The following is a 171,597-nucleotide window of genomic DNA, read 5'->3' as shown; positions in this document are numbered from 1 at the left end:
GGGGGGGGTGCGTGAGGTGGGGGGTGGGGCGGCGGGGGGGGGGGCGGTCGCCGCCCCGGGGCTCGCGTCAGCCTGCTGCCAGCTGCTGGGGCGGGTTCGCCGGGGGCGGGGTGGGCTTGCGGCGCGGGAAGACCTCGCCCGGGGTGGGGATCGGGCGGCCCGGCTTGGGGGTGCCGGTGTCCGGCTCGGCCGGGGAGGGGGCGGGGGCGGGCGTGGGGGCGGCGGGCTTCTCAGCGGGCTTCCCGCCGGGCTTCTGGGCGGGAGCCTGGGCGGGGTCCTGGCCGGCGGCGATGGAGGGCTGCGGGGTGCGCTCGGGCTCCCCGGCCGGGGGCCGCGGCCGGCCGGACTCGGAGAGGCCGCCGGGGATGGCGAGGAGGCGGGTGCGGGAGGGTGGGATGACGGGGGTGGCGGGACCGAAGGTCGCCTGGGCGGGCCGGTCGGCCGGGGCGTCCGGGGTGGCCGCGCCTGCCGTGCGCGCCACGCGGGTCGCGTGGGTCGTGCGGGCCGCGAGGCGGGTGCGCACGTCCTGCTCGGCGAGGGTCTCGCAGTGGGTGAGGAGGGCGGCCGCGGTGGGGTTGCCGCGCAGGGCGCGCAGGGCGGCGAGGTCGTCCGGGACGGGGCGGTAACCGGAGCCCAGAGCCTCCTCCAGGAGGGCCAGGTAGCCGACGGCGGTGCCGGGGAGGGCGGCGCGGTACCGGGCGAGGTCGGCCACGAGGAAGGCGCGCAGCCTGACGCCCTCCCGCATCGCCTCGTCGAGCGAATCGGCGAGCCGGAGGCAGTCCTTGACGTCCTCGGCCGAGGCGGGGCTGGGGTGAACGGCTAGAGCGAGGGCGCGGCGGAGCACACGCAGCTCCTCCACACCGAACGCCATGCCGCCGCGGGATCCGTATGGCGTGGGCATGCGGCGACGATACGCGCTAATCAGACAAACCGGGCGCAGGGTGGGGGTGTGGCGCGGGGGTGCCACTCCGGTGGATGCCTGCGGGTGCGGGTGCCTGCGGCGGCCTGTGCGGGTTCGGTGGGTGGCTTGCGTAGCGCTGTCGCGTCGGGGGTGGGTCGGGGCCGCGCCGGGGGGTGTCCGTCCTCGGAACGGCGCGAAATCGGTCACTTGAAAACACCCTGGCGTTGACGCGCCAACCGCTGCGGGCGGACACCCCCCGACACGTCCCCTTCCCGCCGTACGCGACTGCCGCCCGGTGGCCCATCCCGCGCAGGTGACGGGCAGCGGGCGGCTACGGACCACCCAGCCGCGGGCAGTCGTGCCGCTGGGGCGGCACGGGTGGGCGCGGGCGGCAACCCGATAGCGCCGGGCCGCGCGACCCACACTGCGGTCACCGCGACGCGGGGTCGCAGGGCAACGCCGGGCGGCGGCACGTCGCAAGCCGCGGGCATGCGTGCCGCCCGGGGCGGCACGGGTGGGCGCGGGCGGCAACCCGTCAGCGCCGGGCCGCGCGAACCCCCTGCCCCGGTCGGCGCAACGCCGCCCCGCGCCCGCGGTCACTGCAACGCCGGTGCCGGTGCCTCACATGCGGGCCACGTTCCGTTCGTAGACCAGGCGGAGCCCCATCAGCGTCAGCCACGGCTCGTGTTCGTCGATCACCGTCGACTCGCCCAGGACCATCGGCGCCAGCCCACCCGTCGCGATCACCGTCACGTCGTCGGGGTCGTCGGACAGCTCCCGCACCATGCGGTTCACGACGCCGTCGACCTGCCCGGCGAAGCCGTAGATGATGCCGGCCTGCATCGCCTCCACCGTGTTCTTGCCGATCACGCTCCGCGGCCGGGCCACCTCGATCTTGCGCAGCTGCGCGCCCTTGACGCCGAGGGCCTCGACGGAGATCTCGATGCCGGGCGCGATGACCCCGCCGATGTACTCCCCGCGCGCGGACACCGCGTCGAACGTCGTCGCCGTACCGAAGTCGACGACGATCGCGGGGCCGCCGTAGAGCTCGACCGCCGCCACGGCGTTGATGATGCGGTCCGCGCCGACCTCCTTGGGGTTGTCGGTGAGGATCGGCACGCCCGTCTTGACGCCCGGTTCCACCAGGACGGCGGGGACGTCGCCGTAGTAGCGGCGGGTGACCTCGCGCAGTTCGTGCAGGACGGACGGCACGGTCGCGCAGATGGCGATGCCGTCGATGCCGTCGCCCAGCTCGTCGCCGAGGAGGGGGTGCATGCCCATCAGGCCCTGGAGCAGTACCGCCAGCTCGTCGGCCGTGCGGCGCGCGTCCGTGGAGATGCGCCAGTGTTCGACGATGTCCTCGCCGTCGAACAGGCCCAGGACGGTGTGCGTGTTTCCTACGTCGATCGTCAGCAGCACGACCGCTCCCCCTACTCCGCCGCTCGCAGGTCCAGGCCGATGTCCAGGATCGGGGAGCTGTGGGTCAGCGCGCCGACCGCCAGGTAGTCGACGCCGGTGTCCGCGTACGCCTTGGCGTTGGCCAGGCTGAGCCGGCCCGAGGCCTCCAGCTTGGCGCGGCCGGCCACGATGGCCACCGCCTCCTCGCAGTCGCCCGGCGTGAAGTTGTCCAGCAGGATCAGGTCGGCGCCCGCGTCCACGACCTCGCGGAGCTGGTGCAGGGTGTCGACCTCGACCTCGATCGGCACGTCCGGGAAGCGTTCGCGGACCGCCCGGAAGGCCTGCGCGACGCCGCCCGCGGCGACCACGTGGTTGTCCTTGACGAGGGCCGCGTCGGACAGCGACATGCGGTGGTTCATGCCTCCGCCGCAGCGGACCGCGAACTTCTCCAGGGCGCGCAGGCCGGGGGTCGTCTTGCGGGTGTCGCGGACCTTCGCCCCGGTGTCCGCCAGGACGTCCGCCCACGCGCGCGTGGCCGTCGCGATGCCCGAGAGGCGGCACAGCAGGTTCAGCGCGCTGCGTTCCGCCGTGAGGAGGTCGCGGGTGCGGGTGGTGACGGAGAGGAGCTTCTGGCCCTCTTCGACGCGGTCGCCGTCCTCGACGTGGCGTTCCACCTCGAACTCGTCCGTGCAGACGATCGACATCACCGCCTCGGCGACCCGGAGGCCCGCCACGACGCCGGCCTCCCGCGCGGTGAAGTCGGCGGTGGCCACCGCGTCCTCGGGAATGGTCGCGACGGTCGTGACGTCGACGCCGTGCGCGAGGTCCTCCTGGATGGCGACGTTGGCGATGTCCTCGACCTCCACGGGGTCGAGTCCGGCCTCGGTCAGGAGCTGGGCGAGGGCGGGGTCGAGCCCGCACTCCAGGTACTCCTCGCCGGTGTCACCGCCGCAGGCGCAGCCGTCACCGCAGCCGTCGGTGGGGGCGAGGGGAAGGTCGGGTGAGGTCACTGCTGTCACTGCTCCTGAGGGCGTCGCGCGGGGAGGGTCGGGGGGAAGTCTGCGGTGTCGGTGGTGTGCACGGCGAGGGTGCGGTCCGGATTGAGGCGTACGACGATGTGGCGGCGCCAGGCGGTGTCGTCGCGGTCGGCGTGGTCCTCGCGCCAGTGGCAGCCGCGGGTCTCCTCGCGCAGCCGGGCCGCCGCGACCAGGACGCGGGCCACGCACAGCAGGTTGGTGGCCTCCCAGGTGTCGACGCCGGGCTCGGCCGTCTTGCCGTTCTCGTGCAGGGCGTCGCGGGCCTCGCTGTGCAGGCGCTGGAGGTGGTCGGCGGCCTTCGCGAGGGAGTCGGCGGAGCGCAGGACGCCCGCGCCCTCCGTCATGATCCGCTGGATGGTGAACCGGGCCTCGGGCGCGAGCAGCGGGTGGTCCGGCGTCTCCGGGTACGGGACCGGTTCGGGCACGCGCGCGTGGAGGACGTCCTCCGCGTGGCTCGCCGCGACGTCGGCGGCGATGCGCTCCGCGTAGACCAGGCCCTCCAGCAGGGAGTTGGACGCCAGCCGGTTGGCGCCGTGCACGCCCGTGCAGGCGACCTCACCGCACGCGTACAGGCCCGGGACCGACGTGCGGCCCCGGTCGTCGGTGCGGATGCCGCCGGACGCGTAGTGGGCGGCGGGGGCGACCGGGACGGGCTGCGTGACGGGGTCGATGCCGTGCACGCGGCAGGCGGCGAGGATCGTCGGGAAGCGGTGCTCCCACATGTCGGCGCCGAAGTGCCGGGCGTCGAGGAACATGTGCTCGGCGCCCTGCTCCTGCATGCGGCGCATGATGCCCTTGGCGACGATGTCCCGCGGCGCCAGCTCCGCCAGCTCGTGCTGTCCGACCATGAAGCGCACGCCGTCCGCGTCGACCAGGTGGGCGCCCTCGCCCCGTACGGCCTCCGAGACCAGGGGCTGCTGGCCCTCGGCGTCCGGACCGAGGAACAGCACGGTGGGGTGGAACTGCACGAACTCCAGGTCGCTGACCTCGGCACCCGCGCGCAGCGCCAGGGCCACGCCGTCGCCGGTCGACACCGACGGGTTGGTGGTCGCCGAGTAGACCTGGCCCATGCCGCCGGTCGCGAGGACCACGGCGGGCGCGTGCACGGCGCCCACGCCGTCGTGCTGGCCCTCCCCCATGACGTGCAGGGTGACGCCGGCGGTGCGGCCGTCGGCGTCGGTGAGGAGGTCCAGGACGAGCGCGTTCTCGATGGTGCGCACGCCACGCGCGCGTACCGCCTCCACGAGGGCCCGGGAGATCTCCGCGCCCGTCGCGTCGCCGCCCGCGTGCGCGATGCGGCGCCGGTGGTGGCCGCCCTCGCGGGTGAGCTCCAGGCCGCCCTCGGCGGACTCGTCGAACTGCGCGCCGGTCTCGATCAGGCGGCGTACGGCGCCGGGACCTTCGGTGACGAGGAGCCGGACCGCTTCCTCGTCGCACAGGCCCGCGCCCGCGACCAGGGTGTCGTCGAGGTGCTGCTCGGGGCTGTCGCCCTCGCCGAGCGCCGCGGCGATGCCGCCCTGCGCCCAGCGCGTGGAGCCGTCGTCCAGGCGGGCCTTGGTGACGACGACGGTGTGCAGCCCGGCGGCCTCGCAGCGCAGCGCCGCGGTGAGCCCCGCGACGCCGGAGCCGACGACCACGACGTCGGCCGGGATCGACCACCCTGGCGCGGGCGCGTGCAGTCGTATGCCTGTGCTGGTCACGAGGCGGCTCCGAAGGTCAGGGGGATGTTGTCGATCAGCCGGGTCGCACCGACCCGGGCGGCGACGGCGAGGACGGCCTCGCCGGTGTGGTCGTCGGCGATCTCGGTGAAGTCGGACGGGTCCACCAGCGCGAGGTAGTCCAGGGTGAGGGGCGGATCGAGGCGGGCGGCGTCGTCCAGGATCAGGCGGGCCGCGGCGCGGACGGCTGCCGGGGCGCACGGGGCGGCCTTCGAGACGGCGTGCGCGTCGGCGGCGGCGCGGGACTCGCCTATGGCGCTGAGTGCCTCGGCACGCTCGCGCGTGGCGGGCCACTCGCGGGCCCGGGCGCGCAGCGCCTCCTGCGCGGCGTGCCGGTCGCGGCCCGCGAACAGGGCGCGCGACAGGGCGAGGGCGGTGCGCCGCTCCTGGGGCGAGAGGTAGCGGTTGCGGCTGGACAGGGCCAGGCCGTCGTCCTCGCGCACCGTGGGGACGCCGACGATCTCGACGCCGAAGTTCAGGTCGCGCACCATGCGCCGGATCAGGGCGAGCTGCTGGGCGTCCTTCTGCCCGTACAGCGCGACGTCGGGCCGGGTGAGATGCAGCAGCTTGGCGACGACGGTGAGCATGCCGTCGAAGTGCCCGGGGCGGGAGGCGCCCTCCAGGCGTTCGCCCATGGGGCCCGCGCTGATCCGGACCTGGGGTTCGCCGCCGGGGTAGACCTCGTCCACGGACGGGGCGAACACGACGTCCGCGCCGGCCTCTTCGGCGATCTTGATGTCGGCGTCCAGGGTGCGCGGGTAGCGGTCGAGGTCCTCGCCCGCGCCGAACTGGAGCGGGTTGACGAAGACCGTGACCACGACCTCGCCGTCCGGTCCGGCGATGCCGCGCGCGGTGCGGATCAGTGTGGCGTGGCCCTCGTGCAGGGCGCCCATGGTCATCACGACGGCGCGGCGGCCCGCACGCGTGCGTGCGTGGAGTTCGTCGGCGGTGCGCAGCAGGGTGGTGGTCATCGGGCGTCCCCTTCGGTGCCTTCCGTGCCGTCGGTCCCGTCGGTCCCGTCCGTTCCGTGCGTGCCGTGGGTGCCGTGGGCTCCGCCGTTGGCGAGTACCCCGAGCAGGTCCTCCGCGAGCTCCGGCTTGAGCAGGCCGGACGCGAGCGCCCGGCCGGCGGTGGCGCGGGCCATCGCGAGGTAGCCGTCGACGGTGTCCGGCGCGTGCTCGCGCAGCTCACGCACGTGTGCCGCGACAGTTCCGGCGTCGCCGCGCGAGACGGGGCCGGTGAGCGCCGCGTCGCCGGAGCGCAGGGCGTTGTCCAGGGCGGCGCCGAGCAGCGGGCCGAGCATCCGGTCGGGTGCCTCGACGCCGGCCGTGCGCAGCAGCTCGAGCGACTGGGCGACGAGGGTGACGAGGTGGTTGGCGCCCAGGGCGAGCGCCGCGTGGTACAGCGGGCGGTTGCCCTCGGCGATCCACTCGGGCTCGCCGCCCATCTCGATGACCAGGGCCTCGGCGGCCAGCCGCAGCTCGTCGGGCGCGGTGACGCCGAAGGAGCAGCCGGCCAGCCGCTGGACGTCCACGGGGGTGCCGGTGAAGGTCATCGCCGGGTGCAGGGCCAGCGGCAGCGCGCCCGCGCGCAGGGCGGGGTCGAGGACTTTCGCGCCGTACCGCCCGGAGGTGTGCACCAGCAGCTGGCCGGGCCGTACGGCGCCGGTCTCGGCGAGCCCGGTGACCAGGTCCGGCAGGGCGTCGTCGGGGACGGTCAGCAGTACCAGCTCGGCCCGGCGGAGGACTTCCGCGGGCGGCACGAGCGGCACGTCGGGGAGCAGTTGTGCGGCACGTCTGCGGGAGGCGTCGGAGACTCCCGAGGCGGCGACCGGACGGTGCCCGGCGAGTTGCAGGGACGCGGCGAGCGCCGGGCCCACGCGTCCGGCGCCCACGACGCCGACGGTGAGCCGCGCGGGGCGGTCCCGGGGATCTGGCTGTTGGCTTGTACTCACGCGACGGCGGCCTTCCCGTTCCAGTCCGCTCTGGGTACCGGACGATTTCTCGTCATGTTAACGCGATCGGTTCGGGGGCAGCCCAGTTGTCCACAGGCTGTGGGTTTCTGTGGACGGCTGAGCCGTACGGCGTGGGGAATGCGGTGCCCGCGCGGGTCGGCGCACGGGATGATCCGCCCATGGAAACACCCCTCCACGACGCTCCCGTCCACGAAGACGACCACGACGGCCTCACGCAACGCCTCCGGGAGCGGCGCACGGCCGCCCACCGGGGCGCACACCGAGTCCTCGCGCGCCCCGGTGCCCTCGGCACCCTCCGGGACCGCCTCGCGCTGCTGGAGTCGGCGCCCGAGCTGTACGACCTGGACGAACCGTCCGACCTGTACGGCAACGGCATCGTGGAGGCCCTGGAGGAGCGCACCGCCGAGCTGCTCGGCACGGAGGCCGCCGCGTTCTTCCCGACGGGCACGATGGCCCAGCAGGTCGCCCTGCGCTGCTGGGTCGGCCGCACCGGCGACCCCACCGTCGCCCTGCACGCCCTGAGCCACCCGGAGGTGCACGAGCGCAACGCGTTCAGCCGGGTCAGCGGCCTGCGCCCGGTCCGCGTGACCGGCGAACCCCGGCTGCCGACGGCGGCCGAGGTACGCGACTTCGAGGAGCCCTTCGGCGCGCTGATGCTGGAACTGCCGCTCAGGGACGCCGGTTACGTGCTGCCGACCTGGGAGGAGCTCACCGAGGTCGTGGAGGCGGCGCGGGAGCGTGACGCGGTGGTGCACTTCGACGGCGCGCGCCTGTGGGAGTCGACCGTCCACTTCGGCCGCCCGCTGGACGAGATCGCGGGCCTCGCAGACAGCGTCTACGTGTCGTTCTACAAGTCCCTCGACGGCTTCGGCGGCGCCGCGCTCGCGGGCCCGCAGACGCTCGTGACGGAGGCGAAGGCGTGGCGCCACCGCTACGGCGGGATGCTGTTCCAGCAGTTCCCGACCGTCCTGTCGGCGCTCGCGGGCCTGGAGCGGGAACTGCCGCGGCTGCCGGAGTACGTCCGCCACGCACGCGTGGTCGCCGCGGCGCTGCGCGAAGGGCTGGCGGCAGCCGGGCTGCCGTGGGCGCGCGTGCACCCCGAGGTGCCGCACACCCACGACTTCCAGGTGTGGCTGCCGTACGACACCGAGACCCTGTCGGAGGCCGCGATCCGCACGGCCGAGGACACCGGGACGATGCTGTTCGCGCACGCCTGGCAGCCGAAGGGGCCGGGTCTGGCCTGCACGGAGGTGCACGTCCGGGCGGCCGGTCTGGAGTGGACGGCGGACGATGTGACCGGGGCGGTCGCGGAGTTCGCCGCCCGGCTCGCCCAGGGCCGGCCGGACCGGCCGTAGGGCCCGCCGCCAACGGGCACCGGGAGGTCAGCCGGCGGAGCGCGGCCGCAGGTGCAGCCGGCGGACGATCGCCCGCCGGACCCGTCCGCGGGCCGGGCGCCCGGCGAGGACCGCGCGGAACTCCCGCCGGTCGCGCAGTTCGCGCACGACCTGCCAGTCGTGGGCGCCCGGTGCGGGCGGGGCCGGCTCGCCGCGCTGCCGGGCGCGGTAGGTGTCGAGGAGGTACTGCTCGGTGATGCTCATGGCGGATCGCCCTCTCGGGACTGGGGGAGACGTAGGAGGCGTAGGAGGCATGCGAGACGTGCGAGACGTCGATGCCTACGAGACGTATGAGGCGTACAGGCCTGAGGCGTACGAGACGCACGAGACGTACCGGACCTGAGGCGTACGAGGTGTACGAGACGTGAGGGGTTCAGGGGACGAGCGGCCCGAGACGTCGGGAGACGTCTCCGAGAACCGTGTGACCTGTGCTTTTCGGGCTCCGCGGCGGCCCGGTGCTCCCAGGTTGCGCCGCCGTCGTGGCGAAGTCCCGTCGATTGACGGCGGCCGTCAAACGAGGGCCGCGTTGTCAGTGGCGGGGTGCACCATGAGGGCATGGGCGTGGACATCGACATCGCGGGGCTGCGGCCGGAGATCATCAGGGTCGCGCCCTCGCCGCTGGCCGAGCTCGGCATGGCGCTGCACGCGCTGTCCGAGCCGGGACACCATCCCGGCCTGCGGGGCTGGGCGACCGGCGTGACCGCCCGGCTCGACTCGCACCTGGCGGACCGCATGTGCGAGGCGGACTTCCTGTGGCGGACGACGTTCTCGGACCTGTTCCTGCCGTGCGCCGGACTGCCGGGCGGCCACACGCTGCCGGGCGCCACGCTCGCCGAGGAACTGGACGTGCTGGACAAGCTGTCGGACGAGCAGTTCGTGGACGCCGCCCTGGAGTTCACGTGCGCGCTGCCGTACAGCTCGCGCGGACCCGCCGCGCTGGCCGACGCCGAGGTGCGCCGGCGCGCCCTGGACCTGGCGGCGGCGCGCGGACCGCAGCAGATGCGCTTCAGCGAGCGGCTGCTGGCCGACCCGCCGCGCATCCGGTCCTGGCTGCGGCAGTTCCTGCGGGACTGCGACGAGGCGTTCTTCGCGGAGACCTGGGCGCGGCTGCGTCACCAGCTCGCGGCGGACGCCCGTCACAAGACGGACCTGCTGCGGCACAAGGGCCTGGCCGGGGCGCTGGCCGCGGTGTCCCCGGCGGTGACGCTGGACGAGTCCGCCGCCAGGATCACGGTCGACAAACTGGGCGACGGCCACACGGCCACCCGGGACGTCGGCCTGCTCCTGGTCCCGACGAGCCTGGGCTGGCCGCACCTGATGGTCCTGCACCGGTACGGCTGGCAGCCCGTGCTGCACTACCCGGTCGGCTCGGCGGAGCTCGCCGCCCCGCCGTCCGTCGAGCAGCTGGCCCTGCGGATGACGGCCCTGTCCCACCCGGTCCGCATGCGCATCTGCCGCCACCTGGCCCGCAGCGCGTACACCACGGGCGAGCTGGCCCAGGTGCACGGCATGACGGCGCCGGAGATATCCCGGCACCTCGGGGTGCTGAAGAAGGCGGGCCTGGTCACGACGCGCCGCCGCGGGCGGTACGTGCTGCACCAGCTGGACGTGACGGTGGTGGCCCGGCTGGGCAGCGACTTCCTGGAGGGCATCCTCAGATAGCCCGCCGGGATCTCCGTCCGGGCCGGGGAGCCCTCGGGCGGGACGCCGCCGGATGCGGGGGATCCCTCGGGCGGCGCGCCGCCGGATGCCTGCCCGTGTCCGGCGGCGGTGCGGTGCGCCGGGCGTCAGCGGTGCGGTGCGCCGGGCGTCAGTCGAAGCGGATGTGCCGCAGCCCGACCCGCGCCTGCCGGAGCCTGTTGCGCAGCGCGCCCCCCTTGTTGGGCCGCAGTTGCAGCCCGGCCAGGACGGCGATGCGGTCCGCGGTCTTCGGCACGGTCGAGTGGTCGGTCCACAGATGCTCGGCGAACTCCGGTTCGCTCAGCCGCTCCAGACAGTGGTCGAGCTTCCGCACGGCCCAACTCTCCGCGCGCGGCCCGGCCTTCTGGCCCGTGGCGTACCGCAGGGCGCGCCCGAAGCCGCGTTCGCGCAGCCGCCGCAGCACGGTCTCGCGTTCCGCGAGGAGCGTGAAGTGCCGTACGTCGTGGCCGCGTTCGCGCAGGGCGCCGACGGTCTCGGCGAAGTACCCGGAGTCGGTGACCGTCATCGGCACGATCACCACACCGTCGTGCTTGCCGGCCGCGAGGTCCAGCACCTCCACGACACCTTGCCGCCAGGCGGCCAAGTCCTGGAAGTCACCGCGCAGTTCGGGAGGAAGCATGCGGCGCAGACCGAACCCGGCGTGCTCGGGATCGCAGATGACGCTGCCGGGCAGGCGGCGCTGGATCTCGTGTGCGGTCTGTGTCTTGCCGCCCCCGAAGGGGCCGTTGATCCACAGGAGCATGCGCAGACCCTACCGACGCCCGCGCACCCCGTCAGCCCAGTCCACCGGCCCGTACGAGACCCGTCTCGTAGGCCAAAACCACGACCTGCACGCGGTCCCGCAGTCCCAGCTTGGTCAGGATGCGGCCTACGTGTGTCTTCACGGTCGCCTCGGACAGGACGAGGTGGGCCGCGATCTCCCCGTTGGACAGGCCCTGCGCGACCAGCACCATGACCTCGCGCTCCCGCTCGGTGAGCCGCTCCAGCTCCTTGTGCCTCGGCTGGTTCGCGCTGCTGGGCAGCATCGGCGCGAAACGGTCCAGCAGGCGGCGGGTGGTCGACGGCGCGACGACCGCGTCGCCGCTGTGCACGGCGCGGATCGCGGTGAGCAGCTCGCCGGGCGGCACGTCCTTGAGCATGAAGCCGGAGGCGCCCGCCTTCAGTCCGGAGAAGGCGTACTCGTCGAGGTCGAAGGTGGTCAGGATCAGCACCTTCGGCGGGTTCGGCGCGGCGCAGATGCGGCGGGTGGCCTCCACGCCGTCCAGCTTCGGCATGCGGACGTCCATCAGCACGACGTCGACCTCGGTCGAGGACAGCACCTGAAGGGCCTCGACGCCGTCGCCCGCCTCCGCGACGACCTCCATGTCCGGCTGGGCGGCGAGCACCATCCGGAACCCGGTGCGCAGCAGCACCTGGTCGTCGACGAGCATCACGCGGATCGCCATCGGGGCCTCTTCCGTTCTCTCTCGGTCTGTCTCGGGGTCTTCCGGGGCGGGGTTCCGTCCGGTGCCCCGGACGGGGTTGTGACAGGTGTCAACCGGGGGCGTGCGTCGACGTCAGTGCGCGGGTTTGAGCGGGAGCAGCGCGCTGATGCGGAATCCTCCGCCCGGGCGCGGGCCCGCGTCCAGGGTTCCGCCGACCATGCCGACCCGCTCCCGCATGCCGATCAGGCCGTGTCCCCGGCCGTCCAGGCCGCCGTCCTCGTACAGCTCGTGCGGGGCCCCCTTGCCGTCGTCCTCGACGAGCAGGCCGAGACCGTCGTCGAAGTAGACCAGGCGCACGCTGGCGCCCGCGTCCGGTCCGCCGTGCTTGCGGGTGTTGGTCAGCGCCTCCTGCACGATGCGGTACGCCGTGAGCTCGACGCCGCTGGGCAGCGGGCGCGGCGTGCCCTCGACCTTGAAGTCGACGGGCAGCCCGGCCCCGCGGCACTGCTCGACCAGGTCCTCTATCTGCTCGACGTCGGGCTGCGGCACGTACTCGCCGGCCTCCTGGTGCTCGCCGGTGCGCAGCACCCCGAGCAGCCTGCGCATCTCTGCGAGGGCCTGGCGGCCGGTGGACGAGATGGTCTCCAGGGCCTTCTTCGCCTGGTCGGGCGCGGCGTCCAGGACGTAGGCGGCGCCGTCGGCCTGCACGACCATCACGGAGACGTTGTGCGCGACGACGTCGTGCAACTCGCGTGCGATCCGGGCGCGTTCGGCGGCGACCGCGACCTTGGCCTGCGCCTCGCGCTCCTTCTCCAGCCGAGCGGCGCGCTCCTCCAGTTGCGCGAAGTAGGCGCGGCGGGTGCGGATGGAGTCGCCCAGCACCCAGGCGAGCGCGAACGGCACGGTGAGGAACACGGCCGTCGCGATGTTGCCCGCGACGCCCGTGTAGTCGTTCGGCCAGCGCAGCTGCGCGGCGGACGCGGCGCACAGGCCGGCGCCCAGCGCGAGCCGGGACGCCCAGCGCGCGCCCTCGGCGGCGACCGTGTAGATGATCACGAGCATGCCGAAGTCGGCGGCCATCGTCCCGACGTCCAGCACCAGCTGCGCGAGCCCCACCCCGAGCGCGAGCAGCAGCATCCGCTCCGGCATGCGCCGGCGCAGCGCTATGACCAGGCACAACAGGAGGATGACCGGGACGATGAGCATCGGCGCATCGGTCCCGTTGGCCTCCTGCCGAGGGCTTTCGGACACCACCGCGATCCCGAGCAGGACGACGGCCCAGAAGGTGTCGACCCCGGTCGGGTGCCTGCGGAGGAAGTCATAGAGGCGCTGCACGTAACCCAGCGTAGGGAAGCGTGGTGTGTGCAGGAGTCAACCGGAGGGCCGATCCGTACCCGCCCCGCATACTCCGCAAGGTGGAGGGACCGCGCTCATGTGCGCTTAGCCTGGCCCGGTGGCAGCGGAGACGACGGGCGAGTGGCGGGGCTGGCGGGCGGCGGCGCGGGAGGCGCTGTACGGGCCCGCGGGGTTCTATCGCAGGCCCGAGGGGCCGGCCGGGCACTTCCGGACGTCCGTGCACGCGTCGCCGCTGTTCGCCGGGGCCGTGGCGCGGTTGCTGTGCCGGGTCGACGAGGCGCTGGGCGGGCCCGGGGAGCTCGGTTTCGTCGACATGGCGGCCGGGCGCGGCGAACTCGTCACCGGCGTCCTCGCGGCGCTGCCCGCCGGCGTGGCGGCGCGCACGCGGGCGTACGCCGTCGAGATCGCCGGCCGGCCCGCCGGGCTCGACCACCGGATCGAGTGGCTCCCCGAGCCCCCGCACGGCGTCACGGGCCTGCTGTTCGCCAACGAGTGGCTCGACAACGTGCCCGTGGACGTCGCCGAGGTGGACTCCGCCGGCGTCGTCCGGCGCGTCCTCGTCGGCCGGGACGGCACCGAACGGCTCGGGGAGCCGGTCACCGGGCCGGAGGCCGACTGGCTGGCCCGCTGGTGGCCGCTGCCGGCCGAGGAGGGACTGCGGGCCGAGATCGGGCTCCCGAGGGACGAGGCCTGGGCCCGGGCGGTCGGCACCCTCGACCGGGGCCTGGCCGTCGCCGTCGACTACGCGCACCCGGCGCACGCCCGCCCGCCGTTCGGCACGCTCACCGGCTTCCGCGAGGGGCGCGAGACGGCGCCCGTGCCGGACGGGTCCTGCGACATCACCGCGCACGTCGCCCTGGACGCCTGCGCACTCCCCGGCGCGCGCCTGCTGTCCCAGCGCACCGCGCTGCGCGCCCTCGGCGTCACCGGCGCACGCCCGGCGCTGGCGCTGGCGTCCAGGGACCCGGCCGCGTACGTCCGCGCTCTCGCGGGCGCCGGTGAGGCCGCCGAGCTCACCGCGGAGGGCGGCCTCGGCGGCTTCGGCTGGCTGCTCCAGCCGGTGGGCGTCGAGGGCGACGCGGACCTATTTGTCGATGTCCCCGACGACGAAGAACATTGACCCCAGGATCGCCACCATGTCCGCGACCAGCGTCCCCGGCAGCAGCTCGATGAGCGCCTGGATGTTGTTGTACGACGCCGAGCGCAGCTTCAGCCGGTACGGCGTCTTCTCGCCCTTGCTGACCAGGTAGTAGCCGTTGATGCCGAGCGGGTTCTCGGTCCACGCGTACGTGTGGCCCTCGGGTGCCTTCAGCACCTTCGGCAGCCGCTGGTTGATCGGCCCGGGCGGCAGGTCGGCGATCCGGTCCAGGCAGGCGTCCGCCAGGTCCAGGGAGTTGTGCGTCTGCTCCAGCAGGCACTCGAAGCGGGCCAGGCAGTCGCCCTCCTGCCGGGTCACGACCCTCAGGACGTCCTGGAGCTCGCCGTACGCCAGGTACGGCTCGTCGCGGCGCAGGTCGAAGTCGACGCCGGACGCCCGCCCGATCGGCCCGCTGACCCCGTACGCGTGCACCGCCTCCGGCGACAGGACGCCCACGTCGCGCGTGCGGCCGCGGAAGATCTCGTTGCCGAGGACCAGGTCGTCGAAGCGGTCCATGCGTGAGCGCACGGCGGCGACGGCGGCACGCGCGCGTGCGGTCCAGCCCGCCGGCAGGTCCTCCTTCAGGCCGCCGACCCGGTTGAACATGTAGTGCATGCGCCCGCCGGAGACCTCCTCCATCACGTTCTGGAGGGTCTCGCGCTCCTGGAAGGCGTAGAACACCGGCGTGATCCCGCCGAGCTCCAGCGGGTACGAGCCGAGGAACATCAGGTGGTTAAGCATGCGGTTCAGCTCGGCGAGCAGGGTGCGCGTCCACACCGCGCGCTCGGGAACCTCCATGCCGAGCATGCGCTCCACGGCGAGGACCACGCCGAGCTCGTTGGAGAACGCCGACAGCCAGTCGTGGCGGTTGGCGAGCATGATGATCTGGCGGTAGTCGCGCGCCTCGAACAGCTTCTCCGCGCCTCGGTGCATGTAGCCGATCACCGGCTCGGCGCTCGTGATCCGCTCGCCGTCCAGGACCAGCCGCAGCCGCAGCACACCGTGCGTGGACGGGTGCTGGGGCCCGATGTTCAGCACCATGTCGGTGCTCTCCGCGGCGCCGCCGATACCGACCATGGTCTCCGTCGTAGGAGTCATGAACACAGTCTCTCCTACGTACGCTGGCCTCATGGAGACGGGGAGCACGGACCGCGCCGGGCATCCGGGTGCGACGGAGGCCACGGCCACGGCTGACGGCGAGCCGGTGTGGACCGGACTGCCGCGCGACCTGCTGCGGATGCGGCGGTTGCTGCTGGTGGTGTGGCTGGGACTGCTGGCGCTGGCCGCCGGGCTGCTGCCGGGACTGCTCGCCGGGCCCGGCTGGGCGGCGTGCGCGCTGCTGCCGCTGGCGGTGCTGGCGTGGGGCTGGGTGATGCTCGGCCGCAACTGGCGCTCCTGGCGGTACGCCGAACGCGCCGACGACCTGCTGATCAGCCGGGGCGTGCTGTGGCGTCAGGAGACGGTCGTGCCGTACGGGCGCATGCAGCTCGTGGAGGTGACGTCCGGGCCGGTCGAGCGGCACTTCGGGCTGGCCGGCGTACAGCTGCACACGGCCGCCGCGGCCACCGACGCGACCATCCCGGGCCTGGACCCCGCCGAGGCGGAACGCCTGCGCGACCGCCTCACCGAACTGGGCGAGGCCCGATCGGCGGGGCTGTGACGACGCCGGACGAGGACGGGAAGGCCCCCGCGGCCCCGCTCCCCGGCGACGGGGTCACCGAGCGGCGGCTGCACCCCGTCACGCCGCTCAGGCGGGCCTGGGCACCGATCGCCGTCGTCGCCGGGTGGGCCGTCCACGACCCGGACCAGGCGCAGCGCCAGCTCACCAGGCTGACCACCGGCACCCTTCTCGTCGGTCTCGCCGTGCTCCTCCCGGCCGCCGCCCTGTACGGCTTCATGACCTGGTGGTTCACGCACTTCGCGGTGACCGACACCGAACTGCGCATCCGCACCGGCCTGCTGTTCCGGCGCACCGCGCACATCCGGCTGGAGCGCATCCAGGCCATCGACGTCACCCAGCCGCTGCTCGCCCGCGTCGCCGGCGTCGCGAAACTCCGGCTCGAGGTCATCGGCACGGACAAGAAGGACGAACTGGCCTTCCTGGGCGCCGGCGAGGCACGCGCGCTGCGCGCCGAACTCCTCGCGCGTGCGGCCGGTTTCGCCCCCGAGACCGCGCACGAGGTCGGCGAGGCGCCCTCCCGCGAGCTGCTGCGCGTGCCGGCGGGCGTGCTCGCCGTCTCGCTGCTGCTGACCGGCGCGACCTGGGGCACGCTGACCGCCGCGCTCGTCGTACCGCCGGTGCTGTGGCTGTTCACGCACAGCGTGTGGACGGTCCTCGCGACCGCCGTGCCCCTGCTCGGCGCGGCGGGCGCGAGCAGCGTGGGCCGCTTCGTCGGCGAGTACGACTGGACGGTGGGCGAGTCCCCCGACGGGCTGCGTCTCGACCACGGGCTGCTGGACCGCGCCCACGAGACGGTGCCGCCGGGCCGGGTGCAGACGGTGCGGATCGTGCAGCCGCTGCTGTGGCGGCGGCGCGACTGGGTGCGCGTCGAGCTGGACGTGGCCGGGTCGTCCAACTCCGTGCTGGTGCCGGTCGCTCCGCGCGAGGCGGCCGGGGCGATCGTCGCGCGCGTGCTGCCCGGCGTGACGGTGCCGCCGCGCGCGGAGCTGTCCCGGCCGCCGCGCCGTGCCGCGCGGTGCGTGCCGGTGTGGTGGCGGGGCTACGGACTCGCCGTCTCCGACGCGGTGTTCGCGGCCCGCTCCGGGCTGCTGCGGCGCAGCCTCGCACTGGTCCCGCACGCGAAGGTGCAGAGCGTACGGCTCACGCAGGGGCCGTGGGAGCGGCTGTGCCGGGTCGCGAACGTGCACGTGGACACCGGCGCCAACAAGACGGTGACGGCCCGTCTGAGAGACGCCGACGAGGCCGCGGACCTCCTGCGCGCCCAGGCCGAACGCTCCCGCACCGGCCGCAGGGACGCCCGCCCGGACCGGTGGATGGCGTCAGCGCCGGACGCGTGACCGTGTGAGCGGGACCCGGGCGGCGCGCGCCCGGGTCCGGACAGCACGAACGCGGGGCGGCGTGCTCCGCCTGCCCCGCGTTCGCCTTCGAGCCCGTCCCCGGCCGTCCGGCCGCCGTCAGGACGCCGCGCTGCGCAGATCCTGTACGTCGATCTGTTCGGTCTCGTCGTGGGCCGTCAGGTCGATCACCTGGAGGTTCTCCCGGGACTCGGCGTCGGCCGGCTTGAAGGCGGCCTCCGTCTCCGCCTTGTGCAGGGCGAGGGCCTCCTGACCGACCACGTCGGCGAGGTCCTCGTTCTGCACGGCGTCCAGGGCGCTGCCCCGCGCCGGCGTCCGCTGCTTCGTGCCGAAGAAGTCGAACCCGCCCTCGGCCGACGGACGCCGCACCGGCGCCTGGGGCACGACGGCCACCGCGGTCGGCACCGCGAAGTGGCCGGATCCCTGCGCGCCCTGCGACCGCGGGGCCGCGGAGTGGGCGGTCGCGTGCTCGTGCGCGTCGGACGCCTCGGGCTTCCCCTGCGCTGCGTCCTCCCGCGCGGTGCCGTCGCCGGCGGCGCCCGCCCCGGCGTCCGCCCCGGCCTGACGGCCCTTGGGCGCACCGCCGCCGCCCTTCGGCGACCCGTCGTCGTCCCCGCCCCCGTTCGGATGCGCCGCCTGGCCTTCCGACGTGTCCGGGTCGAGCCCGTCCGGGCCCTCGGGCCCCTCGGACGTGTCCCCGTCGGACTTGCCCGAGTCGAACCTGGCCAGCGCCGCCCGCGCCCGCAGGAACAGCTGGGCACCCTCCGGCGAGAACACCCGGGGGACGGCCGGCGTCTCCCCGGCCCCGGCATCCGCGACTTCGCGCCCGTTCCCCTGGGCCGGCGGTGCCGCCTGCGCCGGGACGGGGGCCGGGGGCAGCGCACGGGCCGGCGTCGCCGCCTCGATCTCCAGCAGGCGGCGGCCCTCCAGGGCGCTCGCCCGCTCGGTCTCCGCCGTGGCGTACCGCCGCAGCAGCGCCGCGTGCTCGTTGCGCAAGGCCGCCAGCTCCGCCCGCTTGGCCCGCAGTTTCTGCTCCAGCTTGCCGCGCAGTTCCCGCGACTCGTCGAGGTCGGTCTCCAGCTCCGCGACGCGTTCCTCGTGCCGCCACTCGTCGCTCGCACGCGCGCGCGTGAGGTCGGCGACCTGCTTGCCCGCCTGGATGTCCCAGCGGCGCATGACGACGGCGCCGGCGACCGCGGTCACCGCTGCGGCGGCGGCCAGGCCGCGCAGCACCGCGGCTTCCGAGAACACCCAGGGTCCCAGCGCGCAGACGACGGAGACGCCTGCGATCGCCGACGGGGGCAGCAGCCTGTGCAAGGGCGGGGAATGGCGATGACGTCCACGTGGCATGGCCAGAAACTTACCGCGCGTAGGCGATTCTTGGCGCCCCGGGCCGTAAAAACAAAGCCATACCGAAGGCCTCACGGGCAATCAGGAATTCCGCCAAGATCGTTTATCGCCCGCTCCTTTCGGAGACGCCCGGCACGGCCACGGGCCGGTGCCGCAGCAGGCAGCGCCGTCGGCGCGGCGTCACCCGCTCGCCGCGCCCACCGCGTTGCCCGGCCTTCACAAACGTCCGGGGAAAGTGAGTGAACCTCCTCCGCCAAGACTCCGTCCTAGAGGGCGCAATGTCGCCGGATGCCCTGATCGGCACCGGGTCCAGGATCTCTCGCGGAACCACGGGATGCGATGGCTGACAGGACCGATGTGGAAATGCCGAGCGGGGTTCCGCCCCGGCCACGGCGGCTGCCGCGCGCCCTGCGCGGCCCCCGCCCCGAGGCCCTGCCCGTCCACGCCGCCAGAGCCTGCGCCCTGGCAGGACTCGTGGACATCGTCGCCGGCGCCCTCCCGCACATCGGGCACAGCCGCGTGCACGCCCTCACCGCGTTACTGCCGGGCGTGCTCGGCCCGTTGGCCGCCGCGCTCTCCCTCGGCGTCGGCGTCCTGCTGATCCTGCTCGCACCCGGCCTCGAACGCGGTCAGCGGCGCGCGTGGCGCGCGGCGGTCGCGCTCCTCCCGGCAGGCGCCGTCGCCCAGTTCGCCCACCAGCACTCCGTCGGGGGCCTCCTGGTCTCCCTGGCCCCGCTCGTCCCCCTGCTGCGGCACCGCCGCCGGTTCGCCGCCCCGCCCGACCCGCGCGGCCGCTGGCGCGCTCTCGCCAACTTCGTCCTGATGGGCGCCGGTTCGCTCCTCCTCGGCCTGGTCGTCGTCAGCGCCCATCCCGGCCGCACGGTCGGCTCCCCCAGCCTCGCCGACCGCCTCACCCACGTCCTCTACGGCCTCTGCGGCCTCGAAGGCCCCGTCGCCTACCACGGCCGCACGGCCTGGACCGTCGCCTTCTCCCTGGGCGCCCTCGGCCTGCTCACCGCCCTCACCACCGGCTACCTGGCCCTGCGCCCCGCACGCTCCGTCGCCCGTCCCACCCCGGAGGACGAGGCCCGCCTGCGCGTCCTGCTCGCCGGACACGGCGGCCGTGCCAACCCCGGCCGCTTCGCGCCGGGCCGTGACAGCGCCGTCGTCTTCTCCCCCAGCGGCAGGGCCGCCGTCACGTACCGCGTCGTCTCCGGCGTCATGCTCGCCGGCGGCGACCCCGTCGGCGACGTCGCGGCCTGGCCCGGCGCCATCGAACGCTTCATGGACGAGGCCCGCGCCCACTCCTGGACCCCCGCCGTCACGGGCTGCTCCGAGACCGGCGGCCGGGTGTGGACCCGCGAGACCGGCATCGCCCCCCTCGGAGCGGGCGACGCGGCGGTGGTGGACGCCGGGGGTTCCTTCCTCACCGGCCGCGCGACGCGCACCGTGCGCCGGACGGTCGAGCGCATCGAGCGCGTCGAGCGCGCCAGTCGGAAAACCGGCGTACGACGCGTCCGTGGCCTTGGCGACCTTGGCGACCTCGGCGAAGCCGCACCGGACCGCATCCGCAGCACAGCCGGCCCGCGTCGTGCCTCCGAAAGGCGTCGCGGCACCGGCACGCGTCGCCGGACCGGCACGGGCATCCGCACGGGCATGGGCACGGGCGCCGGCACCGGCACCGGCAGCGAGCGCCGCTTCGCCGTGCCCCGCGGCCCCCTCGGCGCTCCCGCCAGGAACGGACTCATCACCGCCACCGCCGCCACCGCCCTCCAGCCCGCGCTCGGCGTCACGCGCGCGTGCGCGGCCACACCCCCGTGACGCCGACGGGCCCCACAGACAGGCCCGGGCGGAAGCCCACCCCCCACCTCGGGGCTCCCGCCCGGGCCGCATCACCCACCCCCCGCCCACAGGCCTACGCTGAACACATGAGCAAGCAGAGCAGCGGACGCGGACGCGTGGCGGGCCTCCCGGACTGGGACCGCTGCGCGGTCATGGGAGTAGTGAACGTCACTCCCGACTCCTTCTCCGACGGCGGCCGCTGGTTCGACACGACCGCCGCCGTCAAGCACGGCCTCGCCCTCGTCACCGAGGGCGCCGACCTCGTGGACGTCGGCGGCGAGTCCACCCGCCCCGGCGCCACCCGCGTGGACGAGGCCGAGGAGCTCAAGCGCGTCATCCCCGTCGTCCGCGGCCTCGCCTCCGAAGACATCGTCATCTCCGTCGACACCATGCGCGCCTCCGTCGCCGAACAGGCCCTCGCGGCCGGCGCCGCCCTCGTCAACGACGTCAGCGGCGGCCTCGCCGACCCCGCCATGATCCCCACCGTCGCCGCCGCCGGCGCCCCGTTCGTCGTCATGCACTGGCGCGGCTTCCTGGACGGCGGCAACGTCCGCGGCGTCTACGACGACGTGGTCACCGAGGTCGTGGACGAGCTGCACGCACGCGTGGAGGCCGTCCTCGCCGGCGGCATCGCCCCGGACCGCATCGTCGTCGACCCCGGCCTCGGCTTCTCCAAGGACGCCGACCACGACCTCGCCCTCCTCGCCCGCCTCGACCGCCTGCTCGGCCTCGGCCACCCCCTGCTGGTCGCCGCCTCCCGCAAGCGGTTCCTCGGCCGCGTCCTCGCCGGACCCGACGGCGCCCCGCCGCCCGCCCGGGAGCGCGACGCGGCCACCGCCGCCGTCTCCGCCCTCGCGGCGCACGCCGGCGCCTGGGCCGTACGAGTCCACGAGGTCCGCGCCACCGCCGACGCCGTACGCGTCGCACACGCCGTGACCGAGGCGCGCACCGCGCCGGGCGCAGCCGCCGTGCACGGCGCAGAGGGAGCACGGTGAGCGCCCCCCACACGGACGTCGAGCACGTGGAGGCCGCCAACACGGCCTTCTACGAGGCACTGGAGCGCGGCGACTTCGAAACGCTCACCTCGCTCTGGCTCACCCCGTCCGACCTGGGCGTCGACGAGACCTACCACGACCCCGCCGACACCGGCGTGATCTCCTGCGTCCACCCCGGCTGGCCCGTCCTCACCGGCCGCGGCGAGGTCCTCAGGTCGTACGCGCTGATCATGGCGAACACCGAGTACATCCAGTTCTTCCTCACCGACGTCCACGTGTCCGTCACCGGCGACACCGCCCTGGTGACCTGCACCGAGAACATCCTCAGCGGCGGCCCCGCCCCCGAGGGCAGCGACGAGCCCGGCCCGCTGCTCGGCCAGCTCGTGGTCGCCACGAACGTGTTCCGCCGCACCTCCGACGGATGGAAGCTCTGGTCCCACCACGCCTCCCCCGTCATGTCCGAAACCGACGAGGAAGAAGGCGACGAAACCCCCTGAGTGGGTAGGCGGCACAGGACGGGACACCGGGTCCGTGGAACCCCGGCCGTGATCGGACGTGGTTGGAGTTACGAGCACCCGGGTAGGGGCGGCTACCAACCTGTGAGCCGCCGTGTTCCCCCGGGAGAACACGCGGTGAATCCTCCGGGCCCCGGCCCGGATGCCCGCCCCCCGCGGCCCTGTCCCGTCAGTGCTCGCAGGTAGATTCGACCGAGGCCACCCGCGCCGCCCGCACACGGCGCGGACCGGCCGATACCGACGATTGCAGGAGTGATTCGCGTGGATCGTGTCGCGCTGCGCGGCCTGAAGGCCCGCGGGCACCACGGTGTGTTCCCCAAGGAGCGCGAGGAGGGCCAGACCTTCATCGTGGACCTCGTCCTTGGCCTGGACACCCGGCCGGCCGCTGCCGACGACGACCTGGCGAAGACCGTGCACTACGGAATCGTGGCCGAGGAGGTCGTGGCCGTCGTCGAGGGCGAGCCCGTCAACCTCATCGAGACGCTCGCGGAGCGCATCGCCGAGACGTGCCTGAAACACGACGGGGTCCACGAGGTGGAGGTCTGCGTCCACAAACCGGACGCGCCCATCACGGTCCCCTTCGACGACGTGACCGTCACCATCACCCGGAGCCGAGTATGAGCGCACCGTTCACGCGAGGTCACACCGACCCGACCGTTCAGCCGGTACCCGCCTCCGTCGTCGAGCAGGTCGACGCCGCCGACACCACACTGCACGACCCGAAGCGCGCCGTGATCTCCCTCGGCTCGAACCTCGGCAACCGCCTGGAGACCCTCCAGGGCGCCATCGACGCCCTGGAGGACACGCCCGGCGTCCGCGTCAAAGGCGTCTCACCCGTCTACGAGACGGAACCCTGGGGCGTTGAGCCGGGCAGCCAGCCGTCGTACTTCAACGCGGTCGTGGTCCTGAAGACCACCCTCCCGCCGGCCTCGCTCCTGGAGCGCGCCCAGGCCGTCGAGGAGGCCTTCCACCGGGTCCGGGACGAGCGCTGGGGTGCCCGCACCCTCGACGTCGACATCGTCGCCTACGCCGACGAGATCTCCGACGACCCCCGGCTCACCCTCCCCCACCCGCGCGCCCACGAACGCGCCTTCGTCCTCGCCCCCTGGCACGACCTGGACCCCGAGGCCCGGCTCCCCGGCCACGGCCCCGTCGCCGGGCTCCTGGACGCCGTCACCCGGGAGGGCGTGACACCCCGCGCCGACCTGGAACTCAGGCTGCCCGAATAGCCGTTAAGGTCAACACGACCGCGTGCTCGCGGTCGCGGCGACGCGGCGTACACCGGTGCCGGGCCGCCGGGGCAACCGAAGGGACACCGTGAGAGAGCTGCGCATCAGGCTGCTGGCCGGCGTCTTCGTCGTGGCCGGAGTCCTGTCCTGGGCGGGCGCCCGCCTGTGGAACTCGGTCGGGACCCTGCCGAGCGTTCCCCTGGCCGCCCCGGTGGTGCTGGCCCTGATCGCCGTGGTCCTGCTCGCCACGGCGATCTCCCTCCGCGCCCGCCTCAAGGCCCAGCGGGAGCGCCGCCCCGGCGCCAAGGGCGTCGACCCCCTGATGGCGGCCCGCGCGGTCGTCTTCGGCCAGTCCAGCGCCCTGGTCTCCGCCCTCGTCGCCGGCATGTACGGCGGCACGGGCGTCTTCCTGCTGGAGTTCCTGGACATCCCGGCCCGCCGCGACCAGGCCGTCTACGCCGGGTTCTCGGTCCTCGCGGCCGTCGCCGTCATAGCGGCGGCCGTCTTCCTGGAGCGCGTCTGCAAGCTCCCGGAGGACGACGACGACACCCCGGGCACGGCCGCGGCGGCGTAGCCCTCGCCACCGGCCGTCGGGTCAGCGCGCCAGTATCAGGCTCATCGCCTCGGCCCGCGTGGTGGCGTCACGCAGCTGACCGCGCACCGCCGACGTCGTGGTTTTGGCCCCGGGCTTGCGGATGCCGCGCACCGACATGCACATGTGCTCGGCCTCGATGACGACGATCGCGCCCCGCGCGTCGAGGATCTTCATCAACGAGTCCGCGATCTGCGTGGTGAGTCGTTCCTGCACCTGGGGACGCCGGGCGAACACCTCGACCAGCCGCGCCAGCTTGGAAAGCCCGGTGATCTTGCCGCTCTCCGCGGGGATGTACCCCACGTGGGCCACACCGTGGAACGGCAGAAGGTGATGCTCGCAGAGGGACACGATCTCGATGTCCTTCACCAGGACCATCTCGTCGTGACCGAGGTCGAACGTCGTCGTCAGGACGTCCTCCGGCTCCTGCCACAGCCCCGCGAGCAGCTCGCGGTACGCCCGTGCCACTCGTGCCGGCGTCTCCCTCAGGCCCTCGCGGTCCGGGTCCTCGCCGACCGCGGCCAGCAGTTCGCGTACGGCGTTCTCGGCGCGCTTCTCGTCGAACTCGCCGATCGAGCCGTCGCCGGCCAGCGTCACGGGGTCGGTCATCTCGTGCCTCGTTCCTGTGTGTCTTACCTGCGGGCATGCCAAAATGCCGCGCCCCCCAGGCTAGAACCTGGGGGGCGAAGCATTCATTCCGGGCCGGAGATCAGCTCTCGGGTCGTTCCTCCGGGGTGCGCTCGGCGGACGGAGCGGGCTCCGACGCCGTGCTCTTGGCGGTGATCGCCGCCGTCGCGCCGTTGGCTCCGTTCGTCAGCGCGAGCTCCTTCGGGGAGAGCACCGGCGGGCGGGTGGACGGCGTGCGTCGCGAGGATCCGGTCCAGGCGGGCCGCGGCGGGCGCTTGACGATCGGCGCGAAGATCTCGGCGATCTCCTCCTTGCCCAGCGTCTCCTTCTCCAGGAGGGCCAGGACCAGGTTGTCGAGCACGTCGCGGTTCTCGACCAGGATCTCCCACGCCTCGTTGTGCGCGGTCTCGATGAGCTTCTTGACCTCTTCGTCGACCAGCGCGGCGACCTCTTCCGAGTAGTCGCGCTGGTGAGACATCTCACGCCCGAGGAACGGCTCGGTGTTGTCCCCGCCGAACTTGATCGCGCCGAGACGCTCGGTCATGCCGTACTGCGTGACCATGGCCCGAGCCAGGCCGGTGGCCTTCTCGATGTCGTTGGCGGCACCCGTCGTCGGGTCGTGGAAGACGAGCTCCTCGGCCGCGCGGCCGCCCAGCATGTAGGCCAGCTGGTCCAGCATCTCGTTGCGGGTCGTGGAGTACTTGTCCTCGTCCGGGAGGACCATCGTGTAGCCGAGGGCGCGGCCTCGCGACAGGATGGTGATCTTGTGGACGGGGTCGGAGTTCGGTGAGGCCGCCGCGACCAGGGCGTGTCCGCCCTCGTGGTACGCGGTGATCTTCTTCTCCTTGTCCGACATGATCCGGGTCCGCTTCTGCGGGCCCGCCACCACGCGGTCGATCGCCTCGTCCAGCATGTGGTTGTCGATCAGCTTCTGGTCGCTGCGGGCCGTCAGCAGGGCGGCCTCGTTCAGGACGTTGGCCAGGTCGGCACCCGTCATGCCGGGCGTGCGGCGGGCGACCGCCGACAGGTCGACGTCGGGCGCGACCGGCTTGCCCTTCTGGTGGACCTTGAGGATCTCCAGACGGCCCTGCATGTCCGGCCGGTCGACGGCGATCTGGCGGTCGAAGCGACCGGGACGCAGCAGCGCCGGGTCCAGGATGTCGGGGCGGTTCGTCGCGGCGATGAGGATCACGCCGCCCTTGACGTCGAAGCCGTCCATCTCGACCAGCAGCTGGTTCAGCGTCTGCTCGCGCTCGTCGTGTCCGCCGCCCAGGCCGGCGCCGCGGTGGCGGCCGACCGCGTCGATCTCGTCGACGAAGACGATCGCGGGCGCGTTGGCCTTGGCCTGCTCGAACAGGTCACGGACACGGGAGGCACCGACACCGACGAACATCTCGACGAAGTCCGAGCCGGAGATCGAGTAGAACGGCACGCCGGCCTCGCCCGCGACGGCACGCGCCAGCAGGGTCTTGCCGGTGCCGGGCGGGCCGTAGAGGAGCACGCCCTTGGGGATCTTGGCGCCGACGGCCTGGAACTTGGCGGGTTCCTGGAGGAACTCCTTGATCTCGTGCAGTTCCTCGACGGCCTCGTCGGCCCCCGCGACGTCGGTGAACGTCGTCTTCGGGGTGTCCTTGGTGATGAGCTTGGCCTTCGACTTGCCGAAGTTCATCACTCGGGAGCCGCCGCCCTGCATCTGATTCATCAGGAACAGGAAGACGACGACGATGAGGACGAAGGGAAGCAGGGAGAGCAGGATGCCGACGAACGGGTTCTGCTTCGACGGCGAGACGGTGTAGCCGTCGGGGATCTGCTTTTCCTGGAATTTGTTCTGCAGTGTGTTGGCGATGTCGACGCCCTGGTCGCCGATGTAGCTCGCCTGGATCTTCGAGCTGTCCTCGACCTTTACGCCGTCCTTGAGCTGGACCTTGATGGTCTGCTCGTCGCCGGTGGTCAGCTTGGCCGACTCGACCCTGTTGTCATTGATCGCCTGGACGACCTGGCCGGTGTCCACCGTCTTGTAGCCGCCGGACGAGCCGACGACCTGCATCAACACGACCACGGCAAGGACGGCCAGCACGATCCACATGACCGGCCCACGGAAGTATCGCTTCACGTCCATCCATACGGAGCGGTGCCGCCCCGTCCCTCCTGCCATAGTGAGTTTGATAAGACAGTTCTTCTGACGGTACCCCAGCATTGTCGCCCGAAGCCGCACGCGAAGGCTGGCGAACCCGTCTGCATGCTCCAACGGCGCGAGGGCCGCCGGGGTTCCCGATCGTCCTACATGGGCCGTTCCGGTGGCTCAGCCGCCGTAGACGTGGGGCGCGAGCGTACCGACGAACGGGAGGTTGCGGTACTTCTCGGCGTAGTCGAGGCCGTAGCCGACGACGAACTCGTTGGGGATGTCGAATCCGACCCACTCCACGTCGATGGCGACCTTCGCGGCCTCGGGCTTGCGCAGCAGGGTGCACACCTTGAGGGAGGCGGGCTCCCGCGAGCCGAGGTTGGAGATCAGCCAGGACAGGGTCAGGCCGGAGTCGATGATGTCCTCGACGATCACGACGTGCTTGCCCTTGATGTCGGTGTCGAGGTCCTTGAGGATCCGCACGACACCGGAGGACTGGGTGCCCGCCCCGTAGGACGACACGGCCATCCAGTCCATGGTGACGGGGGTGGACAGCGCTCGGGCGAGGTCGGCCATGACCATCACCGCGCCCTTGAGGACGCCGACGATGAGCAGGTCCTTGCCCGCGTATTCCGCGTCGATCTTCGCGGCCAGCTCGGCCAGCTTCGCGTCGATCTCTTCCTTGGTGATGAGCACCTGCTTGAGGTCGGCACCCATGTCTTTCGCGTCCACCCGCATCACTTTCGGTCGGTCGTCCCACCGGCTGGCCGCCCCTCCGGTGACGTGCTGGAGGGATCGGGATTCAGCCTTGCCGAATCACCAGTCTGCCACCCTGCCGCTGGACGACGACTTTGCCGGGGAGGTTGATGGCTCCCTGGCCGCGCCAGCCGGTGATCAGCCGGTCGACTTCCTCGATGTGCCGGGCGAACAGCGAACCGGCCGGCGCGCCCGCGTCGATGGCGGCGCGGCGCAGGATGCGGCGGCGTACGGCGGGCGGCAGGGCGTAGAGCTTGGCGCACTCCAGACGGCCGGCGGCGTCCCGTACGGAGTCCTCGGCCTGGCGGGCCCAGGCGTCGAGGGCGTCGGCGTCGTCGCGGGAGAGCTGGGCGGTGCGGGCGAGGGCCTCGACGACGCCCTTGCCGAGGGCCTTCTCCAGGGCGGGCAGGCCTTCGTGGCGGAGCCGGGACCGGGTGTAGGCGGGGTCGGCGTTGTGCGGGTCGTCCCAGACGGGGAGGGACTGGACCATGCAGGCCTTGCGGGCGGTCTGCCGGTCGAGCTGGAGGAAGGGGCGCCGGTAACGGCCGTCGGCCCCCGAGACCGCGGCCATGCCGGACAGGGAGCGGATGCCGGAGCCGCGGGCGAGGCCGAGCAGGACGGTTTCGGCCTGGTCGTCGCGGGTGTGGCCGAGGAGGACGGCGGCGGCGCCGTGGCGTTCGGCGGTGGCGTCGAGGGCGGCGTAGCGGGCGTCGCGGGCGGCGGCTTCGGGGCCGCCTTCGCGGCCGACGGTGACGGCGACGGCGTCGACGGGGTCGAGCCCGAGGCCGCGCAGGCGCAGCACGACTTCGTCGGCGCGCAGGTCGGAGCCGGGCTGGAGGCCGTGGTCGACGGTGACGCCGCCGGCGCGGACGCCGAGTCTGGGGGCTTCGAAGGCGAGGGCGGAGGCGAGCGCCATGGAGTCGGCGCCGCCGGAGCAGGCGACGAGCACGAGCGGGGACGGCGGGCGCTCGTGGACGGCGGTGGTGGTGGCGGCAGGCGTGCGGCCGGTGCCGGCCGCGCTGCCGACGTCGGCCGTGGTGCCGCTGCCGGGGGTGGGGCGGTTGTGTTCGGTCAGGATGTCGTGGAGCACGCGGCGGACCGCCAGGCGTATCGCCGCGACCGCAGGATGGGGACCCATGTCCGGTTCCCTTCATGAAGTTTCGGGGGTGAGCCCGAGGCCGGTCACTCAGAGTGTGTAGATGGTGACAGAACCGGGCTGTTCCCCGAGCATTGCACGCCTACCCATGGCTCACGGTCCCTCGGACGGGTGATTGAAGGGGCGTTCGCCTGCCGTCGGCCGGTTTCGTTTCACGACTGCTCCGGCGTGTTCACGCCTCGGGCCTGCCGTGCATCCGCGCGATCCAGTCCGCCGGTTTGGCGATCTCCGCCTTGGTGGGGAGGGTGTTCGGGGAGGTCCACACGCGGTTGAAGCCGTCCATGCCGACCTGGTCGACCACGGCCCGCACGAAGCGTTCGCCGTCGCGGTACTGCCGGAGCTTGGCGTCCAGGCCGAGCAGCTTGCGCAGGGCCAGGTCCAGCCGCGAGGCTCCCTTGGCGCGCCGTTGCTGGAACTTCTCGCGGATCTCCGCGACGGTCGGCACGACCTCGGGCCCGACGCCGTCCATGACGAAGTCGGCGTGGCCCTCCAGCAGGGACATCACGGCGGTCAGGCGGCCGAGGATCTCGCGCTGGGCGGGGGTCTGCACGATCTCCACGAGGGACCGTCCGTCGTCGCCCTCCTCGCCCTCGGGCCGGCCGCCGGCGAGGGTCTGGGCGGCCTCGCGGACGCGCTCCAGGACGGTCATGGGGTCGACGTCGGTCTCGCTCAAAAACGACTGGATTTCGCCCTCGAGGTGGTCGCGCAGCCAGTGCACGGACGAGAACTGCGTGCGGTGGGTCTCCTCGTGCAGGCAGACCCAGAGCCTGAAGTCGTGGGGCTGGACGTCGAGTTCGCGTTCGACGTGCACGATGTTCGGGGCGACGAGCAGGAGCCGTCCGGCGCCGTTCTCACCCGCGGGCAGACCGCGGGCGGGCGGGGCGAACGTCTCGTACTGGCCGAGGACGCGGGACGCCAGGAACGACAGCAGCATGCCGAGTTCCACGCCGGTGACCTTGCCGCCGACGGCGCCGAGGACCGCGCCGCCGGGGCCGTTGCCGCGCCGCTCCTGCATCTTGTCGAGGAGGGGCTTGAGGAGTTCCCGGAAACCGGCGACGTTCGCCCGGACCCAGCCGGGGCGGTCGACGACGAGGATCGGGGTGTCGTGGGTCTCCTCGGTGCCCATCCGGGTGAAGCCCCGGACGTGCTCCTCCGAGGCCTTGGCATGCCGGCGAAGTTCCGCGACGACGGCCCTGGCCTCGTCGCGGGTGACTTCCGGACCCGGCCGCACGAGCCGGGTCGCGGTCGCCACCGCGAGGTTCCAGTCGACCATCTCCGCACCACGGATGCTCGTCATGCGTCAACCGTACGTGAGCGTTCCCACTTGGGGCAGGCGGCGCGGGACGGCCGTCGGCCCGCGGGGCGCCCGGCGACGCCGACCGCGCCCGCTCCTCCGCCTCGCGGAACGACTGCCGTCGAGGGGGGACCTGGCCCGGCTGCCCGCGGCGGGGCTGCTCAGCGGCAGCCGCAGGACGCCAGTGCCGACGCCGCCCTGTCCAGGGCCGCCTGGGCCGCGCCCGGGTTCGTCGTCCCCGTGGTCAGGAAGGCGAAGGCCAGCACCCGGCCGCCCCGGTCGACCACCGTGCCGGCCAGGGCGTTGACCCCCGTCAGCGTGCCCGTCTTGGCGCGCACGAAGCCCGCCGCGCCGTCCTCGTAGCGGCTGGTCAGGGTGCCCGTGAAGCCGGCGACCGGGAGGCCGGTGAGGGCCGGGCGCAGTTCGGGGTGGTCGGGGTCGGCCGCCGTGACGAGGAGGGCGGTGAGCAGGTTCGCGGTGAGGCGGCCGGCGCGGTCCAGGCCGCTGCCGTCCTTGATGTCGGTGCCGGAGACGGGCAGGCCGAGCCGGTCCAGCTGGGCGCGGACGGCGACGCCGGCGCCGGCGAGGTCGGCGCGTTCGCCGGTCGCGACGGCGGTGTGCCGGGCGAGGGCCTCGGCGATGTCGTTGTCGCTGTGGGTCAGCATCCGTTCGACCAGGGCGGACAGCGGGGGCGAGGAGACGGCGGCGAGGGACTCGGCGCGGCCGGTGGCCTTGGAGGGGCCGGGCGGCGTGGTCTTGATGCCGCGGTCCTTCAGGAGGTCGCCGAAGCGGCGGGCGGCGTCCGCGGCGGGGTCGGGCACGCGCGGTGCGGGGCCGCGGGTCGAGTCGTCCGTGCGGGCCTCGTCCAGCATCAGGGGGGTCACGGCGGCGAGGTTGTCGTTGACCCCGATCGGGTGGAGTTCGGGGCCCGCGTAGAGCGTGGTGTCGTAGGACAGCGTGACCTCGCGCAGGCCGCGTTCGGTCAGGGCGGCGGCGGTACGGTCGGCGAGGGTGCGCAGGCTCGCGTTGCCGTTGGCCTCCTCGCGGGCGGTGAGGGTGGGGTCGCCGCCGCCGACCAGGACGAGTTCCCCGGTGTCGGGTTCGAGGGCGGCGCGGGTGGTGAGGCGGTGGTCGGGGCCCATCGCGGAGAGCGCGGCCACGGCGGTGGCGATCTTGGTGGTGGAGGCGGGGGTGAGCGCCGCGCCGACGCCGACGCCGTAGAGCCGCTTGCCGGTGGTCACGTCGACCACGGCGGCGGAGCGCCGCGGGCCGAGCGCCGGGTCCTTCAGGATCGGCTCCAGGACGTCCGTGAGTGCCCTGCCGTCAGGGGTGTCGGGAGCGGCCTGCACGGTGGTGCCGGCGCCGAGGCCGGCCAGGACGGTGGCGGCGCTGGGCGCGGGCCCCGGTTCCCGGGAGGCGGGGTCGCCGCCGTGATCTGCGCCACCCGTCGACCCCCACGCGGCCGCCCGGTCCCGCTCGGCCGTACGCTGACCCGAGGAGTCCCAGGGACCGGCGGCGGTCACCACACCGGCGGCGAGCGCCAGTCCGGCGGTCGCGGCGAGCGCGGTGTACTGCCAGGTCCTCGTGATCCTTGTGAGCTGCGGTTTCGTGGTCGTCGCAAGCCGTGCGACCCGCGGCCCGGCGGCCGCGGCGGCGCGTGCGAGACGCGGTCGTACGGCGCCCACGAGACGCGCCACATGCGGTCTCGCGGATCGCCAAGGCCTCAGCTCTGGCACGACACCAGCCCCTTTCGCGATCACACACGTGCGTGAGGGACACTTAACCACCAGAACTATGTGCTGATCATGGAGGAGCCACCGGTGGAGTTCGACGTCACGATCGAGATTCCGAAGGGTTCGCGGAACAAGTACGAGGTGGACCACGAGACCGGTCGTATCCGCCTGGACCGCCGACTCTTCACCTCGACCAGCTACCCGGCCGACTACGGCTTCGTCGAGAACACCCTCGGCGAGGACGGCGACCCGCTGGACGCGCTGGTCATCCTGGACGAGCCGACCTTCCCCGGCTGCCTCATCCAGTGCCGCGCGATCGGCATGTTCCGCATGACCGACGAGGCGGGCGGCGACGACAAGCTGCTGTGCGTCCCGGCGCACGACCCGCGTGTGGAGCACCTGCGCGACATCCACCACGTGTCCGAGTTCGACCGCCTGGAGATCCAGCACTTCTTCGAGGTCTACAAGGACCTTGAGCCCGGCAAGTCGGTCGAGGGCGCCAACTGGGTGGGCCGCACGGACGCCGAGGCGGAGATCGAGCGGTCCTACAAGCGCTTCAAGGAGCAGGGCGGCCACTGAGCCTCCCGACGCCCCTGCCGCCGGACGGGCCGCACGCGCACGCGTGCGGCCCGTTTCGCGTTCACACACGCGTGCGGACCGTTTTCGCGTCCGGCACGCGTGCGGTGTTTCGCCTGCACAGGCGCGTGATACTCGTCGCGTTCGTGTGCGCATACTGAGGCGTACCGGAGGTGACGTTCAGGGAGCGCTGCACAAGTGACGGACGCGGAGGACCGCAAGCCGCAGTCGGACGAGGCCAGGAGCAGCTTCACGCCTCCTTCCGGGCCGGCGGTGCCACCGGTCGACAACGAGTCGTCGACGACGTCGGAGTTCGCGATCCCGGACGGTCTGGCCGTCCCGGGCAGCGGCACGGAGTCGGAGGTGACCTCCGAGTTCGCCGTGCCGGACGGGCTCGACGTGTCGGCGCCGGCCGAGTCGGAGGGCTCGGCGTTCAGCACGCCGCGCACCTACAGCGCCCGGCACGCCCCGCCCGCCTTCACCCCGCCGAGCGGCATACCGGTCGTCAGCCTCACCAAGGACGTGCCGTGGCAGGACCGCATGCGCACGATGCTGCGCATGCCGGTGGCCGAGCGGCCCGCGCCGGAGCTGGTGCACAAGACGGAGGACGACACCGGTCCGGCCGTCCCGCGCGTGCTCGACCTCACCCTGCGTATCGGGGAGCTGCTGCTGGCGGGCGGTGAGGGAGCCGAGGACGTGGAGGCGGCGATGTTCGCCGTGTGCCGCTCCTACGGCCTGGACCGCTGCGAGCCGAACGTCACGTTCACGCTGCTGTCGATCTCGCACCAGCCGTCCCTGGTGGACGACCCGGTGACGGCGTCCCGCACGGTGCGCCGCCGGGGCACCGACTACACGCGGCTCGCGGCCGTGTACCAGCTGGTGGACGACCTGTCCGACGCGGAGACCCACATCTCCCTGGAGGAGGCCTACCGGCGGCTGGCGGAGATCCGCCGCAACCGGCACCCCTACCCCACGTGGGTGCTGACCTCGGCGAGCGGACTGCTCGCGGGGGCGGCCTCCGTGCTCGTCGGCGGTGATGTGATCGTGTTCGTCGCGGCCGTGATCGGCGCGATGCTCGGCGACCGGCTGGCGTGGCTGTGCGCGGGGCGCGGGCTGCCGGAGTTCTACCAGTTCACGGTGGCCGCGATGCCGCCGGCCGCGATGGGCATCGCGCTGACGCTGGCGCACGTGGACGTGAAGGCGTCCGCGGTCATCACCGGTGGGCTGTTCGCGCTGCTGCCCGGGCGGGCGCTGGTGGCGGGCGTGCAGGACGGTCTGACCGGCTTCTACATCACCGCCGCGGCCCGTCTGCTGGAGGTCATGTACTTCTTCGTCGGCATCGTCGTCGGCGTGCTGGTGGTGCTGTACTTCGGCGTGAAGCTGGGCGCCCAGCTCAATCCGGACGCGGCGCTGAGCGTCTACGAGCGGCCGCTGGTGCAGATCGGCGCGTCGATGCTGCTGTCGCTGACGTTCGCGGTGCTGCTCCAGCAGGAACGGTCCACCGTGCTGCTGGTGACCCTCAACGGCGGCGTCGCGTGGTCCGTGTACGGCGCGATGCACTACGCGGGAGGGATCTCGCCGGTGGCCTCCACGGCGGCGGCGGCCGGTCTGGTGGGGCTGTTCGGGCAGTTGCTGTCCCGGTACCGGTTCGCTTCCGCGCTGCCGTACACGACGGCGGCGATCGGACCGCTCCTGCCGGGTTCCGCGACGTACTTCGGTCTGCTGGCGATCTCGCAGAACGAGCTGGACGCGGGGCTGCTGTCGATCACGAAGGCCGTGGCGCTGGCCATGGCCATCGCGATCGGGGTGAACCTCGGGTCGGAGATCTCCCGGCTGTTCCTGCGGGTCGGCTCGGCGGGCCAGCGGCGGGCCGCCAAGCGGACCCGGGGCTTCTGACGCCTCGGGTCCTCCGGCCGGCTCGCGGTGTTGCTCAGTACCCCTCGTTGTACGGGTACTGGCCGTTCTGCCCGCCGTAGCCCTGCGGGTACTGGGGGGCGTACGGCTGCTGCTGGGGCTGCTGGGCCTGGTGGGCCTGCTGAGGCTGCTGGCCGTAGTACTGCTGGTCGTACGGCTGCTGCGGGTGCTGGGGCTGCTGCGGGTGAGGCTGGTGCCGCTGCGGCTGGTGCTGCTGCGGCTGCCGGGCGTACGGGTCCTGGTGGGCCGGGGGGACGGCGCGCAGCTGCGTCGTGGCGTCATCCATCATCGGGGGCTGCTGCTGGGCGGCGGCCTGGTACGGGGCGGCGGCCGGGGCCTCGGCGGCGGCGCGCTTCTTCTTGCCGCGCTCGCGCAGGTACTCGACGATGATCGGGACGACCGAGAGCACGACGATCAGGACGAGGATCGCCTCGACGTTCGTCCGGATGAGCTCGATCTGGCCCAGCCAGTAGCCGGCGACCGTGACGCCCGTGCCCCAGGCGATGCCGCCGATGATGTTGTACGTGATGAACGTGCGGTACTTCATGCGGCCGGCGCCCGCGACGATCGGCGCGAAGGTCCGCACGATGGGCACGAAGCGGGCCAGCACGATGGCCTTCGGGCCGTACTTCTCCATGAACTCGTGGGCCTTCTCCAGGTTCTCCTGCTTGAACAGCCTGGAGTTGGGCCTGTTGAAGAGTCGCGGGCCGAAGAACTTGCCGATCATGTACCCGACCTGGTCGCCGATGACGGCGGCCAGGACGATGAGGAAGCACACCAGCCACAGCGGCTGGGTGATGTACTCGCCCTGGGCCACGAAGAGGCCCGCCGTGAACAGCAGCGAGTCGCCGGGCAGGAAGGCGAAGAGACCCGACTCGGCGAAGACGATCAGCAGGATGCCGGGGAGGCTGAAGGTCGAGATCAGGTAGTCGGGGCTGAGCCACTCGGGGCCGAGCGCAAGCGTGGTCACGGGAATGTGGCTCCTGCTGCTGAGGTACGGGCTGGGGCTGGCTGCCCAAAAGTATCAACGCAGCCGTCGCGACCCAGGTTCCAAGGGGCTCCCCAGAATGCCCTGTGCCCGGCCCAGGCCAAAGCCGTGCTGGTCCTGGGCCGGGCGGGGCACACCCGGAGCGCCGGTTTTACGCCGTGCGCCGGGCGGCGTTGGCGGTGATGGCGTCCCGCAGGTAGACCGCGAGACCCGGGCGGATCCTGTCGTAGGTCGCGGTGAACCGCGGGTCGGAGACGTACATGTCGCCGAGGCAGGTGTGCATCTCGTGCGAGCAGTCGTAGTACGTGCCCGAGATGAAGCGGCGGTGTTCCTCGGCGGTGTCCATGGCCTCCTCGGAGTCGGCCGGGGTGCCGGCCGCCATCAGGCCGGCCATGCGGCGGTGGATCGCGTCGAACTGCTCGGTGGCGCGTTTCCAGTCGTCCTTGGTGTACGAGGCGGTCCGCTCCCGGGACTGCCGGTAGGCGTCGGTGCCGCCCCAGCGTTCGCGCACCTCGTCCTCGTACTGATCCGGGTCGAAGTCGCCGAACACCTCGAACTTCTCCTCCGGCGTGAGGTTGATCCCCATCTTGCGTGCCTCCATGGCGTGCTCCACGGCCGCCGCCATCTTCCGCAGCTTCTCGATCCGGGCGGTCAGCAGGTCGTGCTGGCGGCGCAGGTGCGCGCGCGGGTCCGCGTCCGGGTCGTCGAGCAGGGCGGCGACCTCGTCGAGCGGGAAGCCGAGCTCGCGGTAGAACAGGATCTGCTGCAGCCGGTCGAGGTCGGCGTCGCTGTAGCGCCGGTGCCCCGCGTGGCTGCGCTCGCTCGGGGCGAGCAGGCCGATGTCGTCGTAGTGGTGCAGCGTGCGCACGGTCACGCCGGCGAACCCGGCCACCTGGCCCACCGAATAGCTCACTTCCGCTCCCTTCGGGTTGACGCCCTCAAGGCTGAGGCCTCACGCCGCGTGAGGTGCAAGCCGGAAGCGTCCTAACGGCTCAGCCGGGCGAACCGGCGGACCGCAAGGGGGAAGAACACCGCCAGCAGGACGAGCGGCCAGGCGACCGCCGCCCAGACGTGGCCGGATTCTCCCCCGGGGCCGGCGAACAGGTCCCGTACGGCCGTCGCCGTCTGGGACATCGGGTTCCACTGGACGGCCGTGCCGAGCCAGTCCGGCATGGACTCGGGTGCGGCGAACGCGTTGGACAGGAAGCCGACCGGCCAGATGAGGATCTGCACGGCCTGGACGAGTTCGGGCCTGCCCGCCACCAGGGCCAGGTGGATGCCGATCCACAGCATGGCGAACCGGAACAGCAGCAGCAGGCCGACGGCCCCCAGGAAGGCCCCGAGTCCGCCGCCGGCCCGCCAGCCGATCGCGTACCCGACGGCGATCATCGCCGCCAGCGCGAGCGCGGACTGGAGCATGTCGGCCGCCGAACGGCCCACCAGGACGGCCCCGTTGGCCATGGGCAGGGACCGGAACCGGTCGATCACGCCCTTGTTGAGGTCCTGCGTGACCGCCAGCATGGTCCCTTCCAGCCCGAACGCCATGGTCAGCGCCAGCATGCCGGGCACCAGGTAGTCGACGTAGTCGCCGTCGACGCCGCGTCCGCCGCCGACCAGGTGGCCGAACATCAGCAGCAGCATCACGGGGAAGACGAGGCCGACCAGCACCTGCACCGGCTGCCGTGCCCAGTGGGCGAGTTCACGGCGGGTCATGGTCCAGGAGTCGGTCAGGGCGTGCGCGGTCATGCGGCCTCCTTCACGCGTGCGTGCTCGTCGTTTCCGGTCAGCCGCAGGAACACCTCGTCCAGCGTCGGCCGGCGCAGCGCGATGTCCTCGGCGTCGATGCCGGCCTCCTCAAGGGCGCGTACGACGCCGGCCAGCGCCGTCATGCGGTCGGTGACGGGGGCGCTGAGCAGGCGGCGGTCGGCGTCCACGGACACCTCGTCCTTCGGTACGGGCAGCAGGGCGACGGCGGCGCCGAGCTGTCCCGCGTCGCGCAGGACGACGTCGATGCGGTCGGCGCCGAGGCGGGACTTGAGGCCGTCCGGTGTGCCCTCGGCGACGACCCGGCCGGCGTCGACGAGCGAGACGCGGTCGGCGAGCTGGTCGGCCTCCTCCAGGTACTGCGTGGTGAGCAGGACCGTCGTACCGCCGCCGACCAGGGAGCGGACCGCGGCCCACACCTCGGCGCGGCCACGCGGGTCGAGGCCGGTCGTGGGTTCGTCCAGGAACAGCACCTCCGGTTCGGTGATCAGGGACGCGGCCAGGTCGAGGCGGCGCCGCATGCCGCCGCTGTACTGCTTCACGGGCTTGCGCCCGGTGTCGGTCAGGCCGAAGCGCTCCAGCAGTTCGCCGGCGCGCACGCGCGCGTGGCGGGCGCCCAGGTGGTGGAGGCGGCCGAACAGCTCCAGGTTCTGCCGGCCTCCGAGCCCTTCGTCGAGCGCGGCGTGCTGGCCGAGCAGACCGATCCTCAGGCGCACGGCGTAGGCCTCGCTCACGACGTCGTGCCCTGCCACCTCGACCCGGCCCGCGTCGGGCCGCAGCAGGGTGGCCAGGACCCGGACCAGGGTCGTCTTGCCCGCGCCGTTGGGTCCCAGCACGCCGTGCACCGTGCCGCGCGCGACGCGCAGGTCGAGCCCGTCCAGCGCGTCCCTGCCCGCTTTGCCGCCGTACCTCTTGCGTGCCCCTTCGACGGTGATCACCGCGTCGGCCACAGATTCTCCCTCGTTAGTCAAACTTGACTACTTGCCCGAAAGGTAACTCCGCACCTGCGGTTAGTCAAACTTGATTAGCGGTCGTCCCCGGGATGCCGTTCCGGCGTCGCGTACGGGTTCTCCTCGCCCTCCCGGAGCACCCCGACGAACGGCTCGCCCTCCCCCGCGAAGGTGTACGCCCCGCCCTCGATCCGCCCGATCAGTCCCCGGGCCCACTCGGCCTCGGCGTCGGCCGTGTGGACCCAGAGGTTCATGATCTCCCCGATGTGGCCCAGCTGTTCGGGGCCGCTGTCGGGCACGTAGTGCTCGGTGACGGCGGCCCGCCACTCCGCGATGCGCCGGGTCCGCTCCTTCAGGAGCGCCACCGCCTCGTCCCTGGGCAGGTCGACGATGAAGCCGACGGCCGCGGACTTCACGTCCGTCTTCTCGTCGTGGGCGACAAGGGCCTCGCGCAGCAGCGTGAAGAACTCCTCGTCGCCCGCCGGCGTGATCTCGTACTCGGTGCGCGGCGGCCCGCCGGCGGTGGACGGCGCGATCTCGTGCGCGTGCAGCAGCCCTTGCTTCGCCATCTGCTTCAGGGCGTGGTAGATCGAGCCGGGCTTGGCGCTGGACCACTCGTGCGCGCCCCAGTACTCCAGGTCGTTGCGCACCTGATAGCCGTGGGCCCTCCCGTGCTGGCGCACCGCGCCGAGCACGAGGAGACGGATCGCTGACATGCCGTCCACATTAGGCCGCGCGGCCCCGTCGCCTGGACATCACCCCCAGGATGTGCCCTGCTCCATCGCGACCAGTTCGAAGGCGGTCTTGCCGTCCAGGGACTCGCGGACGATGTCGGCGTGACCGGCGTGCCGGGCCGTCTCGCGGATCAGGTGCAGGACCAGCCAGCGCACGGAGACGCGGCCCTCGGGCGGGAACCAGGGCTGGTCGGGCAGCGCGAAGGTGTCGTCGAGACTCGGCACCGCGCGGACGTACGCCTCCGTCTCCGCAGCGACCTTCTCCCAGTACGCGAGCCGGTCCTGAAGGGTCTCGCCCTCCATCAGCCGGAAGCACTCGTGCCAGTTCGACGGGTCGCGCCGGACGGCCGGCTCCTCGCCCCTGGCGCGGGCCAGCCAGCCCTGCTCGACCTCGGCGACGTGCTTGACCAGCCCGCCCAGGGACAGCTCACTGGCGCTGGGCGTGGCCGAGGCCTGCTCGTCGGTCAGTCCCAGTGCGGCACGGCGGATCGCGCCGCGCTGCTCGGCGAGGAAGGAGAGCAGCGCGCCCCGCTCGTCGCCGTGGGCCTCCGCGGGAACGTGAGTGACCATGACCGGCCTGCCTTTCGTCGGAATCCGGCACCTCTTGCCTGACACCGACGAAGCTACGGGCCATCGAGGTCAGATCCTGTCCTCGACGGCCCGTGGTGCTGACGTAACTGGCGCTCAGAACGGGAACGCGCTGCGGCCGTGCTGCACGGAGATCCACTTCTGCGTCGTGAACGCCTCCAGCGTCGCCTCGCCATTGAGGCGGCCGACACCGGAGTGCTTCTCGCCGCCGAAGGGCACGATCGGCTCGTCGTGCACGGTGGCGTCGTTCACGTGGAACATGCCCGTGTCGATCTGCTTGGCGAAGTTCACACCGCGCTCGATGTCACCGGTGTGGACGGCGCCGCTCAGCCCGTACCGGGTGTCGTTGACGATGCGTACCGCCTCCTCCTCGCCGTCGAACGGGATGAGGAAGGCGACCGGTCCGAAGACCTCCTGCTGGAGCAGCGCCGAGTCGGCGGCGATGCCGGTGAGGACGGACGGCTCGACCAGGTTGTCGGTGGCCGTGCCGCGCAGCAGGGCCGTGGCGCCCTCGGCGACGGCCTGCTCGACGACGCCCGAGAGGGCGTCGGCCTGCGAGGAGTTGATCACCGGGCCGATGACGGTCTCCGGGTCGCGCGGGTCACCGGTCTTGAGGGTCTTGACCTTGGCGACGAACTTCTCGGTGAACTCGTCCGCGACGGACGCGTCCACCAGGACCCGGTTGGCGGCCATGCAGACCTGCCCCTGGTGCAGGAACCGGCTGAAGACCGCCGCGTCGACCGCGTAGTCGAGGTCCGCATCGTCCAGGACCACCAGGGCGCTGTTGCCGCCCAGTTCGAGCACCGAGCGCTTGAAGTTCCTGGCGCAGACGGTGGCGACGTGCCGGCCGACCTTGTCGGAGCCGGTGAACGAGATGACCTTGGGCACCGGGTGTTCGAGGAAGGCGTCGCCGATCTCGGCGATGTCCGTGACGACGACGTTGAGCAGACCGGCGGGCAGGCCCGCGTCCTCGAAGATCTTCGCGAGCAGGGTGCCGCCGGCGATCGGGGTGTTCTGGTGCGGCTTGAGGACCACGGCGTTGCCGAGCGCGAGCGCCGGGGCGACCGACTTGAGCGACAGCAGGAAGGGCACGTTGAACGGGCTGATCACGCCGACGACGCCGACCGGGACGCGGTAGACGCGGTTCTCCTTGCCGTCGATCGGCGAGGGGATGATCCGGCCCTCGGGGCGCAGCGCCACGTGGATCGCCTCGCGCATGAACTCCTTGGCGAGGTGCAGCTCGAAGTAGGCCTTGCCGACCGTGCTGCCGAGCTCGGTGACGAGCACCTCGGCGATCTCCTGCTCGCGCTCCTCGATCAGCCGCAGCGCCTTCTCGAACACCGTCCGGCGAGCGTAGGGGTTGACCTTCGCCCACTCCTTCTGGGCGCGGGCCGCCACCCGGTACGCCTCGTCGACCTCGTCGACCGTGGCTATCGTGATCGACGCCAGCTTCTCGTCGTCGTAGGGATTGAAGTCGATGATGTCCCAGGAGCCGGTACCCGGGCGCCATTCACCGTCGATGTACTGCTGAGCCAGGTCGGTGAAGTAGGACGACATGTGATCCCTCAATCCCTTGCTGCCGAAGCAGACGAAGTCGACACCCGATCAACTTCACGGTCTGATCACACGTCATCGTACTTGTGTTTCAGGAGAGTTGAAGGAGCCCCCGGAGAAGGTCCCGGCTCTCGTCCGGCCCGGGGCTGTCGTGCTGGAGTTCCTTCAGCGCCTTCTCGTACTGGGCGACGTCCTCGGCCTTGTCGAGGTAGAGCGCGCTGGTGAGCTGCTCCAGGTACACGACGTCCGACAGGTCCGGCTCGGGGAAGCTGAGGATCGTGAACGCGCCACTCTCGCCGGAGTGCCCGCCGAAGCCGAACGGCATGACCTGCAGCCGCACGTTGGGCCGCTCGGAGACCTCGATCAGGTGCTGCAACTGGCCGCGCATCACGTCGCGGTCGCCGTAGGGGCGGCGCAGGGCGGCCTCGTCCAGGACGATGTGGAAGTCGGGCGCGCTCTCGTCGACGAGGTACTTCTGCCGCTCCATGCGCAGCGCCACGCGCCGCTCCACGTCGGCGTCGCTCGCCCCCTTCATGCCGCGCCGCACGACCGCGCGGGCGTACTCCGCCGTCTGCACCAGGCCGTGCACGAACTGCACCTCGTACGCCCGGATCAGCGACGCCGCGCCCTCCAGGCCGACGTAGGTGGGGAACCAGCTGGGCAGCACGTCGGAGTAACTGTGCCACCAGCCCGCGACGTTGGCCTCCTTGGCGAGGGCCAGCAGCGACGAACGCTCCTGCTCGTCCGTGATGCCGTACAGCGTCAGCAGGTCCTCGACGTCCCTCGTCTTGAAGCTCACCCGGCCCAGTTCCATCCGGCTGATCTTCGATTCCGAGGCGCGGATCGAGTAGCCCGCCGCCTCGCGCGTGATCCCCCGAGCCTCACGCAGACGCCTGAGTTGTGATCCGAGCAGCATGCGCCGCACCACCGATCCCGGCTCTCCCGCGCTCACCTTCGCCAGCCTCCCCAACCGTCTTCAGGTGCCGAAGTCTGCCACTAAAACACTCCGAGCAGTACTTGCCCGGTTACGGAAACGGAATCGCGCCAAAGAATTAGCACAAGAGGCGACAGGCGAGGGCACACAAGGGAGGGAAGTCGGACACCCGCCGACACGACGGGGCCGTGAAGATGACGGAAAAATTGACCAACAAGCGGCACGGGCAGGTCCATTTCGGTCACCTGCACGTGCATCTGCCCTTGCATCTGGTGTTCCCATCCGAAACCATGGTCCCCGCACCACCGCGCCGCATCGCCACGACCGCGAAATCCCGGGGGAGTGCCTCGCATGGGGACGAATGGATCGACCATGCTCCAGCCGTTACGGCAGGGCCTTCCGCCGCTCGACCCCGCGGCAGTGTCCAACGCCGCCTCCTGCGCCCTGCCCGCCCGCTTCGAAGCGGTGCGCGAGGCACGGCACTTCACGCGCAGAACCCTCGGCCAGTGGGACGCCGACGACCGGTTCGACGACGTGTGCCTGGTGGTCTCCGAGCTGGTGACCAACGCCCTGCGGCACGCCCTGCCCTCGAACACCCCGCGGGGGCCCGAGCAGAGTCCGCCCGTGCGGCTGCACCTGCTGCGCTGGACCGAGCGTCTGGTGTGCGCGGTGCGCGACCCCAGCATCGACAGTCCGGTGGCCGGCAACTCGGACGACTTCTCGGCCGAGTCGGGCCGCGGGCTGTTCCTCGTCCAGTCCTTCAGCGACAGCTGGGGCTGGCACCCGCTGGCCGGCACCCTCAACGGCAAGGTGGTCTGGGCGCTGTTCCGTCTGCCGGGGCCCGTCGACTGACGAACCGCCCCCCGCGCTCGCGCGGCACCCTTCACAGGTGGGCGCCGGGTGGCGGTCAGCCCCGGACCAGGTGGTCGAACTCGCCGTCCTTCACGCCCAGGAGCATCGCCTCGATCTCCGCGCGCGTGTAGACGAGAGCGGGCCCGTCCGGGAAGCGCGAGTTGCGCACCGCGACGTCGCCGCCGGGCAGCCGCGCGAACTCCACGCAGGAGCCCTGCGAGTTGCTGTGCCGGCTCTTCTGCCAGGCCACGCCGTGCAGCTGTGTGGCGGCGATGCCGTTGTACACGCCGGACGCGTCGTGGGCGTCGTGCACGTCGTGGTCCACAGGTCGCTCCCCGGTGATGCACTGGCTGGTGAGGCCATTGATGCAGTGGTCAACTGTCCCGGATCATAGCTGTGTTTCAAGTGCAATCGCATGAGCAGATGCACGTGCACGCGGGGTTATCCTGCGGTTACACCTCGGACCACGCGGCTCGGCCTGTGTTGCTGCGTTTGCCCGGACCACCCGATTCGAATCCCCCGGGCACGAGGAAAGACGCACAGCACCGCCTCCGTGTTCCGTCCCCGGCCGATCATCCGGCAGGAGCCGCGCCTCACCCGCCCCTGCCGACAACAGAAGGCGGGAGCCGCCCCACACGTTCTCACGTAAGGAGGCTCCCGCCCGTTCACTAAAGGTCAGCGATCGGCGTACGGCAGCAGCGCCATCTCGCGCGCGTTCTTGATCGCCCGGGCCAACTGCCGCTGCTGCTGCGCCGACACGCGGGTGACGCGCCGACTGCGGATCTTGCCGCGGTCGGAGATGAACCTCCGCAGCAGGTCGGTGTCCTTGTAGTCGATGTACGTGATGCCTGCCTGATCCAGGGGATTGGGCCGGGCCTTGACGGGCTTGCGGTCGCTCTTGCGGGGCATGGCGGGGTCAGACCTCCAGGAGGGTGTCGAAGGCGGGCGGGAGCCGCTTCCAGGCGTCGCGCCCGGCGGCGTACTCGGCGTCGGTCAACAGGCAGGACTCCAGGAGCCGTTCCAGCCCATCGCGGTCGAGGCCGGGGGACGTGAAGACGAGGTGCTGGCAGCAGTCGCCGTGCTCGGGGTGCCAGTCCAGCGCGGCGGCGGCCCGGCGCACCGGCGGCACCATCTCCCAGGCCGCGTCCGGCAGCGCGGCGAGCCAGGGCCCCGCGCTCTCCACGCACAGGGCGCCGCCGGCCGCGTCCCAGTGCAGCAGCACGTCCGGCTTGTCGGCGAGCCAGAACCGGCCCCGGCTGCGGGCCGCGGCGCAGGTCAGGTCCTCCAGCGCCTCGTACAGCCGGCCCGGGTGGAAGGGGCGGCGCCGGTGCCAGACCAGCGTGGCCACGCCGTGCGCGTCGGCGTCGGCGGGCAGCAGCGCGCACGCCGGATGCTGGGCGGCGGCCGCCGCCTCCACGTCGAAACCGGCGAGGGCGGCACGGGCCAACGGCGAGTGCTCGCCCGCTGGTTCACCGTCCCCGATCGGCACCGTACGGGCCGTCGGATGCAGTTGGGCGAGCAGTTCCCGGTCCTCGTCGTCGGCCTCCGGTGAGTCGAGGACGGCAAGGACGGGCGCGTACTCCAGCTGGCGCGCGAAGGTGTCGGCGACCGTGCGCTGATCGGTGGCCGCCGCGGCGAGACCGCCCTCGGCGAGGTCGTCGCCGTTGCCGAGGTAGGGCAGCACCAGCGCCGGGTCGACGGCCGTGAGCACACCGGTGACGGTGAGCCCGCCGGCCGTGACCACCTCCGCCATGGCCTTCGGCTCGACGGAGTCCCACAGTTCGACCACCGCGAGCCGGGTGTCACCCGCGTCCCTGAGGCGGACCAGCTCCGGCACCAGGTCCTCGCGCAGGGCGCAGCAGGCGCAGTCGTTGACGAGCGGCGCCTCACCGGCGCTGACGACGCCGCGCGCGTCGCGGACGGTCCGTACGACCGTGCCCGCTGCGGCCGTCGCCAGGTCGTGGTGGAGGGCGACGCTGCCGGGCACGTCGGCCAGCAGCCGCGCCACGGCCGCCTTGCGGGCGTCGGCGTGCAGACCGCCGACGATCACGACGGGGAGCTCGGGCACCGGGTCAGCCCCGCTTCCCGTACCGGCGCTCGAAGCGCTCGACGCGGCCCGCGGTGTCCAGGACGCGCGCGGTGCCCGTGTAGAAGGGGTGGCTGACGTTCGAGATCTCGACGTCGACGACCGGGTAGGTGTTGCCGTCCTCCCACTCGATCGTGCGGTCGCTCGTCATGGTCGAGCGGGTGAGGAAGGCGTAGTCGGCCGCCTTGTCGCGGAAGACGACGGGACGGTAGTCCGGGTGGATTCCCTTGCGCATGACGGCTGTTCAGCGCTCCTCTCGGAAGTCGACGTGCCGGCCGGCGACCGGGTCGAACTTGCGCAGGATCAGGCGGTCCGGGTCGTTGCGGCGGTTCTTGCGGGTCACGTAGGTGTAGCCGGTCCCGGCCGTGGACCGGAGCTTGATGACCGGCCGGAGTTCGTTGCGTGCCATGCTGCTATCTTACTGAAAATGAATTCCATTTACACAAGCTGAGCAGAGAGGTACGTCACCACCCATGTCCGCCCACTGCATGCTGACCGGGGCCCGGCCGGGCTTCGGCAACCGCATCTCGCACTCCCACCGGCGCACCTCACGCCGGTTCGACCCCAACATCCAGACCAAGCGGTACTGGCTGCCGAGCGAAGGCCGCCACGTGCGCCTGCGGCTGAGCGCCAGGGGCATCAAGACCGTCGACACGATCGGCGTCGAGGCCGCCGTCGCCCGCATCCGCGCGCGGGGGGTGAAGGTCTGATGGCCAAGAAGAGCAAGATCGCGAAGAACGAGAAGCGGCAGGAGATCGTCGCGCGGTACGCCGCGCGCCGCGCCGAGCTGAAGGAGATCATCCGCCGCCCGTCGTCGTCGGAGGCCGAACGCCTGGCCGCGCAGGCGGAGTTGCGCAGGCAGCCGCGCGACGCGAGCGCCACGCGCGTACGCAACCGGGACCAGGTGGACGGGCGCCCGCGCGGCTACTTCCGGACGTTCGGACTGTCCCGCGTCTCCCTGCGGTCACAGGCGCATGCGGGGTACTTGCCGGGGGTGCGGAAGTCGTCCTGGTGAGGTGGGGCCGGGCGTGAGGTGAGGGGAGGGTGGCGCCTGTGCGGTTGGGGTCGAGGGGCCTGAGTTGCGGGCGTTGCCGGGAGGGCCGGTAAGAGGCTCCCTGCCCGGGCCAGACCGGCGTATCCGGCGTTTCCCGGAGGGTCCTTGCGGGTGCTGGTAGCTTGCGGCCACCGGGCCGACGGGCTCGATCCGGGCCGGGTCCGCGGGCTCGCCCCGGGCCACCGGCTACAGCTTGGGAGTTCCAGTGACTTCGCCGACCTTCTCGCGCCTCTCGCGCCTTTCAGGTGGCTCACGCCCCTCGCCTCGCTCGCGCACCGTGTCACGCCGGCCGCTGCGGGCCGCGGCCGCGGGGCTGGCCGGCGCGCTCGCGCTGACCGCGTGCAGCGACGGCGGTGACGGCGGCGGCGCCGACAAGGCGTCGGACACACCCTCCGCATCGGCGCCCGCCGGCGACGGCGACGGCGGCGCGAGTGACGGCGCGTCGGCGTCCGCCACCCCCGGCGGGCTGGAGGGCAGCTGGCTCGCCACGACCGACGGCAAGGCCGTGGCCCTGGTGATCAACGGCACGCAGGCCGGGCTGTTCGCGACGGGCGGCACCGTGTGCAGCGGCACCGCCGAGGAGCAGTCGATCCGTCTCAAGTGCGCGGACGGCGACAAGGACCGGTCCAACGGCACGGTCGGCACCGTGAACGCGACGAAGCTGACGGTGACCTGGCAGGGAACCCTCGGCGAGGAGACGTACACCAGGTCCGAGGGCGGGAAGCTGCCGACGGGGCTGCCCACGGCGGGGCTGGGGTCGTAGAGCCGCCGACGGCGTTTCGGCGGACCCGGGCGACCGGTCCACCGCCCGGTGCGTGATGATCCACGGGCACCGTCAACGACCGAGCACCCTGGGGACCTCTCATGCGCACCACGGCGATCACCGTCACCGCCTTCACCGCGGCCCTCCTCCTCACCGCCTGCGGCAGCGGGGGCGACGGCGGTGAGGGCGACGGCAAGGCGGCAGCCACGACCGGGGGCGGTACGGCCTGCCGGATCGGCGAGGTCGATGTCGAGGTCGGCCCCGCGAACGCCGCGCCCGCCGCCGGGGACACCGGCAACATCCCCGTCAACATCACGAACAAGGGCGCCAGTTGCACCCTGGACGGCCTGCCCGGCGTGGATGTCTCGACCGGCAGCGAGTCCGTCGAGGTCCCCGCGCAGCAGGGCGCCAAGGCGCAGAAGCTGACGCTCGCCGAGGGACAGTCCGCGTCGTTCACGATCACGTACGTGCGCGGTGAGGAGGGCGCCGCGGACAGCCTCGCGGCCGACACCCTGAAGATCACGCTGCCCGGCGACTCCGACGACCGCGGCTTCCCGTGGACGTACGGCCCGATCGCCGGCACGAGCGCCGCCGACATCTCCGTGGGCGCCTTCCAGCAGGCCGGGGACTGAGCGTTCTCGACACCGCAGGCCGGGGCGGGCGGACGGCCGTGACCGCAGGCCCGTCCGGACAGGCGGACGGCACCGTCAACGCAGGTGCGGGCGTGGTCTGACCTCCGCGCGGTCGGCCGCTCGGGCGCCCTCCGTCCAGCCCGCCTCGTCACGTGCGCCGCGCAGCCGGGTCGTGGTCGTCTCCGGGAACATGCTGTCCAGCCGGCCGGTGACCGCGACCTCGCGGGAGGCGAGGACCGGCAGCAGGTCGTCGGTCACCTGGGTCTCGGCGGCGGCCTGGAGCCGGGTGCCGACGCGATGGGCGTACGCGGCGAGGAAGGCTTGCCGGAAGGCCTTGGTCCGCTTGCGTCCGCCGGCCCGCTGCGCGGCCTCCGCCCTGGTCATCGCGGTCTGGTCCTGCACGAGCAGCGAGGTGTAGAGGAGTTCGACCACCTCCAGGTCGGCCTCGAAACCGACGACCGTGGAGAAGCAGAGGTCCTCGTTCCACACGGCACGGCAGTGGTTCGCGCCGGCGACCGCGTCCAGCAGCACCGCCTTGGCCTGCTCGTACGGCGGTTCCACACCGATCCGGCAGGCGCCGGGCGCGTCGGGCGAGGGCGCCCCGGCGGACAGCAGCGCCGCGTCGATGCTGTGCCGGGCCATCAGCTCCTGCGCCTTCGCGCTGAGCGCCTCCGCCTCCTCGGGGTATCCGGTGGCTTCCGCCTTGGCGAGCAGGGCGCGGATGCGGGTGAGCGCGCGGGACTCCGGCCGGCGCCCACGGGCCGGCTCGTCCACGGATTCCTCCAGCGGTTCGAGGCCGGGCAGCCGCAGCAGCAGCCGGTACAGCTCCAGCACCGTGGTGGCGTGCGTGAAGCGGTCGGTGCGGGGCGGCGCCTCGTCGGTCAGCCCGCCGAGCTGGGCGGTCCAGCGGCGCCCGCGCGGCCGGTCGTGCGGTGCCTGCGCCCGGATCAGCGCCGACACCAGCCGTACGTGTACGTCGTCCAGCTCGCGGCGCACGATCCGTACGAGGTCGGCGGGCTGCCAGCCGCGCCGCCAGGCCGTCGCGACGAACTCCTCACCGCGCCGGGCGAGTTCGGCGTCCGCGTCCGGGTCCGCGGCGAGCAGCGAGGCGGCGGTGTCCAGGGACGCGTCGGCGGAGTCGTAGAGGGCGGCCCGCAGGGCGCGTTCGACGGTGCTGGTGGTACTCACCGGGCGATGGTGCCACGTGGCCGGGCGGGGGCCGACGCGGCCACCCGGCGCGAGCGCGCCCCCGCGACGTGCACGGACGGAGTCCCCCCGATCCATGTCAACTCGCGGTTGACATCCCTCGGACTGTCAACCTACGGTTGACACATGACGACGAACTCTTCCCTCACGTCATCCGTACGGCTCGACGACCTCATCGCGGCCATCAAGAAGGTCCACACCGAGCCCCTCGAACAGCTCCAGGACGCGGTCATCGCCGCCGACCACCTCGGAGAGGTCGCCGATCACCTGATCGGCCACTTCGTCGACCAGGCCCGTCGCTCGGGCGCCTCCTGGACGGACATCGGCAAGAGCATGGGCGTCACGCGGCAGGCGGCGCAGAAGCGCTTCGTGCCGAAGGAGTCCACCGACCTCGACCCGAACCAGGGCTTCAACCGCTACACGCCCCGGGCCCGCGAGGCGGTCATGGCCGCCCACAACGTCTCGAAGACGGCGGGCAACGCCGAGGGCCTGCCCGAGCATCTCGTCCTCGGCCTGCTCGCCGACCCCGACGGGCTCGCGGCCAAGACGCTCGTCGCGCTGGGCGTGAGCCTGGAGTCGGTGCGCGAGGCCGCGACCGCCGCGCTCCCGCCGGCCGTCGAACAGGTCCCGGAACTGGTGCCGTACGGCTCCGCGGCCAAGAAGGTCCTGGAGCTGACGTTCCGCGAGGCCCTGCGCCTCGGCCACAACTACATCGGCACCGAGCACATCCTGCTGGCCCTGCTGGAACACGAGAACGGCGAAGGCGTCCTGGCAGGCCTCGGCGTCACCAAGCAGGCGGTGGAGGACCACGTCACGGCGCTGCTCTCCCAGTTCCTGCAGACCACGAAGCCGGACCCGGACGGGGCGGAAACGGCCGAAGAAAGGGACAAGGACTGAGGACGGCTGCCGCCCGCCGAAGGCACCGGCACCGGCACCGGCAAAGGCAAAGGCAAAGGCAAAGGCAAAGGCAGCATGCCCGGTGACCCGGCCCGTTGTCAGACCCCCCTGCGACACTCGCGGACATGACCGGTCGGTGGGCGCTCGTCCCGACCGAGGGTGGTGGCGCCGAGCTCGCCCCCCTCGGTTCGGACGGGCTGCCCGTCGGTCCGGTGATGCGCGAGCCGGACCTCGTGGCCGCCGTCCGGAGCCGCCCGGACGTCACGCGCTGGGTGTGGCGCTCGACGGCCGAGGTGTACCCGCGCCTGCTCGCCGCGGGGGTGCGAACAGAGCGGTGCTACGACATCGAGGACGCCGAGACGCTGCTGCTCGGCCACGAGGGCCGGCACGGCGAGCCCCGGTCGGCCGCGGCCGCCCTGGCCCGGCTGCGCGGCGGACCCGTGCCGCCCGACCCGCCCCAGCGGTCCGCCGAACCGGGCGCCCAGTCCCCGCTGTTCGAGCCGCAGGCCGTTCACGTACCGCTGACCGACCTGGCCGAGGTGTACGCCGAGCAGCAGCGGCGGCACGACCGGGCCGAGCACCCGGACCGGATGCGGCTCCTGACCGCCGCCGAGTCGGCGGGAATGCTGGTCGCCGCGGAGATGAACCACGCCGGGCTGCCGTGGAGCGCCGAGGTGCACCGCGAGGTGCTGCACGAACTGCTCGGCGAACGGTACGCGGGCGGCGGCGAACCGCGCCGGCTGGCCGAACTGGCGGAGGAGGTGTCGGCCGCGTTCGGGCGCCGGGTGCGGCCGGACCTGCCGGCCGACGTGGTCAAGGCGTTCTCGCAGGCCGGGATCAAGGTCGCCTCGACCCGCCGCTGGGAACTGGAGTCGGTCGACCACCCGGCCGTGAAACCGCTCGTCGAGTACAAGAAGCTGTACCGGATCTGGGTGGCCCACGGCTGGTCCTGGCTGCAGGACTGGGTGCGCGACGGCCGGTTCCGCCCGGAGTTCCTCGCGGGCGGCACGGTCACCGGCCGCTGGGTCACCAACGGCGGGGGCGGCCTGCAGATCCCCAAGGTGATCCGCCGGGCCGTCGTCGCCGACCCGGGCTGGCGGCTGGTCGTCGCCGACGCCGACCAGATGGAGCCACGCGTACTCGCGGCGATCTCCCGCGACCCCGGCCTGATGGAGGTCGCGGCCCGCGAGACCGACCTCTACCAGTCGGTGTCGGACCGCGCCTTCTCCGGCGACCGCGCCCAGGCCAAGCTCGCCGTGCTCGGCGCGGTCTACGGCCAGACGTCCGGCGACGGCCTGAAGAACCTCGCCGCGCTCAGACGCCGCTTCCCCAAGGCGGTGGCCTACGTGGACGACGCGGCACGGGCCGGCGAGGAGGGACGGCTGGTGCGGACCTGGCTCGGCCGGACCTGCCCACCCGCGGCCCGCACCGCCGACGCCACGGAGGAGGCCGGCATCCCCACCCCGGAGGACGGCCCGGAAACCCAGCAGTGGGTCCCCGGCTACGCCTCCACCAACGCCCGCGCCCGCGGCCGCTTCGCCCGCAACTTCGTCGTCCAGGGCAGCGCCGCCGACTGGACCCTGCTGCTCCTCGCGGCACTGCGCCGGACCTGCGCCTCCATGGCGGCGGAACTGGTCTTCTTCCAGCACGACGAGGTGATCGTCCACTGCCCCGAGGAGGAGGCCGAAACCATCGCCGAGGCCATCCGCGAAGCAGCCCACCTGGCCGCCCGCCTCACCTTCGGCGACACCCCGGTCCGCTTCCCGTTCACGACAGCGGTGGTGACGTGCTACGCGGACGCGAAGTGAGGGCGGAGGCCAAGAAAAAACCCGGATCAGCTACGCCGACCCGGGCTTCCAGTGGAGCCGCCTTCGGGATTCGAACCCGAGACCTACGCATTACGAGTGCGTTGCTCTGGCCATCTGAGCTAAGGCGGCGTGCTGCCCGCACCTATGGTGCGATCGGCAACGTCGGTAAGTCTACACAGTTTCCGGGGGTGCTTCGTACCGGCCCCGGAGGCATCGGGTCCGAGGCCGGGCGAAGGTGGGGACAATGCCGGAACAGTCGGGCGGCAGGCGCTATGAGCAGCGCTTTCCGTCCTTCGGCGGGGTCCCGCGGAGCAGGTACGCGTTGATCGTGTTGTCGATGCAGGCGCTGCCCCGCCCGTAGGCCGTGTGGCCGTCACCGTCGTACGTCAGCAGGCGCGCCGAGGACAACTGGGCGGCCAGGGACTTCGCCCAGCGGTAGGGCGTCGCCGGGTCCCGGGTGGTGCCGACCACGACGATGGGCTTGGCGCCGGCCGCCTTGATGCGGTGCGGTTCACCGGCGGGCGCCACCGGCCAGTACGCGCAGTTCAGGGAGGCCCAGGCCAGGCCCTCGCCGAACACCGGGGACGCCTTCTCGAAGGCCGGCAGCGCCGCCTGTACCTCGTCGGGGCCCTCGAAGGCCGCCGGGAGGTCGAGGCAGTTCACGGCGGCGTTGGCGAACATCAGGTTGCTGTAGGCGCCGTCGGCGTCCCGCTCGTAGTAGCTGTCGGACAGGACGAGCAGGCCCGCGCCGTCGTTCTCCCTCATCGCCGCCGTCAGCGACTCGCGCAGTTGCTCCCAGGCGCTCTCGTCGTACATCGCGGCGATCACGCCGGTCGTCGCGAGGGACTCGGTGAGCCGGCGGCCGTCGGCGTCGCCGGTGGGCACGGGGCGGCTGTCGAGCCTGTCGAAGAACGCCTTCAGGTTCTTGCCGACCTGGGCCGGTGTGGTGCTCCGGCCGCCCAGGGGGCAGTCCGGCCGGCGCACGCAGTCCTTCGCGAACGACTGGAACGCCGTCTCGAAGCCCGCGGTCTGTTCGAGGTTCAGCCGCCGCGCGGGCAGCGACGGGTCCATCGCCCCGTCCAGCACCAGCCGGCCGGCGCGGTCGGGGAACAGCCCCGCGTACGTCGCCCCGAGGAACGTCCCGTACGACGCCCCCACGAAGTTCAGCTTCCCGTCGCCCAGCACGGCCCGCAGGATGTCCATGTCCCGCGCCGCCTCGACCGTGGACACGTGGCGCAGCAGCCCCGGCGCGTCCGCCCCGCAGCCCTCAGCGAACGTCCGGTACGCGCCGACGAGCGCGTCCGTCTCCTTCCCGTCGTCCGGCGTGAGATCCGTCTGCGTGTACGTGTCCATCTCCCGCCCGTCGAGGCACTCCACGGGCTCACTGCGGGCCACGCCTCGCGGGTCGACCGCCACCATGTCGTACCGGGCGCGGACGTCGGCCGGGTAGCCGACACCGGCGTACGCCTGGAGGTAGTCGACCGCCGAACCTCCCGGCCCGCCCGGGTTCACCAGCAGCGAGCCGAGCCGCTCGCCCGGTCCCGTGGCCTTCTTCCGGGCGACCGCGAGCCGGACGTCGCCGGCCGACGGCTCCGCGTAGTCGAGCGGCGCCCTGAGCGTGGCGCACTGGAAACCGGGGACGCCGCAACCGCGCCACTTCAGCTTCTGCCCGTAGTACGGCGAGAGGGCCGCCGGGGTGGCCCTCGGCAGCGCGGCCAGCGCCGCCGCCCCTTCGGACGCCGAGCTCGCCGTGCCCGACGCGCCTTCGGGGGAACAGGCCGGGACCAGCAGACCGACGGCGGCGAGGAGGCCGATGCCGATCCGGGCGGTACGGGATCTGCGGTGAGTGCGCCTTGTGTGCATCCAGCGAGCGTAACTCTGTGCGACGACACGTACGCGTTGTGTGCGTGACGTGCCTCGGACGAGTTATGGCGTCAACCACGCGTGATCACGGCGTCAACCTCGCGTGATCCTGCGGGTGTCCCGGCTACTCCGCGCACCCGTCCCCGGTTGGCCCCCGTCAGCCCGATCTGAGGGCCATCGTCATCGCCTCCACCGCGAGCAGCGGAGCCACGTTGCGGTCGAGGGCCTCGCGGCACGCGGCGATCGCCTCTATGCGGCGCAGGGTGGCCTCCGGGGTGCTGCCGCGGGCGATCCGGTCCAGGGCGTCCTCCGCGTCGACGTTGGCGATCGCGATCCGGGAGCCGAGCTGGAGCGCGAGGACGTCGCGGTAGAAGGAGGTGAGGTCGGTCAGGGCGAGGTCGAGGCTGTCGCGCTGGGTCCGCGTCCGGCGGCGCTTCTGGTTGTCCTCCAGGTCCTTGATCACACCCGCCGTGCCGCGCGGCAGCCGGCCGCCCTGCGCCGCGCCGAGCGCCGCCTTCATCTCCTCGGTCTCCTTGGCGTCCGTCTCGTCGGCGAGCACCTTGGCGTCCGCCGAAGCGGCGTCGACCAGTTCCTGGGCCGCCCGGAGGCAACCGCCGATGTCGTCAACGCGCAGCGGCAGCTTGAGCACGGCGGCGCGGCGCTCACGGGCCGCCGGGTCGGTGGCCAGCCGGCGCGCCCGCTCCACGTGCCCCTGGGTGGCGCGGGCGGCGGCCATCGCGACGTCCGGTTCGACGCCCTCGCGGCGGACGAGCATGTCGGCGACGGCGTCCACCGACGGGGTGCTCAGGGTCAGAAGGCGGCACCGGGAGCGGATGGTGGGCAGCACGTCCTCGACCGACGGCGCGCACAGCAGCCAGACCGTGCGGGACGCGGGCTCCTCGACGGCCTTGAGGACGGCGTTCGCCGACTTCTCGTTCAGGCGCTCGGCGTCCTCCACGAGGATGACCTGCCAGCGGCCGGTCGCCGGGGCCGTGAACGACTTGCGGACCGTGTCCCTCATGTCCTCGGCCCGGATCTGCGCGCCGACCGCCGTGACCGTGGTGACGTCCGCGTGCGTGCCGATCAGGGCCGTGTGGCAGCCGTCGCAGAAACCGCAGCCCGGGGCTCCGCCGAGGGCACGGTCGGGGCTCACGCACTGCAGGGCGGCGGCGAAGGCCCGCGCCGCCTGGATGTACCCGGCGCCGGGCGGGCCCGTGAACAGCCAGGCGTGCGTCATCCTCGACGCCTCGGGCGGGGGCGCGTCGGTCGCGGCCGCGGTCACGAGGGCGTCGGCGTCCCGGGCAGCGGCGGCGAGCTGCTCGCTAACCCGCTCCTGCCCCACGAGGTCGTCCCACACGGTCATGGGTCACGCCGCCCTTCCCACACGTCAGCCTTGCGGGATCCATTGTGCGGGCGGGCACTGACAATCCCGCGCGCCGTACGGACCTGTGCCATGCCGTGCCCTGCCCGGACGCGGGCCCGCGGCACGGTCGGCGTCGCCGGGCACGGCACCGGCCCTCGGTGGTCCGGCACGGGCGCCGCGTCCACACCGGCCAGGGAACTCCGGCTGCACCGGCCAGGGAACTCCGACGCCGGACCCGGCCCCGAGTACCGGGTCCGGCCGGCCACGCTGGACACCGGCGCGGCTGCGGCACTCCAGCACCGAGCCCGCAGAGCGGCCACACCCGGCGCACACGGTCGGGCACAGCGCCCGCGCCGCACGAGGGAGCCGACGGTCACCTCGCCGGCCCTCGGCAACGGTCACCGCATCGGCCCCCGGCGACGGTCAGCGCCGCCGCCCCCGGCCGTCGCCGTCCTCGTCGTACTCGCCCTCGTGCGGGCCCAGCAGTTCGTCCGCCAGCGTCGGCAGGTCGTCCAGCGGGGTCTCCTCGGCCCAGTCGGGGCGCTGACGGCGGCGGGGGGCCTCCTCGGCGTCCACCTGGGGCAGCTCGCGCGTGCGGTCCTCGGTGCCGTCCGGGCGGGCGGAGCGCTGCTCGTCCCGGAAGTAGCCCGGCGGCACCCGGTCCGCGGGCTCGTCCCCGCGCACCGGCGGCAGTACGGCCGTCTCGTCGACGGCGCCCGGCACCTGCGGCAGGACCGCGGTCTCGTCGGCGGCGCCCGGCGGCACCGGCTTCGGCAGCTCCGTGGTCACCTCGGACTCGGAGACCCGCCCCGCACCGCGCCGCTGGTCACGCTCGTCGCGGACCGGCCGCAGCACCGTGGTGTCCTCGCCCGGCCCGACGACCGGCGTCGGCACGGTCGTCGCGTCCGGCGCTGCCGCCGACCGGGACGTCCGCGCCGCCTCGGGCGCCGTCGGCTTCGGTCCCGCCGCTGCCGCGGCCGCCGCCTGTTCCGCCTGGCGCCGGGCCTCCTCGGCGCGCAGCAGCGCCTCCTCGGCCTTCCGCTGCTTCTCCAGGCGCAGCGCCTCGGCCTCGGCACGCAGCCGCGCCTCTTCCTCGGCCTGCTTGCGGCGCCGGTCCTCCTCGGCCTTGCGCCGGGCTTCCTCCTCGGCGCGCGCCTTCTCCTCGGCGAGCAGCCGGGCCCGCTCCTCCTCCGCCTTGCGGCGCGCCTCCTCGGCCCGCTGCCGGGCCTCCTCCGCCTGCCGCTCTGCCTCGCGACGCTGCGCCTCCTCCAGCTCGCGCCGCTTGCGCTCCTCCTCCTCGGCACGCAGCCGGGCCAGCTGCTCCTGGCGCTCGCGCTCCAGGCGCTCCTCCTCGGCCTTGCGACGCGCCTCTTCCTCCGCCTTGCGCCGGGCCTCCTCCTCGGCCTTCCGGCGAGCCTCCTCGCGGGCCTTGATCTCGGCCTCGGACAGCGGCAGCACCTGGTCGAGCCGGTGCCGGACGACGGCGGTGACGGCCTCGGGCTCCTGGCCGGCGTCCACCACCAGGTAGCGCCCGGGGTCGGCCGCGGCCAGCGTGAGGAAACCGGAGCGCACACGCGCGTGGAACTCGGCGGGCTCCGACTCCAGCCGGTCCGGCGCCTCGGTGAACCGCTCGCGGGCGGTCTCGGGGGCGACGTCCAGCAGCACGGTCAGGTTCGGGACGAGCCCGTTGGTCGCCCAGCGGTTGATGCGGGCGATCTCGGTCGGAGACAGGTCGCGGCCCGCGCCCTGGTAGGCCACCGAGGAGTCGATGTACCGGTCGGAGATCACCACCGCGCCACGCTCCAGCGCGGGCCGTACGACGGTGTCCACGTGCTCCGCGCGGTCGGCCGCGTACAGCAGGGCTTCGGCGCGGTGCGAGAGGCCGGCGCTGGAGACGTCCAGCAGGATGGAGCGCAGCCGCTTGCCGACCGGCGTCGCGCCCGGCTCGCGGGTGAGCACGACCTCGTGGCCCTTGGACCTGATCCACTCGGCGAGCGCCTCGGCCTGGGTGGACTTGCCGGCGCCGTCACCGCCCTCCAGGGCGATGAAGAAGCCGGACGCGGCGGGCGCGGGCTCCGGGTCGTCGCCGCCGAGGACCGCGTCCCGCAGGTCGTGCCGCAGCGGCACGCCGGAGCGGTCGTCGACCTTGGCCAGCACCAGCGCGGCCACCGGCAGCAGCAGCGCGCCGACCAGCATCAGCGTGAACGCGGCACCGCCGTGCGCGAACACGAACTTGCCGTTCTCCAGCCGGTGGGGCCCGATGCCCGCGGCCACCACGGGGGCGATCACCGCGCCGAGCGCCACGAAGACCCGTGCGACCGCGTGCAGGTGCCCGGTGATCCGTGCGCGCCGCTGCGTCTCGGTCTCCTGGTCGAGCAGGGTGTGCCCGGTGTTGGCGGCCACGCCCGCGCCGACGCCGGCCAGCGCGAGGATCACCACGACGCTGGTGACGTCCGGGACGAGGCCCGCCGCCAGCAGCGCGACGCCGGTGGCGGCGATGGCGAGCGCGAGGAGCCGCCGCCTGGACAGTGTGGGCAGGACGGCGGGCGCCGTGCGGATGCCGACGACGACGCCGCCGGTCAGCGCGAGCACCAGCAGGCCGAACAGGACGGGGCCGCCGCCCAGGTCCTTGGCGTGCAGCACGGTCACGCCGACCGCGGCGGCCACCGCGCCCGCGACGGCCGCGCAGGCCAGGACCAGCAGTGGTATCGCACCGGTGCGGCCCTTGTCGGCTCCGGCGGCCGACCTCGGGCGGCGCAGGCCCTCCAGCGGCGACCGCGCGCGCGGCGTGCGCGTGCCGGGCAGCTCAAGGAACGTCAGGACGGACAGGGACGCGGCGAACATTCCTGCCGCGACGTACGAGGCGAGGGCCGCCTGGTGCTGGTCGAACCAGGCGATGCCGGCACCGAGCAGGTTGTTCAGCAGTCCGGCGACGACCAGCGCGGCGCCCGCGAGAGGTATGGCCACGAAACCCGTGCGCAGCGACAGGCGGCGCAGGGCGTCCATGTGGTCCGGCAGCGGCCGTACCGTCGCGCCCTCCGGGGGCGGGGCCGGCAGCAGGGCCGGCGCGGCGCTCTCGCGGCACACTCCCCAGAACCGCTCGGCGACACCGGTGACGAAGGCGGTGACGAGGAGGGCGGCAAGGGCGTCGTCCGGCATCCAGTCGATCCACAGCGGCGCGACGATCAGCAGCGCGGCCCGCAGCCCGTCCGCGCCGACCATCGTCCAGCGGCGGTCGAGGGGACCGTCGGCCGAGGTCAGCGACGTGAGCGGGCCGAGGAGGACCGCTCCGAAGATCAGCGTCGCGAGGATGCGCACTCCGAAAACGGTCGCCACTGCGAACGCCACGCCCCGGTAGCCGCCCCCGAAGGAGCCCTCGGCGATCGCCGTCTGCAGGACGAGGACGACCAGGACGAGGAGGGCGAGAGTGTCGCCGGCACCTCCCACGAGCTGTGCGCTCCACAACCGCTTCAGCTGCGGCTGGCGCAGCAGTGCGCGGACGGCGCGCTCGCGGGAGTCCGCGACCAGTGCGTCGTCGGGGGCCGGGTGAAGGGCCGTTGGCTGCTCGGCTGGCTGCTCGGCTCGCGTCATGCTTTCAGCCTATCGGGCCGCACCGACAGCCCGGGGCCCCCGTCCGAACGTACGGCCGCCCCGGCACCGAAGAGGCGCCGGGGCGTTCGTTTTGCGAACTCCGCGTATCGGGAGGAGTCGAACTCCGCCCGCCGGGCGAGGACTTCACCGCCCCCGGACCCGGTCTTCCTGATGGCCGTTCAGTCCTCGGACGTCCCCGTGGTCCTATGGCCCTCGGACGTTTCCGTGGCCCTGTGGCCCTCGGACGTCCCCGTGGTCCTATGACCCTCGGACGTTTCCGTGGCCCTGTGGCCCTCGGACGTCCCCGTGGTCCTCTGGTCCTCGGACGTCTGGCGGTCGTTCAGTCCTCGGACGGCTTGGCCGCCGTGGCCTTCTTCGCGGCCGTCTTCTTCGCCGTGGTCTTCTTGGCGGCCGTCGTCTTCTTCGCGGCGGCCGTCTTCTTGGCCGGCGCCTTCTTCGCGGCGGTCTTCTTGGTGGTGGCCTTCTTCGCCGTCTTCTTGGCGGGGCCCTTGGCCCGCTTCTCGGCGAGCAGCTCGAAGCCGCGCTCGGGGGTGATCGTCTCGACGCTGTCGCCGGAGCGCAGGGTCGCGTTGGTCTCCCCGTCGGTGACGTACGGGCCGAAGCGGCCGTCCTTGACCACGACCGGCTTCTCGCTGACCGGGTCGGTGCCCAGCTCCTTCAGCGGCGGCTTGGCCGCGGCGCGACCGCGCTGCTTGGGCTGGGCGTAGATCGCCAGCGCCTCTTCCAGCGTGATCGTGAAGAGCTGGTCCTCGGACTGCAGGGACCGCGAGTCCGTCCCCTTCTTCAGGTAGGGGCCGTAGCGGCCGTTCTGCGCGGTGATCTCCTGGCCCTCGGGGTCGGTGCCGACGACGCGCGGCAGCGACATCAGCTTCAGCGCGTCCTCCAGGGTCACCGTGTCCAGCGACATCGACTTGAAGAGGGAGGCCGTGCGCGGCTTGACGGCGTTCTTGCCCGTCTTGGGGGTGCCCTCGGGGAGGACCTCCGTGACGTACGGGCCGTAGCGGCCGTCCTTGGCGACGATCGTGTGGCCGGTCTTCGGATCGGTGCCCAGTTCGTAGTCGCCGCTCGGCTTCGCGAGCAGTTCCTCGGCCAGCTCGACGGTCAGCTCGTCGGGCGCCAGGTCCTCGGGGATGTCCGCGCGCTGGTGCTGCTCGGTGTCCTTCTCGCCCCGCTCGATGTACGGACCGTAGCGGCCGACGCGCAGCACGATGTCGTCGCCGACCGGGAACGACGACACCTCGCGGGCGTCGATCGCGCCCAGGTCGGTCACGAGTTCCTTGAGGCCGCCGAGGTGGTCCCCGTCGCCGTTGCCGGCGTCGGCCGCGCCGCCGGCGTGGTCCGGGCCCTCGCCGAAGTAGAAGCGCTTCAGCCACGGCACGGCCTGGGCCTCGCCGCGGGCGATGCGGTCGAGGTCGTCCTCCATCCTGGCGGTGAAGTCGTAGTCGACGAGCCGGCCGAAGTGCTTCTCCAGGAGGTTGACCACGGCGAAGGACAGGAAGGACGGCACGAGGGCCGTGCCCTTCTTGAACACGTAGCCGCGGTCGAGGATCGTGCCGATGATCGACGCGTACGTCGACGGACGGCCGATCTCGCGCTCTTCGAGCTCCTTGACGAGGCTGGCCTCGGTGTAGCGGGCCGGGGGCTTGGTGGCGTGCCCGTCGACCGTGACCTCCTCGGCCGTCAGCGCGTCGCCCTCGGCGACCTGCGGCAGCCGGCGCTCGCGGTCGTCCAGCTCGGCGTTCGGGTCGTCGGCGCCCTCGACGTATGCCTTGAGGAAGCCGTGGAAGGTGATCGTCTTGCCGGACGCGCTGAACTCGACGTCCCGGCCGTCGGAGGCGGTGCCGCCGATCTTCACGGTGACGCTGTTGCCGGTGGCGTCCTTCATCTGGGAGGCGACGGTCCGCTTCCAGATCAGTTCGTACAGCTTGAACTGGTCACCGGTCAGGCCGGTCTCGGCGGGCGTGCGGAACCGGTCGCCCGAGGGACGGATCGCCTCGTGCGCCTCCTGCGCGTTCTTGACCTTGCCGGCGTACGTACGGGGCTGCGGCGGCAGGTAGTCGGCGCCGTACAGCTGCGTGACCTGGGCGCGGGCGGCCGCGACGGCCGTCTCGCTCAGGGTCGTGGAGTCCGTACGCATGTAGGTGATGTAGCCGTTCTCGTACAGCTTCTGCGCGACCTGCATCGTGGCCTTCGCGCCGAAGCCGAGCTTGCGGCTGGCCTCCTGCTGCAGCGTCGTCGTACGGAACGGGGCGTACGGCGAGCGGCGGTACGGCTTGGACTCGACGGAGCGGACCGCGAACCGCGTGTTCTCCAGGGCGGCGGCCAGGGCGCGGGCGTTCGCCTCGTCGAGGTGGAGGGTGTTCGCGCTTTTCAGTTGTCCCAGGGAGTCGAAGTCGCGGCCCTGCGCGACCCGCCTGCCGTCGACGGTCTGGAGGCGGGCGACCAGCGACGACGGGTCCGACGAGTCCCCGGCGCGGCCGGTCGCGAAGGTGCCCGTCAGGTCCCAGTACTCGGCAGAACGAAAGGCGATGCGCTCGCGTTCCCGCTCGACCACGAGCCGGGTCGCGACGGACTGGACACGGCCGGCCGACAGGCGCGGCATGACCTTCTTCCACAGGACCGGCGAGACCTCGTAGCCGTAGAGGCGGTCGAGGATGCGGCGGGTCTCCTGGGCGTCGACCAGCTTCTGGTTGAGCTGCCGCGGGTTGGCCACGGCCTCCCGGATCGCGTCCTTGGTGATCTCGTGGAACACCATGCGCTTCACGGGAATCTTGGGCTTGAGGACTTCCTGGAGGTGCCAGGCGATCGCCTCGCCCTCCCGGTCCTCATCGGTGGCGAGGAAGAGCTCGTCGGATTCCTTCAGCAGGTCCTTGAGCTTCTTGACCTGCGCCTTCTTGTCGGCGTTGACCACATAGATCGGCTGGAAGTCGTGTTCGACGTCCACACCGAGGCGGCGGACCTCACCGGTGTACTTGTCGGGAACCTCGGCAGCGCCGTTGGGGAGGTCGCGAATATGCCCGACGCTCGCCTCGACGATGTATCCAGGGCCGAGATAGCCCTTGATCGTCTTCGCCTTGGCAGGCGACTCGACGATGACGAGTCGGCGGCCGCCGTTCGCGGTCTCGCTGGTCGGGGACAACTTCGCTCTTCTCTCCGGTCGACGCTGGGTCTCCCCAGGCCTTGATTCCCGGGGGCGGGTCGTGCTGACGCTGCGGAGTGTGACGGTACCTCCCGCCCCCGTGTCAAACGGTAAAAGCCCGCAACGGCCACTCGAACGGTAACCCGACTACCACCATTCCTGCCGCCCGGAGTGCCGACCAGCCCGTTCGACGCTATCCGGAGCTTCGTCTCCCATTTATCGGACCGGTGATCCTTCAGAAGATCCGGTCCGCTCCTCGACCGGGGCCGCCGACGCCGCTCACAGACGGCTGAAGCACCACGTTCCGACAGCGAGCGCGAGCAGCGCGGCGACGCTCGCGACGGTCGCCGATGCGACGGGGTTCACACCGTGGACGACGGGGCGCCGCTGCCGGAGCCGAGCGGCGGTCCACACCGCCAGACCGCTTCCGAACAGGGCGAACACGATTCCGGAGAAGATCGCCGGTCCGCTCTCCATGGTTTCCGCGCCCCTTTTCTCCCGTCCGTGAGTGCCCAGCGACGCGAGAGTGACACGCGCGGGCGGCAGCCGGGCGAACCCGAGGTGAACGCCGCACCGGTGTGCCCCGGCCCGCCCGCTTCCCGCCCACCGCGGTCCGGCGCGGACGATCTTGCCGGACACGAGATACCGGTCACTCCCGTCCGGCTCCCGTGTCGCGGGTATCACTCCGGCCACGCGGCCAGGTCGGCGCGAATTCGCCGCCGTGCGGTCCGCGGCGCGTGGGCGCCGCCCGCGCCACCTGCGTCTGCGTCACACCACCCGCGGGCCGCCCCCGCGCGGGTCACGGTGCGCGCGGAACGTCACCCCACCGGCACCAGGAACCCCTGCTCCACCAGCAGCCGGATCTGCGCGGGCGTGCGGTCCCGCAGCAGCACCGGGTCCTCACCGAGCAGTTGGGCGATGGCGTCCAGGATGCGGCCCGCGCTCATCGAGCCGTCGCAGACGCCCGCGAAACCCGCGCCGACCGTGTCGACCCTGGTGGCCCGGCGCATGCCGCGGTTCTGCCGCAGCACGACGTGCTCCGGGTCCTCGGCTCCGGGCAGCCCTACCTGTTCCTGCACGACCTCGTCGGCGAGCCGGAAGTGCTGTTCGAGGAGGGCCGCGTCGTCGTGCGTCCGCAGATAGTCGAGGCGGGAGAAGTGCGCCCGCACCGCGTCGCCGAGCGGCTGCTCCACCGGATGCGGCCACTCCTCGGCGGTGACCGACGGCACGGCGGACCCGGTCCTGCGCAGCGTGATCCAGCCGAAGCCCACCGCCTTCACCTTGCGCGCCTCGAACTCGTCCAGCCACGCGTCGTACCGCGCCTGGTACTCGACCGGGTCGGCCCGGTGGTCGCCGGCGTCCCTGAGCCACAGCTCGGCGTACTGCGTGACGTCCTGCACCTCGCGCTGCACGATCCACGCGTCGCAGCCGCGCGGCACCCACGACCTGAGTCTGTCCTGCCAGTCCTCCCCCTCGACGTGCTGCCAGTTGGCGAGGAACTGCGCGAACCCGCCCTCGGTCAGCCGGTCCCCCGCCTGCTGAACGAGCGTGCGGCACAGATCGTCCCCGCCCATTCCGCCGTCGCGGTAGGTGAGCCGGGCGCCGGGCGAGATCACGAACGGCGGGTTCGACACGATCAGGTCGTACGTCTCGTCCTCCCGGACCGGCTCGAACAGCGAGCCCTCGCGCAGGTCGGCGGCCGGGGCGCCGGACAGCGCCAGCGTGAGCGCGGTGATGTGCAGGGCGCGCGGGTTCACATCGGTGGCCGTCACGCGCGTGGCGTGCCGGGAGGCGTGCAGCGCCTGGATGCCGGACCCGGTGCCGAGGTCGAGCGCGGCGGCGACGGGCGTACGGACGGTGATGCCGGCCAGGGTCGTGGAGGCGCCGCCGACACCGAGGACCACGCCCTCGTCGCGGCTGCCGATGCCGCCCGCGCCGCCGACGGCACACCCGAGGTCGGACACGATGAACCAGTCCTCGCCGCCGGGCCCGCCGTACGGCCGTACGTCCACGCTCGCGGCGAGCTCGTCGCCGCCCGTGCGCACCAGCCAGCCGGCTTCCAGGCACGCGTCGACGGGCAGGACGTCCGCCACGCGGGCGTGCGGCACCGGCTGCTGGAGCAGGAACAGCCGGACGAGCGTCTCCAGCGGCGCGTCCCCGCGGGTCGCCCGGAGCGCGGGCACGGTCTCGCTGCGCGCCAGTGCCGCGTAGGCGGGGGCGCCGAGCAGGTCGAGCAGTCCGTCGGCGGTGAAGGATGCCCCGAGCAGGGCGTCACGCAGCCGGGCGGCGGTCTCGGGTCGGTCGGCGGAGGGCAGCGGGGACAGGGTGGCGTTACTCACGACCCCATTGTGTCCGCTCCCACTGACATCGCGCGCGAGCGCGTCGGCCTCCCGGCACACGCATCGCACCCGTGCGCGTCGGCTCCCCGGCACACGCGCGTGCCGGGGAGCCGACGGGGTGCCGACGGGCGGTCAGCTCTTGGTGGCGGACGCCGACGCGGTGGCCGACTTGCAGCTGGCCTGCTTGCCCATGGCCTCGCCGACCTCGCCCTCCTCCAGCGTCTTCAGGGCGTTGTTGCCGCTCTTGCTGAGCTTGTCCAGTTCGGCGGCGACGTCCTTGAGGCCGTCGGCGAACTTCGCCTGGTCCTTGGTGTCGAGCGCGTCGACCTGCTTCTTCAGGGAGGCGTAGGAGGTGGAGATGCTGTTGAGCTCCTTCACCGCGTCCTTCTGCTTCTTCTCGCCGTTCTCGACGTTCGGGGCCCCTGCCCGGTCGACGGCGGCACCGATCGCCTTGTAGGCCTCGGACATGTCCTGGAAGGCCTTCGAATCGGTCTTCTGGACCTCTTCCGGCGTGCTGTTGTCCGAGGTCTCCTTCTGGATCGCGGCGTTGGCCGACGCGATCTTCTTGGCCTGCGGCTGCACCGCGTCGCAGACCTGCTTGGCCCAGGAGTTCAGCTCTTCGTTTTCGTCGCTGCCGCAACCCGTCAGCGCCAGTACCAGTACCGCACCGCCGGACAGTGCGGCCGCGAGCTTCTTGTTCACCGGTTTGGTCCCTTCCATGGCTCTCGGCCCCGGAACATACACGCCACATGGGCGACAAACGCATGCCGGGCATCCGTTATGACCTTATTGAAGCCATTTGCACCAAGCGAGAGAAGGCTCACGACGCCGGTGTGAAGGCACAGGAGCGGGCGGGCGACGCGACAACGCGCGCCGCCCGCCCGCACCTTGAGCTGGGGACTCGCCCCGTTCCCGGGCCCGGCCGCTAGGAAACCACCGCCGGGTCGGCCGACTTGGGCTCCGATCCGGCGTCGTCTTCGTCACCCATGGCGATCCCGCGCCGCTTGGAGACGTAGACCGCGCCCACGATGACGGCGAGCGCGAGAACCGCGATCACGATCCTGACGCCCGTGTTCTCGTCGGCGCCGTAGGAGAACTTGATGACCGCCGGCGCGATGAGCAGCGACACCAGGTTCATGACCTTCAGCAGCGGGTTGATCGCGGGACCGGCGGTGTCCTTGAAGGGGTCGCCGACCGTGTCGCCGATGACCGTCGCCGCGTGGGCCTCGCTGCCCTTGCCGCCGTGGTGGCCGTCCTCCACCAGCTTCTTGGCGTTGTCCCAGGCGCCACCGGAGTTGGCGAGGAACACCGCCATCAGCGTGCCCGCGCCGATCGCGCCCGCCAGGAACGCTCCGAGCGCTCCGACGCCCAGCGTGAATCCGATGAAGACGGGTGCCAGCACGGCCAGCAGCCCGGGCGTGGCGAGCTCCCGCAGGGCGTCCCTGGTGCAGATGTCGACGACCTTGCCGTACTCCGGTTTCTCCGTGTAGTCCATGATCCCGGGCCGTTCGCGGAACTGCCGGCGCACCTCGAAGACCACGGCACCCGCCGACCGCGACACCGCGTTGATCGCCAGCCCCGAGAAGAGGAAGACGACCGCCGCGCCCGCGATCAGGCCGACCAGGTTGTTCGGCTGCGAGATGTCCATCATCAGGGTCATCGGCGCACCGTCGCCGGTGAGTTTCTCGCCCACGTCCCGCGCGCCGGTCGTGATCGCGTCACGGTACGAGCCGAACAGCGCCGCCGCCGCGAGCACGGCCGTGGCGATCGCGATGCCCTTGGTGATGGCCTTGGTGGTGTTGCCGACCGCGTCCAGGTCGGTGAGCACCTGCGCGCCGGCGCCCTCGACGTCGCCGGACATCTCGGCGATGCCCTGCGCGTTGTCGGAGACCGGCCCGAAGGTGTCCATCGCGACGATCACACCGACCGTGGTGAGCAGACCGGTGCCCGCCAGCGCCACGGCGAACAGCGCCAGCATGATCGACGTACCGCCCAGCAGGAACGCCCCGTACACCCCGAGGCCGATCAACAGGGCGGTGTAGACGGCCGATTCGAGGCCGACCGAGATACCGGCCAGGACCACGGTCGCGGGACCGGTGAGCGAGGACTTGCCGATGTCCCTGACGGGTCGCCGGGTCGTCTCCGTGAAGTAGCCGGTCAGCTGCTGGATCACCGCGGCCAGCACGATGCCGATGGCCACCGCGACGAGCGCGAGGACCCGCGGGTCGCCGCTCTTGGCCTGAATCGCCGCGTCGGTGACCCCGTCCAGCTCCGCGTACGTGCCGGGCAGGTAGACGTAGACGGCCACCGCCACCAGCACGAGCGAGATCACGGCCGAGATGAAGAAGCCGCGGTTGATCGCGCTCATACCGCTGCGGTCGGCCCGCCGCGGCGCCACCGCGAAGATGCCGATCATCGCGGTGAGCACACCGATCGCCGGCACGAGCAGCGGGAACGCCAGCCCGGAGTCGCCGAAGGCCACCTTGCCGAGGATCAGCGCGGCGACCAGGGTCACGGCGTACGACTCGAAGAGGTCGGCCGCCATGCCCGCGCAGTCGCCGACGTTGTCGCCCACGTTGTCGGCGATGGTCGCGGCGTTGCGCGGGTCGTCCTCCGGGATGCCCTGCTCGACCTTGCCGACCAGGTCGGCGCCGACGTCGGCGGCCTTGGTGAAGATGCCGCCGCCGACCCTCATGAACATCGCGATCAGCGCCGCGCCGAGCCCGAAGCCCTCGAGCACCTTCGGCGCGTCGGCCGCGTACACCAGCACCACGCAGGAGGCACCCAGCAGGCCGAGCCCCACCGTGAACATGCCGACGACGCCGCCCGTGCGAAACGCGATCTTCATGGCTTTGTGCGAAACGAGGGTGAGATCCTTTTCCGGCTCACCCGCTGCCGGTGTCGCTTCCCGTGCCGCCGCGGCCACCCGCACATTGCTGCGCACGGCGAGCCACATGCCGATATAACCGGTGGCCGCCGAGAACGCCGCGCCGATCAGGAAGAACACCGACCGTCCGGCACGCTGATTCCAGTCGTCCGCAGGCAGCAGCATGAGCAGGAAGAACACGAGCACCGCGAATACGGCGAGCGTGCGCAGCTGCCGGGCCAGATAGGCGTTCGCGCCTTCCTGGATCGCTGCCGCGATCTTCTTCATGCTGTCGGTGCCCTCGTCGGCCGCGAGTACCTGGCGCACCAGGACGCCCGCGACCACGAGTGCCGCCAGGGCCACGACGGCGATCACCGCGACGAGCACGCGGTTCTCGTCCGTCAGCACCGCGGCGGCGAAGGTGGTGGATCGGTCCAACTGATGGGGGAGAGAAAGCTCCGCCATTCGTCCTCCTTGACGCTTGGGCTGAGCTCAAGATGTGGACGGATTGTAGGTAGCCGGACCTGATCAAAACAGTGCGCGGTAAGCGGAATCAGCCTTCACATGCCTTTTGGCAAATGATCGACCCAGGCTCCCGAACCCGAAAGCAGTAATGCCTTTGGGGCATTGTCGCGTGATCGAATTATCGCGCGACTGATCGTGAATGGGTTCACGAAAAGAATCGCTCGGGATCACTGTAGGCGCGGGCCCTGAAGGCCGCCACGCAAAAGGGCCCTACGGGGTAGGGCCCTTCGGGTACAGCGGGACGCGCAAGCGGTGTCAGGCGGTCACGGCGGTCGGCGGCGTCGTCGGCCACGTCATGCGGATCAGCCCGCCGTGCTCTCCGGCGGAGACCTCCACGTCGTCGACGAGACCGCTGATCACCGCGAGGCCCATCTCGTCCTCGTCGGTCTCGGCGTCGTCGCTCGGCGCGGCGCCGGGGGCCCGCTCGCCGGGAACGGCGTGCGGCGCCTCGTCACCGACCTCGATGGAGAACTGCTTCTCCTCCTCGATCAGCACCACCTGCACCGGCGCGGTGATCCCACCCGTCTGGTGCAGCCCGACGGCGCGGGTGCAGGCCTCGCCGACGGCGAGCCGGACCTCGTCGAGGACCGCCTCGTCCACCCCGGCCCTGCGCGCCACCGCTGCCGCCACGAGACGGGCGGTCCTGACGTGCTCGGGCAGCGCGCTGAAGCGGAGTTCGACGGTGGCCATGCATCCCCCTCGCGACTACGGGCGTGCGGACGGAGGTCCGGGCCGCGGACGGCCCGTCCCCCTTCGACATCAGAATCAGGCGCCCCGGGCGCGTGGCCCGGGGCGGAGTGGTCAGTCGGTGGCCGCCACCGCTTCCTCGACCGAGGTGTGGATCGGGAACACCTTGGTGAGGCCGGTAATGCGGAAGATCTTGAGAATGCGCTCCTGGTTGCAGACCAGGCGCAGCGAGCCCTCGTGGGCACGCACACGCTTGAGACCGCCGACCAGCACGCCGAGCCCGGTGGAGTCGAGGAAGTCCACGCCCTCCATGTCGACGACGAGGTGGAAACTCCCGTCGTTCACCAGCTCGACCAGCTGCTCGCGCAGCTTGGGCGCGGTATATACGTCGATTTCGCCACCGACCTCGACGACCGTACGATCGCCGACGGTACGGGTCGACAGGGACAGGTCCACGGATCCTCCAGCACCTTGCTATCGAGCGGTCGCCCCTCGGACACCTCTGCTTGAAGCCCCCGGGACGGTTCGCCAGCCGCGATGGCATTCAATCACTTACCGGCAGGCGTGCACGACGCCTTGACTCCATTGTCCGTCACGCCAGTGACACACTCGGAGCCGATGGCCAAGAATCACCGATCCGATCGACCCACGACGGACCCCGTCTCCCGCCTGGATCCGGGCACGGTCCTGGACCGGCTCGCCGCCGGGCCGAGCCGGGCTTCGCGCATCACTCATACGGAGCACTTGCCCCCGCGTGCGGGCCGCCATGCCGTCTGGCCGGACCGGATCCGAGCCGAGGTCGTCGCAGCCGTGCAGGCAGCGGGCATCGAACACCCGTGGGAGCACCAGGCCCGCACCGCCGAGCACGCCCTGGACGGCGAGTCGGTGGTCGTCGCCACCGGCACCGCCTCCGGCAAGTCCCTGGCCTACCTGGTGCCGGTGCTCTCCGATCTCCTGGACGGCGCCGAGGCCCCGAACGGCCGTGGCGCCACCGCCCTGTACCTGGCCCCGACGAAGGCACTTGCGGCGGACCAGTGCCGATCGGTGAAGGAACTTTCACACCCCCTGGGCAATTCCGTCCGGGCGGCCGTGTACGACGGCGACACGCCGGTCGAGGAACGCGAGTGGATCCGCCAGTACGCGAACTACGTCCTCACCAACCCGGACATGCTGCACCGCGGCATATTGCCCTCACACCCCCGCTGGGCCTCCTTCCTGAAGGCGCTGAAGTACGTCGTCGTCGACGAGTGCCACACCTACCGCGGCGTCTTCGGCTCGCACGTCGCCCAGGTGCTGCGCCGACTGCGCCGGCTGTGCGCCCGCTACGGCGCCTCCCCCGTCTTCCTGCTGGCCTCCGCGACGGCCGCCGAGCCGTCGGTCGCCGCCCGGCGCCTGACCGGCCTGCCCGTGGTGGAGGTCGCCGACGACGCCTCACCGCGCGGCGAACTGGTGTTCGCACTGTGGGAGCCGCCGCTCACCGAACTGCACGGCGAGAAGGGCGCCCCCGTCCGCCGCACCGCCACCGCCGAGGCCGCCGACCTGCTGACCGACCTCACCGTGCAGGGCATCCGCTCGGTCACCTTCGTCCGCTCCCGGCGCGGCGCCGAACTGATCTCCGTCATCGCCCAGGAACGCCTCGGCAAGGTCGACCGCTCCCTCGCCCGGCGTGTCGCGGCCTACCGCGGCGGCTACCTCCCCGAGGAACGCCGCGCCCTGGAACGCGCCATCCACTCCGGCGAACTCCTCGGCCTGGCCGCGACCAACGCCCTCGAACTCGGCGTCGACATCTCCGGCCTGGACGCCGTGGTCATCGCCGGCTACCCGGGCACCCGCGCCTCCCTGTGGCAGCAGGCGGGCCGGGCCGGACGATCCGGCCAGGGCGCCCTCGCGGTCCTGGTCGCCCGCGACGACCCGCTGGACACGTTCCTCGTGCACCACCCCGAGGCCCTGTTCGAGCAGCCCGTGGAGTCCACCGTCCTCGACCCCGACAACCCGTACGTGCTGGCTCCGCACCTGTGCGCAGCCGCCGCGGAACTGCCGCTGACGGACGACGACCTGAAACTGTTCGGCCCCGCCTGCGACGAACTCCTCCCCCAGCTGGAGGCCGCGAAGCTGCTGCGCCGCCGCACGAAGGCCTGGCACTGGACCCGCCGCGAACGAGCCGCCGACCTGACCGACATCCGCGGGGAGGGCGGCCGGCCGGTGCAGGTCGTCGAGGCCGGCACGGGCCGGCTGCTCGGCACGGTCGACGAGGGCGCCTCGCACACGACCGTCCACGAGGGCGCCGTCCACCTCCACCAGGGCCGCACCTATCTGGTGCGCTCGCTCGACCTGGAGGACTCCGTCGCCCTCGTCGAGCAGGCCGCCCCGCCCTATTCGACAGTCGCCCGCGACACCACGGCGATCTCCGTCCTGGAGACCGACATCGAGGTCCCCTGGGGCGACGGCCGCCTGTGCTACGGCTCCGTCGAGGTCACCAACCAAGTGGTCTCCTTCCTGCGCCGGCGCCTGATCACCGGTGAAGTCCTCGGCGAGACGAAACTCGACCTCCCTCCTCGTACGCTGCGCACCCGCGCCGTGTGGTGGACGGTCACCGAGGACCAGTTGGACACCGCCCGGATCAACCCCGAGATCCTCGGCGGCGCCCTGCACGCCGCCGAGCACGCCTCGATCGGCATGCTGCCCCTCTTCGCGACCTGCGACCGCTGGGACATCGGCGGCGTCTCGGTACCGCTCCACCCCGACACCCTCCTGCCGACGGTCTTCGTCTACGACGGCCACCCCGGCGGCGCGGGCTTCGCCGAGCGCGCCTTCCACACCGCCCGCGAGTGGCTGACCGCGACCCGCCAGGCCATCGCCTCCTGCGAGTGCGACGCCGGCTGCCCGTCCTGCATCCAGTCCCCCAAGTGCGGCAACGGCAACGATCCTCTGCACAAGCGGGGCGCGGTACGACTGCTCACGGTGCTGTTGCAGGGGGCGGCGGGAGCGGCGGCACCGGAGGGCGCGGCGGCGAAGCCCGAGGGTTCACCGCAGTAGGCGCCGGCACCGGCCTCGGGGGCCGTACGGGTCGGCGAGCGCCGCCTCGGCAACGAAGCCTGCCGTAGTGGGCGCGGGCCCCGCTGGGGTGGGCACTGGCCCCGCTGGGGTGGGCACTGGCCCCGCTGGGGTGGGCACTGGCGCGGCTGGGGTGGGCGCAGGTCCCGTGTAGGCCTGCGGGTGCGCCGCAGCGGGTGCCTGCCCCGCCGGTCCCGCTCTGGCCCGGGCCTGTGCCGTGAACGGCCCCAGCCTCGCCGTCGCCGTCACGTCCGAGATCTCGCCCGTCACCGAGCACCGCTCAAGCCGGGTGCCCTGGGCCCGGGCCACCCTGTCCGCCCGGGCGCAGGCTGCCGTGGCGCCCTCCGTCCAGTGGTCCGCCGCCGCGAGCGCCGCGAGGTCGGCACCCCCGGCCGCACGATGCCGGACCAGGACAACCTGCCCCACCGCGAGCACGACCCCGAACACCACGCACAGGACGCCGATCGCACCAACGGACCAGACAGTGGCCGATCCTCGATCGGAGAATCGCGCTCTCATGACCCGGCCCTCGCCACTTCCCCGGGGCCCGCCGCGGCGCCCTCAACGCCCGCCGTCACACCGGCCGTCTTCTCGGCATCGGCCGCCTCCCCCCGGCCTGCCCCGCCCTCCACGCGTCTCGCCTCTCCAGCGCCCATCGCGCTCCCGACGCCTGCCGTCTCCTCGGCATCCGCCGGCTTCCCGACGCCCGCCGTCTTCCCAACGCCCGCCGTCTCCTCGGCGCCCGCCGTCTCCTCGGCATCCGCCGCGCCCCCGACGCGTGTCGCCTCGCCGACACCTCCCGTCTCCTCGGCGTCCGCCACCGCCTCCGCCCGCAGGTCGAACGGCAGCGGTGTCTTCGCGACGACCACCACCCGGACCTGGCCGGCCTCCCGGCTGACCGTGACCGTCGCACCGCGGGGTGCGATGCCGCGGGCGACCTCCTCGACCTGGTCCTCGGGGTCCTGGCGGGCCGCCGCCCGCGCACCCGACCGTGCCGCGTCCACGCACTGGATCTGCAGGAGCACCGCGATCAGCCCGCCCACCAGCAGTGCCGTGACCGTCACCAGCACGGGCAGCGCCAGGGCGGCCTCCGCCGTCACGAACCCACGGTCCGCGTCCCGTCGCCTCTCACATCCGCGCATTGAGCGCCCGCTTCACGATGTCCTGCAGCTCCGCGGTGACCTGCCCGCTCGTCACCACCTTGTAGAGCACCACCGCGAACCCCACGGCTGCGACGATCCCCATCGCGTACTCGGAGGTGACCATCCCGCCGTCCCTCCACGCGCCTCGCCGCGCCGCCGCCCGCATCCCGCACACCAGGGCACGCAGCCGTGCCCGCATCGCCTGAAACATCACAACCCCCGTGGACTGCTTACGTTGTTGTTCTTGTCTTGCCGCCGGCTGTCCGTGCCGACGCCCGTCGCCCTATGTGGCCCGGCGCATCACCCCCCGCCTCCACCCAGGACCCCGCCGGCGAGCCCGATGACCACGGGCAGGATGCCCACGGCGACGAACGCGGGCAGGAAGCAGAGCCCCACGGGTGCGGTGACCATGACGGCCGCCCGCCGGGCGCGTGCCGTCGCCGTACGCGCCCACTCGGCGCGCGCCTCCGCGGCCACCCGCGCCACCGGTCCGGCCGCCGGAAGACCGGACACGTCGGCCCGCTCCAGCAGCCGCGCCAGCGGTCCGGCGCCCGGCACGGAGGCCAGCCTCCGCCACGCTTCGCCCGGTTCGCCGCCGAGCCGCACCTCGGCCGCACCGCGCGCCAACCCGTCCCCCACAGGACCGCCGAGGGCCTCCCCGACGGCCTGGGCGGCGATCACGGGCCCGGCGCCCGCCGCGATGCACGCCGCCAACAAGTCCGCCGCGATCGGCAGTTGCCGGGCCGCCTCGGCCGCATCCCGCTCCGCCGCCGCCGTACCGGAGGCCTCCTGCCGCAGCCGCCACCGCCACAACCCGCCCGCGACCACCGACCCCACGGCGACACCCGCGACCCCGCCGATCAGCAGCCACCCGGCGCACACCGCACCCATGAGGGGCAGCCCGCGCCGCGCGGCGTCCCGCACCGGGAGCCGTCGTTCGGTGCGGCTCGCGCCGAGGGCCGGCAGCACCGCCAGGCGCCGCCGCAGCCGCCTCTCGCTCCGTATCACCGCCAGCCGACGCGCCGCCCATGCGACAGTCAGGGCCGTCCCCACGGCCACCCCCAGCCTGTGGACAACTTCCACGCTCATGACGCCTCCGCTCCCCGGACGATCCGCATCGCCCACCACAGGCCCAGCCCTTCCAGCGCGCCGCCCACGGCCAGGCACCCGAGTCCCGCGCCGCTGTGCAGCAACACGTGCAGCGGATCGGTGCCCAGCGCGGTGCCGAGCAGCAGGCCCAGAGCGGGCAGCCCGGCGAGCATCACCGCCGTGGCCCGAGCGCCCGCCAACTGGGCGCGCAGATCCGCGCGTTGGTCCCGCTCGACACGCAGCGCCCCCTCCAGCCGGTCGAGTCCGGCGGCCAGGCCCGCGCCCTGGTCCACGGCCACCCGCCAGCACGCGGCCAGTCCCAGCAGCCCGTCGGCACCCGGTTGCCGCGCCGCCGTCGTGAGCGCTCCCGGTACGTCACCGCCGAACCGCGCCGCCGCCAGCACCGTCGCCTGCGCATCCCCGAGCCCGCCGGAATCGCGGGCGGCACGCAGCAGCGCCTCACCCGGTTGCCGGCCGGCCCGCACCTCACCGGCGAGCGCACCGCACAACGCGATCACCGCGTCGCCCCGGCGCTCCCGACCCCGCCGGGCCCGCGCCGCCAGCCGCAGTCGCCGCACCACGGGCACCCCGGCCACCCCCGCGACGACCGGCAGCACCGACGACCCCAGCACTGCGAGCAGCAACCCGACCGCCACCGCACACCACTCGGGGCGCAGCCGCCCGCGCAACCCACGCACACTTTCGGCCAGCTCCCGCCAGCCCGGCGGCCCGGTGTCCACCACGCCGCCCCCGGCCAGCATCAGCCGAGCCCGCCGTGCTCCCGGGTGCCATCCACCCGCCAGCAGCATCGCCGCCGCCGCGAACGCCACCGCCGTGCCCGTCGTCGCCCCGACCGTCCCCGTTGTCACTCCCGTCCCCTTTCACAACCGTCGTTCCGCAGCAGCTCGCTGAGCCGCTCCCAGCCCCGCTCGTACGCGAAGGCCTCCGCGCCCCACCGCAGCGCCGGCACCGTCCTCACAAGCCCCGCGGGGCCCCGCTCCAGCACGTGCACCTCGGCGATCCGCCGCCGCCCGGCCCCGTCCCGTACGAGATGCAGCACGACGGACAGGGCGGCCGCCAACTGGCTGTGCAGGGCGTCCCGGTCGAGTCCCGCCGCCGTCCCGAGGGCCTCCAGCCGGGCGGGCACGTCGGCGGCGGCGTTGGCGTGGACCGTGCCGCAACCGCCCTCATGGCCTGTGTTCAGCGCGGCCAGGAGGTGGACGACCTCGGCGCCGCGCACTTCGCCCACCACCAGTCGGTCCGGCCGCATCCGCAGCGCCTGCCGCACGAGGTCCTCAAGCGTGACCAGCCCCGCGCCCTCCTGGTTGGCGGGTCTGGCCTCCAGCCGCACGACGTGCGGATGGTCGGGACGCAACTCGGCCGAGTCCTCGGCGAGCACGATCCGCTCCCCCGGTCCGACCAGCCCCAGCAGCGCGCTGAGCAGCGTCGTCTTCCCGAAGTGGGGACAGAGACACCACTACTGGGGCACACTCGGTCCATGAACAGCACTCCAGCGGGGGACGCCCGGACGCGCGCCGTCATCTACTGCCGCATCAGCCAGGACCGCACGGGCGCCGGCCTGGGCGTCGACCGGCAGCGCGAGGACTGCGAGGCCCTCGCCGAGCGCATGGGCTGGGACGTCGTCGAGGTGTACGTCGACAACGACGTGAGCGCGTTCTCCGGGAAGCTGCGCAAGGACTACCGGCGGATGCTCGCTGACCTCGACGAGGGCAGAGCGACCGTGGTCATCGTCTGGCACACGGACCGGCTCACCCGCTCCATCGTCGAACTGGAGGAGTACATCGAGCTGTCCGACCGCCGCGGCATCGCCACGCACACCGTGCAGGCCGGGACGATCGACCTCGCCACGCCGTCCGGCCGGATGACCGCCCGCATCCTCGGCGCCGTCGCCCGCCAGGAGTCCGAGCACAAGGGGCACCGCGTCGCCCGAGCACGCCAGCAGAAGGCCATGGCCGGCGAGTGGGCGGGCGGGATCCGCCCCTTCGGCTGGGGCGTGCCCACCGGCGAGATGCGCACGAAGGTCGACCGGAAGACCGGCGAAGAGGTCGAGGCGCCCGTGCTGGACATGACGAAGGCCGTGCCCGAGGAAGCCGAAGCGCTGCGGTTCTGGACGGACGAGATCCTGTCCGGCGGGTCGATCCGGTCGCTGGTGAAGTGGTGCGCGGACAAGGGCGTGCTCACCACGCGGGGGAACCCGGTCACCCACACCGACATGCGGGACATGCTGCTGCGCCCGAGGAACGCGGGGATCGCCGTGTACCGGGGCGAGGAGGTCGGCCGCGGGAAGTGGGAGCCGATCGTCGACGAGGCGAAGTACCGGGCCGTCGTGGCGATCCTGAAGGACCCGGCGCGCACGGTGAACCAGGGCGCCCAGCCGAAGTGGCTGGGCTCGCTGCTGTACCGGTGCGGCCGTGGCGAGTGCCCGCACTTCGTGTACGTCACCCAGTCCGGCGGCCGGCAGTACCCGAGCTACCGCTGCCAGACCGGGCACGGCGGCGGCCGGCGCGCCGACATCGTGGACCAGTTCGTTGAGGACACGATCGTCGAGCGGCTGGAGCGGCCGGACGCACACGAACTACTGGAGCCCGCGCCGGACGGCGTGGACGTGGCCGCGCTGCAGGCGGAAAGCGAGCAGATCCGGGCTCGAATGCGGGACCTGGGCGGCCTGTTCGGCGCCGGGCAGATCGAGCTGGGCGCGTTCACGGAGGGCATGGACACGGCGCGCGCCCAGCTGGAAGGTGTGACGCGGCAGCTGGCCCGCGCGGCGACGCGGGACCCGCTGGCCGGCCTGGTGGGGGCAGAGGACGTGCGGGCGGCATGGAAGGCGCTGGACCTGGAGCGGCAGCGTGCCGCGCTGCGGTCGCTGGTCGAGGTGACACTGAAGACGCCGCGACCTGGCCGGATGCCCGACGGCGGGTACTTCGATTACTCAGCTGTCGTCTTCGACTGGAAGCGGGGGTAGCGGCCCTGCTATGTGGAGTTGCAAGGCCGCTACGGCGTATCAGGAAGCTGTGGCTCGGCGCGCACGTCGTGCTGCGCGGTCGCACTCGCGGCAACGGCGGTTCTTCGTCTTCACGTGGTAGTACATGTTCTTTTCAGTGAAGGGGTGCCCCTTGCCGCACGTGTCCTTGCGCCGACGATTCTGGGTCTGTTCCTGCGCCGTGGCCCAGCGAGTGTTGTCCGGCTCGTAGTTGCCGTTGTTGTCGATGCGGTCGATGGAACATCCCTCGGGCCTCTCGCCCATGTCGGCGAGGAATGCCTCGAAGCTGTTCCGCCAGCGCTCGCAGACTGTGATGCCCCGGCCTCCCCAGTTGGCATAGCCGGTCGCGTTCGGGTCGGTGCATCGCTGGATCATGGCGACCCACACCCTGTAGGTCTTCGTCTTCGACATGCCGTGCGTCTGGTTCAGCCGGTTTCGGGCTGCGGTCGTTTCCCGCTGCAAGCAGCCACAGGACTTGGTCTTGCCCCACTTTCCCCTCGCGATCGTGTGCTCCGCTCCGCAGTCACACATGCAGTGCACCTTGCGGGGAACGACCTCGATGATGGTCAACCGCTCGTGGCGGTCTCCGGGCTGGGGGCCAAGTGGTGAGGCAGTAGGGTTGGCCATGTCGACTCCTAGTTGTCGGCCGCGCCTCGGGGGTGTTCCCGCACCCGCCGGGGCTTTCGTTTGTTCAGGTCAACGCAGTCGAACGTCTCACTGCAGAGTGTCATTCTCGTTCTTCGGTTTGATCACGGTGAGATTGGCTTGCTCCAGCGCTTGGGCGATGCTGCGTACAAGTTCGGGGTGAAGAGCGCGAAGCGATTCCGCCACCTGCTGCTCCACAATCTGGGCGAGTTCTCGCGCTTCCACCATTTCCACCTCCACCCCAGGCCGTGACGCTTCCTCCTGCGGTTCCGTGGCTTCCACGCCCAGGTCGGCCAGATCCGTGATCTCGCGGAGCGGAAAGCTGAACTCCGATCCCCTCCATGACAGCCCCAGCCATTGGAGCGCCAAGCGTCGGAGTCGGTCCGTGAAGTCGGCTGGCGCCTTGTGCATGCCCAGCATTTCGACCAGCGTCGCCGTAGGGATCAACGCCATGAGGTCGTCGGCGGTAGCCCCTGGACCGCCGTGGGGAAACTCCCTCATTCCCACGGACTTGTTCCGGTACTCGTCTTCTGGCGGCATGAAGAAATAGGAGATGGGCTCGTCGAAGATCTTGCACATCGCGACGATTTCGCTCGCGTCGAACCGGCGTGGGCGCCCGCCATGGAAGGCGCGTTCGGCGGCACTCACGCTGGCGTTTGACCAGGATCGACCGGTGTAGCGCTCAAGCAGTTCCGCTACGTCCTGCTGTGTCCACCCATGGGTCCGCCGGGCCCGCATCAGGTTGTAGGAAACGATCTGGTTGATCGACAGGACCGGATCTTCCGGCCGGCGCAGATGTTCCGGTAGATCATCCCGCTCCCAAGGCATGGGGTCGTCTTCGCTCATGCCCTCACCGTAGACCACGAGTCAACGCCACGCCAGATTCACTCAACGGGTCGTTGACTCCGTGACCCCGGTGGCCTACGGTCAACGCTATGCAGACTGATTCAACGTCCGCGTTGAAGTCTCGGTCGCTACGCGCTGCTCGCGAGGCGAAAGGGATGTCTCTGCGGGCTGCAGCAGCACGATCCGGGATCGACCCCGGGCACCTGTCGAAGGTCGAGCGAGGCGAGAAGCAGCTGTCGCTCGAAGCCTTGTACCGCCTGGCCGTGGTCGTCGACCTCGATGAACTAGCAGGCCACCTGAAGCCCCTCCTGCCGGAGGAAATCGGCGCCGGTCCCGCGTGCGAGGCGGGACCGTCTGCCGGAAACGACGAAGAGGCCGCGTGCGAGGCGGCCTCTCCAGTCGAGCAATCCGCACCTCACGCCAAGTAAGAAACGGAACGCGCTCATGAGCAAGCTTCCCACGACGGCAACGCCGCCGTCGACCCAGCCTGACCCGCGCGAGACCGTCATGGTCCTCGCTGCCGAGCACGGCCTGCAGATCGAGGAGTGGGACGGCAGCACCCTCGACGAAAGCCTCTACAGCCAGTTCGTGGCCATGTACGTCCAGACCGAGGACGACCGCTGCATCGTCGTCCCCACCGGTCAGGACCCGGCACAGCGGCTCGCCGCCGTGCGTGCCCTCCTCGCCCACCCGGGGGTGACGGGATGACCGCGCTGACCGCCGCGCAGCGCGGTACCGAGTGGCTGCTCCGCTGGGGCTGCCCGCCCGACTGCGCCACCGACCACGACGCCCCGGGCGCCCCCGAGTGGCACACAAGCCACCGGATCGAGACCGTCATGCGGGACATCGACTCCAGCCTCACGCCCGAGGAGCGCGCCCAGTGGCCGTGGCTGGCCGCGCAGGTCGTCGTCATCAACGACAAGCCGCAGGCCTACGGCCGGCAGACCCGCGTCTGGCTCGACTTCGGCACGTCCACCGGGGAGCTGAGCCCGACCGAGGCCCGCCAGGCGCTCGCCGAGCTGCGCGGCTTCACTGCCCGCCTCGAGGCCGTGGTCGACGCCGCCGAGCGGACCGCGGCCGACGACGTCGAGGGCGACCCCGAGATAGCCCGGCTCGACCGCGAAGCCGACGACCGCCGCATCCGCGCCATCACCAAGGCCTGCGGATGAGCGCCGCGAGCAACGTGCCGGCGTCCCGCACCGGCTCCCCCGAGCGGGGGGAACGCGATACGAAATCTGTGGTGTCCTTGTCGGAGGGCGCGGGGCCTGAGCAATCCAAGGAGGATTGCATGGCCCTTGAGCGCCGCGCGGCCCGGCCTGTCCGCTTCGACGACCCGGCCCGGAATGCCGCCTACTGGGCTCGCATCGACGCCATCGTCGATGCGGCCCCGCCGCTGACCATCGAGCAGAAGGCCACGCTCCGCGGCATCTTCGCGCCCGTCGTCGCCGCCCTCGCTAGAGGGGAGGCGGCGTGAAGGAGTCGACACGACCCGAGTGCGGCCACTGGATCGGCGCCGAGCGGCGCCACTGCCGCAAGGCCGACGGCGTCCGCCGCTTCCTGCCCGGCCTGCGCTGCCCCGAGCACACCCCGCGCGCCCTCCAAGGCCAGCCCGAGATCCCGCCCGGCCCCGGCTGGCCGATCCACCGCAAGGAGGCATCGTGACCGAACGTCACCCGGGCCAGTGGCCCATCGACAACCCCTCCAGGCTGCCCGAGGACGACGGCCAGAGGTACGTGCAGCGGCAGCAGGAACGCGCCCTGCACGAGATGGTCCTCGCCTCCATCCGGCACGACCTGGAGCAGCAGCCCAGCCCGCTCACCGTGATCACTGCTGCACGGGACTGGTGCATGCGCATCACCTCCGTCGCCGAGGACGTCGCGCAGGCCAAGCGCAGGGCCGCCTGAGCCGCCGGCGGGCGCCGCAACTCCCCCCGCGGCGCCCGCCGGCACCCCGCGAACCTTCGATCCAGCTCGTAGAAGAGAGCACGTTCGTGACCGACGCAATCGCCTTCAACAGGCTCGCGGACATCCTCCGCGACCGGGGCGAGCCCACGCGCTACCAGGGCGGCAAGCTCCGCACGCGCGGCATCTGCCACGGCGGTGACGCCCCCGACACCGTCGCCATCGCCCACACCAACGAGGGCGTCGCCGTGTACTGCCACAAGTGCCAGGGCAACGACGACTTCCTCGCCGAGATCGGCTGGACTATGGCCGACCTGTTCGACAAGCCCTTTGAGCGACCCCGTGATCGGCCGACCGAGGACACCTGGATCCCCTGCCAGCGGCACGGCCACAAGCGGGTTGCCCAGTACGTCTACCGCGACGAGAACGGCGCCGTCGTCCACGGTGTCACCCGATGCGACCACAAGGACTTCGCCCAGTGGCGCCCCGACCCGGCCACGAAGTCCGGCCGCCGCTGGTCCCTGAACGACGAGCGCGGGAACCGAATCGTCGCCGTGGTCCCGTACCGACTGCCCGAGCTGCTGGCCGCGAAGGAAGCGGACCGGGTCATCTGGGTCGCCGAGGGCGAGAAGGATGTACACGCCCTCGTCGACCACGGTTTGCCCGCCACCTGCAACGCGGGCGGCTCCGGGAAGTGGACCGCCGAGCACGCCCAGTACCTGGAGGGCGCCGACGTCACGATCGTCGCCGACCGTGACGAGAAGGGCCGCGAGCACGCCCTCGCCGTCGTCGAGTCCCTGCACGGCCTGGCGCACTCCGTGTACGTCGTCCAGGCCAAGACCGGCAAGGACGCCGCTGACCACTTCGCCGCTGGCCACAAGGATCACGAGTTCATCCAGGTGTGGGCGCCCGTCCCGTACCCCAACGACCTGGCGGCGGCCCAGTGACGGCGGGACCGAACTGGGCGCCCAACGTCGAGGCACCATCGTGGGATCGCGGCGTGCACCCGGAGGACGTAGAGGGCTGGGATGAGCCGATCCCGCTGGAGCCTCCGCCCGCGCCGCCGCTGGACGCGTCCAAGCTCCGCGGCGTCGGGATGATGGCTCAGGCCGTCGCGGACAGCCTCCAGGTGCCCGTCGACTTGCCCGCGTGGCTGGGCATGGCCGTCGCTTCCACGGCGATCGGCGGCCGCCGCACAGTCAGCCCGAAACCCGACTGGGTCGAGCCCGTCACCCTGTACACGATGCCCGTGGCCGCGCCCGGCGAGATGAAGTCGCCAGCGCTCGGCCTCATGGCCAAGCCGGTGTACGACGAGCAGAAGCGGCGCCGTGAAGAGGACAAGGTCGCTGTCGCCCGGGACCAGCAGGACAGGCGCATCGCCGAGTCGATCGTGTCTGACGCGGAGAGCAAGGTCATCAAGGCCAAGGACGCGGACGGACGCAAGAAGGCGCGCGTCGACCTCGACCTGGCCCGCGATGAACTCGAGGCCCTCGGCGAACCGAAGGTGTACACGCAGCTCATCGCCGACGACACCACCCCAGAAGCGGCCACCGACGTCATCGCCGAGCAGGGCGAGCGCTTGGCCGTGCTCTCCACCGAAAGCTCGTTCCTCGGCAACGTCGGCGGCCGGTACGCCAAGAACGCCAACCCCGAGATCGTCCTCAAGGCGTGGAGCCACGAACCCCACGCCGTCAACCGCAAGAGCGGCCGCACGCTGCTGCTGGAGCGCCCCAACCTGTCGCTCGGCCTGGCAGTACAGCCGGGCTTCCTGACCGGCATGGGAGAGACCGGCGACGTCTTCGAGGCCCGCGGTCTCATGGCGCGTTTCATCTTCTCCATGCCCGTCAGCCGGGTCGGCGACCGCGTTTACGACACCGACCCCATTCCGGGCCAGGTGCGGCAGACGTGGCACGCCGCCATCACCGCGATGATGACGGCGATCTGGGACGACACCGAGTACCGGCAGATGGACCTCGACGCGCACGCTCGCGCATCATTCCGGGCGTTCTGGGAGGCCCTCGAACCCCGGCACAAGGCGCACGGCGATCTCGCCGCCATCGAAGGCTGGGCGAAGAAGCTGCCCGGGCAGGTCCTGCGCTTGGCCGCGGTGCTGACGCTCCTTGAGGACCCGTCGGCCCTGACCGTTCCCGGGGACGTGATGGACGACGTGGTGTCCCTCGTGCCGTACCTGATCGCGCACGCCCGGCTCGTATCCGACTTGATGTCTGCCGAGCGGCAGTCGAAGCTCGGGCCGGCCCGAGCCGTCCTGGACTGGCTTCGCCGGAAGATGGCGGACGAGCAGATCGTGGGGCGGTTCTCCGCGAGCGACGTCGAGAAGGGCGTGCGCGGACAGAGCTGGTGCACGGAGATGGCAGACGTTCACGACGCCCTGGACGTTCTGGTGCGGTCCGGGTGGCTCCGGCAGATCGACCCTCCGGAGCGCAAGGAAGGACAGCGTGGGCGCCCTCAGAAGCCTCGCTACGTGGTCCATCCGGACATCTCAGGCATCGATCGGAGCCGACTTATTTCCATTAATTCCATGCCCCGGGGTGCCGCGTGACGGGCCCTGGATTAGTTCCAGGGCCCCCGTAAAGCTCATTTTTCAACTAATTACTACCATCAGTAGCCAAAAAGTAACTCGGAGTGCATCGCAAGCATTATCGCCCTCACCCCTTACCGGTACGGCCGCATGGAATTAATGGAGGAAAGTCCGGCGGCCGGGACCCGACAGGAGAGTCCCACGTGAACGTCGATGACGTCGTCGCGGCAAAGATCGCCGCCGCCCGGCGCCGCGCCGAGGAGGCCAAGCGTCGGCGCGCAGCTCTCAACGCCGCCCGGCAGCGCGGCCTCGCCCACCGGCACGCCCAACGCCTCCGCAACCAAGCTTCCGCCCGCATGACGGACGGAACCGTGACCCGAGACGGTCACGGACGACACCACCAAGGAGAACCAGTGATCCCCGCCAACCGCCCCGCCTACGTGGCCCGCTACCGCCACCACAACAAGGCCACCGACACCACCAACCACTCCACCAAGCCCGTCGTCGCCTGGGACGACGACAAGGTCGCCCTCGTCGTCGACGAGAAGACCGGCCGCCTCGTCGACGCCAGCAGCTACAGCAACTTCGCTGGCCTGATGGAAGACCGGGCGCCCCGAATCGTCGCCACCATGCCCGGGGGCGGCTGGATGGCCGAGTACCGCGACGACGACGGCACTACCTTCAGCTTTACCGTCGTCGCCTGGAACGTGAAGGACGACGGCGACATGGAACCGGCCTGCGTTGACCGGGACGGGTTCGTCAGTAACCCCACGCAGGACGAGGGCTTCGTGCGGCTGTTCCACCCCAGCGAGGAACCGCCCGCGCCCGCGCAGTCCGCCTGATCCGCATGGCCACGGCCGGGCCCGCGGATATCGGGCCCGGCCTCCCACCCAGCACACCACGAAGGAGCCCGCAATGGCAGGCGAGACCACCGTCACCGTCGTCGGCAACCTGGTCGACGACCCCGAACTCCGCTTCACCCCGGCCGGCGCCGCAGTCGCCAAGTTCCGCATCGCGTCCACCCCGCGCACCTTCAACAAGACGACTAGCCAGTGGGAGGACGGCGAGGCCCTTTTCCTGACCTGCTCGGTGTGGCGGCAGGCCGCCGAGCATGTCGCCGAGTCCCTGCAGCGCGGGATGCGCGTCATCGTCCAGGGCCGCCTCAAGCAGCGCAGCTACGAGGACCGTGAAGGCATCAAGCGCACGGTCTTTGAGCTGGACGCCGACGAGGTCGGCCCGTCGCTGACCTTCGCCACCGCCAAGGTCACCAAGGCAACCGGTGGTGGCAACCGTGGGGGTACGCCCACGGTTGACGGCTGGGCCGGCGCCCGGCCCGCGAACGGCCAGCAGCAAGGCGGCGGCTGGGGCACCACTCCGCCCGCCCAGCAGCAGCCCGCCGCGCAGGGCGCCGGGTACAGCGACGAGCCGCCCTTCTAGGAGCAGACGATGATCACGTGTGAGCTGTGCGGTGAGGTGACCGCGAGCCGGTACTTGTGCGGCCGGCACACGGTCCAACTGGCCAGGCGGCTGGGTGAACTGCCCGTCCTGTACGCGGAGGTCGCCGAGTGCCTGGTGCCGCGCGGCCACGGCTGGGGCGAGATCGTGTCCACCCGGGGCGCGGCCGGGCCTCGCTCGCCGCTCAACGAAGACGTCCTCGACACGGTGAACTCGGTTCGGGCGGCCGAGGTGGTGCGGTTGTGGCGGGTGGACGTGCAGCGGGAGCGGTGGCCGCAGCACTCGCCGCCGCCCCCGCCGGCGGATCTGGCCGCGGACTGCCGGTGGCTGGCCATGGAGCTGGAGTGGATTGTTGACCACTATCCGGCGGCCGGGGAGCTGTTCCGTGAGGCGGGGGACCTGGAGTCGGCGGCCCGCACGATCGTCGGGGACCCGGCGCCGCGTCCGCAGCGTCTGGGGACGTGCGTGGCGATCACCGCTGAGGGCGTCGTCTGCGGCGCAGTCGTGTCCCGCCTGCCCGGGCAGACCCGGGTGACGTGCCGCTGGTGCTCGTACACCTATGAGACGGCGCGAGATTGGCTCGCACTGCGGCACCTTCAGTCCGACGAGGTCGCGTGACTATCACGGCCCCCCGTGATAGTCTCCGCCCTGTGACCGAAGAACCCTGGCGGGTTCGGTTCAGGCGTGAGGACGAGCTGGTGGAACAGCTCCAGTCGCAACTGGCCGAAGCGCTCAAGCGGCGCGGTAAGGCGCTCGCCGACGGCAAGGCCGAACTCGGCAGCTCCTACAAGGTCGCCAAGGAGCTCGGCCGCAGCTACACCGTCGTCAACGACGCGATCAAGAAGTACTCGACAACCGAATAGAAGCGGGGCCGGACGGCAGCTCCCGGGTGGTGGAACACCCGAGGCGCGCGCGCCGCCCGACCCCTACGCACCGGAGCGCTGACACGCCCCGCCCCGGCACTTCCCACCACGAGATTGGGCTCGTAATGGACAGGAAGAACCCTAGCGCGCCGTCGTGCGCGCAGGTCAGGCACACCCGCAGGCTCATCGCCGCGGGCATCATCCGCCGCAGCCCTGGCCGCACCCTCACCGTGCGCGTCACCGCGGCCGGCGCCACCGGGATCATCGCCAAGGCGGTGATCCGATGAGCACCCTCATCACCGCGCTCAGCGCCGCCGCGCCCCTCGCCTCCGGATGGGCCTGGCACACCCACACCCTGCGCCGCCGCCTCCACGCCGCACGCCGCGACCCCTTGTCCGGGCTCCCCACCCGCGCCGCGTTCGAGCAGCAGGCACAGCGCGCCCTCGCCCGCCGCTCGCACGCCGTACTCCTGATCGACCTGGACGGCTTCAAGGCCCTGAACGACACCTTCGGGCACGCGGCCGGGGATACGGCGATCCGTGCCACCGCCGCCAGCCTGACCGACGTCCTCGACGGCCACCCCGGCGCCCTCGCCGCCCGGCTCGGCGGCGACGAGTTCACCGCCGTCGTCCCCTGGTCGGACCCCGGGACACTGCCGTGGCTGCTGGCCGGGCTGCACGGCGCGGTCACCGCCCCGTTCCGGCACGAAGGCCGCGCCCTCACCGTCGGCGCCTCGATCGGCGCATACATCGCCACGCCCCTGCCCGCGCCCGCCCTGCCTGCAGCGCTCCGCCGGGCCGACGAGGCCATGTACGACGCCAAACGCGGCGGTGGAGGCTGGCGCATCGCCGACGGCCCCGCCCCCGCCCACGCCACCAGCTGTGGCCGCCGCTCCGGCCGCCCCGGCACCACGGCAGGTGAGACCCGGTGAGCACCGAGCCCCGCACGGCCCAGGTCAGCGTCTTCGTCACCAAGTCGCTGGAGATCGACGAGCCCGACTGGTGCGCCGGCCACGGCGACGACCGCGCCCAGTACAAGGTCGACATCACCCACTACGGGCCCGAGCACACCATCACCGCGCCGAGCGGCGAGGAACTGTTCCGCGCGATGCTCTCCCAGTCCCCGTTCTCCAGCGTCGACCGCACCATCGGCCTGTACGTCGAGACCGGTGACTTCACCGGCACCCGCACCCCCGAGGAGGTCGAGCAGCTCGCGGACGCCCTGGTGCAGGCCGCCGAGCAGCTCCGTGCGCTGGGCCAGGAACTCGCAGCGGTCCTCGGGGGTGAGAACCGGTGAGCACCCCCAATCTGTCCGAGCCGGTGCGTGACCTGCTCACCGCCGTGCTGGAGGCGATTGACCTCCAGCACCCGGCCACGACCGGCGGCGCCGCCGCACACGACCGGCTGCTCGCCACCCGCGCCGTGCACGCCCGGATCACCCTGCGCAACGTCCTCGACGCCGGACCCGACATGGGCCCGGCCTGGTACGCGCGGTACCTCCGCGAGCGCCTCGCCGAGCACCCCGTCACCGGGTACGTCACCGTCGACCAGGCCAACGCCGCACTCGCCGAGGGCAAGACCTGGTCCGAGGCCGTCACCCCCGGGGAGGGCCAGTGAGCACCCGGGAACTCACTCGCGGCCAGGCCATCGTCCTCGGTGCGGCCGCCATCGCAATGGTCGCCGTCGGCGTCTTCGGAGGCTGGGGCACGTACAGCAACGCAGTCGCCGAGTTCCACCGGCAGGCCACCGCCGCCGGCGTCGTCGCCGCCGGAGAGGGTCTCACCCTCATCCTGGCGATGGTGATGCTGGGCCGGACGATGCTCGGAATGGCCTCCCCGGCCGTCGTCCGCGCCGGCATGTGGCTCGCCCCGCTGTCCGCCAGCTGCATCGGCGTCACGATCGCCGGCGACGTCCGCGAGGCCGCGGTGTACGCGGTCACCCCGCTGGCCATGTCCGGCGCCGCCGAGGGCCTGTCGTTCATCGCCCGCAGCATCGTCGTCTACCGCACCGGCGTGGACGCCGAGGTGATGCGCCGCAACGCCGACGCCGCCCGCCAGCTCGCCTTCCACCGCGCCGTCGCCGACGGCCACCCCGGAGCCTGGAAGCGGCGGATCGCCGTCCGCCGGTACTGGAGCCTGGCCAAGCACGTGGGCGTCGGCGACACCGAACTCGGCACCGGCCTGGTCGACGTCCAGCGCGTCCGCGTCCGGGACGGAGCTGATGCGGCCCTCGCATCCATGTACGGCGCCCCCGCCCCGGCCGCCGCCGTGGAGCCGCCCGCGCGGCCCCGGGCGTCCTCGGCCACCGAGGTCCTGCGCGAGCGGTTCGCCGAGATGGACCCCGCTGATGCGATCCGCCTCGCACACGATGCGCGACCTGATGCGCCCCCCGCCGAGCTCGCCGCGCTGCTCGGCACCTACGGCCTGCCCGTCGACCCCGTCGCCGTCGCCCTGGTCCTCGGACAACGCCCTGCGGAGTACGAGGTGCATCGACCTGATGCGGCTGATGCGCCGCAGGTCAAAGCGCTGGAGCCCGTCACTGTCGAGGCCGCTGTCGTCGAGTCCGCATCCGTCCTCGGCCCGGACGCATCCGCCCGCGAGATCGCCGAGCACGTCGCCCGGCACCGGCGTCTGGTCGTCACCGAGCCCTATGTCCGTACCGCCCTGTCCCGGGCCGCGAAGAAGGCCGACCCGGCACCGCCGGCCAAGCCGATGGAAGGCGGATACGCATGAGCGACCTGGAGAAGGCCGCCCGCGAGGCGGTCGAGGCCGCGGACAACACCCGCCAGGTCGAGATGATCGCCGCCGTGCTCGCCGCGCAGCAGATCCTCGCCGCCCAGCAGCAGCCCGCGACCGTGCCGGCCCGTGCCGAGTTCAACGCCACCAAGTGGCTCGTCATCGGCGGCGTCACCGTCTCCATCGGCCTGGTCGGCGCCCTCTTCGCCGTCGCCATCGCCATCGGCGGCGTCTGCGCCACCGCCTGCCTCCTCGTCCTGCGCAGCATGTGGCGCGACGCCCAGCAGAAGGGCCGCTGACCATGGGCATCTTCAACCGCCGCGAGACCGCGGCTGACGACGACGCCCGCACCAGCCGCATCCTGCAGGGCGTCGAGGACGCCTACGCCGCCCGTACCGGCGACCCGGTCGACGGCGGACCCCTCGACGCGTTCGAGGAGACCGTCCTCGGCGGGGCCGTCCCACCGCCCGGCGCGTCGTACCCGCCTCCCGGCCACGACTACCCCCGCCGCTGACCTGCCCTTCCGTCCGACAGACCGACGCCCCGTCGGTCTGTCGCGGCGGTGGGGCCGGACAGCCCGGCCCGCAACCGAAGGAGTCCCATGTCTTCCTCCCGTCACTTCTTCAGGTCACAGCCCGCCAGCCAGGTAAAGGCCGAGGTCGAAGCGGACCTCAAAACGGCACGCGCGGCGCAGCGCGACCTGATGGCGACCGGCCAGTACCGCATGGCCGGCCAGATGGCCGACGCAGTCGACGAGCACCTCGACGAGCTGAACGACCTGAATAACGGCACCTGGCGGCCGAAGCACGCCTGACCGGCTGACCGATCCGCCCGGACCTCGTGCCGGGCGGTGAGGGGAGCCAGGACAGCCCCAACCCACCACCCGAGAGGCAGCCATTGATGAACGTTTCGATCACCAGCTTCGGATACCTGCACGGCACCCCGCCCGAGGCCCATCTGACCGTCGACCTGCGGCACCACTTCCGGGACCCGCACGTATCCCCGGAGCTGCGGTACCTGACCGCCGATGACGAACCCGTCCGGGCCGCCGTCCTGGCAACGCCCGGTATCCGACAGCTGGTCACCGCGGTCGCGGCATCGGTGGAGGCCTTTGCTGCCGGGCCGTCCGCCGGACCCGTCACCATCGCTTCCGGCTGCGCGGGCGGCCGACACCGAGCCCCCACGGTCGCCCGCGCCCTCGCCGACCGGCTCACCGCCGCCGGCCACCGCGTCACCGTTCAGCACCGCGACCTCAGCAAGCCCGTCATACAGCGCTGACCTGCCCTTCCGTCCCGCCGGACCTGCCACGCGGAATCTGCGTACCAGCCCGGCGGGTGCGGCAGCCAGTTGGCCGCCGACAGGGTGGCCCGCCAGCACGAGAAGAAGGAGAAGTAACCGTGGCCTTCACCGACAAAGACCCGCACAGCCTCGGCGAACTCGCCAAGGTCGTCATCCTCGGCGCCCGCATCGCCCGGCGTGAGGCCCGCGGCAAGGGCACCGCCCGTCTGGAACAGCGCGTCGACCAGATCCGCGAGCAGGCCCTCGCCCGCGAGGCCCTCAAGAAGAAGTAGGCACGCCACGGGGCGGCCGTACCCGGCCAGGTACACCCGGCCGCCCCGTGCTCCGACCGCCCAACAGAACGACCGGAGGAACCATCGTGACGGACACCGTAGTGCCCGCCGCCACCGACGCCCCGAGTACACCCGTACCCGCCCCACCCGAGCAGCCGGGTACGGCCCCCGCGCCCGTACCCGCAGGCACCGAGACGGCACCGGCACGGACCCGCCGGCGAGTACGCATCGACCACCTGCGCCGCATCGTCGTCCAAGTCCGCGCAGACGACGGATACCGCGTACTCGTCCGCCACGGCGCCTACACGCTCGGCGGGGCCCGCATCCTCGCCCGCCGCACCTGGGACGCGCGCACCACCGCCCGCCACGAGCGGATGATGCGCGCCGCCGAGGCCGCCGGAAACGAGGAACTGGTCCGCCAGTGGGAACAGCGCGCCTACGCCTACCGGTTCGCCCGCCACCGCCGCCGCGTCGAACTGCTGCAGATGGCGGTGAACGCCCCGAAAGCCATCGCCACCGGCACCGCGGCCGGCGCCGGGGTCCTGCTGCTCCTGGGCGTCATGCTCGCCTGGGCCAACCACGACGTCAGCGACGTCCTCACCCCGCTCAACGCGACGATCGAACTGGTCGGATGGGCCGCGTTCATCGCCGGAGTCGTGTGGGAGCCCCTGCTGTACTCCCTGCCCGTGCTCGCCCTCGCCGGCGTCTGGGCCGTCGGCCGCAAGCAGCACACCGCCCCCACCTGGGCCCTGCCGGCGGACGCCGAGGACCGCGACGTCGTCCCCGACGAGGGCGCCATCATCAAGGCCCTCGGCAACCTCGGCATCGCCCCGCTCAACCGCGCCATCAAGGACGGCTGGCAGCCCCGCTGGGTGTCCCCGACCACCCGGTCCGGCAACGGCTGGCACACCCAGCTGCAGCTCCCCATGGCCGTCCCCGTCGAGATGATCGCCGCCAAGAAGACCGTCCTGGCGCACAACCTGCTGCGCAAGCCCGTCGAGGTGTGGCCCACCGAACCCCCCAAGCAGCCCGGCGTCCTCGACCTGTGGGTAGCCGACCAGGGCTCCCTGTCCGGTGCCGTACCGCCGTGGCCGCTACTCACCGAGGGCACCACCGACTACTTCAAGGGCGTGCCCGTCGCCGTGTCCCAGCGCGGTGAGCCCATCATCGGCCAGCTGATGGCCTCCAACTGGATGGTCGGCGGCATCATGGGCTCCGGCAAGTCGAGCCTGGTCATCGCCCTGCTGCTCGGCGCGATCCTCGACCCGCTCGTCATCGTCGAGGCCTACGTCATGGCTTACAACGTCGACTACGACCCGCTCAAGCCCCGCCTGCGCACCCTGATCAAGGGCGACGACGACGAGGACATCGAGGCTGCCCTGAAGGCCCTGCGCAACCTGCGCGACGAGGTCACCGCCCGCGGCAAGCTCCTGGAAGAACTCGGCGGCGACGCCACCAAGGTCACCCGCGAGATGGCGCTGCGCGACCCGCGGATGCGGCCCAAGGTCGTCGTCTTCGACGAGTGCCACGAGCTGTTCATGCACAAGGAGTACGGCAAGGAAGCCGCCGAACTGGCCATCAAGGTCATGAAGAAGGCCCGCAAGGTCGCCATCACCCTGATCTGGGTCACCGTCTCCCCGACCGCCGACAGCCTCCCGCGCGACGTCACCCGCAACACGTCGCACCGCGTCGCGTTCGCCGTCGGCGACCACGTCGCCAACGACGGCCTCCTCGGCTCCGGCCGCCACAAGGCCGGCATCACCGCCACCACCCTCATCCCCGGCGAGGACGTCGGCACCGCCGTCACCGTCGGCTTCACCAACAAGCCGTTCGAGGTCATCCGCTCCCACTACGTCGCCCGGGAGCCGGAGAAGGGCGTCGACGAGGTCACCCCGGTCGTGGAGCGCGCCCTGGCCCTGCGCGACGGCGTGGAGCCCGGCGCCGAGTCCCAGCAGCAGACGTTCGACCCGCTCGCGGACGTCGCCGCCGTCCTCGGCGACGAGCCGCGCATGCTCACCCAGGAAGTCCTGCACCGGCTCGCCGAGCGCTGGCCCGACGCCTACCGCGAGTGGGGCCCGACCGACCTCAAAGCCGCTCTGGAGCCGTACAACGCCGAGCAGTACAAGAGCGGCGGCAAGTCGATGGTCTCCCGCGACCGCGTCCAGGACGCCATCCTCGACCGCCTCGCCGAGACCGAAGACGACTGAGGGAGGCGAAGCGGACCGGGGAGTTCTCCCCGACCGGTTCCCCGACCAGACTCCCCAAGCGTGACCTGCACAAACGTCCGCAGAGGGAGGCGAGGGAGGCGCCCGCCAAGAGGCCCGGATCTCCAGGATCCGGGCCCTTCGCTTCCCCCGCCCGGCCTCCCTCCCCGAGGCATCATGGAGCCCATGGAGCAGCAGAACCTACGGCCCGGCCACCTCACCGCGCACCAGACCGCCCGCGTCCTCGGCGTCACCCTGGCCGGCCTCCGCAGCATCGTCCACCGCGGCCAGCTCACCCGCTCCGGCGGCAGCCCCCGCCAGCCCTGGTACGCCGCCAGCGACGTCGCCGCCCTCGCCGCCAAGCGCACCGGACGCGCCGCCGCTTGACCGCAGGTCAGACCGAGTGCAACGATCTCGGTGTACAGATGTGCCCGCAGACGGCACCACAGACGCATAGCGAAGCCCCGGCTCGGTCCCCCCAGCCGGGGCTTCGCCATGTCACGACACGGCCACGACGCCCACACACCCAGCTCGCGCACGGCACGCTGAACCCCCACACACCACGTCATGGGGGGACCATGCGCACCCGCACCACCATCACTGCCGGCGCCTTACTGCTCGCCACCCTCACCGCCTGCAGCAGCAGCGACGGTGGCAAGGCCGCCGCGAAGCCCAGCCCGTCCACCACCGTCACCGTCAGCAAAGAGACCCGGTACCTCACCGCGGCCCGCAACATCACCTTCAACGGCACACCGCGCACCGACGAACTCGAGGCATACCCCCCGCAGTGGTGCGAAGCCCTCGAGGCCGGCCACAGCGTGCAGTGGATGTTCGACATGAGCGGCGGCGACCTCTACCCCATCGGCATGGACTGGGGCACCGCCAAGCCGGACGCGAACGAACTGCTCGTCGTAGGAGTACGCGCCTACTGCCCCGAGCACCTGGCCACCGTGCAGGACGAACTGCGGGCCAACGGCGAGTACTGACCACCTGGAGGCGCCCGTGGCCGGCAACCCCCGCAACGGGCGCCCCTACCGCCGCCTGGTCGACTGGCTCCGCGCCCAACGCCTGCCCTGCTGGATCTGCGGCCACGACATCGGCTACAGCCTCGACGCCCGGCACCCGCTCAGCTTCACCCTCGATCACGAACAGCCGCTCTCCCGCGGCGGCAGCCTGCTCGACAAGGCCAACGCCCGCGCCGCGCACCGCCGCTGCAACAGCAGCCGCGGCAACCGCACCACCGCACCGCCCAAGGCAGCACCACAGCGAGCATCACGGAGGTGGTGACATGGCCTGGCCGCCACAGTGCAACGTCTGCGGCACCTGCCATATCAACAGCTGTGATGACGCCCAAGAGGCACGGCAGTTGTGGGCAGCAGTCCTCGCCAACTTCGTGCAGGTCGACCAGCCGCGCACCGCGATGGCGGACGTGCCGTCAACCCTCCGGGCCAAGCAGCGACCCGACAACGAGGAGGTGACCATGGGGCCCGACTTGGCCACGGCGCTCACGACATGCCCCGACTGCGACGAGCCCCTTCTCATCCCCGTGCGCGTCCGCCACGACTCACGCACGGTCGTGCGCCTCCACTTCGACCTCAGCCAGGCCCGCGAGCACCTGGCTACCCACGAAGCCCGCATCGCCTCAGAGCTGCCACCGACAGCGAGGTGACGCCCCGTGCTGTCCGACCTGCTGCACCGCATCGCCCGCCGTTGCCCCACCCACGACCGCGCCTCACACGCCGTGACAGCCCGGCTGGAACGCCAGCTCGGCATGGAACCCAGCGCACCGCCCGCCAGCTTCACCGACGAGCGCATGGACCCCGACCTGATCGACTGCGGGCACGCCTGGTGCCGCACACGCAGGAGGTGACCATGCCGCAGCAGCCAGCAGGACAGAAGACCACCCGCACCCCAGGACGCACCCCCGCGAACCCGCCACCGCCCCCGCCCGCGGAGAAGCGGCCGTGCTGTACGTCGTGACCGGCCCGCCGGCCGCAGGCAAGTCGTCGTGGATCCAGTCGCACGCAACAGCGCGTGACATCGTCATCGACCTCGACCTGATCACCCGCGCCCTGTCCGGGCCCGGCGCCCCCACCTGGAACCAGGACCCGAACCAGCTCCGCGTCGCACACCGCGCGCGCTACGCAGCGATGGACGAAGCGTTCGCACTGCGTGACAAGGTCGACGTCTACCTGATCCACACCATGCCCAGCCGCAAAGCGCTCGCGAAATACAAGAGCCTGGAGGCACGCATCGTCACCGTCGACCCCGGCCGCGACATCGTCATGCAGCGCATCGACGCCATGCGCGACCCCGACATGCGCAGGGTCGCCACCCGCTGGTACCGACAGCGACCGGAAACGTCACACGGAGCGATGCCCCAAGCCTCGCGTGCCTGGTGAACGCAGCCGAGCGGAGAGAGTGGATCAAAACTTCAGGGCCAGACCGGGCGACCCAAACGCCCTTGTCGCCCGATTTTTTGCGCGGCCGTTTTCCAAGTCCTAATCCGGCGAAGCGAACGTCAGCGATTTAGCGGCAGTCACCCTGAGTGACGTTTACGCTGTGTGACTCTCGGGGGTGATCATGGGCGCGGTCACCGACGCGGTCAACGCCGAGATCGAACAGCTCGGCGTGGAGCCGGTCTCGCCCGGTCTCGCTGAACTCGCCACCAGCCTCGCCCGCTCAGTCGATGAAGCCGAAGCCCCGACCGCGCGGGCGGTCGCTGCCCGTGAACTCCGTGCGGTGCTGGCCGACCTGCGCAGGCTCGCGCCCGTCCAGTCGAAGGGGGATGCGGTCGATGACATTGCTGAGCAGCGAGCGAAGCGCCGAGCAGCTGCCCGACAGCAGTCCGCCGACGGCTGACGACGGCACGGTGTACGGCTGGCAGACGCCGCCGATCCAGACCGCGCCGCCGTCCGTGTCCAGCGCGGGGCAGGAGGCCATCGACCTGGCGGCCCGGGCCGGCCTGGTGCTGGACCCGTGGCAGCAGCACGTGCTGCGCGTCGGCATGGGTGAGAAGCCCGACGGCACCTGGGCCGCGTTCGAGTGCTGCGTGAACGTCCCTCGCCAGAACGGCAAGGGGGGCGTGATCGAGGCCCGCGTGCTGTGGGGTCTGTTCATCGGCGGCGAGCGGCTGATCCTGTTGTCGGCCCACGAGTTCAAGACGGCGAAGAACGCGTTCAAGAGGATCGAGCGCCTGATACGCGCATGCCCTGACCTGCACAAACGCGTGAAGGCGTACCGGTACACGGTCGGCGAGGAGTCGATCGAGCTGCACTCCGGCCAGGTCCTCCGCTTCATTGCCCGCTCGAAGGGCAGCGGGCGCGGCTTCACCGGCGACTGCAACATCCTCGACGAGGACATGATCCTGGGCGACGACGCGATGGACGCGCTGCTGCCCACGATGGCCGCTGTCGCCAACCCGCAGATCTGGTACCTGGGCAGTGCCGGTATCGGCGCCCCGTCCGTGCAGTTGGGCCGTCTGCGGCGTCGCGCGCTTGCCGCGATCGAGGTGGGTCGTCCTGATCCGTCGCTCGCCTACATGGAGTGGTCGGCGGATCCGCACGTGGACGAGTGCCCGCCGGACTGCATGGCGCACGACGACCCGGAGTCCGACGAGGCTGTGCTGAAGTCCAATCCGGGTGTCGGCTATCGGCTGACGCTGGAGAAGGTCGCGCGGGAGCGGGCGACGCTCAGCTCGGCCGGGTACGCCCGTGAGCGGCTTGGGGTGGGCGAGTATCCGTCGGACACCGCCGACACGTGGCAGGTCATCGGGGAGGACGCCTGGCGGGCGCTGGCGGCTGCCGAGTCCCAGCCGTCGGATCCGGTGGCGTTCGCCATCGACATGACCCCGGAGCGGTCGCACGCGGCGATCGCCGTGGCCGGTGAGTGGCGGGGCGGCACGCACGTCGAGGTCGTGGACCACCGGCCGGGCACCGGCTGGATTCTCGACCGGGCTGCGGAGCTGCACGAAAAGTGGAAGCCGCGGTGCTGGGTGGTCGATGCCGGCGGCCCGGCGGGCTCGCTGATCGCGGATCTGCAGGAGCGTCTGGGTGTCGAGGTGGTGCAGCCGAAGGCGCGGGAGGTGGCCGCGGCGTGCGGCCAGTTCTTCGACGCGGTCGCTGAGCAGACCTTGTCCCATCTGGATCAGGCGCCGCTGGCGTCGGCGCTGGCGGGCGCGCAGAGGCGTCCGCTGGGTGATGCCTGGGCGTGGGCGCGGCGGATCGTGTCCGTGGACATCAGCCCGCTCGTGGCCGCGACGCTGGCCAAGTGGGGTCTCGGCGTCGAGGTCGAGGAAGAAGGAGCGCCGAACCTGTGGTGAGAAACGCTGCCCTGCACCTTCTGGAGCTGGTGTTCACGCTCACCGTTCTGGTCGGTGTCGCCCTGGTGTACGTGCCCGCCGCGCTCATCCTGGGCGGCCTGGCGGGCGTGGTGGCCGTCGAGCGGGCCCTGACTGCGCCACCGCCGGCACCCCGTAAGGAGGCGCGGCCATGAGTCTGTTCGGCCTGTTCGAGCGCCGCTCCGTGGAGAACCCGGCGGTGCCGCTCACCTCCGACAGCCTGGTGAACCTGCTGGGCGGCGCGTCCGGCGAAGCCGGGGTGGAGGTCACCGAGACGAGCGCGCTGCACATGCCGGCCGTGTGGCGGGCCGTCGCGGTCATCGCGAACGTGTCGGCGGCTCTGCCCCTGCACACCTACGCCGACGGCACCAAGGACCGCACGACGGTAGCGCTGCTGGAGGACCCGCACCCGGAGCTGACCCGGTTCGAGCTGTGGCGGCTGGTGTACGTGCACCGTCTGCTGTGGGGCAACGCCTACCTGCAGAAGATCCGCAACGGCGGCGGGCAGGTTGTGCAGCTGTGGCCGATCCGCCCGGACCGGGTGAAGGTCGACCGCGAGAAGCCGAGCCCGGAGAACCCGGGTGGCAAGGTGTTCTGGGTCAAGGACGACCAGGGGGTGCGGCAGCGGCGGACGTCCCGGGAGATCCTGCACCTGCCCGCCCTCGGGTACGACGGGGTGACCGGCTGCTCGCCGATCCGTGCGGCGGCCGAGGGTATCGGCCTGGGGCTGGCTGCGGAGAAGGCGGCGGCGAAGCTGTACGGCTCGGGGAACATGATCTCCGGGGTGCTGCAGACCGAGCAGCGCCTGAACCGGGATCAGGCAGAGCAGCTGAAGGCGTCGTGGAAGGCGAAGCTGGGCGGGCATCAGTCCGCGCACGACATCGCCGTCCTGGACTCCGGGGCGTCGTTCCACCCGGTGACGATGCCGTACAAGGACTCTCAGTTCCTGGAGTCCCGGCAGTTCCAGGTCGTGGAAGTGGCCCGCATGTTCGGGGTGCCGCTGTTCCTGTTGATGGAGACGCAGAAGTCCACCAGCTGGGGCACGGGCTTGGAGCAGCAGGCGCAGGGGTTTGTCACCTGGGATCTGGCGCCGACGTGGCTGACGCCGACGGAGCAGCGCGTGACGAAGGAGCTGCTGCCCGCCGACCAGTACGCCAAGTACCAGCTGGGCGGGCTGTTGCGCGGGGACAGTTCGGCGCGGGCGACGTTCTACCGGGCGATGCGGGACAGCGGCGCCTACTCGGCGAACGACATCCGCGAGCTGGAAGACCTCACGCCGATCGAGGGTCCCGAGGGCGATATGCGGCTGCAGCCGATGTACATGGCGCCGCTCGGCAGCGACCCTCTAGCGGCTCAGGCTGCGCCCGCCGAGACCGCACCCGACGACCGGGCGGCCCGCGCCGCCCGGCACCTGGCCGAGGCACACCGACTGCTCAACCCCACGCGACCCGAGGAGGGCGACGACGATGACGCATCGTGAGGAGCGCCGCGATCTCGCCCTGGCGGCGGCCGGGGTGCAGCTACGCGCAGCCGGCGACGACCAGGGCGTGCTGCAGTTTGAGGGGCACGCCGCCGTCTTCAACCAGCGCACGGCCATTGGTAACCCGTTCACCTGGGGTTTCTATGAGGAGATCGCGCCAGGTGCCTACACCAAGACCCTGTCCGAGGGCGATTCCCGGTACCTGATCGACCACGACACCCGCCTGGTCGTCTCCCGTGTTTCGGCTGGAAGCCTGCGCCTGGCGCAGGACCAAGTCGGTCTCGCGGTCAACTCGGACCTGGACACTCGCCTGTCCTACGTTGCCGACCTGGCCGTGAATCTGGAGAACGGGAACATCACCGGCATGTCGTTCGGTTTCCGCGTCATCAAGGACGACTGGGAGACCATCACCGTCGATACGTCCGAGGGCGAGATGCAGGCTGAGCTGCGCATCATCCGTGAGGTGCAGCTGTTCGAGGTGTCCGCCGTCACCTTCCCCGCCTACGAGGGAACCGACGCCGCGCTGCGCTCGGTCGGCGTGGCGCTGGCCGCGCGCGGCGACGACGAGGCCTTCGACCGCCGGGCCGCCCACCGGCCCGAACTCAACGACTTCCGCCGCGAGCCGGCCGCCACGGCGGCCACTCGGGGCCGTGACGCAACCCAGCCGGGAGAGACCACTGGGGGCCGTCAGGCGAGGCAGATGGAGCTGCTCGCCGCCCGCTACCGCCTGGCGCGGTAGCAGCACCCACCATCCCTCAGCCCCTGCCGTGACGGCGTGGGGCTTCTCGTGCTGGAGGCACGCATGCCCACCCTGAAGGATCTGCTCGACCAGCGAGCGAGCGCCTGGGACAAGGCGCAGGAGTTCCAGAACCGCGCGGCCTCGGACGCCGAGCTGTCCGCCGAGGACCGCTCCGCGTGGGACGCCGCCCTCGCCGACGTCGAGCGGCTGTCCGCCGACATCGAGCGCGAGGAGCGTCACGCCCGTCTGGCGAACGTCGACTACTCGCAGGTCATCGACGCCACCCGGGACGCCGACGAGGAACGGCACGGCGGCCCCGACAAGGCCGAGGCCTACGCCGAGGCGTACCGGGCGTGGATGCGCGACGGCACCACCGAACTGACCAGCGAGCAGCGCACCGTGCTGCGCTCGGGCTGGGTCGACGGCAAGGAGCTGCGCGCGCAGGGCGTGGCCACCGGCGCGGCCGGCGGCTACATCGTGCCGCCCGCGTTCCGGGCCAAGCTGATCGAGGCGCAGAAGTTCTACAGCTCGATGCGCGACGTGGCCGAGGTCATCACCACGGAGACCGGCGCGACCCTGCCGTGGCCGACGAACGACGACACCGCGAACGTCGGCGCGATCCTGGCCGAGAACTCGCAGGTGACCGAGCAGGACGTGACGCTGGGCACCAACGACATCGGCGCGTACATGTACACGTCGAAGCTCGTCAGGGTCAGCCTGCAGCTGCTCAACGACAAGGCGTTCGACCTGGAGTCGTGGCTGGCCGGCGTCCTCGGCCGGCGCATCGGCCGGGCGCAGAACCAGCACTTCACCACCGGCACGGGCACCGCCCAGCCGGAGGGCGTGCAGACCAACGCGGTGGTCGGCAAGACCGGCGCCACCGGCCAGACCACGTCCGTCACCTACGACGACCTGATCGACCTGGCCCACTCGGTGGACCCGGCGTACCGGAACTCCGGGCGGGTGCGGTGGATGTTCGCCGACGGGACCCTGGCCGCCGCCCGGAAGCTGAAGGACGGCCAGAACCGGCCGCTGTGGGAGCCGTCCGTTCAGGTCGGCGTCCCGGACAGCCTGCTGGGCTACCCGTACACGATCAACCAGGACATGCCCGCCATGGCGGCCAACGCCAAGTCCATCCTGTTCGGCGACTTCTACGCGGGCTACCTGATCCGCGACGTGCAGGACGTGCAGCTGCTGCGCCTGGCCGAGCGGTACGCGGACTACCTGCAGGTGGGTTTCCTGGCGTTCGCGCGGACGGACGGCACGCCGCAGGACACGGCCGCGTACAAGGCCTACCGCAACTCCGCCACCTGATCCGGCCCCGGCGATGACGCCGACTCACAGGAAGGGACGCCCTCATGGCGACCAGCCCGAAGAAGGAGACCCCGTCGGACGGCGGGGTCCTGCAGGACAAGCCCACCCCGGCCGCGGCCGAGCACGGCGACCACGACCGCATCGTCATGGCGTCGCGCCGCGCCGACGGCTCAATGGACCAGGTCCGTCCGGAGTTTATCGGCGACAAGGACACGGCGATCGCCGCGGCGAAGGAGCAGCTCGCCGTGCAGGCGGTGTCCGCGGTCGATGTCGCTGCGCGCGGTGTGAGCGCCGGCCCGGCCGACGACGGCACCGGGGACAGCGAGCCGGACGCCGAGGTGAAGGCGCTGAAGGAGGCGCAGGAGAAGGCCAAGGAGTCGGCCGAGTCCCGCGCCGAGCGCGAGGTGGAGCGGCTTCACCAGGGGCTCGGCGACTGATGGCCCGTATCCGCATGCTGACCAGCGTGGCGGGCGCGGGCTTCTCGTGGCGGGCCGGGGAGGAGATCGACCTCCCCGGCCCGGAGGCCGCGGCCTGGGCGGACGGGGTGCGCGCCGAGCTGGTGCGCGCCGAGCCCGTGGAGACGCCCGAGCAGCCGCCCTCCGCCGAGAGGGCCGCCCGGCGCCCGGCCCGCCGCAAGACGCCGCCGCGCGGCACGTCATAGAAGGGGGGCGGGCATGGCGCTGGTGACGCTGTCCGAGGCCAAACGGCAGCTCGACATCGAGAGCACCTCTCACGACGTCGAGCTGCAGTTGTACGTCGACTCCCTGGACGCGGTCATTGAGGGCTACGTGGGTGTGGTCGAGCAGCGGGCGGTCACCGACACCGTCAGCGGCGGCGGGCCCGCGCTGTCCGTGCTGCACCCGCCGGTGCTGGCCGTGACGGCGCTGACGGGCGGCGGCGTCAGCTATCCGGCTGACACGCTGGCCGTGGACGGCCCGGCGGGCCTCATCAGCCGCAGCGGCGGCGCCTGGCCTGCCGGGCGGTACACCGTCACGTACACCGCCGGCCGCGCCGTGGTCCCGCCGACGATCAAGCTGGCGGCGCTGATCCTGCTGCAGCATCTGTGGCGCACCCAGTACGGGGCGACGCGGGTACCGGTGGGAGGCGCCGACGACTGGTCGGTCACCGACCCGGTGCCCGGCTTCGGCTACGCGGTGCCCAACCGGGTGCTGCAGCTGCTGGAGCCGTTCAAGCTGCCGCCGGGGGTGGCGTAGATGGAGACCTCCCGAGTGCCGGCGGCGGTGGCCGCGCTGCTGGACATCCTGCGCGCGGCGCCCGCCCTGGCCGGGGTGCGCATCGTGGACGGCCCGGAGTCCACCAACGCCAGCGAGCGGGACATGATCCTCGTCGGCTGGCAGCCCGGCGCCGACGCGGCCGTTGCCTTGACTCAGTCCTTCAACGGGGCCGGGGCCCGCACCCGTGACGAGGACTTCGACATCTCCTGTTACGCCGAATCCCGGCGCGGCGACAAGGACATGAGCGTCGTCCGCGATCGGGTGTTCGTGTTGGTCGGCGCCGTCGAGGCGGCGCTGCGCGCGACCAACGAGGCGCCCGAGGCGCCGACGCTGAACGGCACCGTGCTGTGGGCGCACCTCACGGCCGGCAACCTGCAGCAGGCCCAGGCCGAAGGCGTCGTTGCCGGGCTGGCGTTCACGGTCTCCTGCCGAGCCCGTATCTGACCCATCCACCTGAGGAGTTGCCATGGCGCGTGTGCGCTACGTGGGGCCCGAGCCGGTGACCGTGCCCGAGCTGGGCCGGGCCGTCGAGCCGGACGAAGTCGTTGAGGTGCCGGACGAGCGGTTCGACGGGTACGCCTGCCAGCCCGCGACCTGGGAGCCGGTCGAGGAGCCCCGCCCGCAGGAGACCGAGACGGCGGCTCTGCCGCTGCGGAAGACCGCGGCCAAGCCGCAGAAGGAGGGCTGATCCATGGCGATCGGTTCCGGTCTCGGCGCCCAGCTGGGCATCGCCGCCGAGACGACCTACGGCACGTTCGTCGCGCCGTCCCGCTTCATCGAGTTCACCAAGGAGAGCCTGGCTCTCAAGAAGACCACGGCGCAGAGCGCCGGTATCGCGGCCGGGCGGCTGATGGCGTTGTCCTCCCGCCGGGTGGTCACGCGCCGCGAGGCGGGCGGAAGCATCGACCTGGAGGTCACCAACAAGGGCATGGGGCTGCTGCTGCAGGCCCTGATGGGGACCAGCGTCACGCCGGTGCAGCAGGCGACGACCGCCGCGTACCTGCAGACGCACACCCTGGCGTCCGTCGCGGGTAAGAGCCTGACGATCCAGAAGGGCGTGCCGCTGACGACGGGCGCGGTCACGGACAAGACGTTCGTCGGCTGCAAGGTCGTGAGCGGCGAGTTCGCGTGCGGCGTGGGCGAGATGCTCACCAGCACGTTCGAGATCGACGGCCGGGACTGCGACGAGACGCAGACTCTGGCCGCCGCGTCCTACGCCAACATGAGCCCTTTCCACTTCGGGCAGATGGCGGTCAAGGCCGGGGCCTTCGGCACGGAGACGGCGCTGGACGGCATCCGCAAGATGTCCTGCAAGATCGAGCGTCCGCAGGACGTGGAGCGGTACTACGCCAACCAGAGCGCGCTGAAGAAGGAGCCGATCGAGAACGACCAGGTCAAGGTCACCGGGAACCTGGAGACGGACTACGTCGGCACCACCCTGGACGACCTGCACACCAGCGACGGGGCAACGTCCCTGGTGTGGGAGTTCGTCGGCCCGAACATCGCCACCACGTTCTTCGAGACGTTCCGGATCACGCTGCCTGCGGTGCGCCTGGACGAGGGTCCGCCGGTCGTGGACGGCTTCGGCGTGGTCAAGCCGACCTTCAATTTCACCGGGTTGTACGACGGCACGAACCCGGTGAAGATCGAGTACATCTCGACCGACGCCACCCTGTGAGTTTGCGGTGCAGAGCGTCCGCGTGGTCGGCACCGGCCAGCTGCTGGAGTTGTCCGCGCGGCTGCGCCGGGCCGGTCACGAAAACATCCGGCAGTCCTACCTGCGCCGCATCCGACGGGCAGCCGAGCCGCTCCGCGCGGACCTACAGAACGCCGTCCACAGCCAGCCACTGCAGTCCACTGGCCGTGGCGCCGGGAAGCGCGGCGGCCCCTCGCCGACCACGCGACCGTTCCGGGAGAGCATCGCCCGCGCCATCCGGCTCAGCGTCCGCACGACCGGAAACCCGGGCGCCAAGGTCTGGCTCGACAAGGCGCTCCTGCCACCGGACATCCCGATCGGGGCGGTCAACCAGATGAACGACCTCGGCCGCCTCCGGCACCCCGTGTTCGGCAACAAGAAGCGCTGGGCCAACCAGAGCGCCCAGCGCGACTTCTGGAACAAGACCATCCGCGCGCACCAGCCGCGCATCACCCGCGAAGTCGAGCGCATTGTCGATGACGTGCGCCGCCGCCTCGAATAGGAGAACCACGTGATCGTTGTCTACACCCCGGCCGACGGCGAGCCCGAGCACTACGACGCCTCCAGCCTGAAGGTGTCCGAGGCGGCGATCGTCCAGCGCACCGTGGACATGAAATGGCAGGAGATCCTGCGCGGCCTGGAGGAGGACGACCTCGACGCCATGCGCGGCATCGTCTGGGTCATCAAGAAGCGCAGCCAGCCCAGCCTCCGCTTCGGCGACTTCGACCCCGGCGTGACCGAGCTGACCTCCCGCATGGACAACAAGGAGATCCAGCGCTGGCTGGACGCCACCCTCGACGCCGTCGCCCCGGAGATGGAGTGGGAGACGGTCGAGGGCATCATCAGCGGCCGTATCGATGACGTCGCGGTCGATCCCGAGTACGCGCGCAAGCTGCTGGCGTCCCGGGCCCCGGGCCCAAAAGAGACGCCCGCCGAGGACAGCGTCCGGCCGGTGACGGAGCCGGACAGCTCCGCGAGCCCGAGCCCGACATCGAGCGAGCCCGAGACGCCTACCTCGGACTCTTCGCCCACCTCCTCCACATCCCCCCGGCCGCCGTCGATGACCTCACCGTCGGCGACTTCTACAACCTGACCGCCTGGATCGAGCAGCACCAGGCAGCCCTGCAGGCGGAAGGCGGTGCCTAGATGCCGTCCATGAACTTTGTCCTCACCGGCCAGGATCTGCTGTCCCGGGTCATGGACCGGGCCGGGGACGCGAGTGACCGGCTCGGGCGGCGCCTGCTGACGATGTCCATCAACGGCGACGCCGCCGTGCGTCGCTTCAGCAACAACGCCACCCGCAACCTGTCCCAGCTTCAGAGGGACACCGAGGCCGGCGGCAAGGCTCTGAGCGAGCTGAAGAAGACGGCGCTGTTGCTCGCCCCCGCGGCGATCCCGGCCGCGGCGTCACTGGCCCCGATCGCGGCCGGTGCGGGCACGGTGGCGGTCGCGGTCGCGGCGATGGGGGTGGCGCTCGGCGCGCAGCTCGGCGCCCTGGGCGAGGCGTCGGAGGCGCAGAAGAAGTACGAGGACGCCGTCGCCAAGTCCGGCGCGACCTCGCAGGAGGCCGTGACGGCGCAGGCCGAGTACGCGCGGACGGTGGCGAAGATGCCGCCCGAGACGCGCAAGGCGGCTGCCGCCCTGGGCGTGCTGAAGGACGAGTACAAGGAGTGGTCGGACAGCCTGGCCGGGGACACGATGGCCCCGGTCACCAAGGGCCTGCAGCTGACCAACGCTCTGCTGCCGAAGACCACGGGGCTGGTCAAGGTCGCGTCGGCTGGGACCGACCGGTTCATGACCATTCTCGGTGGGCAGATGGCGACGCCCGGCTTCGACCGGGTCAACGCGAAGTTCACGGCGTTCGCCGACCGCACCCTGCGCCGGGTCAACGACGAGCTGGTGCACATGCTGCGCGTGGGCGACGGCGAGATCGGCGGCCCGGCCCGTGACTTCCTGGAGTGGGCGCGCGCCCAGGGCCCGACCGTGGCGAGCGTGCTGCGCAACGTGAGCACGGCCCTGTTCAACGTGCTGGAGGCAGGCGGCGACGTCGGTGTCGGCCTGCTGCAGGTGGTCGATGTCCTGGCGAGGCTGGTGTCCGCCGTCCCGCCTGGGGCGATCGCGGTCTTCCTGCAGCTGGCGATCGCCCTGAAGCTGACGAAGGCCGCGGCACTGGGGATGGTCGCTGCTCGCACGGCGCTGGTCGGGTTCGCCGGGGGACTGATCGCGATGAACACCGCCGCCGCGGCGGCGCCCGGTCGGCTGGCTGCGGTTCGGGCGGCCGTCCTCGCCCTGAGCCGGACGACGAAGATCGCCATGGCGGGCACGGGCATCGGGCTCGCTCTGCTGGCCATCACGGAGATTGCAGAGCGGAGTAAGACCGCCCCGCCGAACGTCGACAAACTCACCGAGTCCATGCGTCGGCTCGGCGCCACCGGTGCCGTCACCGGTGAGGCATCCAAAGCGTTCGGCAAAGACCTCGGCGGACTGTACGACAAGGTCCGCGCCCTGACCGACCCATCGACCACGGACAAGGTGCAGCAGTTCCTCGTCGGGTGGACGGGCTGGGACTCCACCCCCATCAAGGACGCTAAGGGGTGGATCGACAGCGTCGACAAGAGCCTCGCCAATCTCGTGGCGAACGGCGACGTCGACCTGGCCGCCGCCGCTCTCAAGCGTTACACCGAGGCATACGTAAAGGGTGGTGGCTCGGCCAGGCAGTTCACCAGCGAGTTGGGCGACTACAAGTCAGCTCTGGCCGATGCGAAGTTCGAGGCCGAACTCGCGGCTCAGGCGCAGGGCGTGTTCGGTGCCCAGGCGCAGTCGGTGCAGCAGAAGCTCGCCGCGCAGAAGCTGTCCGCGGACGGGCTGCGCCAGTCGATCCAGGCCCTGTCCGACACCTCGCGGTCCGCGTTCGATGCGCAGACCAAGTTCGAGGCAGCGGTCGACGCGGTGACCAAGTCGCTGCAGACCAACGGCAAGACGCTGGACGCCGGTACGGAGAAGGGCCGCGCGAACCGCGACGCCCTGTCGCAGATGGCGGCGGCCACCCAGGACGCGGCGGCCAAGGCCCGGGAGAACGGCGCCTCCTGGGACACCGTCATGGGCATCTACGACAAGGGCCGCAAGACCCTGGTCGAGAACATCACTGCCATCACCGGCAACCGGCGTGAGGCTGAGCGGCTGGCGTCGACGCTGCTGAAGATGCCCGACAAGAAGATGCGCCTGGAGATGCGCACCGAGGACGCCGTCCGCGGTCTGAACTCCGTCATCTCCGCGGTCAAGAAGGCGCCAGGCAAGAAGTCCGTCACGGTGTCGGCGCTGACCAAGGACGCGGTCGGAATGCTGCGCGACCTCGGTTTCAAGGTGAGCCGCCTGAAGGACGGCCGGTTCAGGGTGACCGCGGAGACCGCGAACGCGAAGGCGAACGTGGCCGCGGTGCAGCGAGCCCGGGACGCGCTGAAATCCAAGACGGTCACGCTCGCCGCACGGGACCGGGCCAGTGCGCTGGCCCGGTCGATCCGCGCGCAGATCGCCGCCATCACCGGCAAGACGGTGACGATCACCACCATCCGCAAGACCATCGCCATCTCCAACACCAGCGGGCGCCCGGTGCGGGGCGAGGGAGGCGTCTCCAAGTACGCCGCGGGTGGTACGCCTGAGGCGGGCGAGTACGCCATGGTCGGTGAGAACGGGCCCGAGCTGGTCCTGTTCGGCGAGGCAGCGCGGGTCATCGACGCGACGAGGACCCGGGGCATCAGGCGGGGGGCGCTCGGCGCCGGGCAGGCCGCCGCCCAGGGCCTGGCTACCGGGCTCGGCTCGACGGCCGGCGTGTACGCGGCCGGCCGTGCCATGGCGGCCAGCGTGACGCAGGCGATCCGGGATGAGCTGGAGATCCGCTCGCCGTCGAAGAAGACGGCCGCGCTCGCCAAGGACATCGGCAAGGGTCTGATCGTCGGCCTGACCGGGTCCCGCGACAAGATCAAGGCCGTGGCCAAGGATCTGGCCACCGACATCAAGACGGCGTTTTCCGGCAAGAAAGAGTCCGGCCTGCTGCGCATGGTCGACCGGGAGACGAAGAAGCTCCTCGACCTGGCGGCGAAGCGGGACAAGGTCGCAGCGAAGATCGCCGAGGCGAAGACCTTCGCCAGCGACGTCACGAAGAACGCGCGGGAGAACGCCGGCCTGGGCAACCTCGGCATGGCCCCCGAGGAGGTAACGGCGGGCGGCATCAAGGCCGGGCTTCAGCAGAAGCTGGCGCAGATCAAGCAGTTCACGAAGTACATCGACATCCTCGCCAAGAAGGGCCTCAACAAGGGCCTGCTGCGGCAGATCCTCAACATGGGCCCAGAGGCCGGGTACGCCTACGCCTCAGCGCTGGTCGGCGCGGACAAGGCCACCTTCACGCAGATCAACAATCTGCAGTCCTATCTGGACAAGTCCACTGACCAGCTCGGCAAGCTCGGCGCCGACCGTCTGTATGACAGCGGCAAGAACGCCAGCAAGGGGTTCCTCAAGGGGCTGGAGTCCCAGGAGAAGGACCTCGAAAAGGTCATGGAGAAGATCGCCAAGGCGATGCAGAAGGCGCTGAAGAAGGCCCTCGGCATCAAGAGCCCCGCGCGCGCCATGATCCCGGACGGCGTCAACACCGCCCGCGGTATCGCGGTCGGCGTGATGGAGGGCCTGCCGCACGTCGACCGGGCCATGCGCGCGGTGGCCGGCCACATGGCCGGGCGGGCGGCGCTCCGTCCCGTACCGGGGTGGGCCGCGGTCGCGGGGGCGTCCCGGTCGCAGCAGGTGAACATCCAGGTGGAGGTCAGTGGCGTGCACGATCCGGCGGCGGTGGCCCGCGAGGTGCAGCGTCTGCTGCTCGAACTGAAACGGCATCACGGGCTGAACGTGAACCTGGGGGTGGCCTGAGTGGCGCTGCTGGTGGAGATGGGGTGGGGCGGTCTGGTGCAGGCGCCCACCACCATCACGTGGACGGACATCTCGTCCTACGTCGACGTGCTCAAGCAGGGGGTGGCCATCAGGCGGGGTGCGGCCGACGAGCTGTCGGAGACGCAGCCCGGCAGCGCCACCCTCCGCCTGGACAACCAGGACGGCAGGTTCACCCCGGGCAACGCGGCCTCGCCGTACTACCCCTACGTGCGGCGCAACGCACCGATCCGGATCTCGGTGGCGGTCATCCCGACGCGGTCCGGGCCGGCGCCCTACCCGCTGGCCATGCTCGGCGACGACTTCGACGCGCCACGTCTGAACAGCAGTCTGTGGACCAACGCCTACGGCGGCGCTGGCGTCGTCGGGGGCCGGGCACGGATCCCGCTCACCCCCGGTGTCGGTGCGGGCCTGCAGTCGGCCCGCGAGTGGCGGCTGCCGGGCTCGTCACTGTGCGCCCGCCTGCCCACGCTCCCGGCCGCGAACGGATCTTCCTCGGCCCGCGCGAACTGGACGATCGACTCCAGCACCAGCGGCACGCGCCTCGGATTCCAGTACAACGCCGTCGCGCAGACGCTCCGGTGCATCAACGAGGTCAGCTTCTCCGACGGCGCCTCGGTGGACCTGCCGTATTCGGCGATCGATCACCTGTGGGTGCGGATCCGGGAGAGCACCGGCACCGTGTACTGGGAGACCAGCGGGGACGGGTTCGGCTGGACGGTGCGCCGCACTCTCGCCACCCCCAGCTGGGCGACCGCCGACACGCTCATGGTGTCGATGACCACCGCGCGGACCGGGGGGACCGCGGACTACATCGAGTGGGACCTGCTCGGCGCGACCGTGCGGCCCCGGTTCTGGGGGATGGTCAACGAATGGCCGGTCGACTGGGAAGGCCTCGTCTCCACGGTCACCGTCACGGCGACCGACCTCTTCAAGCGGCTCAACCGGCTGCCGCCGCTGCGCCCGATGCTCGCCGAGGAGATCATCGCCGACCGGCCCCTGGCCTACTACCCGATGACCGAGCCCACCGACTCGACCAGCTGCGGCGACCTGTCCGGCGCCGGACGCCCCGCCCTGGTCATCACCCAGGCGGGCAGCGGCGGCACCCTCACTCCCGGCACCGACGACGGCCCGCCGGCCACCGGCGGGCAGCAGCCCACCTTCACCCCCGCGTCCGCCACGGCCGGGAAGTACCTGGCGGCGGATCTGGGCTCCAGCGTGGCCGACGCCGTGTCCAACGGCTTCCTGGCGATCGAGGCCTGGGTCAAGACCACGACGGCGTCCCGGGCCATCCTCGGTCTGGCCTCCTCTTCGCTCTCGTCGCAGATCGTCCTCACCCTCTCGTCCGGCGGCCAACTGCAGGTGGAATGGACCGCCGACGCCGGCCCGCTGCAGGTCCAGGCCGTGGGCGGCCCAGCCCTGACCGACGGCTCCTGGCACCACGTCTTGTACGAGCCGGCGACCGGTGACGTGTGGATCGACGGCGTCCTCGTCAACGGCGACATCGCGGTACCGGCTGCGGACCTGCGGCTGCTTCAGATCGGCGGCTGGCGGGCCGGACGGCTGTGGGCGGGCAGCATCGGCCACGTCGCCGTCTACGCACCCAGCCCTCAGGAGGGCGGCCTGATCGGGGAAAGCCTCGTCGACCACTGGAACGCCGGCGCAAACGGCTATGCGGGCGAGCGTGCGGACCAGCGGATCCAGCGTCTGGCCCGGTACGCGGGCCTGTCGTCGGTGACCGTGTGGGGCGCCACGCATGATCCGGTGGCCGGGCAGGGCGAGGGCGGCAGGGGTGTCGTGGCCCGCATGCGGGAGGTCGAGTCGACGGAGTCGGCCCGGCTGTACGCGGAGCGGGACTGGTACGGCCTCGGCTACCAGTCCCGGGATCTGCGCTACAACCCCGACCCGTCGTCCGAGGTGTTCACCATCTCCTACGCGGACCTGGAAACCTCGCGGGTGCAGCTGGCCGACGACGACCAGAAGCTGGTCAACGACGTTGAGGCGTCCCGGCCGGGCGGCGCGACGCAGCGGGTTACTGCCCCGGCGTCCGTCCTCGCGTTCGGCGCCTACCCGCAGCAGCTCAGCGTGCTGAAAACGTCGGACAACTCGGTGCTGGACGCCGCGTACTGGCTGGTGTCCCGCTACGCCAACCCGGGCCCGGAGTTGCGCGAGGTGGCCGTCGAGGCGCACACGATGCCGAACTATCTCGACATCCTCGACGCCGACATCTCCAGCTACTTCAGCGTGTACGACCTGCCTGCCCAGGCGCCGGCCTCGGCGTTGCGGGTCACCGTCGAGGGCTACGCCGAGACCATCAAAGAGGCCTCGCACCTGATCCAGTTCCACACGTCGGCCTCGGCCAACGACTCCGTCTGGGTCCTGGACGACGCCACCTACTCCGTCCTCGACTCCACCACCCGCCTCGCCTACTGAAAGAGGACCTCGTGCCCATCGCTGTCGTGCGCGCCGAGACGTTCTACCTGCCGCCCTCCCAGCTCCCGCCCGACGCCTGGGCGGACGTGCCTGCCGCCGAGCTGGTCTGGAAGTGGATGGAGTACCGGACCGGTCGCCGCCTCATTCCGCCCGAGGGCACGGTCGATGACACGTACTACGCGCGGATCAACCAGAACCGGTGGATCGCCGACTGCTCGTCCTGCGGCTCGGCGCAGGTCGTCTCCCCTTCGGACCCGCGGTACGCGTGCACCGAATGCCAGTGGGGCTGGTGCACGCTCACCTTCCCTGAGGACGTCGACGCGGTGGAGGCGGCGCTGCTGCCGCTCAAGCCGGGCTTCAGGAACTGGTGGCACCCCGACGACCCGAACAATCCGAACCGGCCGCCCGAGCCGACGCCGGACCCGGGCCCGATGGGAGAACCGACGTGACGTTCGCACCCCGCACCTGGGTTGTCGGCGAGGTGGTTTCCGCGGCGACCATGAACCAGGAGATCCGCGACCAGTTCAACAGCATGTTCGCCGCGTGGACGGCGTACACCCCCGCATGGACCGCGTCCAGCAGCAACCCCTCGCTCGGCAACGCCACCTTGACCGGCCGGTACATGAAGATCGGCCGGACGGTCCTCTGCCACATCAACCTGACCACCGGCAGCACCACGACCTACGGCACCGGCAACTACTCCTTCAGCCTGCCCGCCCAGGCCGCCAACGCGGGAGCGTCCGTCGTCGGCCACGCTCACCTGCTGGGCACCGACCGCTGGTCCGGGCAGATCATCATCTCGCCGAACGCCACCACCACTTCGCCGTTCTTCAACATCTCGGCGACGAACACCCGCGTCGACTTCATGACCCCCACCCGGCCCGAAACGTTGGCGGCCGGCGCCCAACTGCGCATCGACTTCGTGTATGAATCCGCATCCTGACCCCCTCCTCACCGCCGCCCCGCGCCGCCGGCCGGGGCCTTCCTCATGCCCGGAAGGGGCCCGCCTTGAGACTCGTCACCAGAGCCCAGTGGGGGGCGCGGCCGTACCGCACCCCGAACGGGGCGACCCTGTACAGCCGCGCCCGCCGGGGCGTGAAACTCCACTACCTCGGTACCGCCTACTCGGACCGCGCCCACGACCGGTGCGACGACTACGTGCGGCAGATCCAGGCCCAGCACATGGACGGCAACGGCTGGTCCGATATCGGCTACTCGTTCGTGGTCTGCACGCACGGCTACGTGTACGAGGGCCGCGGTCTGAAGCGCCGCAACAGCGCGAACGGCAACACCACCCTGAACGAGCAGGACTACGCGGTGCTGCTGATGGTCGGCTCGTCCGGGCTGACGAAGCCGACCGTCGCGCAGCTCAACGGGGCGCGCGACGCCATCGAGTACTGCCGGCGGGAGGGCCCGGCCGGCACCTGGCTGGGCGGGCACCGCGACGGCTACGCCACCGCCTGCCCCGGCGACGCCGTCTACGCCTGGGTGAAGGCCGGCGCGCCTCGACCTGCCGCCCCGGAGTCTTCGCAGGAGGGAGACGACGTGCCGAACACGCTCGGCCTGTACGACGCGACCGACCGGCCGCTGATTCCGAAGAAGTGGACGACCCTCAGCATCGACGGCAAGACGGACCTGCTGGCGGGCGCGCGCGCCTATCAGGTGATGGTCCAGCTCACCGCCGACCTGCCCGAAGGGGCGACGCTCCAGGGGCGGTTCTACCACCACCGGCCGGACGGCGACCGGTGGACGTCGGGGATCTGCGAGCGCACCGGCACCGCCGGGTCGACGTTCGCCGACTTCCACAACGCGGGGGCGATCCGGCCGGACGAGCGCCTGCGCTTCGAGGCCATCTACTGGCCGGTCGACCCGGACGACCAGAAGTCCATCACCGTCACCACCAGCCGCGCCCGCGGCCTCTACTGGAAGTGAGCACACCCATGCGAATCTCCAGCATCGCCAAGGCCGTCGTGTCCGGCCTCGCGGCCGGGGCCGCGGCCGGCGTCACCGCGGTACAGGACAACGTGGTGACCACGGGGGAAGGCGTGACCATCGCGCTCGCCGTCCTCGCCGCGTGGGGCATCACGTGGGCCGTGCCCAACAAGCCGCCCAGGCCGGGCGTCTGAGCAGATAGGAGCGGCACGTGGAGGACCTGAGCGTCGGCGAGCTCGGGCGCCAGGTCACCGCCCTGCGCCAAGAAGTCCAGGCCATGGCCCAGGGCATCAACTCGCGGCTGGACAAGGTGGTCTCGACCGAGGTGTACACGCTGCAATCGGCGTACACCGACCAGCGCATCACCGCCCTGTCGCAGGAGGTCCAGAAGGTCCGGGACGCCCGGGACGCCCTTGAGGACGCGTTCGAGACGTACCAGCGGGATCAGCATGACCGCCGCGAGCGTGAGCGGCAGGCACGCCTGTACCAGATGATCGTGCCCGTCCTCATGGGCCTGCTGGCCGCAGCCATCTCGGTGTGGGCGGTGGTGACGAAATGACCGGTCTCCGCAGGCGGCGCAGGTCGTGGCCGGTACCGCGTGCTGAGTGGCTGGGCATCCTGACGGCCTTGCTGGTGCTTGGGCTGCTGGTCGTCCTGGCTGTGCTGGTGGTGAACCTGTCGCGGGACCTGCGAGCCGAACACGCCGCCAGGGACGCGCTCGCGCGCCAGGTGGAGAACCTCGGCGGTACCCCTGTGGCGGGCCCGCCCGGTAGTCGTGGGGAGCCGGGAGCTTCGGTGACGGGGCCACCCGGCCCTCCAGGAGCACCAGGACTGCCCGGGGCCACCGTGACAGGGCCGCCCGGCCCGTCGGGTAAGCCGGGGAAGCCTGGCCCAACGCTCACGCCGTCGCCCGGCCCGTCCGGCCCGCAGGGTGAGCAGGGCGAGCCCGGCGCCACAGTGACGGGGCCGCCCGGTCCGTCCGGGCCGCCGGGTGAGCGGGGCCCTCAAGGTGAGACGGGTCCCCGAGGCGAGCAGGGACCGCGCGGCGAGCAAGGCCCGGCCGGACCAGCCGGGCCCGCGTGCCCCGACGGCTACAGCCTCCAGGCGCCGTCCTGGGATCCCGACGCGCTGGTCTGCCGACGCGACGGCGCACCACCACCCGACGAGCCGGGCGGCGGCCCGCTCTCCCTCGCCCTCGACCCCAGCCGCCGGCAGTACCCGTGAACGAGCCCCCTCCCGCTACGGCGGGAGGGGGCCTTTCGTCATGCCCGCAGGTGGAAATCAGGTCGTCCTCCCACAGAAAAGGTCTCGCCCCATACCCTGACAGTGACGAGCTGTTCAGAGAGGGGCGAGACCGTGCCATCTGATGCTACCCCGGACCCGTACGCCGACCCGCTGGTCTTCGGCCAACGGCTTCAAGTTCTCCGCACCCGGAAGGGCCTTACGCGCGAGCAGCTCGGCGGGCTCGCAGGCCGCTCCGGGCAGTGGGTGAAGGACATCGAGACAGGCCGGCGCCGCACGCCCCGGCTGGAGGTGATCCTCCGTCTCGCCGAGATCCTCCGTGTCCGGGACCTCTCCGAACTCACTGGAGACCAGTCCGTGCACGTCGACCTGTTCACCGGCCCCGGCCACCCGCGCCTGCCTGAAGTTAAGGCAGCCATCGACGCCTTCCCCCTCACCACCCAGCGGCAGGCCCCGCCCGCCGAACACCTCCGCGCACGCCTCGCCCGAGCCTGGGCCGCCCGCCACTCCGCACCGAATCACCGCCAGGTCATCGGCGAACTCCTTCCGGACCTGATCCGGGACGCCCAGGCCACGGTCCGGCAGGCCAACACCGGGCCCGACCGCCGAGCCGCGCACGCCGTCCTCGCCGAGGTGTACTCCCTCGCACAGTTCTTCGTCGCCTACCAACCCGACCCCGCCCTGCTGTGGCGCGTCGCCGACCGAGGCCTGATCGCGGCACAGGAATCCGAGGACCCTCACGCGATCGGTGTCGCCGCCTGGCTCGCCGCCCAGGCCCACCGCGATGCCGGGCCGGCGCACTTCGACGCGGCAGACGCCGTCAACCTTGAGACGCTGGCGTACCTGGAGCCGCTACTGCCGGACGCTCCGGACGACGTTCTCGCGGTCGCCGGCGCGCTCACCTTCGAAGCCGGGTACACGGCCGCCCGCAGGGGAGAGACCGGGACGGCGTGGCGGTACTGGGACGAAGCCCGTGCGATGGCCGACCGGCTGCCCGCGGACTACTACCACCCCGTCACGTCGTTCTCACGGGCCATCATGGGCGCCCACGCCGTCACCGTCGCTGTCGAGCTCCATCAAGGTGGCGAGTCCGTGCGGCAGTCAGCGGCCGCGGACGCCGTGACGATTCCTTCGAGGCCGCGCCGGGCCCGGCACCGCATCGAGGAGGCCCGCGGCTACCAACTCGATGGGCAACCCGACGTGGCGCTCGCGACGCTGGCCCAGGCGCATGAGGCTGCCCCGGAAACGATCAAGTACAACGGATACGCCAAGCGGATCGTTCTGGAAGAGACCGAGGCCAAGAGCCCGGCGCGCAGGCGGCGCGCCTCCGAACTGGCTGTCAGGCTCGGGCTCCTAGCCGCGTGAGCGAGGGGGTGCAAACTGCACCCCTGCTTCCCGCTGGGCGCTTCTACGGTCGCAGGTGTGAGAGCGAGCACATTGACCGTGGAGGCCTCAGCCATGTCGAGACAGAGCGCGAGCACCACGTACGAGATACCGGCCGAAGTGCTGGAGGTTCTCGCGCTCCCGTCCCTCGACCGGCTGACGGACGACCAGGTCCGCGGCGCCGACTGCGTGTGGTGCCGGGAGCGTCTCACCGCCGAGACGGCCGTCGCCCTCGGCGAGCACATGAGCCCGCTGTCCGGCACGACGTCCCCGATGCGCTGGTTCCCGCGGGCCTGCCGCGAGGACACCGCCAACCGCGCCCACGCCGCGCTGTTCACGCACAGCCCCATGTGCGAGCAGTGCGTGGACGAGGCGGGACGCTGCGAGGTCGGCCTGTGGCTGTACCGGCTCGTGCGGGAGGGCCGCCGATGAACACCAGACCCGTCACCGGCGCCGATCCGGTGTACCTCGGCTTTCCACTCGTGGAGCCCACGCCCGTGACGAACTGCCCGAGCTGCCACGAGCTGGCGCAGCGGAGAGAAGCGGCGCGCAGGGCAGGCGACCTCACGACCGTGTCGGACTGCAACGTCTTGATGCGCCGCTGCACGCACTAGCCCAGACTCCCGCTGCCGGAAGGGATACGACGGCACCGGCGGCGGGACGAGCGGCCCGTCTCCACCCCCCGTTGGAGACGGGCCGCTCACTCTCCCGTCGGCGGGGAGAGGGCGGCCCGTCCGTGCCGAACATGGGGCGGGCCGCCAGTGCACGCCATACGGGAACTGACCGACAGCGGCCCCGGCCGGCACCCCCGTCGCCGACCGGGGCCGCTTTTCGAGCTCGCCTTGGATTCGAAGGTGAGCACCGTGCGCGCCGAATAAGCCCACAAACCCGCAGGTCAGACAGGCTCCCAGATCGGGGAACCTGGGGCTTAGAGCATGATCCGTTTAGAGGCGTCTTAGGACCATCTCGGGGTTGCCGGTGCCGGTGCCGCCGCTGATGAGGAACGACAATCGCGCGGCCAGCAGCGCCCGCAGCACGCGGTCCCCACCGGGCGGCACCGTGCCCGCCGCGACGAGTTCGCCGAGCATGAAGGCACGCGGGCGTACGACCCGCAGCGACAGGCACGTGCATCCCACGGCCACCGGTGGCAGCACCGCGTGCAGCCGGGTTCCGTCCGGCAGCCTCGCGTCGACCCAGGGCCGGGCGTCGTCCAGGCGGCGTCCGGCCACGGCGGCCAGGCGCTGCGCGAGCCGTCGTACGGCTGCCGCGTCCGGAAACGCGACGGGGGTCAACTCCAGTCCGCCGCCCCGGTCCACCCACACCCGGTCGGGTGCCGACACCAGCACGTCGGTGACGCGCGGGTCGGTGAGCAGTGGCTCCAGCGGCCCGCTGCCGACCAGCTCGGACCGCAACTGCTCGGCCGCTCCGAGGACCTCGGCGTCCCCGAGCACCCGCCCCTGCTCCCGCAACGCCTGCGCCACCCGCGCGGGCGTCGGCTCGGCCCCGCTCTCGGCGAGCCGCCGCCGGACACCGTCGAGCAACCCGGCGGGAATGACGCCGCCCGCGCTGCCCGCACTGCCCACGAGCTCGCCAGAAGCCCTCGGACTCCCACCCCCGACAAGCCGGCCAGCACCGGAGCCCTCTCCGGCCCAACTCGGCCCCCTTGCCCCGCCGAGCCGACCTGTCTCACCAACTCCACTCGCCCCGTCGGACGCAGCCGACCCGCCGACCCCACTGGGCCCCACAGGCGCGCTCAATCCGCCAACCCCACTTGGCCCGGCAGACACGATCAAGCCGCCAGTCCCGTCGGCATTGTCGCCACTGTCGGCCCCGCCAACGCCGCTCGCCCTGCCAACCCCATCGCCCCCAAGCACTCCACTAGCCCCCAACCTCAGCCTCACCACCCCACCGCCGTCCCTCACGCCGCCCCCGCCTCCAGCAACGCCCGCTCCCAGAACTGTCCGCAGAACCGCGCGAGCGGCCCCCGTGCCGCCGCTCCCGGCGGACGCCGGCTGCCCTGCGGGCGCAGCAGCCCGGGTTCGACGGGCACTTCGCCGGCCAGCGGCAGGCCGAGCAGTCGGGCCACCTCGCGGTCGTCGAGCCCCGGCGCGTACGGGCCCCGTACCGCCACCCGCAGATCGCGCAGGACCATGCCGACGGCGGACGCCACCCGCCCGGCCGCCGCGACGGCGCGCAGCTCGGCGGGGACCACGAGGAGCCCGACGTCGAGCTGGGCAAGGACTTCGGCGACCCCGTCGTCGACGCGTCGGGGCAGGTCTACGACGACCGTGCCGCCCCTGCGGCGGGCCGCGGCAAGCACCGCCCGCACGGCCTGCGGCGGGACGGCCACGCAGTCGCCGCGGTCCCAGCTGAGGACTCGCAGGGAGTGCAGTTCGGGCAGTGCTTCCTCCAGGGCGCCGCCGCCGACCCGCCCCCGCGAGGCGGCGAACGCCGGCCAGCGCAGCCCTTCGGCCGTCTCCCCGCCGAGGAGGACGTCGAGCCCGCCGCCGAGCGGATCGGCGTCCACGAGCAGGGTGCGCAGTCCCTCACGCGCGGAGGTGACGGCGAGGGCGCACGCGAGCGTGGAGGCCCCCGCCCCGCCTCGGCCGCCGATCACGCCGACGGTGACGGCGGGCCGGCCGACGCCTTCGGCGACGTCGGCGATGCGGTCGACCAGCCACTGCTCTCCGTCGGGCAGCATCAGGACGTGGTCGGCGCCGATCTCGACGGCGCGGCGCCAGACCCCGGAGTCGTCCTGGTCACGGCCGACGAGGACCACGCCTCGTCTGCGGGCGGCCCCGCGTACGCGCCGGGCGGCGTCGTCGCCGACCAGGACGAGCGGTGCGGCCTCCCAGCCACCGCCGCGCTCCGGGACTCCGTGATGGACCTCGGGTGTGGCACCGGCCGCCGCGCACAGGCGCAGCAGGTCGTCGAGGAGCGCGGCGTCCTCGGTGATGATCAGTGGTCCGCCCTGTCGCCCTCCGGCGGGCGGCGGATCCTGTGTGACGGCTCCGGCCATGAACAAGCTCCCCCTGTCGCTGCGTATCGCGTCTCTCGCCGGGCCTTGAAGCCCCGCGTTTGCCGAACATGCGGAGAACCGACATCCGGCCCCCATATGAGCGGCCGACGAAAACCGGCCATACGCGCCCCACAAACAGAACCGGCCATGAACTGGCCGCGAGCGGGCCGCGCAGGAATCACGGTGCAGCGATCCCGGAAATCGTGTGGATCTTGGTGGATAACTGTGGACAACGCGATGCCTGTGAATATCGCCATCACCCATACCGGTGACCCCTGTACGGCCCGGCGCTCGTCATCCACAGAGCAGCCCGACAACTACCGTGTGTGACGGATCATGGGTGTGCGGGAAATCGGGCCCGGCGCCCCGGAGGCGGCACGGTCGCCGCGAGGTAATCGAGAAAACCCACCCGGACATGCGACGACCCCCGCCGGGGGGGAGAGCGGGGGTCGTCTCCACGGCCGACTCGGGGGGGGAGGAGTCGGACCGGGTTAGCACGGTCGCGAACGATCCGTGACTTCCATGGTGTACCCGAGAGGCTTCTCAGGCAAACCCACGCGCCCACCTTACGCCGAATGGGCTGCGCCTATGCTCGGGGGCGTGGAAAACCACTCCTTGCCCCGCACAGCGGCCTTCTTTGACCTGGACAAGACGGTCATTGCGAAGTCGAGCACGCTCACCTTCAGCAAGTCGTTCTACCAAGGCGGCCTCATCAGCCGCAGGGCCGCCTTGCGTACCGCATATGCCCAGTTCGTCTTCCTCGCCGGCGGCGCCGACCACGACCAGATGGAGCGGATGCGCGAGTACCTCTCGGCGATGTGCCGCGGCTGGAACGTTGAGCAGGTCAAGGAGATCGTCGCCGAGACCCTCCACGACCTGATCGACCCGATCATCTACGACGAGGCCGCCTCTCTCATCGAGCGGCACCACGCGGCCGGCCGCGACGTCGTGATCGTGTCCACGTCCGGTGCCGAGGTGGTCGAGCCGATCGGCGAGCTGCTCGGCGCCGACCGGGTGGTCGCGACCCGCATGGTCGTGGGCGACGACGGCTGCTTCACCGGGGAGGTGGAGTACTACGCGTACGGCCCGACGAAGGCCGAGGCGGTCCGGGAGCTGGCCGTCTCCGAGGGCTACGACCTCGAACGCTGCTACGCCTACAGTGACTCGGCGACGGACCTGCCGATGCTGCAGGCCGTGGGGCATCCGCACGCCGTGAACCCGGACCGTGCGCTGCGCCGTGAGGCCGTCGCGCGCGGCTGGCCGATCCTCGACTTCCACCGGCCGGTCCGCCTCAAGCAGCGGCTCCCCCGGTTCTCCGTGCCACCCCGCCCCGCACTTGTGGCGGCGGCGGCCATAGGAGCGGCGGCGGCCACCGCCGGCCTCGTCTGGTACGCGAGCCGGCGACGGTCGGCGGTCGCCTGAATCACCCACCTCAAGAGCGTCCGTTTACAACCTGTTTGAACCTAAAAGTAAAGAAGTGATGCCACGGGTTCCGCTTCCCCCGGATCCGCGGTACAAAGGACTCAACGGCCCGCGAGACCAAGGACATCCGAGAGGATCACCTTCACTACGCAACTGGCCCACGGACCGAGCATGAACACCGGGCACCCACGCGACGTCGACCCGTCGATTACGGGCCAGCCGCACCAGGTGACGGGCAAAGTTCCCGACCTGATGGGCATGTGTCGAGGACGCCTGGTAACCCGGTGCTCATGCCAGCGGCGGTACGAGAACTCGTACCGCCGCAACTCTGTCCGGCCCCCGCGGAAAAGCCGTTACGCCGCCCCGCGCTGGAGCGCCTCGCACACCGCCGTCGACTCGCGCGCGCCGAGCTGAACCGCCTTGCCGCAGTGGGCGATCCAGGCCGCCATGCCCTCCGGAGTGCCGGAGACATAGCCGTCCAGCGCTTCCAGATAGGCCTCGCGACCCAGTTCGGCGTACCCCACCTCGGCCGGGCACACCGACTTCGGGTCCAGACCGCTGCCGACCAGGACGACACGCTCCGCGGCGCGCGCGACCAGGCCGTTGTGGGAGACGAAGGGCCGCAGCGCGAGGAGTTCGCCGTGCACCACGGCGGCCGTCACCAGCGCCGGCGCGGAACCGCCCGCGATGATCAGATCCGCCAGGCCCTCCAGACGCCCGGAGACCTCCGCGGCGTTCGGTAGCGGCAGCGCCACCAGCGGCTCGTCCACCGGCTCGCCCTCCTGGCGGGGCCGCCCGACCTCGTCGGCCTTGTGGGCCGCCGCCACCAGGTGCATCCGAGCCAGGACGCGCAGCGGTGACTGCCGCCAGATGGACAGCAGTTGGCCCGCCTCGGCGGTCAACCGCAGCGCCGCGCCCACCACGCGCGCATCGTCGTCACCACTGAAGTCGGTGCGCCGGCGCACCTCCTCCAGGGCCCAGTCCGCGCCGGACAGCGCGGCGCTCCCGCGCGCCCCGCGCAGCGCGGCCTCTGAGGTGATCTCGTTGCTGCGGCGCCGCATGATCCGGTGCCCGTAGACCCGGTCCACGGCCTTGCGCACGGACTCCACGGAATCGGCCACGCCGGGCAGGGAGCCCAGGGCCGCGAGCGGATCGGCGTTCGCGCCTGTCGTACTCATGGGTACGACCCTACGCACCCGGCGCCCGCACCCCACGAAGGAGTGGTCTTCTTCACGCCCACCTGCCACGTACAGCCATTGACTGACTACCCTTGGTGAACATGAAAATTGCTTTCGTCGGGAAGGGCGGCAGCGGCAAGACGACCCTGTCCTCCCTGTTCATCCGGCATCTCGCGGCCGCCGGAGCGCCGGTCGTCGCGATCGACGCCGACATCAACCAGCACCTGGGCGCCGCGCTCGGCCTCGACGAGGCGGAGGCGGCCCGGCTGCCCGCGATGGGCGAGCACCTGCCGCTGATCAAGGACTACCTGCGCGGTTCCAACCCGCGCATCGACTCGGCCGCCACGATGATCAAGACGACGCCGCCCGGCGAGGGCTCCCGGCTGCTGCGGGTCCTTGAGGACAACCCGGTGTACGACACCTGCGCCCGGGCGGTGGAACTCGACGGCGGCGCGGTCCGTTTGATGGTCACGGGCCCCTTCACGGACGCCGACCTGGGGGTCGCCTGCTACCACTCCAAGACGGGAGCGGTGGAGCTGTGCCTGAACCACCTGGTGGACGGCCCCGGCGAATACGTCGTGGTCGACATGACGGCGGGCTCGGACTCCTTCGCCTCCGGCATGTTCACCCGCTTCGACATGACGTTCCTCGTCGCCGAGCCGACCCGGAAGGGGGTCTCCGTCTATCGCCAGTACAAGGAGTACGCCCGTGACTTCGGGGTCGCCCTGAAGGTCGTCGGCAACAAGGTGCAGGGCCCGGACGACCTCGACTTCCTGCGCGCCGAGGTCGGCGACGACCTGCTCGTGACGGTCGGCCACTCGGACTGGGTGCGCGCCATGGAAAAGGGCAGGCCGCCCCGGTTCGCGTCCCTGGAGGAGGCCAACCGCCAGGCGTTGCGCGCCCTGCGGACGGCCGCCGACGCGACGTACGAGCTGCGGGACTGGGAGCGCTACACGCGGCAGATGGTGCACTTCCACCTGAAGAACGCCCGGTCGTGGGGCAACGAGCGCACCGGGGCCGACCTGGCGGCGCAGGTCGACCCCGGGTTCGTGCTCAGCGAGCGGGTAGCGGCGACGGCCTGACGGTCACCGCTTCGCCGCCGGCGCCCCGGGCACGCCCTTGGGCGCCGGGGCGGGTGCGCCGGCCATGAAGGCGGGCCAGCCCTCCTTCGGGGCCTCGCCGACGGTCAGGGTGCGCAGCTTCTCCAGCGTGTTCGGGTCCTGCGCGTCCAGCCAGTCCGCGAGCTGCCGGAAGGAGACACAGCGCACCTCGGCCTTGGTGCACACGTGCTCGATGACTTCCTCGACGGCCCGCATGTAGGTGCCGCCGTTCCAGGACTCGAAGTGGTTGCCGATGATCAGCGGCGCGCGGTTGCCGTCGTAGGCCCGGTAGAAACCCTTGAGGAGGCTGTCACGCATCTGGTCGCCCCACAGCTGGTGCTTGGCGGGGTCGCCCTGGGTGGTCGTGCCCGACTGGTTGACCATGTAGTTGTAGTCCATGGTCAGCTGCTCGTAGGAGTGCCCGGGGAACGGCACGAGCTGCATCGACAGGTCCCACAGGCCCTGCTTCTTCTTGGGCCACAGCTGGTTGTTGACGCCGCTGGTGTCGTAGCGGAAGCCGAGTTCGCGGGCGGCCTGCGTGAAGTTCTCCTGGCCCTCCAGGCAGGGGGTGCGGGCGCCGATGAGCTCCTTGTCGTAGTCGAAGGGCAGCGGGGCCGCGTCCTTCATCCCGGTGTTGGACTTCCAGGTCTTCACGAACTGCTTGGCCTGGGAGATCTCGTCCTTCCAGTCCTGCACCGACCACTCGCCCACGCCACCGCCGCGACCGCAGAAGTGACCGTTGAAGTGGGTGCCGATCTCATTGCCCTCCAGCCACGCCAGGCGCAGCTGCTTGACGGTGTCGGCGATGCCGCGCGCGTCGTTGAAGCCGATGTCGGAGCGGCCCGGGGAGTGCTGCGGCGGCCGGTACTGGCTGCGCTTGTCCTCCGGCAGCAGGTAAACGCCGCTCAGGAAGTACGTCATGGTGGCGTTGTTGGCCTTGGCGACCTCGCGGAAGTGGGAGAACAGCCGCTGACTGTCCTCACCCGCGCCGTCCCAGGAGAAGACGACGAACTGCGGCGGCTTCTGTCCGGGCTTGAGGCGCTCGGGCCGGGGCAGATGGGGCTGCGCACCGGTGTACGCGGTGGAGCCGTCGCCGATCAGCCGGACGACACTCTTGGGCGCCGGGGCGGCCGGCTTCGCCTTCTGCGGGGCGTGCGTTCCCTGCTGGGAGCCGTCGGTGCCGATCCCGCAACCGGCGAGCGACGCGGCGCAGACCGCGGCGACCACGGTGCCCGCGGCAATCCTGTGGGTGGCGGCCAATCCGCCCACCTTCTTCCTTCTCTCGGGGCCAACGCTGGTGAGGGCGATGTCTGGTGCTGCGCCGAGGGGCCGACAGCGCCGTCAACGTCGCACAGCGCAAGAGAAGGGATTAGTACGACAAGCTGACCAAAAGGTCGTTTCACTCCCTGGAGTGGCTTATTAGCCTATTTGCCTGGAAAGTCTATGCTCGGCCTTTACTCTCCATTACGATCCGTTTACCGAGCGTTGATTCATCCCGCCGCTGCACGCCGTGACCCACGGCCGCAACCGACCCCCGCCACCGAGCGGGGACCACCAGTTCTGCGACCGCGCCGCCCCGGAGGAGACGGGAAACATGTCCGCCTGCGTCCCCACCCGCGCCAACTCGACGACGAAGCGCGACCACCGCCCCCACAGCCCGCCACCGGCCCCGCGCCGCCGATTCCGCATCGCGGGCGCCGACGTGTCCGCATCCATCGCGGTCTTCCTGATCGCCCTGCCCCTGTCACTGGGCATCGCCCTCGCCACCGGCGCGCCCCTCCAGGCCGGCCTCGTCGCCGCCGCCGTCGGCGGCATCGTCGCCGGACGGATCGGCGGCTCGCCCCTCCAGGTCAGCGGCCCCGCCGCCGGTCTCACCGTCGTCACCGCCGACCTCATCCACCGCTACGGCTGGCGCACGACGTGCGCCATCACCGTCCTCGCCGGCCTGGCCCAACTCGCCCTCGGCTGCCTGCGGGTGGCGCGCGGCGCGCTCGCCGTCAGCCCCGCCATCGTGCACGGCATGCTCGCCGGCATCGGCGTCACCATCGCCGTCGCCCAGCTGCACATCGTCCTCGGCGGCACCCCGCAGAGCGCCGTGCTGGACAACTTGCGCGCGCTGCCCGCCCAGTTGGCCGACGTACGCCCCGCCGCCCTGGTCGTGAGCTCGCTGACCCTGGCGCTGCTGCTGCTCTGGCCGCGCCTGCCCGGCCGCGTGGGCCGCCTGCTGCGCGCCGTGCCCGCCGCGCTCGTCGCCGTCACCGGGGCCACCACCGCCGCGGCACTCGGCGGTGTGGGCCTGCCCGAGGTGGAGCTGCCGTCCTGGCGCAGTCACGCGCTCGCCGGGCTTCCCGAGGGACCGGCGCTCGGCCTCGTCGCCGCCGTCCTGACCATCACGCTGGTGTGCAGCGTGCAGTCGCTGCTCGGCGCGGTCGCCGTGGACAAGCTGGTGGCCGCCCGACCGGCCCCGGCCGTCCACGTCGGACGCTCCGACCTGGACCGTGAACTGCTCGGCCAGGGCGCCGCCAACATCGTCTCCGGCAGCCTCGGCGGACTGCCCGTCGCGGGCGTCGCCGTGCGCAGCACCGCGAATGTGAACGCGGGGGCCGTGAGCCGGAACTCCACGATGCTGCACGGCGTTCTCGTAGTAGTCGCCACACTGCTGCTGGTCCCGGTCCTGGAGCTCATCCCGCTCGCCTCGCTCGCCGCCCTGGTGATGGCCATCGGCATCCAGATGGTGTCCCTGCACCACATCCGCACGGTGACCCGCCACCGCGAGGTGCTCGTCTACGCCGTGACCACCCTCGGCGTGGTGTTCCTCGGCGTCCTCCCGGGCGTCGCGCTGGGTGTCGCCGCCGCCGTCGCCGTCGCCCTGCACCGCCTCACCCGCACCCGCATCACGCACGACGAGAGGGAAGGAGTCCATCACGTCCACGTCAGAGGCCAGTTGACGTTCCTGGCGGTGCCACGCCTCAGCCGCGCCCTGCATCTCGTACCCCAAGGCGCCGACGCCGTCGTGGAGTTGGACGGGTCGTTCATGGACCACGCGGCGTACGAGACGCTGCAGGACTGGCAGAAGACGCACACCGCGCAGGGCGGCACCGTCGAGATCACCGGCCGTCGCGCCGGAGTCCGGATCGCCGAACCCGCCACCCTCGCGGCCCTCGCCGCCGCGAGCGGGACCGACGAGCCGGAGGGCTCCCCGACCGACGGCAGCCGCGCCGCGTCGGCCGACGCCGGCTGCCGCTGCCGGCCCTGGACCGCCTGGCGCAACCACCAGTGCGAGCGCCCGCGACCGGTCCCGTCCGACGACGGACACCCGGAAGGGACCGACCGCTTGCCGCCGAGCGGGCACGAACTGGCGCGTGGCATCAGCGCGTTCCAGCGCCACACCGCTCCGCTGGTGCGCGGCGAGCTGGCCCGGCTCGCCCGCGAGGGCCAGCGGCCGTCCCAGCTGTTCCTGACGTGCGCCGACTCACGACTGGTCACCTCGATGATCACCTCCAGTGGTCCGGGCGACCTGTTCGTGGTGCGCAACGTCGGCAACCTCGTGCCGCTGCCCGGCGAGGAGAGCGGGGACGACTCGGTGGCGGCCGCGATCGAGTACGCGGTGGACGTGCTGAGGGTGCGGTCCATCACGGTGTGCGGGCACTCCGGATGCGGAGCCATGCAGGCGCTGCTCAACTCCGAGCCCGGCGGCGCCCGGACGCCGCTGAAGCGGTGGCTCAAGCACGGGCGGCCCAGCCTGGAGCGGCTGGCCGGCGACGCCGGGGACCGGCCCCGGCTGGCCGTGCGGGAGCCCGACGACGCGGTGGAGCAGCTCTGCCTGGCCAACGTGGTCCAGCAGTTGGAGCACCTGCGCGCCCACGAGTCGGTCGCCCGGGCCGTGCGGGAGGGTGCGCTGGAGCTGCACGGGATGTACTTCCACGTGGGTGAGGCACAGGCCTACCTGCTCTCGGAGACCGACGGCAGCGGGGTGTTCGACCGGGTCCGGGCGGCGGAGCTGACCGTCTGACGCCGTCCGTCCGACGCCGCGCACCCCGCAGCGACAGGGTGCGCGGCGTCGGTTCGTGGGTGGAGACACGCGGCGCGGACCGGCGGCGCGCTTCCGCCCCGGGCCGGCCCGGATGTGAGAGGGATAACAGAGCTGAACCCGTCCGCCGTACGGCCCGTGGGAATCGGTGAGCCCACAGCCGCCCACCCGATGCCCGATCCACTCGAGCCCTACGAGTTTTACGAGTCCTCCGAGCCGTCCGAGCGTCCGAGCAGCCCGGACTCCGAGAACGACCCTCCACACAGGTCTAAACCAATTCCCGGTCGACCCTTGTCACCGGGCCCTCGGGTCTGATGAGCTGTGGCCTGGGACACAACGGACACCCTTCGAAAGGGAGATGTCGTGAGCAACGAAAGCCTGGCCAACCTGCTCAAGGAAGAACGCAGGTTCGCGCCGCCCGCCGACCTGGCCGCCAACGCCAACGTCACGGCAGAGGCGTACGAACAGGCCAAGGCTGACAGGCTCGGCTTCTGGGCCGAGCAGGCCCGCCGGCTGACCTGGGCCAAGGAGCCGACCGAGACCCTGGACTGGTCGAACCCGCCGTTCGCCAAGTGGTTCAAGGACGGCACGCTCAACGTCGCGTACAACTGCGTCGACCGGCACGTGGAGGCCGGGCACGGCGACCGGGTCGCCATCCACTTCGAGGGTGAGCCCGGCGACAGCCGCGCCCTCACCTACGCGGAGCTCAAGGACGAGGTCTCCAAGGCCGCCAACGCCCTGCTGGAACTGGGCGTGCGGCAGGGCGACCGGGTCGCGATCTACATGCCGATGATCCCCGAGACGGCCGTCGCGATGCTGGCCTGCGCCCGCATCGGCGCCGCGCACTCGGTGGTCTTCGGCGGCTTCTCCGCGGACGCGCTCGCGACCCGCATCCAGGACGCCGACGCCAAGGTCGTCATCACGTCCGACGGCGGCTGGCGGCGCGGCAAGCCGTCCGCGCTCAAGCCCGCCGTGGACGAGGCGGTCGAGCGCGCCGGCAACGTCGAGCACGTGGTCGTCGTCCGCCGCACCGGCCAGGACGTCGCCTGGAACGACTCGCGGGACAAGTGGTGGCACGAGATCGTGGACGGCCAGTCCGCCGAGCACACGCCGGAGGCGTTCGAGGCGGAGCACCCGCTGTTCATCCTCTACACCTCGGGCACCACGGGTAAGCCGAAGGGCATCCTCCACACCTCCGGCGGCTACCTCACGCAGGCGGCGTACACGCACTGGGCGGTCTTCGACCTCAAGCCCGAGACCGACGTGTACTGGTGCACGGCCGACGTCGGCTGGGTCACGGGCCACTCCTACATCGTGTACGGACCGCTGGCCAACGGCGCGACGCAGGTCATGTACGAGGGCACCCCGGACACCCCGCACCAGGGCCGCTTCTGGGAGATCGTCCAGAAGTACGGCGTCACGATCCTCTACACGGCGCCGACGGCGATCCGGACGTTCATGAAGTGGGGCGACGACATCCCCGCGAAGTTCGACCTGAGCAGCCTGCGCGTGCTGGGCTCGGTCGGCGAGCCGATCAACCCCGAGGCGTGGATCTGGTACCGCAAGCACATCGGCGCCGACCGGACGCCGGTCGTCGACACGTGGTGGCAGACGGAGACCGGCGCGATGATGATCTCGCCGCTGCCGGGCGTGACGGAGGCCAAGCCCGGTTCCGCTCAGCGTCCGCTGCCCGGCATCGCCGCGACCGTCGTGGACGACGAGGCGAACGAGGTGCCCGACGGCGGCGGCGGCTACCTGGTCCTCACCGAGCCGTGGCCGTCGATGCTGCGCACCATCTGGGGCGACGACCAGCGGTTCCTGGACACGTACTGGTCGCGTTTCGAGGGCAGGTACTTCGCCGGCGACGGGGCGAAGAAGGACGACGACGGCGACATCTGGCTGCTGGGCCGGGTCGACGACGTGATGCTCGTCTCCGGGCACAACATCTCGACCACCGAGGTCGAGTCGGCGCTGGTATCGCACCCGTCGGTCGCCGAGGCGGCCGTGGTGGGCGCCGCGGACGAGACGACCGGTCAGGCGATCGTCGCCTTCGTGATCCTGCGGGGCACGGCGGCCGAGACCGAGGACCTGGTGGCCGACCTGCGCAACCACGTCGGTGCCACGCTCGGCCCGATCGCCAAGCCCAAGCGGGTCCTGCCGGTGGCGGAGCTGCCGAAGACCCGCTCCGGCAAGATCATGCGCCGGCTGCTCCGGGACGTCGCGGAGAACCGTCAGCTCGGTGACGTCACGACGCTCACGGACTCCACGGTGATGGACCTCATCCAGGCGAAGCTCCCGGCGGCACCGAGCGAGGACTGATCGGGCAGCTGACCCGGGTCGGACTGTGACAGTCGGACCGACCCGGTCGGACCGACCCGGTCGGACTGAGACGGTCGGACTGAGACGGTCGGACTGAGACGGTCGGACGAGGGGCACCCGGCGCTGGACGCGCCAGGTGCCCCTTTCCTGCTTAATGTGAGCAATGCCGGACCATTCCCGACCACACCCCGGCAGCCCCGATCGGAGCTTTCGGGCACGTTAGGTAAACTAAGCAAAAAGACATCATTCGAGGTGCGCCGGGAAGTCTGGTCGGCATGCGCTCCATGCTGCCCACCGACCGGAGGTTTTCCCTTGCCCGCGCCCCGCACCACCGACACCCGCAAGGCATTCGGACGCCTTTCACTGCCCGAGCGGACGTTCGTGACGGACGCGCTGCGCGCCGAGACCGTCGGCGGTGTCCTCCTGCTCCTCGCGGCGATCGCCGCACTGGTCTGGGCAAACGTTCCGGCACTGCACGACAGCTACGAGAGCGTCAGCAACTACCACCTCGGCCCGGCGGCCCTGGGCCTCGACCTGTCCATCGCCCACTGGGCCGCCGACGGGCTCCTGGCGATCTTCTTCTTCGTCGCGGGTATCGAGCTCAAGCGCGAGCTGGTCGCCGGTGACCTCCGGGACCCGAAGGCGGCCGTACTGCCGGTCGTGGCGGCGCTGTGCGGCATGGCCGTACCGGCGCTGGTCTACGTCCTGACCAGCAGCGCCGGCGGCGGTTCCCTGGCGGGCTGGGCCGTGCCCACCGCCACTGACATCGCCTTCGCGCTGGCCGTGCTCGCCGTGATCGGGACGTCCCTGCCGAGCGCGCTGCGGGCCTTCCTGCTCACGCTCGCGGTCGTGGACGACCTCTTCGCGATCCTCATCATCGCGATCTTCTTCACCGACAGCATCGACTTCGTGGCGCTCGGCGGCGCCGTCGTCGCCCTCGCGGTGTTCTGGCTGCTGCTGCGCAAGGGCGTGCGCGGCTGGTACGTGTACGTGCCGCTGGCGCTGGTCGTCTGGGGCCTGATGTACAACAGCGGCGTCCACGCCACCATCGCCGGTGTCGCCATGGGCCTGATGCTGCGCTGCCACCGGCGCGAGGGCGAGAAGCACTCCCCCGGCGAGCACATCGAGCACCTCGTGCGCCCCCTGTCGGCGGGCCTGGCGGTGCCGCTGTTCGCGCTGTTCAGCGCGGGTGTGTCGGTGTCCGGCGGGGCCCTCGGCGACGTGTTCACCCAGCCCGAGACCCTGGGCGTCGTGCTCGGTCTGGTCGTCGGCAAGACCATCGGCATCTTCGGCGGCACCTGGCTGACGGCACGCTTCACCAGGGCCTCGCTCAGCGACGACCTGGAGTGGGCCGACGTCCTCGCGGTGGCGACGCTCGCCGGCATCGGGTTCACCGTCTCGCTGCTCATCGGCGAGCTCGCCTTCGAGGGCGACGCGGTGCTCAGGGACGAGGTCAAGGCCGCCGTGCTGGCGGGCTCCATGATCGCGGCCGTTCTGGCGTCGGTGCTGCTGAAGGTGCGCAACGCCAAGTACCGCAGGCTGTGCGAGGCCGAGGACCGCGACGACGACCTCGACGGCATTCCGGACATCTACGAGGAGGACGAGCCGGAGTACCACCTGCGGATGGCCGACATCCTCGAACGCAGGGCCGCGGAGCACCGCCGGCTCGCCGACGAGAAGGCCGCGGAGCGCCGCAGGCTTGCCGAAGTGTCGGGCGGGGCAGGCGTGGACGGGAACGGTCCGGCATGATCTGACGAGACGGTACAAAAGACGGAACCGTGAGTCGCACGCACGCGGCGGGCCCACGGTCCGTCAGACTCGCGCCGTCGGACCGCAGAAGGAACCGCACGCACAAGAGGGAGACCGCGATGAGCGCACCCGACGGCAGCCCGGTCGGCGCCGAACGCAGCATCGGCCAGCTGTTCGCCACGGCGACGACCGAATTGTCGGCGCTGGTGCACGACGAGATCGCGCTGGCCAAGGCCCAGCTCAAGCAGGACGTGAAGCGCGGCGTGACGAGCGGCGGCGCGTTCACCGCGGCCGGTCTGCTGCTGCTGTTCTCCCTGCCGATGCTGAACTTCGCCCTGGCCTACGGCATCCGGACCTGGAGCCACTGGAACCTGGCGATCTGCTTCCTGCTGTCCTTCGCCGCGAACGTCCTCGTCGCGATCGTCCTCGGACTGATCGGCGTCGTGTTCGCGAAGAAGGCGAAGAAGGGCCGCGGGCCGCAGAAGGTCGCCGCGTCGGTGAAGGAGTCGGCGGGCGTTCTGCAGAACGCCAAGCCGCATCCGCGCCCGGCGGTCGGGGACCGGGCTCCCCAGGCCATCGAGGCTGTGGCACGCTCATCCTCATGACGGACCCCGGCACCCCCTCGGCGCAACCCGCCTCGCTCGTACGGCTCGACGTGCCCGGCGGTCATCAGGTGACCCACCGGGACGTCGCCGCCAACGGCGCGCGTTTCCACATCGCGGAACTGGGCGACGGGCCGCTCGTGCTGCTCGTGCACGGCTTCCCGCAGTTCTGGTGGACCTGGCGGCACCAACTGGTCGCCCTGGCCGACGCCGGCTACCGGGCCGTCGCCATGGACCTCAGGGGCGTCGGCGGCAGCGACCGCACCCCGCGCGGCTACGACCCGGCCAACCTCGCCCTCGACATCACCGGCGTGATCCGCTCCCTCGGCGAGCCGGACGCCGCGCTCGTCGGCCACGACCTGGGCGGCTACCTGGCGTGGACGGCCGCCACGATGCGCCCGAAGCTCGTACGGCGGCTCGCGGTCACGTCGATGCCGCACCCCCGGCGCTGGCGCTCCTCGATGCTCAGGGACGCCCGGCAGACCGCCGCCGGCTCCTACATCTGGGGCTTCCAGCGGCCCTGGGTCCCGGAGCGGCAGCTCACCGCGGACGACGGCGCGCTCGTCGAGCGGCTGATCCGGGACTGGTCCGGCCCGCGCCCGCTGGACGAGCAGGCGCTGGAGAAGTACCGCCGCGCCATGTGCATCCCCTCCACCGCGCACTGCTCGATCGAGCCGTTCCGGTGGATGGTGCGGTCGATGGCCCGCCCGGACGGCATCCAGTTCAACCGCCGTATGAAGCGGCCCGTACGGGTGCCCACGCTGCATCTGCACGGCTCGCTCGACCCGGTCGTCCGGACCCGCAGCGCGGCCGGATCCGGCGAGTACGTCGAAGCGCCGTACCGTTGGCGGCTGTTCGACGGTCTGGGACACTTCCCGCACGAGGAGGACCCGGTGGCGTTCTCCACGGAACTCGTCAACTGGCTGAAGGACCCCGAGCCCGACCGCTGAACGCGCCCGGCCGGCCGTCCGGCGGGGCGATCCGGTCCCGGTCCGTGACCGTCCCCGTGCGCCCGGTATCCGGACAGGAACTCTTGTCGTACGAACGGCCACTTGCCTGGCGCATAGGCCAATTGGCGGCGCCCTGAGCGGTTATCGACCATGCGTCGGGGGCACACGTCGGGGTATGGGCTGGACGCACGACTACAGTGACGCAGCACGCAATCGCCGCTCGGGCAGCGCCCTGAGCTTTCCCCGACGAGGTACCCCGCAGGTGGCGGGCGCCGACCTCCGGGTGGGGATCCCGCACATCCTGCGCCGCCGGGCCCGCTGGGTCTCGGTACGCCTGCGCCACCCCCGCGGCTGACCCGCGGCCGGCGCCGCCCGCTTCGCGCCCGCGAGGTTCCTCGCGGGCCACAACGGCCTACAGCGCGCAGCTGTCGCTGTCGACCTGCTGGTTCGCGGTGCGTCCCTTGGCGATGTCGTCCCGGATCTCGTCCGCGGTGAGCGCGTAGCCCGTCTCGGCGTCGTCGAGGGACTTCGCGAAGACCACGCCGTAGACCTTGCCGTCGGGCGTGAGCAGCGGGCCGCCGGAGTTGCCCTGGCGGACCGTCGCGTACAGCGAGTACACGTCGCGGCGGACGGTGCCGCGGTGGTAGATGTCCGGGCCGTTGGCCGTGATGCGGCCCCGCACGCGCGCGGAACGCACGTCGTACGCGCCGTTCTCCGGGAAGCCGGCGACGATCGCGCTGTCGCCGCTGCCGGCGTCCCCGGTGGTGAACCGCAGCGCGGGCGCCTTCAGTCCGGGCACGTCGAGTACGGCGATGTCGCGCCGCCAGTCGTAGAGGACGACCGTCGCGTCGTACTTGCGGCCCTCCCCGCCTATCTGGACCGTGGGCTCGTCGACGCCGCCGACGACATGCGCGTTCGTCATGATGCGGCGGTCGGCGAAGACGAAGCCGGTGCCCTCCAGGACCTTGCCGCAGCTCTGCGCGGTGCCGGTGACCTTGACGATGGAGCGCTGGGCGCGGGCGGCGACCGGGCTGCCGGCGAGCGCCGGGTCCGGCGGCTGCACCTCGTTGATCGGCTCGTTGGAGAACGGGCTGAAGACCTGCGGGAAGCCGTTCTGCGCGAGGACGGAGGAGAAGTCCGCGAACCAGGTGTCGGCCTGGGCGGGCAGCGCCCGTGAGACGCCGAGCAGCACCTTGGAGTTGCGGACCTCCTTGCCGAGGGTCGGCAGCGTCGTGCCCGCCAGGGCAGAGCCGATCAGCCAGGCCACCAGCAGCATCGCGACGACGTTGACCAGCGCGCCGCCGGTCGCGTCCAGGGCGCGGGCCGGGGACCAGGTGATGTACCGGCGCAGCTTGTTGCCCAGATGGGTCGTCAGGGCCTGGCCGATCGAGGCGCACACGATGACGACGACGACCGCGACGACGGCGGCGGTCGTACTGACCTCGGCGTTGTCCGTCAGCGCGTCCCAGATGACGGGCAGGGCGTAGACGGCGACGAGGCCGCCGCCCAGGAACCCGATCACCGACAGGATGCCGACGACGAAGCCCTGGCGATAGCCGACGATCGCGAACCACACGGCGGCGACCAGCAACAGGATGTCCAGCACGTTCACGAAGGCCACCCTGTCATGACCGCCAGTCGAGCGGGACCTGCTTCTCCCGGTCCCAGGGCCGCTCCCAGCCCGCGAAGTGCAGCAGCCGGTCGATGATCCCGGCGGTGAAGCCCCACACGAGGGCCGATTCGACCAGAAATGCCGGACCTCGGTGGCCACTGGGGTGAACGGCCGTCGCACGGTTGGCCGGATCCGTGAGATCCGCCACGGGAACCGTGAAGACCCTGGCGGTTTCGTTGGGATCGACGACACCGACCGGGCTCGGCTCGCGCCACCAGCCCAGCACCGACGTGACGACGAAGCCGCTCACCGGGATGTAGAGCCGGGGCAGGACACCGAACAGCTGGACGCCGACCGGATCGAGGCCGGTCTCCTCCTCGGCCTCGCGGAGAGCGGCCCGCAGCGGGCCGTCGCCCTGCGGGTCGCCGTCCTCGGGGTCGAGGGCGCCACCGGGGAACGACGGCTGGCCGGCGTGGGAGCGCAGCGAGCTCGCGCGCTCCATCAGCAGCAGCTCCGGGCCGCGCTTGCCCTCGCCGAACAGGATGAGCACGGCGGACTGCCGCCCCCGGCCGTCCTCCGGCGGCAGGAAGCGGCTCAGCTGCACCGGCTGCACCGTCTCCACGGCCCGCACGACCGGGTCCAGCCAGGCCGGCAGGCCCTCCTTGCTGAGCGTCACAGGGCCGCCCCGCGTGTTGCTCGCGCGCGTCATCGACACCCCCCTCGTCCTGCCCTGCACAACGCCCGGCCGCCCGCGGATCGTTCCTTGCCGGCCGTCATCCGGCCCCCAGCGGCGGCGCCGGCCGGCCACCCGCGTCCAGGTACGCCTGCGGGGGGTTCAGGCGCTGGCCCGGGTGGCCGCCCTTCTCGTACTTCAGCAGCTTCTTCGCCTTCTCCGGGTCCGTCTCGCCCTCGCCGTACGCCGGGCAGAGCGGGGTGATCGGGCAGGCGCCGCAGGCCGGCTTGCGGGCGTGGCAGATGCGGCGGCCGTGCCAGATCACGTGGTGCGAGAGGTCGGTCCAGTCACTCTTCGGGAACAGCCCGCCGACCGCGGCCTCGATCTTGTCCGGGTCGGTCTCCTCGGTCCACTCCCAGCGGCGCACCAGGCGCTGGAAGTGCGTGTCCACGGTGATGCCGGGGCGGCCGAAGGCGTTGCCCAGGACGACGAACGCCGTCTTGCGGCCCACGCCGGGCAGCTTCACGAGGTCCTCCAGGCGGCCGGGGACCTCGCCGCCGAAGTCCTCGACGAGCGCCTTGGACAGGCCCATCACGGAGCGGGTCTTGGCGCGGAAGAAGCCGCAGGGCCGCAGGATCTCCTCGACCTCCTCCGGGTTGGCGGCGGCCAGGTCCTCGGGGGTCGGGTACTTGGCGAACAGCGCGGGCGTCGTCTGGTTGACCCTCAGGTCGGTGGTCTGGGCGGACAGGACCGTGGCGACGACGAGTTGGAAGGGGTTCTCGAAGTCCAGCTCGGGGTGGGCGTACGGATAGACCTCGGCGAGCTCGCGGTTGATGCGGCGGGCGCGGCGGACCAGGGCCGTGCGCGACTCGTTCCGCGGTGGCTTCGCGGCGACGCTCTTCGCCGCCGGAACGCCCTTGACGGCGGCGGTGGCCTTCTTGGGAGCGACGACGGCCTTCTTCGCGACGGCGGCCTTTCGCACCGGCTTGGCGGCGGGGTCTTTGCCGGACGCGGCCTTCTTGCCGGACGCGGCCTTCTTCACCGGCTTTGCGGCAGGCTTCTTGCCCGTCACCGCCTTCTTCGCCGGTGACGCCTTCTCGGCGGGCGCGGCCTTCTCGGCGGCCGCCGTCGTCTTCGCGGCCGGCGTGGCGCGCTTCCCGGTCACCTTCTTCACCGCCGTCTTTTTTGTCGCTTTCGCCGTTTCCCTACCGCCATCAGGGCCCTGTTCGCCCACAGCGGAATCGCGACGTACAACCACCCGGGCAGCCCCCTCGGCCTGTGTTCTCACCGGCGATTTGGACACCCGGCCAGCCTAAGCCCCGGCACCGACATCCGCCCCGGACCCTGAAGATCGGCCCCCAATTGGACCCCTGCCGCTTACCCGGGCACACCAGTGCGGCATCCTTGTGACAGATCACACTGTTTGCACGGTCCGGCAAAATGGGGAGCACGGTCCCCTGGTACGCGGGGGAGCAAGATCCCCTGAGCAGGTCGACAAGGAGAGAACTCGTGGACGACGTTCTGCGGCGCAACCCGCTCTTCGCGGCGCTCGACGACGAGCAGGCCGCGGAGCTCCGCGCCTCCATGAGTGAGGTGACGCTCGCACGCGGTGACTCCCTGTTCCACGAGGGCGACCCCGGAGACAGGCTCTACGTCGTCACCGAGGGCAAGGTCAAGCTGCACCGCACGTCCCCGGACGGCCGCGAGAACATGCTGGCCGTCGTCGGCCCCGGCGAGCTGATCGGCGAGCTGTCGCTGTTCGACCCGGGCCCGCGCACGGCGACCGCGACCGCGCTGACCGAGGTCAAGCTCCTCGGTCTCGGCCACGGCGACCTCCAGCCCTGGCTGAACGTCCGGCCGGAGGTGGCCTCGGCCCTGCTGCGTGCCGTCGCGCGCCGGCTGCGCAAGACCAACGACGCGATGTCCGACCTGGTCTTCTCGGACGTCCCGGGCCGCGTGGCCCGCGCCCTGCTGGACCTGTCGCGCCGCTTCGGCGTGCAGTCCGAGGAGGGCATCCACGTCGTGCACGACCTCACGCAGGAGGAACTGGCCCAGCTGGTCGGCGCCTCCCGCGAGACGGTCAACAAGGCGCTGGCGGACTTCGCCCAGCGCGGCTGGCTGCGCCTGGAGGCGCGCGCCGTGATCCTGCTGGACGTCGAGCGCCTCGCGAAGCGCTCGCGCTGACCCCGGCGCGAGCCGCGCGGCAGCCCGCGCGAGCACCGCACCACAGCCGCACGACAGCCGTACGACGACGGGTGCCCGCCTCTTCCCGAGGCGGGCACCCGCGCGCGTGGCGCCCCTGCGGGGCGGGCGTGCGTCAGATGAGCCCGTGCTCGCGCAGGTAGTCCAGCTGCGCCCGCACCGACAGTTCCGCCGCCGGCCACAACGAGCGGTCCACGTCCGCGTACACGTGGGCGACGACCTCGGCGGGCGTGCGGTAGCCGTTCTCGACGGCCGTCTCGACCTGGGCGAGCCGGTTCGCGCGGTGGGCCAGGTAGTACTCGACGGCGCCCTGGGCGTCCTCCAGGACCGGCCCGTGGCCGGGCAGGACCGTGTGCACGCCGTCGTCGACCGCGAGCGACCTGAGCCTGCGCAGGGAGTCCAGGTAGTCGCCCAGCCGGCCGTCGGGGTGGGCCACCATCGTCGTACCGCGCCCGAGGATCGTGTCGCCCGTGAGGACCGCCCGGTCGGCCGGGACGTGGAAGCACAGCGAGTCGGACGTGTGTCCCGGCGTCGGTACGACCCTCAGCTCCAGCCCGCCGACCCGCACGACGTCCCCGGCGGCGAGGCCCTCGTCGCCGAGCCGCAGCGCCGGGTCGAGGGCACGCACGCGCGTGCCGGTCAGTTCGGCGAAGCGGGCGGCGCCCTCGGCGTGGTCGGGGTGACCGTGCGTCAGCAGGGTCAGGGCGACACGCTTGCCGGCCTCCTCGGCCGTGCCGACGACGTGCCGCAGGTGGCCCTCGTCCAGCGGCCCCGGGTCGACGACGACGGCGAGATCCGAGTCCGGCTCGGACAGCAGCCAGGTGTTCGTGCCGTCCAGGGTCATCGGGGAGGGGTTGGGCGCCAGGACGTTGACGGCGCGTGCGGTGGCGGGGCCCGACAGGACCCCGCCCCGTGGCCGGCCGGGCAGGGCGCTCGCGTCCGTCATGCGGGGCCTCCTCCGGTCGGGATGTGCTTGGTGAACTCGTCGTGGCCCGGCCAGGACAGCACGATCTCGCCGTCCTCCAGACGGGCGGTGGCCAGCACCGGCGTGAGGTCCCGGCCGGGGGCGGCGGCGAGCGCCTCGGCGGCCGTGCCGTAGGGCGCCAGCTGACGCAGTGTCGCGATGGTCGGCGGCATCATCAGCAACTCCCCCTTGTCGTAGGACGCCGCGGCCTCGCGCGGGGCGATCCACACCGTGCGGTCGGCCTCCGTGGAGGCGTTGCGGGTGCGCTGGCCCTGGGGGAGGGCGGCGACGAAGAACCAGGTGTCGTAGCGGCGCGGCTCGAACTCGGGGGTGATCCAGCGGGTCCAGGCGCCCAGCAGGTCGGAGCGCAGGACCAGGCCGCGGCGGTCGAGGAACCCGGCGAAGGACAGCTCGCGGGCGACCAGGGCGGCGCGGTCGGCCTCCCAGTCGTCGCCCGTGGTGTCGCCGACGACCGTGTCGGGGGTCGGCCCGGCGAGCAGGACGCCCGCCTCCTCGTACGTCTCCCGGACGGCCGCGCAGACGATCGCCTGGGCGTCGGACTCCGGCACCCCGAGGCGGTCGGCCCACCACGCGCGCGTGGGGCCCGCCCAGCGGACGGTGTGGTCGTCGTCGCGGGGGTCGACGCCGCCGCCCGGGTAGGCGTACGCGCCGGCGGCGAAGGCCATGGAGGCGCGGCGGCGCAGCATGTGGACGGCGGTTCCGGTGCCGGTGTCCTTCAGGAGCATGACGGTGGCCGCGCGTTTCGGGGCCACCGGGGTGAGGGTGCCCTCCGCGAGCGCGCGGATGCGGGCGGGCCACTCCGGGGGATACCACTGCCCATTTGCCATGGCCGGAGGCTATCCGGTGACGGCCGGATGTTCGAGAGGTGGCAGGGACGGGCGCACCCGGCGCCGCGGCCGGGAGGCCGGGTGCGCGGCCCGGCGCCACGGACGGCGGGGGCCGCGCGGGGCAGCCCCCGGACCCGTTACGCCTCCGTCAGCTCGACCTGGATCTCGACCTCCACGGGAGCGTCCAGGGGCAGCACCGCCACGCCCACCGCGCTGCGGGCGTGAACGCCCCGGTTGCCGAGGGCCTCCGCGAGGAGCTCGCTGGCGCCGTTCAGGACGGCGGGCTGGCCGGTGAAGTCGGAGGCGGAGGCGACGAAGCCCGTGACCTTCACCACGCGCGCGATGCGGTCCAGGTCACCGGCGACCGACTTGACGGCGGCCAGGGCGTTCAGCGCGCACGTACGCGCCAGCTCCTTGGCCTCCTCCGGCGTGACCTCCGCACCGACCTTCCCGGTGACCGGCAGCTTGCCCTCCACCATGGGGAGCTGCCCGGCGGTGTACACGTACGGCCCGGTCTGCACGGCCGGCTGGTACGCGGCCAGCGGCGGCACGACCTCCGGAAGCGTCAGGCCCAGCTCGGCCAGGCGCGCCTCGACCGCGCTCATCCCTTGCTCACCGGCTTCTCGCGCTTCATGTAGGCGACGAGCTGCTCGGGGTTGTTCGGCCCGGGCACGACCTGGACGAGCTCCCAGCCGTCCTCGCCCCAGGTGTCCAGAATCTGCTTCGTGGCGTGGACGAGCAGCGGCACGGTTGAGTATTCCCACTTGGTCATGCGGCCGACTCTAGCCGCTGCTCCGACGCCTCCCGCCGCGACCGCGGCCACATTGTCCACAGCCTCCCGCGTGGTCCCGACTCGGACTGGTTAGGCTCGAATACGTGAGCAGGCTCCAGGTCGTCAGCGGCAAGGGCGGGACCGGCAAGACCACGGTCGCCGCGGCCCTAGCGCTGGCCCTGGCCACGGAGGGGAAGCGGACGCTCCTCGTCGAGGTCGAGGGCCGGCAGGGCATCGCGCAGCTCTTCGAGACAGAGGCGCTGCCCTACGAGGAGAGGAAGATCGCTGTGGCTCCCGGTGGCGGGGAGGTGTACGCCCTCGCCATAGACCCGGAACTGGCCCTGCTGGACTACCTCCAGATGTTCTACAAGCTCGGCGGCGCCGGCCGGGCCCTGAAGAAGATCGGCGCGATCGACTTCGCCACCACCATCGCGCCGGGCCTGCGGGACGTGCTCCTGACCGGCAAGGCGTGCGAAGCGGTGCGCCGCAAGACCAAGTCGGGACGGTTCGTCTACGACTACGTCGTCATGGACGCGCCCCCGACGGGACGCATCACCCGCTTCCTCAACGTCAACGACGAGGTGGCCGGCCTCGCGAAGATCGGCCCCATACACAACCAGGCGCAGGCCGTCATGCGGGTGCTCAAGTCGCCGGAGACGGCGGTGCACCTGGTGACGCTGCTGGAGGAGATGCCGGTCCAGGAGACCGCGGACGGCATCGCCGAGCTGCGCGCGGCGCGCCTGCCGGTGGGCCGGGTCATCGTGAACATGGTGCGGCCGGAGGTGTTGGACGCGGCCGACCTGGAACTCGTACGGACCGTGCCGCGTTCTTCGATCGCCAGGTCGCTGTCCGCCGCCGGGCTCGGCGGGGCGCGGCGCGGCGGGCACGCCGAGCGGCTGGTGGACCCGTTGCTGCAGCAGGCCGCGGAGTACGCCGAGCGGTACACGCTGGAGCACGAGCAGCGCGCGGCGCTCGCCGACCTCGGCCTGCCGCGGCACGAACTGCCGCTGCGGACGGAGGGCATGGACCTGGCAGGGCTGTACGAACTGGCCGCCGAGCTGCGCGAGCAGGGCCTGTCATGAGGTCCGCGTCCCTCGTGCGGCCCACCAGACGTCGGAAGCAGGGGATGTCATGAGTCCGGACCCGGCCCAGCGCGACTCCGCCGCCCGCCCGCTCGCCCCCGCGCGCGTGCTCGACGTCGACCCGCTGCTGGACGACCCCGGGACGCGCATCGTCGTGTGCTGCGGCTCGGGCGGCGTCGGCAAGACCACCACGGCGGCGGCCCTCGGGCTGCGGGCGGCGGAGCGGGGTCGCAAGGTCGTCGTGCTGACCATCGATCCGGCCCGCAGGCTCGCCCAGTCGATGGGCATCGACTCGCTGGACAACACCCCGCGGCGCGTGAAGGGCGTCGAGGGCGACGGCGAACTGCACGCGATGATGCTCGACATGAAGCGCACCTTCGACGAGATCGTCGAGGCGCACGCAGACGGCGACCGGGCCGCCGCCATCCTGAGCAACCCCTTCTACCAGTCGCTCTCGGCGGGCTTCGCGGGCACGCAGGAGTACATGGCGATGGAGAAGCTGGGCCAGCTGCGGTCGAGGGACGAGTGGGACCTCATCGTCGTCGACACGCCGCCGTCCCGTTCGGCGCTGGACTTCCTGGACGCGCCCAAGCGGCTCGGCTCGTTCCTCGACGGGAAGCTGATCCGGTTGCTGCTGGCCCCGGCGAAGGTCGGCGGCCGGGCGGGAATGAAATTCCTGAACGTCGGGATGTCGATGATGACGGGCGCCCTCGGCAAGGTGCTCGGCGGTCAACTGCTGAAGGACGTCCAGACGTTCGTCGCCGCGATGGACTCGACGTTCGGCGGCTTCCGCACCCGCGCGGACGCGACGTACAAGCTGCTCCAGGCGCCCGGCACGGCGTTCCTGGTGGTCGCGGCCCCGGAGCGGGACGCACTGCGCGAGGCCGCGTACTTCGTGGAACGGCTGGCGGCGGAGGACATGCCGCTGGCGGGTCTGGTGCTCAACCGGGTGCACGGCAGCGGCGCCGGCCGGCTGTCGGCCGAGCGGGCGCTCGCCGCTGCGGAAAATCTTGAAGAGCGCGGCATTGTGGATCAGGACGGCGGGAAAGTAGGACTTCGTAACTCCCCCGACACGTACGACAGTTCAGACTCTCCCGCGCCCGTGACACCAGCAGTGGACCCGGCTCCCGAGGAAGGCTCCCCCGCCGCCGAGGAAACCGCCGACCAGGGGTCCGACACCGACCAGGAACAGTCCGTGGACCAGCTCACCGCGGGTCTGCTGCGGCTGCACGCCGATCGTATGCAGTTGCTCGCGCGCGAGCAGCGCACCCGTGACCGCTTCACCTCGCTGCACCCCGAGGTGGCAGTCGTCGAGGTGGCCGCACTGCCCGGCGACGTGCACGACCTGACGGGGCTGCGGGACATCGGAGACCGTCTCGCGGCGCACCGGCACGAACTGCCGTAGCCCGGCGGGCGGACGCCCGAGAGCCCGTGCCCGAAAGCCCGGCGACCGGAGAGCCCGGCGCGGGAAGGCCGCCGACGTAAGGTGCGGAACCCCCTGCCGGACAGGGGGACGCGCTCAGCCCACCGCGGCGTAGTTCTCGTAGACCTCGTCGTCGTCGAGGGGCACGACACCCGTGCCCCGCTCGTACTCCGTACGCGCCGTCTCCAGCAGTCTGCGCCAGGAGGTCACGGTCGGCCGCCGGCGCAGCAGTGCCCGGCGCTCCCGCTCCGTCATTCCTCCCCACACGCCGAACTCGACGCGGTTGTCCAGCGCGTCGGCCAGGCACTCGGTCCGCACCGGGCATCCGGTGCACACCGCCTTGGCTCTGTTCTGCGCTGCTCCCTGAACGAACAGTTCATCCGGATCGGTAGTGCGGCAGGCCGCCTGCGCACTCCAGTCGGTTACCCAGCCCATACCGGCGCCGTCCTCTCCCGAATCGAGGCTCCCCCACGGCGGCAGCGGCATATTCACCGCCGCCAGTTGAGGACGTTACGGAAGGTGGGCACAGCGCAACACCCCCTTCGGGCCCAATCTTGAATGGCCCGAACGGACTATGGGTTAGCGGCAGATCACCCAGGGGAGTGACCTGGCGACATGCGCGACAATCCCGGCATTCGGGATGGTTCTGTTGCGTCACAGCGGACACCCGGCGACACACAAGGCCAATTCGGACACGGGCCCAACACGTCCGACCAGGAAAGTCGGTGGGACTCGGAACGATTCGAGGTCCCGGGACGTATTGATTACGTGGCCGCCCTGCTGTGACAGTTGAAGGCAGCTTAGGCCAACGCCTATACGCGTGTCCGGCGAATGGCAACGTCCGTACCCGACTTTGCCGCGCCGTCACGCGCCGCCGCACCACCCGCGGGCCGACGCCGGCGTACACGCGGCGGACCGGGCACCGTCGGAACGGACACAAGTACGGATTAGGCTGCCCTCATGCCAAAGAAGCGCTCGGGCGGTGGTCTGTCGCCAACGCAGCAGGCCGCCAAGTTCCTCGGAGTCAGTGTGCTCGCGGGAGCCGTCATGGCCGGCATCGCGCTGCCCGCCGTCGGCGCGCTGGGACTCGCCGCCAAGGGAACGGTGGAGAGTTTCGACGAGCTCCCGGCCAACATGAAGACCCCACCGCTCAGCCAGCGCACCACGATCCTGGACGCCGACGGCGGCCAGATCGCCACGGTGTACTCGCGCGACCGCACGGTCGTCGACCTCACGGACATCTCGCCGTACATGCAGAAGGCGATCGTCGCGATCGAGGACTCGCGCTTCTACCAGCACGGCGCGGTCGACCTGAAGGGCGTGCTGCGCGCCCTGAACAAGAACGCGCAGAGCGGCGGCGTCGCCGAGGGCGCGTCCACGCTCACGCAGCAGTACGTGAAGAACGTCTTCGTCGAGGAGGCCGGCGACGACCCGACGAAGGTCGCGCAGGCCACGCAGCAGACCATCGGCCGGAAGATCCGCGAGCTGAAGTACGCGATCCAGGTCGAGGAGGAGCTCGGCAAGAAGAAGATCCTCGAGAACTACCTGAACATCACGTTCTTCGGCCAGCAGGCCTACGGCATCGAGGCCGCCGCCCAGCGCTACTTCTCCAAGCCCGCCAAGGACCTGAACCTCCAGGAGTCCGCGCTCCTCGCCGGCATCGTCCAGTCGCCCAGCCGGTACGACCCGGTGAACGACGAGACCGAGGCCACCAAGCGGCGCAACATCGTGCTCCAGCGGATGGCCGAGGTCGGCGACATCTCGCGGGCGGAGGCCGACAGGGCGAAGAAGGCCCCGCTCGGGCTGAAGGTCAGCAAGCCCAAGAACGGCTGCATCACGGCCGTCTCGGGCGCCGGCTTCTTCTGCGACTACGTCCGCCAGGTCTTCCTGAACGACCCGGTCTTCGGCAAGACCAAGGAGGACCGCGCGAGGATCTGGAACCAGGGCGGCCTGACGATCCGGACGACGCTGGATCCGCAGGCCCAGAGTTCCGTCCAGCAGTCGCTGAAGGACCACGTCGCCAAGAGCGACAAGGTCGCCGCCGCGTCCACCCTCGTCGAACCCGGCACCGGCAAGATCGTGGCGATGGGGCAGTCGAAGCCGTACGGCACCGACGCCAAGCGGCACGAGACCGTGCTCAACTACTCGGTCGGCAGCGACAGGGGCGGCTCCAACTACGGCTTCCCGACCGGCTCGACGTTCAAGCCCTTCGTCGCGGCGGCCGCGCTCGAGGAAGGACGACCGCCCACCCAGGAGTACCCGTCCCCGTACGAGATGCGCTACCCCGACCCCGTCTCGACGTGCAGCGGCAAGCCCTGGATGAACCAGAGCGGTGAGACCGTGCCCAACGAGGACGAGTCGGAGGTCGGCCCGTACCGGCTGAAGGAGGCCATGGCCAAGTCGGTCAACACCTACTTCGTGCAGATGGTCGCCGACATCGGCCTGTGCCCCCTGATGAAGATGACGGACGGCCTGAAGGTCGTGCAGGGCAACGGCGAGCGGCTGCCGGAGGTGCCCGCCATCTCCCTCGGCTCCAAGGGCGTCTCCCCGCTGACGATGGCGAGCGCGTACGCCGCCTTCGCCTCCCGCGGCATGTACTGCACGCCGATCGCCATCGAGTCGATCACCCAGAGTGTCGGTGACCGGCAGAACTCGCTCCAGGTACCGAAGTCGACGTGCTCGCGGGCGATGAGCGAGAAGACCGCGGACACGGTGAACACCCTGCTCCAGGGCGTGGTCGACTCCGGAACGGGCCAGAAGGCCGGCCTCACGGACCGCGACAACGCCGGCAAGACGGGCACGACGGACGAGCGCAGGAACGCCTGGTTCGTCGGCTACACGCCGAACCTGTCCGGGGCGGTGTGGGTCGGCAGCGCCACCCAGCAGGTCAAGATGATCAACATCAGCATCGGCGGGTCGTGGCACGCCAAGGTGTACGGCGGCTCGGTACCGGGCCCGATCTGGCGCGACGCGATGACCGGTGCCCTCGCGGGCAAGGACGCGGGCTCCTTCAACCTCATCGACATCCCCGATCCCGACAAGGACAAGGACAAGGAGAAGGACGACGAGGACCGGGACCGCGGCCGGGGCAACGACGACGGCGGCAACGGCGACAACGCCGGCTTCATCGGCGGCCTGACCGGCGGCGGCGGAGACGGCGGCGCCAACCCGACCCCCACCTTCTCCATCCCCGAGGGCTGGATCCGGGGCCAGGGGAACGGCGGGAACGGCAACGGGGGCGGCCGCGGCTGACGCCCCCGACCGGCGACCGGTCCTGAATGACGGCGACGGCCCCTCTTCCCCGTACGGATGTGGACGGATTCGTACGGGAAGGAGGGGCCGTCGGTCGCTGTGCGGGGCAGCCGCTCGCTGCGGTGCGAGCGCTCGGCAGTCACCGCCCGTGGGACGGCCAGGTCGGCTCAGCCGGTAGTGACCGGTCGAAGCCGACTCAGCCGGAGGTGAGCGACTGAGGTCGGCCCAGCCGACGAGGAGCGGCCGAGGCCGCCGAATCAACCGGTGGGGAGCGCCTGGGGCCGCGTCAGCCGGCGAGCAGCTTCTTGACCGCAGCGGCGACGCGACCGCCCTCGGCCAGTCCGGCCACCTTCGGGTTCACGATCTTCATGACGGCGCCCATGGCACGCGGACCCTCGGCACCGGCCGCCTTCGCCTCCCCGACGGCCTGCGCGACGATCGCGTTCAGCTCCTCGTCGGACAGCTGCTTCGGCAGGTACTCGGCGAGCACCTCGCCCTCCGCCTTCTCCCGCTCGGCCTGCTCGGCACGGCCGCCCTGCGCGAACGCCTCGGCGGCCTCGCGCCGCTTCTTCGCCTCGCGGGTGATCACCTTCTGGACCTCGTCGTCGGAGAGCTCGCGCTTCTCCTTGCCCGCGACCTCCTCCTTGGTGATCGCGGCGAGCGTCAGCCGGAGCGTCGAGGAGCGGAGCTCGTCGCGCTCCTTGATCGCGGCGTTGAGGTCATCCTGCAGCTTCGACTTGAGCGTGGTCATGCCGCTGATTGTCGCAGGTGCCCCGGCGACCCCGCCCGTCGATTTACCGAGGGTGCCCGCCCGGCCGGTCCCGACGGGCTGCGGGGAACGGGAGTTGGCCGGGTCTGACACGATGGACGTATGCGCGCGCGATACGGAGTACCTCTGTCCCTCGCGGCGGCTGGCGCCGCCGGTCTGGTGTACGCGGCGGGTTTCGAGGCCCGCTCCTTCCGGCTGCGACGGGTGACGATCCCGGCCCTGCCATCGGGGATGCGCCCCCTGCGCGTACTCCAGGTCTCCGACATCCACATGGTCGGCGGGCAGCGCAAGAAGCAGCGCTGGCTGCGCTCGCTGGCCGGCCTGCGCCCCGACTTCGTGATCAACACGGGCGACAACCTGTCCGACCCGGAGGGCATCCCGGAGGTCCTGGACGCACTGGGCCCGCTGATGGAGTTCCCGGGAGCGTACGTCTTCGGCTCCAACGACTACTACGGCCCCAAGCTGCGCAACCCGGCCCGCTACCTGCTGGAGAAGGTCCAGGGCCGCCACGGCCTGAACGGCAACCCGCCCGCCACCGGCGCGGTCCACAACCCGTGGGAGGACCTGCGGGACGGCTTCGACGCCGCGGGCTGGCTGAACCTCACGAACACGCGCGGCACGCTGAAGGTCGACGGCGTGTCGATCGAGCTCACCGGCCTGGACGATCCCCACATCAAGAGGGACAGGTACGCGGAGGTGGCGGGCGGACCGTCGTCCGGCGCGGACTTCTCGATGGGCGTGGTGCACGCGCCGTACCTGCGGGTGCTGGACGCGTACACGGCGGACGGCTACCCGCTGATCCTGGCGGGCCACACCCACGGCGGCCAGCTGTGCATCCCGTTCTACGGCGCGCTGGTCACCAACTGCGACCTGGACACGGACCGCGTGAAGGGCCTGTCGACGCACACGGCGCAGGGCCGTACGTCGTACCTGCACGTGTCGGCGGGGTGCGGCACGAACAGGTACACGCCGGTGAGGTTCGCGTGCCCGCCGGAGGCGACGTTGCTGACGTTGGTGGGGAGGGACTAGCGGACGCTGGTGAGAGGGAGGGGCGAGGGGCGTAAGGGAGTAGAGGGGCAGCAGGGGCAGGGGGAGCCGCGGGCAGCGGGGCGGCGTAACCCGAACACCTCACCCACATCGCCCGTTACGCCCCTCATGCCTACTTTTGGAGCATGACCGCCCCGATACCCAGGGACATCCCGGACCTCCCCGCACTCCCCGGCATGCCCGCACCGTTCCCCTCGTACGTCCCGGCGACGGCCGTGCTCCCCCCGGTCAGGCGCCCACTCGTAGCCGTCTTCCGCCTGCTGATCGCCCTGGCGGCACTGACGGCCGTGACGCTGGAACTGCTGCACGCCGGCCCGGCGAAGGCCCTGAGCCACTTCACGATCCAGAGCGGGATCCTGCTGGCGCTGGTCATGATCGCCTCGGCCGGCCGGGCCTGGACCGCCCAGCACCCCGTCTCGGGCGCGCTCACGGGCACGGCCCTGCTCTACGTACTCATCGCGGGCGCGGTCCACCACACGCTCCTGGCGAACGGCGCACCCCTGCTCTCACTGACGGGCGGGCCGACAACGGGCACGGCAACACAGACGGCGGCACAGATGCCGTGGCAGACCCTCGCGCACCACACCCTGCACACGGCGATCCCCCTGGCGGCACTCGTGGACTGGCTCCTGCTGTCACCCCCGGGCCGCCTGCACCTGCGCCAGGCCGCGGCATGGCTGCTGTACCCCCTGGCCTACCTGGCGTTCTCCCTGGCCCGCGGCACCCTCCTGGACCCGGGCACGCCGGCCCGCTACCTCTACCCCTTCCTGGACGTCGACCAGCACGGCTACAAGGGCGTCCTGGGCAACGCCCTCCTCCTGGGCCTGTGCTGCTACGCCCTGGCGGTCCTGCTGGTCGGCCTGGACCACGCCCGCCCCAACCCGATCCGCCACCGCGGCAAAACCGGATTTCGCCTACAGCCACCGGTGGGCTAAAGTAAACGACGTCGCCGCGACGAGCAGCGACATCGGGGTGTAGCGCAGCTTGGCAGCGCGCTTCGTTCGGGACGAAGAGGTCGTGGGTTCAAATCCCGCCACCCCGACAGAGGAATACCAGGTCAGGGGCCTGATCCACTAAGTGGATCAGGCCCCTGACGGGTTTCTGGAGATCGTTTGGGAGAAATCTGGGAGAAGATCTTGGTCGGGGTCTCCCAGGGGGTGACTGGTCAGGCCGTCTCAAGTGCGGCGGCTGAGGGCACTCGGACCTGCGCGTTCGCGAATCCAGCCCTTCAGTCGGCCGGGAACACCATGCCCGCCCGCCTCAACCGCCCTTAGGATCACGACACATGGCAAGCCATCACTCAGCGCGTCCCCACGACCACGCCCGAGCACTCGCCCAGCACGTGCGAACGTTGCGGGAGGGCCGAGGGTGGTCTCGGGAGCGGCTCGCCAAGGAAGCCGGCATCGCCGTTGGAACGGTGGCCCGGCTGGAGAGCGAGGGAGCGATCCAGCCAGGTTTCTTCACCGTCGGAGCGGTCGCCGAGGCACTTGAGGTCTCCCTCGATGGGCTTTTCCAGGAGACCAAGGTCAGTCCGGGGCTCTGGTCCGCCGGGTACGAAGGCCGGGACATCGACTCGTTCGTCGCCTCTCTCCTCGACAGCCGAATCGATGTCGTGGCGGATGTACGACTCACGCCGATCAGCCGCAAGAAGGGCTTCAGCAAGACTCGGCTGGGGCAGGCGCTCGCCGAGGCCGGCATCGAGTACACACACCTGCGTGGCCTGGGAAATCCCAAGGACAATCGGGCGCCGTTCTGGGACGGCCGCCTCGACGTGGGCCGGGCTCGCTTCCGCGGTGTGCTGCGGTCCGATGAGGCGCAGTCCGACCTCGATCGGCTTGCCGAGCAAGCCCGACGGTCGCGTGTCGCCGTGCTGTGTTTCGAGAAGGACGAGAGTCGCTGCCACCGGCAGGTCGTCCTGGAGACGGTCCGCAAGCGGACCGCAGTGCCCGTGATCCCCCTGGCCTGACTTCATCCCTCGCTCCCGCACGCGCCCTTGCCAGAGGCGCATGCCTCTCCTCCAATCGGATCGGGGAGATCAGTGGAGGGGGGCGCCATGCGATCGGGGAAACGACAGCGCGCGACAATCATGATTACGGTCAAGACGTATCCGGAGCTGTCCAACAAGTACCGCGAGACCAGTTGTGTGGCGGGCATACGCCTGGATGAGGATGTACCTCAACACGTGCGCCTGTTTCCCGTGCCCTTCCGGCTCTTACGGGAGGAGGACCAGTTCCGGAAGTACTCGATCATCGAGGTCGATGTCGAGTCGCACGGCACGCGTGACCCTCGGCCTGAGAGCCTGCGGCCGGATCTCGGCAGCCTCGAGATCGTGGGTGAGGTGCCACCGGGTGGTGACTGGAGGGAGCGGTACAAGTACGTCGAGCCTCTCGTTGCGCCTTCCCTGTGCGCGATCAAGAGGGATCAGGAGCGGCTGGGAACTTCGCTCGGTGTCTTCCGGCCTGCCGAAGCCAGCTTTCGGCTGACGTCAGCTGAGCCCTGGTCCGCGTCCAAGGCCGCGCTCGCTGGGCAGATGGATCTGCTGGAGCAGGACTTGGCTCCGCTTGAGTGGGTGCCGCTGGAGTTCCGTTATCGGTTTCGCTGCAGGGACGCTGCCTGCCCTTCGCATGACATGGCGTTGAAGGACTGGGAGGCCGGTGCGTCGTACCGCAAGTTCCGGCAAAAGTACGGCGAGAGCGGCGTGCACGACAAGCTGCAGGACACCTGGTACGACTCCATTTTCACCCGAGATCGCGCCGTCCACTTCTTCGTCGGCAACATCGCGGCCCACCCAAAAACCTTCATGCTGCTGGGGCTTTTCTATCCGAGGGCAAATGTCGTCCAGTACGTCCAGGACACCCTCTTCGGAGACTGACAGCGGGGCTGAGGGGTCGTTCACCGAGTGAACAGGCCACACCTGATCTCCGGTTTCAAAAGTTCCAAGGCCTTCTCTGAGCGGAACCGGTCTGCGCCGCCGCCGGCCTTGGGGCGGTGAGGTTTCGAAGGTACCGAGGAGGACGCCCATCTCGCGCAGGGTGTCCAGGCTTCGCCGGTAGGGGAGGCGGGCTGCCTGGCCGCGTTCAAGTACAACGAAGGTGGCGGGCGTTGCGTTGGTGACCGATGGGCAAGTCCACGTTGGTCAGCCGCGGGCACAGGCCCTCAAGCTCAGCGCCCACGTCTGACACACCGCGCGCCACAACGGTGGAGTCTTATGACCCACGTGTTCGCGTCTCAGGCGTCAGCAGCGTCTTCGATGACACCGAAGTGGCGGGAGACCTCGTCGATCGTGAAACGGGCGCGGAGCTTGCAGGCGGAGTTCTGGTTGGCGAAGAAGCCCGGGCGCCACAATGCCTGTTGGCGGGGCACGGCACGTTCCCAGGTGACCGGGACCACCCACTCACGACGGTCTTCCCCGTCCTCCTTCGCGCTGTCTCCAGCGGATCGGTAGGTGCCTTTCAGGGGAAGATCAGCCAGCCGTCGGCTCTCACCGTCGATGGCGAGGACTGCGTTCTCGAACGGCTGCGGCTCTCCGGACACCGTGCCGACGCCCACGTACCCCACCTTGGGGATGTGGGTGAATACGCGCGCCCCGAGCGGCAAGGACCGGATCGTGCGGGAGAACCACTCCCCGCCACCGGCCGACACGAACCCGTAGCGAAGCGCATCGTCCCAGCTCCGGCTGCCGGACTCATCGCCGAACGACACGTACCAGTCCGTTCCGTTCCACGGCTCCTGTTTTCCGCGCCCCTTCGTCCCCGCGGACGGCGCGGCGGTTTCGGAGTCGTCGATCAGCCAGGTGCGTGCCAGGTACGAGCGTCCCTCGTCCTCGAAATACCGGAAGAACAGGACGTTGACCGGCACCTGGAACCCGGTTGCCAGGTAGCTGACGATCCGCTCCGTCGCCGCGTCGATCTCGCTCGCGACGACGGTCAGGGAGTGAGTGGAGTTCAGGGCCTCCGGCGGGCTGCCGCCGAACTTGAGCGCGAACGCCTCGTCCAACTCCTCCACCAGGCCCCTGCGGCGGGCGTACGAGCCGTAGACGTCACGTATCTGCTCGTTGGTCAGCTCCTGAACCCAGGAACCGTAATCGAGGACCTGCGCCACCACCTCGCGAGGCGTGCGATCCCGTTTGAGTTCGAGCACGTGCAGGCTGCCCTCGGCGTCCATGCCGAGCAGGTCGACGAACTTGCCATGTTGGGTGGGTACCTGGCGGCCGATCAGCAGTAGCGGCGTGCCCAGGATGCCCGGGTCGGCCTCGATCAGTTCCTCCAAGCGGGACTCCAGTGGCATCGGTCTCGTCGTGACCCGCACCGGCTTGTCGTCCACTCGCCACAGCCCGAATTCCAGCGGCACGCCCGCTCCCCTCCGTTCCGATCTGGAGTCAAGCAGACACTGAAGACGGCACCTCATCCAGACCGCCCTGTCAGTTTCGTCCACTGCCGTGCCAGGTAGTAAGTCAGTCACGGTCAGTGAGGGTGTCGTGTGGTTGGGCGCTCAACGCGGCGGTCTGTGAGGTGCCTTGTCGTTCGGCTGGCAGACTTGCCGCTTGCCATGGCGTTTCGGACGGGGGCGTGATGAGCAGGCGCACGAAAGGGTGGCTGGTCGGCGGTTGGCTCGTGCTGGTGGTCGCCGGCTGGTCATTCACCGAGTCGATCAACGATGGGATTGAGCCGACGTCGGGTCCTCGGCCGGAGCCGGCGTCGAGTGCTTCTCCGCGGTGCTCGCCGCTGAGGCCGTCGGCCGACCCGGAGCGCAACGTCACCGACGACACCGGCACGGAGCCCGATTTCGTTGCCACAGCGATCACCTGCTAGACGTCAGGTCGACGCCAGGCCTCCCGGTCTGCTCGGCGGTCTGCTCGGCGGTCTGCTCGGCGGTCTGTGTCGCTTGCTGAGCCGCCGCTGCATAGGCGAGCCTGCATAGGCGAGCCTGCATAGGCGAGCCTGCATAGACGAGCCTGCATAGACGAGCCTGCATAGACGAGCCTGCATAGACGAGTTGGAAGCCGGGACACCACCCCCGATGCAACCGCAGCGGCCCCCGGTCGCCCTCCGCCCTCCGCCCTCCGGAGTCACCGGGACCTTGTCCGCGAGGGTTCGGTCGGCCGCTGGGCTCCTCAAAGAACCGGGGAAAGAACTACCCGCCCTCCCACCCTCCCGTCGCGGGAAGCGGGCGTCACCCGTGCGGGTGACCGGCTTGCAGGGGCAGAACACCGGCGGTTACGTTCGCCGCGACAACCTCAGACGAAGACGGCCCCCGGCCGGGACGGCAATCCCGATCGAGGGCCTGACCGATCAGGAAGCAAACCCTTCCCGATGGCTGACTCGCAGTCTAACGCGCGTCTGCGCGCCGACGCCGGAGCTCCGACCTCCGGTGTGATCCACGTACGCACCCGCCTCACGGCCGACTTCACCGTGATCTCCAACGCCCTCGCCCAGCGACGCGGCAGTGCCGTCACGGTCGGCGTCGCGGCCTACATCTCGTCCCTGCCCGACGGTTCCCCCGTGTCCATCTCCGCCCTCTGCGAGCACTTCAGCGAGGGCGAGATTCTGATCTCCCGGGCGTTGAGGGAGTTGGAAGCCGCCGGGTACCTCGAACGTCGTCGCGAGCGTCTGGCCTCCGGGCAGATCCGCACCCGGACCTACTTCTACGACGTACCCGGCTGCGACGGACCGGACGACCCGCCCGGACCGGATGACCCGCCCGGACCGGATGACCCGCCCGAGCCTCCGAAGCCGCCTCGGCCTCGGTCTCAGTCCCGGCCCGAGTCCCGGTTCCGGCCCCGGTCCCAGTCCGAGTCCCCGGAGTGGACCGTCGGCGAGGCACACGCGTCTGCCGACCTCCCTCGGGAGGCGGTTGCCGATCCCGGCCCTGAGGAGACCGGCAAGCCCGTGCCCGTGCTCTCCGACGCCGATCCGGAGGCCGTGGCCGTGCTGACCGCCCTGCGCCGGGTCGATCCCCGCCTCGTCCTGTCCGCGCACGAGGCCGCCCGCTTGGCACCTGCCGTCGCCGAGTGGCTGGCGGCCGGTGTCGGAGCGCGGGAGATCACCGAGTTGCTGACCGTACGGCTCCCCGACCGGTTCCGGGCCCGCCCGGCGAGCGTCCTCGCCTTCCGCCTCCGGGAGACGCCGCTGCCCGTGCCCCCTCCGGTGCCTCTGCCGACGGTTGCCGAGCGTCCGGCCGTACTGCCCTTCCAGACCTGTGACGGCTGCGAGCGTGCCTTCCGCGCCCCCGATCCCGGCTTCTGCCGGGATTGCCGGGGCCACCTCGTCGGAGGGGGTCTGCGTGCGGCCGGCTGAGCCGGTGGACGGGTGTGCCGTCGGCCCGTGGGTGGCAGGCCTGACGCGCGACGATGCGCGACCCGTGCGCGCTGGGCAGCCAGTAAGTCAGTAAGCCAGTAAGCGGGCTGTCCCGTTCTTCTGCTGCTTCTGCTTCTGCTTCTGCTTCTGCTTCTGCTTCTGCTGCCCCGACCTCCCGTTTCAGTCGCACCCCCCGCCACTGAAACCACGCTGAAAGCCCGCTGAATGCGCCGCCCCGCAATCTGTGCCGCATGACGACGACATCCACAGCACTCGCCATCGCCGCCAACGGGCTGCGCAAGGCGTACGGCGGCAAGGCCGTCCTCGACGGCGTCGACCTGCAGGTCCCGGCCGGGTCCGTGTTCGCGCTGCTCGGGCCCAACGGGGCCGGCAAGACCACCGCCGTGAAGATCCTGTCCACCCTCATCTCCCCCGACCCCGGCAGTGGGCCGGTCCTCGTCGGCGGTCACGATCTCGCCACCCACCCGCAAGCCGCCCGCGCCGTCATCGGAGTCACCGGACAGTTCTCCGCCGTCGACGGGCTGATCACCGGCGAGGAGAACATGCTCCTCATGGCCGACCTCCACCACCTGCCCAAGAAGGAAGGGCGGCAGGTCGCCGCCGAGTTGCTGGAGCGGTTCGATCTGAGCGACGCGGCCAAGCGGCCCGCCTCCACCTACTCCGGCGGTATGAAGCGCCGTCTCGACATCGCCATGACCCTCGTCGGAGGTCCGCGGATCATCTTCCTCGACGAGCCGACGACCGGCCTCGATCCCCGGTCCCGTCACAACATGTGGCAGATCATCCGTGAGCTGGTCACGGACGGCGTCACCGTCTTCCTCACCACCCAGTACCTGGAAGAGGCCGACGAGCTCGCCGACCGTATCGCGGTGCTCAACGGCGGGAGGATCGTCGCCGAGGGGACAGCCGAGGAACTGAAGCGGATCGTGCCCGGTGGGCATGTGCGGCTGCGGTTCTCCGACCCGGCCGCCTATCAGTCCGCCGCCGTCGCGCTGCGCGAAGTCACCCGGGACGACGACGCCCTCGCCCTCCAGGTCCCCAGCGACGGCAGCCAGCGTGAACTGCGCTCCATCCTCGACTGGCTGGACGCCGCCGGTTTCGAGGCCGATGAGCTGACCGTGCACAGCCCCGATCTCGACGACGTGTTCTTCGCACTCACCGACAGCACCGTCGTCCCCAACCAGTCCCAGGAGAACGCCCGATGAGCTCCCTCTCCCTCGCCCTGCGCGACTCGTCCACGATGCTGCGCCGCAACCTCCTGCACGCCCGCCGCTACCCGTCGCTGACGCTGAACCTGCTGCTCACGCCGATCATGCTGTTGCTGCTCTTCGTCTACATCTTCGGCGACACCATGAGCGCGGGCATCGGCGGTGGCCGTCCGGATCGTTCCGCGTACATCGCCTATGTCGTCCCGGGGCTGCTGCTGATGACCATCGGCTCCACCGTGATCGGGACCGCGGTGTCGGTCTCCAACGACATGACCGAGGGCATCATGGCCCGCTTCCGCACCATGGCCATTCACCGGCCTTCGGTGCTCGTCGGGCACGTCGTGGGCAGCGTGCTCCAGTCGGTCGTGAGTGTGGTGCTCGTCGGAGCCGTCGGTGTGGCCATCGGCTTCCGGTCCACCGACGCCACGCCCCTGGAGTGGCTGGCCGCCTTCGGGCTGCTCGCGTTCTTCGCCCTGGCGCTCACCTGGATCGCGGTCGGCATGGGCCTGGTCAGCCCGAACGCGGAGGCCGCCAGCAACAACGCGATGCCGCTGATCCTGCTGCCGCTCCTGTCCAGCGCCTTCGTCCCCCTCGACGCGCTGCCGGGCTGGTTCCGGCCGGTCGCCGAGTACCAGCCGTTCACCCCGGCCATCGAGACCCTGCGCGGCCTGCTCCTCGGCAGCGAGATCGGCCACAACGGATGGCTCGCCCTCGCCTGGTGCCTCGGCCTCACCCTGCTCGGCTACTTCTGGTCGACCTCGAAGTTCAACGGTGGCCCGGAGTAGCGAAGTTCAACGGTGAACCGAAGGAGCGGTGGCAGCGGTGACAGCCGTGCGGACCGCCTCCAGCAACTCGTCCCGCCCGAGTGCGGCGTACTCCGACACCGCGTCGGCGTACGCCGCCCCGTCGGCGTCCTCGGCGGCCTGCCGGCACCGCGCGACGGAGAAGGTGGGGTACTGCCGCACCGGACTGAGGCGTTCGGCCAGGGCGAGCAGCCGCACGGCCGACGTGTCGCCCTCCGCCAGGCCCGCGAGGCCGAGCGCCAGCAGCACCGTGCCGTAGACCGGGAGCTGTCCGGGCGCCGCCACCGGCAGGTCGAGCAGCCCGCGCAGGCGCTCGCGCAGGTCCAGGGTCAGGTGCGCGACCGGCTCGGGGCGACCCGCCTGCGCGTGCGCGGCCACCGCGGCGGACCGCACCTCCAGTTCCCAGGGATTCATGAACGGGTCTTCCGCGAACTGCGCCCCCGCCGCGTGGGCCTGATCCACCGCCCGGCGCCACAGTCGCAGGCCGACCTCGGTCAGGCCGCGGGCGAGGGCGATCTCCGCCCGTGCGGGCAGCCCGGTGTCGGACGTGCCCGCCGGCTCCGGTGGTTGCTCGCGTTCCGTCTGCCGCAGCCACTGCTCGGCCTCGTCGACGGCGCCGCGCTGGAGGCAGGCGAGGACCAGGCCCCAGCGGAGGCCGTCGGAGTCGGTCCACGCGCCCGTCGACTCGCAGGCGGCGAGCGCGGCCTTGAGATGGTCGTACGCGGTCCTGCTCTGCTCCGTGCGCAGGCACAGGTCGCTCAGCCTGGAGTGGCCGATGAACTCGGCGGTCGGGTTCCGGATGTCCCCCAGGGCGGCGATCATGCCGCGCGCGGTGTCCAGGGCGCGTTCCACGTCGTTCTCGTACTCCCACACGTAGCTCGCGACGCACTGGGCGACGAACGCCAGCATGGGGTGGCGCCGGCCGGGGGCACCGGCCGGCGCGGAAGGGTCGCTGCCGTCGCACAGCCTGCGCAGCGCCGTGTACTCGGGCGGGCGCATCTCCGGTAGGGCGCACAGCACGACCGACAGCGCGCGCGGCAGGGTGTCCGGCGGGCCGGGCGGCAGCCGGCGCAGGGTGGCGAGCTGGCGCACCGCGTGCGGGCCGTAGCCCATGAACGCGGTGGCGGTGCTCACCGCCGACACCGTGCGGACGGTCTCGACGTCCTCGGGACCGGGGCGGAAGTGCGACAGCGGCCGGCCGGTGTCGGCGGCGAGGGCGGCCAGGCGGGCGTAGTTGGAGCCGGTGGACCACAGGCAGGAGAGCACGGCGGCGACCGCGGCGGTGGTGGAGTCGTCGCCGCGGGCGAGGGCGAGGCGCAGGGCGAGGACGAGGTTGTCCTGCTCTCCCCTGATCCGGTCCCAGGCCGCCACCTGGTCCGGGCCGAAGAGCACGTCGTGGTGGTCGCGGCCGAAGTCCCGTGCCCAGGTGAGGAATCGGTCGGTGGCCGCCTCGTCCTCGCCGGCCTCCGCGCGCCGTGCCGCGCTGAACTCCCGTACGGTCTCCAGCATGTGGAAGCGGACGCCGCCGTCGGCCGTGTCCGCGGCCTTGAGCAGGGACTGGTCCGTCAGTTGCTCCAGGAGCAGCAACGCGTCGCCGCCGAGCACGCGGTCGGCCGCCTCGCCGGTGAAGCCGCCGGGGAACAGCGAGAGCGTCCGCAGTGCCCGGCGGGCCGGGGGTTCCAGCAGGTTCCAGCTCCACTCGACGACCGCGTGCAGGGTGCGGTGCCGTTCGGGTACGTCCCGGGCGCCGCCCCGCAGCAGGGCGAAGCGGTCACCGAGCCGTCGGGCGATCTCCGGCACGGACAGCACGCGGACGCGGGCGGCGGCCAGTTCCACGGCCAGCGGCAACCCGTCGAGGTGCCGGCACAGTTCCGCCACTGCCTCGGCGGGCAGTTCCACACCGGGCCGGGCCGCCTGCGCCCGCTGCCGGAACAGCTCGGCGGACACGTCCTGGTCGAGTTCCGGCAGCGCGTACACCGCCTCGGAGGTCAGGCCCAGCGGTGATCGGCCGGTCGTCAGTACGCGTACGTCCTTGGAGGCGGAGACGAGGGACTGGACAAGGTCGGCGGCGCCGCCGACGACCTGCTCGCAGTTGTCGAGCACGAGCAGCGTCGCACCGGGGCCGAGGGCGCGGAGGATGCCGGGGACCGGGTCCGCGGAGCCCGGATGTCCGCCGGCACCGGCGTGGCCGTCGCCGGCGCCGAGCGCGGAGGCCACTTCGCCCGCCACGTCCGCGTCGGCGGTGACGCCCGCGAGCGGCACGACGTGCACCGCGCTCTGTTCCGCCCGCGGACTCCCGGCCGCGCCCGAGCCGGGGGCGGCCGAGCCGGAGGCGCCCGAGCCAGGGACGCCCGAGCCGGGGACGCCCGAACCGAGGGCGGCTGAACCGGAGACACCCAAGCCCGGGGCACCCGAGCCGGGGGCGGCCGAACCGAGGGCGGCCGAAGCGAGGGCGGCCGAAGCGGAGACACCCGAGCCCGGAGCACCCGAGCCGGAGACACCCGAGCCCGGGGCACCCGAACCGGAAGCACCCGCGCCCCGGGCACCCGAACCGGGGACGCCCAAGCCCGGGGCACCCGAGCCGGAGGCGCCCCATTGTCGGCCGACGGCGTGTGCGAGCCGGGTCTTGCCGAGGCCGCCGGGGCCGGTGACGGACACGACGCGGGAGGTGTGCAGCAGCCGGGTCACGGCGGCGATGTCGTCGTCCCGGCCCAGCAGCGGGTTCGGCTCGTGCCGTATGCCTCGGCGTACGACGGGCGCCGCGCCGCGCAGCAACTCCTGCTGTACGACCTGGAGTCCGGGCCCGGGGTCGGTGCCCAACCCGTCACGCAGCTCCCGCCGGTAGGCCTCGTACCGCGCCAGCGCCGCCGAGGGGCCGAGCACCGCCGCCTCACAGCGCAGCAGTTCGGCCAGCACCTCCTCGTCGCGCCGGTGCGCCCGGGCGGCCTCCGTCAGCGGTTCGACGGCCTCCGCGTGCCGTCCCAGCCGGGCGAGGGCGAGCGCGCGGGCGCGGGCCAGGGACTCGCGGGCGGGCAGCCGCAGCGCGCGCAAGTCGGAGACCGGGTCGGCGAGTTGGCCGTCCGTGCCGTCGCCCTCCCACAGCGCCAGGCCCGCCTCGGCCTCGGCCAGCGAACCGGCGTGGTCCCCGGCCCTGGCCCGGTCCGCGCTCGCGGCGGCGTGCAGGAGCAGCGCGGAGGAGTCGACCTGGGTCTCGGCCAGCGCGAGCCGGTAGCCGGTCGCGGTGCTCGCGATCACCTCGGCACCGAGCTGCGCCCGTGCCCGCGAGACGAGCACCTGCACCGCCCGGCCCGGCCGCTCCGGCTGCTCGTCCGGCCAGAGCCCTTCCACCAGCCGGCCGGTGCTGCAACCGGTGCGCAGATCCTCCGCGAGGAGCGCGAGCAGGCCGCGCAGCCGCGGCGCGGTGATCTCCCGGTCGCGGAAGGACACACGCTGCAACAAGGACAACTCGACGGTCACCCGTGCAGCGTAACCAGGGCGCCGGGCCGTGGGACGTTTCGTGACGGGCGGCCGGCGCGACCGGCGTCCTCTCACACCCCCGTGGACCAGACCGACGGCCCGCCGCCCCGCCATTCGATGAGGTCCGTGGACGCGAGGTCCAGCGCGTCGACGTCGAGGCCCGCTCGGCGCAGGAACTCGGCGACGTCCTCGATGCTGCGGGCGAGTCCGAGGATCTCGCCGTCGACCCGCACGCGTCGGCCGCCCGTCGGGGACGGCGGCTGGACGACGACGGGGCGCTGCTCGGGCATGCCTCCAGGATTGTCCCGCTCGCCCGGGCGCGCATCCGCGCGGGGCACCCCATGGGTACGACAGGTCACTCCTCGGTACGGCAGGACATCGATCGGCACGGCAGGTCACCCACCCGTACGGCAGGAGACCCCATCGGTACGACAGGGCGCGGCGTCCTCAGTCCAGGAGTCCCAGTGCCGTGTCCGGACGGCAGTGCGGGCAGGGGGTGATCCGGTCCGCGAGGGAGCGGATCGCCTGGTCCCGGGTCACGCCCTTCGCGCGGGTGCCCGCCATGTGGCAGCCGCCCACGTGGACGTAGACCGGGGCCCGGCCGCCCAGGCCCTGCTCCAGGAGCCAGTCCGGGGCCGGCGGGCGGGCCGCGATGCCGCGCCGTTGTTCGGCGGCGCGGCGTTCCTCGTCCGCTATCCAGCGGCGGGTGCGGGCCAGGTCGCGTTCCTGCACGCGTTCGAGGAAGCGCAGCAGTGCGAGTCTCGTCGGGCCCGGGTCGTTCACGCGTTCGATTCTATCGGGGATGCCGGACGGCGGCCGCGCCGACGTCCACCCGGCTCCACGTCGACGTACGCCACCCCGTGTCGCGCGGCCGGTCATACCGTATGAACAATTCCACCCATGTCACACTTTGCGGGGGTCATTCCGTCCAAGGGGGTGGACCCATCGACAACAGCACAGGAGTGCACCATGGAACCCAGGCTGAACCTCTTCGCCAGCCCGGTGGCAGCCCAGTTCGGCAAGCACATCGTCGCGGCGGGCAAGGTACTCGCGGGCTCGACGCTGCCGGCCTCGACACAGGAACTCGTGAACATCCGCGCCAGCCAGATCAACGGCTGCAGCTTCTGCGTCGACATGCACACCAAGGACGCCGCGCACGCCGGAGAGACCTCGGACCGCATCAACCTGGTCGCGGCCTGGCGTGAGGCCACGGTCTTCACCGAGGCCGAGCGCGCCGCCCTGGAGCTGACGGAGCAGGCCACCCGCCTCGCCGACGCGGGCGGCGTCACGGACGAGGTGTGGGACAACGCCGCCAAGCACTACGACGAGGAGCAGTTGGCCGCCCTGGTGTGCACCATCGCCCTCATCAACGCCTACAACCGCGCGAACGTCCTCGTGCAGCAGCCCGCCGGCGGCTACCAGCCCGGCCACTCGGCATAACCGGAGGTGCCCGGCCGGCCGCTCCAGCGGGCCGGTCGGGCCGCCGGTCCCGTCCGGCCGACCGCTACCCTCGCGCCATGGCACAGGACATGCCCATCGACGTCCGGCCGGCTTCGGTCTTCGAGGACGTGCGGACCCTGGTCGGCCCGAAATCACCCGGCGCCAACGTGTGCTGGTGCCTGAGTTACCGCATCCCGTCCAAGCTCAACAATGAGCTGCGCGGACCGGCCCGCGGCGCGTACGTCGCCGAGCTGTGCCGCGAGAACCCTCCGCCGGGCGTGCTCGCCTACGACGGGGACGAGCCCGTGGGCTGGGCCGCCGTGGCCCCGCGCGCGGCCACCTCGTTCGCGCGCAACCGCAAGATCCCGCACGTCGACGACCTGCCGGTCTGGTCCCTGTGGTGCATCCGGGTACGCCCCGGTCACCGCAAGAAGGGCATCTCGCACGCCCTCGTCGCCGGCGCCGTCGAGTTCGCCCGCGCGCACGGCGCACCGGCCGTCGAGGCCTACCCGCTCGACAACGGCGACGCCAGGGTCGACATGACCATGGCCTACCCCGGCCTGCGGAAGAACTTCGAGCGCGCCGGCTTCGTCCACGCCGCCGACACCACCTCGGTGCTGGCCGGTCATCCGCGCGTCCTGATGCGGCTCGACCTGCGGACGTAGCGGCGCCCTCCACAGCCCGGGGTGGCGCCGCGACCGGCCGCCGTGGAAGCGTGGCGCCCGTGACGACCAACGACTACGACCGCGTGCGGCTCGGTATCGAGGCCATGACCGCCTACGTGTCCGGAAACGACCTGATGACGCAGTACATGGCCGCGCGCCGGGTCTCCGACGGCAATCTCGACCAGGTCGCCGACGGCGCCACCGCGCTCTGCGCGCTGCTGTTGCAGCAGATGGGGCGGATGACCGGGCGGTCCGAGCAGGAGATCCTCCAGGAGATCGCCCGAGGCCTCAACCGCGCCGAGCGGCAGGAGGAGTAGCAGAGGAGCAGCCCGGAAACAGGCGGAGTGGCCGGGAGCAGGCGCAGTGGCCAGAATCAGGCGGGGCCCGGAGCAGGCGGGGCCGGGAGCAGGACCACCGCGAGCCATGGGCCGTGGACCCTGGGCCGCGATGATCCGGCCCGCCGCCGCCGGAGCGGCTTGTCCCCCCGGCGCCGCCGGAGCGGCTGTCCGAGCCAAGCGTCGCAAGCGGGTCGTCCCGCCCCGGCGACGACGGGTGCCGTCCGCGCCCCCGCCGCCGCCTCCTCCCCGCCCTCGGGGCTAGCCCAAGTGCCGCGCCGCGAAGTCCAGTTCCAGCTGGACCTGCTTGATGCGCTCCTCCACCACCAGGGAGCCGTGGCCCGCGTCGTAGCGGTAGACCTCGTGCGGGGCGCCCCTCGACTCCAGGCGCTTGACGTAGTTCTCGATCTGGCGGATCGGGCAGCGCGGGTCGTTCACGCCGGCCGAGATGTACACCGGGGCCTTGACCCGGTCGACGTAGGTGATCGGGGACGACGCCTCGAAGCGGTCCGGGACCTCCTCCGGGGTGCCGCCCAGCAGCGTGCGGTCCATGGCCTTCAGCGCTTCCATCTCGTCGTGGTACGCCGTGACGTAGTCGGCGACCGGGACCGCCGCGATGCCCAGCGTCCAGGCGTCCGGCTGCACGCCGAGCCCGAGCAGGGTGAGGTAGCCGCCCCAGGAGCCGCCGGTGAGGATCAGCCGGGCCGGGTCCGCGAGGCCGGAGGCGATGGCCCATTCGCGGACCGCCGCGATGTCCTCGAGCTCGATCAGCCCGACGCGGTGCTTCAGCGCGTCCGTCCAGGCGCGGCCGTAGCCCGTGGAGCCCCGGTAGTTGACGCGGACCACCGCGTACCCGTGGTCCACCCAGGCCGCCGGGCCCGCGGCGAAGGAGTCGCTGTCGTGCCACGTCGGTCCGCCGTGGATGTCGAAGACCGTCGGCAGCGGTCCCGTCGCGCCCGCCGGCTTCTGGACCAGGGCGTGGATGCGGCCGCCCGGGCCCTCCACCCACACGTCCTCGACCGGCACCGAGCCCGGGGACTTCATGCCGGGCGGGTCCAGGACGACCCGGCCGCTCGTGGAACGCACCGCCGGCGGCTCGGCGGCCGACGACCACAGGTACTCCACGCTGCCGTCCGGGCGGGCCGTCGCGCCCGACACCGTGCCCGCCGGGGTGGGGATCTCGATCAGCTCGCGGTGCGCGAAGTCGTAGCGGAACAGCTCGCTGCGGGCCTCGAAGCTGTGCGCGACGAGCAGGCCCGAGCCGTCCGGGTACCACTCGGCGCTCACGTCGCCCGGCAGCTCCAGCGCCAGGTCCGTCTGCTCGCCCGAGGCCACGTCCCACACCAGCGGCTCCCAGCGGCCCCGGCGCTGGTGGCCGATGAGCAGCCGCGTGTCCCCGTCGACGGGTGCGAAGCCCAGCACCTCCAGGCCCAGCTCACGCGTGCCGCCCTCGGTGTCGTCCAGCTCGGCGACGGGCGTGCCGTCCGGGCGCAGGACGCGCAGCGCGGAGTGCATCGCGTCCCCGTGCTCCGTGTGCTCGATGGCGATCAGCGTGCCGTCGTGCGAGAGGTCGCCGACGCCCGCCGACTCCCGGTGCCGGTAGATCTCCACCGGGGCCTCCCCGACGCGCGCGAGGTGGATCGTCGTGCCGTCTTCGTCCGTGGAGCGGCCCACCACCGCCGTACGGCCGTCCCTGCCGAGGGCCAGGCCCGCCGGGTACGACGGCTGCAGGCCGGGCACCGCGAGCTCGTCGGCACCGCCCGCGAACGGCTGGCGGCGCCACACGCCGAACTCGTCGCCGTCCTTGTCGTCGAACCACCAGATCCACTCGCCGTCCGGGGAGAGCACGCCGTCCGTCGTGCCGTTGGGCCGGTCGGTCACCTGGCGCTGCCCGCCCGTCGACCGGTCCCAGGCGTACAGCTCGTACGTCCCCGTCGCGTTCGACACGAACAGGGAGCGGTCCGGGGCGTCCTCCGCCCAGTCGGGCAGCGACACCCGGGGTGCCCGGAATCGCTTCTCCCAGTCCGGCATTTCCTCGTTGCGCCGCTGATCCCGCGCCGCGGACCCGTTGCTCTCAGTCATGGCCCCATACTGCCCGTCCTCGGTGACAATCCGCTGCCGGGGCCCTCAGCCTGTGGACAACTTCCACCGGTCCCCCACCAGGCCGTCCCCGAGCCCTCGACCCCGCGGCCGGGGAACCCGCGAGAGCCCCGTACCGTTGAAGGCGTGTACCGGTTTCTGCTGACGCCCCGCTGGTGGGGGATCAACGTCTTCGTGCTGCTCGCCATCCCCTTCTGCGTGTTCATGGGGTCCTGGCAGCTCGGCCGCTTCGAGGACCGCGTCCAGGAGGACCGGAGCGTGACCGAACAGGCCGCGGCGAACCGCGCGGAGGCACCCGCCCCGCTGGACGAGCTGCTGCCGGTGGACAGGGCGACGTCCGGCCGGCAGGCCACGGCGACCGGGCGGTACCACGAGCAGCTGCTGGTCCCCGACCGTGAGCTGGACGGCAAGCGCGGCTTCTACGTCCTGACGCTGCTGCGGACCGACAGCGGCAGGGCCCTGCCCGTCGTGCGGGGCTGGCTGCCCGGGGACGCCGACGCGGCGAAGGCCCCCGCCCCGCCGAAGGGCGAGGTCACCGTGACCGGGGCGCTCCAGGCGTCCGAGACGCCCGGGAACAACGGGGTCAGCGCGCGCAGCGGGCTGCCGTCCGGGCAGACCGGGGCGATCAGCGCGGCGTCCCTGGTGAACCTGGTGCCCTACGACGTGTACGACGCGTGGGTCACGCTGGCCGACGGGGACTCCGGGATGGCGGCCGTGCCGGCCATCGCGCCGCAGGGGACGGGACTGGACCTGAAGGCGTTCCAGAACCTGGGGTACACAGCGGAGTGGTTCGCCTTCGCCGGGTTCGTGGTCTTCATGTGGTTCCGGCTGCTGCGCCGCGAGGTCGAGTTCCTGCGGGACGCGGAGCTCGGACTGGTCGAGACGGAGGGCGAGGGCGCCGGCGCCGAGCGCGTCACCGCCTGAGCGCGGCCCCTGCCGCCCGGGAGCGTCGGGCACGGTCGGGCGCCGACGGGGTGCCGTCGGCGCCCACGCGCTACTGCGCCGCCAGCACGCCCGTCCAGTAGACGGTTCCCGCGCAGGCGTTGGAGATCGTCACCGATGTCGAGGCGCCCGTGTCCGAGGTGTAGGTGACCGTGACGCTGCCGTCGGCCATGCCGTCCTCGGTGACCAGCTGGGGCGACGTGCCGGTGGCGCCTCCGGAGGAGTTCGTCGTCGTCGGCTCGTCGGAGGGCGTCGGTTCCGGCGACGGGTCCGGGTTGCCGCCCGTGGTGCCGCCGCTGTTGTTGGTGGGGCACGTCTCCGACGGCACCCAGGCGAACTTGACCTCGTACGAGGCCCCCGGCTGGAGCAGCAGGGCGGCGGACTCGGTCGACGGGTCGGGCAGGCCCGCCGCGGCGTCCCCGGCCACGTGCCGCTGGGTGCCCACCTTGGTCGGGTCGGCCGCGCCGCCCGCCAGCGTGCCGACGCTGCCGGGACCGCCGACGGTGCAGGCGGTGGAGGAGACGTTGGTGACGCGGAAGGAGCCGTAGACCGCTCCGGTGGAGTCGGGGGCTCCGCTGCTGCCGGTGGCCGTGCCGAGCTCGGCCGCCGTGCACAGCGCGGCCCCGCCGGCGATGGTGCTGGACGACGGGTCGGCGCCCTCGGTGACACCGGTACCGGCATCGGAGCCGCCGTTGTCCTTCTCGTCCTCCTTCTTGCCGTCCTGGCCCTTCTCCTCGGCCTTCCCGGCGTCACCGCCGGAGGCGCTCCCCCCACCGTTCGGACCCTTGCCCTCGGTGGAGCCGCCCTGCGCCTGGGAGGCGTGGCCGACGGCGGAGGGGTTGGCGTCGGAGCCGGTGGAGTTGGAGACGTGGACGAGAGCCGGGACGGCGGTACAGACGAACAGCGCGGCCGCCGCCATTCCCACGGCCGCCTGCCGCTTGCGGGCCCGCCTCGCGGGGACCGCCCGCCGCAGGTGGTCCAGGGTGCCGTCACGGGGTTCGACGTCCTGCACCGCCTGGTGCAGCATCCGGCGCAGGGCCAGCTCGTCCGAGCCGAACCCGTCGAGTGCGTCGGGTTCGTCGGGTCCGTCCGGGCCGGCGGGCGCGGCGAGCCCTTCGGGGGCCCGGTCGCGGGCGGCGGGCTCCGTCCTGCCGGAGCTCTGCCCGGCGGCGGGCTCCCGCTCCTCGGGACCCTGCCCGGCGGCGGCTTCCCGTTCCTCGGAGCCCAGTTCGGCAGGCCCCTGCTTGTCGGGGCCCTGGTCGTCGGGGCCGTGGTTCACAGTTCCGTTCCCAGCGTGCGATTGCTTCGGATCTTGCCCGTTCGGCCGCGTCGGCTCGTGTCGCTCCCGCGGCTCGCGTCGCGCATCGTTGCCCTCGCTCATACCGGTGCCTCCATGGCCACCCGGAGCGCCGCGATGCCGCGTGAACCGTACGCCTTGACCGAGCCCAGCGAAATTCCGAGCGTCTCGGCGACCTGTGCCTCGGTCATGTCCGCGAAGTAGCGCAGGACCAGCACCTCGCGCTGGCGGCGCTGGAGACCCTTCATCGCCTTGATCAGCGAGTCGCGCTCCAGCTGGTCGTAGGCGCCCTCCTCCGCGCTGGCCATGTCGGGCATCGGCTTCGACAGGAGCTTCAGGCCGAGGATGCGCCGGCGCAGTGCCGAGCGGGAGAGGTTGACGACCGTCTGACGCAGGTACGCGAGCGTCTTCTCGGGGTCGCGGACACGTTTGCGCGCGGAGTGCACGCGGATGAACGCCTCCTGGACGACGTCCTCGCAGGAGGCCGTGTCGTCGAGGAGGAGAGCGGCGAGACCGAGCAGCGAGCGGTAGTGCGTGCGATAGGTCTCGGTGAGGTGGTCGACGGTCGTGCCGGCGGCCGCGATGTCCTCGGCCACGTCACGCTGGTTCGGGATGCGGGCGGGCCGCGCAGCGGGCATGGGCGCGATCACCGGCATGCCACCGGGCGCGCCGGCCACGCGGGACCGGACGGCCCGGGGCGGCCGTAGGGCCGTGCCGCGGGACGCCGCCACTGAGAAGTCGAGTACCTCTGCCACGCCTGTTGGACACGCCGACCCCCGTGAGGGTTGTACGCGCCGGGCGTCGCGTTCCGGCCGATCGCCGCGGCAGACCGCTTCCTCGCGGCAGGCAGCACAGCTGACGGTGCGTCGTATGCCCTCATGCGTCCCGCTCTTCCCCTATGTCCCGTAAGAATCGGACGTCCCCACGCCCGTTTCGCGGCGTCCCCACGCCGCGCCGCACGCGCGCCCCCACGCCCCGCCCAGGACGACCGCAAAGACGCTCCCCGCCCTCCGCGTGGTTGCGGAGGGCGGGGAGGAAATCCTCGGATGCCGAAGGTGCCGCGTACAAGGGGTCCGGATCATCGACCGGCTCACATCTCGTGTGCAGATCCTACAAACGTTTTGCGCCGGGCATTCTGGTTTTCCCGCCGAGCCCGCCACATGCCGGAAAAATGGACACGCGGCTCAGGAGAACTCGGCCGCCACCAGCTCCGCGATCTGCGCGGTGTTCAGCGCGGCGCCCTTGCGCAGGTTGTCGCCGCAGACGAAGAGTTCGAGCGCCGTGGGGTCGTCGAGGGCCCGCCGGACCCGGCCGACCCACGTCGGATCGGTGCCCACCACATCGGCGGGCGTGGGGAACTCGCCCGCGGCGGGGTTGTCGAAAAGTACGACGCCGGGGGCCGTGGCGAGGATCTCGCGGGCCCGGTCGACGGTGACCTCGCCCTCGAAGCGGGCGTGCACGGTCAGCGAGTGCGTGGTGATCACCGGCACCCGTACGCAGGTGACGGCCACCGGCAGCCGGGGCAGGCCGAGGATCTTGCGGGACTCGTCCCGCACCTTCATCTCCTCCGAGGACCAGCCGTCCTCACGCACCGAACCGGCCCACGGCACGACGTTCAGCGCGACGGGCTCAGAAAAGGGCCCGGTGTCGTCCCCGACGGCCCGCCGCACGTCACCGGGGTTCGTCCCCAGCTCCGTACCGGCGACCAGGGACAGCTGCCGGCGCAGCGTCTCCACACCGGCGCGTCCGGCACCGCTCACCGCCTGGTACGAGGAGACCACCAGCTCGCGCAGCCCGAACTCGGCGTGCAGCGCGCCCAGCGCGACGATCATGGACAGCGTCGTGCAGTTCGGGTTGGCGACGATCCCGCGCGGCCTGTTGCGCACCGCGTGGGCATTGACCTCGGGCACGACGAGCGGCACGTCCGGGTCCATCCGGAACGCGCCGGAGTTGTCGACCACCACCACGCCCTTGGCGGCGGCGACCGGCGCCCACTGCGCGGCGACCTCGTCGGGCACGTCGAACATGGCGACGTCGACCCCGTCGAAGACCTCCTCGGTGAGCGCGACGACCTCGGTCTCCGCGCCGCGCACGGCCAGCTTGCGGCCGGCCGAGCGCGGCGAGGCGACGAGTCGGATCTCACCCCAGATGTCGGCGTGCTGGGACAGGATCTGGAGCATGACCGCGCCGACGGCCCCGGTCGCGCCCACGACCGCGAGCGTCGGTCGCCGCCCTGACCGCTCCATCAGCGGCCGGTGCCTCCGTAGACGACGGCCTCGTCGCTGTCCGAGTCCAGTCCGAAGGCGGTGTGGACGGCGCGGACGGCCTCGGCGACGTCGTCCTTGCGCGTGACGACCGAGATGCGGATTTCGGAGGTCGAGATCAGCTCGATGTTCACGCCGGCGTCGGACAGCGCGGTGAAGAAGTCGGCGGTGACACCGGGGTTGGTCTTCATGCCGGCGCCCACGAGCGAGATCTTGCCGATCTGGTCGTCGTAGCGCAGCGACTCGAAGCCGATGCCCGCGCGGTTCTTCTCCAGCGCGTCGATGGCCTTGCGGCCCTCGGCCTTGGGCAGCGTGAAGGAGATGTCCGTCAGGCCCGTGGACGCGGCGGACACGTTCTGCACGACCATGTCGATGTTGATCTCGGCGTCGGCGATCGTGCGGAAGATCGAGGCCGCCTCGCCCGGCTTGTCCGGCACGCCGACGACCGTGATCTTGGCCTCGGAGGTGTCGTGCGCGACACCGGAGATGATGGCCTGCTCCACCTGCTTGTCCCCTTGCTTGATCGGCTCGCTGCTGACCCACGTGCCCTGCAGCCCGCTGAAGGAGGAGCGGACGTGGATCGGGATGTTGTACCGGCGGGCGTACTCCACGCAGCGGTGGAGCAGCACCTTGGACCCGGACGCCGCCAGTTCGAGCATGTCCTCGAACGAGATCCAGTCGATCTTCCGGGCCTTCTTCACCACGCGCGGGTCGGCGGTGAACACACCGTCGACGTCGGTGTAGATCTCGCAGACCTCGGCGTCGAGGGCGGCAGCGAGCGCGACCGCCGTGGTGTCCGAGCCGCCGCGGCCCAGCGTGGTGATGTCCTTGCTGTCCTGGCTGACGCCCTGGAAGCCGGCGACGATGGCGATGTTGCCCTCGTCCACCGAGGCCCGGATGCGGCCCGGCGTCACATCGATGATCCGCGCTTTGTTGTGGACCGAGTCGGTGATGACACCTGCCTGGCTGCCCGTGAACGACTGGGCCTCGTGGCCCAGGTTTTTGATCGCCATGGCCAGCAGCGCCATGGAGATCCGCTCTCCGGCGGTCAGCAGCATGTCGAGCTCGCGCCCGGCAGGGATCGGGGAAACCTGCTCGGCGAGATCGATCAGCTCGTCCGTCGTGTCGCCCATCGCGGAGACCACGGCAACCACCTGGTTGCCGTTCTTCTTGGCTTCCACGATCCGCTTGGCGACGCGCTTGATGCCTTCGGCATCGGCTACGGAGGAGCCTCCGTACTTCTGCACGACAAGGCCCACGTGCGCTCCTCGCTCAGTCCGTCTCGTTCCGCACGTACGCATTCGTACTGCGGTCGGCTCAGTTTAACGAGCGCCCGGAAACACCCCGGGTGATATCGCATCGTGAGATGTCCCGCTCACGACATGATCACCCGGATGTTCCCGGGCCGCTCCGGAAGGGCACATGCCCAACCGGGCGGCGGGCACTCCGGAAAGTGGGCCAGGTCACGACGGGGCGGGCCCGGACGGCGCCGTTTTCCGGCAAACCGGCCGCGGCGCGGTCGGGCCGTCCCGCCGTCCGGTCGGAGCGCCCGCCCGCGCTATTTGACCGTGCGCAGCCCCAGCGGGCCCGCGATCTCCTCCGCCATGACACGGCCCGCCTCCGCCTCCAGGGCCTCGTCGCCGAGGTCCTCGTCGGTGTCCAGGCCGTCCAGCTCCTGCAGGGGCTGGTTCAGGCGGACGTGCGCGACCACCGACTGCAGCGCCCGCAGGGTCGCCGAGGCCGTCGAGCCCCAGTTGGAGAAGTACGAGAACTGCCACCACCACAGCGCCTCCGTGGTGCGGCCGGCCTTGTAGTGGGCCATGCCGTGACGCAGGTCGGTGATGACGTCGGCCAGGTCGTCGGAGATCCGGGCCGGCACCGGCGCCTTGCGCGGCTCGTAGGGGTCGAAGACCTCCGAGTAGACGTCGATGGGCTCCAGCAGGCGGGCGAGGTTCTCGCGGAGCTCGTCCACGTCCTGTTCCGGACCCAGGTCGGGCTCGTAGCGCTCGTCCGGCAGGATGTCCTCGTGCGCGCCCAGCCGGCCGCCGGCCAGGAGCAGTTGGGAGACCTCCAGGAGGAGGAAGGGGATGGCCGATTCCGGCTCGTCGCCCTTGGCGACCTCGGTGACCGCTACGAGGAAGCTCTCCACCTGGTCCGCGATCTGGACCGCGAAGTCGTCGGGGTCGTGGCTGGTCGCGTGCAGCGTGGCGTCAGACATCTAGGAGTCGTCTCCCCTCGAAGGCGCGGCCGAGCGTGACCTCGTCCGCGTATTCCAGGTCGCCGCCCACCGGGAGGCCGCTGGCCAGGCGGGTGACCTTGAGGCCCATCGGTTTGATCATGCGCGCGAGGTACGTGGCCGTGGCCTCGCCCTCCAGGTTCGGGTCCGTGGCGAGGATCAGCTCCGTGACCGTGCCGTCCGCGAGGCGCGCCAGGAGTTCCCGGATGCGCAGGTCGTCGGGGCCGACGCCGTCGATGGGGCTGATCGCGCCGCCCAGGACGTGGTAGTGGCCCCGGAACTCGCGGGTGCGCTCGATCGCCACGACGTCCTTGGGCTCCTCCACGATGCAGATCACGGCGGGGTCGCGGCGGCTGTCGCGGCAGATGCCGCACAGCTCCTCCTGCGCGACGTTGCCGCAGGTCGCGCAGAAGCGGACCTTCGCCTTGACCTCCATCAGGGCCTGCGCGAGACGCCGTACGTCGGTCGGTTCCGCCTGGAGGATGTGGAAGGCGATCCGCTGCGCGCTCTTGGGACCGACGCCGGGCAACCGCCCGAGCTCGTCGATGAGGTCCTGGACCACGCCTTCGTACAACGGACTGCCGCCCTTTCCTGGGTTCCTTCAGTACATACGCTAGTTGGCCGGGCCCGTCCTAGAAAGGCGGCGGGGACCGCTCAGAAGGGCAGTCCCGGGATGCCTCCGCCGCCCAGGCCCTGGGCCAGCGGGCCGAGCTTCTGCTGCTGGAGCGCCTGCGCGTTCTCGTTGGCCGCGTGGACGGCCGCGACGACCAGGTCGGCGAGGGTCTCGGTGTCGTCCGGGTCCACCGCCTTGGGGTCGATCCTCAGCGCCCGCAGTTCGCCGGCGCCGGTGACGGTCGCCCGCACCAGGCCGCCACCCGCCTGCCCGTCGACCTCCGTCTGCGCCAGTTCCTCCTGCGCCCGCTGCAGATCCTGCTGCATCTTCTGGGCCTGCTGGAGCAGCTGCTGCATGTTGGGCTGGCCACCACCGGGGATCACGATCAGCTCCTCTTCGGGGCACGTGCGGCACGGTATTTCCGCGCTTTTCCGTTCGGCACGAGCCTACGTGGTCACCGCGAGCGGCGCCCCGGCACTCTTTCGAGTGATACGAATCCGACTCCTATACCTGATCAAGCGCCACTTCCGGGCGGAAAAGCAGCGAAACCCGCCGCATCGCCACCCATTGGGCGGTAGGAAGGGGGCCGTCGCAACGGCATCAGGTGCCACAGCAGCGCCATGCGAGCGTCACGCACCGTGATCAGTAGGGAGTGCCGGGTGGGTCAGCCGGAGATGCAGCCCGAGGGTCCGCCTCACAACGGCCGGGGTGAGCGTGCTGCCCGGCTGCGGCCGGGAGACCTCACCGGGCGGCCCTTTCCGCTCGGCGACTGGGAGGAGCCCGCCCAGCGGCTGGACGAGCTGTACCGGTGGGTGGAACGCGGCGCGCTGGACACGGCGGCCTGGTACCTCGCCGACCGGGTGTGGAAGCGGCGCGGGGCGCGGGCCCTGCGCTGCGGTGCCGCCACGGGCGCGGTCGTGGGCGCCGCGCTGCCCCTGCTGGACCTGACCGGCGTGCTGGGCGGGGCCGCGCCCTGGGGATACCTGGCGCTGCTGCTGGCCGCGGCGTGCGTGGCCGCCGACCGGTTCTTCGGGGTGACGTCCGGCTGGATAAGGGACGTCGCGACCGCGCAGGCGGTGCAGCGGCGGCTCCAGGTGCTCCAGTTCGACTGGGCCTCCGAATGCGTGCGGGAGATCCTCGGGCCGACGGAGGGCACCGCAAGCGAGGCCGCCGAGCGGTGCCTGGGGGTGCTGCGGCGCTTCTCGGAGGACGTGACCGAGCTGATGCGCGCCGAGACCGCCGACTGGATGGTGGAGTTCCGCACCGGGGGCGCGCCGCTCGGCATCCAGGCTGCCGTGCCCGGCGGTTCCCGGACCGAGTCGGGCGCGGTGAACGGACGGTTCCCGCTGCCGCCGGGGGCCGCCGCCCGCCCGAACATGCCCCGGCAGCGCCCTCCGGAGCCCCGCTGACCCCGGAGCCCTGCTGACCCGAGCCCTGCTGACCCCGGCTCGGCGCAGGGCCCACAGGGCCCGCCGGGCCGCCGGGCCGCCGGGCCGCCGGGCCGCCGGGCCGCCGGACGCAGGGTCCGCCGTGGGCCCCTGGCGACCGGGCCCGTCACGGGTCGGCGCACAGCCGCAGGCCCTCCGAGGTCCAGCACGGCAGGTGGCCGTGGGTGCGGATGACGTCCTGGCCGTTGCCCCGGCTCAGATACGTCAGGAAGCTGGAGACGAGGGAGTCGGCGGGCGGCCGCCCGTAGGTGTAGGCGTATTCGAGTTCGCGGTACGGGTAGTCGCTCGTGCCGTCCTCGATGGCGTCCACGGACGGCTCCTGGCCGTCGAGCCGCACCAGGTGCAGGCCCTTCGCGTCCTGGGCGGCGTTGAACTCGCTGTAGCCGATCGCGCCGGGGATGGCGGCGACGGAGCTCAGCACCTGCTCGGTGGAGTCCAGTTCGCAGCGCACGACCGGTGAGCTCGGATAGTCCTTGTGGCGGCAGTCCACGGAGGTGTTGGCGATCTCGCTGCCCCCGAGGACGCGTCGCTGGAAGACCTGCCGCGTGCCGGAGTTGGCGTCCCTGCTGACCAGGTGCACGGGCAGGTCCGGGCCGCCCAGCTCCCGCCAGTTGGCGACCTCGCCCCGGTACAGGCGGCGCACCTGCTCGGTGGTCAGGTCGTCCAGCTTCACCCGGTCGTTGACGACCAGGGCGAAGACGGAGATCGCGAGGCGGTTCTCCCGCAGCCGGTCCGGGCCGTTCTGGTGGGGCCCGTCGGAGAACGCCACGACCGCCGGCGAACCCCGCTCCGCCTCGGCGCCGGCGGCCGCGAGTTCCCGGATGCCGGCCGTCGAGCCGTGCGCGTCCACGACGATGTCCGGGCCCGCCTCCGCGCAGTCCTTCTCGTACTTGCCGGCCGCCTCCCGCAGCACCGGCGCGAACGCGGTCGAGCCGGTCAGCGTGAGCGTGCCGTCGGTGCAGCCGATCGGCGGCCTGCTGTCGTCGCGGGTCACGACGAGGGCGGCGAGGGTGACCACGCTGGCCGTGAGCAGGACGGTGATGGTGCGGGCGGCCCGGCCGAACAGGGGCGGCTTGTCGTCCGGGGAGGCGCTGTGGTTGGGGTGCACCTCGCCGTCGCGGATGCCGCCGGTGAGCCGGATCGCGCGGCCCACGTCGCCGCCGGACAGCAGCACGAGCAGCTTGAAGTGCTCGCCGCGGTTGAGGGGGACGCGCGGGATGCGGAGCGTGTTGCCCTCGAAGCCGAAGCCGGCGTCCGGGGTGAAGTGCTCCATCAGGTGGTCGGTGCCGGACGGCTGGGTGACCGAGACGCCGCGCACCGTGCGGTCGGTGAACACGGCGGTCAGACCGTGCAGTTCGCGGCCGGTGTAGTCGTTGTCGGCGATGCTCTGCCAGCCGTCGTTCTCGATGCGCAGCAGGACGAGGGTGGCGTCCGACATGCCCGGGTACTCGTCGAACAGGCCGAGACGGCTGCCCACCCGGCCGGAGAGGACGTCGTCCCCTATCGGGTTGTCCATCTGGACGCGGTAGCCGACGCGTTTGCGGCGCGGCACCCGGCGCTCGTACCAGACCATGACGCCCGAGGCGCCGATGCCGAGGAGCGCCGTCACCACGGCCACCAGATTCTCCGCGCTCAGCCACTCCACCGTGGGGCCCCCGCCACTGTCCGGTGTCCAACAGGGCGATCACCGTACGGCCGCGCGGGGGCGCAATCCGGACACGTCGCCGGGAATTCGCCGGACGTTCAACGACCTTGCGCGCAAGGCGTTTTCGGTCACTCGCGGCGGTAGACGAGCCGCTCCCCCGTGGTCGGGTTCACCCGCTCCAGCGTGCCGTCCGGCAGGAGGGTGACGTCGGTCGCTGCGCCCGGAGCGCACGCGGTGCTGGGCTGCCCGGTCCGCACGCTGGACGGCCCGATGGCCAGCGGCCCCTCGGCGCCGGGCTTCTCGCTCAGCTCGGCGACGAACACGCAGCGGTAGTCGCTGCCGTTGTCGGCGGGCCCCTCGGCGGCGAGGGACAGGACGGTGTCCCCGACCTCGCCCTGCTGAATGGTCAGCCGCCGGGTGTGCTGCCCGGACGCGTTGTCGATGGTGGTGGTCCAGGTGCCGAGGTACCCCGCCGGGATCGCCCCGTCCGCCGACGGGGAGGGGGAACCGGTGGTCGGCCCGGGGTCCGGCCCGGACGGGGCGGGATCGGCCGACTGGTGCTCCCCCGTGACGGTCGGGGAGGGCGCGGGGCCTCCGCCCGACTGCTGGTCCCCGCGGTTCATCAGCGCGTAGACGGACCCGCCGGCGGCGAGGGCGACGACCAGTGCGACGACGACGAGCAGCACGGAGGAACGGCTGCTGCCGTGCGACGTTTCCGGCGGCGGGCCGTAGGCGGGGCCGGAGCCGTGCGGGTCGTAGCGGTGGGGCGGGGTTCCTGCGGGTGGGGTGCCGTAATGCTGCGGAGGGCCGCCCGGGGCCGGGGTGCCGAACTGCGGAGGCAGGGTGCCTGACGCGGGGGTGCCGTACGGCTGGGGCGAGGCGCTTGGCTCCGGGGTGCCGTACGGCTGGGGCGAGGCGCTTGGCTCCGGGGTGCCGTAGGGCTGGGGCGAGGCGCCCGGGTCGTGGCTGCCGGGCCAGGCCGGGGCGGGCTGGTGGGGGAAGCCGTAGGCGGGGCCGGGGTGCGGGGAGCCGGGGG

General features: G+C 71.8%; 171 protein-coding genes, 2 tRNA genes and 6 pseudogenes. 101 read left to right on the top strand and 78 right to left on the bottom strand.

What is annotated here, in order from left to right:
* Positions 1–67: 67 nt before the first annotated feature.
* The 6 genes from QC282_RS12965 to QC282_RS12940 form a co-directional block, all read right to left on the bottom strand.
* Positions 68–871, bottom strand: coding sequence for a hypothetical protein (locus QC282_RS12965; protein ID WP_279549454.1), 804 nt, complete (start codon positions 869–871; stop codon positions 68–70).
* 651 nt (positions 872–1,522) lie between these two features.
* The gene (locus QC282_RS12960; RefSeq protein WP_279549447.1) at positions 1,523–2,320 is read right to left on the bottom strand and encodes a type III pantothenate kinase; all 798 of its coding nucleotides are present in this window, start codon (positions 2,318–2,320) and stop codon (positions 1,523–1,525) included.
* A gap of 11 nt (positions 2,321–2,331) precedes the next feature.
* The gene (gene nadC, locus QC282_RS12955) at positions 2,332–3,309 is read right to left on the bottom strand and encodes a carboxylating nicotinate-nucleotide diphosphorylase (protein ID WP_279549446.1); all 978 of its coding nucleotides are present in this window, start codon (positions 3,307–3,309) and stop codon (positions 2,332–2,334) included.
* Between the two features lie 5 nt (positions 3,310–3,314).
* Complete coding sequence (locus tag QC282_RS12950; RefSeq protein WP_279549445.1) at positions 3,315–5,036, bottom strand: L-aspartate oxidase; 1,722 nt, start codon at positions 5,034–5,036, stop codon at positions 3,315–3,317.
* Positions 5,033–6,025 carry a pantoate--beta-alanine ligase gene (panC, locus tag QC282_RS12945; protein ID WP_279549444.1) on the bottom strand — a complete coding sequence of 331 codons (993 nt, stop codon included), beginning with the start codon at positions 6,023–6,025 and terminating at the stop codon, positions 5,033–5,035. Before panC ends, QC282_RS12950 begins: the two co-directional genes overlap by 4 nt.
* On the bottom strand, positions 6,022–7,008 hold the full coding sequence (locus QC282_RS12940) for a Rossmann-like and DUF2520 domain-containing protein (RefSeq protein ID WP_279549443.1): 987 nt from the start codon (positions 7,006–7,008) through the stop codon (positions 6,022–6,024). The genes panC and QC282_RS12940 overlap by 4 nt, the downstream gene beginning before the upstream one ends.
* A gap of 179 nt (positions 7,009–7,187) precedes the next feature.
* On the opposite strand from QC282_RS12940, the gene QC282_RS12935 reads away from it, so the two are divergent.
* Positions 7,188–8,384 carry a low specificity L-threonine aldolase gene (locus tag QC282_RS12935; RefSeq protein ID WP_279549442.1) on the top strand — a complete coding sequence of 399 codons (1,197 nt, stop codon included), beginning with the start codon at positions 7,188–7,190 and terminating at the stop codon, positions 8,382–8,384.
* Between the two features lie 27 nt (positions 8,385–8,411).
* On the opposite strand, the gene QC282_RS12930 is transcribed toward QC282_RS12935, so the two are convergent.
* A complete protein-coding gene (locus QC282_RS12930; protein WP_279549441.1) occupies positions 8,412–8,627 on the bottom strand; it encodes a hypothetical protein in 216 nt (71 codons plus the stop codon).
* 351 nt (positions 8,628–8,978) lie between these two features.
* Here QC282_RS12930 and QC282_RS12925 point away from each other — a divergent pair, with 351 nt between their 5' ends.
* Entirely contained in the window at positions 8,979–10,085 is a 1,107-nt protein-coding gene (locus QC282_RS12925; protein ID WP_279549440.1) for a DUF5937 family protein, read from the top strand.
* A 148-nt stretch (positions 10,086–10,233) separates the two neighbouring features.
* Here QC282_RS12925 and QC282_RS12920 read toward each other — a convergent pair whose 3' ends face one another.
* The 3 genes from QC282_RS12920 to QC282_RS12910 form a co-directional block, all read right to left on the bottom strand.
* On the bottom strand, positions 10,234–10,866 hold the full coding sequence (locus QC282_RS12920) for an AAA family ATPase (protein WP_279549439.1): 633 nt from the start codon (positions 10,864–10,866) through the stop codon (positions 10,234–10,236).
* 31 nt (positions 10,867–10,897) lie between these two features.
* Complete coding sequence (locus tag QC282_RS12915) at positions 10,898–11,569, bottom strand: response regulator transcription factor (protein WP_279549438.1); 672 nt, start codon at positions 11,567–11,569, stop codon at positions 10,898–10,900.
* Between the two features lie 111 nt (positions 11,570–11,680).
* On the bottom strand, positions 11,681–12,883 hold the full coding sequence (locus QC282_RS12910; RefSeq protein WP_279549437.1) for a sensor histidine kinase: 1,203 nt from the start codon (positions 12,881–12,883) through the stop codon (positions 11,681–11,683).
* A 118-nt stretch (positions 12,884–13,001) separates the two neighbouring features.
* Here QC282_RS12910 and QC282_RS12905 point away from each other — a divergent pair, with 118 nt between their 5' ends.
* A complete protein-coding gene (locus QC282_RS12905; RefSeq protein ID WP_279549436.1) occupies positions 13,002–14,024 on the top strand; it encodes an SAM-dependent methyltransferase in 1,023 nt (340 codons plus the stop codon).
* On the opposite strand, the gene QC282_RS12900 is transcribed toward QC282_RS12905, so the two are convergent.
* Complete coding sequence (locus tag QC282_RS12900; protein WP_279549435.1) at positions 13,989–15,140, bottom strand: NADH-quinone oxidoreductase subunit D; 1,152 nt, start codon at positions 15,138–15,140, stop codon at positions 13,989–13,991. The genes QC282_RS12905 and QC282_RS12900 overlap by 36 nt on opposite strands.
* A 31-nt stretch (positions 15,141–15,171) precedes the next feature.
* Between QC282_RS12900 and QC282_RS12895 the strand changes: the two genes are divergently transcribed.
* On the top strand, positions 15,172–15,702 hold the full coding sequence (locus tag QC282_RS12895) for a PH domain-containing protein (RefSeq protein WP_279549434.1): 531 nt from the start codon (positions 15,172–15,174) through the stop codon (positions 15,700–15,702).
* Between the two features lie 68 nt (positions 15,703–15,770).
* Complete coding sequence (locus tag QC282_RS12890; protein WP_279549453.1) at positions 15,771–17,060, top strand: PH domain-containing protein; 1,290 nt, start codon at positions 15,771–15,773, stop codon at positions 17,058–17,060.
* A gap of 117 nt (positions 17,061–17,177) precedes the next feature.
* Here QC282_RS12890 and QC282_RS12885 read toward each other — a convergent pair whose 3' ends face one another.
* Entirely contained in the window at positions 17,178–18,395 is a 1,218-nt protein-coding gene (locus QC282_RS12885; protein WP_279549433.1) for a hypothetical protein, read from the bottom strand.
* A 396-nt stretch (positions 18,396–18,791) separates the two neighbouring features.
* Between QC282_RS12885 and QC282_RS12880 the strand changes: the two are divergent.
* From QC282_RS12880 to QC282_RS12855, 6 genes and pseudogenes are all read left to right on the top strand, one after another.
* Positions 18,792–20,057: pseudogene (locus QC282_RS12880) on the top strand (phosphatidylglycerol lysyltransferase domain-containing protein); the annotation flags it as partial.
* Between the two features lie 299 nt (positions 20,058–20,356).
* Positions 20,357–21,265 carry a dihydropteroate synthase gene (folP, locus tag QC282_RS12875; RefSeq protein ID WP_279549432.1) on the top strand — a complete coding sequence of 303 codons (909 nt, stop codon included), beginning with the start codon at positions 20,357–20,359 and terminating at the stop codon, positions 21,263–21,265.
* Complete coding sequence (locus QC282_RS12870; protein ID WP_279549431.1) at positions 21,262–21,762, top strand: nuclear transport factor 2 family protein; 501 nt, start codon at positions 21,262–21,264, stop codon at positions 21,760–21,762. Before folP ends, QC282_RS12870 begins: the two co-directional genes overlap by 4 nt.
* 279 nt (positions 21,763–22,041) lie before the next feature.
* Positions 22,042–22,401, top strand: a complete 360-nt coding sequence (folB, locus tag QC282_RS12865) for a dihydroneopterin aldolase (protein WP_279549430.1) — start codon at positions 22,042–22,044, stop codon at positions 22,399–22,401.
* Complete coding sequence (gene folK / locus QC282_RS12860; RefSeq protein ID WP_279549429.1) at positions 22,398–23,009, top strand: 2-amino-4-hydroxy-6-hydroxymethyldihydropteridine diphosphokinase; 612 nt, start codon at positions 22,398–22,400, stop codon at positions 23,007–23,009. Before folB ends, folK begins: the two co-directional genes overlap by 4 nt.
* 88 nt (positions 23,010–23,097) lie before the next feature.
* Entirely contained in the window at positions 23,098–23,583 is a 486-nt protein-coding gene (locus QC282_RS12855; RefSeq protein ID WP_279549428.1) for a DUF3180 domain-containing protein, read from the top strand.
* A gap of 21 nt (positions 23,584–23,604) precedes the next feature.
* On the opposite strand, the gene folE is transcribed toward QC282_RS12855, so the two are convergent.
* The 6 genes from folE to dacB form a co-directional block, all read right to left on the bottom strand.
* The gene (gene folE, locus QC282_RS12850; protein WP_279549427.1) at positions 23,605–24,210 is read right to left on the bottom strand and encodes a GTP cyclohydrolase I FolE; all 606 of its coding nucleotides are present in this window, start codon (positions 24,208–24,210) and stop codon (positions 23,605–23,607) included.
* A gap of 100 nt (positions 24,211–24,310) precedes the next feature.
* Positions 24,311–26,347 carry an ATP-dependent zinc metalloprotease FtsH gene (gene ftsH, locus QC282_RS12845; RefSeq protein WP_279549426.1) on the bottom strand — a complete coding sequence of 679 codons (2,037 nt, stop codon included), beginning with the start codon at positions 26,345–26,347 and terminating at the stop codon, positions 24,311–24,313.
* Between the two features lie 183 nt (positions 26,348–26,530).
* On the bottom strand, positions 26,531–27,091 hold the full coding sequence (hpt, locus tag QC282_RS12840) for a hypoxanthine phosphoribosyltransferase (protein WP_279549452.1): 561 nt from the start codon (positions 27,089–27,091) through the stop codon (positions 26,531–26,533).
* Between the two features lie 64 nt (positions 27,092–27,155).
* Positions 27,156–28,247, bottom strand: a complete 1,092-nt coding sequence (gene tilS / locus QC282_RS12835; protein ID WP_279549425.1) for a tRNA lysidine(34) synthetase TilS — start codon at positions 28,245–28,247, stop codon at positions 27,156–27,158.
* Positions 28,248–28,437: 190 nt separating this feature from the next.
* The gene (locus QC282_RS12830; protein ID WP_279549424.1) at positions 28,438–29,562 is read right to left on the bottom strand and encodes a zinc-dependent metalloprotease; all 1,125 of its coding nucleotides are present in this window, start codon (positions 29,560–29,562) and stop codon (positions 28,438–28,440) included.
* A gap of 158 nt (positions 29,563–29,720) precedes the next feature.
* Positions 29,721–31,244, bottom strand: coding sequence for a D-alanyl-D-alanine carboxypeptidase/D-alanyl-D-alanine-endopeptidase (gene dacB / locus QC282_RS12825; RefSeq protein ID WP_279549423.1), 1,524 nt, complete (start codon positions 31,242–31,244; stop codon positions 29,721–29,723).
* A gap of 135 nt (positions 31,245–31,379) precedes the next feature.
* Between dacB and QC282_RS12820 the strand changes: the two genes are divergently transcribed.
* Positions 31,380–31,871 carry an inorganic diphosphatase gene (locus tag QC282_RS12820; protein ID WP_003991985.1) on the top strand — a complete coding sequence of 164 codons (492 nt, stop codon included), beginning with the start codon at positions 31,380–31,382 and terminating at the stop codon, positions 31,869–31,871.
* Positions 31,872–32,066: 195 nt separating this feature from the next.
* A complete protein-coding gene (locus QC282_RS12815; RefSeq protein WP_279549422.1) occupies positions 32,067–33,764 on the top strand; it encodes a threonine/serine exporter ThrE family protein in 1,698 nt (565 codons plus the stop codon).
* Positions 33,765–33,798: 34 nt separating this feature from the next.
* Here the strand turns inward: QC282_RS12815 and QC282_RS12810 are convergent, their stop codons facing one another.
* From QC282_RS12810 to QC282_RS12775, 8 genes are all read right to left on the bottom strand, one after another.
* The gene (locus QC282_RS12810; protein ID WP_279549421.1) at positions 33,799–34,752 is read right to left on the bottom strand and encodes a DedA family protein; all 954 of its coding nucleotides are present in this window, start codon (positions 34,750–34,752) and stop codon (positions 33,799–33,801) included.
* A 169-nt stretch (positions 34,753–34,921) separates the two neighbouring features.
* Positions 34,922–35,683 carry a MerR family transcriptional regulator gene (locus tag QC282_RS12805; protein ID WP_279549420.1) on the bottom strand — a complete coding sequence of 254 codons (762 nt, stop codon included), beginning with the start codon at positions 35,681–35,683 and terminating at the stop codon, positions 34,922–34,924.
* 71 nt (positions 35,684–35,754) lie between these two features.
* Positions 35,755–36,516, bottom strand: a complete 762-nt coding sequence (locus tag QC282_RS12800; protein ID WP_279549419.1) for an ABC transporter permease — start codon at positions 36,514–36,516, stop codon at positions 35,755–35,757.
* The gene (locus tag QC282_RS12795; protein ID WP_279549418.1) at positions 36,513–37,484 is read right to left on the bottom strand and encodes an ATP-binding cassette domain-containing protein; all 972 of its coding nucleotides are present in this window, start codon (positions 37,482–37,484) and stop codon (positions 36,513–36,515) included. The genes QC282_RS12800 and QC282_RS12795 overlap by 4 nt, the downstream gene beginning before the upstream one ends.
* 74 nt (positions 37,485–37,558) lie before the next feature.
* Entirely contained in the window at positions 37,559–38,200 is a 642-nt protein-coding gene (locus tag QC282_RS12790; protein WP_279549417.1) for a PadR family transcriptional regulator, read from the bottom strand.
* 39 nt (positions 38,201–38,239) lie between these two features.
* Positions 38,240–38,788, bottom strand: coding sequence for a DinB family protein (locus QC282_RS12785; RefSeq protein ID WP_279549416.1), 549 nt, complete (start codon positions 38,786–38,788; stop codon positions 38,240–38,242).
* A gap of 114 nt (positions 38,789–38,902) precedes the next feature.
* Entirely contained in the window at positions 38,903–40,363 is a 1,461-nt protein-coding gene (locus QC282_RS12780) for an aldehyde dehydrogenase family protein (RefSeq protein ID WP_279549415.1), read from the bottom strand.
* 88 nt (positions 40,364–40,451) lie between these two features.
* On the bottom strand, positions 40,452–41,276 hold the full coding sequence (locus QC282_RS12775; protein WP_279549451.1) for a helix-turn-helix transcriptional regulator: 825 nt from the start codon (positions 41,274–41,276) through the stop codon (positions 40,452–40,454).
* Positions 41,277–41,645: 369 nt separating this feature from the next.
* Between QC282_RS12775 and QC282_RS12770 the strand changes: the two genes are divergently transcribed.
* Positions 41,646–42,146 (top strand): ATP-binding protein, encoded by a 501-nt coding sequence (locus QC282_RS12770; RefSeq protein ID WP_279549414.1) that lies wholly within the window; start codon positions 41,646–41,648, stop codon positions 42,144–42,146.
* Between the two features lie 55 nt (positions 42,147–42,201).
* Here QC282_RS12770 and QC282_RS12765 read toward each other — a convergent pair whose 3' ends face one another.
* From QC282_RS12765 to rpmG, 5 genes are all read right to left on the bottom strand, one after another.
* Positions 42,202–42,471 (bottom strand): DUF397 domain-containing protein, encoded by a 270-nt coding sequence (locus QC282_RS12765; RefSeq protein WP_279549413.1) that lies wholly within the window; start codon positions 42,469–42,471, stop codon positions 42,202–42,204.
* 350 nt (positions 42,472–42,821) lie between these two features.
* The gene (rpsR, locus tag QC282_RS12760; protein ID WP_279549412.1) at positions 42,822–43,055 is read right to left on the bottom strand and encodes a 30S ribosomal protein S18; all 234 of its coding nucleotides are present in this window, start codon (positions 43,053–43,055) and stop codon (positions 42,822–42,824) included.
* Between the two features lie 7 nt (positions 43,056–43,062).
* Entirely contained in the window at positions 43,063–44,214 is a 1,152-nt protein-coding gene (locus QC282_RS12755) for a GTP-binding protein (RefSeq protein WP_279549411.1), read from the bottom strand.
* Positions 44,215–44,218: 4 nt separating this feature from the next.
* On the bottom strand, positions 44,219–44,467 hold the full coding sequence (locus tag QC282_RS12750) for a type B 50S ribosomal protein L31 (protein ID WP_279549410.1): 249 nt from the start codon (positions 44,465–44,467) through the stop codon (positions 44,219–44,221).
* 9 nt (positions 44,468–44,476) lie between these two features.
* A complete protein-coding gene (gene rpmG, locus QC282_RS12745) occupies positions 44,477–44,641 on the bottom strand; it encodes a 50S ribosomal protein L33 (protein WP_279549409.1) in 165 nt (54 codons plus the stop codon).
* Positions 44,642–44,705: 64 nt separating this feature from the next.
* Between rpmG and rpmB the strand changes: the two genes are divergently transcribed.
* The 4 genes from rpmB (at position 44,706) to QC282_RS12725 (ending at position 46,681) form a co-directional block, all read left to right on the top strand.
* Positions 44,706–44,942, top strand: coding sequence for a 50S ribosomal protein L28 (rpmB, locus tag QC282_RS12740; protein WP_279549408.1), 237 nt, complete (start codon positions 44,706–44,708; stop codon positions 44,940–44,942).
* Positions 44,942–45,247: a 30S ribosomal protein S14 gene (gene rpsN / locus QC282_RS12735; protein WP_279549407.1), complete on the top strand. Its 306-nt coding sequence runs from the start codon at positions 44,942–44,944 to the stop codon at positions 45,245–45,247. Before rpmB ends, rpsN begins: the two co-directional genes overlap by 1 nt.
* Before the next feature lie 316 nt (positions 45,248–45,563).
* Complete coding sequence (locus QC282_RS12730) at positions 45,564–46,049, top strand: hypothetical protein (RefSeq protein WP_279549406.1); 486 nt, start codon at positions 45,564–45,566, stop codon at positions 46,047–46,049.
* Positions 46,050–46,150: 101 nt separating this feature from the next.
* Positions 46,151–46,681, top strand: coding sequence for a DUF4232 domain-containing protein (locus QC282_RS12725; RefSeq protein WP_279549405.1), 531 nt, complete (start codon positions 46,151–46,153; stop codon positions 46,679–46,681).
* Positions 46,682–46,756: 75 nt separating this feature from the next.
* On the opposite strand, the gene QC282_RS12720 is transcribed toward QC282_RS12725, so the two are convergent.
* Positions 46,757–47,869: a DUF2786 domain-containing protein gene (locus QC282_RS12720; protein ID WP_279549404.1), complete on the bottom strand. Its 1,113-nt coding sequence runs from the start codon at positions 47,867–47,869 to the stop codon at positions 46,757–46,759.
* A 144-nt stretch (positions 47,870–48,013) separates the two neighbouring features.
* Between QC282_RS12720 and QC282_RS12715 the strand changes: the two genes are divergently transcribed.
* Positions 48,014–48,784, top strand: a complete 771-nt coding sequence (locus QC282_RS12715; protein ID WP_279549403.1) for a Clp protease N-terminal domain-containing protein — start codon at positions 48,014–48,016, stop codon at positions 48,782–48,784.
* Positions 48,785–48,909: 125 nt separating this feature from the next.
* Positions 48,910–50,592: a bifunctional 3'-5' exonuclease/DNA polymerase gene (locus QC282_RS12710; protein ID WP_279549402.1), complete on the top strand. Its 1,683-nt coding sequence runs from the start codon at positions 48,910–48,912 to the stop codon at positions 50,590–50,592.
* Positions 50,593–50,644: 52 nt separating this feature from the next.
* On the opposite strand, the gene QC282_RS12705 is transcribed toward QC282_RS12710, so the two are convergent.
* The 11 genes from QC282_RS12705 to bldG form a co-directional block, all read right to left on the bottom strand.
* Positions 50,645–50,721: transfer RNA gene (locus QC282_RS12705), tRNA-Thr, on the bottom strand.
* Positions 50,722–50,862: 141 nt separating this feature from the next.
* Positions 50,863–52,455: an alpha/beta hydrolase gene (locus QC282_RS12700; protein ID WP_279549401.1), complete on the bottom strand. Its 1,593-nt coding sequence runs from the start codon at positions 52,453–52,455 to the stop codon at positions 50,863–50,865.
* Positions 52,456–52,612: 157 nt separating this feature from the next.
* Entirely contained in the window at positions 52,613–53,818 is a 1,206-nt protein-coding gene (locus tag QC282_RS12695; RefSeq protein WP_279549400.1) for a DNA polymerase III subunit delta', read from the bottom strand.
* Positions 53,819–54,241: 423 nt separating this feature from the next.
* Complete coding sequence (gene tmk / locus QC282_RS12690) at positions 54,242–57,409, bottom strand: dTMP kinase (protein WP_279549399.1); 3,168 nt, start codon at positions 57,407–57,409, stop codon at positions 54,242–54,244.
* 340 nt (positions 57,410–57,749) lie between these two features.
* Positions 57,750–60,569, bottom strand: coding sequence for a type I DNA topoisomerase (gene topA, locus QC282_RS12685; RefSeq protein ID WP_279549398.1), 2,820 nt, complete (start codon positions 60,567–60,569; stop codon positions 57,750–57,752).
* 279 nt (positions 60,570–60,848) lie between these two features.
* The gene (locus QC282_RS12680) at positions 60,849–61,046 is read right to left on the bottom strand and encodes a hypothetical protein (RefSeq protein ID WP_279549397.1); all 198 of its coding nucleotides are present in this window, start codon (positions 61,044–61,046) and stop codon (positions 60,849–60,851) included.
* Positions 61,047–61,387: 341 nt separating this feature from the next.
* On the bottom strand, positions 61,388–62,908 hold the full coding sequence (locus QC282_RS12675) for a class I SAM-dependent methyltransferase (protein WP_279549396.1): 1,521 nt from the start codon (positions 62,906–62,908) through the stop codon (positions 61,388–61,390).
* 132 nt (positions 62,909–63,040) lie between these two features.
* Positions 63,041–63,628: a small secreted protein gene (locus tag QC282_RS12670; protein ID WP_279549395.1), complete on the bottom strand. Its 588-nt coding sequence runs from the start codon at positions 63,626–63,628 to the stop codon at positions 63,041–63,043.
* Positions 63,629–63,833: 205 nt separating this feature from the next.
* Entirely contained in the window at positions 63,834–66,239 is a 2,406-nt protein-coding gene (locus tag QC282_RS12665; protein WP_279549394.1) for a sodium-translocating pyrophosphatase, read from the bottom strand.
* Positions 66,240–66,554: 315 nt separating this feature from the next.
* Entirely contained in the window at positions 66,555–66,989 is a 435-nt protein-coding gene (locus QC282_RS12660; RefSeq protein WP_279549393.1) for an ATP-binding protein, read from the bottom strand.
* A gap of 111 nt (positions 66,990–67,100) precedes the next feature.
* Positions 67,101–67,442 (bottom strand): anti-sigma factor antagonist BldG, encoded by a 342-nt coding sequence (bldG, locus tag QC282_RS12655; RefSeq protein ID WP_003975386.1) that lies wholly within the window; start codon positions 67,440–67,442, stop codon positions 67,101–67,103.
* A gap of 81 nt (positions 67,443–67,523) precedes the next feature.
* Between bldG and QC282_RS12650 the strand changes: the two genes are divergently transcribed.
* Positions 67,524–70,022 carry a DEAD/DEAH box helicase gene (locus QC282_RS12650; protein WP_279549392.1) on the top strand — a complete coding sequence of 833 codons (2,499 nt, stop codon included), beginning with the start codon at positions 67,524–67,526 and terminating at the stop codon, positions 70,020–70,022.
* Between the two features lie 207 nt (positions 70,023–70,229).
* Here QC282_RS12650 and QC282_RS12645 read toward each other — a convergent pair.
* From QC282_RS12645 to QC282_RS12620, 6 genes and pseudogenes are all read right to left on the bottom strand, one after another.
* Positions 70,230–70,559, bottom strand: a pseudogene (locus QC282_RS12645) (Rv3654c family TadE-like protein); the annotation flags it as partial.
* 269 nt (positions 70,560–70,828) lie between these two features.
* Positions 70,829–71,182: pseudogene (locus tag QC282_RS12640) on the bottom strand (TadE family type IV pilus minor pilin); the annotation flags it as partial.
* On the bottom strand, positions 71,169–71,393 hold the full coding sequence (locus QC282_RS12635; RefSeq protein ID WP_279549391.1) for a DUF4244 domain-containing protein: 225 nt from the start codon (positions 71,391–71,393) through the stop codon (positions 71,169–71,171). The pseudogene QC282_RS12640 and the gene QC282_RS12635, both read right to left, overlap by 14 nt.
* 89 nt (positions 71,394–71,482) lie before the next feature.
* On the bottom strand, positions 71,483–72,271 hold the full coding sequence (locus QC282_RS12630) for a type II secretion system F family protein (RefSeq protein WP_279549390.1): 789 nt from the start codon (positions 72,269–72,271) through the stop codon (positions 71,483–71,485).
* Positions 72,268–73,080, bottom strand: a complete 813-nt coding sequence (locus QC282_RS12625; protein WP_279549450.1) for a type II secretion system F family protein — start codon at positions 73,078–73,080, stop codon at positions 72,268–72,270. Before QC282_RS12625 ends, QC282_RS12630 begins: the two co-directional genes overlap by 4 nt.
* Positions 73,081–73,136: 56 nt before the next feature.
* Positions 73,137–73,727, bottom strand: a pseudogene (locus QC282_RS12620) (ATPase, T2SS/T4P/T4SS family); the annotation flags it as partial.
* Between the two features lie 42 nt (positions 73,728–73,769).
* On the opposite strand from QC282_RS12620, the gene QC282_RS12615 reads away from it, so the two are divergent.
* Complete coding sequence (locus QC282_RS12615; protein ID WP_279549389.1) at positions 73,770–75,254, top strand: recombinase family protein; 1,485 nt, start codon at positions 73,770–73,772, stop codon at positions 75,252–75,254.
* Between the two features lie 39 nt (positions 75,255–75,293).
* Here QC282_RS12615 and QC282_RS12610 read toward each other — a convergent pair whose 3' ends face one another.
* Together QC282_RS12610 and QC282_RS12605 are read right to left on the bottom strand one after the other, a co-directional pair.
* Positions 75,294–75,899 carry a hypothetical protein gene (locus tag QC282_RS12610; protein ID WP_279549388.1) on the bottom strand — a complete coding sequence of 202 codons (606 nt, stop codon included), beginning with the start codon at positions 75,897–75,899 and terminating at the stop codon, positions 75,294–75,296.
* A gap of 87 nt (positions 75,900–75,986) precedes the next feature.
* Positions 75,987–76,763: a helix-turn-helix transcriptional regulator gene (locus QC282_RS12605; RefSeq protein WP_279549387.1), complete on the bottom strand. Its 777-nt coding sequence runs from the start codon at positions 76,761–76,763 to the stop codon at positions 75,987–75,989.
* 89 nt (positions 76,764–76,852) lie between these two features.
* Here QC282_RS12605 and QC282_RS12600 point away from each other — a divergent pair, with 89 nt between their 5' ends.
* The 53 genes from QC282_RS12600 to QC282_RS12340 all read left to right on the top strand — a co-directional run bounded on the left by QC282_RS12600 (position 76,853) and on the right by QC282_RS12340 (position 113,372).
* Positions 76,853–77,191, top strand: a complete 339-nt coding sequence (locus QC282_RS12600) for a helix-turn-helix transcriptional regulator (RefSeq protein ID WP_279549386.1) — start codon at positions 76,853–76,855, stop codon at positions 77,189–77,191.
* A gap of 16 nt (positions 77,192–77,207) precedes the next feature.
* The gene (locus tag QC282_RS12595) at positions 77,208–77,471 is read left to right on the top strand and encodes a hypothetical protein (protein ID WP_279549385.1); all 264 of its coding nucleotides are present in this window, start codon (positions 77,208–77,210) and stop codon (positions 77,469–77,471) included.
* Positions 77,468–77,932, top strand: coding sequence for a hypothetical protein (locus tag QC282_RS12590; RefSeq protein WP_279549384.1), 465 nt, complete (start codon positions 77,468–77,470; stop codon positions 77,930–77,932). The genes QC282_RS12595 and QC282_RS12590 overlap by 4 nt, the downstream gene beginning before the upstream one ends.
* 119 nt (positions 77,933–78,051) lie before the next feature.
* Positions 78,052–78,237: a hypothetical protein gene (locus QC282_RS12585; RefSeq protein ID WP_279549383.1), complete on the top strand. Its 186-nt coding sequence runs from the start codon at positions 78,052–78,054 to the stop codon at positions 78,235–78,237.
* Positions 78,234–78,425, top strand: a complete 192-nt coding sequence (locus tag QC282_RS12580; protein ID WP_279549382.1) for a hypothetical protein — start codon at positions 78,234–78,236, stop codon at positions 78,423–78,425. The genes QC282_RS12585 and QC282_RS12580 overlap by 4 nt, the downstream gene beginning before the upstream one ends.
* The gene (locus tag QC282_RS12575; RefSeq protein ID WP_279549381.1) at positions 78,422–78,667 is read left to right on the top strand and encodes a hypothetical protein; all 246 of its coding nucleotides are present in this window, start codon (positions 78,422–78,424) and stop codon (positions 78,665–78,667) included. The genes QC282_RS12580 and QC282_RS12575 overlap by 4 nt, the downstream gene beginning before the upstream one ends.
* An 86-nt stretch (positions 78,668–78,753) precedes the next feature.
* The gene (locus tag QC282_RS12570) at positions 78,754–79,611 is read left to right on the top strand and encodes a toprim domain-containing protein (protein WP_279549380.1); all 858 of its coding nucleotides are present in this window, start codon (positions 78,754–78,756) and stop codon (positions 79,609–79,611) included.
* A 53-nt stretch (positions 79,612–79,664) separates the two neighbouring features.
* On the top strand, positions 79,665–81,224 hold the full coding sequence (locus QC282_RS12565; RefSeq protein ID WP_279549379.1) for a YfjI family protein: 1,560 nt from the start codon (positions 79,665–79,667) through the stop codon (positions 81,222–81,224).
* Positions 81,225–81,406: 182 nt separating this feature from the next.
* Positions 81,407–82,045 carry a hypothetical protein gene (locus QC282_RS12560; RefSeq protein ID WP_279549378.1) on the top strand — a complete coding sequence of 213 codons (639 nt, stop codon included), beginning with the start codon at positions 81,407–81,409 and terminating at the stop codon, positions 82,043–82,045.
* A 73-nt stretch (positions 82,046–82,118) separates the two neighbouring features.
* Positions 82,119–82,640: a single-stranded DNA-binding protein gene (locus tag QC282_RS12555; RefSeq protein WP_279549377.1), complete on the top strand. Its 522-nt coding sequence runs from the start codon at positions 82,119–82,121 to the stop codon at positions 82,638–82,640.
* A gap of 9 nt (positions 82,641–82,649) precedes the next feature.
* On the top strand, positions 82,650–83,276 hold the full coding sequence (locus QC282_RS12550; protein WP_279549376.1) for a hypothetical protein: 627 nt from the start codon (positions 82,650–82,652) through the stop codon (positions 83,274–83,276).
* A gap of 32 nt (positions 83,277–83,308) precedes the next feature.
* Entirely contained in the window at positions 83,309–83,521 is a 213-nt protein-coding gene (locus QC282_RS12545) for a hypothetical protein (RefSeq protein ID WP_279549375.1), read from the top strand.
* Between the two features lie 125 nt (positions 83,522–83,646).
* Positions 83,647–83,808, top strand: a complete 162-nt coding sequence (locus QC282_RS12540; RefSeq protein ID WP_279549374.1) for a hypothetical protein — start codon at positions 83,647–83,649, stop codon at positions 83,806–83,808.
* Positions 83,805–84,452 carry a GGDEF domain-containing protein gene (locus QC282_RS12535; RefSeq protein WP_279549373.1) on the top strand — a complete coding sequence of 216 codons (648 nt, stop codon included), beginning with the start codon at positions 83,805–83,807 and terminating at the stop codon, positions 84,450–84,452. Before QC282_RS12540 ends, QC282_RS12535 begins: the two co-directional genes overlap by 4 nt.
* Positions 84,449–84,817, top strand: a complete 369-nt coding sequence (locus QC282_RS12530) for a hypothetical protein (RefSeq protein ID WP_279549372.1) — start codon at positions 84,449–84,451, stop codon at positions 84,815–84,817. The genes QC282_RS12535 and QC282_RS12530 overlap by 4 nt, the downstream gene beginning before the upstream one ends.
* Positions 84,814–85,137, top strand: a complete 324-nt coding sequence (locus tag QC282_RS12525) for a hypothetical protein (RefSeq protein ID WP_279549371.1) — start codon at positions 84,814–84,816, stop codon at positions 85,135–85,137. Before QC282_RS12530 ends, QC282_RS12525 begins: the two co-directional genes overlap by 4 nt.
* Complete coding sequence (locus tag QC282_RS12520) at positions 85,134–86,252, top strand: conjugal transfer protein (RefSeq protein WP_279549370.1); 1,119 nt, start codon at positions 85,134–85,136, stop codon at positions 86,250–86,252. The genes QC282_RS12525 and QC282_RS12520 overlap by 4 nt, the downstream gene beginning before the upstream one ends.
* Positions 86,249–86,554, top strand: coding sequence for a hypothetical protein (locus tag QC282_RS12515; protein ID WP_279549369.1), 306 nt, complete (start codon positions 86,249–86,251; stop codon positions 86,552–86,554). The genes QC282_RS12520 and QC282_RS12515 overlap by 4 nt, the downstream gene beginning before the upstream one ends.
* Positions 86,555–86,556: 2 nt before the next feature.
* Positions 86,557–86,769, top strand: coding sequence for a hypothetical protein (locus QC282_RS12510; protein ID WP_279549368.1), 213 nt, complete (start codon positions 86,557–86,559; stop codon positions 86,767–86,769).
* Positions 86,770–86,856: 87 nt separating this feature from the next.
* Positions 86,857–87,069, top strand: a complete 213-nt coding sequence (locus QC282_RS12505) for a hypothetical protein (protein ID WP_279549367.1) — start codon at positions 86,857–86,859, stop codon at positions 87,067–87,069.
* A gap of 86 nt (positions 87,070–87,155) precedes the next feature.
* Positions 87,156–87,533, top strand: coding sequence for an RNase adapter RapZ (locus QC282_RS12500; RefSeq protein ID WP_279549366.1), 378 nt, complete (start codon positions 87,156–87,158; stop codon positions 87,531–87,533).
* A 119-nt stretch (positions 87,534–87,652) separates the two neighbouring features.
* Complete coding sequence (locus tag QC282_RS12495) at positions 87,653–87,826, top strand: hypothetical protein (protein ID WP_279549365.1); 174 nt, start codon at positions 87,653–87,655, stop codon at positions 87,824–87,826.
* Positions 87,827–87,912: 86 nt separating this feature from the next.
* Positions 87,913–90,033: an FtsK/SpoIIIE domain-containing protein gene (locus QC282_RS12490; RefSeq protein WP_279549364.1), complete on the top strand. Its 2,121-nt coding sequence runs from the start codon at positions 87,913–87,915 to the stop codon at positions 90,031–90,033.
* A 183-nt stretch (positions 90,034–90,216) separates the two neighbouring features.
* Complete coding sequence (locus QC282_RS12485) at positions 90,217–90,417, top strand: hypothetical protein (protein ID WP_279549363.1); 201 nt, start codon at positions 90,217–90,219, stop codon at positions 90,415–90,417.
* A gap of 191 nt (positions 90,418–90,608) precedes the next feature.
* Positions 90,609–91,016, top strand: coding sequence for a hypothetical protein (locus tag QC282_RS12480; RefSeq protein ID WP_279549362.1), 408 nt, complete (start codon positions 90,609–90,611; stop codon positions 91,014–91,016).
* Positions 91,017–91,032: 16 nt separating this feature from the next.
* Positions 91,033–91,317 carry an HNH endonuclease gene (locus tag QC282_RS12475; protein ID WP_279549361.1) on the top strand — a complete coding sequence of 95 codons (285 nt, stop codon included), beginning with the start codon at positions 91,033–91,035 and terminating at the stop codon, positions 91,315–91,317.
* 1 nt (position 91,318) lies between these two features.
* Positions 91,319–91,699 (top strand): hypothetical protein, encoded by a 381-nt coding sequence (locus QC282_RS12470; protein WP_279549360.1) that lies wholly within the window; start codon positions 91,319–91,321, stop codon positions 91,697–91,699.
* Between the two features lie 6 nt (positions 91,700–91,705).
* Entirely contained in the window at positions 91,706–91,900 is a 195-nt protein-coding gene (locus QC282_RS12465) for a hypothetical protein (RefSeq protein WP_279549359.1), read from the top strand.
* A gap of 94 nt (positions 91,901–91,994) precedes the next feature.
* Positions 91,995–92,432 carry an AAA family ATPase gene (locus QC282_RS12460; RefSeq protein ID WP_279549358.1) on the top strand — a complete coding sequence of 146 codons (438 nt, stop codon included), beginning with the start codon at positions 91,995–91,997 and terminating at the stop codon, positions 92,430–92,432.
* A 181-nt stretch (positions 92,433–92,613) separates the two neighbouring features.
* A complete protein-coding gene (locus QC282_RS12455) occupies positions 92,614–92,892 on the top strand; it encodes a hypothetical protein (RefSeq protein ID WP_279549357.1) in 279 nt (92 codons plus the stop codon).
* Positions 92,834–94,351: a terminase gene (locus QC282_RS12450; protein ID WP_279549356.1), complete on the top strand. Its 1,518-nt coding sequence runs from the start codon at positions 92,834–92,836 to the stop codon at positions 94,349–94,351. The genes QC282_RS12455 and QC282_RS12450 overlap by 59 nt, the downstream gene beginning before the upstream one ends.
* Complete coding sequence (locus tag QC282_RS12445; protein ID WP_279549355.1) at positions 94,348–94,524, top strand: hypothetical protein; 177 nt, start codon at positions 94,348–94,350, stop codon at positions 94,522–94,524. The genes QC282_RS12450 and QC282_RS12445 overlap by 4 nt, the downstream gene beginning before the upstream one ends.
* Entirely contained in the window at positions 94,521–95,849 is a 1,329-nt protein-coding gene (locus QC282_RS12440) for a phage portal protein (protein ID WP_279549354.1), read from the top strand. Before QC282_RS12445 ends, QC282_RS12440 begins: the two co-directional genes overlap by 4 nt.
* Positions 95,836–96,588 carry an HK97 family phage prohead protease gene (locus tag QC282_RS12435; protein WP_279549353.1) on the top strand — a complete coding sequence of 251 codons (753 nt, stop codon included), beginning with the start codon at positions 95,836–95,838 and terminating at the stop codon, positions 96,586–96,588. Before QC282_RS12440 ends, QC282_RS12435 begins: the two co-directional genes overlap by 14 nt.
* A 63-nt stretch (positions 96,589–96,651) precedes the next feature.
* A complete protein-coding gene (locus QC282_RS12430) occupies positions 96,652–97,902 on the top strand; it encodes a phage major capsid protein (RefSeq protein ID WP_279549352.1) in 1,251 nt (416 codons plus the stop codon).
* Positions 97,903–97,946: 44 nt separating this feature from the next.
* Positions 97,947–98,339 (top strand): hypothetical protein, encoded by a 393-nt coding sequence (locus QC282_RS12425; RefSeq protein WP_279549351.1) that lies wholly within the window; start codon positions 97,947–97,949, stop codon positions 98,337–98,339.
* Entirely contained in the window at positions 98,339–98,563 is a 225-nt protein-coding gene (locus QC282_RS12420; protein ID WP_279549350.1) for a hypothetical protein, read from the top strand. Before QC282_RS12425 ends, QC282_RS12420 begins: the two co-directional genes overlap by 1 nt.
* Before the next feature lie 13 nt (positions 98,564–98,576).
* Positions 98,577–99,116 (top strand): hypothetical protein, encoded by a 540-nt coding sequence (locus tag QC282_RS12415; RefSeq protein WP_279549349.1) that lies wholly within the window; start codon positions 98,577–98,579, stop codon positions 99,114–99,116.
* Positions 99,117–99,581, top strand: coding sequence for a hypothetical protein (locus tag QC282_RS12410; protein ID WP_279549348.1), 465 nt, complete (start codon positions 99,117–99,119; stop codon positions 99,579–99,581).
* Between the two features lie 22 nt (positions 99,582–99,603).
* Entirely contained in the window at positions 99,604–99,825 is a 222-nt protein-coding gene (locus tag QC282_RS12405) for a hypothetical protein (RefSeq protein WP_279549347.1), read from the top strand.
* Between the two features lie 3 nt (positions 99,826–99,828).
* On the top strand, positions 99,829–100,815 hold the full coding sequence (locus QC282_RS12400; protein ID WP_279549346.1) for a phage tail tube protein: 987 nt from the start codon (positions 99,829–99,831) through the stop codon (positions 100,813–100,815).
* Positions 100,816–100,822: 7 nt separating this feature from the next.
* Positions 100,823–101,335 carry a hypothetical protein gene (locus QC282_RS12395; RefSeq protein ID WP_279549345.1) on the top strand — a complete coding sequence of 171 codons (513 nt, stop codon included), beginning with the start codon at positions 100,823–100,825 and terminating at the stop codon, positions 101,333–101,335.
* Positions 101,336–101,344: 9 nt separating this feature from the next.
* Positions 101,345–101,926, top strand: coding sequence for a hypothetical protein (locus QC282_RS12390; protein ID WP_279549344.1), 582 nt, complete (start codon positions 101,345–101,347; stop codon positions 101,924–101,926).
* A 62-nt stretch (positions 101,927–101,988) separates the two neighbouring features.
* On the top strand, positions 101,989–105,750 hold the full coding sequence (locus QC282_RS12385) for a hypothetical protein (protein ID WP_279549343.1): 3,762 nt from the start codon (positions 101,989–101,991) through the stop codon (positions 105,748–105,750).
* Positions 105,751–108,201, top strand: a complete 2,451-nt coding sequence (locus QC282_RS12380; RefSeq protein ID WP_279549342.1) for a LamG-like jellyroll fold domain-containing protein — start codon at positions 105,751–105,753, stop codon at positions 108,199–108,201.
* 11 nt (positions 108,202–108,212) lie between these two features.
* On the top strand, positions 108,213–108,650 hold the full coding sequence (locus QC282_RS12375) for a hypothetical protein (protein WP_279549341.1): 438 nt from the start codon (positions 108,213–108,215) through the stop codon (positions 108,648–108,650).
* Entirely contained in the window at positions 108,647–109,144 is a 498-nt protein-coding gene (locus QC282_RS12370) for a hypothetical protein (RefSeq protein WP_279549340.1), read from the top strand. Before QC282_RS12375 ends, QC282_RS12370 begins: the two co-directional genes overlap by 4 nt.
* Before the next feature lie 65 nt (positions 109,145–109,209).
* Positions 109,210–110,133 carry a peptidoglycan recognition family protein gene (locus QC282_RS12365; protein WP_279549339.1) on the top strand — a complete coding sequence of 308 codons (924 nt, stop codon included), beginning with the start codon at positions 109,210–109,212 and terminating at the stop codon, positions 110,131–110,133.
* 8 nt (positions 110,134–110,141) lie between these two features.
* On the top strand, positions 110,142–110,327 hold the full coding sequence (locus QC282_RS12360; RefSeq protein ID WP_279549338.1) for a hypothetical protein: 186 nt from the start codon (positions 110,142–110,144) through the stop codon (positions 110,325–110,327).
* Positions 110,328–110,344: 17 nt separating this feature from the next.
* Positions 110,345–110,692, top strand: a complete 348-nt coding sequence (locus tag QC282_RS12355; RefSeq protein WP_279549337.1) for a hypothetical protein — start codon at positions 110,345–110,347, stop codon at positions 110,690–110,692.
* Between the two features lie 797 nt (positions 110,693–111,489).
* Positions 111,490–112,740: a helix-turn-helix transcriptional regulator gene (locus tag QC282_RS12350; RefSeq protein ID WP_279549336.1), complete on the top strand. Its 1,251-nt coding sequence runs from the start codon at positions 111,490–111,492 to the stop codon at positions 112,738–112,740.
* A 93-nt stretch (positions 112,741–112,833) separates the two neighbouring features.
* Positions 112,834–113,190, top strand: a complete 357-nt coding sequence (locus QC282_RS12345) for a hypothetical protein (protein ID WP_279549335.1) — start codon at positions 112,834–112,836, stop codon at positions 113,188–113,190.
* Positions 113,187–113,372, top strand: coding sequence for a hypothetical protein (locus tag QC282_RS12340; protein WP_279549334.1), 186 nt, complete (start codon positions 113,187–113,189; stop codon positions 113,370–113,372). The genes QC282_RS12345 and QC282_RS12340 overlap by 4 nt, the downstream gene beginning before the upstream one ends.
* Before the next feature lie 360 nt (positions 113,373–113,732).
* Here QC282_RS12340 and QC282_RS12335 read toward each other — a convergent pair.
* Positions 113,733–114,341, bottom strand: a pseudogene (locus QC282_RS12335) (ATPase, T2SS/T4P/T4SS family); the annotation flags it as partial.
* A gap of 335 nt (positions 114,342–114,676) precedes the next feature.
* Complete coding sequence (gene ssd / locus QC282_RS12330; protein ID WP_279549333.1) at positions 114,677–115,777, bottom strand: septum site-determining protein Ssd; 1,101 nt, start codon at positions 115,775–115,777, stop codon at positions 114,677–114,679.
* A gap of 588 nt (positions 115,778–116,365) precedes the next feature.
* Here ssd and QC282_RS12325 point away from each other — a divergent pair.
* Positions 116,366–117,199 carry an HAD-IB family hydrolase gene (locus QC282_RS12325; RefSeq protein ID WP_279549332.1) on the top strand — a complete coding sequence of 278 codons (834 nt, stop codon included), beginning with the start codon at positions 116,366–116,368 and terminating at the stop codon, positions 117,197–117,199.
* A 353-nt stretch (positions 117,200–117,552) separates the two neighbouring features.
* Here the strand turns inward: QC282_RS12325 and QC282_RS12320 are convergent, their stop codons facing one another.
* A complete protein-coding gene (locus QC282_RS12320) occupies positions 117,553–118,377 on the bottom strand; it encodes a Fic family protein (RefSeq protein WP_279549331.1) in 825 nt (274 codons plus the stop codon).
* Positions 118,378–118,478: 101 nt separating this feature from the next.
* On the opposite strand from QC282_RS12320, the gene QC282_RS12315 reads away from it, so the two are divergent.
* The gene (locus QC282_RS12315) at positions 118,479–119,459 is read left to right on the top strand and encodes an ATP-binding protein (protein ID WP_279549330.1); all 981 of its coding nucleotides are present in this window, start codon (positions 118,479–118,481) and stop codon (positions 119,457–119,459) included.
* Between the two features lie 3 nt (positions 119,460–119,462).
* Here the strand turns inward: QC282_RS12315 and QC282_RS12310 are convergent, their stop codons facing one another.
* Positions 119,463–120,737: a hypothetical protein gene (locus tag QC282_RS12310; RefSeq protein ID WP_279549329.1), complete on the bottom strand. Its 1,275-nt coding sequence runs from the start codon at positions 120,735–120,737 to the stop codon at positions 119,463–119,465.
* Between the two features lie 334 nt (positions 120,738–121,071).
* Here QC282_RS12310 and QC282_RS12305 point away from each other — a divergent pair, with 334 nt between their 5' ends.
* The 6 genes from QC282_RS12305 (at position 121,072) to QC282_RS12280 (ending at position 129,482) form a co-directional block, all read left to right on the top strand.
* On the top strand, positions 121,072–123,489 hold the full coding sequence (locus tag QC282_RS12305; protein ID WP_279549328.1) for a SulP family inorganic anion transporter: 2,418 nt from the start codon (positions 121,072–121,074) through the stop codon (positions 123,487–123,489).
* 381 nt (positions 123,490–123,870) lie between these two features.
* Complete coding sequence (acs, locus tag QC282_RS12300) at positions 123,871–125,826, top strand: acetate--CoA ligase (protein ID WP_279549327.1); 1,956 nt, start codon at positions 123,871–123,873, stop codon at positions 125,824–125,826.
* A 312-nt stretch (positions 125,827–126,138) separates the two neighbouring features.
* Entirely contained in the window at positions 126,139–127,575 is a 1,437-nt protein-coding gene (gene nhaA, locus QC282_RS12295) for a Na+/H+ antiporter NhaA (RefSeq protein WP_279549326.1), read from the top strand.
* A 119-nt stretch (positions 127,576–127,694) separates the two neighbouring features.
* The gene (locus tag QC282_RS12290) at positions 127,695–128,180 is read left to right on the top strand and encodes a phage holin family protein (RefSeq protein ID WP_279549325.1); all 486 of its coding nucleotides are present in this window, start codon (positions 127,695–127,697) and stop codon (positions 128,178–128,180) included.
* Positions 128,177–129,127 (top strand): alpha/beta hydrolase, encoded by a 951-nt coding sequence (locus QC282_RS12285; RefSeq protein WP_279549324.1) that lies wholly within the window; start codon positions 128,177–128,179, stop codon positions 129,125–129,127. The genes QC282_RS12290 and QC282_RS12285 overlap by 4 nt, the downstream gene beginning before the upstream one ends.
* Positions 129,128–129,302: 175 nt before the next feature.
* Positions 129,303–129,482: a hypothetical protein gene (locus tag QC282_RS12280; RefSeq protein WP_279549323.1), complete on the top strand. Its 180-nt coding sequence runs from the start codon at positions 129,303–129,305 to the stop codon at positions 129,480–129,482.
* A gap of 57 nt (positions 129,483–129,539) precedes the next feature.
* Here the strand turns inward: QC282_RS12280 and QC282_RS12275 are convergent, their stop codons facing one another.
* The 3 genes from QC282_RS12275 to nth form a co-directional block, all read right to left on the bottom strand.
* Positions 129,540–130,739 (bottom strand): MarP family serine protease, encoded by a 1,200-nt coding sequence (locus QC282_RS12275; protein ID WP_279549322.1) that lies wholly within the window; start codon positions 130,737–130,739, stop codon positions 129,540–129,542.
* A gap of 13 nt (positions 130,740–130,752) precedes the next feature.
* On the bottom strand, positions 130,753–131,448 hold the full coding sequence (locus QC282_RS12270) for a CoA pyrophosphatase (protein ID WP_279549321.1): 696 nt from the start codon (positions 131,446–131,448) through the stop codon (positions 130,753–130,755).
* 64 nt (positions 131,449–131,512) lie between these two features.
* The gene (gene nth / locus QC282_RS12265; RefSeq protein ID WP_279549320.1) at positions 131,513–132,586 is read right to left on the bottom strand and encodes an endonuclease III; all 1,074 of its coding nucleotides are present in this window, start codon (positions 132,584–132,586) and stop codon (positions 131,513–131,515) included.
* A 335-nt stretch (positions 132,587–132,921) separates the two neighbouring features.
* Here nth and QC282_RS12260 point away from each other — a divergent pair, with 335 nt between their 5' ends.
* On the top strand, positions 132,922–133,596 hold the full coding sequence (locus QC282_RS12260) for a Crp/Fnr family transcriptional regulator (RefSeq protein WP_279549319.1): 675 nt from the start codon (positions 132,922–132,924) through the stop codon (positions 133,594–133,596).
* 133 nt (positions 133,597–133,729) lie between these two features.
* Here QC282_RS12260 and QC282_RS12255 read toward each other — a convergent pair whose 3' ends face one another.
* From QC282_RS12255 to QC282_RS12240, 4 genes are all read right to left on the bottom strand, one after another.
* Positions 133,730–134,560 carry an MBL fold metallo-hydrolase gene (locus QC282_RS12255; protein ID WP_279549318.1) on the bottom strand — a complete coding sequence of 277 codons (831 nt, stop codon included), beginning with the start codon at positions 134,558–134,560 and terminating at the stop codon, positions 133,730–133,732.
* A complete protein-coding gene (locus QC282_RS12250) occupies positions 134,557–135,426 on the bottom strand; it encodes an NUDIX hydrolase (protein ID WP_279549317.1) in 870 nt (289 codons plus the stop codon). The genes QC282_RS12255 and QC282_RS12250 overlap by 4 nt, the downstream gene beginning before the upstream one ends.
* Before the next feature lie 137 nt (positions 135,427–135,563).
* Positions 135,564–136,031 (bottom strand): RidA family protein, encoded by a 468-nt coding sequence (locus QC282_RS12245; protein ID WP_279549316.1) that lies wholly within the window; start codon positions 136,029–136,031, stop codon positions 135,564–135,566.
* Positions 136,028–136,198 carry a DUF4177 domain-containing protein gene (locus QC282_RS12240; protein ID WP_279549315.1) on the bottom strand — a complete coding sequence of 57 codons (171 nt, stop codon included), beginning with the start codon at positions 136,196–136,198 and terminating at the stop codon, positions 136,028–136,030. The genes QC282_RS12245 and QC282_RS12240 overlap by 4 nt, the downstream gene beginning before the upstream one ends.
* 104 nt (positions 136,199–136,302) lie before the next feature.
* Here QC282_RS12240 and QC282_RS12235 point away from each other — a divergent pair, with 104 nt between their 5' ends.
* Both QC282_RS12235 and QC282_RS12230 read left to right on the top strand, forming a co-directional pair.
* Positions 136,303–137,280, top strand: a complete 978-nt coding sequence (locus QC282_RS12235; RefSeq protein ID WP_279549314.1) for an ArsA-related P-loop ATPase — start codon at positions 136,303–136,305, stop codon at positions 137,278–137,280.
* Positions 137,281–137,329: 49 nt separating this feature from the next.
* Positions 137,330–138,685: an ArsA family ATPase gene (locus tag QC282_RS12230; protein WP_279549313.1), complete on the top strand. Its 1,356-nt coding sequence runs from the start codon at positions 137,330–137,332 to the stop codon at positions 138,683–138,685.
* Positions 138,686–138,799: 114 nt separating this feature from the next.
* Here the strand turns inward: QC282_RS12230 and wblA are convergent, their stop codons facing one another.
* Positions 138,800–139,138, bottom strand: coding sequence for a transcriptional regulator WblA (wblA, locus tag QC282_RS12225; RefSeq protein WP_279549312.1), 339 nt, complete (start codon positions 139,136–139,138; stop codon positions 138,800–138,802).
* 525 nt (positions 139,139–139,663) lie between these two features.
* On the opposite strand from wblA, the gene QC282_RS12220 reads away from it, so the two are divergent.
* Positions 139,664–141,955 (top strand): transglycosylase domain-containing protein, encoded by a 2,292-nt coding sequence (locus tag QC282_RS12220; RefSeq protein WP_279549311.1) that lies wholly within the window; start codon positions 139,664–139,666, stop codon positions 141,953–141,955.
* A gap of 286 nt (positions 141,956–142,241) precedes the next feature.
* Here QC282_RS12220 and QC282_RS12215 read toward each other — a convergent pair whose 3' ends face one another.
* Positions 142,242–142,706 carry a GatB/YqeY domain-containing protein gene (locus tag QC282_RS12215; RefSeq protein ID WP_279549310.1) on the bottom strand — a complete coding sequence of 155 codons (465 nt, stop codon included), beginning with the start codon at positions 142,704–142,706 and terminating at the stop codon, positions 142,242–142,244.
* Between the two features lie 120 nt (positions 142,707–142,826).
* Here QC282_RS12215 and QC282_RS12210 point away from each other — a divergent pair, with 120 nt between their 5' ends.
* The 5 genes from QC282_RS12210 to QC282_RS12190 all read left to right on the top strand — a co-directional run bounded on the left by QC282_RS12210 (position 142,827) and on the right by QC282_RS12190 (position 146,643).
* Complete coding sequence (locus QC282_RS12210; protein ID WP_279549309.1) at positions 142,827–143,753, top strand: metallophosphoesterase; 927 nt, start codon at positions 142,827–142,829, stop codon at positions 143,751–143,753.
* 143 nt (positions 143,754–143,896) lie between these two features.
* Positions 143,897–144,706: a Pr6Pr family membrane protein gene (locus tag QC282_RS12205; protein WP_279549308.1), complete on the top strand. Its 810-nt coding sequence runs from the start codon at positions 143,897–143,899 to the stop codon at positions 144,704–144,706.
* 33 nt (positions 144,707–144,739) lie between these two features.
* Positions 144,740–144,813: transfer RNA gene (locus QC282_RS12200), tRNA-Pro, on the top strand.
* Between the two features lie 243 nt (positions 144,814–145,056).
* A complete protein-coding gene (locus QC282_RS12195; protein ID WP_279549307.1) occupies positions 145,057–145,737 on the top strand; it encodes a DUF488 family protein in 681 nt (226 codons plus the stop codon).
* A 120-nt stretch (positions 145,738–145,857) separates the two neighbouring features.
* The gene (locus tag QC282_RS12190) at positions 145,858–146,643 is read left to right on the top strand and encodes a hypothetical protein (protein ID WP_279549306.1); all 786 of its coding nucleotides are present in this window, start codon (positions 145,858–145,860) and stop codon (positions 146,641–146,643) included.
* Between the two features lie 356 nt (positions 146,644–146,999).
* On the opposite strand, the gene QC282_RS12185 is transcribed toward QC282_RS12190, so the two are convergent.
* Positions 147,000–148,121, bottom strand: a complete 1,122-nt coding sequence (locus QC282_RS12185) for an endonuclease NucS domain-containing protein (protein WP_279549305.1) — start codon at positions 148,119–148,121, stop codon at positions 147,000–147,002.
* A 221-nt stretch (positions 148,122–148,342) separates the two neighbouring features.
* Here QC282_RS12185 and QC282_RS12180 point away from each other — a divergent pair, with 221 nt between their 5' ends.
* The 4 genes from QC282_RS12180 (at position 148,343) to QC282_RS12165 (ending at position 152,081) form a co-directional block, all read left to right on the top strand.
* On the top strand, positions 148,343–148,582 hold the full coding sequence (locus QC282_RS12180; RefSeq protein WP_279549304.1) for a hypothetical protein: 240 nt from the start codon (positions 148,343–148,345) through the stop codon (positions 148,580–148,582).
* 501 nt (positions 148,583–149,083) lie between these two features.
* A complete protein-coding gene (locus QC282_RS12175; RefSeq protein ID WP_279549303.1) occupies positions 149,084–150,067 on the top strand; it encodes a hypothetical protein in 984 nt (327 codons plus the stop codon).
* Positions 150,068–150,318: 251 nt separating this feature from the next.
* On the top strand, positions 150,319–151,293 hold the full coding sequence (locus tag QC282_RS12170) for an ATP-binding cassette domain-containing protein (protein WP_279549302.1): 975 nt from the start codon (positions 150,319–150,321) through the stop codon (positions 151,291–151,293).
* Entirely contained in the window at positions 151,290–152,081 is a 792-nt protein-coding gene (locus QC282_RS12165; RefSeq protein WP_279549301.1) for an ABC transporter permease, read from the top strand. Before QC282_RS12170 ends, QC282_RS12165 begins: the two co-directional genes overlap by 4 nt.
* 6 nt (positions 152,082–152,087) lie before the next feature.
* Here the strand turns inward: QC282_RS12165 and QC282_RS12160 are convergent, their stop codons facing one another.
* The 3 genes from QC282_RS12160 to QC282_RS12150 form a co-directional block, all read right to left on the bottom strand.
* A complete protein-coding gene (locus QC282_RS12160) occupies positions 152,088–155,576 on the bottom strand; it encodes a BTAD domain-containing putative transcriptional regulator (RefSeq protein WP_279549300.1) in 3,489 nt (1,162 codons plus the stop codon).
* Positions 155,577–155,647: 71 nt separating this feature from the next.
* The gene (locus QC282_RS12155) at positions 155,648–155,866 is read right to left on the bottom strand and encodes a hypothetical protein (protein WP_279549299.1); all 219 of its coding nucleotides are present in this window, start codon (positions 155,864–155,866) and stop codon (positions 155,648–155,650) included.
* A gap of 157 nt (positions 155,867–156,023) precedes the next feature.
* Entirely contained in the window at positions 156,024–156,359 is a 336-nt protein-coding gene (locus QC282_RS12150) for a DUF6233 domain-containing protein (protein WP_279549298.1), read from the bottom strand.
* A 186-nt stretch (positions 156,360–156,545) separates the two neighbouring features.
* On the opposite strand from QC282_RS12150, the gene QC282_RS12145 reads away from it, so the two are divergent.
* The 3 genes from QC282_RS12145 (at position 156,546) to QC282_RS12135 (ending at position 157,998) form a co-directional block, all read left to right on the top strand.
* On the top strand, positions 156,546–157,016 hold the full coding sequence (locus tag QC282_RS12145) for a carboxymuconolactone decarboxylase family protein (protein WP_279549297.1): 471 nt from the start codon (positions 156,546–156,548) through the stop codon (positions 157,014–157,016).
* An 89-nt stretch (positions 157,017–157,105) separates the two neighbouring features.
* On the top strand, positions 157,106–157,681 hold the full coding sequence (locus tag QC282_RS12140; protein ID WP_279549449.1) for a GNAT family N-acetyltransferase: 576 nt from the start codon (positions 157,106–157,108) through the stop codon (positions 157,679–157,681).
* 59 nt (positions 157,682–157,740) lie between these two features.
* The gene (locus QC282_RS12135) at positions 157,741–157,998 is read left to right on the top strand and encodes a hypothetical protein (RefSeq protein WP_279549296.1); all 258 of its coding nucleotides are present in this window, start codon (positions 157,741–157,743) and stop codon (positions 157,996–157,998) included.
* 279 nt (positions 157,999–158,277) lie between these two features.
* On the opposite strand, the gene QC282_RS12130 is transcribed toward QC282_RS12135, so the two are convergent.
* Positions 158,278–160,098, bottom strand: coding sequence for a prolyl oligopeptidase family serine peptidase (locus QC282_RS12130; protein WP_279549295.1), 1,821 nt, complete (start codon positions 160,096–160,098; stop codon positions 158,278–158,280).
* 144 nt (positions 160,099–160,242) lie between these two features.
* Between QC282_RS12130 and QC282_RS12125 the strand changes: the two genes are divergently transcribed.
* The gene (locus QC282_RS12125) at positions 160,243–161,040 is read left to right on the top strand and encodes an SURF1 family protein (RefSeq protein ID WP_279549294.1); all 798 of its coding nucleotides are present in this window, start codon (positions 160,243–160,245) and stop codon (positions 161,038–161,040) included.
* 70 nt (positions 161,041–161,110) lie between these two features.
* Here QC282_RS12125 and QC282_RS12120 read toward each other — a convergent pair whose 3' ends face one another.
* The 7 genes from QC282_RS12120 to QC282_RS12090 all read right to left on the bottom strand — a co-directional run bounded on the left by QC282_RS12120 (position 161,111) and on the right by QC282_RS12090 (position 167,851).
* The gene (locus tag QC282_RS12120; RefSeq protein WP_279549293.1) at positions 161,111–162,439 is read right to left on the bottom strand and encodes a hypothetical protein; all 1,329 of its coding nucleotides are present in this window, start codon (positions 162,437–162,439) and stop codon (positions 161,111–161,113) included.
* A complete protein-coding gene (locus tag QC282_RS12115; protein WP_279549448.1) occupies positions 162,436–163,011 on the bottom strand; it encodes a SigE family RNA polymerase sigma factor in 576 nt (191 codons plus the stop codon). Before QC282_RS12115 ends, QC282_RS12120 begins: the two co-directional genes overlap by 4 nt.
* Positions 163,012–163,539: 528 nt before the next feature.
* Positions 163,540–164,601, bottom strand: a complete 1,062-nt coding sequence (locus tag QC282_RS12110; RefSeq protein WP_279549292.1) for an aspartate-semialdehyde dehydrogenase — start codon at positions 164,599–164,601, stop codon at positions 163,540–163,542.
* Complete coding sequence (locus QC282_RS12105) at positions 164,601–165,878, bottom strand: aspartate kinase (protein WP_279549291.1); 1,278 nt, start codon at positions 165,876–165,878, stop codon at positions 164,601–164,603. The genes QC282_RS12110 and QC282_RS12105 overlap by 1 nt, the downstream gene beginning before the upstream one ends.
* Before the next feature lie 299 nt (positions 165,879–166,177).
* Positions 166,178–166,837 carry a DUF5063 domain-containing protein gene (locus tag QC282_RS12100; RefSeq protein WP_279549290.1) on the bottom strand — a complete coding sequence of 220 codons (660 nt, stop codon included), beginning with the start codon at positions 166,835–166,837 and terminating at the stop codon, positions 166,178–166,180.
* Positions 166,830–167,429 carry a recombination mediator RecR gene (recR, locus tag QC282_RS12095; protein WP_279549289.1) on the bottom strand — a complete coding sequence of 200 codons (600 nt, stop codon included), beginning with the start codon at positions 167,427–167,429 and terminating at the stop codon, positions 166,830–166,832. The genes QC282_RS12100 and recR overlap by 8 nt, the downstream gene beginning before the upstream one ends.
* Before the next feature lie 80 nt (positions 167,430–167,509).
* Positions 167,510–167,851 carry a YbaB/EbfC family nucleoid-associated protein gene (locus tag QC282_RS12090; protein WP_279549288.1) on the bottom strand — a complete coding sequence of 114 codons (342 nt, stop codon included), beginning with the start codon at positions 167,849–167,851 and terminating at the stop codon, positions 167,510–167,512.
* 276 nt (positions 167,852–168,127) lie between these two features.
* Between QC282_RS12090 and QC282_RS12085 the strand changes: the two genes are divergently transcribed.
* A complete protein-coding gene (locus QC282_RS12085) occupies positions 168,128–168,877 on the top strand; it encodes an SLATT domain-containing protein (protein ID WP_279549287.1) in 750 nt (249 codons plus the stop codon).
* A gap of 145 nt (positions 168,878–169,022) precedes the next feature.
* Here the strand turns inward: QC282_RS12085 and QC282_RS12080 are convergent, their stop codons facing one another.
* Both QC282_RS12080 and QC282_RS12075 read right to left on the bottom strand, forming a co-directional pair.
* Positions 169,023–170,561 carry a substrate-binding domain-containing protein gene (locus QC282_RS12080; RefSeq protein ID WP_279549286.1) on the bottom strand — a complete coding sequence of 513 codons (1,539 nt, stop codon included), beginning with the start codon at positions 170,559–170,561 and terminating at the stop codon, positions 169,023–169,025.
* A gap of 128 nt (positions 170,562–170,689) precedes the next feature.
* Positions 170,690–171,597, bottom strand: a pseudogene (locus QC282_RS12075) (serine/threonine protein kinase); the annotation flags it as partial.

This window comes from Streptomyces sp. DH24 (assembly GCF_029813775.1).
Taxonomy (GTDB): Bacteria; Actinomycetota; Actinomycetes; order Streptomycetales; family Streptomycetaceae; genus Streptomyces.
Note: the sequence above shows the minus strand (reverse complement) of the source record. Positions and strands in the feature narration are given on the sequence as shown.

Excerpts from the sequence above, each read along its gene's own strand:
- QC282_RS12635 (WP_279549391.1), bottom strand. The coding sequence starts at position 71,393 with ATGTTTCAGGCGATGCGGGCACGGCTGCGTGCCCTGGTGTGCGGGATG.
- folP (WP_279549432.1), top strand. The coding sequence starts at position 20,357 with ATGAGCAAGCAGAGCAGCGGACGCGGACGCGTGGCGGGCCTCCCGGAC.
- QC282_RS12510 (WP_279549368.1), top strand. The coding sequence starts at position 86,557 with ATGGGCATCTTCAACCGCCGCGAGACCGCGGCTGACGACGACGCCCGC.
- QC282_RS12110 (WP_279549292.1), bottom strand. The coding sequence starts at position 164,601 with ATGGAGCGGTCAGGGCGGCGACCGACGCTCGCGGTCGTGGGCGCGACC.
- QC282_RS12485 (WP_279549363.1), top strand. The coding sequence starts at position 90,217 with ATGGAGCAGCAGAACCTACGGCCCGGCCACCTCACCGCGCACCAGACC.
- QC282_RS12325 (WP_279549332.1), top strand. The coding sequence starts at position 116,366 with ATGCTCGGGGGCGTGGAAAACCACTCCTTGCCCCGCACAGCGGCCTTC.
- QC282_RS12340 (WP_279549334.1), top strand. The coding sequence starts at position 113,187 with ATGAACACCAGACCCGTCACCGGCGCCGATCCGGTGTACCTCGGCTTT.
- QC282_RS12245 (WP_279549316.1), bottom strand. The coding sequence starts at position 136,031 with ATGAGCGCGGTCGAGGCGCGCCTGGCCGAGCTGGGCCTGACGCTTCCG.
- QC282_RS12315 (WP_279549330.1), top strand. The coding sequence starts at position 118,479 with ATGAAAATTGCTTTCGTCGGGAAGGGCGGCAGCGGCAAGACGACCCTG.
- ftsH (WP_279549426.1), bottom strand. The coding sequence starts at position 26,347 with ATGGACGTGAAGCGATACTTCCGTGGGCCGGTCATGTGGATCGTGCTG.
- QC282_RS12425 (WP_279549351.1), top strand. The coding sequence starts at position 97,947 with ATGGCGACCAGCCCGAAGAAGGAGACCCCGTCGGACGGCGGGGTCCTG.
- QC282_RS12725 (WP_279549405.1), top strand. The coding sequence starts at position 46,151 with ATGCGCACCACGGCGATCACCGTCACCGCCTTCACCGCGGCCCTCCTC.
- QC282_RS12190 (WP_279549306.1), top strand. The coding sequence starts at position 145,858 with ATGATTACGGTCAAGACGTATCCGGAGCTGTCCAACAAGTACCGCGAG.
- QC282_RS12700 (WP_279549401.1), bottom strand. The coding sequence starts at position 52,455 with ATGCACACAAGGCGCACTCACCGCAGATCCCGTACCGCCCGGATCGGC.
- QC282_RS12215 (WP_279549310.1), bottom strand. The coding sequence starts at position 142,706 with ATGACCACGCTCAAGTCGAAGCTGCAGGATGACCTCAACGCCGCGATC.
- QC282_RS12785 (WP_279549416.1), bottom strand. The coding sequence starts at position 38,788 with ATGGTCACTCACGTTCCCGCGGAGGCCCACGGCGACGAGCGGGGCGCG.
- QC282_RS12665 (WP_279549394.1), bottom strand. The coding sequence starts at position 66,239 with ATGGCGGAGCTTTCTCTCCCCCATCAGTTGGACCGATCCACCACCTTC.
- QC282_RS12320 (WP_279549331.1), bottom strand. The coding sequence starts at position 118,377 with ATGAGTACGACAGGCGCGAACGCCGATCCGCTCGCGGCCCTGGGCTCC.
- QC282_RS12210 (WP_279549309.1), top strand. The coding sequence starts at position 142,827 with ATGCGCGCGCGATACGGAGTACCTCTGTCCCTCGCGGCGGCTGGCGCC.
- tmk (WP_279549399.1), bottom strand. The coding sequence starts at position 57,409 with ATGACGCGAGCCGAGCAGCCAGCCGAGCAGCCAACGGCCCTTCACCCG.
- rpmG (WP_279549409.1), bottom strand. The coding sequence starts at position 44,641 with ATGGCACGCAACGAACTCCGGCCGGTCATCAAGCTCCGGTCCACGGCC.
- QC282_RS12255 (WP_279549318.1), bottom strand. The coding sequence starts at position 134,560 with ATGACGGACGCGAGCGCCCTGCCCGGCCGGCCACGGGGCGGGGTCCTG.
- QC282_RS12415 (WP_279549349.1), top strand. The coding sequence starts at position 98,577 with ATGGCGCTGGTGACGCTGTCCGAGGCCAAACGGCAGCTCGACATCGAG.
- QC282_RS12540 (WP_279549374.1), top strand. The coding sequence starts at position 83,647 with ATGGACAGGAAGAACCCTAGCGCGCCGTCGTGCGCGCAGGTCAGGCAC.
- QC282_RS12435 (WP_279549353.1), top strand. The coding sequence starts at position 95,836 with ATGACGCATCGTGAGGAGCGCCGCGATCTCGCCCTGGCGGCGGCCGGG.
- QC282_RS12625 (WP_279549450.1), bottom strand. The coding sequence starts at position 73,080 with ATGCTGCTGGCGGGTGGATGGCACCCGGGAGCACGGCGGGCTCGGCTG.
- QC282_RS12505 (WP_279549367.1), top strand. The coding sequence starts at position 86,857 with ATGTCTTCCTCCCGTCACTTCTTCAGGTCACAGCCCGCCAGCCAGGTA.
- QC282_RS12615 (WP_279549389.1), top strand. The coding sequence starts at position 73,770 with ATGAACAGCACTCCAGCGGGGGACGCCCGGACGCGCGCCGTCATCTAC.
- folK (WP_279549429.1), top strand. The coding sequence starts at position 22,398 with ATGAGCGCACCGTTCACGCGAGGTCACACCGACCCGACCGTTCAGCCG.
- QC282_RS12710 (WP_279549402.1), top strand. The coding sequence starts at position 48,910 with ATGACCGGTCGGTGGGCGCTCGTCCCGACCGAGGGTGGTGGCGCCGAG.
- rpsN (WP_279549407.1), top strand. The coding sequence starts at position 44,942 with ATGGCCAAGAAGAGCAAGATCGCGAAGAACGAGAAGCGGCAGGAGATC.
- QC282_RS12140 (WP_279549449.1), top strand. The coding sequence starts at position 157,106 with ATGCCCATCGACGTCCGGCCGGCTTCGGTCTTCGAGGACGTGCGGACC.
- QC282_RS12930 (WP_279549441.1), bottom strand. The coding sequence starts at position 8,627 with ATGAGCATCACCGAGCAGTACCTCCTCGACACCTACCGCGCCCGGCAG.
- QC282_RS12155 (WP_279549299.1), bottom strand. The coding sequence starts at position 155,866 with ATGCCCGAGCAGCGCCCCGTCGTCGTCCAGCCGCCGTCCCCGACGGGC.
- QC282_RS12965 (WP_279549454.1), bottom strand. The coding sequence starts at position 871 with ATGGCGTTCGGTGTGGAGGAGCTGCGTGTGCTCCGCCGCGCCCTCGCT.
- QC282_RS12590 (WP_279549384.1), top strand. The coding sequence starts at position 77,468 with ATGACCGCGCTGACCGCCGCGCAGCGCGGTACCGAGTGGCTGCTCCGC.
- QC282_RS12470 (WP_279549360.1), top strand. The coding sequence starts at position 91,319 with ATGGCCTGGCCGCCACAGTGCAACGTCTGCGGCACCTGCCATATCAAC.
- QC282_RS12180 (WP_279549304.1), top strand. The coding sequence starts at position 148,343 with ATGAGCAGGCGCACGAAAGGGTGGCTGGTCGGCGGTTGGCTCGTGCTG.
- QC282_RS12145 (WP_279549297.1), top strand. The coding sequence starts at position 156,546 with ATGGAACCCAGGCTGAACCTCTTCGCCAGCCCGGTGGCAGCCCAGTTC.
- QC282_RS12775 (WP_279549451.1), bottom strand. The coding sequence starts at position 41,276 with ATGCTGCTCGGATCACAACTCAGGCGTCTGCGTGAGGCTCGGGGGATC.
- QC282_RS12650 (WP_279549392.1), top strand. The coding sequence starts at position 67,524 with ATGGCATTCAATCACTTACCGGCAGGCGTGCACGACGCCTTGACTCCA.
- QC282_RS12285 (WP_279549324.1), top strand. The coding sequence starts at position 128,177 with ATGACGGACCCCGGCACCCCCTCGGCGCAACCCGCCTCGCTCGTACGG.
- QC282_RS12400 (WP_279549346.1), top strand. The coding sequence starts at position 99,829 with ATGGCGATCGGTTCCGGTCTCGGCGCCCAGCTGGGCATCGCCGCCGAG.
- QC282_RS12130 (WP_279549295.1), bottom strand. The coding sequence starts at position 160,098 with ATGACTGAGAGCAACGGGTCCGCGGCGCGGGATCAGCGGCGCAACGAG.
- QC282_RS12915 (WP_279549438.1), bottom strand. The coding sequence starts at position 11,569 with ATGGCGATCCGCGTGATGCTCGTCGACGACCAGGTGCTGCTGCGCACC.
- QC282_RS12270 (WP_279549321.1), bottom strand. The coding sequence starts at position 131,448 with ATGACGCGCGCGAGCAACACGCGGGGCGGCCCTGTGACGCTCAGCAAG.
- QC282_RS12925 (WP_279549440.1), top strand. The coding sequence starts at position 8,979 with ATGGGCGTGGACATCGACATCGCGGGGCTGCGGCCGGAGATCATCAGG.
- QC282_RS12100 (WP_279549290.1), bottom strand. The coding sequence starts at position 166,837 with ATGTCTGACGCCACGCTGCACGCGACCAGCCACGACCCCGACGACTTC.
- QC282_RS12515 (WP_279549369.1), top strand. The coding sequence starts at position 86,249 with ATGAGCGACCTGGAGAAGGCCGCCCGCGAGGCGGTCGAGGCCGCGGAC.
- QC282_RS12405 (WP_279549347.1), top strand. The coding sequence starts at position 99,604 with ATGGCGCGTGTGCGCTACGTGGGGCCCGAGCCGGTGACCGTGCCCGAG.
- QC282_RS12360 (WP_279549338.1), top strand. The coding sequence starts at position 110,142 with ATGCGAATCTCCAGCATCGCCAAGGCCGTCGTGTCCGGCCTCGCGGCC.
- QC282_RS12600 (WP_279549386.1), top strand. The coding sequence starts at position 76,853 with ATGCAGACTGATTCAACGTCCGCGTTGAAGTCTCGGTCGCTACGCGCT.
- QC282_RS12535 (WP_279549373.1), top strand. The coding sequence starts at position 83,805 with ATGAGCACCCTCATCACCGCGCTCAGCGCCGCCGCGCCCCTCGCCTCC.
- QC282_RS12170 (WP_279549302.1), top strand. The coding sequence starts at position 150,319 with ATGACGACGACATCCACAGCACTCGCCATCGCCGCCAACGGGCTGCGC.
- QC282_RS12410 (WP_279549348.1), top strand. The coding sequence starts at position 99,117 with ATGGAGACCTCCCGAGTGCCGGCGGCGGTGGCCGCGCTGCTGGACATC.
- rpmB (WP_279549408.1), top strand. The coding sequence starts at position 44,706 with ATGTCCGCCCACTGCATGCTGACCGGGGCCCGGCCGGGCTTCGGCAAC.
- QC282_RS12695 (WP_279549400.1), bottom strand. The coding sequence starts at position 53,818 with ATGACCGTGTGGGACGACCTCGTGGGGCAGGAGCGGGTTAGCGAGCAG.
- QC282_RS12305 (WP_279549328.1), top strand. The coding sequence starts at position 121,072 with ATGTCCGCCTGCGTCCCCACCCGCGCCAACTCGACGACGAAGCGCGAC.
- QC282_RS12595 (WP_279549385.1), top strand. The coding sequence starts at position 77,208 with ATGAGCAAGCTTCCCACGACGGCAACGCCGCCGTCGACCCAGCCTGAC.
- rpsR (WP_279549412.1), bottom strand. The coding sequence starts at position 43,055 with ATGCCCCGCAAGAGCGACCGCAAGCCCGTCAAGGCCCGGCCCAATCCC.
- QC282_RS12605 (WP_279549387.1), bottom strand. The coding sequence starts at position 76,763 with ATGAGCGAAGACGACCCCATGCCTTGGGAGCGGGATGATCTACCGGAA.
- QC282_RS12780 (WP_279549415.1), bottom strand. The coding sequence starts at position 40,363 with ATGTCGTCCTACTTCACCGACCTGGCTCAGCAGTACATCGACGGTGAA.
- QC282_RS12250 (WP_279549317.1), bottom strand. The coding sequence starts at position 135,426 with ATGGCAAATGGGCAGTGGTATCCCCCGGAGTGGCCCGCCCGCATCCGC.
- QC282_RS12345 (WP_279549335.1), top strand. The coding sequence starts at position 112,834 with ATGTCGAGACAGAGCGCGAGCACCACGTACGAGATACCGGCCGAAGTG.
- QC282_RS12680 (WP_279549397.1), bottom strand. The coding sequence starts at position 61,046 with ATGGAGAGCGGACCGGCGATCTTCTCCGGAATCGTGTTCGCCCTGTTC.
- QC282_RS12290 (WP_279549325.1), top strand. The coding sequence starts at position 127,695 with ATGAGCGCACCCGACGGCAGCCCGGTCGGCGCCGAACGCAGCATCGGC.
- hpt (WP_279549452.1), bottom strand. The coding sequence starts at position 27,091 with ATGCGGGTGGACGCGAAAGACATGGGTGCCGACCTCAAGCAGGTGCTC.
- QC282_RS12500 (WP_279549366.1), top strand. The coding sequence starts at position 87,156 with ATGAACGTTTCGATCACCAGCTTCGGATACCTGCACGGCACCCCGCCC.
- QC282_RS12195 (WP_279549307.1), top strand. The coding sequence starts at position 145,057 with ATGGCAAGCCATCACTCAGCGCGTCCCCACGACCACGCCCGAGCACTC.
- QC282_RS12420 (WP_279549350.1), top strand. The coding sequence starts at position 98,339 with ATGGCCCGTATCCGCATGCTGACCAGCGTGGCGGGCGCGGGCTTCTCG.
- QC282_RS12205 (WP_279549308.1), top strand. The coding sequence starts at position 143,897 with ATGACCGCCCCGATACCCAGGGACATCCCGGACCTCCCCGCACTCCCC.
- QC282_RS12935 (WP_279549442.1), top strand. The coding sequence starts at position 7,188 with ATGGAAACACCCCTCCACGACGCTCCCGTCCACGAAGACGACCACGAC.
- QC282_RS12610 (WP_279549388.1), bottom strand. The coding sequence starts at position 75,899 with ATGGCCAACCCTACTGCCTCACCACTTGGCCCCCAGCCCGGAGACCGC.
- QC282_RS12630 (WP_279549390.1), bottom strand. The coding sequence starts at position 72,271 with ATGAGCGTGGAAGTTGTCCACAGGCTGGGGGTGGCCGTGGGGACGGCC.
- QC282_RS12385 (WP_279549343.1), top strand. The coding sequence starts at position 101,989 with ATGAACTTTGTCCTCACCGGCCAGGATCTGCTGTCCCGGGTCATGGAC.
- QC282_RS12175 (WP_279549303.1), top strand. The coding sequence starts at position 149,084 with ATGGCTGACTCGCAGTCTAACGCGCGTCTGCGCGCCGACGCCGGAGCT.
- QC282_RS12440 (WP_279549354.1), top strand. The coding sequence starts at position 94,521 with ATGAGTCTGTTCGGCCTGTTCGAGCGCCGCTCCGTGGAGAACCCGGCG.
- QC282_RS12550 (WP_279549376.1), top strand. The coding sequence starts at position 82,650 with ATGATCACGTGTGAGCTGTGCGGTGAGGTGACCGCGAGCCGGTACTTG.
- QC282_RS12220 (WP_279549311.1), top strand. The coding sequence starts at position 139,664 with ATGCCAAAGAAGCGCTCGGGCGGTGGTCTGTCGCCAACGCAGCAGGCC.
- QC282_RS12230 (WP_279549313.1), top strand. The coding sequence starts at position 137,330 with ATGAGTCCGGACCCGGCCCAGCGCGACTCCGCCGCCCGCCCGCTCGCC.
- QC282_RS12900 (WP_279549435.1), bottom strand. The coding sequence starts at position 15,140 with ATGACTCCTACGACGGAGACCATGGTCGGTATCGGCGGCGCCGCGGAG.
- QC282_RS12480 (WP_279549362.1), top strand. The coding sequence starts at position 90,609 with ATGCGCACCCGCACCACCATCACTGCCGGCGCCTTACTGCTCGCCACC.
- QC282_RS12830 (WP_279549424.1), bottom strand. The coding sequence starts at position 29,562 with ATGACGAGCATCCGTGGTGCGGAGATGGTCGACTGGAACCTCGCGGTG.
- QC282_RS12280 (WP_279549323.1), top strand. The coding sequence starts at position 129,303 with ATGGGCTGGACGCACGACTACAGTGACGCAGCACGCAATCGCCGCTCG.
- QC282_RS12920 (WP_279549439.1), bottom strand. The coding sequence starts at position 10,866 with ATGCTCCTGTGGATCAACGGCCCCTTCGGGGGCGGCAAGACACAGACC.
- panC (WP_279549444.1), bottom strand. The coding sequence starts at position 6,025 with ATGACCACCACCCTGCTGCGCACCGCCGACGAACTCCACGCACGCACG.
- QC282_RS12455 (WP_279549357.1), top strand. The coding sequence starts at position 92,614 with ATGGGCGCGGTCACCGACGCGGTCAACGCCGAGATCGAACAGCTCGGC.
- QC282_RS12660 (WP_279549393.1), bottom strand. The coding sequence starts at position 66,989 with ATGGCCACCGTCGAACTCCGCTTCAGCGCGCTGCCCGAGCACGTCAGG.
- QC282_RS12800 (WP_279549419.1), bottom strand. The coding sequence starts at position 36,516 with ATGACCGCGCACGCCCTGACCGACTCCTGGACCATGACCCGCCGTGAA.
- QC282_RS12585 (WP_279549383.1), top strand. The coding sequence starts at position 78,052 with ATGGCCCTTGAGCGCCGCGCGGCCCGGCCTGTCCGCTTCGACGACCCG.
- QC282_RS12240 (WP_279549315.1), bottom strand. The coding sequence starts at position 136,198 with ATGACCAAGTGGGAATACTCAACCGTGCCGCTGCTCGTCCACGCCACG.
- QC282_RS12895 (WP_279549434.1), top strand. The coding sequence starts at position 15,172 with ATGGAGACGGGGAGCACGGACCGCGCCGGGCATCCGGGTGCGACGGAG.
- folE (WP_279549427.1), bottom strand. The coding sequence starts at position 24,210 with ATGACCGACCCCGTGACGCTGGCCGGCGACGGCTCGATCGGCGAGTTC.
- QC282_RS12715 (WP_279549403.1), top strand. The coding sequence starts at position 48,014 with ATGACGACGAACTCTTCCCTCACGTCATCCGTACGGCTCGACGACCTC.
- QC282_RS12430 (WP_279549352.1), top strand. The coding sequence starts at position 96,652 with ATGCCCACCCTGAAGGATCTGCTCGACCAGCGAGCGAGCGCCTGGGAC.
- QC282_RS12165 (WP_279549301.1), top strand. The coding sequence starts at position 151,290 with ATGAGCTCCCTCTCCCTCGCCCTGCGCGACTCGTCCACGATGCTGCGC.
- QC282_RS12555 (WP_279549377.1), top strand. The coding sequence starts at position 82,119 with ATGGCAGGCGAGACCACCGTCACCGTCGTCGGCAACCTGGTCGACGAC.
- QC282_RS12750 (WP_279549410.1), bottom strand. The coding sequence starts at position 44,467 with ATGCGCAAGGGAATCCACCCGGACTACCGTCCCGTCGTCTTCCGCGAC.
- QC282_RS12120 (WP_279549293.1), bottom strand. The coding sequence starts at position 162,439 with ATGAGCGAGGGCAACGATGCGCGACGCGAGCCGCGGGAGCGACACGAG.
- QC282_RS12115 (WP_279549448.1), bottom strand. The coding sequence starts at position 163,011 with ATGCCGGTGATCGCGCCCATGCCCGCTGCGCGGCCCGCCCGCATCCCG.
- tilS (WP_279549425.1), bottom strand. The coding sequence starts at position 28,247 with ATGGGTCCCCATCCTGCGGTCGCGGCGATACGCCTGGCGGTCCGCCGC.
- QC282_RS12670 (WP_279549395.1), bottom strand. The coding sequence starts at position 63,628 with ATGGAAGGGACCAAACCGGTGAACAAGAAGCTCGCGGCCGCACTGTCC.
- ssd (WP_279549333.1), bottom strand. The coding sequence starts at position 115,777 with ATGGCCGGAGCCGTCACACAGGATCCGCCGCCCGCCGGAGGGCGACAG.
- QC282_RS12790 (WP_279549417.1), bottom strand. The coding sequence starts at position 38,200 with ATGTCAGCGATCCGTCTCCTCGTGCTCGGCGCGGTGCGCCAGCACGGG.
- wblA (WP_279549312.1), bottom strand. The coding sequence starts at position 139,138 with ATGGGCTGGGTAACCGACTGGAGTGCGCAGGCGGCCTGCCGCACTACC.
- QC282_RS12770 (WP_279549414.1), top strand. The coding sequence starts at position 41,646 with ATGGGGACGAATGGATCGACCATGCTCCAGCCGTTACGGCAGGGCCTT.